This is a genomic window from Streptomyces sp. NPDC046915 (assembly GCF_040644935.1).
Taxonomy (GTDB): Bacteria; Actinomycetota; Actinomycetes; order Streptomycetales; family Streptomycetaceae; genus Streptomyces.
The window spans coordinates 57672-288357 of the sequence record NZ_JBEYXB010000010.1 but is presented as its reverse complement, the minus strand read 5'-3'; the positions used below and the strand labels follow the sequence as shown (position 1 = coordinate 288357).

Genomic DNA, 230686 nt, shown 5'->3' with positions numbered 1-230686 from the left:
AGCCCGCCCAGCTCGTGGACATGTCCTGGGATCCGATCACCCGGATCATCGGCAACCTGGGCATCTACACGAAGATCGACTTCGCCAACCGGGAAGTCGTCGAATGCCACAGCACCTCGTCGCTGTTCCGCGGCTACTCGGTGTTCATGAAGGGCAAGGACCCGCGCGACGCCGGCTTCATCACCTCGCGCATCTGCGGGATCTGCGGCGACAACCACACCACCTGCTCGAACTACGCCCAGCAGATGGCCTACGGCGTCAAGCCCCCGCGGCTGGCCGAGTACATCACCAACCTCGGCGAGGCCGCCGAGTACATGTTCGACCACACGATCTTCCAGGACAACCTGGTGTTCGTGGACTTCTGCGAGGCGATGGTCAAGGCCACCAACCCCGGCCTGCTGGCCCGTGCCGAGCGCACCGACGCGCCCCACGGCGACATCCACGGCTACCGCACCATCGCCGACATCATGAAGGCCTTCAACCCGTTCGAGGGCGAGGTCTACAAGGAGGCGCTGAAGGTCAGCCGGGTCACCCGGGAGATGTTCTGTCTGATGGAGGGGCGGCACGTCCACCCGTCGACGCTGTACCCGGGCGGCGTGGGCACGATGCCGCAGCCGAACACCTTCACCGACTACCTCAGCCGGCTGATGCGGGTCATCGACTTCGTCAAGAAGGCCGTCGCGATGAACGACGACGTCTTCGACTTCTTCTACGAGGCGCTGCCCGGCTACGAGGAGGTCGGCAGGCGCCGTGTCCTGCTCGGCTGCTGGGGCGCCTGGCAGAACCCGGACGTCGTCGACTACCGGTACGAGACGATGAACCAGTGGGGCAAGGCGATGTACGTCACCCCGGGCGTCATCGTCGACGGCAAGCTGGTCACCAACAACCTCGTCGACATCAACCTCGGCATGCGGATCATGCTCGGCAGCTCGTACTACGAGGACTGGGTCAACGAGCAGCCGTTCGTCACGCACGACCCGCTCGGCAACCCGGTCGACATGCGCCACCCGTGGAACCAGACGACCGTCCCGGTACCGCAGAAACGTGACTTCGCCGAGAAGTACAGCTGGGTGATGAGCCCGCGCTGGTACGACCAGCGCAGTGGCGACCACCTGGCCCTGGACACGGGCGGCGGCCCGCTGGCCCGGCTGTGGTCGACCGCGCTGAGCGGCATCGTCGACACCCCGTACGTCAAGGCCACCGGCGACAGCGTGCGCATCTCGCTGCCCAAGGGCGAGAGCCTGCCGGAGACGACGCTGGAGTGGCGCATCCCCAAGTGGAGCAACACCATCGAACGGGACCGCGCCCGGCCGTACTTCATCGCCTACGCCGCCGCCATGGCCCTTCAGTTCGTGGAGGAGGCGATGGGGCTGATCCGGGCGGGCGACACCAAGATCTTCGAGAACTTCGAGGTGCCGGACGAGGCGATCGGCTGCGGCTTCCACGAGGCGGTGCGCGGGGTGCTCTCGCACCACCTGGTGATCAGGGACAAGAAGATCGCCAACTACCACCCGTACCCGCCCACCCCGTGGAACGCCAGCCCCCGGGACATCTACGGGACCCCCGGCCCGTACGAGGACGCCGTCCAGGGACAGCCGATCTTCGAGGAGAACGGCCCCGACGACTTCAAGGGCGTCGACATCATGCGCACCGTGCGCAGCTTTGACCCCTGTCTGCCGTGCGGGGTGCACATGTACGTGGGCAAGGGGAAGACGCTGACCACGCTGCACTCGCCGACGTACGGAGCCGCCGGCCATGGCTGACGGCACCCGGCTCGACGAGACGTCCCTCGCCGCGCGGCTGGCCCGCCTCGAGGACCTGCTGGAGCACCTGGAGGAGACCCCGGGCCCGACCGCCCGGGAGGCCCTCGAGGCGGTACGGGCGCTGACCGAGGTCTACGGCGAGGCGCTGGCCAGGATCCTGGACCGCGCGGACGGCCACCTGGCCGGGGCGCTGGCCGAGGACGAACTCCTCGGCCACCTGATGGTCCTGCACGGCATCCACCCCGAGCCGGTTCGGGCCCGGGTGGCCCGGGAGGTGGAGCGGATCGGCGGGGAGCTGCGCGAGCGGGGCGGCGACCTCGAACTGGTCGGCGTCGACGAGGACGAGGCGGTCGCCCGGGTCCGCCTGGCGGTCAAGGGCTGCGGCTCGTCGTCCGCCGGGATCCTGGACGCGGTCCGGGAGGCGGTCCTCGGGGTGGCGCCCGAGCTTCGGGCGGTGGAGCAGGTGCGGGACGCCCCCGCCCCCGCGTTCGTACCGCTGGAGGCCCTCACCCATCGTGGCCGGCAGCAGGTGGCGCGGTGACCGGCGGCGCGCTCGGGCGGGTCATCCGCTCGGCCGCCGCCCGGCGGACGGCGGCCGAGGAACTGTGCGACCTGTGCGCGGCCCCGGTGCCGGACGACCACCGCCACCTCCACGACGGCGGACGGGAAGAGGTGCTGTGCGCCTGCCGGCCCTGTGCGCTGCTGTTCACCGAGGGCGAGGAGGGCGACGGGCGCTACCGGCTGATCCCGCTGCGCCGCCTCCGGCTGCCCCCGGTGGACACCGAACCGCTGGGCGTGCCCGTCGGACTGGCCTTCTTCGTGCCCCGCCCGGACGGCACGGTCCTCGCGCACTACCCGAGCCCGGCGGGCGCCACCCGCTGGGAGGTGGACGCGGACGCCTGGCGGAAGGTCGTCGCCGGCTGTCCGCCGCTGGCCGGCCTGGCACCCGAGGTGGAGGCGCTGCTGGTGAACACCGCCCGGGGCCTCGCGCACCACTGGATCGTGCCGGTCGACGACTGCTTCCGGATCGTCGGGCTGGTGCGCCAGGAGTGGCAGGGAATGACCGGCGGAGAGACGATTTGGCCGGTACTGGAACGGTTCTTCACCGAGCTGGCCGCCAGCCGGCCGGTGGCACCGGCCGGACGACCGTAAGGGAGGACACACCATGGGCAGCATCCGGGTCGGGAGACCACAGGCGAAGCCCGACACGCCCAGCCACGTCTTCGGCCTCCACCAGGGCAACAAGGGCCCCTACGAGCACCAGACGGGGCACCACGAGGACGGCACCGCCGACGCGCGCCGGTCCACGGGCATCCACTGGAAGAAGCACGAAGCGATCCTGAAGATCATGCCGAGCATTCCGCCGGGCTGAGCGGCTTAGGGAGCAGAGATGGCAATGGCAACGGTTACGGCCAAACGCGTACTGACGGCACAGGCGGTGCTCGTCGGCAGCGCGCTGCTGGGCCTGCTGGTCTGGGAGCTCCCCGGGCTGGTGCGCGAGATCAGGATCTGGCGCATGGCCGGTTCCTCCTCCGGCGTCCGGCACCGCCACTGATCTGCGGGGTCACTGGGCCGCGAGCGCGGCGCCGGCGTCGGCCAGCAGCCGCTCCACCACCGTGTGGAGCAGCGGCACGGCCCGTTCGACGGCGTCGCGCACCGGCGCGCTCAGACCGACGGTGACATCCGGGTCGTCGGCGCTCGGCACCGCCTCGGGCTCGCAGGCGAGGACGACGACGCGGGGCAGCGCGCCCTCCCCGAGGTGCGCGGCCAGCGCCAGCACCTTGACGGGGTCCATGCCGTGCGCCTCGGGGGCGTGCCGGGCGGTGTCCGTGGCGTCGGGGAGGCCGGGGGCGTCGGCCTCGATCAGCGACAGCGTGCCCGGTGCCAGGCCGCGCGGGGCGGCGTCGACGAAGACGGCGGCGGCGTAGCCGTCGAGGAGCTGGTAGGCGAGGTCCAGGCCGCGGATGCCGAAGTCCCGCACGTGGACCTCCGCGGGCAGCGGCCGCCCGGCCAGGGCCTTGATCACCTCGGGTCCGAAGGCGTCGTCGGCGAGGAAGATGTTGCCGATGCCGGCGACCAGCAGGCGCGGCGGCGTCATCGGGCCTCCCCGGGGAGCGCCGGAACGGGTGACAGCGGCCGGGGTGATCCGCTCGGCTGCTTGCGGACGAAGGCGGAGCGCAGGGCGTGGTAGGGCGCCCCGGGATCGTAGAAGACGCGGCGCATGCGGGTGAGCTCGTCCTCCCGGTACGCGGCGAGCGGCCGCCGCTCCTCGTCCCGGGCCCGTGCCGCGGCCTTGCCCGCGATCCGCTCCCGTACGTCCGGCGTCCCGGCGAGGGCGGCGGCGAGACGGCGCACCTCCTCGGGGAACATGCCCGGGGTGGCGGTCAGCAGCCGGTCGGCGAGGCCCAGCCGGACGGCCGTGGCGGCACTCACCGGCAGCGCCTCGCGGGTCAGCCGCTCGGCCGTGGCGTCGCCGGCGCGCCGGGGCAGGCTGTACGTCCAGTACTCCGAGCCGTACAGGCCCATCCGCCGGTAGTGCGGGTTCAGGACGGCGCCGGAGCGGCACCAGACCTCGTCCGCCGCGAGTGCCAGCATCACCCCGCCCGCCGCCGCGTTGCCGCCGAGCGCGGCGACGACCAGGCGGTCCGTGGTCCGCAGCACCGCCTCGACCAGGTCGTTCATGGCGTCGAGGTTGGCCCACGACTCTTCCGCCGGGTCGGCGGCGGACTCGATGACGCCCAGGTGGATGCCGTTGGAGAAGAAGTCGCGCGCCCCGCCGAGGACGAGGACGGACGTGGGCCGGGTCAGGGCGTGCCGGTAGGCGGTGAGGAGGCGGCGGCACTGCGAGGTGCTCATGGCGCCGCCCGGGAAGGAGAAGGCCAGGTGGCCGACGTCGCCGTGCCGGCGGTAGCGGATGTCGCTCCAGGTGCGCCGGCCCGGGAGCGGCTCCAGGGGGGCGGGCACCTCCGGTACGTCGGGCAGCCGGTCGCCGAGCACGTCGGCCGCCGGGCGCCGGAAGGGCGCGGGGTCGCCGGAGCAGCGGCGGGGGCGGAGCTCCGGGATCCACACCGCGCCGTCCCGGGTGGCCCGGCACACGGCGCCGTTCCGGGTGGCGAGCAGGTCGCCGGGGCGGCCCCGCAGCTCGTCCTCGGGGTGGCCGCCGTGCAGGAAGACCTCGCGTCCGAGGAGGTCGTCGAGGACACCCGGCCGGGAGTCGGCGCCGCGCAGCTTGCGCAGCACGGTGGCGGTGTCGTCGTACCGCCAGTCGACGCGCCGCCGCTCCTGCCGGAAGAAGTCGCGCCAGATCACGGAGATCCCGGGGTCGCTCTGCGGGCGCGGCTTGTACGAGCCGCCGGCGTAGCGTTCCACCGCCAGCAGGACGGCGGTCACCGCGGCGTCGGAGACCTCGCCCCGGTACAGGTCGCTCTTGCCGACGGGCTCCACGCCGAAGGGCGCCGACGCCCAGACGGCTCCGGCGTCCATGCCCGCTTCCGCCTGGAGCACGGTCACCGCCCACCGTCCGGCGTCCTCCGCGAGGGCCCAGTCCAGGGACGACGGGCCCCGGTCGCCGGGCGGGCCGGGGTGCACGATCAGGCAGGTGCGCTCCCGCCACACGTCCTCGGGGAGGGCGGTCTTCAGCATCGGCGCGACGATCAGCTCCGGTGCGGTGTCCCGGACGGCCTCGCGCACCGCGTCGTCCCCGTGCGAGGCCAGCACCACCTCCACGCGGTGGCCCCGGTCGGCGAGCTCGACGTGGACGCGCTGGCACAGGCTGTTGAAGGCACTGGCGACGAGGAGGATGTCCATACGGCCTCAGCATCGTCGCCGGACCGTGGCCCGGAAAGGACCCGGGCGGCACCGCGGGGCAAGTTCCTCCGGACGGATGCGCACCCGCACTGCGGGGCCGGTGGCCCGCCGTGCGGGTGCCGGGAGGCGGGGTCGTCTCCGGTCCGGGCATCCCCGGGCGTCGGTCCGGGCGCCCCGGGCGTCAGGAGGTCACCGCGCACTGCCCGCGGTCCGCGCTCTTCGGTCCCTCCGCGGTGGGACGGACGTCGAAGTCGAAGATCCCGGTGGGCAGGTAGAGGGAGCAGCAGGCGTTGGGGATGTCGACGATTCCGCTGATGCGTCCCTCGATGGGTGCCGCGCCGAGCAGCAGGTAGGCCTGCTGTCCGGTGTAGCCGAACCTCTTCAGGTACTCGACGGCGTTCAGGCAGGCGCGGCGATAGGCGACCGTCGCGTCCAGGTAGTAGTTGGTGTTGGTGTCGTGGTCCACGGAGATCCCGATGAAGGACATGAACTCCGAGTACCGCGGCTCGACGTTGCCGGGCATGAAGACGGGGTTGGTGCTGATGCCGTACTTCTCCATGCCACCCTTGATCAGATCGACGTGGAAGTCGATGAAACCGCCCATCTCGATGGCGCCGCAGAAGGTGATCTCACCGTCGCCCTGGCTGAAGTGCAGATCACCGCCCGACAGCTTGGCGTCCTTGACGTGGACGGGGTAGAAGACGCGTGCCCCGCGGGTGAAGTTCTTGATGTCGTGGTTGCCACCGTTCTCCCGTGCGGGAACGGTACGCGCGCCTTCCCGGGCGATGCGTTCGGCGTCCGATCCGGTCGCCTGGCCGGCGAGAGCCTTGTCGGGGTCGGGCGTGAGTCCCAGGGGCGGGACCCGGTCCGGGTCGGTGTCGACCAGTGCCTGTTCACGCCTGTTCCACTGGTCCAGCAACTCCGCCGACGGTGCGGTGCCGAACAGGCCTGGGTGGGTGATGCCGGTGAAGCTGACACCGGGAAGGTGCCTGGAGGTCGCCGTGTGGCCGTGGAAGTCCCATATCGCCTTGTAGGCGTCCGGGAAGTAGTCGGTCAGGAAGCCTCCGCCGTTGGCCTTGGCGAAGACACCGGTGTATCCCCAGGACTGACCCGGCGCATCGCCCACCTGCTGGGGTACCGCCCCCAGGTCGAGGATGTCCACGACGAGCAGGTCGCCCGGCTCCGCGCCTTCTACGCCTATCGGCCCGCTGAGCATGTGGGCTCGCATCAGATCGACGTCACGGACGTCGTTGGCGGAGTCGTTGTTGCCGATCTGCGCGTCGGTCCATTCGCGGCATTCGACACGGAACTCGTCCCCCGGGCGGACCATGGCGACAGCCGGTATGTCCGGATGCCACCTGTTGTGTCCCGGCACAGTCTGCTCAGCCATCGACCGGGACTGGTCGACGCTGAAGATTATTTCTGGCATGTCGGTTCCTAGTGTGGTGCTGCCGTTCCCCCGCTGTGCGCCTCTGTTGTCCCGTCGACCACCTCCCGCACAGTGGCACCGGCCGTCAGCCGGGGCTGCCGGTCGGGGCGCCCGCGGCGCCGTACTCCCGGGTAGGCCTTCCGTGCTCCCTCCGCCGGAGAACGATCCACAGCGCCCCGAAGACCAGCACGCCGAAAGCGCCCAGCGCGATCGCCGTGTTGTTGTAGTTCGCCGGGACCCAGTAACCGGTCAGGAGCAGGAATGCCGGTATGACACCGGTCACCCAGCCCTCGATCGCGGTCACCCATCCGACAAAGGGCGTCAGCGACTCGATTTTCAGTCCCAGGAGCAGGAAGAAGAAGAACCACAGGAACGCCCAGTAGAGCCATATGACTCCGAAGGGTTTGTCGTTGACCAGCCGGAAGCTGACGAACGAATAACCCAGAGCCACGATGGCCACGAACAGTGAGTAATATCCCACGCCTGTCGTGTCCAGCCCCATCAGCAGTCCGATTCCTACATACAGGTATGTGAAACCGAAGAGAAATATACCGGAGGCCAGCATTATCAGTCTGGGATCCCCGTTCGCGACGATGATGAGATAAGTGGGTGTCAGGACCTGAAGCCCGCCCACGAACAGGTTGAATACGGCCGCTGCCCGGCTGTCGACCTTTCCCAGCAGCATCAGCCCGTTCATGAACAGCACGGCACCCACGAAGAGAAGTCCGACGTTGCCCAAGGGGACTCACCTCCCGATTTTCCGCTCCGGCGGCTGCCGCCCTCAGGGCCGGGGAAGCCGGGCGACCGCGGGATGGGGCGGCCTCTGCGCAGTTCTCCTGGGCGGAACTCGCGTGACCACCGCCGGGTTTTCCCGCGACCGCTCTTCCTTCTCACGCAAGGCCGTGACAGCGGGCGACGTGGACACGAGCGCAGGAGAGGAGTACACACGCCGCGCCGGCGCGGAGCACCGCGGGCAGCTTTGCCGCGTCGGCGCGGCACCGATCGGCAGCCTCACGTCGAACGCTCCACAGCGACTGCACGAATATTCGTACGTGGCCATAAAACCTCCAACTCGCCGCGTCTCCGCCCGCACGGAAGCGCACGGATCCAATCAAGCCGAAGGGCGTCGCAATGCTCCGCACTCAATTACAGGCAACGCCTCCAGGGGCCGGGTGTCAAGGCAGCTCAAGGCGGCGCCCGCGGGGCGCCGCCTTGAGCTGTGAGTACTAGTTGAGCCGTGAATAATTACCGGCGATTGTGCACGGGGCGCGACGTCAGGGCGTGCCCGCAATCGCGCACGCGCGGCACGGGGGCCGACCGCAGGTGCACTGCATGATTCCGCCCAGCACTCCGTGATCGTGGTAAAGGCATTCGTCCCGGCACGTGTGACGCGGAACGAAGCCCGCCTGATGCTCGTCCGGCCAGGGCTCCTCACCCTCACGGCAGCGCACGAACCGCTCGGGGTCCGTGGTGTGCAGCCGGTGCATGCGGTCCCGCGCCTCGCCCTCCAGATCGCGCGCCGCGGCGACCACGCCCTTGAGCTGGTCCGCGAGGCCGGAGAATCTGGCGTCGCCCGTTCGCACGTGGGCGGCGCTCAGTGCCATGACAGCGTTACCCAGGAACCGACGAGCGTCCTGGAGATCGGTGACGTGGTGCAGTTGGATTCCGGTCACACCCCGGACCCACACGGCGTCTTCGCTCACTTGTCCACCTTCCAGGGTCGAGTCTCTCCGGATATCACCCATGAGAGTCACATGTATGACGAAGACAGTAGAGCGCGTCTTTAGGAGCAATCCAGTTGAATCCCAGTGAATTGACTCACAAGCATTCTCATTCGGATCTTCGTCCCGACGGACCGCACCGAATTCACGACCCGTACGTCCGCGTGCGCGGTGCCCGTGAGCACAACCTGAAGGGCGTGGACGTCGACGTCCCCCGGGACGTGGTGGCGGTGTTCACGGGCGTGTCGGGCTCGGGGAAGTCGTCGCTGGCGTTCGGCACGATCTACGCGGAGGCCCAGCGGCGCTACTTCGAGTCGGTGGCCCCGTACGCCCGCAGGCTGATCCACCAGGTGGGGGCGCCGAAGGTCGGGGAGATCAGCGGGCTGCCGCCCGCGGTCTCGCTCCAGCAGCGCCGCGCGGCGCCGACCTCGCGCTCCTCCGTCGGCACGGTGACGAACCTCTCCAACTCGCTGCGCATGCTCTTCTCCCGCGCCGGCACCTACCCGCCGGGCGCCGAGCGGCTGGACTCCGACGCCTTCTCCCCCAACACGGCGGCCGGCGCCTGCCCGGAGTGCCACGGGCTGGGCCGGGTGCACCGGACCGATGAGGAACTGCTGGTCCCCGATCCAGGGCTGTCCGTCCGGGAGGGTGCGATCGCCGCCTGGCCGGGTGCTTGGCAGGGCAAGAACCTGCGGGACGTCCTCGACGCGCTCGGGTACGACGTGGACCGGCCCTGGCGCGAGCTGCCGGCCGAGCAGCGGGAGTGGATCCTGTTCACGGACGAGCAGCCGGTGGTCACCGTGCACCCGGTGCGGGACGCCGACCGTATCCAGCGGCCCTACCAGGGCACGTACATGAGCGCCCGCCGCTACGTGATGAAGACGTTCTCGGACTCCAGGAGCCCGGCCCTGCGTGCCAAGGCGGAAAGCTTCCTGACCAGCGCGCCCTGCCCGGCGTGCGGCGGCAGCAGGCTGCGGCCCGAGGCGCTGGCGGTGACCTTCGCGGGCCGCACGATCGCCGAGCTGGCCGCGCTGCCGCTGACGGAGCTGGCCGGACTGCTCGTGGGCGGCTCCGAGACCGCGCGGGTCCTCACCGAGGACCTGCGGTCCCGGATCGCGCCGGTCGTCGAGCTCGGCCTCGGCTATCTGGGCCTCGACCGGGCCACGCCCACCCTGTCGGCGGGCGAGTTGCAGCGGCTGCGGCTCGCCACCCAGCTGCGCTCCGGGCTGTTCGGGGTGGTGTACGTCCTGGACGAGCCGTCCGCCGGACTGCACCCGGCGGACACCGAGGCCCTGCTGACGGTGCTGGCCCGGCTGAAGGCGGCGGGCAACTCGGTGTTCGTGGTGGAGCACCACCTCGACGTGGTGCGCGGCGCCGACTGGCTGGTGGACGTCGGCCCGCGCGCGGGCGAGCACGGCGGGCGGGTGCTGCACAGCGGCCCGGTGGCGGAGCTGGCGGCGGTCGACGAGTCGGCCACGGCCCGTTTCCTGTTCCGCCGGTCCCCCGGGCCCGTGCGCCGGGTCCGCACTCCGCGCGGGTGGCTGAACGTCGGGCCGGTGACCCGGCACAACCTGCGCGGCGTGACCGCCGAGTTCCCGTTCGGCGCGTTCACCGCCGTCACCGGTGTGTCGGGCTCGGGGAAGTCCACGCTCATCGGCGCGATCACGGAGGAGCTTCCCGGGGTCGGACGGCTCGTCTCGGTCGACCAGAAGCCGATCGGCCGTACCCCGCGCTCCAACCTGGCGACCTACACCGGTCTGTTCGACGTCGTGCGGAAGGTGTTCGCGGCCACCGACGCGGCCCGGGAGCGCGGCTACGGCGTGGGCCGGTTCTCCTTCAACGTGCCGGGAGGGCGCTGCGAGACCTGTCAGGGCGAGGGGTTCGTGAGCGTCGAGCTGCTCTTCCTGCCGAGCACGTACGCGCCGTGCCCGGACTGCGGCGGGGCCCGCTACAACCCCGAGACGCTCGACGTGACGTACCGGGAGCGGAACATCGCCGAGGTACTGGATCTGACGGTGGAGGGCGCGGCGGAGTTCTTCGCGGACATCCCGGCGGCGGTCCGCAGCCTGGGCACGCTGCTCGACGTGGGGCTCGGCTATCTGCGCCTCGGGCAGCCCGCTACGGAGCTGTCCGGCGGGGAGGCGCAGCGCATCAAGCTCGCCGGGGAGCTCCAGCGCGGGCGCCGCGGTCACACGCTCTACCTCCTGGACGAGCCGACCACCGGTCTGCATCCGGCCGATGTGGAGGTGCTGATGCGCCAGCTGCACGGGCTCGTCGACGCCGGGCACACCGTGGTGGTCGTCGAGCACGACATGAGCGTGGTCGCGGGCGCCGACTGGGTGGTCGACCTGGGTCCGGGCGGCGGGGACGCGGGCGGACGGATCGTGGCGGCGGGGCCCCCGGCGGAGGTGGCGCGGGCGGCGGGCAGCGCGACGGCGCCCTACCTGGCCCGGGAGCCGGCGCCGTCCCGGTGACCGTTCAGGCCGCACCCGGAGCACGGCCACGGAGCACCAGCGCCGTGTGGGTCCAGGCGGGCTCGCCCACGAGGGGCTGGGCGGCGCGGGCCAGCGAGCGGCGGTCGGCATGGCTGCCCGGTTCGATCACCGGCCGCACCTCGACCTCGGCGACCAGGCCGCGGGCCGAGACCACCCGCCACACCGAGGCCAGCAGCGTGTCCTCGCCGACGAACGCGGGGACCGTACTGGCCGCGCCCCCGGCGGCCCGGTAGTGCAGCCGCACCGGCTGCACGGGCACGCCCGCGTCCAGCGCGGCCTGGAAGACGGCCCGGTGGAAGCGGCCCTGTGCCCGCCCGCACCAGGTGCTGCCCTCGGGGAAGGCCACGACGGCGGCACCGTCCCGCAGTACCCGGGCGATGCGGGCGACCGTGTCCGGCAGGGCACGCAGCCGGTCCCGCTCGATGAACAGGGCACCGCCCCGGGCCACCACCGCGCCCGCCACCGGCCAGCCCCGTATCTCCTTCTTGGCGAGCATCCGCGCCGGGCGCACGGCGGCCAGGAGCGGTATGTCCAGCCAGGAGATGTGGTTGGCGACGAGCAGCAGCCCGCCGGCGGGCGGGGCGCCGCCGGTGACGCGGACGCGGACCCCCGCGGCCCGGACGACCGCCCGGCTCCAGCGTCTGACCCACTCGGCGGGGATCCTCCCGCCGAGCGGGGACAGCGCGATCCCGGCCAGCAGCAGGGCGGTGACCCCCGCCAGCCGCAGCACGGCACGCGGCACGGCCGCCGCGGACCCCGCCCGCTCCACGCACGCCCCCGGGGTGCAGGGCGCGCTGGGCAGCCAGACGCTCATCACGCGGGTACGAGGGAGAGGAAGTGCCGCAGGTAGCGCGCGTTGACCCGGCGCATCGACAGCAGCACGAACAGGTCGGCGACCCCGAAGTCCGGGTCGTGCGCGGGCTCGGCGCACACCCAGGCGCCGAGGCGCAGGTAGCCGCGCAGGAGGGCCGGGAGTTCGCTCCGTGCCGGTCCGGCGGGCTCGTTCGGGCGCCAGGGCAGCAGCGGGCGCACCCGGAACTCCTCCGGGGCCAGGTGCTTGGCACGCACCCGGTCCCAGGTGGCGCTCGCCAGCGCACCGCCGTCGGCCAGCGGGATGGAGCAGCAGCCGGCCAGCCACTCGTGGCCGCGGTCGACCATGTAGCGGGCGATCCCGGCCCAGATCAGGCCGATGACCGCGCCGTCGCGGTGGTCGGGGTGCACGCAGGACCGGCCGACCTCGACCAGGCCCGGCCGGATCGCGTCCAGCGGGGCGAGGTCGAACTCGCCCTCGGAGTACAGGCGCCCGGCGACGGCGGCCCGCTCCGGCGGCAGCAGCCGGTAGGTGCCGACCACCTGTCCGGTCACGGTGTCGTGCACGAGCAGGTGGTCGCAGTACGCGTCGAAGGCGTCGATGTCGTACCCCGGCTGCGGGGTGGACAGCAGGGCGCCCATCTCCCCGGCGAAGACCTCGTGCCGCAGCCGCTGCGCGGCACGTACGTCGGCCTCGTCGCGGGCGAGGGTCACGGTGTAACGGACGGGAGCGGCGGACTGCGGGGCGCGGTCGAGCGTGATGACGCCGGTCATGGCTTACTCCTGGACACGGGCCGGGTCGGCGGGGACGGCGGGACCGCTCGGACGCGGCCCGCTCCCCCAAGTTCTTCCGACGCCGGTTGGCGCCTGCGTGACCGAAGCCAGGAGAAGGGATGTGCGGCTGTTGAACGGCGCACATCCGGGCACGGTGCTACCGCTTGGCCGGCTTCCGCGTGGCCCGCAGCCACTCCTTGTTCATGCCGGTGATGGACATGAGGGGGATGCCCTTGGGGCAGGCGGTCGCGCACTCACCGGTGAGCGTGCATCCGCCGAACCCCTCCTCGTCCATCTGCGCCACCATGTCCAGCACCCGGGTCTCCCGCTCGGGGGCTCCCTGCGGCAGCACGTTCAGGTGGTTGACCTTGGCGGAGGTGAACAGCATCGCCGCCCCGTTGGGGCACGCGGCGACGCACGCACCGCAGCCGATGCACTCCGCGTGCTCGAAGGCGAAGTCGGCGTCCGGCTTGGGCACCGGCGTGGCGTGCGCCTCCGGCGCGGATCCGGTCGGCGCGGTGACGTAGCCGCCGGCCTGGATGATCCGGTCGAACGCCGACCGGTCCACCACCAGGTCCTTGACCACCGGAAACGCCGCCGCCCGCCACGGTTCGATGTCGATCGTGTCGCCGTCCCGGAAGGACCGCATGTGCAGCTGGCAGGTGGTGGTGCGCTCCGGGCCGTGCGCGTCGCCGTTGATGACGAGGGAGCACGCGCCGCAGATGCCCTCGCGGCAGTCGTGGTCGAAGGCGACCGGGTCCTCGCCCTTGAGGATGAGCTCCTCGTTGAGGGTGTCGAGCATCTCCAGGAAGGACATGTCGGAGGAGATGCCGTCCACCTCGTAGGTGGACATGGCGCCTTCGGCGTCGGCGTTGCGCTGCCGCCAGACGCGCAGGATGAGCTTCATGCGTAGCTCCGCTGGGTGGGGTGGACGTACTCGAAGACCAGGTCTTCCTTGTGCAGGGTCGGGGCCTCGCCCGTACCCGTGAACTCCCAGGCGGCCGCGTAGGAGAACTGGTCGTCGTCGCGGGCGGCCTCGCCGTCGGGGGTCTGGGACTCCTCGCGGAAGTGACCGCCGCAGGACTCGGCGCGGTGCAGCGCGTCGAGGCACATCAGCTCGGCGAGTTCGAGGTAGTCGACGATGCGGTTGGCCTTCTCCAGCGACTGGTTGAACTCCTCGCCGGTGCCGGGCACCTTGATCCGGCGCCAGAACTCCTCCCGGATCTGCGGGATCCGCTCCAGAGCCTTGCGCAGTCCGGCGTCGGTGCGGGCCATGCCGCAGAACTCCCACATCAGTTCACCGAGTTCGCGGTGGAAGGAGTCGGGGGTGCGGTCGCCGTCGACGGCCAGGAGCAGGTTCAGCCGGTCCTCGGTGTCGGCCAGGGCCTCCTGCACGACCGGGTGTCCGGCGGTGACCTCGCCCTGGTGCGGGTTGCGGGCCAGATAGTCGTTGATCGTCGCCGGGAGCACGAAGTAGCCGTCCGCCAGGCCCTGCATCAGCGCGGACGCGCCCAGCCGGTTGGCGCCGTGGTCGGAGAAGTTGGCCTCGCCGACCGCGAACAGGCCGGGCACGGTGGTCTGAAGGTCGTAGTCGACCCAGAGGCCGCCCATCGTGTAGTGCACGGCCGGGTAGATGCGCATCGGCACCTCGTACGGATCCTCGTCGGTGATCCGCTGGTACATGTCGAAGAGGTTGCCGTACTTGGCCTCGACGGCCCCGCGGCCCATGCGCGCGACGGCGTCGGCGAAGTCGAGGTACACGCCCTGCCCGCCGGGGCCGACGCCCCTGCCCTCGTCGCAGACGTTCTTCGCGGCGCGGGAGGCGATGTCACGGGGGACCAGGTTGCCGAAGGACGGGTAGACGCGCTCCAGGTAGTAGTCGCGCTCGTCCTCGGGGATCTCGCGGGGCGGACGGGTGTCGCCCTTGGCCCTGGGCACCCAGATCCGGCCGTCGTTGCGCAGCGACTCGCTCATCAGGGTGAGCTTGGACTGGTGGTCGCCGGTGCGCGGGATGCAGGTGGGGTGGATCTGGGTGAAGCAGGGGTTGGCGAAGTACGCGCCGCGCCGGTGCGCCCGCCAGATCGCGGTGGCGTTGGAGTTCATGGCGTTCGTCGACAGGTAGAAGACGTTGCCGTAGCCGCCGCTCGCCAGTACGACGGCGCCGGCGAAGTACGTGTCGATCTTCCCGGTGATCAGGTCCCGGGCCACGATCCCGCGCGCCCGGCCGTCGACGACGATCAGGTCCAGCATCTCGGTGCGCGGATGCATCTCGACGTTGCCCGCGGCGATCTGCCTGCTGAGGGCCTGGTACGCGCCCAGCAGCAACTGCTGGCCGGTCTGGCCGCGGGCGTAGAACGTACGCGAGACCTGGACGCCGCCGAAGGAGCGGGTGTCGAGCAGGCCGCCGTACTCGCGGGCGAAGGGCACGCCCTGCGCGACGCACTGGTCGATGATCTCCACGGAGATCTGGGCGAGCCGGTGGACGTTGGACTCGCGGGCCCGGAAGTCGCCGCCCTTGACGGTGTCGTAGAAGAGGCGGTGGACGGAGTCGCCGTCGTTGCGGTAGTTCTTCGCCGCGTTGATGCCGCCCTGCGCGGCGATCGAGTGGGCCCGGCGCGGGGAGTCCTGGTAGCAGAACTGGACGACGTGGTAGCCCTGTTCGGCGAGGGTGGCGCCGGCCGAGCCGCCCGCGAGGCCGGTGCCGACCACGATGACCGTGTGCTTGCGCCGGTTGGCGGGGTTGACCAGCTTGGCCTCGAAGCGGCGCTTGTCCCAGCGCTCGCCCACGGGACCGGACGGGGCCTTGGTGTCGACGACCGGCTCACCGGTCGTGTACGCGGCGTACTCGGCGTATGCAGCACTCATGTTCAGCTCACCACTCCGGTCATGACGCCCACGGGTACGGCGATGAAGCCGGCCGTGAGCAGCAGGGCGAGGACGTCGCCGATGGTCTTCAGGGCGCGGTCGCGGCTGCGGCTGCCCACGCCGAGGGTCTGGGCCGCGCTCCAGAAGCCGTGCCGGATGTGCAGGCCGAGCGCGAGCATCGCGACGATGTAGATGACGTTGCCGTACCAGGTGGAGAAGGTGTCCACGACGTTCTGGTACGGGTGGCCCTCCTGGAAGCCGCCGGAGTGCACGGTGCCGGTGGTCAGGTCCAGGATGTGCCAGACGATGAACAGTCCGAGGATGATCCCGCCCCAGCGCATGGTGCGGGTCGCGTAACTGGCCCGGGGCCTGCTGTGCACGTACTTCTCCGGCCGGGCCCTGATGTCACGGCGGCTGAGCTGGTAGGCGGAGGTGGCGTGGGCCACCACGGCGACGACCAGGACGACGCGGATGATCCACAGCGTCCACTCGTAGTGCATGAACGGTTCGCCGACGGTGCGCAGCCAGTGCGCGTAGTGGTTGAACTCCCCGGCCCCGAAGAAGATCTTCAGGTTGCCGATCACGTGGGCGACCAGGTACAGCAGCATGATCAGGCCGCTGACGGCCATCACGGTCTTCTTGCCGACGGTCGAGTCCCACACGGTGCGTGCCATGGACGGCCGTCGGTCCGTCCGCGTTGCCAGTGCCATGGGACAAGACGCTAAGGCGGCGCATGCTCATCGGTCCAAGACATGGTCCGGCTCGTTTCGATAGGGAACGGCTATGCTGGGAGGGTGCAGTTCCAGCAGCTCCAGTACTTCGTCGCGGTCGCCGAGACCCGGCACTTCACCCGGGCCGCCGATCTGGTCCATGTGGCGCAGCCGTCGCTGTCGCAGCAGATCAAGGCGTTGGAGCGGGAGCTCGGGGCGGACCTGTTCCTGCGGGCGCGGGGCAACATCACGCTGACCGACGCCGGTGAGGCGCTGCTGCCGCTGGCCCGGCGGATCCTGGCCGACGCGGACACCGCCCGGCACGAGGTGCAGGAGCTGGTGCAGTTGCGCAGCGGCCGGGTCCGGCTGGGCGCCACCCCGAGCCTGTGCACCGGTCTGCTGCCGGACGTGCTGCGCGCCTTCCACGACCGGTATCCCGGCATCCGGCTGCTGATCGAGGAGGGCGGCTCCCACGACCTGGTACGGGAACTCGCGCGCGGCGCCCTGGACCTCGCCCTGGTGGTGCTCCCGCTGCCGACGCCGTCGCCGGCCCTGAACACGGTGGAGCTGCTGCGCGAGGACCTGGTGGTCGTGTCGTCACCGGAGGCACCGGCACCGGGCCGGGACGTCCGGGACGTCCGCGTCGCCGACCTGGAGGGTGAGCGGCTGGTGATGTTCCGGCACGGCTACGACCTGCGGGAGCTGACCGTGGCCGCCTGTCGCTCCGCCGGGTTCGAACCGGACTTCGCGGTGGAGGGCGGCGAGATGGACGCCGTGCTGGGGTTCGTACGGGCGGGGCTCGGGGTGGCCGTCGTACCGCGTATGGTCGCGACGAGGTCCGGGCAGGGACTGCGGGTCACCCCGCTGGCCCGGCCGGGGCTGCACCGCACGATCGCGCTGGCCCACCGCAGCGATGTGGCTCCGCCGCGGGCCGCGAGGGAGTTGCAGCGGATGCTGCTGGAGCGGTGACCGTGGGCTGAATTCCCCTCAGCACCGTTGGTGCCGAGTGTCGTTCGGGGGCGCGGGTCGACTGTGGTTGCTCGCGCCGTTCCCCGCGCCCCTTTCGGGGCGCTGTCCTTCGCGGCACCAGACAGGACGCCCCCTCACCTCACCCCGTCGCGTCCACCAGTGCCAGGTCGTGCAGCCGCTCCGGCGGGCCCGGGCGGGCGTAGTACCAGCCCTGGGCGGTGTCGCAGCCGAGGATCCGCAGCTGTTCGGCCTGCGCGCCGGTCTCCACGCCCTCCACCGTGACGGCGAGGTCGAGGCTGTGGGCGAGGGAGACGATCCCCTCGACGATCTTCAGATCGACCGGGTCGGCCGGGAACCGCTGCATGCTCTGGGTGAAGGAGCGGTCCAGCTTGAGGATGCTCACCGGCAGGCGGCGCAGGTTGGCGAGGTTGGAGTACCCCGTGCCGAAGTCGTCCAGGGCGATGTCGACGCCCATCTCGTGCAGCCGGCGCAGGGGTTTGAGCAGGTCGTCGTCGGCGCCGATGAGCGCGGACTCGGTGACCTCCAGGCACAGCGAGTCCGGGGCGATGCCGACCCGCTCGAGGATGTCCACCGTGTCCTGCACCAGCCCGGGGTGGGTCAGCTGGCACGGCGAGAGGTTGACGTTGATGCGCAGCGGGCCGGAGGCCGCCTGGTCGCCGTACCGTTCCCGCCAGTCGCGGGCCTGCCGTACGGACTCCTCCAGCACCCAGCGGCCGAGCGGCACGATCAGGCCGGTGTGCTCGGCGAGCGGGATGAACCGGTCCGGGCCGAGCACGCCGTGCTGCGGGTGCAGCCAGCGCACCAGCGCCTCCGCCCCGCGCACGCTGCCGTCGCCGAGGTGCACCAGCGGCTGGTACTCGATGAAGAACTCGCCCCGGTCCAGGGCCGTGGGCAGGGCCGTGGTCAGCCCGTGGCGGGTGATGGCGCGGGCGTCGGCCTCCGGGTCGGCGAGCTCGGAGCGGTTGCCGCCCGCCGACTTGGCCCGGTACATGGTGATGTCGGCGCTGCGCAGCACCTCCGCCGGGGTCCGCTCCCCCGCCGGGCCCTCGACGATGCCGATGCTGCCGCGCACCAGCAGGTCACGGCCGTCGATGCTGACCGGGGTGACCAGCGCGTGCATGATGCGCTCGGCGAGCTCGTCGACCTCCTGCTCGGTGCCGGGCCCGGTGGTCAGCGCCACGAACTCGTCGCCGCCGAGCCGGGCGACCATCTCGCCGGGCGCGGTCGCGCAGGACTGGAGCCGGTCGGCGACCTCCACCAGCAGCCGGTCCCCGGCCGCGTGGCCGAGGCTGTCGTTGATGGTCTTGAAGCCGTCCAGGTCGAGGTAGCACAGCCCGAAGCGCTGGCCCTCACCCGCGTTCAGCGCCTTCTCCAGGCGCTCGAAGAACAGCGTGCGGTTGGGCAGGCCGGTGAGCGCGTCGTGGGTGGCCTCGTAACGCAGCCGGAGGTTGAGCAGCCGCCGCTCGGTGGTGTCCTCCATCAGCGCGAGCTGGTACTGCGGGTCGCCGTCGGCGTCGCGCAGCAGGGAGACCGTCAGGTTGGTCCACAGGGCCGTCCCGTCCGGGCGGTAGAACGGCTTCTCCACGTGGTAGTGCTCGCGGTCGCCGCGCACGAGTTCGTCGTAGAGCTTCCAGACGTGGGGCGCGTCCTCGGGATGCGTCCACTCCATGACGTTACGGCCACGCATCGCCTGCTCGGAGCCGCCGAACATGCGCAGCAGCGCGGTGTTGACCTGGAGGATGTTGCCGTCCAGGTCGGCGATGCCGATCCCTATCGCGGCGCCCTCGAAGACCGCGCGGAAGCGGGCCTCGCTGGCGTGCAGCGCCTGCGCCACCACGCCCTGCGCCCTGAGCGCCGCCTGGGCGATGGCCTCCTGCTCGGCCAGGGTGCGCTCCCGGAGCGCCTGCGCGAACCCGGCGGCCATCGCGTGCTGGAGCCGTGAGGAGCGCATCCTGAGCTCGTCCTGGGGGCCGTCCGCGCAGCAGTAGAGCACCAGATAGGCGTCGACGCAGTCCAGGGTGCGGCTGAGCGCCTCGGGGTCGGTGCAGTGCGCCTGGATCAGCGCCGCGCCGACCGTCCTCGCCTCGTCCGCGTCGAAGCTGCGCGCCCGCACCACCTCGCTCAGCCGGCGCGCGAGCGGAAGCAGTTGCTCCTCGAACTCCGGCCGGGTCAGCGATGTCGAGGTCACCGGGAACACCGCCCGGCTCCAGATGGTCGCGAAGCGGCGAAGTCTGTCCTCCGGCCCGTCCGGCTCCGCGCTCACGCCGTGCGCCCCACGCCGGCGAATCCGGAGAAGGCGTAGGGATCCTCCTCCTCCGGCGGCGTCTGAGGCCGCCAGTGCGGCATCGGCACCAGTCCGGGTTCCACCATGTCGTACCCCTCGAAGAACCGCGCGATCTCGTCGCGCGAGCGCATGATCAGCGGATTGCGAATGCCCTTGTACACGTCCACCGCCCCCTCTGCCCGCTCGGCGGCGACGGGGATTCCCTCGTACGAGGCATGGGTGAGGATCAGCAGGCTGCCGGGCGCGAGCGCCTCGCTCAGCCGGGCCACCGCGCCGTAGGGGTCGTCCGCGTCTTCCACGAAGTGCAGTATGGCAACGAGGAGGAGGGCCACTGGCCGATTCAGGTCGATCAGTGCCTCGACCCGGGGGCTGGCCAGGATCTCGTCGGGCTTGCGGAGGTCGGCGGCGACCACGCCGGTGCCGGCGTTGCCCGCCAGGACCGCCTCGGTGTGCGACACGGCCACCGGATCGTGGTCCACGTACACCACGCGTGCGCCCTCGGTGGCCGCCTGAGCGACCTCGTGGACGTTGCCGAAGGTGGGTATGCCGGAGCCGATGTCGAGGAACTGGGTGATGCCCTCGGCGCAGGCGAAGCGCACGGCACGGCGCAGGAACGCCCGGTTCGCCTGCATGATCTTGGGGAGTCCCGGCATGAAGTCCAGGGCCCTGCGGGCCGCCTCCCGGTCGACCTCGAAGTTGTACGAACCGCCCAGGTAATAGTCGTAGATGCGCGCGACGCTCGGCACCGAGATGTCGATGCTCCGTGGAGCCCAGGCGGGACGTTCCATGTATCTCTCCAAGGCTGAGGCGATCCGGTGTTCGAGCTGAGGCTACTGATCGCCCGCCAAAGGAGCGACCCGAAACGGAAATTGACCATCCGTTCCCGGTCACGGCCTGCGGTGTGTGCCGGTGCGTTGCCACGACGTGACGGGCGCCCGGCACAGCGGTCCGCCCCCTCCGTGCGGTGCGGAGGGGGCGGACCAGTGGCCGGGCGCCTGCTGTCGTCGTGCGATCAACCCTGGGGAGGTGATGACTACTTCGACGGGGCGCCGACCAGCTTGCCGGTCGGCGAGACGGCGTACCACGTGCCGCCCACGCCCTGACCGTTGGTGTCCCCGGCGGCCTTGTCGCCGGAGAAGGTGTAGATCGGCCAGCAGTCGACCGTCATCTGCTTCTCGCCGTTGTCGGTACGGGCGAAGCCCATCAGGCCCTTCTTCTCGACACCCTTGGTGTCATTGGCGTTGACCTCCGCCACGGCCGGCCACTTCTCCAGGCAGGCTCCGGTGCAGTTCGAGACGGGCTTGGGCCACGCCTTGTCCTTGATGAAGCGGTAGACCGTCATGCCGTTCTTGTCGACGATGATGTCGCCGAGCTTGGCGTCCTTGCGCACGGACAGGCCGGGCAGGGACGAGAGGGTCGCCTTCTTGCCGTCGGGGGCCAGCGCGAACCACTTGCCGCCCACACCCTGGCCGTTGACGTCACCGGCGTTGACGTCCTTGGCGTAACGGTAGGCGGGCCAGCCGCCGATGGTCAGCTGCTTGGTGCCGTCGGGGCGGGTGACCTCGCCCAGCTGCGACTTGTCGATGCCGGCGCCGGCCGAGGCATCGTCCGCGGGGACCGGCGGCCAGGTGGTGGCGCAGTCGCCTTCGCAGTTCGACTTGGGCGGGTTGGCGGTGTCCTTGTCGAAACGGTAGAGGGTGAGGCCGGCACCGTCGGTCAGGACCTTGCCGAGGTCGGGGTTGCCGGCGACCGTCAGCTTGCCCGCGGGCTCCACCGCGGCGGGGGAAGCGCTGCTCTGCTGCCCGTCGGCGCCGTAACCGTTGCCCGCGCCGGTGCCCGTACCGGTCCCGGTACCCGTACCCGTACCGGCACCGACGCCGCCAGACGTCGCCGGGGCCGTGGCGCCGACGTTCTGGGCCGCCGACGACGGGGTCGTGGAACTGTCCTGACCGCACGCCGTCGTAAGCACCAGCACCGACGCGGCTGTCGCCACCAGTGAGGCGCTCCGCCAGGAGGTCTTCATCGCTAACTCCCCATAATCGCCTGGATATTGCAGCGCCTGCTGCGCCGCCGCACGACATTGGGTACGGACGGGAGCGGCGGAAGTGTTCAACGGGCGCACAAATTTCTTTCGGAACTCTGTGCCTGCCTGGTTCGTGACTCGCGCGTCACCCCCGCGTTCCCCCCGCGCCCCTCCCCGTACACGTGTGCGCCTCGTCCACGTCCGCCGACATCGGCGAACAAACCGTCCCGGGTCGTTTGTCCCTCCTTCGGGCCAATCGACCCGCTCTCCGGCTTATGGGGCCCCGCGACGCCTCATGATCTCCGTCGTGCATGGACCCGAACCGACCCGACTCGCCTGCGCCGCAAGGATGTTGGCTCTTGCGGCGCTGACCTGGGGCCTCGTGGGCTGTCCGGTCGGCACGGCGGCGGCCGACGCCTGCGCGTCCGCCTCGGCGGGCCCGGACGGCACGTGGGCGGTGGCCGTCGCCGGAGCCTCCTGGCCGACGCCCCCGGCCTGCCCTACGCCCACTCCCCCGCCCTGCCCGACGCCGGCCCCGACGCCTGCGCCACCCACCCCCACGCCCAAACCGCCCCCGCCCCCGCCCCCGCCGAAGCCCACTCCGGCCCCGGCCCCCAAGCCGAAGCCGAAGCCGCCACCTCCCGCCCCGGCGCCACCGCCACCCCCACCGAAGCCCACACCCACACCCCCACCACCCCCGCCACCCCCACCACCGAAGCCGAAGCCGTCACCCAAGCCCACCCCGCACCCCTCACCGACCCCGGTGAGCTATCCGCGGTACCAGCCGCAGCCGCCCCACCACCCGTCGCACGGCGGCACGTCCCCCGTCACCTACGTCCTGCTCATCACCGTGCCCGCGGTGGTCGCCGTAGCCGCGCTGCGCCCGCGTTGACGCGCCGAACCCCTGGAGGAGTCCATTGTCGGAATGGCTTGTTCTCGCCCTCGCGATGCTGGCCGCGTGCGTCGTGGTGGTCGTCATCACCCTGGTACGGCACCGCCGGGCACCGGAGGACGAGGACCCCAACGACACCCCCGACGTCATCGAGTACATGACGATGTGGATCGGCGTCGTGTACGCCATCGTGCTGGGCCTGGCCATCGCCGGGGTGTGGGAGGCCCGCAGCACCGCCCAGGACCACGTGCAGGCGGAGGCCCAGGCACTGCACGAGGTCTCCGAGCGGGTCCGGGTCTATCCGCCCGACGTCCGTGACCGCATTCGGGCCGATGTCAACGCCTATGTCGGACACGTCGTCACCACCGAGTGGAAGACCATGTCCGACCACGGCCGCGTCACCGCGCGCGGCACCGAGCTGCTGCGGCGCGTCCGCGAGGACGTCACGGACTACGAACCCAGGACCGACTTCCAGGCGCAGGCCTACCAGCCGCTCGTCGACCAGGTGGCCGCCGCCGACCAGGCGCGCAACGCCCGGGCGGACTCGACCGGGTCGACCATGCCGGGCGTGGTCTGGTTCGGGCTCCTGACCGGCGCCGTGATCACCATCTGCATGGTGTTCGCGTTGCAGATCAGACGTACGACACGCGAACTGATCCTCGCCGGACTGTTCTCCGCGCTGATCGCCTTCCTGCTCTTCCTGATCTGGGACTTCGACGCGCCCTACAGCCGGGGCATCGCGGCATCGGCGGAGCCGTTCCTGAACCTCTTCCCGAACATCAGGGGATGACCTGACGGGCTTTCGCCCCGGACTCCCGAGGGAGCCGGGGCGAAAGCCCGTCAAGCCGGATCCCGGCCCGTGCCGGGGGGCGCCTGGTCAGATCCGCTTCTCGTGGCGTCTGCGCAGCACGTACACGCCTCCGCCGATCACGGCCGCGCCGACCAGCGCGCCGCCGATGGCCATGTCGGCCGCCGTCGCCCCGGAGGAGGAGCTGCCGCCGACTCCGCCCAGCACGCCGCCGATCACGGTGAAAGCCGTCGGGTTGGTGAGGGTACGGCCGTTGCAGTTGACCCTGATCTCGTCCGCGCCGGGGCGGGTGCCGCTGTTGACCGTCGCGATGCCCCTCGAGACGTTGTTGCCGATCGCCGTCAGCGTGGCGCTGCCGAAGGCGGGCGAGGTCATGGTTCCGCCGTTGCACCCGTCGACCGTGACGGTGAGCCGTCCGCCGGGGGCCACCGCGCTGGGCGAGGCGACGATGTTGCGCGTGCCGAAATTGTTCCCGGCGCCCGGGACGGTGCCGATGCCCTGGAGGCTGCCCGTGCCCTGGAGGCTGCCCGTGCCCGGGAAGACGCCGTTGCTCGAAAGGACGCCGTTTCCGGTGAGGTTGCCGGAGAAGTTCCCGTTCCCCGGGAAATTGCCGTTGCCCGGGAAATTCCCATTGCCCGGGATGTTGTTGTGCCGCTGACCGCCGAAGTGGTCGCGGCCGTGGTTGCCGAAGCCGTCACGTCCCTGACCGCCGACGTTGTTACGCCCCTGGCCGGCGAACGGGTCGATGACCACACCGCTCACACCGCCCAGGTCGTTGTTGCTCGTCACGCCTCCGTTGCCCATGCCGTCCGCGACGGCCACGGGGGCGGTGAGCCCTAGGACGGCGACCGCTGTGCACGCGGCCGCCAGGGCACGAGAGTTGCGCATGTGATCCTCCGCGGGAGGCGTTCCGGGGTCCGTCCCCGGACGATCGGCGAGAAAGCACCTCCCGCATAGACCCTGAGGCGCGCGGAACACGCCCGCATGTCGAGAATGGTCCGTCCGGGTGAGACAGCACCCCCCGAGAAAAGCGCACCATCGGATAATTGTGCAGGTCACGGGCCATCAGAAAATTTCTCGGAACGGCAACTCGGATGGCTCACGGCCCATCCGTTCGGGCCACCCGTTCGCCCGCGGCCCCGTCGCCGGGCGTGCCCGGGGGACTTAGCGTTTTCCCATGCGCGAGGGACGTGGTTACGGCCGTGTCGAGAGAGGTTGGCGAATGTCTGCGTCCGACCCGGCCGCACTGGCCGAAGAGGAGGCGCGGCGGAAGAGGCGCGCCCCCTGGGGCGTGATAGCGCTGGTTCTGCTGACCGGTCTGGCGCTGATCCGCAACGGCTCGGGAGAGTTCGACACGGGTCCGCCGCAGCCCGCGTCGGCCGCGGCCGCGGACAGCGGGGCCGGCGCGGGCGCCTTCGCGGACTCCCCCGCCCCGCTGGCGTTCTCCGTGGTCGACCGGGTGCGGATCCCCGCGATCCAGGTCGACGCCCCGGTCGTCCCGGTCGGTCTGGACTCGGATGGCTGGGTCGGCGCACCGCCCCCGGACAACCCCAACCTGGCCGGCTGGTTCACCGGTGCGGTGTCCCCCGGTGAGAAGGGCACGGCCGTCGTCGTCGGCCACGTCGACAACCAGCAGGGCCCCGCCGTGTTCTACGGGCTCGGGGCCCTGAAGAAGGGCAACCGGATCGAGGTGGCCCGCCAGGACGGAAAGATCGCGGTGTTCGAGATCTACGGCGTCGAGGTCTTCGCGAAGAAGGACTTCCCCGGTGACCGGGTCTACGCGTCGAAGGGCACACCGGAACTCAGGGTCATCACGTGCGGCGGAGGTTTCTCGAAGCAGAACGGCTACGACGGCAATGTCGTCGTGTTCGCCCGCCTGACCGAGGTCCGCTGAGCGCCTTCGGCGCGTCCGGTCAGACGCGGCGCCGGCGCGGGACGGTGATGTGGTAGCCGGAGTCCAGGAGGTACGGCAGGTACGTGCGCAGCGCCTGGACGCTCTGCGAGCGGTCGCCCCCGGCGTCGTGGGAGAGGACCACGACGCCGGGACCGGCGCCGCTCTCGACCCGGTCGACGACGGTGCGGGTGCCGGGGGTCGTCCAGTCGAGGCTGTCGACCGTCCAGGCCAGCGGCTCCATGCCCATCTCGGCCCCCAGCTGGAAGGCCGCGCGGTTCCAGGCACCGTAGGGGGCGCGGAACCACTGGGGAGGCTCGCCGTAGGCGTCCTCGATGACGTCGCTGGTGCGCTCCATCTCGTCCCGGATCTCCGCCCGCTTCAGCTGGGTGAGCTGCGGATGGGTCCAGGTGTGGTTGCCCACGATGTGCCCGGCGCCGGCCATCCGCGCCAGCAGTTCCTTGTGGGCGGCGGCCATCTCGCCGCACACGAAGAACATCGCGCGGACGTCGTACTTCGCCAGCGTGTCCAGGATGTGCGGGGTGTAGTGGGGGTCCGGTCCGTCGTCGAAGGTCAGCACCATGGACCGGCCGCGGACGGGGAACTCCATGATGGGTTCGCTGCGCACCGCGAGCCGTCCGGGGCGGGTGCGCGGCGGCGCGTCCCCGGTCAGCGGCTGGAGGCGGTAGGCGGACGGCTTGAGCGCGGCGCGCGCCTGCGGGCCGGCGGCGGGACCGGCACCGGCCCGTACGGGTTCCTCCCCGCCCGTCCCCGCGATGAACAGTCCGGCCGTCCCCGCGGCCCCCACGGCGGCGGCGCCGGCGAGGAGAGCCTGGCGGCGCGTGAGCAACTGGTCCTTCGTCATGACTCATCAGTCGCCCGGCCGCCGTCGGCGCACCACGACGACACCGGTGCGGCGGCACGAAAGCACTCGCCCGGACCAGCCGTGTCCGGCCGAACGCGGGACCCCCTGACCGCGGGCCCGGCACCGGACTCCGGCACCGGCGCGCCACACGGGTTCCGATAACCTCGCAGCCGTGACGGAACAGCACTCCCACCAGTTCGAGCGGGGCACGGACGGGCCGAAGGTCATCGTCGTCGGCGTGGACGGCTCCGAGTCCTCGTTCAGGGCCGCCGCCTACGCGGGCGGTCTCGCGCGGCGGCAGCACGCCCTGCTCGCGGTCGTGTACGTACAGCCGGTGATGGCCGCGGGCGCGGCCCTCGGGGTGCCGGTGTCGGAGACGACCGACGAGATCGCCGAGGACCTGGTCGCCCAGATCCGGGAGGCGGCGGAGCGCGTCAAGGGCATCTACGACGTCCGCTGGGAGTTCCACACCTTCCGCGGCGACCCCTTCAACGGCCTGGTGAAGGCGGCGGACGACCTCAAGGCCGACGCCGTGGTCGTCGGCGCCTCGGAGCAGGCCGGCCACCGCATCATCGGCTCGGTGGCGATCCGGCTGGTGAAGGCGGGGCGGTGGCCGGTGACGGTCGTTCCGTAGCCTCTCGGGGCTTCTGGGGCTCTCGGGGTCCTCGCCACAGCAGCGGCGGGGTCGCGAGCAGCAGGACGCCGGCTAGGGCGATGGCGGTGCGCGGGCCGGTGAGGGCGGCCAGCAGGCCCCACAGCGCGGTCAGGGCGGCGGTGGTGGCCTTGCCGGTGACCGACCAGGCGGACAGGGTGCGGACGACCCGGTCGTCCGGGGTGCACTCCAGGCGGCGGGTGGCGTACACCGGGCTGTAGACGGCCGAGCAGGTGATCACCCCGAGCTCCAGGACCATCACCAGCAGCAGTCCGGGCAGCCCGGGCCGGACGAAGGCCAGTCCGAGGGGCCAGACCGCGCGCAGGGTGGCCGCGGTGCGCAGCACCCGCCGCTGTCCGTGGCGGGCCACGAGTGGGCGGGCCAGCCGGGAGCCGAGGAGGCCGCCGAGGCAGGGCACGGCGAAGGCGAGGCCGTACTGCCAGGGGGTGAAGCCGAGCGGGCCGAGCATGAGGACGGCCAGCGGTGGGGCGGCGACCATGATCAGGGCGTTGGCCGCGAGGTTGTTGAAGAACAGCGGCCGCAGGTCCGGGCTGGAGAGGATGTGCCGCCAGCCGTCGAGCAGGTCGGCGGCCCGCAGGCGTTGCGCGTTCTTGCGCTCGGGGCGTGGCTCGCCGTCGCCGGCGGCCCGGATGCCGAGCGCCGACAGCAGAAAGCTGACCGCATTGGCCACCACCGTCGTGACCGGGCCGAACAGGCCGATCGCGGCGCCGCCGAGGGGCGGTCCGAGGACCAGGGCGGTCCAGTTCGCGGACTCGAACCGGGCGTTCGCGGTGAGCAGCCGGTCGGCCGGTACGAGGCTCTTCACGAACGCGCCGGAGGCCGCGTTGAAGGTGATGTCGGCGGCCGCGACGATCATGGAGACGAACAGCAGCTGACCGAGGCCGAGCCCGCCGAGCGCGTAGGCGGCGGGGATCGTCAGCAGCGCGGCGAACCTGACCAGGTCCATCCCCATCATCACCGGCCGCTTGCGCCGGAACTCCACCCACGGCCCGAGCGGCACCGCCAGTACGGCGCCCACGGCCGGCCCGGTCGCCGCGAGCAGCGCCACCTCGGCGGACCCGGCGTGCAGCGCCAGGACCGCGATCACCGAGAACGCGTCGAAGGCCAGATACGTGCCCAGCGCACTCACCGAGTACGCGGCCCACAGCCACCCGAACCGCCGTCCCATGTACGACCTCCCCGTTGCCCCGGGACATGAAAACGTCCAGGTGGCCGCCGGTGCAAACAACTTCCGGGGCCACCCGTCACAACCATGGGTTGTACGGTGACGACGTGGATCTCAAAGCCGTGCGCACTGTCGTCGCCGTGGCCGACTCGGGGCAGTTCCAGGAGGCGGCGGCGGTGCTCGCGGTCACCCAGCAGGCCGTCTCCAAGCGGATCGCCGCGCTGGAGAGGGAGCTCGGCGTGCGGCTGTTCACCCGGACCGCCCGGGGCGCCGCCCTGACCGTCGACGGCCAGGCCTTCCTGCCGCACGCCCGCGAGCTGCTGCTGGCCGAGGAACGGGCCGCCGCCTCCGTGCGGCCGGGGCGACGCGCCCTGCGGGTCGATGTGATCGGCTCACGGCTCGCCCCCGCCGAGCTGCTGCGCGGCTTCCACGAGGCGCACCCGGACATCGCCCTCGACGTCGTCACGCTCTTCGACGTGGACTCGGCGCTCACGGCCCTGCGCTCCGGCGCGATCGACGCGTCCTTCCGCGCCGTCACCATGCCCGGCCGGCCACTGCCCAGCGGTGTGGCCGCCGCCCGGGTGTACGACGAGCCGATCCAGCTGCTCACCGGCCCGGGGCACGCCCTGGCCGGCCTGCGCTCGGCCACGCCCGGGGAGCTGGCCGGGCACCGGATCTGGATGCCGGGGATCGTGGAGGGCACCGAGTGGGCCGCCTACTACGCGTCCCTCGCCGCCGAGTTCGGCCTCACCATCGACTCCGCGGGCCCCAACTTCACCGGGGCGGTGCTCGACGCGCTCGCCGGCTCCGCCGCGCCGGCCACCCTCGTCGGCGAGCGGACCCGTCTGACCTGGCCCGCCGAGCACGACCTCCGACGCATCCCGCTGCGCGACCCGACTCCCGTCTACCCGCACTCCCTGCTGTGGGCCGCCGCCGGCCCGCACCCCGGGCTGGCCGCGCTGCGCGCCCATCTGGCCGCCCGGCGGCCCGGCCGTCCGCGGGGCAGGGTCTGGACGCCGGCGTGGGCCGGTCCCGACGTATCCGTGCGCGGGGGGTTCACTCCCGCGCGCCACTGAGCCATCATGATCCAGCGTCAGCCGTTACGGTGGGCGAAGAGGTGAGGCGCATGGCCAGGCTCCGCGCGGGTGAAGGCATTCTCCGTCGCAAACCCATCGAACACATCGAGGAGACCGAGCTCGGTGAGGGGCCCCGTCTCGACAGATCGCTCGGCCTGTGGCAGCTCACCGCGATCGGCGTGGGCGGCATCATCGGCGCGGGCATCTTCACCCTGGCCGGCACGGTGGCCAACGGCACGGCGGGACCCGCGGTGGTGGTCTCCTTCCTGATCGCCGGTGTCGCCAGCGCCTGCGCCGCCCTGTCGTACGCCGAGTTCGCGGGGCTGATCCCGAAGGCGGGCTCCGCCTACACCTACGGTTACGCGGTGCTCGGCGAGTTCGCGGGCTGGTTCATCGGCTGGGACCTGCTGCTGGAGTACACCGCGATCGTGGCGGTGGTCGCGATCGGCATCTCCGGGTACTTCGGGTTCCTGGTGGAGGAGTTGGGCGCGCACCTGCCCGCCTGGATGCTGGGAGCGCCGGGCACCGGGTCCGGGCACCGGGTCGACCTGTTCGCCGCGATCCTGTGCCTGCTCATCGCCTGGCTGCTGACCCAGGGCATCCGCAGCGCGGCCCGCTTCGAGACGTTCGTGGTGGCGCTGAAGGTACTGGTGGTGCTGGTGGTGATCGGCGTCGGCGTGTTCCACATCAACTCCGCGAACTACCATCCGTTCTTCCCGTTCGGGATCAGCGGGGCGTTCACCGGCGCGGCGACCGTGTTCTTCGCGGTCTTCGGCTACGACGCGATGTCGACGGCGGCCGAGGAGTCGCGGGACGCCCAGCGGCACATGCCGAAGGCGATCATCTACTCGCTGGCGATCTCGATGGTCCTGTACGTCGCGGCCTGCCTGGTGCTGACCGGCATGCAGAACTACAAGGACATCGACCCGGAGAGCGGCTTCTCCTCGGCGTTCAAGTCGGTGGGGCTGCGCGGGCTCGCGGACGTGATCGCGGTGGGCGCGATCATCGGCATCCTCACGGTGATGTTCACCTTCATGCTGGGTGTCACCCGGGTCTGGTTCTCCATGTCCCGCGACGGGCTGCTGCCCCAGTGGTTCGCCAAGACGCACCCGACGCGGCACGTGCCGACCCGGGTCACGTGGATCGTCGGGGCGGCGTCGGCCCTGATCGCCGGGTTCGTCCCGATCGGGGAGGCGGCGGAGCTGACCAACATCGGCATCCTGCTGGCGTTCGTGGTGGTGTGCACCGCGGTCATCGTGCTGCGCTACCGGCAGCCGGACCTGCCGCGCGGCTTCCGCACCCCGTGGATGCCGTTCGTGCCGGCGCTGGGGGTCGTCTTCTCGATCTGGCTGATCACGTTCCTCGCGTGGCAGACGTGGGTGCGGTTCGCCGTGTGGTTCGTGGTGGGCTGCGTGATCTACTTCGGCTACTCGTACCGGCGGTCGGCGCTGGCGAGGCGTACTCCCGCCGAGGGATAGGGCGGGCCGGCGCTCGCGGTGTCACCGGGCCATCAGCAGGCCGTCCTTCGCCGCGCCGCGGGCGAGCACCGTGTCGCGGATCTCGTCGCGCACGCCGGCCAGGTCGGCGCCGCCGGCGATCGCCTGGCCGAGGTCGACCACCCGGCCGGCGTCGAGGTCGTACATCTGCGGGACGAACTCGGCGCGGGTGACCTCCCAGCGGCCGCCGGGACGGGCCGGCGGGGTGAAGGTGAAGCGGCCGAGGGTGGACTCGTTGCCGCTCCGGTTGCGGGCGCTCCTGTCGTCCGGCGGGACGCCGGTGATCTGGTCGCCCAGGCCGTAGGCCACCCAGGTGCCGTTGACCTTCTCATAGGCCTGCGGGACGTGGGCGCCGGTGCCGAGGACGAGGTCGATGTCCGGGCGGCGTCCCGTGCGCGCGGCGGTGAGCCGGTCGGCGAGGGTGAGCTGCCGCCGGTCGGGGGCGTCCTGTCCTTCGGTGCCCCAGTGCAGGGAGACGACGACCACGTCGGCGCCGGCCCGCCGGGCGGCGCGGGCGTCGGCGAGGACGCGGTCCTCGTCGATCAGGTTGGCGGCCCAGGGCTGTCCCGGGGGCGTCCGGACGCCGTCGGTGGCGTCCGTGTACGCGAGGTGCGCGACCTTCGCCGGGCCCGCGCGCAGGATCGTGAGGGTGCGCGCCTCGGCCTCGGTGCGTGCGGTCCCGGTATGGCGCAGGCCCGCCCTGTCCATGGCGTCCAGGGTGCGCCGGACGGCGGCGGGGCCGCCGTCGGGGGCCCGGCCGGCGGTGGAGCAACTGTCGTAACCGGTGGCGACGAGCGCCTCGGCCAGCTCCGGCGGGTACTCGGCGGCGGGACGTCCGCCGGTGCCGGGCTTCGCGGACTGCACGGTATCCAGGTGACACAGGGCCAGGTCGGCCGTGGAGACGGCGCCTTGGGAACCGGCCAGCATCGGGCGGAAGTCGTGCCCGGTGCCACGGGCGTCGAAGCCGGCCCGGTCGACGGCGGCGGCGTCCGGCAGGACGGCGCCGGAGGCGACCAGGGTGAAGCCGGGCCCGACGGCGGGCGGCGCCGGCCGTCCCGGCCGTGCCGACAGGCCCGGCGGGCCCGGCAGGCTCAGCTCGTGCCGCATCTGGGCCTGGCAGGCGGCGCCCCCGGCGAGGACTGCGGTCAGGGCCAGGGCCACCTGCCGCCTGAGTGCGATCATCAGCTCACCCCACGGTTATCGCATTTACTGATAAATAGGTACGAAACTTGATGGCATCGCAAACAGTCCCGGCGTCCTCATTGACCCGTCCGGTGTCATGAAGGCAGCGGAGCGGACCGTTCGTCGAACCGTTCGTCGACGCGATCGACCGTCCGTCGCAGATCCCCGTGCATCCCCTGTCCCCGGGCCGGGCCCTGCGGTGCCATACGGCCATGACGGCCGGAACCACCCTGCCCACCGGGACGACGACCGCCGAGCACGAGCTCGCCGCGCTCCAGCGCGAGCACGGCCGACCGCTCTTCGCGCTGCTGCTGAGGCTGTGCGACGGGGACCGGCAGCGCGCCGAGGATCTCGTGCAGGAGACGCTGGTACGCGCCTGGCAGCATCCAGAGGCGCTGCGCGCGGACGACTTCGACTCCGTACGGCCCTGGCTGCTGACCGTGGGCCGGCGGCTCGCCATCGACGCCCGCCGGGCCCGGCAGGCACGGCCGCCGGAGGTCGGCGACGCGGTGCTGGAGAACGCCCGGGTGATCGGCGACCACGCCGAGCGGGCGGCCGCGATGCTCGATGTGCGCGAGGCTGTGAAGACACTCACTCCGGAGCACCGTGAAGTCCTGGTGCTCGTGTACTTCCACGGGGCGAGTGTTGCGGAGGCCGCGGCAGCCCTGGGGATTCCACCCGGTACCGTGAAATCCCGCGCGTACTACGCGCTGCGCGCCCTGCGCCGGGTGCTTCCGGGTTACGCGGCCGACCTGCGATGAAACCTCCTCGGGGCAAAGCCTTCGCAAAGCGCCTTGCTGCGGACCCCGGTTGAGCAATCAGCTGTCTTCATCCGTGTTCCGGACTGGGGGTTCGGGCGACGCGCGCACGTTCCGCACGTACCGGAGGAAGGCAGGAAGGGATGCTGCACAGAGGCCAAGAGGGCACGCCCGGCGCCGGCGGCGGTGAACTGACCGTCCCGATGGCTTGGCTGTACGCCGAGTACATCGCCGACGAGCTGCTGCGGACCGGTGACCTGATGCCGCCGACGTCCTTCGAGTTCCGGGCCGGCCGGGACGCGCTGGCGCTGACCATCTTCCTGTCCGACACCGACGGCGAGCTCTCCGGCATCCGGGTCGTCTCCCAGCTGGAGACCTGGCTGTCGCTGACGGCGTACGACCAGCCGTGGCAGGACTGGGTGCGCGAGCGCATGGCGCAGCTCGCCGCCGAGACGGCCGGGGCGGACGCCCCCTCGCCGGACCTGGCGCTGGCCGTGGAGGCCTGGCGGTGGCTGGAGGAGACCGAGCTGCTCGCGCCCGATCTGGACGCGGTGCCGGGCGGCGGGCCGGTGATCGGGGAGGACGACGGACCGAAGGTCTGGACGCCCGCGTGGCAGCTCGGGCTGCCGCTCGGACACCTCGCCATCCACCTCTTCTGACTTTTTTCGAAGACGGACCAATCCGCGTGCCCGGCCGTTACGAATCCGTTGGTTACGATTCTGTACGCGCCTTGAGTGATTCCTCTGTCCGGTGCGTACGGGTGGGAGCAAGGAGTAACCCCACCCGCACCCATCGGCATGAGGATTCGGCATGAGGTCCCTGGAACGGCATCGCGACGTCGGCGCTTATGCGCTCGGCGTGCTCGACGAGGCGGAGGCTTTCCGCTTCGAGGACCACCTCATGGAGTGCCCCCAGTGCGCGGCACACGTGACCGAATTTGGGCCCGCCGCCCGGCAGTTGCTGCTGTACCGGCGGGCGACCCCGCGGTTCGTGCATCCCATGGCGCAGCCCGGACCCCGGATGCTGGACGGCCTGCTGGCCGCGGTGTCCACCCGGCGGCGGGCCGGCCGCCGGCGCTTCCTGTACGGTCTGGCCGCCTCGGTGGTGTTCGCCGTGGCCGGTCCCTCAATCGCCATGTACGCGGGCCACGCGAGCGGCACCGACGGCGCCACGGCGCAGGTCATGGCGGCGACCGACGCGCACTCGCAGGTGTGGGCCCAGGTCACGGTCAAGGACGAGGAGCACGGCAGCGACGTGCAGCTGAAGATCAAGGACGGCGTCGGCTCCCGCTCCTGCCGCCTCGTCGCCGTCGGCCGCGACGGCTCGGAGCAGGTCATCACCAGCTGGGCCCAGGCCGGCCACGGCGCCGCCATGGCCACCGTCGAGGGCGGCTCCTCGATGCACACGGGCGAGGTCGCCACCTACGAGGTGCGCACCGCCGCGGGCGAGAAGCTGCTGACGCTGGACGCCGGGTAGGGCCTGTGCGGGCGGCTACTTCAGCAGCCGTGACATCCTGCGGTCCGCGAGTGGCTTGCCGCCCGTCTGGCAGGTGGGGCAGTACTGGAGCGAGGAGTCGCTGAAGGAGACCTCGCGGATGGTGTCACCGCAGACCGGGCAGGGCTCCCCGGTGCGGCCGTGCACCCTCAGGCCGCTCTTCTTCTCCGCCTTCAGCCGGCCGGCGGCCAGACCCCGGGAGCGTTCGACGGCCTCGGTGAGGGTGGTGCGCAGGGCCGTGTGCAGGGTGCGCACCTCGTCCGGGGTCAGGGAGGCGGCGAGCTTGAACGGGGACATGCGCGCCGCGTGCAGGATCTCGTCGCTGTAGGCGTTGCCGACGCCCGCGATGAGGCTCTGGTCGCGCAGGGCGCCCTTCAGCTGTCGCCGTTCGTCCTTCAGCAGGGCGGCGAGTCGGCCGGCGTCGAAGTCGTCGGCGAGCGGGTCCGGGCCGAGGCGGGCGATGCCCGGGACCTCCCGCGGATCGTGCACGACGTACACCGCGAGGCGCTTCTGCGTGCCGGCCTCGGTGAGGTCGAAGCCCGCGCCGGTCTCCAGGGCCACGCGCAGGGCGAGGGGGCCCTTGCCGGGGCGGGGCGGGCCGTCGGGGAGCCGGTCCTTCCACTGGAGCCAGCCGGCGCGGGCCAGGTGGGTGACCAGGCGGGGGCCGCCGTCCGTCGCGATGTCGAGGAACTTGCCGTGCCGCCGCACGGCGGTGACCTCGTGGCCCTCGAGAGCGGTGAGCGGCGGCTCGTACGTCTTCAGGACACTGATCGCCACGGGCAGCACCCGCACCACCTCGTGGCCGACCAGGTGCTCGGCCAGGAAGTCCTTGAGCGCCTCGACCTCGGGCAGTTCCGGCATACGTCCAGAGTGCCATCCGGAACCCGCAGGGTCAGCTCCGCTCCGGGACCGTGAACTCGCACCACACGCATTTGCCGCCGCCCCGGGCCTCGACGCCCCACGCGTCGGCGAGGCGGTCGACCAGGAGCAGGCCGCGGCCGGATACCCCTGACTCGCCCGCGTCGCGGCGGCGGGGCAGCGCGCTGGAGGAGTCCTCGACCTCGACGCGCAGCCGGCGGTCGATGCCGCTGAGGACCCGCAGGGTGACGATCGCGGAGCCCTCGGTGTGCATCAGGGCGTTGGTGATCAGTTCGTCGGCGACCAGTTCGATCTCGTCGGCGCGTTCGCCGATGCCCCAGGCGCGGACCGCGGCGCGGATCATGTGCCGGGCGAGCCGGAGGGCCTCGGGGTCACCGGGGGCCACGTGCTGCTGGAGCCGGCCGCCGGTGCGCGGGAGGTCCCGGCCGCGGCGGCGCAGCAGGAGCAGGGCCACGTCGTCGTCGCCGCCGCGTTCCTCGGCCACGTCGATGAGCCGGTCGGCGAGGTCGCGCACGTCGTCCGGCCCCGACTCGATGAGCGCGGTCAGGGTCCGCAGGCCGTCGTCGAGGTCGGCGCCGGGCTGTTCGACGAGTCCGTCGGTGCACAGCAGCAGGGTCTGGCCGGGGTCGAGCTCCACGGTGGACACCGGGTACTCCAGGCGGCCGAACTCGGCGGACAGGCCGAGCGGCAGGCCGCCGTCGACGGACACCCGGCGGCAGGAACCGTCGGTGTGCCGGATCAGCGGGTCGATGTGGCCGGCCCGGACCACCTGGACCACGCCGGTGGCGAGGTCGGCCTCCGCGTACAGGCAGGTGGCGAACCGGTCGGTGTCGAGTTCGTGCAGGAAGACGGAGGCGCGGGCCATCACGGTGGCCGGGGTGTGCCCCTCGGCGGCGTACGCGCGCAGCACGATGCGCAGCTGGCCCATGACGGCCGCCGCGTGCGTGTCATGGCCCTGGACGTCACCGATGACCGCGCCGACCCGGCCGCCGGGCAGCGGGATGAGGTCGTACCAGTCGCCGCCGATGTCCCGGCCGAGCGACGCCGAGCGGTAGCGGACCGCCACGTCCGCCCCGGCCACGCTGGGAATCGTGCGGGGCAGCATCGCCTGCTGGAGGCCCTGGGCGAGGTCCTTCTCCTCCTCGTACAGCATGGCCCGCTGGAGGCTCTGGGCGATGCTGCTGCCGAGCGCCACCAGCACGGTGCGCTCCTCGTCGGAGAAGCCGCGCCGGTCGCCGTAGAGCAGGCCCATCGCGCCGATCGGGCGGGCCTGCGCGATCAGGGGCAGATAGGCGGCGGAGGTGATCTTCAGGTCGGTGATGTGCGGCCACAGGATCGGGTAGCCGTCGGCGAACTCCTCCGGGGACTCGATGAAGCGCGGGACGAGGGTCCGTACGACCTCGCTCATGGGGTAGGGCTCGTCGATCCGGGTGATGCCGGTACCGGGCACGATGCCGGCCTCCGGCCCCTCGGCGACCATCCGGATCCGGCCGGCCTCCACCAGGCCCATGACCAGGCTGGTCGCGCCGAGGTGGCGCACGCCGTGGGTGTCCTTGAGGACGTCGATGACGTCCTGGACGCTGCGGGCGTGCGAGAGCGCCGCGGTGATCACCTGCACGACGCCGGTCTGCCGCCGCACCGCCGCGTCCTGGGCGGCGCGCAGACTGCGGGCCTCGCTCTCCGCCAGCTCCTGGGTGGCGTCCCGGACGATGCCGATCACCCGGCGCGGGCGGCCGGTCTCGTCGCGCCGGATGTAGCCCTGGGTGTGTGTCCAGCGCCGGCTGCCGTCGCGGCAGCGCAGGCGGAAGTAGGCGCCGTAGTTCTCGCTGCCGTCCTTGATGGCCTGGGCCACCACGGCGTCCAGTTGGCCGGCCTCCGGCGGGGGCACCCGGCTGGCGAGGGTCTCCGGACGGCCGTCGTACTCCTCGGGGAGGATGTCGAAGACCTCGTGCGCCTGGGCGTCCATGTGGAACAGACCGGTGTCCAGGTCCCAGTCGAAGGTGCCCATGTGGTTGAGCGCCAGGATCGGATCCGGATGGGCGGTCCAGTCGTCCGGGAGTGACAGGGCGCTCGCGCCCCGGTGAGCCATGGAGCCACCTTGCCAGGATTCGGCCGATTCTTCGAGTGGGGCGACGGCTGGGATCGGTCGCCGTGTGCCGCCGGAGACGGCCCGCGGCCCGCCCGGCGGGACTCGTCCGGGTTACGCAACCGCGAGCGCGCGGTACCCGGAGTGACGGGCACCTCCGGCGTCCGCCGTGGAGGGAGGAGGGCACGGCCGTGAACTGGTTCACCGCACCCGAGTACTGGCTGAGCCGGCTGGTCTTCCAGCGGGCGCTGGCCGCCGTGTACCTCGTCGCGTTCCTCGGCGCGGCCCTTCAGTTCCGGGCCCTGCTGGGCGAACGCGGCATGCTGCCGATCCCCCGGTTCGTCGAGCGGGTGCCGTTCCGGCGCGCCCCGAGCCTGTTCCATCTGCGCTACTCGGACCGTCTCTTCGCGGTCTGCGCCTGGACGGGCTGTGCCGTCTCGGCGGCGCTGCTCGCCAGCCTCGACTCCCAACTGCCGCTGTGGGGCGGCATGCTGCTGTGGCTGGTGCCGTGGGCGCTGTACCTGTCCATCGTCAACGTGGGCCAGACCTGGTACGCGTTCGGCTGGGAGTCGCTGCTGCTGGAGGTCGGCTTCCTGGCCGTCCTCCTCGGCAACGACGAGGTCGCCCCGCCGGTCGTGGTGCTGTTCCTGCTGCGCTGGGTGCTGTTCCGGGTGGAGTTCGGCGCCGGTCTGATCAAGATGCGCGGGGACGCCTGCTGGCGGAAGCTGACCTGTCTGGACTACCACCACGAGACCCAGCCGATGCCGGGCCCGCTGAGCTGGTTCTTCCACCATCTGCCCAGGCCCCTGCACCGGGTGGAGACGGCCGCCAACCACTTCACCCAACTGGTGGTGCCGGTGCTGCTGTTCGCCCCGCAGCCGGTGTCCACGGCCGCCGCCGCCCTGATGATCGTCACCCAGCTGTGGCTCGTGCTGTCCGGCAACTTCGCGTGGCTGAACTGGATCACCATCGTGGTGGCCCTGTCGGCGGTCCGGTTCCCCACGCGTCCGCCGTCCGTGCCCGCGGCGCCGCTGTGGTACGAGGTCGTGGTCCTCGCCGTCGCCGCGCTGCTGGTGGTCCTCAGCTACCGCCCGGCGGTGAACATGGTCTCGCGCAGCCAGGTGATGAACCGTTCCTTCGACCCGCTGCACCTGGTGAACACCTACGGCGCGTTCGGCAGCGTCAGCCGGATCCGCTACGAGGTGGTCGTGGAGGGCACGCTCGACGCCGTACCGCGGGAGGACTCGGGCTGGCGGGAGTACGAGTTCAAGGGCAAGCCGGGCGATCCCGGACACTGGCCGCGCCAGTTCGCGCCCTACCACCTGCGCCTCGACTGGCTGATGTGGTTCGCCGCGCTGTCGCCCGGATACGCGGGGGCGTGGTTCGGCGGTCTGGTGGAGCGGCTGCTGGAGAACGACCCCGACACCCTCAGGCTGCTGCGCCGCTCCCCCTTCCCGCCCGACGAGCCCCCGCGCCACGTCCGCGCCCGTCTCTTCCGCTACCGCTACACCACCTGGCGGGAGCTGCGGGAGACGGGCACGTGCTGGGAGCGGACGTTTGTGCGGGAGTACCTGCCGCCGACGCGGCTGGCGGGGGTGGCTCAGAGGTCATAGACCCGGGTGGCGGTGGTGCCGAGGACCGCGGAGCGTTCGGAGGCGCTCAGGCCGGCCGTCACCTCCCCCACCACGGCGAGCGCCTCCTCGTAGGTCGCGGCCAGGGTGCACACGGGCCAGTCGGAGCCGGCCATCAGCCGGTCGGGGCCGAAGGCGGACAGGGCGACGTCCGTGTACGGGCGCAGGCCCGCGGCGGTCCGGGAGGCGGGGCCGGCCTCGGTGAGCAGGCCGGAGAGTTTGGCGACGGTGTTGGGGAGCGCGGCGAGCGACCGGAGGGCCGACGCCCAGGGCTCGCGGGCGCCGGAGGCGATGGGCGGCTTGCCGAGGTGGTCCAGCACGAAGGTGAGGCCGGGGAGCGACGCGGCCGCCTCGACGCAGGCCGGGAGCTGGTGGGGCAGGACGATCAGGTCGTAGGCGAGGCCCGCCTCGGCGACGGCGGCCAGGCCGCGGCGCACGTCCGGGCGCAGCAGCCACCGCGGGTCGGGCTCGGACTGGACCTGGTGGCGGATGCCCTTGAGGTACCGGCCGCCGGGCAGCTCGCGCAGGCGGGCCAGTTCCCCGGCCACGTCGGGGCGGGTGAGGTCGGTCCAGCCGACGACGCCCGCGATCAGGTCGTGCTCCTCGGCCAGGGCCAGGAACTCCGGGGTCTCCTCCGCGACGGTGACCGTCTGCACCAGGACGGTGCGCTCGACGCCCGCCGCGCGGGCCAGGGGTTCGAGGTCCGGCACACGGAAGTCGCGGCGCAGCGCCCCAAGGGCCGGGCCGGTGATCCACTCCTGGTCGCGGACCGACAGGTCCCACACGTGGTGGTGGGCGTCCACCGTCATGGCAGCTCCCACACGACGGGCAGGCCGGCGTCCGCGCCCGCCCCCGAGTAGTCGTGCACGACGTCCAGCAGCTCGGCCATCCGGGCCTGCCAGGCCACGTTGACCGGCAGCTTCTCCAGTTCGGCGAGCAGGCGCGGGTAGTCCTCGCACTCCAGGACGTGGAAGAGGTCGGTGCCGCTGCGCCAGATCGTCCAGGAGGTGGCACCGGCGGCGCGGATCGCGTCGGTCAGCTCGACGGGGACCTCGCGGTGGGCGGCCTCGTACGCGTCTACGCGGTCGGCGCGGACCTTGGTGTGCAGGGCGACCCTCATGACGGCTCCTCGGCGGGCAGCAGACCGGTGTCCCGCAGTTCCCGCCAGAAGGCGGCCGGGACCTGTGCCTCGAACTGCTCCGCGCAGTCCCGCGCCTCGTCCGCCGAGCGGACCCCGACCAGGACGCTCGCCACGGCCGGGTGCGCGGCGCAGAAGGCGAGCGCGGCGGCCCGCAGGGTGGTGCCGTGCCGGGCGGCGGCCTCGTTCATGCGCAGGGCACGGTCCAGCACCTCGGCCGGGGCCCGGGTGTAGTCGTACGTCGCCGTGGGCTTCGGGTCCGCCAGCAGGCCGGAGTTGAAGGCGCCGCCGACGACGACCGAGACGCCCCGCTCGACGGCGGCGGGCAGCAGCTCGGCCGCCGCGCCCTGGTCGAGGAGTGTGTACCGGCCCGCGCACAGCACCACGTCGACGTCCGTCTCGCGGACGAAGCGGGTGAGCATCTCCGCCTGGTTCATGCCGGCGCCGATCGCGCCGACCACGCCCTCGGCACGGAGCTTCTCCAGGGCGGGGTAGCCCTCGCGGAAGGCCTGCTCGGCGTGGTCGTCGGGGTCGTGGAGGTAGACGACGTCCACGCGGTCCAGGCCGAGGCGTTCCAGGCTGGCCTCGAGGCTGCGCCGTACGCCGTCCGCGCTGAAGTCCCAGACGCGGCGGTGGGTGGCGGGGACGGCGAAGCCGTGTCCGAGGTCGTCGCCGCCCGCGTCGGACGGCTCCAGGCGGCGGCCCACCTTCGTGGAGACCGTGCAGTCGGCGCGGGGGAAGTCCCTCAGGGCCGCGCCGAGGCGGCGTTCGGACAGGCCGAGGCCGTAGTGCGGGGCGGTGTCGAAGTAGCGGATGCCGTGCCGCCAGGCCGTGTGCACCGTGTCGTACGCCTGCTCCTCGCCGATCGCGCTGAACAGGTTGCTGATCCCGGCGGCGCCGAAGCCCAGCGGGCTGACCCGCACGTCGCTGCGGCCGAGTGTCCTCACTGGCCCACCGGCCTCAGGCGCAGGCCCTGCATGCCGCCGTCGACGGCGAGGGCGGTGCCGGTGGTGGCGGCGGACAGGGGGCTCGCCAGGTAGGCGATGGCGCCCGCGACCTCATCGGCCGAGACCAGGCGGCCGGTGGGCTGGCGGGCCTCCAGGGCGGCGCGTTCGGCGGCCGGGTCGGGGGCGGAGTCGAGCAGGCGGCCGATCCACGGGGTGTCCGCCGTGCCCGGGTTGACGCAGTTGACGCGGATGCCCTCGCGGACGTGGTCGGCGGCCATCGCGAGGGTGAGCGACTGCACGGCGCCCTTGGTCGCGCTGTACAGGGCGCGCCGCGGCAGGCCGGCGGTGGCCGCGATGGAGCAGGTGTTGACGATCGCCGCGTGCCGGGAGCGGCGCAGGTACGGGAGGGCGGCGCGGGCGGTGCGGACCATGCCGAGGACGTTGACGTCGAAGACGCGGCGCCACTCCTCGTCGTCGTTGTCCTCGACGGTGCCCTGGGCGCCGACACCGGCGTTGTTGACCAGGATGTCCAGTCCCCCGAGGTCCTCGGCCGCCCGGTCCACGGCGGCGCGTACGGAGGCGTCGTCGGTGACGTCGGCGCGGAAGGCGAGCAGCGGCTTGTCGACGGAGGAGGGGTCCAGGTCGAGCACCGCCACCAGGGCGCCGCGCCCGGCGAGGAGTTCGGCCGTGGCCCGGCCGATGCCGGAGGCGCCGCCGGTCACCAGGGCCTTCAGGCCCTCGAAGTCGCTCATGCCGCCTTGCCTTTCCGTGTCTCGGGGTCGGCGGCCCAGAAGGTGCCGCCGGGGAACGTGTACCGCGCGATGGACTCGGGCCGCAGGGCGGCGGAGAAGCCCGGCGCGGTGGGTGCCGTGTAGTGGCCCTGGCGGATCACCACCGGGGCGAGGAAGTGTTCGTGCAGATGGTCGACGTACTCGATGACCCGGTCGTCGGTGGTGCCGGAGACGGCCAGGTAGTCGAACATCGACAGGTGCTGGACGAGTTCGCACAGGCCCACGCCGCCCGCGTGCGGGCAGACGGGGACGCCGAACTTGGCGGCGAGCAGCAGGATCGCCAGGTTCTCGTTGACCCCCGCGACCCGGGCCGCGTCGATCTGCACGATGTCGAGGGCGCCGGCCTGGAGCAGCTGCTTGAAGACGATCCGGTTCTGCACGTGCTCGCCGGTGGCGACCTTGACCGGGGCCACGGCGGCGCGGATCGCCGCGTGGCCGAGCACGTCGTCGGGGCTGGTGGGCTCCTCGATCCAGTACGGGTCGAAGTCGGCGAGTGCCTTGGTCCAGCGGATCGCCTCCTCGACGTCCCAGCGCTGGTTGGCGTCGATCGCCAGGCGGACGCCGGGGCCGACGACGGAGCGGGCGACCCGGCAGCGGCGTACGTCGTCGTCGAGGTCGGCGCCGACCTTCAGCTTGATCTGGGTGAAGCCGTCGGCGACCGCCTGGGCGGCGAGCCGGGTGAGCTTGTCGTCGTCGTAGCCGAGCCAGCCGGCGGAGGTGGTGTAGCCGGGGTAGCCGCGCTCCAGGAGGCGGGCCCGGCGCCCGGCCGCGCCCTCCCGGCCCCGGCGCAGGAGGTCCAGGGCCTCCTCGGGGGTGAGGGCGTCGGTGAGGTACCGGAAGTCGATCTGCCGTACGAGCCACTCGGGTTCGGCGTCGGCGAGCAGCTGCCACAGCGGTTTGGCGGCGCGTTTGGCGGCGAGGTCCCAGACGGCGTTGACCACGGCGCCGATCGCCATGTGCATCACGCCCTTCTCGGGGCCGAGCCAGCGCAGCTGGCTGTCGCCGATCAGGTCCCGGAAGAGCGATCCGGGGTCGGCGCACATCTCCTCGACGGGGCGGCCGAGCACGTGGTCCCGCAGCGCGTCGATCGCGGCGACCTGGACATCGTTGCCCCGCCCGATGGTGAAGGTGAACCCGTGTCCCTCGTGCCCGTCGGCCGCGTCGGTGCGCAGCACCACATAGGCCGCCGAGTAGTCGGGGTCGGGGTTCATCGCGTCGGAGCCGTCCAGCTCGCGCGAGGTGGGGAAGCGGATGTCGTAGGTGTCGACCGCGGTGACACGGGCGGGGGTCGGGGACACTGAAGGCCTTTCCGTCAGGGGTGAGGTGGGCCGGGGGGAGCGTGGGCGCCGGGGTCAGTCCTGCGCCCGGCCCGTGGTCACGCGGGCGATCATGAGGGCGACGAGGATGATCGCGCCGTAAATGGCCTGGATCCAGAAGGACGGCACCTGGGCGAGGGTGAGCAGGTTCTGCACGACGCCGAGGAGGAGTACGCCGGTCAGCGCGCCGAACATGGTGCCCTTGCCGCCGTCCAGGCTGATGCCGCCGATCACCGCCGCGGCGAACACGGTGAAGATCATGTTGTTGCCCTGGTTGGCGCTGATCGCGCCCACGTACCCGGTCTGCATGATCCCGCCGACCGAGGCGAGGACCCCGGCGACGGCGAACACGCCGAGCATCACCCGCTCCACGCGGATGCCGGCCGCCCTGGCCGCCTCCTGGTTGCCGCCGATGGCGTACAGGGCGCGGCCGACGCGGTGGTACTTCAGCAGGAACCCGGCGATCGCGAAGGCCGCGGCGGCCAGCCACACCGACAGCGGGACGGTGAGGAAGGTGCTGGTGGCCAGGGAGTAGAAGCTGTCCGGCATGCCGAAGAGCGTCTTGCCCTTGGTCGCGCCGACCAGCAGACCGCGCAGCACGATCAGCATCGCCAGCGTCACGATGAACGCGTTGAGCTTGAACTTGACGACCAGGACGCCGTTGAAGGCGCCGACGGCCGCGCCCACCACGAGCACCGCCAGCAGGGCGAGCGGGGCGGGGAGTTCGGTGCCCCAGCCGGACTGCGCGGACGGCAGCACCAGAAGGGCCCCCACGGCGGGCGCGATGCCGACCACCGATTCCAGGGACAGGTCGAACTTGCCGGTGATCAGGACGAGGGACTCCGCGAGCACGACCATGGCCAGCGCGGCGGACGCGCCGAGGATGGAGATCAGGTTGCGCTCGGTGAGGAACGAGTCGTTGACCACCGCGCCGAGCACCATGAGCAGCAACAGGGCGGGAACGAGGGCAAGTTCGCGGGCCCGGCGGAGCAGGACGGCCTTGGTGGCACGCGGGTCGGGAGCCCTGAGAGGGGCGAGCGGCGGAGCTGCCTTGGTTTCAGCCATGGTCCACTCCTTCGATGGAGGCGATCAGCTCGTGGTCGTGCCAGCCGGCCGGGTGTTCGGCGACGACGCGGCCGTGGAAGAGGACGAGGACGCGGTCGCAGCGGCGCAGGTCGTCGAGTTCGTCGGAGACGACGAGGACGGCGGTGCCGTCCTCCCGGGCGCCGTCCACCCGGGCCAGCAGGGACTCCTTGGACTTCACGTCGACGCCCGCGGTGGGGTTGATCAGTACGAGCAGCCGGGGGTCCCGGGCGAGGGCGCGGGCCATGACGACCTTCTGCGCGTTGCCGCCGGACAGGTCGGAGACCGGCTGGTCGGGGCCCTCGGCGTGGATGTCGAGGCGTTCGATGAGGTCGGTGGCGACACCGCGTTTGCGGTCGGGGGCGACGAAGCCGAACCGGCCGAGCCGGTCCAGGACGCCGAGGGTGGTGTTGTCGCCGATGGTCATGCCGGCGACCAGGCCCTGGTCGTGCCGGTCGCGGGGCACGCAGCCGACGCCCGCCTTCAGCGTGGCCCGCACGTCGCCGAAGGGGAGGTCCCCCTCCTCCAGCCGCGCGGTCCCGGCCGTCGGCGTGCGCAGTCCGGCGAGGGCTTCGGCCAGCTCGGTCTTGCCGCTGCCGCTGGATCCGGCGAGCCCGACGACCTCGCCGCGGCGGACGGTCAGGTCGACTGCCTGGTACGTCTCGGAGGTGAGCCCGCGCACGTCGAGCACCACGGGGCCCTCGGCGGCCGCGGCGGCGTGCGCGGTCCGGTGACCCTCGGCGGACTCCCCCGTCACCGCCCCCGCCATCGCCTCCACCAGCGCCGCCCTGGGCAGGTCGGCGACGGGCGCGGTGACGATCCAGCGGGCGTCGCGCAGCACCGTGACGGTCTGGCAGACCTCGTACACCTCTTGCAGGTGGTGGGAGATGAACAGGAAGGTGACGCCGGATTCCTGGAGGGCGCGCATCCGGGTGAACAGCCGCTCGATCTCACGGCTGTCGAGCTGGGCGGTGGGTTCGTCGAGGACGATGAACCGGGCGCCGAAGCTCAACGCGCGGGCGATCTCCACCATTTGACGGTCCTCGACCTTGAGGTCGGCGGTGCGGGCCTCCGGGTCGACGCGCACGTCCCAGGTGCCGAGGAGTTCGGCGGCCTCGGCCCTGAGCCTGCGCCAGCTGATGAAACCGCGGGCAAGGGGCTGCCGGTTGATGAACAGGTTCTCGGCGACCGTCAGTTCCGGTACGACCGTGGGTTTCTGGTAGACGCAGGCGACCTTGCGGCGCCAGGCGTCCCGGTCGGCGAGCGGGGGCGCGGGCTCGCCGTCGAAGCGGACCGTGCCCTCGTCCGGTGCCTGGAGGCCGGTGAGGACGTTGACCAGGGTGGACTTGCCGGCGCCGTTGCGGCCGACCAGGGCGTGGGACTCGCCGGGCAGTACGGTGAGCCGGCCGTCGGCGAGGGCGGTGGTGGGGCCGTACCGCTTGACGATGCCCCGCGCCTGTACGAGTGGGGTGCTCATTTGGCCGTGTTGCCCCAGAGCTTGGGGTCGTCGACGTTGTCCTTGGTGACCAGGGGTGCGGGCAGCTGGTCCTCGAGGATGCCGCTGGGCAGCTTGACGATCGTGGAGTCGTGGTCGGTCGGGCCGGGCTTGAACGTCTTCCCCTTCATCGCCGCCTTGATGTAGTACATGCCGTACTTGGCGTAGGCGTCGGCCGGCTGGGAGACGGTGGCGTCTATCTGGCCCTTGCGGATGGCGTCGAACTCCTGCGGGATGCCGTCGTTGGAGACGATGACGATGTGGCCCTTCTGGCCGGCCGCCTTGAGCATGCTCTTGGACTTCAGGGTCTGCAGGGTGGGCGCGAGGTAGACGCCGCCGGCCTGCATGTAGATGCCCTTGATGTCGGGGTTGGCGTTGAGGAGCGTGTCGAGCTTCGAGGCGGCCGTGTCGGACTCCCACTTGGCGGGGATCTCCAGGACCTTCAGCTTCGGGTACTTCTTCTTCACGCAGGCGCGGAACGCCTCGGAGCGGTCCCGGCCGTTGACCGAGGCGAGGTCGCCCATGATCTGCACGACCTTGCCGCTGGTGACGTGCTCGCCGAGGTAGTCGCAGGCCTTCTCGCCGTAGGCGACGTTGTCGGCGCGGACGACCATGGCGACCTTGCCCTTGTCGGGCGCGACGTCGACGGCGACGACCGGTACGCCCTTGCGTTCGGCCTGGTCGAGGCCGGCCTCGATGGCGGCGCTGTCCAGCGGGGCGACGACCAGGCCCTTGACGCCCTGGTTGAGCTCGTTGTTGATGTCGGTGATCTGCTGCGAGGGATCGCTGTTGGAATTGACCGTCTTGAGCGTCTCGACGCCCTCGGACTTGGCCATCTTCGGTACGTAGTCGTTGTACGACTGCCAGAACGGCGAGGTCAGCAGGGGCAGGATCACCCCGACCTTGCCGGTGCCGCCTCCCCCGGCGCTCCCGGCGCCGGTGTCCTTGGTGCTGCCGCAGGCGGCGAGCACGAGCGAGGCGCCGACGGCTGTGGCCACCGCGCCGACGATCCGGGACCTGCTTCGCTTCCACACTTCTCTGCCGGGCATTTCACGGCTCCTCGTTGAGCGACTTCGAGCAGACGACCGCATACTTATCAGACCACTTCCCCGGAAGAACACCCTCCGGCGGCATATTTTCCGGGTTCCGGGTCGTAGTGGTCCGACCAACCTGGTGGTTAGACTGCGGCGCACCCGGTGAGTGGTGAGTGGAGGAACGGCGTGGACGAGACGGCCCCGCAGAAGGGCACGGTGACGCAGCGCGCCATCGAACAGATCAAGGTGATGATCGGCGAGGGCCGCCTCGAGCCGGGCCAGCGGCTGCCCACCGAGCGCGATCTCGCGGCTCGGCTGGGCATCTCCCGCAGCTCGATGCGCGAGGCGATCCGCGCGCTCACGGTGCTGGGCGTCCTGGAGGCCCGGCACGGCTCCGGGATCTACGTCACCCAGCTCCAGGCCGGTGACCTGCTGGAGACCTTCGGGGTGGTCGCCGACCTGTCCCGGGGCCCGCGCCTGGTGGAGCTGCTGGAGGTGCGCCGGGTCCTGGAGTCCACGGCGACCGCCCTGGCGGCGGCCCGCATCACGCCGGACCAGCTGGCCGAGGTCGAGAAGCACCTGACGGCGATGAACGCCACCGACGACCCGGAGGAGATACTCGCCCACGACCTCGCCTTCCACCGCGAGATCGCGGCCGCCGCCGGCAACGAGACCATGGCCGCCATCCTGGAGGGCCTGTCCTCCCGCACCTTCCGCGCCCGCGTCTGGCGCGGCTACCAGGAAGAGGGCGCCTTCGCCCGCACCCGCCGCGAGCACGCCGCCATCCACCGCGCCCTGGCCGCCCGCGACCCGGAGGCCGCGAGGGCCGCGGCGGCCGCGCACGTGGGCGAGGTGGAGGAGTGGCTGCGGGCGCAGCTGGGTTCCTGAGCCGACGTATCCACGGGCGGTGCAAGGGGAGGGCCGTCTCTCCCTTTCGACACCCGCATTCCGTCGTATTCCCGACCCCCCGGTTCTCTGCTTGGCTGACAGTCGACAGCCGCGGGGCATCGGGGGGTGCCACGCTGTCGCTCAGGTACCGGGGGTACTGCTGTGAAAGCCTCTCAGAGAACGTGATCCCACCCGCGTAGCCGACACCGCGTGCGGTCGGCACCGTCTCACCACTCCTCATTCCTCACTCTTCGCTCTACACCGTGCGGCGACGTCTGCCCGCGCGGTCTCACGGACGCGCCCGCGTTCCGCTCCGCCCTGCCCGCCACCGCCGGCCGGCACGGGCCCAACGCATCGAGCACGAAGGAGGGTTCGGCATGCCTGTCAACGACCCACTGGACCTCGACCACCTCAGGTCGGTACTCGACCAGGCCGGCAATCCATGGCACATGACCACGACCAACATGACGGCGCTCACCGAGGAGCAGCGCGTGGTGCGCCTCGGCGTACCCGTCGAGGAGCGCGACCGCTCCGCCATCGAGAACGCGCGGCAGAGCAGCATCGCCGCCGCCCTCGCGGCCACCGCCGACTCCGTGGGCGCGCCCGCCTCGTTCGACCTGCGCAACATCGGCGGCGTGAACTACACGACCCCGGTCAAGAACCAGGGCGCGTGCGGTTCCTGTGTGGCCTTCGGGACCGTGGGCATGATGGAGCACGTCACGCGCTTCGGCTACCGGGCGCCCAACCTCGCGATCGACCTGTCCGAGGCCCAGGCGTTCTACTACTACGGCCGCCAGGCCGGCCGGAACTGCGGCAACGGCTGGTTCCCCGAGCCCCTCGCCGACCAGGCACGCGACCACGGCATCACCATCGAGGAGTACTTCCCCTACACGGCGGGTGACCAGGACGCCTCGAAGCTCAACGCCGACTGGCCCAACCGGCTGGTGCGGATCCGCTCCTGGCAGTCGGTCACCAACAACCCGGCGGCGATGAAGGAGAACATCGCCACCTACGGCTCCATCACCGCCTGCTTCACGGTCTACCAGGACTTCTTCAGCTACGCGGGCGGCGTCTACCGGCACCGGGCCGGTGACCTCGCGGGCGGGCACTGCGTCACGCTGATCGGCTACGACGACGCGCAGCAGTGCTGGATCGGCAAGAACAGCTGGGGTCCGGGCTGGGGCGAACAGGGCTTCTTCCGCATCGGCTACGGCGAGTGCGGCATCGAGATCTGGCACAACGTGGCGGCGCTCGGCACCGTCATCCACAACTGGCTGCCCGACCAGCGCATCCTCGCGCTGTGGAGCAACGACGCCGAAGCCAACGTCTGGGCGTACGGCGAGCTGCGCGGCTGGCTCAGCCTCAACGGCACGGCCGGGGCGACCGATGCGGCGATGCTCGCCGAACTCGCCGCCTCCAAGGCGAGCGGCGCCAAGGTCGGCATCTACGAGGACAACGGCTCGGTCCAGCAGATCTACGCCTGGTGAGACCGGGAGAGGGAGAGGGGAGTACGAGATGAGCCCGCAGAACCGCGGTCCGAAGGACCAGCCGCAGCAGCAGCCGCCCACCACCCAGGAGGTCCGCTCCTCGGTGGAGCAGGACGAGGCCGGCCGGCCCCTTCTGCTCCCGCCGGGCGTGGACGTGGGACTGAACGGCGGCGCGCTCACCGCGCCGGGCAAGCCGGCCAGTGACGTGATGGTGACCCGGTTCGAGCAGACGGCGGCCGGCGAGGCCCGGCCGACGATCACACCCGAACTCCGCGGCGACCTCCAGGCGTTCGCGGCGGCCCAGGCCGCCACCGGGATCACCGGCACCTGGACGCAGAACGCGGTCGTCGACGCCATGTGGTGCGTCAACCAGACCCGTAACGCCTACCTGCACGTCAAGGGCGGCGCCTGGAAGAAGATCTTCAACGGCGGCGACTGGGCGTTCACCGCCCTGACGACACTGGCCTCCCAGGCCCGCCAGACGGGCCGGCCGATCTCCTTCCGCGAGGAGGCGGACGGCCTCGTCCACGAGATCTACCTGTTCTAGCCGCCCCCTTCCAGCGGCTCCCTGCGCGTCACTCGACGGTGACGCGCAGGGCGTACCGGTCGGCCACGTCGTCGCCCCAGGGCTGCTGGAGCACCAGTTCCAGCCGTGCCTCGCCGGCCTCGGCCGGCCGCAGCCGCAGCACGCGCGTGCCGCCGGCGCCGGGGAGGATCTCGCCCGGCGGCGCGTAGTCGTCGGCCACGACCTCCAGCCCGCCGTCGAGGCTCTCGACGTGCCACCGGTATCCGGTGGTGGCGTTCTCGGGCAGCCGGACCACGATGTCGTCGCCCGGCCCCGCCCGTACCTCCTCGTCCTGCGCCGACACGTGCACCTCGCCCACGGGACCGCACCTCCTCGGCTGTAGGTCCTACCGGTGTACCCCGGGCGTCAGGCCCTGGCCAGCCGGAGCGTCACCAGCTCGAAGGGGCGCAGCGTCAGCCTGACGGCCCGGCCTTCGGGCTCGGGGACGTCCGCGTCGGCCAGCGGGCGCTCCAGCAGGTCGGTCACGGTGACGCCGGCCGGCTCGAACCCGGCCGTGAGCGTGGCCCGGGTCCGGCCGCCGTGCGCCTCGTGCAGCCGGACCACCACGTCACCGCTGCCGTCGTCGGCCAGCTTGACCGCCGTGATCACGACCGCGTCCCGGTCCACCGTCACCAGCGGGGCCACCTCCCCGGCGCCGGTCACCCGCCGCTCGGGCAGATTGATCCGCCATCCCTCGCGCACCGCGTCACCGATGGACGCGCCCGGCACCAGCGCATGCCGGAAACGGTGGACGCCCTGGTCCGTCTCGGGGTCCGGGAAACGCGGGGCCCGCAGGAGGGACGCGCGTACGGTGGTGGTCGTACCCCGGTCGCCGTCGGTGCGTACCGTACGGGTCACGTCGTGGCCGTACGTCGAGTCGTTGACAAGTGCGACGCCCCAGCCGGGCTCCTCCAGGTGGACGAAGCGGTGGTTGCAGGCCTCGAACTTGGCGGCCTCCCAGCTGGTGTTGGTGTGCGTGGGGCGGTGGACGTGCCCGAACTGGGTCTCCGAGGCGTACCGTTCGGCGTGCACGTCCAGGGGGAAGGCGAGCTTGAGGAACTTCTCCGTCTCGTGCCAGTCGACCTCGGTGTCGAGGACCAGCCGCCGCTCCCCCGGCGGCAACGACAGCACCTGGGTGACGCGGGAGGCGCCGAAGGACCGCACGACCCGCACCGAGGTGCCGTCCTCGCCGGGGGCCACCTCGTCGGTGTCGGTCAGGTCGGTGACCGTGTGGCGGTAGAACTCGTCCACGTCCCAGGCGTCCCACATGTTCGGGAAGTCGGGGTGGAGCTGGAGGAGGCCGGCCGCGCGGCCCGGGGCGACGGTCTCGCGGTCCGCCTCGGGGTCGTACACCGAGACGACCAGGCCGCGGCCGTCGATCCCGACCCGCAGCAGGCCGTTGTCCAGGACGTGTCCGCCGCCGGCGCGGGGTGCGAGCGTGGTGCGGCCCTCGGTGACCGGTGTGGCCGCGCCGCCCGCCGGGACGCCCAGGTGGGCGTGCGGTGCCGCGTTGAAGAGGAGCGGTGTGGTGCCCTCGCCGGCCAGGGCGCGCTGGGCCGCGTCGATGATCCCGGTCAGCTCCCCGGCGAGCCGCTCGTAGGTGGCCCGGGCCTCGCGGTGGACCCAGGCGATGGACGAGCCGGGCAGGATGTCGTGGAACTGGTGCAGCAGGACCGTCTTCCAGATGCGGTCCAACTCCTGGTACGGATAGGGGAATCCGGTGCGGACGGCGGCCGTGGCCGCCCACAGTTCGGCCTCGCGCAGGAGGTGTTCGCTGCGCCGGTTGCCCTGCTTGGTCTTCGCCTGGCTGGTGAGGGTGGCGCGGTGGAGTTCGAGGTAGAGCTCGCCGACCCAGACCGGCGGGTCGGGGTATTCGGCCTCCGCCCGGGCGAAGAACGCCTCGGGGGTCTCCCAGACGACGGTGGGCGAGCCTTCGAGGTCACGCAGGCGGGCCGCCCTGGCGACCATCTCGCGGGTGGTGCCGCCGCCCCCGTCGCCCCAGCCGGTCGGTGCCAGGGAGTGGCGGGCGCGGCCCTTGTCCTTGAAGTTCCGGGCGGCGTGGGCGAGTTCGCTGCCCTTCATGGAGCAGTTGTAGGTGTCGACGGGCGGGAAGTGGGTGAAGATCCGGGTGCCGTCGATGCCCTCCCACTGGAAGGTGTGGTGCGGGAACGTGTTCGTGCGGGACCAGGAGATCTTCTGGGTCAGCAGCCACTTGGCACCGGCGGCCCGGATGATCTGCGGCAGGCCCGCGGCGAAGCCGAACGTGTCCGGCAGCCAGGCCTCCTGGTTCTCGATGCCGAACTCGTCGAGGAAGAACCGCTTTCCGTGCACGAACTGCCGGGCCATCGCCTCCGAGCCCGGCATGTTGGTGTCCGACTCCACCCACATCCCGCCGGCCGGCACGAACCGCCCGTCCGCCACCGCCTTCTTCACCCGCGCCCAGACCTCGGGCCGGTGCTCCTTCACCCAGGCCCACTGCTGGGCCTGGGACATGGCGAAGACGAAGTCCGGTTCGTCCTCGATCAGGGCGGTCATGTTGGCGGTGGTGCGGGCCACCTTGCGGACCGTCTCGCGCAGCGGCCACAGCCACGCCGAGTCGATGTGCGCGTGCCCTACGGCGCTGACGCGGTGGGCGGAGGGGACGGCGGGGGCGGCCAGCACGTCCGCCAGCCGTGCACGGGCCTGTTGCGCGGTCGCGCCCACGTCCTGGAGGTCGATCGCGTCCAGTGCCCGGTCCACCGCGCGCAGGATCTCCCAGCGCCGCACGGAGTCCACTGGCAGCTCGGCCATCAGCTCGCCGAGCACCTCCAGGTCGGTCACCAGCCGCCACACGGTCTCGTCGAACACGGCGAGGTCCATGCGGGCGAGGGTGTACTGGGGTTCGACGCCCGCGGTCTCCTTGTCGCCCAGCCGGGTCGGCAGGAACGGGTGGTAGTCGAGGATGACGGGATTGGAGGCGGCCTCGATGTGCAGCCGCACCTCCTCGCCGCCCTCGACGGGCGCGCCGACGCGGACCCACTGGTTGCGCGGGTTGAGGCCCTTCACCGGGGTGCCGTCGGGCCGGTAGACCAGGCCCTCGCACTGGAAGCCGGGCATGTTCTCGTCGAAGCCGAGGTCGAGCAGGGCCTCGACGGTCCTGCCCGCCCAGGCCTCGGGCACGGTCCCGGTCACCCGGAACCAGCTGGTGCCCCAGGGAGCACCCCACCGGGCGCCCACCTCGATCGGCTCGGGCTCGGCCGCGAGGCCCTCGGCGACGGGTACGGGTTCGCCGGGCGCGTGCCACACCGCGACCTCCAGCGGCACGGACTCGGGGTACACGGCGGGGCGGACACGCTCGTCGAGGACGCGCCTGAGGCGGGCTTCGACCAGGCTGCGGTCGTCATGCATGCGGGGTGCTCCAAGGCTGGGGGACGGTTACCAGGGGTGGGTCACGGCCACGGGTGCCGACGAGGTGTAGAGCTCCCCTACGGAACGCAGCTCGAACCGTGCCGCTCGCTCGCCCTGTTCGGGCTGGAGCCCGGAAACGTAGTACGCCCGCTGGCAGGTGCCGCCGAGGAAGCGGCGGGTGCCGTCGGGCAGCAGGCGGTGCAGCGTGTAGTGACGTACGTCGCCGGGGGCGGCGGCCCAGGCGAGGCGCAGGTCCCCTCCGGACGCGGCGGTGACGCGCAGGTCGGCCGGCGCGGCGGGCGTGGTGACCGTGTCCCGGACGGCGAGCCCGCCCAGGCGCCACTTCACCGGGCCGTCGGTCGTGGTGAGCCGCACGCCGAGCGCGTGGACGGTCCCGGAGAGGCCTGTGAGCGGGACGGTCACGGTCTGCCAGCTGTTGCCCGAGTTCACCGGCAGATACGTGTACGGAGGCGTCCCACCCGGCGCGCTCGGCTCGGCGGTGGCGACGGCGAGCTCGACGTTCACATCGCCCGCGTCGATGCGATGGGTCAGCTCGACCACCGTGTCACCACCGATCGCCAGCCGTGTCGCATACACGTCCAGGACCGCCGGCCCGTCCAGTTCACCGTCCACCAGCACACTGCTGCCGCCCCGCCACGCGTCCGCGAAATCGAAGGAGACGGCCGGCCGCTGCCCCCGCGTCCGCACCACCCACCGCCGTGAAGGCAACCGGTCCTGGAGTCCGAGGTGGTTCCACGCCGCGTCCGACGTGACCGCCCCCTCCTCGTACCACCGCAGCCCGTGCCCGGTGTTGAACGTGCTCGCGAACGGCGTCCCGGTCACCGTCGACCGGTCCGCCACCGAGACGGCGGGCGCCCGCCAGGTGTCGGTGCCGTCCGGCTGCGACGGATCGAGCGACCGCCCGGTCCAGAAGCGGTCGTCGGAGGCGTGGAAGTCGGCCGGAGTCCGGGAGGCGGGCAGATGGTTGCGGGTCCACTCGGGCCGGTAGAAGCCGACCGAGGTGATGTGCGCCTTGCTGCTCGGCACGATCGCGTCCCAGTTCACGCTCGTGTTGGACCCGTTGGACTCGACGTCCACGCCGGCCCACAACTCGTAACGGCTGCGCCCCACTCGGCCGGCCGTCCGCCCCGACGTGGCGAGGCTGCTCGCCGACCACCGGAAGTCCACGAACATGTCGTCCGCGGCCTGGAAGAACGCCTGGTTCTGGCTGTCGAGGGCGCCCTGCCAGCTCACCGTGCCGTTCACGGTCATCGCGTCGTACCAGGTGACCCGCTGCCCCTTCGCCGCCGCGAGGGACTTCAGTTCCCGTACGAAGCCGAGCATGTCGGTGCCGAGCGCGGTGTTCCCGCCGCCGGTCTCGGCGTTGACGAACCAGCCGTCGAATCCGTAGGCGGCGGCCACGGCGACGAGTCGCGCGGCCAGCGGGTGGTGCCCGGCGGAGTCCTTCTGCACCAGGTCGCGGGTCCACCGCAACTGGCCGCCGTAGGCGGTGGGCGGCAGGAAGATGTTGCCGAGGACGGGCACGCCGTGCCGGTGTGCGGCGTCGACGACCGGCGCGTTGGGCGCGAGGATCAGGCCCTCGCCGGCCGAGCCGCCCCAGAACACCAGCTCGTCGAGGTACGCCCAGTGGGTGAGCGTGTAGTAGTCGGCGGTGGCCGAGCCCTGGGAGGGGTTGGCCGAGGTGGGCCCGAAGGAGACCAGCGCCTGGACGCGGGCCTGGCCGGAGCGGGCCGTGGTGTTGGCCGGGGTCGGGGTGAAGCGGGCCGCGAGCGGCACGGAGGCCGCGTTGAAGGCGAGGTCGGCGTCGTCGGCGGCGCTCCAGGTCTTCAGGCTGCGCCAGGTGATGCCGGTGCCGGGGGTGCCGGAGGGCAGCGAGTCGGGGTACCAGTACGAGGCGTACGGCGGGGTTGCGGCCTCCTTCGTCTTCTCGGCGGCCATGGCCTGGGCGGGGAGGAAGGCCGCCGCGGTGGCGGCGATCAGGACGGTGCGTCTGCTGGGGATCACGAGCGGGTGCCTCCTGGTGGGGTGGGGAGTACCTGTTCGGGAGTGACGACTTCGGTGATGCCGCGTGCCGCCAGATGGTCCTGGTCGTCCGTGCGGGTGTCGAGGACGGTCGTGGGGCGGGCTCCGTCGGCGGCGAGCCGGAAGTAGGCGTCGAAGACGGGTCCGCCGGGTGCGCACCCGGCGCGCCGTGCCGGGTCGGACGGCACGACGAGGGCTGTGCTCCGTGCGGTCGGCGGCGTCGTGGAGGCCGCCTCGGCGAGCACGCGTGCGATGTCCTTGGGCTTGCGGTCGTTGGTCAACAGACCGAGGCCGTATTCGAGTTCGGGGAAGTCGGCGAGGCCGCGGCTCACGTCGTGGGAGCACCACCAGGTGACGCCCCACAGGTCGGGGCAGTCGAGTACGGCGGTGATGGTCGCCTCGGCGAACGCGGCCGCGTGCTCGGCGGGGATCAGCGGGGCGGGCGCGCCCACTTCCTGGAGCCATACGGGCCTGTGCGGGTCCTCGGCCCAGGCCTTGCTCAACTCGACGAGGTAGGCGGCGTGTTGCTCGGTCTGCGGGGATGTCCGGCCGTGGCGCTGGGCGGTGCCGTCGAAGACCCAGGAGTGCACGGCCGTCACCGCGCCGTGCCGGGCGGCCTGGGCCGGGGTGAACGGCATGTCGTCCTGGTACCAGGTGGCGTCGTACTCGGCGTGCAGGTGCAGCCTGCCGGGGGCGCCGTCCTCGCAGGCGGCGAGCATCCGCGCGAGCCATGCGTCGATCTCGTCGGACGTGGCCCGGTCGGGGTCGGGATGCGGGCCCGCGGAGAACTGGTTGACCTCGTTGCCGAGGGTCATGCCGATGAAGTTCGGCCGGTCGGCGAGGGCGGCGGCGAGGGTGCGCAGGTAGGCGGCCTGGCCGTCGAGGACGTCCGGGTCGGTGAAGAGGTTGCGCCGGTGCCAGGTGCGGGTCCAGGCGGGCAGGAAGTCGAAGCTGCTCAAGTGCCCTTGCAGACCGTCCACGTTGACGTCGAGACCGCGTTCGGCGGCCGCGTCCACCAGGTGTACGAGCTGTTCCACGGCCCGGGGCCGGATCAGTGTGCGGTTGGGCTGGAAGTACGGCCACAGCGGGAAGACCCGGATGTGGTCGAGGCCCAGCGCGGCGACGGAGTCCAGGTCGGCGCGTACGGAGTCGAGGTCGAAGTCGAGCCAGTGGTGGAACCACCCTTCACTCGGGGTGTAGTTGACGCCGAAGCGCACGGCAGGGGACATGTGTCGGTCCTTCGGACTCGGGTGGGTTCAGCCCTTCACCGCCCCCTCGCCCACCCCGCGGAAGAAGTACCGCTGGAGACAGGCGAAGAGCGCGATCAGCGGTGCCACGGCGATGACTGTGCCCGCGGCGACGAGCCGTTCGTCATTGGCGAAGGTGCCGTGCAGGTAGTTGAGGCCGATGGTCAGCGTGTACTTGCCGGGGTCGCTCAGCACGATCAGCGGCCACAGGAAGTCGTCCCAGGCGCCCATGAAGGCGAGGATCGCCACGACCGCGACGGTCCCCTTCACCGAGGGCAGGGCGATCCGCAGGAACCGCTGCCAGGCGTTGGCGCCGTCGACGTAGGCGGCCTCCTCGATCTCGTACGGCAGGTTGCGGAAGGCGTTGCGCATCAGCAGCACGTTCATGGCGCCGATACAGCCGGGCAGGACGACACCGATCAGGGTGTTGTTGAGGCCGAGCTCCCGCATCGTCGTGAACTGGGCGATGATGATGCCCTCCACGGGCACGAGCATCGCCAGGACGAAGACGAGGGTGGCGACGCGGCGGCCCCGGTAGCGCAGCCGGGCCAGGGCGTAGCCGGCCAGGGCCGAACCGGCGCAGTTGGTCACGACGCTCGCGGTGGCGACCTTGAGGGAGTTCAGGGCGTAGTCCCACACCGGGATGGTGTTCGCGACCCGCTGATAGTTGTGCAGGGTGGGGTGGCTGGGCAGGAACCTCGGCGGCGAGCTGAAGACGTCCTCCGTCGGGCCCTTGAGCGAGGTGGACAGCTGCCACAGGAACGGGCCGGCGGTCAGGGCGAGTACAGCGAGCAGCAGCACGTAGCGCAGGACGAGTTCCCACGCCCGGATGCGGCGGCCGTTCTCGTCGGTGACGCTCACGTCTCGTCCCTCCGGTCGGCCCGCAGCACGAGGAGCATCAGAGCGACGGTGACGGCGAAGACGACGACCGAGAGGGCGGAGGCGTAGCCCACGCGGCCGGTCAGGCCGGTGCCGGTGCGCTGGACGAGCATCACGAGCGTGGTGTCCTCGCCCGCCGGCCCGCCGGCCGGGCCCGCCATCAGGTACACCTCCGAGAACACCTTGAACGCGGCGACCGAGGACAGTGCCCCGACCAGGACCATCGTGGAGCGGACCGCGGGCACGGTGACCGTCAGGAAGCGGCGTACCGCGCCCGCCCCGTCCACGGCTGCGGCCTCGTGCAGCTCACGCGGCACATCGGCCAGCGCGGCCAGATAGATGATCATGTAGTAGCCGAGGCCCTTCCACACCGTGACGGCCATGGCGCTCAGCAGGAGCAGCCACTGGTCGCTGAGGAAGCCGACCCGGCCGATCCCGACGGTCTCCAGCAGCGAGTTGATCAGGCCGCGTTCGTCGAGCAGCCACACCCAGATGAGCCCGACCACCACGATCGAGGCGACGACCGGGGTGTAGAAGGCGGACCGGAAGAAGGTGATGCCGGGGATGTTCTTCCGCACCAGCAGCGCGAGCAGCAGGGGCAGGATCACCAGTGCGGGGACGACTCCGAGGACGTAGAGGGTGCTGTTGCGCAGGCCGGTCCAGAACATGTCGTCGTGCAGCAGCTCGCGGAAGTTGGCGAGGCCCACGAAACGGCCCGGGACGAGGGTGCGGCGGTCGGTGAAGGCGTCGGCCAGCGTGGAGAGGAACGGGTACAGGGTGAACGCACCGGTGATCAGCATCCCGGGTGCGGCGAACAGCCAGGGACTGGAGGGCAGTTGACGCCGTATCCGGGAGACGGCGGACGTGGCCATCGCGCACTATCCCTGCTGCTTGAGCAGCGTGTCGCAGGCCTTGACAGCGTTGTCGAGAGCCGCTTTCGGGCTCTCCTTGCCCTGGAGCGCCTTGGCGACCTCGTTGCGCAGTGCCGTCTTCATCTGCTCGCTGAACAGCACGGGCGTGTAATTGACTGCGTTCTTCAGCGACTTGGCGGCGGCGATCCGCACCCGCGTCTCGTCGCTGCCGTCCTCCTTGGTGAAGTACGGGTCGTCGAGGGAGCCCGCGGTGCTGGGGAAGATGGCGACCTTCTTGGCGAAGGACATCTGGTTGCGGGCGTCGGTGACGTAGTGCGCGAAGGCGACGGCGGCCGGGGTGTGCTTGGTCCTGGAGTTGACCATCACGCCCATGACGTACATGTTGACGTGGCCGGTGCTGGTGATCTGGTCGGTGATGCCGATGTTCTTGTACAGGCCGGGCGCCTGCTTCTTGAAGTTGCCGAGGTCGAGGGCGCTGCCGGGGTTCATGGCGACGGCCTGGGTGAGGAACTTCTTCCCGGAGGACTCGGGCGTGGCGGTCAGCGCCTGCGGGTCGAGGGCCTTGGCGTCGTACAACTCCTTGTATTCGGTGAGGAGTTGTACGCCCTTGGCGTCGTTGAAGGTGAAGGCGGTGCCCTGCTTGTTCATGAGCTCGACGCCGTAGCGCCCGAAGTCCTCGACGGTGGGGACGTTCGCGAGGGTGGCGACCTTGCCGTCGCTCTTCTTCGCCATCCGGAGGGCGTCGGCGAAGAGGTCGTCGTACGTCCTCGGGGGCTGGTCGGGGTCGAGGCCGGCCTTCTCGAACAGGGACTTGTTGTAGAACAGCGGCCCGGTGTTGAGGTACCAGGGGAAGGCGTAGGTGCCGGTCATGCCCGGTATCCGGTGACCGGCCCAGGCTCCGGCCAGGTACTCCTTCCGGTACTTCGCGGCGGACTTGTCGAGGTCGAGTGCGAGGCCGGCCTTGGCGAGCGGGGCGACGAGGTCCGGGGAGACGTTGACGACGTCGGGCAGGGTGCCGCCGGCCGCGTCGGCGCTGATCTTGTCGGCGTAGCCCTCGGCGGGCTGGTCGATCCACTTCACATGGGTGCCGGGGTGCTGCTTCTCGAAGCCGGCGATCAGTGAGTCGAAGTACGACTTGAAGTTGGCGCGCAGATTCCAGGTCTGGAAGGTGATGTCGCCCTCGATCTTGCCGGAGGCGTCGGCCGATCCGCCGTCGTCGCCTCCCGAGCCGCAGGCGCTCAGCGGCAGGACGAGGGCGACGACGACGGCTGCGGCGAGGGTTCTGCGGGATGTGGGCACGGTGACACGGCTCCCTTGCGGCCTCGGTGGCGGTGACGCGAAGGACCATGCCCGGCCGCTTCGGATAAAGTCAATGCATTCATCCGAACTAAAGAAATCCGGCCCTCATTAGTGCAGGTCAGCGACGAGTTGGCGAGAATTGGCCACGCGGCACTAATGCGCTTTAGACTTACTGCACTCAAGCGCATTAGCTCCTGCGCCGAAGAAGACGAAGAAAGGGGATGGAGGAACATGCCGGACAAAAGGTCGCCCGCGCGCCGGCCGACGATGAAGGACATCGCGCGGCGCGCCGGGGTCTCCGAGAGCGCGGTCTCCTTCGCGCTCAACGGCCGTCCCGGGGTGTCGGAGGTGACCCGGGACCGGGTGCGCCGGGTCGCCGAGCAGCTGGGCTGGCGGCCCAGTACGGCGGCGCGCGCGCTGTCCGGGGAGGGCGCGGCCACGGTCGGCTTCGTCCTCGCCCGCCCCGCCCACACCCTGGGCGTGGACTCCTTCTTCCTGCAACTGGTCTCCGGCATCCAGGAGGTGCTGGCCGAGCGGCACCTCGGGCTGCTCTTCCAGGTGGCCGAGGACGTCGAGGAGGAGTGCGCGGTCTACCGGCGCTGGTGGGCCGAGCACCGGGTGGACGGGGTGCTGGTCGTCGACCCGCGCACCGACGACCCGCGCCCGGACCTGCTCGACGGACTCGGCCTGCCCGCCGTGGTGATCGGCGGGGCGCCGGACGAGCGGTATCCGGGCCTGTCCGCCGTATGGGCCGACGACGCGGGCGCGATGGCGTCCGTGGTCGACGAGCTGACCGCCCTGGGCCACCGCCGGATCGTGCACATCGCCGGCCTGCCCGGCCTCGCGCACACCCAGCGCCGGGTACGCACCCTGCGGGCGGAGGCCGAGCGGCGCGGGCTGACCGAGGTGCGGTCCCTGACCACCGACTACTCGGACGCCCAGGGCGCCGCGGTGACCCGCCGGGTCCTCGGCCACTCCCCCGCACCGACCGCTCTGATCTACGACAACGACGTGATGGCCGTCGCCGGGGTCGCCGCCGCCGCCGGGCTCGGCTTCTCGGTGCCCGGGGACGTGTCGGTCGTCTCCTGGGAGGACTCGGCGCTGTGCCGGATGGTCAAGCCGTGGCTGTCCGCCCTGTCCCGGGACAGCGTGGAGTTCGGCCGCACGGCGGCGACCGAGCTGACCGCGCTGCTGGACGGGGGCCCGGCGCGGGCCGTACGGGTCCCGGTGCCCCGGCTGGTCGGGAGGGACAGTACGGGGGCGGCACGGGCCTAGGACCAGGGAGCCGCAAGCTCCGGGGGTGCCCGGGACGGCGGGTGGGCGGACACTGGGATGGATGGGCCGGACGGCCGGTGCGCGCGAGGGGGTGTGACCATGGCCAGGACCCGAAACGCAAGCCCGTGGGCGTGGCGGTGGCGCCGCAACTCACTGAGGCGCCGCAGCGATGTCGTCGAGGCCTGGATCGTGCTGGCGGCGTGGCTGGCCGCCCTGGTGGGCAGCGTGCTCGCCGGGCTGGTGGCGGCGAACGCCGTGGCCCGGGGGCTCGACCGGCAGTGGGAGCAGCGCCACCCCGTGCAGGCGGTCCTCGTGGGGCGGGCGCCCGATGTCGCCTCGGGGCGGACCGGCGACGACGGCCGGGTATGGGTCACCGTCCGCTGGACGACGCCGGACGGCACGGTGCACACGGACCGGGCGAAGGTGCGTCCCGGCACGGAGTCGGGCGCCGCGGTCACGGTGTGGACGGACCAGCGGGAACGGGTCACCGCCAAGCCCCTGTCGCCCGGCGAGGCCGGGTTCCGGGCGGCGTGGACGGGCACGCTGGTCGCCACCGGCACGGTCGCCGCCGTGTTCGGCGGGGCCCAGCTGGCTCGGGCGGGTCTGGAGCGGCGGCGGCTGCGGCAGTGGGACGACGAGTGGGCGCGCGTCGACACTCGCCGGGGCGGTCTGACCGGCTGACCGGCGCGGTCCTCCGCCCGGTCTTACGGAGTGGTGACACGGCGGCCCGGCTCGTGCGGTGAGCGGCCCTCGCGGACCTAGCCTGGCCGCATGCGTGTACTGGTCACCGGCGGTGCCGGGTTCATCGGGTCCCAGGTCGTCGAGGCGCTGACCGCGCGCGGGCACGAGCCGCTCGTGCTCGACGTGCGGCGGGATCCGGGCGCCGACGTGCGCAATCCGACGGCGGTCGCCCGTGCCCTGTCCGGCGTGGACGCCGTGTGCCACCAGGCGGCGATGGTCGGTCTCGGCACCGGGTTCGCCGACGCGGCGGAGTACGTCTCCCGCAACTGCCTCGGCACGGCCGTCCTGCTCACCGCCATGGCGGAGGCGGGCGTGCGGCGCCTCGTCCTGGCGGGGTCGATGGTCGTGTACGGGGAGGGCCGGTACGAGTGCCCCCGGCACGGGGTGGTGCGGCCCGGCCCGCGTGCCGTCGCCGACCTGGACGCGGGCCGCTTCGAGCCGGCCTGCCCGCTCTGCGGCGCCGGTCTCGCGCCCGGCCTGATCGGCGAGGACGCCCCGGCCGACCCCCGGAACGTGTACGCGACGACCAAACTCACCCAGGAGCACCTGGCGGCCGCGTGGGCACGGGCCGGCGGCGGGTCGGCGGTGTCGCTGCGCTACCACAACGTGTACGGGCCGGGCATGCCCCGGGACACCCCGTACGCGGGCGTCGCCTCCTTCTTCCGCTCGGCGCTGGCGCGCGGCGAGGCCCCGCGGGTCTACGAGGACGGCCGCCAGCGGCGGGACTTCGTGCACGTACGGGACGTGGCCGCCGCCAACGTGGCCGCGCTGGAGGCGAGTCCGCCCGGCGGCACGCTCACGGCGTACAACACCGGCAGCGGCGAGCCGCACACGGTCGGCGAGATGGCCCGCGCCCTGGCGGCGGCCTGCGGCGGCCCGGAGCCCGTGGTCACCGGCGAGTACCGCCTGGGCGACGTCCGCCACATCACGGCGGACTCCACCCGGCTGCGAGCGGAACTCGGCTGGAAACCGGAGACCTCCTTCGAGGAGGGCATGCGCGAGTTCGCCCGGGCCCGGCCGGGCGGCGAGTGACGGACACCGTTCACGCCCCGGCAGCCGGGAGGGTCACCTCGAAGCGGCAGCCGCCCGGGATGTTGTGCACGGTGGCCCGGCCCTGGTGGGCCTCGACGATGCCGCGGACGATGGCGAGGCCGAGGCCCGCGCCGGCCGGGGGTGTGCGGGCGTGGGTGCCGCGCCAGCCGGTGTCGAAGACGCGGGGGAGGTCCTCCTCGGGGATGCCGCCGCAGCCGTCGGTGACCGAGAGCACCACGCCCTGGGGCGATCGTTCGGCGGCGACGGCGACGGTGCCGTCGGCCGGGGTCCGGCGGATCGCGTTCACCAGCAGGTTGCCGAGGACGCGGCTCATCTCCTTGCCGTCCACCTCGACCGGCACCGGTTCGACGCGGTCGCCGACGAGGCGTACGCCGTGCTCGCGCGCGAGCGGGTCGGCGCCGGCGAGGGCGTCGCCGACGAGGTCGTACACGGAGATCCGGCTCGGGCTCAGCGCCAGCGCCCCGGCGTGGATGCGGGAGAGCTCGAAGAGGTCCCCCACCATCTCGTTCAGCCGCTCCACCTCGGTGCGGATCTGTGTGAGGTAGCGGGCCGGATCGGCGGCCACCCCGTCCTCCAGCGCCTCCGACATCGCCCGCAGCCCGGCGAGCGGGGTGCGCAGATCGTGCGAGATCCAGGCGACGAGCTCGCGCCGGGAGGACTCCAGGGCGCGTTCCCGCTCCCGGGACTCGGCGAGCCGGGCACTGGTGGCCGCCAGTTCGCGGCTGAGCTCGTCCAGTTCCGCGGTGGCCGGGTGGGCGGGCGCGGCGAAGTCGCCGCGGTCGCCGAAGGAACGGGCGGCCAGGGCGAGTTCCCGGCTGCGGGCGACCACCCAGCGGCCCAGCAGCAGGGCGGTGGCCAGGGACACGACGGCCGCCATCGCGACGACGGTCGTCACCACGCTCAGGTCGTGCGCGGACAGGAACATCGCCTGCGCCACGGCCATGGTGCCCGCGAGCATCGCGAACACGCCGACCGCCGCCACCACGCCGAGCGACGCCGTGAGCGACCGCCGCCGGATCAGCCGCAGCACGGCCGCGCCGGCCAGCCCGGTGGCCGCGGCGCCGAGGAAGGCGTACAGGGCAATGAGGAAGGTGTCGTGCATGGTCAGTCCGCCTCCCGGCCCCGCGGGTCGAAGCGGTAGCCGACGCCCCACACGGTCTGGATCAGGCGGGGCCGGGCCGGGTCGTCCTCGACCTTGCCGCGCAGCCGGCGGACGTGGACGGTGACCGTCGACAGGTCGCCGAAGTCCCAGCCCCACACCTCGCGCATCAGGTCCTCCCGGGCGAAGGCCCGCCCCGGGTGCCGCAGGAAGAAGGCGAGGAGGTCGAACTCGCGCAGGGTGAGGGCGAGTTCGGAGCCGCTCTTGGTGGCCCGGCGGGCGGCCGGGTCGAGGGTCAGGCCGGCCGAGCTCAGCGTGGACGCCTGGGCGGCGGGCCGGGTGCGGCGCAGCACCGACTCCACGCGCAGCACGAGTTCCCGGGGGCTGAAGGGCTTGGTGACGTAGTCGTCGGCGCCCACCTCCAGGCCGAGGATGCGGTCGTCCTCGTCGCCGCGGGCGGTGAGCATGATGACCGGCACCGGCCCGTGGGCACGCAGCCGGCGGCACACCTCCAGGCCGTCCATGCCGGGCAGCATCAGGTCCAGGACGACCAGGTCGGGCCGGTGCGCGGCGGCCCGGGTGAGCGCCGCCGGTCCGTCGTCGGCCCGGTCCACCGTGTAACCGGCGCGGCCCAGGTACCCGGCGACCACTTCGGCGACCGTGGGATCGTCGTCGACGACCAGGACCCGGGCGGCGGCGGGCGGCCGGGGCTCGGCGGGGGTCCCCGCCTGCGTGAACTCGTACGGCTGCTGCATGCGTCCAGCCTCGCACCCCGTCCCCGCCCGCGCCGCCGCCGGACCCGGCCGGGCCCCGACGTCCGCGTTTCGTAAGAAGCCGAAGCCCGATATGCTCGTTTCGCGTTCGTAGGGTGAGAACCGTGACGACCACTCCCACACCCACAGGGGTCGACGTGGTGCTCCCCTGTCTCGACGAGGCCGAAGCCCTGCCCTGGGTCCTGGCCCGCATTCCGCCCGGCTGGCGCGCGCTGGTCGTGGACAACGGCTCCACCGACGGCTCGGCGGACGTCGCCCGCGCGCTCGGCGCGACCGTGGTGCACGAGCCGCGCCGTGGCTTTGGCGCCGCCTGCCACGCGGGGCTCACCGCCGCCGACGCCGACATCGTCTGCTTCTGCGACTGCGACGCCTCGCTCGACCCGGCGCTGCTGGTGCCCTTCGTGCGGGAGGTGCGCGCCGGCCGGGCCGACCTGGTGCTGGGCCGGCGCCGTCCGCAGGGCCGGGGCGCCTGGCCCGCGCACGCACGGGCCGGCAACCTCGCGCTCACCCGGATGCTGCGCCGCCGCACCGGGCTGCGTCTGAAGGACCTCGGGCCGCTGCGCGCCGCCCGTCGCGAACCGCTGCTCGCCCTGGACCTCACCGACCGGCGCAGCGGCTACCCGCTCCAGATGGTGGTGCGTGCCGCCGACGCCGGCTGGCGCATCACCGAGCACGACGTCCCCTACCGGCCACGCTCCGGCGCCTCGAAGGTGACCGGCACCTGGCGCGGCACCTGGCAGGCGGTACGGGACATGAGCCGCGTCCTCGCCGAGGCGCCCGCCCGCCCGGCCGTCCGAGGAGGCAGCCCCCGGTGATCACGCTGCTCGTCATCGCCAAGGAGCCCCGGCCCGGCCGGGTCAAGACCCGGCTGACCCCGCCGTTCACCGCCGGTGAGGCGGCCGAGCTCGCCGAGGCGGCCCTCGCGGACACCCTGCACAGCGTGGCCGCGGCGCCCGCCGGCCGGCGGGTCCTCGTCCTCGACGGGAACCCCGGGCCGTGGCTGCCGCCCGGCTTCGACGTCGTACCGCAGTGCGCGGGCGGGCTGGACGAACGGCTGGCCGCGGCGTTCGCCGGATGCGACGGGCCCGCCCTGCTCATCGGCATGGACACTCCGCAGGTGACCCCGCGACTGCTGACCGTCGGCTTCGACGACTGCGACGCGTGGTTCGGCCCGGCCGAGGACGGTGGCTTCTGGGCGCTCGGCCTGGCGTCGCCCGACCCCGGCCTGCTGCGGGGCGTGCCCATGTCGACGCCGGTGACGGGTGCCGCGCAGCGGGACCGGCTGGTCGCCGCGGGCCTGCGGGTGCGCGATCTGCCCCGGCTGCGGGACGTCGACACGGCCGCCGACGCGCGCGCGGTCGCCGCCCTAGCCCCGCACGGCCGCTTCGCCGCCCGGTTCGCCCGCCTGACCGCGGCGGCGGGCCGGTGACCGCCGCCCACGGCCTCGGTCTCCCGGGCGCCACGGCTCCGCCCCGGCCACCGGGGACCCGTACTCCCGGCGCCCGTGTGCCCGCGCCCGCCCGGCCGGGCGACGGTCCGTCCACGGCCGCCCCCGACCCCGGCGAGTCGGCGCCCGCCTGGTCCACCGACGACTCCTACTCCGCCGCACTGCGGACCGGACGCGGCCCGTTGTTCCTGCGGCGGGCCGACGGGTGGCTGCTGCCGCTGGAGGTGGAACGCTGGTGCGCCAGGGCCGACGAGACGGACCTGGGGGTGCTGGCACGGTGCGAGGGCGCCGTGCTCGACGTGGGCTGCGGCCCCGGCCGGCTGGTGGCCGCGCTCGCGGCGCAGGGGCGGCGGGTCCTCGGTATCGACGTCAGCGAGACGGCCGTCGCCCGCACGGTCCGGCGGGGCGGTACGGCATTGCGCCGCTCCGTCTTCGAGCCGCTGCCGGACGAGGGCGGCTGGGGCACCGCGCTGCTGCTGGACGGCAACATCGGCATCGGCGGGGACCCGGCGGCGTTGCTGGACCGGCTCGCCCGGCTGCTCGCCCCGGGCGGGCTGCTGGTCGTGGAGACCGCGCCGGTCGACGTCGACGAACGCGCCCGGGTCCAGGTCGTGGACGCGACGGCCGCGGCGGGACCGGCCGCCCGCCCGTTCCCCTGGGCGCGGCTCGGCACGCCGGCCCTGCTCCGGCACGCGGCTCGGGCGGGCTGGCGTGCCGAGGATCAGTGGACGGCCGGTGCCCGCCGCTTCGTCGCCCTGCGCGACCGCCGCAGCCGCAGCACCCGCAGTGCCAGCAGCAGCGCGGAGCCGCCGAACAGCACGGCGGTGATCAGCAGCCAGCGGGACAGGAAGCCGTCCGCCGAGAGCCCCGCGGCCGACCGGTAGCGCGCGCTCACCTGGCCGCTGATCAGCGGGAACCACACCAGGAGCAGCAGCCCGGACAGCGCGGCGGGCACCCGGACGTACAGCACCAGGTTGCGCCGCCCGACCGCGCCCAGCGCGCCTACGAGGGCGCGGTCGGCCGCCGCGTACAGCGGCAGCAGCACCAGGTCGTGCAGCAGCGCAGCCCCCACGAACCACAGCGCCACCTTGAACCAGTCGCCCGCGAGGAGCCGCAGCCCGGCGTATCCGGCGAGCGCGAACGAGCAGACGAGCAGCAGCAGTTGCAAGGGGCTGCCGAGCGGGATCCGGCGGGGCATCACAGGTCTCCGAAGGTCATCCGGGCCACCCACTTGGTGTTGAGCACACCGGGCGCCGCGGGCACGATGACCCGGGCCGGGAAGCCGTGGTCGGGGCTCAGGTCCTCGCCGTTGACGGCCAGGGCGAGCAGGGAGCGCGGGTCGGCGGTCTGGTTGGCGCGCAGGGCCGCCCGGCGGAAGCCGCCGTGCCGCTGGAGCGACTCGACGAAGACGTCGGGCGGGTCGTCGTACCCGACGAGGGCGGCGAGGTCGCGCAGCGGCACGCCCCGCCACCACTGGTCGGAGGTGGACCAGCCCTCGACGCAGGCGATCGGCAGCGCGGAGCTGTGCTGCGGCATGCGCAGCAGGTCGGCGCGGCTGAGCCGGACGGTGCCGGTGCGGCCGGTGACGACCAGCCGCCACGCCTCCTCGCTCGTCTCCGCCGTGTCGATGCCCGCGTACGCGGCCGTCTTGTTGATCTGGAAGCCGTTCGGTCCGCCGCCGGGCTCGGCGCCGCCGTGCGGGGTGAGCAGGGCGGTCCGGCGCAGCGGCCCGTCGAAGCTGCGGCCCGCGCTGGTCAGGAACAGCAGCAGCGAGCCGCCGCCGACCAGCCACAGCGCGCCGCGCCGTGAGACGGTGGGCTGATCCGGCCGCGGCGGGACCAGGTCCCCGGTCTCGCCCGCCTGCTCCGCCTCGCCGTCCTCGTCCCGCATCCGGCGCACGTTGCGCACCGCCGCCGGCAGCTTCAGCGCCGCGTGCGCGACGAACGCGGCGAAGAAGACCCAGGCGCCGTAGAAGTGCAGCGGGTAGAAGGACCCGGGGAAGACGTAGTCGAGCTGGACGTTGAGCACGCCGGTGGTGAACTCGAACAGGCCGCCGCCGACGAGCAGGAGCAGTGAGATCCGCTCCAGGGCGTGGGCGAGGGACCGGGCCGGCGGCAGGGCGAAGAGCCTCGGCACGACGGACCACAGTTTGGCCAGCAGCACCGGGATCAGGGTGAGGCCCAGCGTGACGTGGACGCCCTGGGTGAACCGGTACAGCCAGTACGGGTTCGTCGGCCAGGCGAACAGGTAGAAGCCGAGGATCCCCTTGTCCGGGGTCTGGTCGTTGACCGGCGCGAGGCCCGGGTTGTAGGCGGCGTACGACACCAGTCCCGTCACGAACAGCACGGTGACGCCGACGAGGAGGACGAGGCCGAGCACCGAGGTGAACCAGGGGCCGCGCAGCGGGCTGCGCCAGAAGCCGGGAGAGGTGGGGAGCCGTGGATCGCTCATGTTCCGACCGTAGGCCGATGGGGGCCCGCCGGCAGGCCCGCGACCCATGACGAAACGCTGACGTCCGCCGCGCGCACCGGCCCCGCGACCGCGGTGCGGCCTAGCGTTCCGGTGTGACCCGCCCTCTCCGCCGTGACCTGCGCGACCGCCGTGGCCCCCGCGACCGTCGTGACTCGCGCGACCGTCGCGATCTGTACGCCGTCGTGGCCGCCGTCCTGCTCGTACTCACCGCCGTCGTCGTCGGCCGCCGCATCCAGGGCAGCCGCCACACGCTGTTCGTCCACTGGCCCCCGCTGCACGCCGACTGGGACCCGCACCTCGGCCCCGGCACGCCGGCCGCCGTCCTGGTGGCGGCCGGGGTGGTGGCGTACGGGCCGGGGCTCGCGGCCCGGCTGCGCCCCGGGGCGCTGCTCGCCGCGGCCTGGGTGGCGGCCATGGCCTGGATCTGGTCCCTCGCGCTGGTCGACGGCTGGCAGCGGGGCGTCGCGGGCCGGCTCACCACCCGCACCGAGTACCTCCGGGCCGTCGGCCGTTTCGACGACATCCCGGCCGCCCTGCGGGACTTCACCCACCACATCGTGTGGGGCACGCCCGATCCCTGGCCCACCCATGTCGCCGGGCACCCGCCGGCCGCGACGCTGACGTTCGTCCTCCTCGACCGGATCGGGCTGCGCGGCGGCGGCTGGGCGGCGGTGTGGTGCGTCACGGTCGGTGCCACGGCCTGTGTGGCGGTCCTGGTCGCGGTACGCACGCTCGCCGGGGACGCTCCGGCGCGGCGGGCGGCACCGTTCCTGGTGCTGGCGCCGGCCGCGGTGTGGCTGGGCGTCTCGGCCGACGCGTACTTCGCGGCCGTCGCCTGCTGGGCCGTGGCGCTGCTCGCCCTCGCGGTGACCGGGCGGTCGGTGTGGTGGGCGGCGGGCTCCGGGCTGCTGTTCGGGCTCACCTGCTACCTCTCCTACGGCCTCACGCTCTTCGCGGTGATCCTGGCGGCGGTGCTGTTCCTCGGCCGGCACCGCGTCCGCGAGCGTCCGCTGCTGCTCGGGGCGGTGCTCGCCGGGGCGGCCGTGGTGCCGGCCGCCTTCAGCGCGGCCGGGTTCGACTGGTGGGAGGCCTACCACCTGCTGATCACGCGCTACTACCAGGGAGCGGGCGGCACCCGGCCCTACGGCTACTGGGTCTGGGCGAACCTGGCCTGCACGGTGGTGATCACCGGCCTCGCCACGCCGGCCGGTCTGGGCCGGGCCGGCGGCGCGCTCGCCCGCGAGCGCCGCGCCCCGCTCGACCGCCCGGCACCCGGGGCTCCCCCGGTGGCCGCCGCCGAGGCGCGCCTGGCCCTGCTCGTCCTCGCCGCCCTGCTGGCCCTCCTCGTCGCCGACCTGTCCGGCATGAGCAAGGCGGAGACGGAACGCATCTGGCTGCCGTTCGCGATGTGGCTCCTGCCGGCCTGCGCGTTCCTCACCCGGCCCCGGGTCTGGCTCGCCGCCCAGGCGGTCCTCGCCCTGCTGGTCAACCACCTGCTGCTCACCACCTGGTGAGCGGGGGTCGGGGCCTCTCGACGCGGGGCGGGTGAGCGGGCACAGTTCTCCCTACGTACCGGGCCTACCGACCGGTACATCCATGTCCCCTCCCCTCCAGGAGCGCCCGTGACCAGCTGGGCCGGCCGGACCGCCGCCGAGATCGCCGCCGCCGTACGCGACAAGCGGGTCACGCCCCGCGAGGTGGTGGCGGAGCACCTCGCCCGGATCGAGCGGCTCGGCCCCCGCACCGGCGCGTTCCGGACGGTGCGGGCCGAGGCGGCGTTGGTCGAGGCGGACGAGGTGGCGGGCCGCACCGATCTGGCGGAACTCCCGCTGGCCGGTGTGCCGGTGGCGGTCAAGGACAACCTGGCCGTACGCGGCGAGGCGACCCGCAACGGCTCCGCCGCGACCTCCGAGGCGCCCGCGGCCGGCGACCATGTCACCGTGGCCCGGCTGCGGGCGGCGGGCGCGGTGGTCGTGGGGCTGACGAACGTGCCGGAGCTGTGCGTCTTCGGCACCACCGAGGGCGTGCACGGCACCGCGCGCAACCCGTGGGACCTGTCGCGGACCGCGGGAGGCTCCTCCGGCGGCAGCGCCGCCGCGGTGGCCGCCGGCCTGGTGCCGGTCGCCCTCGGCAACGACGGCATGGGCAGTCTGCGCATCCCGGCCGCCAACTGCGGGCTGGTCACGCTGAAGCCGGGGCACGGGGTGGTGCCGGCGGGCATCGGCCACGGCGACTGGTTCGGCATGTCCGAGAACGGTCCGCTGGCGACCACGGTCGAGGACCTGCGGCTGATGCTGTCGGTCCTCGCGGACGCGGAGTTCGGGCCCCGGGCGGACCCCGCCCCGCTCGGCATCGCCGTGTCGCTGCGCAGTCCGCTGCTCGGGGTGAGCATCGGGAAGCCGTACACGAGCGCGGTGCGGGAGGCGGCGGGACTGCTGGCCGGGGCGGGGCACCGGCTGCGGCGCGCCGAGCCGCCGTATCCGGCGTCGCTGGGCGTCACCGCGCTGACGCACTGGACGGCGGGCACCGCGGTGGACGCCGAAGACCTGGACCCGGCGCGGCTGGCCCGGCGGACCCGGGTGCACGCGGCGGTGGGGCGCCGCTTCGTCCGCACGGTCCGCACCGGCGAGCAGCGGGAGCGGCTGCGCCGCCGCCTGGAGCCGTTCTTCGCCGAGCACGACGTGCTGCTCACCCCGGCCCTCGCCCGGCGCTCGCCCAAGGCCGGGCCCTGGCACGAGCGGGGCTGGCTGCGCAATGTGCTGGTCAACACGAACTACTCGCCGCTGACCCCGCCGTGGAATCTGACCGGCTGGCCGGCGATGTCCGTGCCCTTCGGGGCCCTGCCCTCCGGTGCGCCCGGCGCCGTACAACTGGTCACCCGTCCGGGGTCCGAGGGGCTTCTGCTGGAGGTCGCGGAGCAGCTGGAGGGCCTGCGCCCGTGGCAGCGGACGGCACCGATCGGCTGACGCGCGACCCGGCTTCCCTGATCGGCATGGGCGTCAGTCCCACACGCCCATGCCTTCGGCGATCGCGACGGGTCCGACCCCGTGGAGGGTCAGTCCACGCTCGGCAGGATGTGCGGTTCGGCGAGGTCGTCCTCGTAGCCCGCGAGGCGGATCGGGGCGGACCTGGCCCACACGTCGAGGCTGCCGAGCTCCGCGGGCCCGCGGCCCGCGCGCTCGGTGCGTTCCTTGGGGCGCTGATCGCGATTCGTCTTCTCCGGTGTCACCGCGCACTCCTTATGTGTCGGGTCACCCTCGGGGCGTACCGGACAGTCTGTGATCCGCCGCCTGACGCCCGCTTGGGTCTGGATAGAAGGCCAGTTCGGACGCGGTGGCGCCGGTAACTCGTACAAGAGCAGGCCGGTGTGCACCGGCTCGCCCCGGGACGGACCATGGGTGTGGGTGGGACCCCGTGCTGCTGTCCGCCTGCTCCAGATTAACCAAATGAGCGGGGGTCCGCTCGATAGGGAGTGCAAACAAGGTGTAACTTTCGCGCGTCATCTGGGCGACCGTCGGCCCGACTATGCACCCGTTTGCCCGACAATGCACCTTTTGAAATCCACTCGATCGGCCTACGCAATCGAACATATCTTCGGGATCCTTGGCGCGCAGCGGAGTCAAGCGTCGGCAACGCCGCTGACGGTCGCAGACGTCGCGCAGTTCAAGTGCCGTTGGCCGAGTGGAAAGCCGGCCATGATCTCCTGGCGGGCGGCAACGGCTGTCTCGCGGGAGGACTGACGCATGGAGCTGCGCAGCGTCGAGGAGCTGATGGATCTGCTGTACGCCTGCCGGTACGACACCGGGCTGCGCACCGCCGCGCTGCTGCGGCGCGCCCGGCCGGCCGACAAGGAACTCCAGGTGGCCGGGCTGGTCTCGGGAATCGGACGGCTGCTCGGGCCCGGTGACCGGGCGGGTCAGGCGGACGCCGCGGCCCGCGCGGTGCGCTCACTGCTCGGGGAGCGGGTGTGCCGGCTCGTGCGCGGGCAGCCCGGCGATGCCGGTCCCGGCGACGACGATCTGCTGCGCCTGCGTCATGCCGTCGAGGAGGGCGCGGTCGTCGCTTTCGACGCCGGGGTCCTGGAGGACTGGCGCACGGTGCTGGAGCTGGTGGCGGCGCGCAACTCCCGCCTGGGAGCGGTCGACTGACGGCCGCGGACACGGCAGCGAGCGCCGGGTGCCCGAGGTCGGGTCGGTGACGCGGTTTGCCCCCCGAGGGGCCACAGGCCCGGGATGGTGGACCTGTGTGGAATCGAACCACGAAGAACGCGTTACCTGCGCACCGGGCACTTCGGCGCTTCGTCCCCCAGGGTAGGGCGCCGCTGCCCGAACAGGCCAACGGTTTAACGCCCGTTGGGCCTGTTCGGGCGCCGAATCACCACTTGCCCGGCGCGTAGTCCTTCAGGAAGACGCCGTACAGGTCCTCGCCCGCCTCGCCGCGCACGATCGGGTCGTAGACGCGAGCCGCGCCGTCGACCAGGTCGAGCGGGGCGTGGAAGCCGGCCTCGGCCAGGCGCAGCTTGTCGTAGTGCGGACGCTCGTCGGTGATCCAGCCGGTGTCGACGGAGGTCATGAGGATGCCGTCGGTCTGGAACATCTCCTGGCCGCTGGTCCGCGTGACCATGTTCATGGCCGCCTTGGCGGCGTTGGTGTTCGGGTGCCCGGCGCCCTTGTAGCCGCGGCTGAAGACACCTTCCATCGCCGAGACGTTGACGACGTACGCACGGCCGCTGGCGGCCTTCTTCGCGGCGTCCGCCATCGCCGGGCGCAGGGCGCTGATCAGGATGAACGGCGACGTGTAGTTGCACAGCTGGGTCTCCAGCAGCTCGACCGGAGCGATCTGGTCGATGGTCTGCACCCAGGTGTTGGTCTCGACGACGTCGGGGACGAGACCGCCCGCGTCGATGGCGGTGCCGTCGAGGTGCCGGGCGACGCTGGCGTTGCCCGCGACGAGCGCGAGGTCGGCGACCTTCTGTGCGTCCAGGCCGCTGGTGCCGAGGGGCAGTGCGGCGATGCCGTCGACGGCGCCGGAGCCGAAGGCGCCGATGACGTGGTGGGCGGGGAGTTCCCCGGCGGGCAGCGGGGCGCTCTCGCCCTCGACCAGGGCCGCGTACGCGGAGGGCAGGCGGCGCACGGTCTGCGTCGCGTTGTTGACCAGGATGTCGAGCGGGCCCGCCGCGGCGACCTGCTCGGCGAGGGCCACGGCCTGCGCCGGGTCGCGCAGGTCGATCCCGACGACCTCCAGCCGGTGCATCCAGTCCGCCGAGTCGTCCATGGCCTTGAAGCGGCGGATGGCGTCCTTGGGGAAGCGGGTCGTGATCGTGGTGTGGGCGCCGTCGCGCAGCAGCCGCAGCGCGATGTACATGCCGATCTTGGCGCGGCCGCCGGTGAGCAGCGCGCGCTTGCCGGTGAGGTCGGCCCTGGCGTCGCGCTTGACCCGGTTCGTCCGGGCGCAGTCCGGACAGAGCTGGTGGTAGAAGTAGTCGACCTCGACGTACCGGGTCTTGCAGGTGTAGCAGGAGCGCGGGCGCTGGAGTATCCCCGCGATCCTGCCCTCCTCGGTGATCGACGACGGCAGGATGCCCTCCGTCTCGTCGTCGATGCGCTGGGCGGAGCCGGTCGCGGTGGCCTCGGTGACCGCCTTGTCGTGTGCCGTCTTGGTGGCCCGGCGCTCCTGGCGGCGGCGCTGCTTGACCGTGCGGTAGATGCCGGCCGTGGCCCGGCGCACCGCGATGGCGTCGGGGTGGTCGACCTCCAGCTTGCCGAGCTCCTCGAGCACACCGAGGCAGACGGCCAGGCGCTCGGGGTCGATGCCGGGGCCGTAGACCGCCTCGTCCTCGGCCATCGGGCCGTCCTGTGTCACCGTCATCGCGCTGCCGCTTCCCTGATCACCTGCGCAGCGCTCCGACTCGCGCCCGCCTCCGAACGGGGGATTTTACGGCAGCGCGGGCCCCCACCGCCAAACCGCTCCGCTCGGACCGCGCGACCCGGACCACCACCGCCCCCGCCACGCGGCAACCCACCGGCCGGGACCGGCCGGGACGTGCGAGTACGCGCACGTCACCTCCCGGACCGGCCGGCCCGGGCCCGGCGCCGGTCTGCGCCCCCTTCAGGGAACGCAGACCGCGAGCAGGGTTTCCACCTCGTCCGTCACCGCCCGGGCCAGACGGTCCAGGTCCGGTACGGCCTCGGCGTCGGCGACGAGGCCGTAGTGGACGCGGCCGCGGTAGGTGGAGATCGCGACGGCGAGGGACTGGCCGGGGGCGAGCGGGGCGAAGGGGTAGACCGCGGTCAGGGGGTGTCCGCCGAGCCGGAGGCCGAGGCCGGGCAGCGGCACGCTGGTGACCAGGATGTCGAACCACAGCCGGGCGGCCTGGCCGACGAGCGGTCCGCCGAGCCGGTGGCCGAGGGCGGGCACGTGGTCGGCGAGCAGCGCGACGGCGCCCGCGCCCCGGTTGGGGCCGGCGTCCTTGTTGCGGTCCATCGCCGTACGGACCCGGGCGAGGCGGGCGAGCGGGTCGGGGTCGCCGACCGGGAGCCGTATCAGGTAGCCGGAGAGCCGGTTGCCCTGTGGGTGCGCGGTGCGCGGGCGGCGCCGGGAGACCGGGATCAGGGCGCGTGGCGCCACGCCCTCGCTGCCGTCGCCGCGCTCGTCCAGCCAGCGGCGCAGGGCGCCCGCGACGACGGCGATGAGGACGTCGTTGACGGTGCCGCCGACGGCCTTGCGCACCCGGTGCACATCGTCGATGTCCAGGTCGACCCCGGCGGTGCGCCGGGTGCCGCTGGAGCCGGAGGCCAGCGCCGCGGAGGAGGCCACGCCCAGGGTGGACAGGGCGACGGAGGCGCCGATGTCCAGGGCCCGGCCCACGTCGGACAGCGTGCCGCGCAGCACACCCGGCAGCCGGCCGGGAAGTCCGCGCAGGTCGGCCAGCAGCCCGCGCGGCGGCTCGACGGGGCGTGGGCGGCGCGCCGGCAGGTCCATCGGGTCCAGCACGGCGGCGGCCAGCGTCAGTGCCCTGAGGCCGTCGGCCAGCGCGTGGTGGAACTTGAACAGGACCGCGAAGGACACCCCGTCCTCGCCGGGCAGGACGTGCGCCTCCCAGGGGGCCCGGGCGCGCTCCAGCGGGCGTTCCATGAGCCGGCCGGCCACGGCGTGGAAGTCGCCGGTCGGGGCGTGCAACCGCACGTGGTTGAGCGGGTCGAAGCCGGGGTCCTCCTCACGGGCCGCGCCGCCGAAGGAGCCCAGTCGGCCCGGCCGGCGCAGGTCGAGCGGCTGCCACACGTCGCGGATGCGCATTCTGAGACCGGGCACGGCGGCGGCACGGGCGGCGAGCAGGTCGGCCGCGTGGGCGCCGGCGGTGGGCGAGTGCGCCGCGAAGACGCCGAGCGCGCCGAGGTGCATCGGGTGCCGGTCGGATTCGATGTTCCAGAACGCCAGGTCGAGAGGAGCGAGCGGGTCGGAAGTCAATGGCTTGCCTCGCGTCGACGGGTGGGGGGTGAGTCTGAAGTCAATCCTCGCTAGGCGATTACGGTCAAGTACGGTCAGGCTACGCTCAGTTAACAGCAGATTAAGTCCCGCCCCTGGCGAAACGGGCGGGACACACGGGACGCCTGAGGTCACTTCAGCGCCGGAGGCGCCGCCTGGGGTGACGTACCCCACTCCGACGGGCGCGGGCCGACCGTGAACGCCAGGGAGCGCAGGGACCGCAGCTCACGGGTGGTCAGATAGGTCCGGTGATGGGCCGCCCCGCCCGCGCGCACCGCCTGGACGTAGCGGTCGGTCGCCGAGGTCCCCGGCGCGGTGACCGTGAAGGTGCCGCGGGGCCAGTAGCGGCGGTCCAGCGTGAGGTCGACCCGGTCGAACACGGGCGTGGACAGTCCCCAGGTGCCGTAGCCGGGCTGCACCGGGAAGAGACCGATCGACGACAGCACGTGCCAGGCGGACATCGTGCCGAGGTCGTCGTTGCCGGTCATACCGGTCGGGGTGTCCGTGAACAGGGTCAGCGCGGCGTGCACCACGTCGGTCGTCTTCCACGGCTCGCCGGTCGAGAGATAGGTGTACGGCGCGATGAGGTCGGGCTCGTTCTGCGGGTTGTACTTGTCCGCGTTGTAGTAGTCGTAGGCACCGCCGTGCACCCACACCTCACGCGCGGTCCGGGCCGGGTCCGCGACCAGCCTGTCGTAGGCGAAGAACGCGTCGAGCCGGTCGTTCGCCGCGTGCTCGCCGCCGATCAGGCCGACCATGCCGGGGATGTCCTGCGGCACCAGCCACTGGTACTGCCAGGCGGTGCCCTCGTGGAAGCCCACGCTGCCGGCCGGGTCGGCCGGGCCGGTGAATGCGCCGGCGGCGTCCCGGGCCCGGAAGAAGCCGGTCGAGGGGTCGAAGACGTTGCGGTAGCTGCGCGACCGGGCCGCATAGCGGGCCGCGTCCTCGTGGTGGCCTAGGGCGCGGGCCATCTGCGCGAGCATCGCGTCCGAGAGGGCGTACTCCAGGGTGACGGAGGCTCCCTGGTGGTAGTCGGAGTCGCCCGGCTTCGTGCGCGGGCGATCCTTGATGTACGGCGCGAATCCGCCCGCGAGGTACTCCGCGTTGGCCTCCCGGCCCACACCCGGGTAGCCGGCGGGCGGCACGCCGTCGGCGTTCTTCCGCAGCGCCCGGTAGGCCCGCTCCTCGTACCCCTTGAGCAGGCCCGTCTGGTAGGCGGTGGTCAGGAACGGGGTCACCGGGTCGCCGGTCATGATGTTCGTCTCGACGGGCCCGTAGCCCCACTTGGGCAGCCAGCCGCCGTCCTCGTCGACCCTGACCACCGAGATCGCCATGTCCCGCGCCTCCCGGGGTGCGAGCAGGGCGAGGAGCTGGCACTGGGTGCGGTAGGTGTCCCACAGCGACCAGTTCTGGTAGTACGTGAAGCCCTCGGCCCGGTGGATCCGCCGGTCCCAGCCGGTGTAGCGGCCGTCCGCGTCGCTGCCGGTGCTGGGGGCGAGGAAGGACCGGTACAGCGACGAGTAGAAGGTGCGGCGCAGGGTCGCGTCACCGCCCCGGACCCGGACGGCGCCGAGACGCCTCTCCCAGGCCTGCCGGGCCCGCTCGCGGACGGTGTCGAAGGAACGTCCGCCCTCGGCGCGCAGATTGACCTCGGCGCCGCGCGCGTCGACGTACGACAGGGCGGTGGCCGCCTCGACGGTGCGGTCCCGGGTGGCGTCGAAGCGTACGTAGGCGCCGCCGTGCCCCTTCCGGGAGCCCGCGGTGACCGTGGCGCCGTCCCAGGTGCCGTACGCGGTGAAGGGCCGGGAGAAACGGGTGACCGTGTACACGGTGTACGGGCCGGTCTCCCGGCAGAAGCCGTGGCCGGTGATCGTGGTGCGCACGGTCCGGTCGTCGAGGATCTCCACCGAGCTGGTGACCGGCTTGTGCAGCGCCTGCGCCGCGTTCAGCAGGACGTTGGCGTGGTCGGTGGCGGGGAAGGTGTAGCGCTGCACGCCGGTGCGCTCGGTGGCCGTGAGCTCGGCCTCGATCCCCGAGTCCAGGCCGACCCGGTAGTAGCCGGGGCTCGCCGTCTCGTCCTGGTGCCGGAAGCCGGCCGCGTACCGGGCGTAGTCGGTCTCCGTGACCTCGCCGGTGGTCGGCAGCACGGGCAGGTCGCCGCCGATCCGGCAGCCGACGCCCGAGAGGTGGACCAGGGAGAAGCCGCGGATGTGGTCCTGGGAGTGGTCGTAGCCGGTGCTGTGCCCGGTGTCGGGCGAGAGCTGCACCATGCCGAAGGGCACGGCCGCGCCGGGGAAGGTGTTGCCCTCGTTCTGGGTCCCGATGAAGGGGTTGACCAGGTCGGTGAGGTGGCCGTCGGACGGCTCTGCGGCCCGTGCGGCGGGGGTGGCGAGCAGCGCGGACGCCGCCATCACCCCGGCCAGGAACAGCCGCGGGCGCCGGGTCCCTCTCATATGACCTCCGGAGGTTCGACATCGTTGTCCGCATCCTGCGGGCCGGAGGCCGTGAAGCCGGGGAGGGCGCGCGGATCGCGCGGAACGCGTCGCGCGCCAACAATGGAGGCAGCCCCCTCCGCGGAGGGAGGACGGCACCCTCAGCGGGAAGAAGGCGAGGACGATGCCGAAGGTTTCCAGGGACACGGCCACGCAGGGCGGCGACTACGGCCCGGTGGTCGACCACTCCGAGGACCTCGAGCCCTACACGGTGGACTTCCTGACGTTCCGCGAGGACGTCGACCACACCTCGCTGCTCCAGGGACTGCCCGAGCACCGCTGCCAGTGCGCGCACTGGGGATACGTCTTCAAGGGCGAGCTCACGTTCCGCTACCCGGACCACGACGAGGTGTACCGCGGCGGGGAAGCCTTCTACGCCCCGCCGGGGCACGTGCCCGTGCACACCGAGCCCGGCAGCGAGTACCTCCGGTTCAGCCTCGCCGACGACCTGCGCCGGACGAGCGAGGTGACCATGACCCACTTCCCGCCGCTGTCCGGCTGAGCCGCTACGGCACCTGCTGCCCCTTGCCGAGCGCGATCACCCCGCCCTTGGACACGGTGTACAGCTCCGCGTCCCGCTCCGGGTTGACGCCGATCGTCGCGCCGGGCGGCACCTCGACGTTCTTGTCGAGGACCGCCCCGCGCACGACCGCGCCCCGGCCGATGCGGACGTTGTCGTGCAGCACGGAGCCCTGGACGACCGCGCCCGGATCGACCCGTACGCCCGGGGAGAGCACGGACCGGGTGACCTGGCCGCGGATCAGGCAGCCCGCGCTGATGATGGACTCGCTCGCGATACCACCGGCGTTGAAGCGGGCGGGCGAGAGCTGGCCGGAGTGGGTGTAGACCGGCCACTGGCGGTTGTAGAGGTTGAAGGCGGGGCGCTCGGCTATCAGGTCCATGTGGGCGTCGTAGTAGGCGTCGAGGGTGCCGACGTCCCGCCAGTAGCCCTGGTCGCGGATGGTCTCGCCGGGGACGTGGTTGGCGCTGAAGTCGTACAGCTGCGCCTCGCCGCGGGCGGTGAGCTGGGGCAGGATCGAGCCGCCCATGTCGTGCACCGAACCGTCGTCCTCGGCGTCCCGGTGCAGGGCCTCGATCAGGGCCTTGGTGGTGAAGATGTAGTTGCCCATCGAGGCGAACACGCACTCCGGGTCGTCCGCGAGGCCCGGCGGATCGGCGGGCTTCTCCAGGAAGCGCTCCACGGTCTGCCCGTCGGAGCCCGGGGTGATCACGCCGAAGGAGGAGGATTCCGAGCGCGGGACGCGGATCCCGGCCACCGTCACACCCGCGCCGCCCTCGATGTGCTGCCGGAGCATCTGCCGGGGGTCCATGCGGTACACGTGGTCGGCGCCGAACACCGCGACGTACTCTGGCCCGTCGTCGTGCACCAGGTTCAGCGACTGGAGGATGGCGTCCGCGCTGCCCAGGTACCAGCGCGGGCCGAGCCGCTGCTGGGCCGGGACCGGGGTGACGTAGTTGCCGAGCAGGCTGGACATCCGCCAGGTGGTGGTGATGTGCCGGTCCAGCGAGTGCGACTTGTACTGGGTCAGCACACAGATGCGCAGGATGTCACCGTTGACGAGGTTGGACAGTACGAAGTCGACGAGGCGGTAGGTACCGCCGAAGGTGACCGCTGGTTTGGCGCGGTCCGCGGTCAGCGGCATCAGGCGTTTGCCCTCTCCGCCCGCCAGGACGATTCCGAGCACCGAAGGTCCGCCACGACGCATGGCCGCTCCCCTCACCGTGGTTGACACCATGCCTGCCCCGGGTGGCGCGGGCTAAGCCTGCTTGAGGATCTCCTCGTACAGCCGCACCGTGCGCCGGGCCACCGCGTCCCAGCCGAACACGCCCACCGCGCGCTCCCGTCCGGCCTCGCCCATCCGCGCGGCCGCCCGCGGATCGCCGAGGACGGTGTCCAGCGCGCGGGCGAGGCCCCTCTCGAAGTCGTCGTCGGCCGCCACGAGGAGGCCGGTCACCCCGTCCTCCACCACCTCGGGGATGCCGCCGACCCGGGAGGCCACGACCGGCGTGCCGCAGGCCATCGCCTCCAGGTTGACGATGCCGAGCGGTTCGTACACCGACGGGCAGACGAACACGGCGGCGTGCGTGAGGAGTTGGATCACCTCCGCGCGCGGCAGCATCTGCGGGATCCAGTGCACGCCCGCGCGGACGCGGCTGAGCTCCTGGAACAGGTCGCGGAACTCCCGGTCGATCTCCGGGGTGTCGGGCGCCCCCGCGCACAGCACGACCTGCGCGGCCGGGTCGATGTCGCGGACCGCCCGCAGCAGATGGGGCACACCCTTCTGGCGGGTGATGCGGCCGACGAACAGCACGTAGGGCCGGTCGGGGTCGAGGCCGACGCGGCGCAGCACGTCGGTGCCGGGATCCGGCCGGTAGAGAGTGGTGTCGATGCCGTTGTGCACGACGTGCACGCGCGCCGGGTCCAGCGCCGGGTAGCAGCCGAGGATGTCCTCGCGCATGGCGCCCGACACCGCGATCACCGCGTCGGCGGCCTCGACCGCGGTGCGCTCCGCCCATCCGGACAGGGCGTATCCGCCGCCGAGTTGCTCGGCCTTCCAGGGGCGCAGCGGCTCCAGCGAGTGGGCGGTGACCACGTGCGGGACGCCGTACAGCAGTTTGGCGACATGGCCCGCGAGGTTGGCGTACCAGGTGTGGGAGTGGACGAGTTCGCGGCCCTCCAGCGCGCCGGCCATGGCCAGGTCCACGGAGAGGGTGCGCAGCGCGTCGTTGGTCCCGTCCAGCACGGACCACGGCCGGTGGCGTACGACGCCGACCCCGCGGCCCTCGCCCCAGCAGTGCACCTCGAGGTCCACCAGGGGCCGCAACTCCCGGGCCAGGAACTCGACGTGGACGCCCGCTCCGCCGTACACGTCCGGGGGGTACTCCCGGGAAAGCAGTCCCACTCGCACCGGCAACTCCCTGGTCTCACACGGCCGGACTCCCATGGTCACCCAGATGCGGCGCGCGGGGAAGGGCGCGGCGGTCGTGGGAAACAACAGTCACCGCAGACACCGCCGCCCGGCACCCGGTAGTACAGGCAGCAGCTGCGGCGGCGGAAGCCGGTGCCGGTGAGGGTGCCGGTGGTGCTCAGCAGGGGGTGGGTGAAGAGGGCGGCGGTGAGGGTACGGGCCCGGTCGGCCACGTCCGTACGGCCGTTCGTCCGCGCCCACCGGTCGAGCCCGCGGGCCGCGCCGGCCAGCGCGGAGCCGGCGTTGCCCCGCAGCAGTCCCGTCGCGACCCCGTAGCGGGCCCCTAGGGCGTCCCCTAGGGGCCCGAGGTGGGCGTGCAGTACGGCGTCCGCGAGCGTGTCGGCGTCCGCGGGGTTCGCGTCTCCCGGGATCGGGCGCACCTCGGTCAGCCACAGGTCGTCGGGCGCGGTCGCGGCGAAGTCCCAGAGCAGCAGCGCCGGGTCCAGGCCGGGGAGGCGGCCGTACAGGGCGGCACAGCCGAGGGCCGCCGACCACAGACGGGCCGCGAGTCCCTGGTGGGCGATCGACGCGGCGACCCGCGGTTCGGGGGTGCGCAGCCGGCGGGCGACGGTCTCGACCCGCGCGGTCAGGGCACTTCGCCGCAGGTGGGACGCCGTGCCCGCGTAGGTCTGCGCGAGCGTCGGCAGCGGGCCGGGCGGGGCCGCGCCGGTGCTCGCGGTCGTACGCAGGACGAAGAAGCCGCCGAGCGGGCGGAGCGCGGCGAGTTGGGGGTCGAGGTCCACGGACGAGAGTAGTACCAGGGCCGGCCCGGGCCCCGTCGAGGCGGTGTCCACCCCGCGTCGCCCACCCTGGGGAGGATCGGGCGCCACGCGTACTCCATCGGCAGTAGGACCCATTGCCTGCTCAGGGACGACGACGGGAAGAAGCCGAGCGGGCAGAGTGTTCGTCATGGAAGCCGACCGTTCGCCGCGCCGGGCCCCGGGCCCCCGCCCCACGCAGAGGAGCCGTTGATGAGCGCCCTCGCGTTGTCCGTGCTGCTGTCGTTCGTCTCCGCCGTCGCGTACGCGGGCGGGGCGATCGTGCAGGAGCAGGTGGCGCTGTCCTCCCCCAACGGGCAGTACGCGCCGCTGCGCCGCCCGAGTTGGTGGGCGGCGCTCGCGCTGAACGGCCTCGGCGGAGTGCTGCACGTCGTCGCGCTGGCCTACGGTCCGCTCAGCCTGGTGCAGCCGCTGGGCGCGCTGACCATCGTCTTCGCGCTGCCCATGGCCGCGCTGTTCGTCGGCCGCAAGGCCGGGGCGACCGCCTGGCGCGGTGCCGTCATGGCCACCGTCGGACTGGCCGGCCTGCTCTCCCTCGTCGGCACCAGCGCCGACGGTCACGCACTGGACGCGGCCCAACGGGTCGGCGTCGCGCTGGTCACCGGCGGGGCGGTCGTCGCGCTGATGATCGCCGGCCGCGCCGCGCACCGGCACCCGGCGGTGCGCAGCGTGCTGCTCGCCACCGGCTCCGGCATAGCCTTCGGCATGTCGTCGGTGTTCACCAAGACCGTCGCGGTCGACTGGACCGGCGGCGTCTCGGCGGCGGACCTGCCCTCCCTGGGGATGATCGGCGTCTTCGCCGTCGCGGGCGTGCTGCTGTCGCAGGCGGCCTACCGGGGCGGCGGCCTCGCGGCGCCGCTCGCCACGCTCACGGTGGTCAACCCGGTGCTGGCCGCCGCGGTCGGCATCACGATGTTCGGCGAAACCTTCCGGTACGGCGCCACGGGCACCGCGCTCGCCCTGAGCTGCGGCGTGGTGGCGGCCGGTGGCCTGATCCTGCTGACGACGGAGCGGCTGGAGCACGCTCCGGACGCCCCGCACGCCACGGAGACAGGGGCGGAGGCCGCGGCCGGACCGGAGCTGTCGCCGGAACCCGAGCTGGTGCCGGAGCCGGCGGCTGACACGGCCGGCGACCCGGTGTCACCGCTCGGCGGTCTCGGCCTCGGGGAGGCGCCCATGGCGTTCCCCCAGCAGCGCACCGCGGAGCCCCTGGGCGACACGGCCCAGGGGGACACCGTGATGGCGGACACCGTGATGGCGGACACCGTACTGTCGGACGCCGCCGTGCCGGACACCGTCCCGGACGATGTCGAGAGCCTGGTCGACGACGTCGCGATCCTGATCCCGGCCCCCTACGCGAGCCTGTACGTCCCGTTGCCGGTGCTCGAACGGCACCGCGCGAGGGTCAGATCCTGACGCCGCCGGCCCGGAGATAGGCGACCGGGTCGACGTCCGAACCGAAACCGGGCCCCGTCCGCACCTCGAAGTGCAGATGCGGGCCCGTGACGTTCCCGGTGGCCCCCGAGCGGCCGATGCGCTGGCCCTCGCCCACCGACTGCCCGGCCTTCACGGAGATGGCCGACAGATGGGCGTACTGGGAGTAGCGGCCGTCGGAGTGCCGGATCACGACCTGGTAGCCGTACGAGCCGCCCCAGCCCGCGGCGACCACATGACCGGCCGCGACCGCCTTGACGGAGGTGCCGGTGGGTACGAGGAAGTCGACGCCGGTGTGGTAGCCCTTCGACCAGTGCGAACCGGCGGCGTGGTAGGGCGTGCCCATGGCGGCGTCGACGGGGGCGACGAGCGAGTGGCTGCTCGTGGACGTGGAGTGGGTGTGGTGCGTGGAGTGGCCGTGGTGCGTGGACGCCTTCTTCTGCGAAGGCTCCTTCTTCTTCGCGGACTTGGCCGGGGTGCGGGTGTCGGCGGCCGGGGACGCCTTGGCGTGCAGGCTCAGCCGCTGCCCGGGGATGATCAGGTCGGGATCGGATCCGATGGTCGTGCGGTTGCCCGCGTACAGCCGCTGCCAGCCGCCCCGCACCTGCTCGTCGGCGGCGATCTGGGAGAGCGTGTCGCCGTGCACCACCGTGTACATCTCGGCCTTGCCGGCCCGGGACTGCGGGGTGGTCTGCGGCTGGACGTCCTTCACGGAGCTGTGCGAGCTGTGCGAGCTGTGCGTGGTCTTCGCCGGGTGGGTCGCGCCGCCGTCGGGGTGGACACCGGGTGTGCCGCCGCCCCGGGTGAGGCCGGCGTGTACCGAGCACACCGGCCAGGCGCCGGGTCCCTGTCCGTCGAGGACCTTCTCGGCGACGGCTACCTGCTGGTCACGGGTGGCGAGGTCGGCGCGGGCCGCGTACGCGGTGCCTCCGTAGGCCTCCCAGGTGGACTGGGTGAACTGGAGTCCGCCGTAGTAGCCGTTGCCCGTGTTGATGCTCCAGTTGCCGCTGGACTCGCACGCGGCGACCTTGTTCCAGGTGGCCGCGTCGGCCGCGGCGGCGCTGCCGGCGGCGACGAGGGGGATGGCGAGGCCCGCGCCGCCCGCGGTGACGGTGAGCGAGGCGCGGTTGATCCTGTTCGGCTGATACCGGCGGTGCCGACCGCGTACGGCCATGTCTCAAGCCCCCTAGCCATGCGTCAGGAGCGGCAAAAGTAAGCGCTGCGAACAGGCCATGACAAGACGGCAATCGGCCGCCTCCGGCGTCCAAGTGGCCGGGAATCGGCCCCCCTTGCCGGGACCGCGTCCGGCCGGTCCGGGGTCGCGGTGAGGCGAGGGGCGCCTTCCGTGCGTAATCAAGCCTGGCGGGTCGGATGTGCGCCCGCCGTAGCGGCACGTCAGGATGGGCTGAGGGCACCACTGCGGCAATACTGGCGGGGCCGTACTCACGAGGTAGTTAGGGAGCAGGCGGTATGAGCACTTCAGCCCAGATCGGCGTCACGGGACTCGCGGTGATGGGCCGCAACCTGGCCCGGAACTTCGCGCGCAACGGCTACACGGTCGCGCTGCACAACCGGACGGCGTCGCGCACGCACGCCCTGGTGGAGGAGTTCGGGGACGAGGGCGACTTCATCGCGGCCGAGACCGCCAAGGAGTTCGTGGCGGCACTGGAGCGGCCGCGCCGGCTGGTCATCATGGTCAAGGCCGGTGGTCCGACGGACGCGGTGATCGAGGAGTTCGCGCCGCTCCTGGAGCCCGGCGACATGATCATCGACGGTGGCAACGCGCACTTCGCGGACACCCGCCGCCGGGAGAAGGCGCTGCGCGAGCAGGGCATCCACTTCGTCGGCATGGGCGTCTCCGGCGGCGAGGAGGGCGCGCTGCACGGCCCGAGCATCATGCCGGGCGGCCCGAGGGAGTCGTACGACTCCCTCGGCCCGATGCTGGAGAAGATCTCGGCGAAGGCGGCGGACGGGGCGCCCTGTGTGACGCATGTCGGCCCGGACGGCGCCGGTCACTTCGTGAAGATGGTGCACAACGGCATCGAGTACGCCGACATGCAGCTGATCGGCGAGGCGTACCAGTTGCTGCGCGATGTCGCCGGGTACTCCCCCGCGCAGATCGCGGACATCTTCCGGACCTGGAACCAGGGCCGACTGGACTCCTACCTGATCGAGATCACCGCCGAGGTGCTGTCCCACGTGGACGAGGCCACCGGCAAGCCGTTCGTGGACGTGGTGGTCGACCAGGCCGAGCAGAAGGGCACCGGCCGCTGGACCGTGCAGATCGCGCTCGACCTCGGTGTTCCGGTCTCCGGCATCGCCGAGGCGGTCTTCGCCCGTTCCCTCTCCGGCCACGCGGCGCTGCGCGAGGCCTCGCGGGACCTGGCGGGGCCGAAGCCGGCCGCGCTGAACGAGGCGGAGGCGGGGGCCTTCGCGGACCGGGTGGAGCAGGCGCTGTACGCCTCGAAGATCGTGTCGTACACGCAGGGCTTCCACGAGATCGACGCGGCGCGCGGGGAGTACGACTGGAACATCGATCTGGGCGCCGTCTCCGCGATCTGGCGCGGCGGCTGCATCATCCGCGCGGCCTTCCTGGACCGCATCCGTGCCGCGTACGACGCCCGGCCCGACCTGCCGAGCCTGCTGTCGGACGAGACCTTCGCGCAGGAGATCGCGGCGGCCCAGGACGACTGGCGCGAGGTGCTCGTCGCCGCGACCCGGCAGGGTGTGGCCACTCCCGGCTTCGCGGCGGCCCTCGCGTACTACGACGCCCTGCGCGCCGAGCGTCTGCCCGCCGCGCTCACCCAGGGCCAGCGGGACTTCTTCGGTGCGCACACCTACCGACGCGTCGACCGGGACGGCTCCTTCCACACGCTGTGGGGCGGGGACCGCTCGGAGGTGTCCGCGTAGGTCTCCGTAGGTCTCCGGCAGGAGGGCGTACGTGACGGTGGGCGGCCCGGGTGGCCGCCCACCGGCGTGTTGGTCCCCCGCCGGGTCAGGTCAGCGGCGGTCCCGGCTCGGGGTCGGGAACCGGCTCGGGGCCGGGCGGGACCGGGGACGGCGAGGGCTCCGGCGGGCCGCCCGGCTCGGGCGGCGGCTGCGGAACGGGGTTCGGCCCCGGCACCGGGGGCGGCGCGGGAGCGGGGGACGGCTCGGGCGGCGGGACCGGGTTCGGGGGCGGTTCCGGGCGCTGCGGGTCCGGGCCCGGCGTCGGTCCGGGCCGGACCGGATCGGGGTACGGGTTCGTCATGGTGCCCTCCGGCCAGTCACTCGACGTGGGCTCTGGACTACTCCCCCACGTACCCGACGGGCCGCTCCGCCACTCACCCGCCGGGGGTGTGGCGGAGAGCGGCCGGGCGGCCGCCCGTCCCCTGTCCGCCGCTCCCCCGTTCCTCAGAACCGGCCCGGATGCGCCACCAGCCACGCCTTCGCGGCGCCCAGCAGTTCCGGGTCGGGCGCCGGGGCGACGTCCGGGTGCCGCGCGGCCCACTTGACGACGTACGGGCACAGCGGGGCCACCGGGACGCCCTCGTGCTCGGCGATGGTGTAGAGCTCGCGGGCGAGGGAGCCGGCGATGCCCTTCCCCTCGTGGGCCGGTTCCACGATCGTGTGCACGGGCACGAACGCCCGCTGGGAGGCGTCGAGGACGAAGTACTCGATCCGCCCGACGACCTCACCGCCGGCCACCGCCTCGAGGCGCCCGGCCGTCCGGTCGTCGCGGATGTCGATGTCGCTCATGGGCACGCTCCTGATGGCGTCGGTCAGGCCCGTACGGCCTGCGGGCTGCGCTGCTGGTCCGAGCCCGGCACCGGCTCGGACGCGTCCGCGCCCAGGGCCACGATCCGGTTGTCGCGGTCGACGTGCACGACCCGCGGCTCCAGCGCCCGCGCCTCGGCGTCGGTCACCTGAGCGTAACTGATGATGATCACCAGATCCCCGGGATGCACGAGGTGCGCGGCGGCACCGTTGATCCCGACGACCCCCGACCCGCGCTCCCCCTCGATGGCGTACGTCTCCAGGCGCGAGCCGTTGGTGATGTCGACGATGTGCACGAGCTCACCGGGCAGCAGGTCGGCGGCGTCGAGCAGGTCGGCGTCGATGGTCACCGATCCCACGTAGTGCAGGTCGGCCTGGGTGACGGTGGCGCGGTGGATCTTGGACTTGAACATTGTACGCAACATCGGGGCACTCCCACAAGTAGGCTCCCTGCCTGCATTTTTGCAGGTCAAGGGCTGTTTCGACACCCTACAACGAGTCGCATGTTCGGGCAGCTGTCCCCAGGTTTTTCAGGACTCATGCTGACCACTTGCTGACTTTCCTGACACCCCGTCAGGTGACTGGAGGAGGGCTTCGCCCACTCTCGCGGACCCAGCGTGGCGACGACCCAAGCCTACGTAGCACCCCCCGAAGGACGTCCGTGATCACCGTCACGCGAACGGTCTGGACGGCAGTCAGGGGAGGCGCTCGACCGGAAGTCGGGCCACGCGCCGTCATGGGTCAGCTGGCCCAGGCCCCTCGTATCCCGCCTCAAAGGAGGAGGCGCCCACAGCTCCATCAATTTGAGTGACCGAAGCAGCGCGGCAACATAGCGACGGATCGCCGGTTAGCCAAACCGGCGATTCTCACGACCATGGCTGTGGCTCGTCCGGTGACTCTTGGCGGTGGCACAGGGCGGGCGTCAAGGACGTTTGGAATTCGACCAGAGCAGAGCGCGAACCGCTGCCGCGATCAGGCTCAGGCCAGCCTCAAGGAGTCATCTTGCCCGTGGGACCGCAGTCGCACCCCGACGAGACCCGCACCGATATCGACTCGTCGCGCAGGCGCCGTAGCGTCGAGCCCGTCCTTATGGACACCTATGAGGTCGCTGCGATGCTCAATATGTCCACGAGCTGGGTCTATAGGGAGGCATCGAAACTGGGCTTGAAGGGCTACAAGCTCGGCCGAGGCAGGAACGCCAAGGTCCTGTACAAGAGGGCCGAGGTCTTCAAGTGGCTGGAGCAGCAGAAGATCCATTAGAAGCGGGCAGATTCCTGCCCGCCCCGCACTCGCAGACACCCAGCAGTCGTCGACCCAGCGGCTGCTGGAGATCCCGGTGCCCCGACTTCCTCACGGCCGGTTTCGGCTTGCATCGCGTTGCTCGGCGTCCTGATCAGGACGAAAGCACGTCAGGCTGACCTCTTGGCCGATTAGAGTGTGGCGGGCAAGAGCGCCGATCGGGTGAGGCGCGGTGGAAAGGTGAGTCGGTGCGGATGAGCGGGGTGCCCACGCGGATCGGCCGGTACACGGTGGCGCGGGAGCTCGGCTCGGGCGGGATGGGTGAGGTCTATCTCGCCTACACGCCCGCAGGTGATCCGGTCGCGGTGAAGGTGATTCGCAACGACAAGCTCGACCCGCTGACGCGTGCGCGCTTCGAGAAGGAGGCGCTGATCGCCCGCACGGTGATCGGCACGAACCGGGTGGCCCGCTTCCTGGACGCGGATCCTTATGCAGACCGGCCTTGGCTGGCCATGGAGTACGTGGCCGGTCGCACGCTGCTGGCCTGTGTGGACAGCGACGGTGTACTTCCGCTGCCGCTGGCGGCCAGCCTCGGGGCGTTGCTCGCCGAAGGCTTGTCGGCAGTCCACGCGGCGGGGTTGCTCCATCGAGACCTGAAGCCGCAGAACGTCATCCTGGGCGATGACGGCCCGATGATCATCGACTTCGGTCTGGGCGCGTTCATGGACTCCTCTCAGGAGACGCTGTCACACAGTGGCATGATCATCGGCACCGTCCGGTGCATGCCTCCGGAGCAGGCCGGCGGCCATCCGCAGGTGTCACCCGCGGCAGATGTGTACGCGCTGGGCACGGTCCTGCTGTACGCGGCGGCCCGCCATTATCCGTACGACGGATCGCGCTGGGAAGCAATCGCGGCACAAGTCACCAATCCCGAGATCGCTCCCGATCTTTCTGGTGTGCCTGCGCCGCTGGTGCCCCTGCTGGAGTCGATGCTCGCCCACACGCCGGAGGAGCGGCCGACTCTGCCAGCGGTCTCCGAAGCGTGCGCGAGGGTCCTCTCCGACTCCGGGGCGACACCGGCGGCTGCCCGGCTCGCGCTGATCGCCCACACCAAGGGGGGCGAGGCTCCGTCGTCCCCTGGTGAGCCGCCGACGGTGCCGTTCGAGAAGCTCATCCACGAGCAGGCTGATCTTGTCGAGAACAGTGAACCGGTGAGCCCGCTCGACGACCCGCCGCGGGCTTCACAGGCCGAAGCCGACGAACCGGAGCGGGAGCCAGAAGAGCCTGAGGTTCTCCTGCCCAAGCCGACTTTGGGGTCCGGAAGGCGGAGCGACCCTCCGAAGGCTGGCGCGGCCCGAGGACGCCTCTTGGCGTCGAAGCGGATCGCGGACGAGCTGCGCGCGTTGTATGCCGCCGATCCCGTTCTGTGACTCCTGCATTGACGGTGCTGGGTGAGATTCTTTGTCGGAATGGCGCGCTGGGACGGCGTAGTCCGTCGCTTGCAGGCGTGTGGGGTGTGTGCGGCCGTCGGTGGCCGCTGGTGATGGATCGGAGTGGACGTTGAGCGTCGAGGCGGAAGCCGTGGGCGGCCAGGGCGATGAGGTGTGGGACGCCTGGGCGCCGGAGGATGCTCCAGCCTCACGGCGGACCAGCGGGTCGTCCGGCTACGCCCCGGGGTCCCAGGTATTGATTCGCGACGAGCTGTGGCTCGTCCGGAACTCCAAGGACGTCGGCAAAGACGGGTGGATGGTGGAGGTCACCGGCATCTCGTCCTTCGTGCGAGGCACGGACGCGGTCTTCTACAGCCGACTCGACGCTATCCAGGTGCTGGACCCGAGGGAGACGCGGCTCGTCCCGGACGACTCACCCAACCACCGGCGGGGCCGTCTGTTCCTTGAAGCGGTGATGCGCAAGACGTTTTTGCCGCAGACCGAGCATGGGCTCGCGCTGGCCGACGGGTTCCTCATGGACCAGCAGGTGCACCAGCTGCGGCCCGCCGAATTGGCGCTGTCCTTGGAGAAGAACCCGCAGCCGCGGATCCTGATCGCCGACGTGGTGGGTTTGGGCAAGACCCTGGAAATCGGGGTGTTGCTGGCCGAGCTGATCCGGCGCGGGCGCGGCGAGCGCATCCTGGTCGTGACCCCCCAGCATGTGCTGGAGCAGTTCCAGCGGGAGTTGTGGACCCGCTTCGCCATTCCGCTCGTCCGACTGGACTCCACCGGTATCCAGCGCATCCAGCAGGACATCCCGGCCGGCCGGAACCCGTTCGCGTACTTCAAGCGCGCGATCATCTCCGTGGACACGCTCAAGAGCGACGTCTACGCGCACCACCTCGAGCACACCAACTGGGACGCCGTCGTCATCGACGAGTCCCACAATCTGGTCAATCGGGGCACCAAGAACAACGAGCTCGCCCGTCTGCTGGCTCGGAAGACCGACGCGCTGTTGCTGGCTTCGGCCACGCCCCACAACGGTCGTGCCGAGTCGTTCGCCGAGTTGATCAAGATGCTGGACGAGGCGGCCATCGCCAACCCGTCGAAGTACGAAGTGAAGGACCTTGAGCACCTCTACATCCGGCGTACGAAGACGACGGCGGAGGTCCGCGACTCATTGAAGGGCGCCTGGGCGGACCGTGGACCGTCCCAGCCGATCCACGTAGCGGCCGGTGAGAAGGAACTCGCCGTCTTCCAGGAGCTCGCCACGCGCTGGATCCCGGCCGATCCCGACCAGCCTTCGGTCAGCCGACACCAACTGGTGCCCTACCAGCTGCTGAAGTCCTTCCTGTCCTCACACAAGGCCCTGCTGGAGACCGTCAAGACGCGACTGACGACGCTGGACAAGCAGCCGGCCGCCGAGCCGGCGCGAGGCGGGCAGAGGCCAGCCCGCCCGGTCGACCCGGCGGTCCGGGAGGCGGCAAGGCAGGCGGAGCGCGCAGCCTTGCTGGACCTCCGGGACATCGCCGAGCGGATCCAAGACGGTGACTCGGCGAAACTGGCGGCCCTCCTGGACGAGCTGCGCAGCATGGGTGTCTGCCCCGGTTCGGAGACCCGGGTGGTGGTGTTCTCCGAGCGCATCCCCACACTGAAGTGGCTCGCGGAGGCTGTCCCGGCCGCGCTCGGTTTCCGTCGCGGCGCCGACCCCGACGAGAACAAGCCCTGGCTCGCCTTCGGCGGCGCGGTCCAGGTAATGCACGGCGATGCCACCAGCGACGAGGAGCAGCAAGCCATCGTCGAGAAGTTCGGGCTGCGCGACGACCCGGTACGCATCCTGTTCACCGGCGACGTCGCCTCTGAAGGCGTCAACCTCCACCAGCAGTGCCACCGGCTGATCCACTTCGACCTGCCGTGGTCTCTAATCCGTATCGAGCAGCGCAACGGCCGTATCGACCGCTACGGCCAGCAGCACCGGCCTGAGTTCCGAGCTCTGATCCTCACCAGCGACATCCCCTGGCGGACGGACGAGACGACCGGGGAGCCCCGCACGCTGGACGACCGCCTCGTGGGCGAGAAGCTGCTGAAACGCGAGGAGGAAGCGCACAAGATCGAGGGCTCGGTGGAGGCGGTCACCGGCCTGTATCGGGCCAAGGAGGAGGAGAACCGCCTCACTCAGGACCTGATCGCCGGACGGACTGTCGAGGAGTCGATCAAGCAGTCCCAGCAAGGGGGTGCGGCGTTCCTTTCCGGACTGCTCGGCCAGGTGGGCGCCGTCCCGGAACATCCCGAGGTGCGGCGGGCGTACGTGCCACGTCTGTTCTCGTCCACCGCTGACTACTTCGACGAGGCATTGCGTCAGATCTGCCGTCCGAATCCCGAGGACCAGCTCTCGATGCGCCGCGACGACGACGGCACGATCGCCTTCGAACCTCCGCGTGACCTGCTGTACCGGCTGAAGGCACTGCCGAAGTCGTACCTCGAAGAGCAGCGGATCATGCCCCGGAACACTGAGCCGGGACGGATGCGCATCACCTTCTCCAAGGACCTCGCGGACCGGCGTCTGAAGGCGGCCCGGGAGTCGTCCAAGTCACAGTGGCCGAACGTCTCCTACGTCACCGACGTCCACCCGGTCCTGGACTGGTTGACCGACAAGGTGCTCGTCGAGGTCGGCCGCCACCAGTCCCCCGTGCTCGCCGCCTCCGTGGACTCACCGACATTCCTGGTGCAGGGCATCTGCTCCAACGCACTGGGGCGGCCCACCATCGTCGAGTGGATGGCCGTCCACGGCGAACCGCACAACCTTCAGGTGACGCCTCTGACCCCGGATGTGCTGGAGGACTACGGCGTGGGTCCGACGATGCCCGGCCGCGCCGCACCGCGCGACCTCAGCGGCCTGACGGAGCTCGTGCCTGCAGCCATCGACAGGGCCGAACAGCACCTCCGGGACCTGAAAGAGGCGTATGGCGAGGAGATCGAGGCGATCTTGGCCCCGTCTCGCAAGCGCGTCGTGCACTGGCAACAGGAAGCCATGTTCTCTTCTGATGGGACGGGAAAGCGCGGAGTGAACCTCAGCGCCAGTAGGCGGCTGAGCCTTCTCAACTCCCTACAGACCACGGGCGAGCCGATGCTGCGCCTGCTCGCCGTCCTGGAACCGCTCAACGCCGCTGAGGGAGGCACCGACCGATGAGCACCGATTTCGACTCCTTCAGCAACCGCGGCGAGTACTTCGCCGCGCACTACTTCGCCGAACAGCTCGGATCCGATCTGAAGAAGGGCCTGTTCGCCACCTGGGCCCTGCGCGAAGGCGATGAGCACGACCCGCGGAAGACTCCTCGGGAGCTCCTCCGCTCGCTGCGCGGCGTCTACCTCTCCGAAGACGTACGCGGCTACTTCGCCGAGGCCGCCGAGCGCGACGCAGGAGATGAGGTCCGACCGAATACCCACAACAACCCCGAGTGGCGCAAGCGTCTGGCCGAGTGGCACCACACGGTCCTGCAAGCCCTCGGCTTCGAGGCCACTCCCACCGAGGTCACCGTCCACCGCGCCGGACGCGATCACTCCCTGACCGTGGCCTACCACGGCCACGGGATCATCGCCCTGGACTGCGGCTGGGCCGCCGACAACGACGCCGCCCTGAACGCGACAGGCCCCGGTCGGCTCCTGCACCCGCTGCGTGTCAGTGCAAGCGAGATGTATGAGACCGGCCCGGCCCTGGCGTCCTGGCTTTTCCAGAGCGAGCTCGGCGAGGCCGGCGGGCCTCGCCCGCGCTTCGTCCTGCTGTTGTGCGGAGGCGTGCTCGTCCTCGCTGATCGCCAGTCCTGGAACGAGGGCCGCTCTCTCGCCGTCAACCTCGACGCAGCCCTCGAACGCAACGACCGCAGCCAGCTGGGCGAACTCGCTACCATTGCAGCGCTGTTCAGCCTGGACATGCTCCGGCCCGGCGAGAACGACCAGAGCCGGACCATTGATGTCCTGCTGAAGTCCTCCAACGCCAACGCCGCCGGCGTCTCCGGCAAACTGCGCCATGGGATCCAGCGCTCGGTAGAGATCATCGCCAACGAGGTTCTCGCGCGGATGGCTGCGCCGGACAACAACGTCACCCCAGCCGACATCGAGAGCCCCAAGATCCCCTTCGCCCGGCAACTCACCCGCGAATCCCTCCGATACCTCTACCGCATCCTGTTCCTCCTCTACGCCGAGGCCCGCCCCGAACTCGGCATCCTTCCCGCCGACGACGGCAGCTACGAGGCCGGCTACTCGATGGCCCGCCTGCGCGAGCTCGTCGAACGCGACGAGGAACTCGTCGAGGAGGAGGCCCGCAACGGCTTCCATCTGCATGAATCCCTGGACGTCCTCTTCAACAAGGTCAACTTCGGCCACCGCCCGTACGGCACTGAGGCCGACGACGACCAGCCCGGCGACGACGAGGAAACCCGCAAGGCCAAGGCCGCCCGCCGCAGCGAAGACCGTGGCCTGCGCTTCGAGCCACTGCGGAGCGAGCTCTTCGAGCCCGGTTCGGTACGCCTCGTCGGCAGGGGCGTCCTCGACCCTCGCAGCGACGAGGACAGCGACCCGCGCTGGCTCGACCTGCGCCTGCGCAACGCCGCCCTGCACGAAGTACTGCGCCTGCTCACCATGAAGAAGGGCAAGCGCGGTGAGCGGGGCGGTTTCATCTCCTACCGCAACCTCGGCATCAACCAACTCGGCGCCGTCTACGAGGGCCTGATGTCGTACACCGGCATCATCGCTGAGGAGGAGCTGTGCGAGGTCGCCAAGGGCGGCGAGCCGGAGAAGGGCTCCTGGCTCATCCCCTTGAAGAAGCAGGACCAGTACCGCGACGAGACCCTCGTCCACTACGACGAGGACGACGCCCGCAAGGGCCTGCGCGGCGTAAAGAAGTACGAGAAGGGCTCCTTCGTCTACCGCCTCGCTGGCCGCGACCGCGAGACCTCCGCCTCGTACTACACCCCCGAGTCGCTTACCCAGGTCACGGTCGAGCTCACTCTCAAGCACCGCCTTGACCAGGAGCGCGACGCCGACGGCAACATCATCAAGACCCGGGCGTCGGAACTGCTCAAGTACAAGATCTGCGAGCCGGCCCTCGGGTCCGGCGCCTTCCTCAACGAGGCCATCAACCAGGTTGCCGAGGAATACCTGCGCCGCAGGCAGGACGAGCTGGGCGTCACCATCCCGACCGCGGACGCCCTCACCGAGAAGCAGAAGGCCAAGGCGTACATCGCCCTGCACAACGCGTACGGCGTCGACCTCAACGCCACCGGTGTCGAGCTCGCCGAGGTGTCTCTCTGGCTCAACACCATGCACCCGGGCATGCGAGCCCCCTGGTTCGGCCTCCACCTCCGCCGCGGCAACAGCCTCATCGGTGCCCGCCGCGCCGTCTACGCGGCCGACAACGTCATCGGCAAGGAATGGCTCAAAGCCAAGGGCGCCCTGGCCCCTACCCCTCTGCCCTTCCTCAAGGAAGGCGAGCCCCAGCCACTCCCCCAGGACGCGGTACACCAGTTCCTTCTGCCGAGCCCCGGCTGGGCAGCGGTCGCGGGCTCGAAGGAAGCCAAGGAACTTGCGAAGGAAAGCGTCGAACAGCTCGCCGCGTGGAAAAAGGGCATCCTCCAGCGCCCGAAGCGCAGCAAGGCCGGGAAGGCAGGGAAGGAGCCAGTATCCCAGTTCACCCGCCTCCGGGACGCCGCCCGTCGCGTCGAATTCCTTTGGTCGCTCGTAGTCAAGCGCATCGAGCTTTCTGAACAGGCAATCGCCCGCAGGATCGACGTTTGGGGCGCTGACCCCACCGACCCGGAGTACGCCTTCCTCCGCCGCCCTGACCAGGCCGTTACCAAGGAACAGGTCCTCGAAGACCTCTTCAACGCCGCTGACACTCCGTACTGGCGCCTCAAGAAGATCATGGATGCTTGGTGCGCCCTGTGGTTCTGGCCCGTCGACAAGGCCGGGCTGCTCGACGGCACCACTGGGGAATACACGGCGGCGCCCCAAGTAACGGGGGTAGACAGCCTCAGCCGCCTCCTCGACGGCGCGCCGCTGGCGACAGAATCACTCACTGCCTCGACTGAACCGGAACCGCTGGCTTCTCCTAGGCCCCTGCCCAGGCCGCGATACGTCGAGACAACGGCCCTGTTCGCACTCGGTCCGGAGCAAACCAGCTTCGAGGACCTCGAACTGAGCGCGGAGGACGCAGTCGTAGAGTTCAAGCAGGTGACACCGCGAGGCAAGGTCCAGGCAACAGCACCGAAGCCGAAAGCCCCAGAGCGTCGGCCGATCGTTCCGCTTAGGGACCTCGATGACTGGCTAGAGTTCTTGGAGGCCATGCTCGGCACTGCCGACGTGCCCGAGGGCACCCTCATCGACAGCTTCAACGACCTCGACGCACTCAAGAGCTTCGAGGAGACGCTGCCCGGCTTCATGGGGATGGATGCCGGCAACCCCGAGGACCGCTTCCCATGGCTCCGGGAGGTGCACGACATCACGGAGGATCAGGGCTTCCTCCACTGGGAGCTGGAGTTCGCCCTCGTCTTCGCTCGGAACGGTGGCTTCGACCTCCAAGTGGGCAACCCCCCCTGGGTGCGCCCCAAGTGGGACGAACCCGCCATCCTCGGGGAGCAAGACCCGTGGTTCGCCCTGGAAGAGAAGCCAAATCAGTCGCAATGGGTCGTCCGCAAGTCTGCGTTGTCGAAAGACCCCAAGGCTAGAGATTTCATACTGAGTGAACTTGGCAGAAATGCCGGAGTCCTGGAATTTGTGGGATCACCTACAACGTATACTTTGCTGGCTGGAACACAGCCTGACCTGTACCGCGCTTTCATGATCCGCTCCTGGTCGAACAACTCCAGGGATGGGATCATTGGGCTGATCCACCCCGACACTCACCTAGGCGGAGTTAAAGAGGCCAGTCTGCGTTCTGCCTCGTACCAGAGGCTAAGATTCCACGCTCATTTCTCCAACCGCAGAAGACTCTTCTCCGAAATCGAGTGGACGCGCCAATACGGTGTACACATCTACGGAAGCGTCCAAGAAATCGGATTCACGCACGCAAGCTGGATCTTTGCACCGGATACATTGCTGGCATCCTTGAAGGACTCCGGCCGTGGAGAGCTGCCAGGGATCCGCGTCAACGGAGAGTGGGACACTCGCCCTCACGCAACACGACTCATCTGGGTGAACAAAGAAGTTCTTGAACTCTGGAATCAGATTATGGATGGCCGCATCGAGGATGCATATTGCGCACCCATCCTTTACCCAGTGACAAGCCATGAGCAGGCCGCAATCGCAGCTCTGACGGCTGCCCCACTTCGCGTTGACTCATTCGACTTCCGCGCCAGTTCGGGTTTTCATGAGAAGGGCGCAAAAAATTCCGGACTCATTCGCTGGAACACGGGCACCGCACAGGATTCGACCGACGTCATCATCCAGGGGCCCAACTTCGGAATTTCCACGCCCTTTCACAAAGAGCCACGAATTCCCTGCAATAGCGTTCAAGATTGGTACCTAGTCAACCCAGGCGACATCGCGGATGACCACACCCCGAGGACCAATTATGAACGATTGGCATCAAAGCTTGACTTCACATCCGCGCAGGATCACTGGGACGGGGCACCCTATTCAGAGTTCTTCCGAACTGCATGGCGCAAGATGATCTCCTTTGATGGGGACCGAAGCCTCTTTGTGGCACTAATCGCTCCAGGCGTCACACACGTGGACGCTGTACACACGCTACATCTCGGCAGCAATGAAGCGACGCTCCTACTGACCGGCTTTTGGTCCAGCCTCCCAATGGACTATCTTCTCCGCATCATCGGTCGGCCACATCTGCAGATTGGTGACGTATCCAAGATGCCAGCCCCTAGCGTTGACCACCCACTCGCGAGGGCATTGGCCATCCGTACTCTAAGACTGAACTGCATGACGAACGCCTATGCAGATATCTGGTCTGAGCTAACCCCGCATTACTCCGGCGAGAAATGGGCAGCTTCATGGCCAGGCGCGCAACCCCTAACTCCCGAATCCCCGCATGAATGGCGGAGCAATTCCCCGTTGAGAACGGAGCTCGAGCGGCGCGCAGCGCTGGTAGAGATCGACGCGCTGGTATCTGTCTGGCTGGGCCTCGACGCTGATGAACTGGCAGCCCTCTATAGGTCGCGGTATCCGGTCCTATCCGACTACGAGCGGACCACTTGGTTTGACTCGGCCGGGCGCAAGATTGCAGGAAACCCTCGTACCCACGGGCATGGACAGACTCGCGATCATTACAACCAACTCCTCGCTTACCTAGCAAATCCCGCCAACGTGTCGGAACCGGATGGGTACAGGGCTCCCTTTTATAAGGCCGACCGCGAGAAGGAGATGCGAGCAGCACACGCCGTCTTTAAGAAGCGGCTTGACGAGGCCATCGCCCGCAGCGAGTGGGATCCGGTAAAGCAGGAGGTGCCGAAGCGGTGAGGCCGACACTTCAGGCACGCGGGCTCAAGGAAAGTCTGCTGCAGTATCTATCCACGACCTACGCGCTCACCGACGAGGGTGCGCGTGAAGCGCTGCACCGGTTCCTCGGAGACGAGACGTCGGGGATGTTCCGAGGCCCATATCTGCGGATCCGGACACCATTCACCGTGGCCGGCCAGGAGTGGCGCGCCCACCTTGAGTGGCAGAGGGAGGGCTTCAAGCCGTACGCGCATCAGGCGGTCGCGTTCGCGCGGCTAACCTCGGCGCACGGCCACACCCCGCAACCAACGCTGGTCACCACCGGCACCGGGTCCGGTAAGACAGAGTCATTCCTGTACCCCGTACTGGACCACTGCCGTCGGGAACGGGCCTCCGGCAAGACCGGGGTGAAGGCGGTCTTCCTTTACCCCATGAACGCCCTGGCCACCGACCAGGCGCAGCGCATCAACGATCTACTCACGGAGAACGCCGAGCTCGGGAAGTTGTCGGCCGGCCTCTACATTGGAGAGCGCGCGGCGACGCAGTACGAGAAGGTGCGGACGCGGCGCTCGGACATGCAGCTGTCCCCGCCCGACATCCTCATAACGAACTACAAGATGCTGGACCTTCTCCTCCAGCGTGCGGACGACGCTCCCCTGTGGCGGGAGTCGGACATCCGGTACGTCGTCGTGGACGAGTTCCACACGTACGACGGCGCGCAGGGCACGGACGTCGGGATGCTGCTGCGTCGACTCGCCGCCTCCGTGGGGGCAGCTGAGGAAGGCCGTCCGCTGGGCAAGATCTGCCCGGTCGCGACATCGGCGACTCTCGCTTCCGGCACGGACGAGGACGGCACGGCGCAGCTGCTGGAGGTAGCCACCCACGTCTTCGGCACGGAGTTCACGGCGGACTCCATCGTCGGGGAGAACCGGCTCACGGTCGAGGAGTTCATCCCGCTCGGCGACGTGACCATGCAGCCGATGCCGACACCCGACGAGTTGCTGGCGCTGCCCGATCCGGCAACGGACGATGAGGCGTTGCTGGATCTGATCGAGAAGGTGACGGACGTCCGTGACCTCGATCCATTCCTCCTCGGTGGGAACCTGAAGCGGCATCTGTTCACTCGCGCGGTGATGCAGGCGCTCGGCGGCGGGGTGAAGACCAGTGCCGAAGTGCTGGACGTGATGTGGCGTGCAGGCGCCGCCGGCTGGTCCGAGGCGGTGGCGCGGCAGCCGGAGAAGGCGGCCGAGGCGCTGGCGCGGTTCGTCGCATTGCTGTCGTACGCCCGCGATCCGGAGTCCTCGCGCGCCGAGCCCCGGCCCTTCGTGCACGTCGAGGTGCATCAGTGGGCGCGTTCGGTGTCGCGGCTGCTGCGCGGGGTGCTGCCGTGGCCGAAGGCGGAGTTTCGCTGGGATGTGGCCGGCACGGCCGATGCCGGCGCGGCCGACAGCGGCCGCATGGCGCCGGTGACGACGGCGACGTCAGGGCAGAGCGCGAACCTGTTCCTGCCGGCGATCTACTGCCGTGACTGCGGGCGGTCGGGTTGGGCGGTGTTCTCGCCGGAGAGCGATGACCACGATGTCCAGTTCGACACGTACAAGATTCGGCGGGCGTCGCTAGGCCAGGACAAGGCCCGGGTGCGGAACCTGATCGCCGCGACGGACCGGGAGGCCCGGGAGGGTTCCGGAGCCGCGCTGCTCACTGCGGCCAGCGGCAAGGGGGGCTCGGCTGCGTCGCAGGGTGCCGGCGGGGTGCTGATGGTGCTGGACGGCACCCGTAAGCAGCTGCGACTGCCTGATCCGCTGAACGATTACGACAGGGAGACCAAGGAGCCCCGGCTGACGGCCCGTGACTCGACGTTCGTGCTCGTGAACTTCGGGGAGACGGCGAACACCGCGGCCAAGGAGGACTGGTGTCCGGCGTGCGGTGAGCGCAACGCGATCCGCTACCTCGGTACGGGTGCTGCCGCGATGGCGGCCGCGTCCATCACCCAGCTTTTCACCGGTGGGGAGCTCGACAAGACGCTCCACGAGAAAAAGACGCTGATGTTCAACGACTCGGTGCAGGACGCCGCGCACCGGGCCGGGTTCGTCGCCAACCGCTCGTACACCTTCTCGCTCCGTGCTCTCCTCGCCGACCACCTGCGGCACGACGAGCCGACCGCGCTGAATGATCTGATCGCGAACGTCGTCGACGCCACGACGGACAAGGACACCCTCTCGGCGGTGGTGCCACCGGACCTGCACGGCTTCAAGGGCGTGAACCGGTTGCTGTCCGGCCAGGGTCGCGGTGGGGATCTGAAGACGTGGCGGCTGATCGGTCAGCGGCTGGCGTTCGAGGCGTTGATGGAGTTCGGCTTCCGGTCCCGGAACGGCCGTACGTTGGAGCTGACCCGCACCGCCGCCGCGCAGGTCCGCATCGACGACCCGGCGGCAGTGATCGCGCTAGTCAAGCAGCTGCACGAGGAGTGCGTGCGGGACGGCCTGCCGCTGGTGGCACAGGACGACGCCCGCTATCTGGCGTTCGTACGTATTTTCCTGGAGCGGCTCCGTACCCGGGGTGCGGTGGCCCATCAGTGGCTGAACAAGTTCATCGATGAGGCGGGCACCAGCCGGTACTACATCTGGGGCAAGCGGGCTCCGGGCATGCGGGCCTTTCCGAAGGGGATCGCCGCCCCGGTGTTCCTGCTCGGGCAGCCCAAGAACGGCAGCGAGTTCGACTTCGCGACCGGACGGCTCTCCTGGTACGAGCGGTGGGCCGGGCGATGCCTGGAGCTGCCGCGTGAGCTGGCACCCGAGCTGTGGAGCCGGCTGCTGCCAGAACTCGCCTCAATGGGGCTGCTGTCGGTGCGCACCCCGAACGACACCTCGGTGCGGGTGTACGGGCTCAAGCCCGGCAACATCGAGGCCCGGCTGCTGGACGACGAGCAGGTGCGGGTCTCGTACGTGCGGTGCCCGGTGTGCTTCTGGGAGCAGACGGTCCACCCGTCGCTGCTGGACCAGTGGCACAACCAGCCCTGTCCCTCCTACCGGTGCCGACGGGGCCGCCTTGTGGCCGGCGACCGGCCCGAGGGGCTGGGGGTACACCACCGCGACCGCGACTACAGGGACGACTACTACCGGCGGCTCTACCTCGGGGCGGGCACCTATCAGGTGGTCACCGCCGAGCACACGGGCATGCTGACGCGACACCAGCGTGAGAAGGTCGAGGAGGCGTTCAAGCGCGGCGGCGGATTCAAGGACCCCAATGTGCTCTCCTGCACGCCGACGCTGGAGATGGGCATCGACATCGGCGACCTGTCCGCCGTCGTGCTGGCCGCGCTGCCGCGCCGCCCCGCCTCCTACGCTCAGCAGGTCGGCCGGGCCGGTCGCCGCACCGGCAATGCCTTCCTGCTGACCATCCCCGACCGGCGGCGCCGTGACCTGTACTTCCTCGAGCGTCCGAAGGACCTGATCGCGGGCACGATCGTGCCGCCCGGGTCCTACCTGTCAGCCGTCGAGATCCTTCGTCGTCAGTACCTGGCGCATCTGCTGGACCTCGCCGCAGCCGGCCGTCTCGTCCGGGCGGACGGCATCGTGCTGCGCGCGCTGCCGCACAAGGCACCGCGCCTGTTCGGCCCGTCCGGCTATCTGACCGATCTGGTGGAGCTGGCCCTCGACCAAGGCGAGGAACTGGTCAAGGGGTTCCTGCGGCTGTTCCCGGTCGGCGTCAGCGAGCAGGCCGGGGCCGATCTGGAGGCGTATGCGACGCACGGTCTGCGCAGTACCGTAGAGAGGGCGGAAGGCGAGTGGCGGCGCGCCGAGGACGCGCTGCGAGCGCGGCTGCGGGAGATCGACGAGGCCCACGGCGAGCTGCACGACAGCGACCCCGACCAGGCCCGTCAGAAGGCCGAACTGGACGCCGAACGGCGCGGGGTGGGCAGGCAGCTGCTCCACCTGGGCGACACCACGGCACAAACCGCGTTGTGTGACCTGGGTCTGCTGCCGAACTACGCCCTCATCGACTCGTCCACCACACTGTCGGCGACCCTGTACGGGGAGGACGGCATCGACCCGAAGACGGGCAAGGTGGTGTACACGTCCGAGACCGTCTCCTATGAGCGGCCCCGCCGCTTCGCGATCCAGGAGCTGGCGCCGGGCAACACCTTCTACGTCAACGGCTACCGGCACGAGATCACCGGCTTGGAGCTGTCGACGGGTGGGCGCCAGGAGTGGCGGACCTGGAGAGTGTGCCCAGGGTGCGGGTACGTACGCACCGAGAACGCCACCGACGATCGCTCTCCGTGCCCCCGGTGCAGGACGAGCCAGATCGCCGACGACGGCTCCTGCTTGTTCCGGGTCGTGGAGCCGGCCACCGTGACGTCACGGGACAAGCGTGAGGACGCACGGATCCGGGACGACAAGGACGACCGTGATCGCCGCTCGTACACCGTTGTGGACGCGGTGGACATCCCCGTCGAGAAGATCGAGCGGGGGAAGTCCTGGCGGCACGACCGCGAGACGTTCGGCGTGGACTTCTGCCGCACGGCGATGATCCGACGGATCAACGTCGGCCCGGTCCGCTACGACGCTCCTGCCCGAGATGACTTCGCCGGCCACCTGGTCCGGCTGAACCCCTTCCACGTGTGCACCGCCTGCGGGGCCGCGAGCGCGGACGGCCGTCCGGTCTTCGACCACGACACCGACGCCCTTGAATCGGCAGCAGCCCGCGCCCCGCAGCTCAAGCACCACCGCCCGTGGTGCCCGCTGCGCCGCGGCAAGAAGGACGGCGTCACGCAGGAGCAGGTGCTGCTGGCCCACCAGTTGCAGACCGAAGCCCTGCGGATCCTCATCCCGGCCGCGACAGCCGACGTCGACGCACGGGTGCACTCCTTCCGGGCCGCCCTGCGACTCGGTGTCGACCTGCACTTCGGCGGCGACCCGCAGCACCTGGACACCACGGTGGCCTCCATGCCGGACATGGACAGCGGCGAGCGCCGCTGGTTCCTGGTGCTCTTCGACTCTCTCCCGGGCGGCACCGGCTACCTGGATCGGCTCACCGACCGCCGTGCCTTCCGAGACACCCTCGCTCGGGCGTACGAACAGCTCAAGGCATGTCCGTGCGCCGAGGAGCAACGGCGCGCCTGCCACCGCTGTCTGCACCGCTACACCCCCGAGCAGTTCCAGGACGTCGTCTCGCGCCAGGCGGCGCTCAGCATGCTGGAGTCGCTGCTGTTCAAGGAGGACGGCGAGGACGGCTGGGACATCAGCGATGTGGAGCACACCGGGCTGGTCGGGCTGGACGCTCAGGTCGAATCCGACCTGGAGGCCCGCTTCCTGACCGCGCTGCGGGACTGGGTGAAGGTCACCGACGACGCGGCCTTGGATGAGGAGGGACACGCCAGCGGACATCTGCGATTTACCGACGGCTCGGACGTGATGCACTGGAGGCTGACGGCCCAGCGGCAGCTCAAAGGAACACGAACGGACTTCACCTTCACCCGCGTCGGCGGTCCGGTGCAGAGCGTGCACGTCTACCTGGAAGGTTTCCGGTTCCATGCCAGCCGGGAGCACAACCTCATCGCCAAGAACGCGGCCCAGCGCACCCGGCTCCGTGCCGACGGAAAGATCGTCTTCCAGATCACCTGGGCCGACATCGATCTGTTCGAAGGGCGGCCGGGGCGCACCAAACCGGTCTGGCCGCCGTACCGGGGCACCGCACAGGAGCAGGCCAAGGCCGCCTACGAGCAGTACGGCGGCAACCGCGCCCACTTCGGCGAAGCCGTCTTCGCCAACCCGATCGACACGCTCATCGCCTATCTGCGGGACCCCGACGCCACCCGTTGGGCCCGCCGGGCCCGCGCCCTGGTCACTGGCCTCACCGCTGTTCCCGCCACGACCGCCGTCGCCGCGACCGGCAAGCGCAGCGAGCTCGTCGCCGCGCTGCACGAACAGCTCGCTTCCTTCGGAGCTGGCCGACAGCACGGCAAGCCGGTGGTACCCGACGCCGGCAGCCTCGGTCCCGTTCATGTGTTCCGGACCCAGGACGAGCACGGTCTGCCAATCGTGTTCGCGCTGGACGCGGCCAATCCTGACAACCTGCGGTGGACCGCCCTGACGGTCCTCGACGACAGCGACGCTGTCCTCGACACCGACGAGCACAAGCTGCGGTGGCGGTCCTGGCTGTACTGGACCAACATCACCCAGTTCCTGTCCCTCTTCGGCGGGGACGGTGTCCAGCTCGCCGTCAGCAGCGCCGCGGACTTCGAGGTAGAGGTTCTCGCCGTATGCGGTGGCCTGGGTGAACTCGACTCGCTCGCCGCAGCAGTCGCCCCCGCGCCCACCCTCGTGCCCGAGCCCAAAGTCCGGCCCGCCGCCTCGGAGCCGAGCACGGACTCGCCGGCGGAAGCCGCCCTCCGGAAGATCATCCGGGACGCCGTCTGGGACGACGACATCCTGGAGATCCTGCGCGAGGACCCCGACGAGGCACCTGCCCTTCTCCGCCTCGCCGAGACGCTCGCCGAGCACGGAAAGCAGGCCCCCGTCTTCGGGTTCGAACTCGGAAGCAGCCGCTGGCAAGCGGACTTCGCCTGGCAGACTCCCGACCTCAAGATCGCCGTCGTCGCCGCTCACCAGGGCGACGAGGACATCGAGGCCCAGCGACGCGACGCCGCCTACGCCGAGGACGGCTGGACGGTCCGGACCGCCGCAGCATGGCTCGACCACCTCGACACCCTGCTCCAACAGCTCCCCGACACGGAAGGCACCACCCGATGACCGCCCGGCTCAGCCTGTACCGCAAGGCCGAACAGGAGCTGTACAAGCTCGACCGCTCGGTCAAGGCCCAGTTCTACGATTTCTGCCACGTCTTCCGGAACAACCCGAACCAGCCGGGCCTGAAGCTGAAGAAGCTCAAGGGCGACTCGCGCATCTGGTCCGCGCGGGTCAACGACTCCTACCGCGCGCTGCTGACCCCGACCGGGGTGGACACGGACGGCACCGAGAGCTGGCTGGTCATCGCCGTCCGCCACCGCAAGGACGTCTACGAAGAACTCCAGGTCGCGGTCAACCGTGTCACCGGCGAGATCGAGTTCGTCGACCTCGCGGTCGTCGGCGACAGCGCACTGCGGCGTGCCGGGATCACCCTGACCCCGGCCGAACCTGACCGGGCCGCGCCGCGGGCCGAGCCCGAGCCGCAGCCGCAGCCGCAGCCGCAGCCGCAGCCGACGGTGAAGACCCCTCCCCTGCTAGCCGCGTACAGCGCCGACCAGCTGCGTGAGCTGGGCGTCGCCGACCAGTTGATCGAGCTGGCCCTCGCCGTCACCGACAGCACAGAGCTGGACCAGCTCGTCGAGGGCGCCCCGCTGTTGTCCAAGGACGTCCTCTACGGTCTCGCCGCCGGTATGCCCATCGACGAGGTCCGCAAGGAGATCACGCAGCCCGTCGAGCTCGGCCACGAGCCCGATCTCGGTGACTTCGCCGCGGCCCTGAGCCGTACCAAGGTCACCGCCGTCGACGATGCCGTTCAGGCGGCCATCGACGAAGGGGACTTCCGAGCATGGAAGGTCTTCCTCCACCCCACGCAGGAACGCATCGTCCACCGCCACTACAACGGACCTGCCCGCGTCTCGGGCGGGCCCGGCACCGGAAAGACCATCGTCGCCCTGCACCGGGTCAAGCACTTGGCCGAGCAACTGCCCCCCGGCAGCAACAGGGCGATCCTGCTGACCACGTTCACCAAGAACCTCACTACGGACCTCCGCCTGCGTCTGGCCTCCCTCGTCGAGCCGGAACTCCTCGCCCGTGTCGAGATCGCTCACATCGATCAGCTCGCCGCCCGCGTCCTGGGCGAGAACACTGCACCTGGGCGGGGCCGGCAGCGTGTCTACGACCACGTGGCGCTGAATGAGATGCGTCAGCTCCTCGCCGAACTCGACTACCGCCGCTGGGAGGCCGAGTTCCTCCTGGAAGAGTGGGAGCAGGTTATCCTCGGCCAGTCCGTCGCCACCCGCTCCGCCTACTTCCAGGCCCGCCGTGCAGGACGGGGCCGTTCCCTGACCCGGCCCGAGCGCAACCACATCTGGAAGCTCATCGAGCAGTTCACCGCCCGCCTGGACAAGCTCGGCGTGGAGACCTGGGGCCAGGCATCCGAGCGCGCTGCCCGCTTCGAGATCGAGCGCGCCGCGAAGATCAGGGCCCGGCGCGAGTACAAAGAGGAGGTCGGCGGCAAGGACCTCATCCACCGCGACAACAGCTCCGGCATGCGCTACCTGAACTACCGCTACCGGCACATCGTCGTCGACGAGGCCCAGGACCTCAGCCCCGCGCACTGGAAGATGCTCCGGGCCATGGCCGATCCCGACCTGCCCAACGACATGTTCATCGCCGGCGACACCCATCAGCGCATCTACGACCACCAGGTAGCCCTCGGCACCCTCGGCATCAACATCCGCGGCCGTTCTTCTCGCCTCACCCTCAGCTACCGCACCACCAAGGAGATCCTCACCGAGGCCCTCCGTGTGGTCGACCCCGTGAAGCCCGGGCAGCAGGTGAACTACGACGACCTGGACGACGGCACCGACAACCTCGCCGGATACCGTTCCGTCCTCCACGGCCCCGCCCCGGCCTTCACGCCGTACGACACTTGGGAGAACGAGCTCGCCGGCCTTGCCAGCACCCTGGCCACGTGGCGCGAGGAGCTTTCCACGGACGAGAACGGCTCACCCATAGACCCGAGCGGCCATATCGCCGTATGCGTGGCCGACCGCGACATGGTCAGCCAGACCATGTACTACCTGGTCACCAAGGCCGGCATCACCTGTGCCGAACTCACCAAGGACGGTCCCAAGGGTGACGGCGAGGTCCACGTCGGCACGATGCATCGCTTCAAGGGCCTCGAGTACCAGCGCCTCGCCATCGTGGGCGCCAGTGACGGCATCCTCCCCCGCACACACGTCATCGACCGCTACCGCACCGAGGATCCGCCCCGCTACGAGCGCGAGCAGCGCAAGGCCCGTTCCCTGCTCTTCGTGGCGACTACGCGGGCCCGAGACGCGCTGAACATCAGCTGGCACGGCAAGCCCAGCCCCTACCTGCCGGTCTGACAGACCTCGGCCTCCCCACCCTCGGGGAGGCCGACATTCCTCTCCTCGCTGGGAATCAGAAGTGCGAAAGGGAACTCGCCTCGTAGCGCAGCTGATACGCCCGCACGCCACCGCCGTTCATCCGGTAGATCGTGATCGCAGAAAGGAACTGCTCCTTAACCTCTAGGGTGCGCCGCCGCTCCTTCCCCTCGACGTCACTGATCCAGTCCTCCACCTGCTTCGGCAGCTTGAAGGCAAGCTCGTACGCACCTTCGTCACCCAGCGGCGACAGCGTCCACTCCGCCGAACCGCCATTGCCACGTCGCCGAATGCGCACCGCATGGTCCGGCTGGGCATCCGCGTACGTGGTGAATGCCAGGTGATCGCTGGCGGCCAGCGGCAGGATGAACGGTGCCGACGGGAAGCCCAACAGCAACTCGGCACCGCTGTTCTGCTGGAGCGCGGCTGCGAAACCGGCGATCGCCGCCTCAGCCTCGTCCCGGAATCTGCCGTCCGCCGGCGCCGGGGTCGGCTGCAGCTCCGCAGACGCGGTCCAGGTCCCCAACTTCTTGCGCAGCTCCGTACGCATCCACGTCACCGGAAACGTCCCGGACGCCCCGAGGTGGAACTGCGCCTGCTCCAAAGTCCACGCGGTGGTACCGATCGTCCCAAGCAGCCATGCGAACGAGGCGCCCGACAGATCCACCAGCGAGATCTGGTGCGCCAAGGCGTACTTCTGGGCGTCCGGCGTGAACCCGCTCGTCGAGAACAGAGCGTACGCGTACTGATACCGCTGCCGCGGCCTTCTACCGGCGTGCATCACGAAGTTCTCGTTCACGTCGTGCAGCACTCCGTGGGCGTTGCGCACGATCTCCAGTCCGCAGCGCTCCTGGTAGAACTTCGCCTCCAGGAACAGCCGCACCGGCATCGAGAACGCCGGTGTGAACGCGAACTCCCCCAGTGCGTCCACCTGATGCAGTGCTCCCCGGCCCCGCACCCGAAGCGTGTTCCCTTCGGTCGCCAGCTCCTCGGGGTCCTGGCTCTCGTGCACCAGCAGGCGGTAGCCAGAGGAGCGCAGAAGCCAGGCAAGCGCCTCTTCCAATAAGTACCCCCGCAGCGCGGCGCCCTTGATCATGGTCAACCCCCTACTCACCGAGCAATCTCCCGCGTGATCATCTCACTGGCTCAACTAGGCAAACAGAGGCCCATTGCCATGACCTCCTTTCCCGACACCACCATGCTCGTGCCGCGTGCCTGACTCGTAGGAGATGAGGCGATGACCTCAAAGGCCACTACTGAGCCGGCCCAGGTCGCGCCCCGCCACCTCCCCGGTCTCGGGATCCCTGTACGGGCACTCTCCCCACTCCAACAAGCGGCCGACACTCTGATCCGTCCCACTGGGGTCTGGCCCACTCACCGAACCAACGTTCCTGCTATCGGCGACGCGCGCATCGCACCTCACCTGCCGCTGAACGGCTACGCTCCCAAGATGACGATCGACTCGTCCGCATGGGAGCCCGCCCCACTAGCTGAAGTCGCCGACCTCTTCTCACGAGCGCGCTGCACCTGGTGGATCGCGGGCGGCCACGCCATCGAACTCGCTGTCGGACACGCCATCCGCGAGCACGGCGACATCGACGTCCTGCTGTTGCGCGAAGACCAGCACGCTGCCCAGCACGTGCTCGCCGGGTGGGAGTGGTGGGCGGCTGATCCGCCCGGCAAGCTTCGTCCCTGGCTACCCGACGAGTACCTGCCCATGGGCATCCACGACATCTGGTGCCGCCCTGAGCCCGGCAAGCCGTGGCGCCTTCAAATCATGCTGGACGAAGCGCAAGACGGCTTGTGGGTGTCCCGCCGCGACACCGCCGTGCACCGCTCCGTGGCAGAGCTGGGCGCGATCAGCCCGGACGGCATTCCCTACCTGCGTCCTGAAGTCCAGCTTTACTACAAGGCCAAGAACCCCGGACCCAAGGATGAGACAGACCTCACCGCAGTCCTTCCGATGCTCGGGCTGGCACAGAGGATCTGGCTCGCCGAAGCCATCCTCGCGACGTACGGGAATCACCCGTGGGTCCACCGCCTCGACGTGCCGGCCCGGCACCGCCGGCCACCCAGGCGGACCTTCTAGACGACCTGCCCTACGACTGGGAGCAGCACTGACCAGATCCGGAGTGCCGCTCGGACGGCCTTGGGATCGGGACTCCAGCGGCTAGGTAGGGTCGCGGTACCCGAGCCGGAGAGGTAATTGCATGACCAACGAGATTGTGATCGCGCAGACGACCAGCGACAACGAGGACCAGGCGAAGACGCTGGCCCGTGGCGCGGTCGAGAGCAAGCTGGCAGCGGGCGTTCACATCGATGCGCCGATGACAGCCTTCTACTGGTGGAAGGGGAAGGTCGAGACGGCGCAGGAGTGGCGGATCTCGTATATGACTACGACGGACCGTCTCCCGGCACTGGAGGCGTGGCTGCACGAGAAGCACCCGTACGACGTCCCCCAGTGGATCACGCTGCCCGTGACCGGCGGGTCGGAGGCGTACCTGTCCTGGGTTGTCGAGGAGACGGCATAGGTTCTGCGGAGCGCCGGGCCGGCCGTACGACGGCGTTCGCGTCCTGGGCATCCCCGCCTACCGCGTGTGAGGACTCAGGATGCGAACTGCCATAGATAGCGGCCGAGTTCCTGCTCACTGTCTGGGAGCGACGCTGCGATAGTCGATGCGCGCTCCTTGCCCATCGTGTTGGGCTTGGCCTGTGCCGCTGCGGCGAACTGGCGTGACACGTAAACCCCTTGATCGACGTCACCCCCACGCAGCAGGGCCGAAGCGAGATCACCGAGGACCACGACGCCTCCGTCCGGGAGTTCGTCTCCGAGGCGGTCGACTGCGGTGTCTGCTGTAGCGGTGAGTTCAGGACGCCCCAACTGCCCGTATACGGATAGGGCCAGCGAGTCCATGCGGTACGGGGTCACGAACCGGACCCACGCCTGCTCGCTGGTGTGATCCGCGAAGTCGTAGGCGAAGCGCGCTCGCTCCAACGCCCGGAGCGCCCCCATCTCGTCGCCGGCCGCCGCAGCCTCCTCCGCGTGCCTGCCGAGCACCCAGGCGGCAGCAGTAGCGTTGCCGCGGCCTCGCACATCGCTGGCCGCCTGGGACAGGAACTCCAATTTCGCCTTCGGCGTCGAGGCGCCGTAGCTGCTGTAGGTCAGGGCCAGGGCTCGGAGCGGAGGGTGTCCGGCTGTGGTCGCGCACTGCGACGTGACCTTGTAGTAGGCGTCGGCTTTGTCGTGCTCACCCAGGTCCCAGGCCACCCAACCGGCCAGGGCGGCGGTTTCTCCGGCGGCGATAGTGAGAGCCCGCTCGTGTTCGCCAGCACGGGGCAGAGCCGCTGTGATCGCGTCAAGATGTGACTCGACCGTGCTTTGTAGCCGCCGGGCGCTGAGGTTGAGTTCCTGGACGTGCAGTTCAGCAGCCCGGTCGATGAGCGCGGCGGCAGAGGGCGAATCGATCTTGGACCCCTTGCTGAGAGCGAAGGCGAGGCGCCCCCAGGGCTCGGCAGCCGCGCTCACGCCGACAGCGGCGCCACCCAGCAGCGTGCGACGCTTCACGGCGTCCTGGTCCTCCCCTGCATTGGCATGCCCCTTTCTCTTCCGAGCGCGGGCAGCCTTGGCCTCTCGCTGTAGCTCCTCGAAGGGGACACCGCAGGCCGCCGCGATGTGGCCGATCGTGTGATTGGTAGGGATGTTCTCGAAGTTTTCATAGCGGCTGATCTCTCGGCGGGTCATGGTGTCCCGGCCGGAGACAGCATTGATCGCCTCTGCCTGCTCCTCCTGCGTCCGGCCCGCATCCTGCCGAAGCCGCAGGAGCAGGTCGGCGAACGGATCTGGCATGAGTGTGACCTCTGTTGGTGGGCGGAATCCAATCATGGCCTTAATTCCCCCTCCAGCTTTCCCCCTTGACAGATTTTTCCCCCTCAGGATTCCCCTGGTCGATGACGTCGCCACGCGGTGCGATAGCCCCCATGACCAGGCTCCAAGAGGAGACCCCTCGCGGCGGGGGCATCCGCAGCTTTGCCGACGTAGCAGGCGTGTCATGCGCGAGGTCGGTTGATGAAGACCGGCACAGCACATCGGCGAGGGCAGGCATACCGGCGGCATCCCATGGCTGTCAGGCCGTCTTTCTCCCTGATCTCGCGAAAGTTGGGGAGATGCGGCAGACAGCCGGAGCGTTCCTGCGGCGGTGCCGTGTTTCGGAGCCAGTGGCGGGGGTGGTCGTACTGGCCGTCTCGGAGCTGGTCACCAACGCCGTGGTTCACGGTGAGGGAGAAATCGTGCTCCGGGTCACGGTGGCCGTCGACGTGGTGCGCGTCTCGGTCACCGATCACAATCCGGCCCCAGCTGTACTCAAGGAAACCGGACCCGGCGGTGAATCCGGTCGCGGGATCCAGCTTGTCGATGCGATCTCAAACGCGTGGGAGAGCAGCGGCAAGGAGACGTGGTGTGAGTTCCGGTACGCGAGGGCTGCGAGTTGAGCCAGACTTCCAACCGGTTCCCGGCCATGCGGTTAACGAGTCGGGCAGCTCAGTCACTTCCCCTACAAGGGACGCTCCGAGGGCCGTTCGCTTGCCTTCGCCCAGTAGTTCGGTTCAAGCATCTCGCCAGGCCATGCGGGCTGACGGATCGGGCCCTGAGGCCCCATCTGTTTGAAGTACGGTGCCAGGTCGATCACTGGCGTCCCCTCGACGGCGTCGAGATCGGTGACCAGGAGATCCCTGCCTTCGACCTTGAGCAACCGCGGGTAACTGATCGCCAGTTGGTTGGGGCGACGGTGGTTGCGGTGGACGAACGTACCGGTCGCCGGCCAGTTCTGGTTTCCCCTTGGACTGCGTGCATGGAGCTGGACGTCTTCGGGTCGGGCCAGATGGAAGCGCCAGGTCACGGTGAGGTGGGAGAACTCCTCGATTCCTTGCAGCGTTTCGAGGGGGTACTCCTCGTCGAGACGGATGATCGATTCGACCCCACCTTGGTAGTCGTCCTGTACGCGGGTGTGGCCGCCGACGACCGTTGCGATCGACTTGACCTCGAAGGTCGGCATCAGCGCTCGTTCCTCTCCCTGGGCGTAGCGTGTGCGGCGGCTTGCGGTCAGCGCCGCGAAAGTGTTCTGTGGTCAGCCTATGGCGCGCAACATGCCCCGCGCGCGACGGTCCAGTTCGGCGACGTGGCGACCACCGCGCTGCCGGACGGGCGAGAGGTCGCTCTGCATGCGGACGATGACGTCGCGGGCTCGCCCGGACTGGATACCGGCCATGGCGTCGAGTGCTTCGTTCCAGGTTGCGCATGCCTCGTCGAGGCGTCCCTGCTGGACCTGGACGGCGCCGAGGTAGCCGAGTGTGACGCTGTGAGTGCGGGCGAACTGCTGGCGCCGGCGTGTGGCCACGCTGCGCTTGAAGTGGACCTCCGCATCTCGAGGCTGGCCCATGTCACGCAGAGCGCAGGCCGTCTCGTGGGCGAGGGAGGCTTCCTGGAAAAAGCCGACGCGGGCCGGTGCCTCGGTGGCGTCGGCGCGGGCGAGGTCCCGCTCCGCGCGGCTAATGGCCGCGAGGGTGCCGGCCCGGTCGCCATCGGACGCGAGGGCGCGTGCATGGACGATCGCCAGCAGCGCCTTTTCACGATGGCTGGCCTGGCCGTAGCGGTCGCGGGACATCGAGGCATCGGCCAGGGCCAGCGCCCTGCGTGGATGCCCGAGGTCCACGGCCTGGTGGGCGAGGGCGCGCAGGACGTGACCACCGAGCGGTCCGTCTCCAGCTTCCGCCGCGATGCGGGCGGCAATGGTGAGGTAACGCTGGGCAGTGCGGTGTTCACCGGCGTCGAAGGCCATCCAACCGGCGAGGTAAGTCATCTCCGCCACGGCGGAGTACGTGTCGCGGCGGAGCTGATCTGTACGGAATCGGCCGCCGAGCAGCGGTACCGCACCGTCGAGCAGGTGGCTGGCGAGGGCCTTGCGGCCGGATGCGCCGCCTCGCTGCTGGTCGCGCGCGGAGTAGTAGACCGTGAGATCGCGGACGTCGTCGATGTCCGCCTGGGTCACCGAGCGCGAGGAGGCCGGTCGGCGGTTCACCGCTGCAGCGGGGGCGCCTGCCCACCACGACGCGGTGGGCAGGGCGAGGCCAGCGGCGGAGTAGGCGGCGGTGGCCAGCAGCTTGCGTCGGTGCATGTCGAGATCGTCGCTTCCCAGCTCGGCCAGTGCGGTCAGAGGGTCGACGCTCCAGTCGGAACCGCTGTCGGTCATACCTTTCGGCTCTTCTTCCAGCCCGAGATCGGCCAGGGAGAGGCGGCGGCCGAGTCTGCGGGACAGCGTCTCGCGCAGGATATGCGGTGCTCTGCCGCTGGGCTTTGTGCCCTGGACCCACATGGCGATGTGCGAGCGGGAGATCGCGCCGAGTTCGCGTACTCCGCTCTCCGCGGCCACGCGGGCCACCGCAGCGGCTGCTTGTGGCTGGGACCAGCCCGCTTCGCGCAGAAGTGCGGCGAGGGCGACGTTGCGTTCACGGGCCATGGACTGCCCCTCGGTTCCGAAATGATCTTTGACGCCTTTGACGGCCCTGCGGGCGGTGTGGGCATACCGCTGGGCCGCGATTCACGGTTCGCTCAACGTAGCGACGAGGTCACTCACTTCGCACGCCAGTGGCCAGTGTCACTTGGCGACTTGGGCTCACTTTGGCTTGATCCGAACAGGAGTTGTGTCATGCGCCTTTCGCTGGACCCTCGCCGAGGCGACAGCCAGATCGTGGACGGGCGAGGGCGGCGAGAGTCCGTCAGCGTAGTGCTGGCGCCAGAGCGCGATCACGTGGTTGCCGCGTCCGAGACGGTAACGCTCGTGCTGGGCGAGGATTCGCCGCTGCCCGAGAACGCTGCCGATGTGGAGGACCTCGTTCGACTTCTGCGCGGTCATGTCGGCCAGTTGGGAGCACGGACTGCCGTGGGCAGCCCTGTCCTGGTGCGAGCTCAACGGCTCTGCTCCGAAAGCACTCCCGAGGGCTACATGCCGAGCCGGCTGTACCTGGTCAAGCTCGCCGAAGCCACCGAGGAGCTTATGGCTCACGTGGAAAGGTGCCATCCCGGGCCGACCCGATCGAAGCGCGGGCGGCGTTGGCGGAAGCCGAAGATCAACGTGCTGCGCGGGGCGGTTTTCGCCCTCACCCTGGCCTGTCTGGTCTTCGCCGCTTCGGTACCGCGGACATGACGGTGACCGGGGCCGTCATCATCGGGCTGGTCCTCGGGCCGATGGCCTGGCTGGTTCTTTGCGGCAAGCGCGCGGCCGGTCCTGCAGCAGCCGGCGAGGACTTGCCGCCGCCCCGAACGCCCCTTCCTCGCTCAGGTAACCACCGGCCTCTCTTCTTCCCACCGTTCCCGGCCGCTGCGGCGGTCCCGATACCGCCCCGGACCTGCGGGGCTCACGGAGATCCACACGATGAAACGGCTTCCGCGCATCGAGCAGTACGGGTTGATCGGCGACATGCAGACCAGTGCCCACGTCTGCGATGACGGTTCGATCGACTGGCTGTGCCTGCCCCGGTTCGACTCGCCGGCCGTCTTCACCGGCTTGCTCGGCACGCAGAAACACGGCACCTGGCAGATCGCTCCTGCCGACCGTTCCTGCTCCGAAGCAGTCACCGAGCGCCGGTACCGCGATGACTCGCTCGTCCTCGAATCGGTATGGCGCACCCAGGCCGGTTCAGTCCGTGTCCTGGACTTCATGCCACCGCGCGACGGGGCACCACAGGTGATCCGGATCGTCGAGGGTATGACCGGTGAGGTCTCCATGATCTCGGCCATGCGTCCACGACCGGGGTACGGCAGCGTCAGCCCGTGGATTCATGAGGTCGGCGGGCGCATGGTCGCGGAGGCCGGCGCGGACGCTCTGTGGCTCGACACCTGCGTCCCGCAGGTGGAGAAGGACGGCGTCATGGTCAGTGCCTTCTCTGTCGCCTCCGGCCAGAGCGTGGCGTTCGTCCTCAGCTGGTGCCCATCCCACGCAGCGGCGCCAGACGTTCCCGACCCCAAGGCCGCGCTGACCGAGACACTCACGTTCTGGCAGGACTGGACACGGGAGTGCACCTACGAGGGGCCATATCGAGAGGCCGTAATTCGATCCTTGATCGCGCTCAAGGCGATGACGTACGAGCCGAGCGGTGGGATCGTCGCGGCGCCGACCACGTCACTGCCCGAGGAGATCGGCGGAAACCGGAACTGGGACTATCGCTTCACTTGGTTGCGCGATGCCTCCACGACGCTGGCCGCGCTCCTAGGTACCGGGTACCGGCAGGAAGCGCAGGCATGGCGGCGATGGCTCCTGCGCGCCGTGGCCGGTGATCCGGAGAACCTGCAGATCATGTACGGGATCACCGGAGAGCGTGACCTGCGGGAACGGGAGCTGTCCTGGCTACCCGGCTATGAGGGCTCGACCCCGGTACGGGTCGGCAATGAGGCGGCGGACCAACTTCAGCTCGACGTGTACGGCGAGGTCATCGAGACCCTGTACCTCGCACACGAGAGCGGTGTCGCCCACTGCGCCGACACCGCCGTGCTGCACCAGCGACTCATCGAGCACCTGGCACAGCGCTGGCAGGAGCCCGATGAGGGCATCTGGGAGATGCGCGGGGCTCGTCGGCACTTCGTCCACTCCAAGGTGATGACCTGGGTCGCGGTAGACCGCACCATCCGCCTGGCCGAGGCCGGTGCCCTCCACATCGACGTGGCCCCGCTGATCGAGCTGCGGGCAACAATCCACCGCGAGGTCTGCACCAAGGGCTTCGATCCGGTGCGCAACACCTTCACCCAGTCCTACGGTTCCCAGGAGCTGGATGCCGCCACGCTGCTGATCCCTCGCGTCGGCTTCCTGCCGGCGGACGATCCGCGCGTCGTCGGCACCGTGGACGCAGTGCATCGTGAACTCTCCACACCGGTCGGCCTCGTGCGCCGTTACCCGACCATCGGTGACGGTATCGGGGTGGACGGCCTGAAGGGCGATGAGGGCGCCTTCGTCCTCTGCTCCTTCTGGCTCGTCGATGCCTTGGCCCTGACCGGCCGCCTCGACGAGGCCCGCGCCGTGTTCGAACGCCTTCTCGCGCTACGCAACGACCTCGGGCTCCTTGCCGAGGAGTACGACCCTGTCCAGCACCGCCAGCTCGGTAACTTCCCGCAGGCGTTCAGCCACATGGGCCTGATCCAGAGCGCCCGACTCCTTCAGCTCCTGTCGATGCAGACCTCCCACCACGGCGGCGCGGTCGCGGTTCCTACGCCCCGCTCGGCCCCACTCAGCGCACGCCAGACCTGCGAAGACCTGACGCCGCAACACGCTTAGCCACCCCCATCTGACGAGGATTCCCATGCCTGACAGCGCCTTCCCGGCACGGCCGGCCGCTACCGGCCACCGTAGACGGCGGCCTCCGACCGACGCGTTCACTCTGCACCGTGTCCGCCGCGCCGTGGCACTGCCCCTGGTGCTGCTAGCTGCGCTGCTGGGTGCCGCCCTACCCCTCTGGAAGGTGTCCCCCGTAGGCCCCGGATGGCTCCTGGTCAGTCTGATCTGCGGACTGGCCGGGGTCGCCACGGCGGCGGCTCGCGGAGCACGCTCGGCAGCAGGGGCCGTGCAGGCGACCGCGGAGGAGAACCGGGCAGCGGCACTGGCAGCAGTTGCGGGGGCAGTGGCGGCCGTCGAGAAGTCGGTGCAGTGGTCGGCGGATGAGCTTTGCCGCGGGGGCCGCCCGCCGCTGCCGGACCTGCAGGCCCCGCAGTCAGCCAGTCAGAACGCCGAGATCAACGCGGCGTTGAGTGCCCTCCAGGTGCAGGCCATCGCGTCGCTGATACGGGTGCATGACGCGTCCCAGTCCGTCGTCCTCCTGGAAGTGCTGCGCCGTCTGGCCATGCGCGAGCATGCCCTGGTCGGCAAGGCGCTTCAGGCGCTGAGCGAGCTAGAGATGCTGACCGACGACCCGGAGCTGCTGGCCAAGATCTTCGAGATCGATCACCTCGTGACGCGGATGCGTCGCCAGGTCGAGAGCACGGCGGTGTTGGGCGGCCAGTCTCTGCGCAGCGTGCGCCGGCCCGTTCCTGTCGCGACGGCGCTGCGCGGCGCCGTCTCCGAGGTCGTACAGTATCCGCGTGTGTCCGTCGCCGCCGGGTCCGTGGGCGCCGAGATAGGTCTTCCGGGCCACGTAGGCCCGGACCTGACGCACCTGCTGGCCGAGCTGATCGAGAACGCCTGCGAGTGCTCCAACCCCGCGACGAAGGTGATGGTGCGGGCGCAGCGCGTGGCGAACGGGCTGGCGGTCGAAGTCGAGGACCGGGCTATCCCCATGCATCCGCAGACGCGGGCGCAGATGAACCACCTGCTCAAAGACCCCGACGAAGTCGACGTCAGCGGCCAAGTCCGGGCTGGCCAGCTCGGCTTGCTGGTCGCCGCGAAGATCGCCCAGTCGCACGGGCTGTCCGTTCTCCTGCAGGAGAACGTGACAGGAGGCACCACCGCCCTCGTCGTCATCCCGGCACGGCTCCTCGTAGCGATTCCCTCCGTCGACGATGCGACCGCGCGACTCCAGGAAGCCCACCCATCCGCTCCGCCGCAGCAGGTCGCCGCGACTCCAGCCGTCCCGAGGGCGGGCCAGGTCACACATCCCGGCATTGTGCGGGCACCAGGAGCAGTAGAGGCAGGTCACTCTGCTGATGCTCCCGCTCTTCCCACACGTAGACGTCAGGTCGGCTCGTTCCGTCCACTGCGCGAGCGGGAGCAAGCACCCGTGACCGGGGCGACGCCAGGGCTCGCAGCCGCCTTCCGCAACGGCATCCAGGCCGGCGGGAGAGCTGGTGCTTCCACCGCTTCGGCAGAGCAGCCCGCGCCCTGAACCCCCGTCCCTCGACGTTCCCGGTGGCCCGTTACATCCATTGGCCCTTCCCCCTTCTGGAGAGATCCCTATGAGCACCCACCCCGCGATGGACAACGTGACCGGCGACGCACCCGTAACCGAGGCGACTGCAAGCGGACAGCGGGACAACATGGCCTGGCTGCTGCGTCAGTTCGCCTCCGACATCCCGGGCGTCACGCACGCCGTCCTGCTGTCGCGCGACGGACTACGACTGCTGGACAGCGACGTCGACAAGGACTGGGCGGACGAACTGTCTGCCGCGCTCAGCGGAGTTGCCTCCCTCGCGGCGAACATCACCGGCCCCAGCCACAAGAAGAGGCCGGTCCGGCAGGTCATCATCGAGCGCGACGACTGCCTGTTCTTCGTTCAGAGCGCCGGGCGTAGCACGGCCTTCGACAACCACCCCGGCAACGAACGCGGTGAGGTGGACACGATCCTCGCCGTCATCGCCACCACGGACGCCGATGCGGGCACCGTCGGATTCGAGATGGGGCGCCTCATCCAGAAGTTCGCCCCCTACATGCTGATCCCCATCCGCGTCGGCACGGGCGGAGAGGTCCGGTGAGCACACACGGCCGCGCGACCGAGGAATCGATGTTCGTGCGGACCTACGCCCTGACGCGCGGGCGGACCAGGCCGCGGCACCTGCTAGATCTGGAAACCATGCTGGACCCAGGACCGGGAAGGCCCGGCCCGGCCCAGGCCGAGGAATGCGAGGAGATCCTCGCCCTGTGCCGGGAGCGCCGACGATCGGTGGTCGAACTGGCGGGGCGACTTGGCCGGCCCGTCACCGCCGTGAAGATCCTCGTCTCGGACCTCCTGGAAGCCAACGCCCTGGTCGTCCCCCTCACCCACCCCTACGCCGATACGGGCGCGGAATCCGGTCCGTCTACCCAACTGCTGGCAGCCCTTTCAGCGGGCTTGAAGAGGAAGTGGCCTGATGCCATCGCCTACCCCCAGGCCGGATGACCCGGCCATGGTGCTGCGGACTACGCCGCCACGGCACACGGGTGCACCGACCGTGTTGAAGATCGTGATCGCTGGGGGCTTCGGCGCGGGAAAGACCACCGCTGTGGGTGCCGTCAGCGAGATCACGCCGCTGAGCACTGAGGAGTATCTGACCGAGGCGAGCGCGGACGTGGACAGCCTGGCGGGCATCGAGGCGAAGCAGACCACTACGGTCGCCTTCGACTTCGGCCGCCTCAGCCTGCCCGCCGCGCCCGTGCCCCTGGAACTGTTCCTGTTCGGCACGCCCGGCCAGGCCCGATTCGTCGACCTCTGGTACGACCTGTCCCGGGGAGCCGTCGGCGCAGTCGTCCTGGTCGATACCCGCCGTCTGGAAAGCAGCTTCACCCCCGTCAGCTTCTTCGAAGACATCGCCCTGCCCTTCGTCGTCGCCATCAACCAGTTCGACGGAGCGCACCGTTACCAGCCCGAGCAGGTCCGCACTGCCCTCGAACTGCCCGGCTCAGTACCGGTGGTCACCTGCGACGCCCGCGACCCGAACCATGTCGCCGGCGTCCTGCTGAACCTCGTCGACCACGCCGTGAAGAACGCATCCCCGAGCCACCTTCACCACACACCCCCTACCACCCTCCAGGACGCCTGATGTCACAGCACCCCAGCGCCCCCTACCTCGCACCGCCGACCACCCCAGCCGCCCTGTCCTTACCGCGACGCGACAGCGGGGCCGCCGCCCGCGGGCCGATCACCCCGCCCGCCGCCGCCATCACCGGCCCTCAGTCCCAGCAGGCACCGGAACTGACGCAGCGGTACGAGCTGCTCGACCGCCTGGGCGTCTCCGCCGTGGCCAGCGAGGACTTCGACGAGCTGGCCCGCGACATGGCCACACGGGCCGGATTCCTATACGGGTTCGTCAATCTCTTCCTGGAGGAGCAGACCTTCGTCGGGCTGCACCAGCCGCCGGCGGACAGCGGGTACGTCATCGTCGGCCGCACCATGAGCCGCGACCACGGCTGGTGCCCGGAGGTCATGGCCCGCAAGAAGGCCCTCCCATTGCACGACGTGCACGCCAGTCCCCGCTTCAGCGGCAACCACGTGGTCGATGCGGTCGGGATCCGCTCCTACTTCGGCGCCCCGCTCATCCACGACAGCGGCACCGTGCTGGGCACGGTCTGCGTCATCGACCCCGAAAAGCGGCCCCTCAGCGAGGCCCGACGGCTCAGGGACATCGTCATCAACGCCGGCGCGCAGGTGATGGATCACATCGTTCGCGCCCCAGTCCGCTAGGCCGTTCCACGCCCCCCCACCCGGGAGCCGTAGGCGATCCCCGGCCGCTCCACGTTGCGACCTTCACCCAGGGAGAGGGAGACCATGTCCGCCACGCCCACCACACCGCCGCCGGCGCTGCGTCCCTACCTCACCGCCCGCCACGAACTGCTGTGGGACGAGGCGGACGCCTTCGCGGCCGAGCATGTCGCGCCGCGCATCGCGCGTATGGAGGCCGCTCCGGGCAGGGTTGAACGAAAGGTCGCCGACCTGATGGCCGCACAAGGCTGGTTCGCCGTCACCGTCCCGTCCGCCTTCGGCGGGCTGAGTGCCGGACACGTGGCCAAGACCATCCTGGTCCACCGCATCGCCTGCGTCTCGGCGGCTGCTGCGGCCATCCTGCAGGCCACATTGATCCCCGTCGGCGCTCTGCTGCACTTCGCCACCTACGAGCAGAAAGGCCGCTGGCTTCCCCGAGTCGCGGACGGCTCATTGCTGTTGTCGATCGCTGTGACCGAACCGCGGGCTGGCGGACATATCGGCGGCATCGAAGCCACCGCTGAGCGCGCCGGCAGCGAGTGGGTGGTCAGCGGCAGCAAGATCCATATCGGCAACAGCCACCTCGCGGGCGCCCACCTCGTCGTTGCCCGAACCGCCGAGGCAGGCGTGAGCACCTCCCAGGCACTGACCGCGTTCATGGTCGAAGCCGACCGCCCCGGGCTTTCCGTCTCCGACCACCGCCCTGGCCTCGGCCTGCACGGCTTCTCCGCCGGCCGACTCGACCTCGACCACGTCCGTGTTCCCGAAGACCATGTGGTTGGAGAGATCGGCCAAGGGCTGAGCGTGGCCCAAAGCAGCAGCATCCTGTACGGCCGCCCCAACCTGGCCGCCATCAGCCTCGGCATCCACGAAGCGGTCGTGGGCACCACCGCTGCTCGTCTCAAGACCCGCCCTCGCTACCGAAGCACCCTGTCCGACTTGCCCGTACTGCGGGACCGCATCGGTGGCATGGAGGCCCGCCTGCGCGCCGGTCGGATACTCGCCTACCAGTCCGTGCACCTTCTGGACCAGGGCCTCCCCTGCGACGCCGACCTGATCAATGCCAAGTACCTCGGCCACCAGTGGGCCGTCCAGTCCACCCAGGACGCCATGGAACTGCACGGCGCCCACGCCCTCGACTGCGCCTACGTCCTCCAACGCCTGTGGCGCGACATCCAGCACACCTACCCACCGGCCGGAACCGGAGAAGTCCAGCGCATACGCCTGGCCGACGCCGCCTTCGACGAAGGCCACATCCAGTGGTCCGAACGCCTCGCCGCCGAAGCCGCCTGGGCATGACCCGACCCGATGGCCGCATAAACCCCCGTGCGCGGCGCCCCGTTAATCCAAACCGCCGCGCACGGGCCCGTGCCGTCGGCCCCCGTCCCCCGCGGGGACCGGCGGCACCCCATCCGGTGACCGTCCATCCCAGCCGAGAAAGAGAGACCGTGACCCCGCCCGTGACGACCAGCGCACCGACCACCCCCCTGACACCGAGCCTGCAGCGCGTCGCCCAGCATCTCGCGAACGGCCTCACCCCCCAAGAGATCGCCACGGAGACAGAACTGTCGCCTGTAACCGTGCGCCAGTATGTCCGCGACATCCGGGAGAACCTCCACTGCCCACCCCGCTGCAAGCCCCCGGTGATCGCGCACCGCCTGTTCGCTGTCCAGCAGGTTGCATCTCGGGTAGCGGACAGGCCAAGGCCGGAGCTCAGAGCGGAGCAGCTGCTGCTGCTCCGAGCCGTCGCTGAACACAGCGACGCCCGCGACATCGCCATCGCGGCCAAGATCGCCCCGGCCGACCTGCGCGCCGCGCACGATGAGCTGCCCGCCGACACGGGCGCACAGGACACCACGCAGCTGGTGATTCTGGCCCACGGCTGGAAGCTGCTGACGGCCGAGCAGACCCACGCGACACGGGCCGGAGCGAACCAGTGAGCAGGCCCCCGACCCCACTGGCCCGCGAGGAGCGACCGGCTGCGGCATCGTTCGCCCCGGCGCCCCTGGCCGCCATATACCAGGTGCGGACGCTACACACGGTCGCCGAGCGCGAGGAAGCTGCCGCCCTGGTTCAGGACCGTCAGCGCTGGCTCACCATGCGCAGTCTCCCGGTGCCCGCCCAAGCCGACATCCCGGCCATCTTCCGCGACCCGCAGACGAGGCCGGCCGGCCTGTTCGAGGACGGGAAGCTGCTGGCCTGCATGATCCCCGAGCGCGACCCCGACCTTGGATGGGGGGAGAGCCCGTGCCTCTTCCTCGGCTGCGTCCACACCCTGCCGGACCAGCCCGACGACATCACCCGGCTGATCACCCTGTGGGCATCCGATTTTGCCGCCCGGCTCGACCTCCCGCTCGTACGGACTGAGGCCCTGGGCCGCCACACCCTCGAAGCGGAACCCGCCGCCGCCCTTCTGCGTCGGCTCACCGACATGGGCTGGTATGTACGGGGTTCCAGCACAGGTCGAGAGGGTGACCGAGTCGCCCGCCTCGAACTCGCCGCCGAGCGCCGGTTCGGCCTGAACGCGCTGATCGGCTGCAGCGTCCACGAGCCGCAGGCAGCCCCGGATGATCGGGGCAGCATGTGACGACCACCAAACCCCAGCGGCCCGACCTCGCCCGCGAGCTGATCGCCCGCGCAGCCGAGTCAGCCGAGCACCGGGCCAAACGAGTACGCAACCAGCTCGATGCCGTCCAACTCGGCCAAGGCCGTCACGCCGACCACGCCAACACCAAGGTGCTGCGCCGCATCTTGGCCGAGCACGACTGGCCCGGCCACCGCCTCGTCGGTCCCGACGCGGCCCGTGCCGCTTGGAGCATCGCTCTTCACAGCGACGACGAACCCGACTTTCAGCGCGCTTCCACCATCCTGCTGGAGCGGGCGGTACAAGCCGGCGATGCGCTCATCCAGCACTGGGCGCACCTGTACGACCGAGCCCTGATCAACATAGGGCGCGAGCAGAAGTACGGAACGCAACTCCTCCTGCACGCCAGCGGTATCGAACTTTGTCCGTTGCACGCGCCGGAATCGCTGGACGAGCGAAGGGCCAGCGTCGGGCTGCCTCCCGTCGCCGTCGCCTTGAAAGCGGTGCATCACCGCTACGCCTCGGGCCACAGAGCGGAAGACGCCCTGACCGGCGTGCTCGCGGAGGCCGCATGAAGAAGCGGAACCCAGGCTCTCCATCAGCCAGACGCTCGTCAGCAAACCCGCTCTACAAAGGAACGTTGCCACATGAAGCTCACCACCGCCGTCCTCGCTGCTGGCGCCGCTGTCTCGCTCACCACCGCCGTGGTCGGAGCCGCCCGGCTCAGGCAGGACGCGCGACATCAGGCCGAGCGGAACGAGGCGGTCGTCGCCCGCAACCAGCTCGACTGGCTGGCCCAGATGTCCACCAACGCCGACCTCGCCAAGCTCTGGGCGCCCGAGGACATGAGCGTCGAGGAGTACATGCAGCTGATGAAGGCCAACCAGCTCATCTGCACGCTCGGCCTGCGCGACCGCCTCGGCTTCATCCGCGACGGGCACCTGCCGTTCTTCGCCTCGTTGGTCATGGGCAATGACGTCTGCCGGCGCTACTGGCACCGCTTCGGGGAGCTCCGAGCCCAGGAGGCCGAGGGCGACGAGCGGGCCGAGCACTTCACCCGGGTGCTGGACCAGGCCGCGAAGAACCACCCGAAGGCGCAGCCCGCAGCAGCCTGACTGCACCACACACCGACCCCTAGACGCGCGACTGCTCAGGCGACTTCGCCGGCCATCGCCGTCTGGCAGCAGACCCCGGGGCCCGACCGGGCCTCGGCATTCCGCACCATCCATCACTCCTAGGAGGCATGCATGACCACCATCCAGGCCGAGAGGCCGACCGCTCCCGCGCAGGCGGAGCTCGTGAAGACCGACGACGACCCGTTCGGGCTCGACATCACCTTCATCGAGGGCACGCAGGCGACCGAGACGGTCCTGATGTGCAGCACGGGCGACACCTGCGGCAGCTCCTGCCCCAGCGCCTGCACCACCTCGTAAGCCGGGCCACCCCGGCAGCGCGGGCCGGACGGGGCTTTCCCCGTCTGGCCCGCCCCCGCCCGCCCGCCACGCAGAAGATGAGGAGAGCGCTGATGACACGGCAACGGCCCAGGCTGTACGAGGGCTCGGGGCAGGCCATGCTGCGCGCCGCGGTGCACACGACCGAGCCCGCCATGCCGCCCTGGCCAGAGGCCATGGCGACTGTGGAAGAGTGGCGCGCGTGGCTGAGCACGGTGTGGTCCGACACCGGCTTTCGGCGAACGGCGTCGCAGGCGAGCCCTCATCTGGCGGACCAGGTGCAGGCCATCATCGACGGCCGCACACCGAAGGTGCGCCGGATGCGCAGGGCGGCGCTGTCCACCGCCCGCTACGCGATCCGCTACGCACGCCGCTCCACCCCTTACGGCCTGTTCGCCGGCGTCGCCCCGCTCGGCTTCGACCAGACCGCATCCGTTCGCATCGGCGACGAGCACCAGGCCGTGGCCCGCCCCGAGCCGGTCGGGCTCGAGGAGATGCTCAGCGGGTGGGAGAGCGACGCTGCGCGCATGGCCGACGCCGAGGTCTGCGTCAACACCCTGCTCTGTCAGCGCGACCATCACATCCACGTGCCCTCCGAGGGCGACGCCGAGTTCCGCCTTGTGCTCAGCCCCGCGCTGCGTCTCGTACTCGACATGGCCCGATCGCCGATCCGGTACCGCCAGTTGTCCGACAAGCTGGCCGCGGAGTTCCCCGCCGCGAGCGGCACCGCGCGCGACCAGCTGCTCGGTGAACTGCTGCGGGTGCGGTTGTTGCGCTCCTCGCTGCGCGCGCCCGCCACCGTCGCCGACCCCACCGACGTCTTGCCGCCCGCGGCGCGCGCTCAGGCAGCCGGCCTGCGGACCGCGTGCGACCTGCGGCTGGACGCTGACGTGCGGCTGCCCGAGCAGGTGCTGACCGAAGTGGAGACCGCCGCGACCGTCTTGGCCCGCCTGGTCACGCATCCGACCGGTACACCGACCTGGCGGAGGTGGATCGAGCAGTTCTCCGAGCGCTACGGCGAGAACACCGTGGTGCCAGTGGAAGCGGTGACGGACCCGGACCGGGGCGTGGGCTTCCCGGCCGGGTTCGTCACGGCGAGCGAACCGCCTCGGCCGATGTCCCGGCGGGACCGCCTGCTGTTAGAGCTGGCTGGCACCGCTGCCGCCGAAGGCAGCCGCACCGTTGCGATGACAGGGGCCATGATCGAGGAACTGGAAGCAGCGGCCGGCGACAAGCCCCACGGCCTGGCGCCCCACCTCGAACTGGCCGCACAGGTCCACGCCACCTCCATCCCTGCCCTGGAACGGGGCGCCTTCCGGCTGCGCGTCCTGACCGTCTCCCGCTCGGCCGGGTCGATGACCGGCCGGTTCTGGCACCTGTTCCCCGGCACCGAGGCGGCTTACGCGAACCTGCCCACCGTCGATCCGGAGGCGGAACTCGCGCAGCTCTCCTTCCACGCCGGACGGGTGCCGGCCGACCTGCTCACCCGCGCGCCCCAGGCCCTGCCCCGCGTCGTCAGCGTCGGCGAATTCCGTCGCCCCGAACCACACGTCCTCTTCCCCCGCGACCTGGCGGTCACCGTCGCCGACGGCCGCCCCCAGCTGGTGGAGTCCGCGACGGGTAAGCCGCTGGAGCTGCTGGCCCCCACCGCCATCAACTTCCTGTGGAACAACTACACCCCGCCGATGGCCCGCTTCCTCGGCGAGATCAGCCGGGCCACGTCCCCGCAGGTGACCTGGTTCGACTGGGGTGCCGCCTGGACCCTGCCCTTCACCCCGACCCTCACCTACCGGCGCACCATCCTCACCGCCGCCCGGTGGAAGATCCGCAGCCGCACACTGCCTGCCCCCACCACCCCCCTCCAGCAGTGGGCCGACCAACTCCACGCCTGGCGTGCCCGGTTCCGCGTGCCGGAGCGGGTCCTGCTCGCTGAGGACGACCAGCAGCTGCCCCTCGACCTCAGCCGCGACGTCGACCTGGACCTCCTGCGCGCGCACCTGGACGCCAGCCCCTTGGGCATCGCCACCCTGCACGACGCGCCCCCGCCGGATGCCGACGGGTGGATCGGCGGCCGGGCCCACAGCATCGTCGTCCCCCTGGCCAGGCGCTCATGACCACGACGACCGTGCCCCGTACGCAGGACCTGTCCGAGGGCGCCCTGGGGATGGCCCTGCTCGACATCGAGCGCCAGGACCTGTCAACCGCCCGCCGCCACCTCGCCCAGGCCACCGCCCGGGGGGTGAGCACCGGCGGCAACGCCAGCCTCTTCCACGGCGCACCCGCCCTGGAGTTCGTCCTGGCCCGCACCCGTGGGGCCGGCGACGACGTCCGCGCGGCCGTCGACCGCGTCGTGGACGCCCGGCTCGCCGCCGCCCACCGCCGCAAGGCGGCCGGCGCGCTGCCCCACCTCGCCGAATGGGACCTCATCCGCGGACTGACCGGACTCGCTGCACTGCTGCTGTCCCGCCGCCCGTGCGCGCCCCGGCTGCCCGACGTGCTCGCCTGCCTCGTCACGCTCGCACACCCCGCCCGCGGTGACGGCCGGATGCTGCCCGGGTGGTGGTCGCCGGTCGGCCCGGACGGGAAGGAGATGGTCGGCGGGCACGGCAACAACGGCATGGCCCACGGCATCGCGGGGCCCCTGGCCGTGCTCTCCCTCGCCCTGCGCGCCGGAGTCAGCGTCCCCGGTCAGGAGGAAGCCGTCGGCACGTTCGCGACCTGGCTGGACCGTCACGGCACCCACTACTGGTCCACCGCAGCACACCTGGACGCCGAGCAGCCACCCGAGGCGGAACCGGCCCGCCAATCCTGGTGCTACGGCCAGCCCGGCATCGCCCGCGCACAGCAACTCGCCGCGCTCGCCCTCAGCGACACCGCCCGGCGCCAAGCGGCCGAGGACACCGTCGAGACCATCCTGACCGACCCGGCGCGACTCGCCTGCATCACCGACTCGACCCTCTGCCACGGCTGGGCCGGGCTGCTGATGCTCACCCGCGCGGTCGCCGCCGACAGCCCCACACCCGCACGCTTCACCCCGATCATCCAGGACCTGCACCGACGGCTGGCCGCCGATTGGGAGCACCTGCCTAAACCCGGATTCATGGAAGGTCGCGCCGGAGCCCAACTCGCCCTGCACACCACCGACACCACCGGCTGGACCCGCGCCCTTCTGCTCACCTGATCCTCTCCCCGCCACCTCGCAAGGAGTTTTCTGCCCATGGCCTTCGACGACGAGAACCTGCCGATCCCCCCGGACACGTCCTGGTGGCACGCCTCCGTGGCCTTCCCCGACCCGCACTCGGACGCCGCCCAGGCCCTGGCGACCACGCTGGCCGGGCGCCGCTTCCACTTCTTACGCAAGGACGCCGGCGTGCGCCTGCGCACCGAACAGCCCCTCCCCGACCTGCTGGACCAGCTCGTCGCCGACCGCGTGATCACCGGCTGGACAGGCGGGATCTACGAGCCGGAGACCCATGCCTTCGGCGGCCCTGAAGGTATGGAGGTCGCGCACGACGTGTTCTGCGCCGACAGCCCGGCCGCGCTCGCCGAGACCGGCACCGCCGGCGCCCGCGAGCGCAGCGTGATGTTGCTGTCCGCCATGATCCGCGAGGCCGGGCTGGACCCGTTCGAAGCCGGAGACGTGTACGCGCGGTGGGCCGCCCTGCGGCCCCCTGTCACCCCGCCCCAGGGGCCCGCGCTGGAGCAAGCCGTATCCGCGATGCGGCGGCTGATGAACGCGGACGCCGCCCTGCGCCCGGGGCCGGAGGCGGGCTGGGTCGAGCGCGTCGCCACGTTCGAGGACGCTGGCCGACGCCTGCGCCGACTCGCCGCCGACGGCCGACTGATACGCGGGCTTCGGGGCGTCATCGCCCATCACGCGATCTTCGCGTTCAACCGCGCGGGCGTGCCTGCTGGCGTGCAGGCCGCCACCGCGTGGCTCGGCCGTCACGTCGCCTTCTCCACCGGAGAAGGAGCTGACGTGTCTACCCGCAAGTCCGCCTCCGCGGACCCTAGCCTCCCTCGGATGGAGACCACCGTGACACCCGTAACCGACCCCAAGCAGCTGCGCGAAGCCCTCGCCCAGCGGCTCGTCGACAGCGGCCACCTGAGCAGCCAGGCGGCCATCGACGCCTTCCGCAGCACCGACCGGCACGCCTTCCTGCCCGGCGTCGACCTGGAGAGCGCGTACAAGGAGGACGCGGTCCCGATCAAGCACGACGAACACGGGGAGATGATCTCCTGCATCTCCGCGCCGTCCATCGTCGCCACCCAGCTCGAACAGCTCGGCGCCCAGCCCGGTCACAAGGTCCTGGAAGCCGGAGCCGCCACCGGCTACAACGCCGCCCTCCTCGGCAAGATCGTCTCGCCCGGCGGGCAGGTGTGGACCCTCGACGTCGACCAGGACCTCGTCGCCGGCGCGAGCAAGCACCTCGCCAAAGCCGGTGTCGACAACGCCACCGCGGTGATGGCTGACGGCGCGGCCGGGCTGCCCGAGCACGCCCCCTACGACCGGATCATCTTCACCGTCGGCGCCGGCGACGTCCCCGTGAAGATCCTTGACCAGCTCGCCCCCGGCGGGCGCCTGGTCCTGCCGATGCGCATCCGCGGCAGCATCTCCCGCTCCTTCGCCTTCGAACGCGACGGCGACACGTGGAAGACCGTCTCCTGCGAGATGGCCACCTTCATCCCGCTGCGCAAGGGCGTCTGCGACGACGTGTACACCCTCGTGCCGATGGCCGGGGAGGGCAACGTGCGCCTGGAGACGTTCAGCGAGCAGGACGTCGACCGCGAGGCCCTGCGCTCCGTCCTCGACGAGCAGCAGACCAAGATCTACACCGGAGTGAAGTTCCGGCAGGGCTCGGCGTGGGAGTGGCTGTACCTGTACCTGGCCTGCGTGCTGCCCAACGGCCTGTCCCGGCTGCCGGGGCAGCGCCCCGGGTTCACCCCACACTTCGGATGGGGTTCCATGGCCGCCCTCGACGGCGGGTCGCTGGCGTACCTGACCATCCGGGAGGGCGAGGACAAGCAGGGCCGGTACTGGGAGGTCGGTGTGATCGGCCACGGCGAGGGTCGCGCCGACATCGCCGAGCGCGTCGTGAGCGAGATCCGCGCCTGGGACGCGACCGGCGGCAACAACGCCCCCGAACCGGGCTTCCGGATGGCCGTCGCCGACTCGCGTGACCGGCTGACGGCGGACGACCCGCGCTTCGTCGTCGACAAGCCCTACAGCCGACTGGTCGTCGACTGGGCGCGCAAGGGCTGAGCCGATGATCCCCGCGATGGCCAGCCGCATTCCCCTGGTCCGCCGCACCAAGGCGCCCGCGCTCCCGTTGGAGGAGCGCATCAACCACCTCACCGGGCTGACCGTCGCGCCCGCAGGTGCGAGCCACCACGACCTGGTGGCCCGCGCCTGCGGGGTCCTCAACTACGCCGCGCTCATCGCCTCCGACGTCGGCCTGCCCGATCTAGCCGAGGATCTGTGCTGGCGCCAGCACCAGGTCTTCGCCAACGCCGGACGCCTCAGCGGACGGGTCGCCGTCATGTCGCTGATGCCGCTCGTCAACCTCTCCCGCCTGCAGACTCGCGCCGGCCACGGCGAACTCGCTTACGGCTTGTTGTACTGCCTCAACGACGCTGCCCGACATCGGAACAAGACCGACATCGACGGCCGCACCGTCGACCTCTCTGCTCTGACCGGCACGGACGAGGACCACCGCACGGTGTGCCAGGAGCTGTACGTCACGCTGCTCGTCGACGGCGCCCGCGCACTCGCCCGCATCGGGCGGTGGAGCGAGGCCGCCGACGCCATGGCCCAGCACCGCGGCATCGGCAACCGGCTCCTCGACGGCCGCCAGATCAAGATCATGGCGCTGATGGAGCAGGGCCTGGACCAGCAAGCCCGCGACCTGATCGACACCACCCAGCCCGCAGAGCCTTGGGAGAGAGCCATCGCCCTCCTCCTGCACGCCCACTGCCAGCCCGCACACGCCCCCGTCCCCGAACCCGACCTCGACCGCACCATGGATGAAGCCGTCCAGCTCCTTGCCCACCCCGATCCGCCGACCGCCGCCTTCCAGACCCGGACGGGCCTGTCAGCCCTGGAACTGGACGGCACGGGACGCCATTCCGACCGCGTACTCGACTCCCTCGTCAGCGTCGCCCGACTCGACGCCTACGCCGCACGAGACGCACTGCACCACCCCGTCGCCGCGTCCGCCTTGGACGGCGGGGCGACAGACGCGCTCCACGCGGTGATCGTCGCGGCCGGACTGGGATCCGGCTTCCTGTCCGCCCAACACCATGAGGCTTTGGCGAGCGCGGTCGGCCGCGCCGAGACAGAGCTGGAAAGGCTGCTGCAGGCCGAACCAGATCCCCGCTAGAAGCGGGACGCCCCGGGATGCCCCGCCGTACTGCCCACGCTGTTTGGCGGTGTCGGCGTTTCGGCCATTACCTGCCCACAGCCGTTCCAGGCCAGAGCAGGGATCCCGCGCCCGCGGGGTCCGCTGACGCAGGAAATTGCGGGCTCCTGAGCACGACCGAATGACGTGTGTTCGATATCGCAGCCGCGTCGTTAGACCTCACGACTCTGCCGCAGCGACCGTCCTAGGGGGAACGATGACCTCGGCCATTACGCAGGACCAGCCGCCGCAACCGCCCAAGGGGACCGCGCCGGACCAAGAAGCGCAGGAGGCCAGTGTTCGAGAGGAGGAGTACCTCTACCGCGACGAGTCACGGCTCCAGGCTGGCTCTCTGCTGACTTCCCGCACCATGGCGCGGCGCCTTCCCTCCCTCGTGCGGCGCTCGGTGCAGATGGCCTGGCGCGTAGACCGCGGCGCGACCATCGGCCTGCTGGTGTGCCAGATCGGGACCGGCGTCCTCGCGGCCCTGGGCCTCCTGGCCGTCACGGGCACGATCACCGCGCTGATCTCCTCGGGCGACATCACCGAGCGGCTGTGGGACGCCGCCCCGCAGCTGGCTGTGATCGCCGCCGCCACCGGTCTGCGCGCACTGTTGGGCATCGCCGTCGTCTGGCTGACCGGCCGTCTACGCCCGGTGCTCGGCCGGGCCGCGGAGCTGACGATGATCGAGGCCGCGCTGGGCGCGGAATTGGCCGCCAACAACAAGCCTGGCTACAACGACGCCTACGACATCGCCGACCGCGGCGCCCAGGTCACCCCCGACCTCGTCGAAGAAGCGCAGGACGTCCTCGCGGCGACCGCCACGCTCACGGCCGGCGCCACCGTCCTGACCGTCCTACACCCGCTGCTCCTTCCCCTTCTCTTCCTCGCGTGCCTGCCGCAAGCCGCCGCCTACATCCGCTCCGCACGCGTGCTCTACCTCGCCGCTCTGGAGACCTCTGGGCGGCGCCGGATGCTGGGCAAACTGCGCTGGCACATGGCCTACATGGAATCCAGCGAGGAGATGCGCGCCTGCCTGGCCGGTCCCTTCCTGATCGGCCGCTATCGGAAGCTGGCCGCCTCGGTCAACGCGGCCGAACGCAAGGCCGCAAACACCGGTGCCTGGATGGGACTGGCCGGAGCCGTGGCTGGCGGAATCGCCTCGACCGCGGTGTGGGCGGCGCTGCTGTGGCTCCTGGCCTCCGGGCGCATGAGCCTGGCGGCTGGCGGCGGAGCCGTCTTCGCTCTCCAGACCGCCACCGGCTCGGTGCGCGGCATCATCAACGGCGGGGCCCGCCTGGTGCGCACCGGCTGGTACGTGCAGGACTGGCAGAACTTCCTCGACAACGCCCACGGCCAGGCCATGACCGACTCCCGCGGCACCGCTCCCGTACCCGCGGCCCCGGAGCGCTTCGAGGTCCGCGACGTCACCTACCGCTACGACGGCGCCCCGAAGGACAGCCTGAGCTGCGTCTCCCTCCACGTGCGACGCGGCGAGATCGTGGCGTTGGTCGGGGAGAACGGCTCCGGCAAGACGACCCTCTCCCGCCTGCTGTGCGGGCTGCTGCTGCCCACCGAAGGCGACGTGGCCTGGGACCACGCATCCACCGCGGACCTGGACCCGTGGGGGTCGTGGAAGCACGTCGCGCTGGTCCCGCAGAAATTCACCTACCTGCCGCTGACGATGCGCGACAACATCACCTTCGGCCAGGGCGACACCAGCGACGCGGCCCTGCTAGCCGCCTGCGAGGCGTCCGGCGCCGCGGAGATGCTGCCGGGCCTCCGCTCCGGCCTGAACACCCTCCTGACCAGCGAGTGGTTCGGCGGGCAGCAGCTCTCGGGCGGGCAGTGGCAGCGTCTGGTCCTCACCCGCGCGTTCCACCGGCAGGCGGCGCTACTGGTGATGGACGAGCCCACGGCCGCCCTCGACGCCCGGGCCGAGCACCGGATCTTCGCCGGTCTGCGCGAACTGGCCAAGGACCGCGCCATCCTGCTGATCACGCACCGCCTCACCAACGTCGCCGTCGCCGACCGGATCGTGGTGTTGAACGAAGGGCGGATCGTCCAGGAGGGCACCTACGCCCAGCTCACCCAGCAGCCAGGGCTGTTCCGGACCCTGTGGGAGCTGCAGCGCCGGATGAGCGGGGACACCCCGTGATCAACGGGCCCGCGCCAGAACCACCGGTCTGCCGGAGCAGAGACACCGGCCCGCTCCTGATGCTCCCTTCGCACCACGTTCCAACCGCCCGATCAACCCGGAAGGAATGCCGTGACGACTTCGCCAGCTACTGAAGTCAGCGACGCGAGCGAGCTTCGCCACCAGCTCGTTGAGCAGCTCCGCGCCGGCAGCCATATCCGCTCCGCCGCAGTCGAGCGCGCCTTCCGCACCGTGCCCAGGCACGCCTTTGCCCCCGAGATCCCCCTCCCCGCTGCGTACGCCAACGACATCGTCCCGACTCGACACAGCGACGACGGCCGGGTCACCAGCTCCATTTCCGCGCCCTGGCTGCAGGCCGAGATGCTCGAAGCCGCCCGCATCCAGGCCGGCCACCGCGTTCTGGAGATCGGCTCCGGTGGCTGCAACGCCGCCCTACTCGCCCAACTCGTCGGTCCGACCGGTCACATCACCACTCTCGACATCGACCCCGCCGTCACTGACAGGGCCCTTCGCTTCCTGCCCCAGGCCGGATACGACCACGTGAGCGTGGTCACCGCGGACGCCGAGCACCTGCCCGCCGGTGTGGTTCCGGACGGCGGCTTCGACACCATCCTGGTCACCGTCGACACCTGGGACCTGCCCTGGATCGACGCCCTGGCCGAGGGAGGCCGTCTCGTCGCACCGCTGCGTCTGCACGGCTACCACTGGGCCATCGGATTCACCAGGAAGGAGGGGGCCCTGCACAGCGACGAGCCGCTCATCATCTGCGGCTTTGTCGCCATGCAGGGCGACGGCGCCTGGAACACGAACCGCCGCACCGTCCCCGGCACCGGCGTCCACCTGTCTTGGGAAGACGGCACCCCGCTGCCCGTCGACCAACTCGCCCCCGCCCTCACCCGCGAGCCGACCGTCACCCGCACCAACGTCACTGTCGGCGGACAGGAACCCTTCGACGCCCTCACCCTCTACCTCGCCGGTGCCCTGCCTGGCTTCTGCCGCCTGGAGGCCGACTCCGAGGGCGACAACAAGGTCCTCAACCCGCCGCCGAGGCACTGGCCCGCCGCCGCGATCGTGCGCGGGGGCTCCCTCGCCCGGCTGGCCACCGAGCGCATCGGCGAGGGGGACGACGGCAAGGGCCGGTACGAATTCGTCGTCCACGGCTACGGCGACCAAGGACACGGTTCCGCGCAGGAGATGGCCGAGCAGGTCCAGCACTGGCAGCTCAACCACCGTGGCGCCCGCTGCCCCCTCATCACCGCCCGCCCTGCAGCTGACCCCGCCCCGGCAGGCACGGACCACGAACCGCACGTGTTCGCCAAGAAGCACACCCGCATCACCGTGGACTGGCCGATCGTGCCCGGCAGCGCTGCCGGCCCCACCAGCCCTGGGAGCTGCGACGCCGGATGAACGGCGGTGCCTCCTGGCCACCGCTTGCTCCTCCTTGCTGCGCGCTCGCCCGTCCACCGTCGCGAAAGGCAGAGATACGTGCCCTCTCCCGTCTCCCCTTCGGATCACGTCACACCGCGTGCCGCTGCGCCGGCGGCGCAGTACGCCGCGTCCCGGCATGCGGCGTGGATTGGCGCCGCCGCGATCATCACCGACGAGGTCGGACGGGTCCTGCTGGTGATGCTGCCCGGCGGCACCGTGGAGACGACCGACGCGACTCCCGAGGACACCCTGTACCGCGAAGCTGCCGAGGAGGCCCAGCTCACCCTGGCCGATCCGGTACGACTGGGCTGGGTGCTGGACGAGACGGGCGAGGTCTACGGCGGCGTGGGGCCCAACGCGAGGGTCCGCCTAGCCGCCCGGGTCACCGCCGTCGGCCCGGCGGCCGTCGACCCCGCCACCGGCCACCCCTTCGCCCGCCTGCTCGTCACGCCCGCCCAGGCAGCCGCGCTGCTGGGATGGGGCCCGCCGGGAGCGCGGCAAGCCCAGCTCGCGGCGGAGACGGCACGCAAGTGGTGGGGGCTGCCCATCGCTCGCACCGCCGCCGTCGAGGAGATCCCGTCGGAGGGGATGCGGCTGAGCTGACCCGACCCGCCCACCCCCACCTCGACTCCTCCCGCTCCACGCCCTCTGAGGTAGCCCCATGCCGTTGTCGCACGATCACATCCGCACCACCGTCGATGCTTACCTCGCTCGCCACCCTCACGAGCGCGAGCAGCTCGGCGGACTACTGGATGCCCTCAACCGGACCGGCGACGAGATCGCAAGCCGCTCCACGTTCACCGGACACGTCACCTGCGGCGCAATCGTCATCGACCCACTCGGCCGCGTCCTGCACGTGCTGCACCTGGCGAGCGGGAAGGTCCTCGCCCCTGGCGGACACACCGAGCCCACCGACCAGTCCCTGGCAGCAGCGGCGCTGCGGGAGCTGCACGAGGAGACCGGGATCCCGCCCCAGGCAGTCACGCCGTGGCCCGGCTATGAGACGGTGCCGTTCGACATCGACATCCACCACATCGACGCCAACCCGGGCAAAGACGAATCCGGCCACCAGCACTTCGAACTCCGGTTCCTCTTCCGCCTGCACACCGCGAACGAGGTGGAGGTGATGCTGCAGGAAGAGGAGGTCGGCGGCATCGAGTGGCGGCCCGTGGACAGGGCGGCCTCCCCTTCCCTGCGCGAGAAGCTCCTCAAGCTCCCGCTCCAGGTCGAACCGGAGACGGCCAACGCCTCCGCCCTGATCTACAACGACCGCGGCGAGTACCTGCTCCACCTGCGCGACTACTTTCCCGGCGAGATCTGGGAGCCGGGCATGTGGTCCCTGCTGGGCGGCGGCCGAGAGTCCCAGGACGCCACCCTGGAACACACGGTGCGGCGCGAACTGGCCGAGGAAGCCGGCCTCGATATCGCCGATCTGACCCCGTTCGGCACCGAGTACGCCTCCGACGACGCCGGCGCGGTCGTGCCCATCGCCATCTACGCGGGCCGCTGGAACGGCGATCCCCGCAAACTCCGCCTGACGGAAGGGGTGATGCTGGCCTGGTTCGCCCCGGACGACCTCCACCGCCTCCGTATCGCCGACACCACGAGCGACCTCGTACGGCGCCACGCCGCCGGCCGCCCAGCCAGCACCACGTCGCAGAGCGGGCTCCCCTCGCCCGAGGAGCGTCGCCCGGCTTCGCCGAACGGCACGGTCCTTAACGTCATCGGCGTCCACCTCTACCTGGAGCGCCCCGACGGGACGGTGCTGCTCGGGCTGCGCCACCCCAACTCCAAGTTCGCGCCGTCCACCTGGCACGCCCTAGCTGGCCATTGCGAGCAGGAGAACGCCATCGCCTGCCTGATCCGGGAGGCACGGGAGGAAGCCGGCCTACGCATCGAGCGCCAGGACGTCGAACTCGTCCACGTCGTCCACCACATCGACAAGGCCGGAGACCGGCCCCGCATGGGCCTGTTCTTCCGCGCCCGCGCCTGGAGCGGCGAGCCGGAGCTGCGCGAGCCGGACAAGTGCACCGAGTGGAAATTCTGGGACCCTGCCGCGCTCCCCGACGACCTCGTCTCCTACACCCGGGTGGCCATCAGAAAGATCCAGAACGGGGAGCTGTACAGCGAGACGGGTTGGCCCGCATGACCGGCACAACGAACCGCGCACACCGTCGCGTGTCGACTGCGACCGCGGCCGGACGTGAGGACACCCGCCTCGTGGTGATCCGCGGCAACTCGGCGTCAGGCAAGTCGAGTGTGGCCCAGGGGCTGCGAGATCACCACGGCCGCGGTGTCGCGATCGTGGGCCAGGACCTGATCCGCCGGAACGTGCTCAGGGAACACGACACCGCGCGCGGCGCCAACATCGCCCTGCTGAGCAGGATCGCACGCGACGCACTGAACGCCGGCTTTCACGTGGTGCTCGAAGGGATCCTGTACGCCGACCGCTACAGCCACATGATCACGTCTCTGGTCCGTGACCACCGCGGCGTCTCCCGCTGCTACTACCTGGACGTGCCGCTGGAGGCGACGTTGGTCCGGCACGCGTCGAAGGCGGACGCCGCGTACCTGGCGCAGGTCACCGACAGCCACCTCACCTCCTGGTACCGCGAGATGGATCTCCTGCCCGGCGGTCTGGAGACCGTGATCCCGGCCGACAGCACGCTGCAGGACACCGTCGCGCGAATGGTGCGCGAAACCGATCTGGCTTCTGCCTCCCCCGTCCCACCACCGCAGTGCAAGCTGTCACAGGGAGACTCGATGAACCCTCTGGTGTTGATGTCCGATCCGCGGGTCGCCGCGGTCCCGGTGTGCGAGAGCGGGGAGCCGCTCGTCGACCTCCGTGACCACGACTTCCGTGTCGATCCCCGCAAGCAGGATCCGCTGGGCGCGTTCGCCCACGTCCGCGAGGGCGTCCTGGCCCGGCTGCAGCACGCCCGCTCGCTCCTGCCCGCCGGCACCGACCTGCTGTTCATCGAGGGCTACCGGCCGCTTTCCCTCCAGCAGCTCTACTTCACCGAGTACCGGAACCAGCTGGCCGCTGCTCAGCCCGGCTGGACAGCTGAGCAGCTGCATCAGGCCGCCAGCCGGTACGTGTCGCCGCCGGAGATCGCGCCTCACTCCGCGGGCGCGGCCGTGGACGTGACCCTCGTCGACCAGGACGGCCACGAACTCGATCTCGGCACCCGTGTCAATGCCTCCCCGGAGGAGAGCGGCGGCGCCTGCTTCACGCACGCTCCGGACCTCAGCGATCACGCGCGCCGCCATCGCACGCTGCTGCTCAACGCCATGGAGGGCGCGGGTTTTACGAACTATGGGACCGAGTTCTGGCACTTCTCGGTAGCGGACCGGTACGACGCGCTGATGCGGCAGGAGCCGCACGCGCGCTACGGACCGATCGAGCTGCCTTAGCGCGCCGGCGGACTCGTCCACTTCCTCGCCACCCACTCCGATCCGGAGACACAGGAGCGCGGCCACCGCTCCATGGCCGGTCGCGCTCCCACGACCGCGACGGTCGGAAAACATCGAACGGAGGCATGTATGCCTGACGACACCCACCAGGCGCTCCCAGCCGTCCCGAACCCGTCGGCTGGAGACGAACCACACGAGCACCACATGCACCTGCTCGGGCGGTACTACCGCCAAGTGGAAGCAGGGCGCAAGACGATCGAAGTAAGGGTGGCCACCCCGCACAAGCGCGACATCATCGTCGGCGACACGGTCGTCTTCCACGACCGGGATACCGGGCGGGAACTCGACGTCCTCGTGCAGCGGATCACCCCGTACCCCTCCTTCGAGGATCTGCTCCACTCGGAGGACGCCGCGCGCATCGACCCGGACGGGCCGCCCGGCGAGCTGCTCGCCAACCTCCGCGGCATCTACCCGCCGGCCAAGGAAGCCCTCGGCGTTCTCGCCCTCGCTTTCGGCCACCGCCCTGCCCGGCCCGGCCGCCCCATGCCGATGACGGCCGAGGAGTACGCGCAGACCATCCCCCACCACACGGTGTACGGCTGCCTGTACATCCGCGACGAGCATGACCGGCCGGTCCAGCTCCGCTCGGTCTACGGCTCGAGACTCTGGCAGTTCCCGGGTGGCAACCTGGACGCGCTAGGCGAGGACCCGCTGCAGACCGCCCGGCGGGAGGCGGTCGAGGAGACCGGACTCGAACTCGCCCTCGATGCACCGATCCTGCTCCTGACGCACTTCCTGCACGCCGGGCCCCGGCTGCCGCTGAACAAGATGGGGCTCATCTTCGACGGAGGGCGGCTGACCGCCGAGCAGCTCGGTCGGATCCGCTTCGATCCCGCGGAACACGACATGTGGGCCGTCCACGACCTCGCGACCTGGCAGGAGCTGATGGCGCCGCGCGCCTTCGCCCGCCTCGACGCCATCGAACGAGCCCGGCGCGGCGAGGGCCCCGCCTACCTGATCACGCACACCTGACCCCTGAACACCCGCCCACCAGGAGGCAACTGTGCCCGCCGAGGACACCAACACCCGGGCCTGGCAGATCTACGGCCGGCGCCAACTGACCCGTGCCTACACCCCACCCGTCCCCGAACGGCTCGGCTGGACGCCCTGGGAAGGGATCGGACCGGGAGCAGAAGTCCTCGGCGACGTCACCGGCCGCCGCGTCCTGGACATCGGCTCCGGAGCCGGCCACCACGCCGTCCATCTCGCTCAGGCGCACGGGGCGCGCGTCACCGGCATCGAGCTGTCCCCGACCGAGCACGAACGCGCCGTCGGCGCCCATGCGGACGTGGACGGCGTGGAGTTCATCCAAGCGGACGTGACCGAGTACCTGGCCGGAGCCGAGCCGTTCGACGCCGCGTACGCGATCGGGACGCTCGCCTTCATCGACCCGCACCGCTCGCTGCCGGCACTGCGCGACGGCCTTCGCCCCGGCGCCCCGCTGATCCTCTCGCTCTTGCACACCGACCTGCACGGCAGCGGTCCATCCATGGAAGTGGCACCGCGCGAGCAGACGATCCTGCTGCGGGACGACCCGCCCCTGCCGACTCAGATGTGGGTCTTGGCACCGCAGCTGTGGGAGGACCTGCTCACCGAGTACGGCTTCCGCGTCGAAGCCATCGACCTATACCCACACCCCGACGAGAGCGCCACGGTCATCCAGCAGCTCATCCGCGCCCGGCGCCTTCCCGACCGGCCGGCGCGCGTCCCCAGCCAGCCCCGTAGCACCCGAGCGCCGGCCGCCCACGCGGCCGTCGGGGTCGGCGTCGGCGCGATCCTGCTCAGCGAGCAGGGCATCCTGCTGGGCCGGCACCGCCGCGGCACCCTCGAACTGCCTGGCGGCAGCGTAAAGGCCGGGGAATCCGGGTGACGGCCCGCCCTGGGCGAGGACGACACCGAGGCCCGCACAGACCACACCAACATCCCCCTGCCCGCCCCGCCCCGGCCTGATGTGAAGATTCGGGGGTAAACGGGTCGGAGCACGTTTGGGCACGGGGCGAGGCGGACCGGCATGGAACAGACAGCAGGCGGCGAGAACGGGCGATCGCTGCTGGGGGACGTCATAAGGGTGTCCGGCGCGTTCGAAGGCAGCGAGGACATCGCCGTCGCCCGCGACCTCGCCCGTGGATTCCTCACCGACGTGCAGGCCGTGCACGGGCTGCCGGTGTCCGGACGGGTGATGGGCATGGTGCAGCTCGTGGTCAGCGAACTGGTCACCAACGCCCGCAAGTACGCTCCCGGCCCCTGCCTGCTCACCCTGGAGATCAACGGCGGCGCCATCGAAGTGACCGTCTGGGACAGCAATCCCACCCCGCCCGCGATCCTCGCGCCCGACCCGACCCGCATCGGTCAGCATGGGCTGGAGATCGTGATGGCCGTCGGCCAGAGCTTCGCCGTCCACCGCGAACCGGTGGGCAAGCGGATCACCACGGCGATCGTGCTGGCCGACGACCCCGGCGGGAAGCTGCCGGCCGTCAGCTGTGACCGGGTGAGACCTCGGGCAGGCGGTCACGCACCGGCCGGCGGCCCGTCCGCCAGCACCACGATGCCGTTCCCGTCCGGCGTCTCCACCACCGTGTGCCCGCACTGGACCAGCAGGCCCGCCACCGCCGCCTGCACCACCACCCGCATCCCGTCGCTGCACGCCCCACGCTGATCCGCTGCCAGCGCGGTGAACCCGTGCGACGCCGTCCAGCTCACCAGCACGCCCGCGGACGCCTCGCCCACTCTCAGCCCCGGCGCGGCGTCGTCCGCCTCATCGACGATATGGAAGCCCGCCAGCTTCAGGGCATGACGAACCCGTCCAACGAGTTGGGGGCGAACAGACGGCACCCGCCTCGCCTGCCCCGAAGGAATCGGATCATGCCATCGGCTGCTGCGGACCCAATCGAAGCAGCTCCCGGCCATGATCAATCTCAGCGCTACTCCTCACTCCCGTGGCCGCTGTTCGAGCGGACCCCGCTCTGACCTCCATAGAACAGCAGCTCTTGGGCCTGCCCGTCCGCCACCCGGACGGATCCCTCGCTAAGGGCAGCGGAGCCGCCCCTATGCGCTCGTGGTGGGAGTCCGGCCCGCGTGTTCCTCTCCACAACGCCGACCGCGTCGTCGCGGACCTGGACGTGCTCCGGCAGCCGGCCCCCCGGCACTCTCGCCCCACCAGTCAAACAGCGCCCTGACCAGAACGAGCCTACCGCTGGCCTGGATGGAGATTCCCGCGACTGCCACTCAGCGGTGACCCGATACCTGTGCGGGCGACCCGTGCGGCTGCGATAATGAGGAACGAGCGGCAGATGCGGCCGTGGGAGCAGCAGGCGCACCCGGCCCGCCTGAGACAAACATGCGATCCGGGGGACCGTGCCGAAAAAACGCAACGCCGCCCAGCGCATCGGGGCGATCGGAGAGGACCGGTTCCGGCTCTCCTGCCAGGAGAACTTCATCATCCCCAACAAAGTCGAACACGACTTCGGGTTCGACTTCCTGTGCCAGCCGGACCTGGCCGCAGACTTCGGCGGGACCGGACCGGTATCCGGAGTTTTCGTCGGCTTCAGCGTCCGCGCGACGGATCGGGACGACGGGCGGATCCGGCTGAACCGGGCGGATGCCGAGTGCCTGCTGGCAGCACAGTTCCCGACCGGTCTCGCCCTGGTGAAGCTGAACGGGCCGAAGTCCGCGGCCGTCTATTTCCGGATGATGGACGCCGCCTTCATCGTGGTGCTGTCCCAATTCCTGGCGTCCGCCAAGAAGTCCACGCACTTCACCCCCAAGGACATGCGGCCCGTGGCGGAGATCCGGGAAGCGATCAGGGAGGTAGGCGCCCCCGGCTACCTTGAGCAGGTGCGGGCCGACGCTGCCCGGAAGATTGCTGAACCGATCACCGGACCAGTCCAGATCCAGATCCACCGCGATGCCGACAGCCAGGCAACCCTCATCACATCCCTGGACCTGTACGCGTGGTTCGAGCAAGGAACTCCCGCCGAGCAGGAGGCGCTCTACCTGGCCACCTTTGGTGAACCGGTACGACGTGACCAGAGGATGCGCAAACTCGCGCTGAGCGGCAAGGTCATGGGGGGCCTGGCGCACCTGCCCCAGCCGTATCTGCTGGCCGGTTTCGTCATGGACCATCCCACCAGGGTGCGGGTCCAAACCACTTCCGTGTCCGCCGAACTGCCGGTGCTGCGTACCGCCAACGAGCACCACTTCGGTTACGTCTACCCTGCGGGCTTCGCCCTGACCGTTTCCGCCCGGGTCGAGAAGGACGGTCAGTACGTGCACCTGATGCGGGCGCTCGCCGACCCGGACAGCGACGCTCTCCTGGGCGACCATCCGGACCTGCTTGACTTCCTCACCACTTGCCACCCCGAGTCGGTCTTCTCTTTCGACGACCGCGACGGACCGCCTCTCGATGTGACGTACTTCAAGAGCTTGGGCGATCTGGCCCAGTGCGCGGCGGCCTACCGCGATGCCCAAAGCCTGGCCGGCTGGGACGCCGTGCCTGTCATGGTCAAAGACATGGCCAGCCTAGAATCCCAGTACTCCCTGATGTTCCTGGGCTCGGCAGCCGACCCGCAGACCCAGCCGATCCCCCGGGGACTCCTCCTGGCGGCGCCGGAGGTGGAGGAGGAGGACTGCGACACCGCGTCCGGGACCATTAGCGTCCCCGTTGTCTGCAACCTGGCCCACTCCAGCCTCGTCGCCTGGTTCTCCGGCCACGGATCCGTGCTGTTCCATGATGGTGATCTGTGCGGATTCAAGGTGCCCGCCTTCCGTGTGGACACCATCGAGGTGCTTCCCCGGGTGCCGAGCCGGTCCCTGTTCCCACGAGTCCTGCTCGGGCCGCGGACGCTGATCTATGACGCAGGACGGTGGGAGGAGGGCGACGCCGAGACAGGGCAATGGGCGGACGACGTTCACCTTCGTTTCCAGCTGGACTAGAGCCAGGGCAGGTGCTCGGCCATCGCGAGCAAGATCCGGTCCGAATAGGCCGGCCCTACGAGCTGCACACCGATCGGCAGGCCGTCGGCGCTGCGCGCAAGAGGCATGACCAGGCTGGGCAGACCGACATGGCTGGTGAGGTTGGCCCAGCCGGTTTGGTCGAAGAAGCTCCGTTCGACGCCGTCGACCCTGAGAGAACGGCTCCCGGCCGGGATCGCCGCGGTGGGAGCGGCGGCCGTAATGAGGACGTCGTACTGACCGTCGGCGAAGAACCGGTGCCACGTCTGCTGGAGCCGGACGCGCTCCTCGTTGGCGCGGAGCCATGCGCGGTGTGTCTGGGTTCGGTGGCGGAGGAAGGTGGCGCGTGGGCTCACGTCGTCTTCGTGCAGGTCACTCGCTGCTGCGAGTTCGGCCGCGCCCGCTGCGTCGTCGGTGGCGGCCGTCGCGGTGGCATGGAGGAGCTGCTCGAAGAGGCGGAGGGAGTCGGCGAAGCCGACCGGCCCCACTGTGCGGCGGACGTCCGCTTTGGCGGAGGCCAGTGCCTGTTCAACAGAGGCGAGGGCATCGGCCGTTTCGCGGTCGACGGGGCAGCGTGCATCCTGGGCCCACACCGCCACGCGGAGCTGGCCGACTGCACGACGCGCGGTGGGCAGGTTGACGCGCCAGGGGCTGTTCTCTGCGGGTGATGGCGTCGTCAGCGCGTCGAGGAGCAGGTCGAGGTCGCGGGGGTGGCGTGCCAGGGGGCCGGGGGTGACCATGTCACTGCTGGTGATCCATCCCGGCGGGCGAGGGATGTGGCCGCGAGCCGGGATGAGTCCGAGCGTGGGACGCAGGCCGTAAACGCCGCAATAGTGAGCCGGAAGCCGAAGTGAGCCGGCGAGGTCGCTGCCGAGGTCGGCGGGGGTCAGGTGGGCGGCGACTGCGGCGGCGGGGCCGCCGGAGGAACCGCCGACGGTGCGCTTGGGGTCGTGCGGGTGGAGGGTGGGCCCGAACAGGCTGTTGTCCGTGTGCAGGTCCTGACAGTACGCCGGAGTGTTGGTCTTGCCCATGATCACGGCGCCTTGATAGCGAAGCCTGGCGACCGCGTCAGCGTCACGTGCGGGAACGTGATCCGCCAGGTCCTCGGCGCCGCTGGTGGTGCGCAGGCCGGCCGTCTCGAAGCTGTCCTTGATCGTGAGGGGAAGGCCGTCAATGGTTCCCCACTTCTCGTTGCGAGCGCGGCGTTCATCCGCCGCTTGTGCGGCGGCCCGGGCCGCCTCGTCGTCGCGGGTGATGACGGCGTTGACGTGGCTGGCGTCGATCCGTTCGAGGTGGAGGTCGAGCAGCTCTCGGCTGGAGATCTCGCGACGGTCCAGGGCTTGGAGCTGGATGTGGGCCGGTTGGTGGGTGAGATCGGTCGTCATCCGGAGACTCGCTCAAGGTGGGGGGCTCGGGCGGGCTGGCTGGGCAAGTGGCGAGCGACATCGAGGAGAGCGTCGATGTCGTCCATGGGCCGGCTGGTCTGCCGTTCGGAGTCGGCGAATTCGGTGAGCTTGTCGGGCGCCGGGCGGGCGCCTTCGGCCCTTGCGGCGATTCCGGCGAGGATCTGGTCGGCTGTGACGGCGGCCGACAGCTCCTGGCCGTGAAGCCCTCGGGCCCGGTGGTGGGCTTCGCTGGCCTCCCGTACTGCGGCATCGAGGTACTGGCGGATCACGAACCGGCCGTCCCGGATTTCGACTGCTCGGCGGTAGAGCCGGATCGAGATACGGCGGAAGCGGCGTCTCTGGGCCGGGTCGACTCGGTCGATCGGCAGCTCGATCTCGGGCGCTTCGCTGTAGAACACCAGCCACAGGGGACGCAGGCCGTAGTAACTGCGGCACTGCTTGATCCGGTACTGGACGCTCTGGGCTTGGTCGCTGATAGTGGGCACGAGCCAGCCGATGAGCGTGAGCATGGCGCCGACATCGCCACAGGTCCAGGCGAAGCCCTCCCACTCAGCGAGAGAGGTGTCGAAGGCGCCGGCGATCACGTCGCCGATGCGGACGGCGCTGTATCCGAGGGTGACGGTGGCCCCGAGGGCGACGATGCGCACGCCCAAGCGCACGGATCCACGGGTGCTGCGGCGGGCCAGGCCCCAGCAGGCGCGGGCGAGGAACAGCTCCCCCACGGTGTAGGCCGTGACGTACAGGGTGAGGTACGCGGCGTACCAGTCGTCGTGCGCGTAGTACAGCGTGAAGTTGATCGGATGCGGCCCGCTGGGCGTCAGCAGGGCGAACAGCACCAGCAGCCCTGCGATAACCGCGAGGCCAGCCCCGAGCCACCGGCGACTTTGCTGGCGGGCGGCCTCAGGTGGGGATCCCCAGTAGGTGAGGACCACCTGTTGGCAGGCCAGCAGCGCGACAACGCAGCCTTGTGCGAGAGGCACGGAGACGTTGACGGTGCCGAGCACGCGGTCGAGATAGTTCCACATCGGCGTGATGGAGAACAGGAACGACAGTCCTGACAGTAGGAAGACGGCGGCCAGCGCGGTGGAGGCGGGGTCTCGGCGGCGGGTCAGCACGTCCCGCAGGAGGCAGAGGAAGCCGAGCGCGGCGACGACGAGGCTGATCGGATGGAGCAGGTCCTTCACGACCGAGCCTCCCGTCGACGCAGAAGCGTGCGCGTGACTCGGTCCTGAACTTCGTCCCCGGAGGACTCATCGCTTCGCAGCCACCGGTCGATGATGCGGTGCTGGAGCAGCGAAGCAAGGAGTTCAGTGTCCCGCTCCTCGTCCTCGTCGTACTTGGTGCGCCCCAGCATCATCTGCACGGTGGCCGGGTCCACGCTGGTGATGAAGGCCGGAGCCAGCGCGGACACCGGCCGGTTTTCGTGGTGGCCAAGCAGGAGGTGGCTGAACTCGTGGGCGATGATGTGGTTTTGATGCAGGGAGGTGGTCCGTGGGTCGTAGAACACATGGACGGCACTCTCCGTGACGGCACATGCCCCGCACACCGAGGGCGCCTGCTCCCGGGGCTCCAGGACCACCGGCCGTCCCGTGCGGCGAGAGACCTCGTCGCTGAGGTCGCGGATATTGGTGACGTGCGGGAGCTTCAGCTCCGCCAGGAGGTCAGCCCCCCTCAGCCTACGTGCAGGCCACATTGCTCTTCCTTGATCACTTACTGAACTGAGACCGATTTACACGCCAGTTGAGGGCGGCAACCCCTCGGACTTTCGTACACCCTCGACGATCCCCAGGATGGCGTCCTTTCCATCCGCAGAGACGTCGGAGAGTCGAAGAAGAACGTTCTTGATCTTCGCGTCGCGAAGCAGCGCGAGCAACTCGAGTTCCTGCACAGTCTTTTCAGCGACAACATCGTCGAACCAATAGGCAGGATCCACTCCGAAAAAGCCTGCCAGCGCTTCGAGATGACGCTTCGTCGGATTATCCCGCTGCCCCGTCCGCAGGAGCCACAGATACTGGGCCGACAGCTTGCCCAGCCCCCGCTTCTCCATCAGTTCGGCCACTTCAGCGTTGCTGAAAGGGCCGCGATCGGGCGGGTGCACCGTGTCGAACAGGCGGTTTAGGCGGTCCATGAGCCCCTTGGGGTTCACCTGACCTTCGATCGACACTTTCATGATCCTTTCCCGGTGAGCTTCGCAATCACTTCGACCACTCTACCTCGCGATAAACACGAGTTGACGGGCCGATCCCGCATGTGGAAAGTTCTTCCCCACCAGCACGTTTACGTGTGGCGCACGCCGCCCTTTTGGGTCGACCTGTCCGTTTCGGCCGACGGGAGCCCGCCGGGTGAAGTGGCGCGAGCCACATTCATCCGGCAATACACGTCACGTCTGGCCCAGCAGGCTTTGATTTTCGACCGGAAGCGCGGAGGCGACAGTGGAAACACCTCATCCGCATCGCATTCCCGCCGCGGGAAATATCAGACACCCGCCTCAATTCGGACACGATGGCACGCTCTCGACGTTCAGGGCAGCCGCGGTAACGGTGCCCTTCGACGCCGGAGGGCGGCTCATGCCGGGCAGTACAGGCGGTTCCTGCGACACATCGCGCCGTTACTCTCTGCAACCAGTACAGAGTTTAAGAACCAAGTCTGGATCTTGACACGGGTCCGTGCGTATGTTCGTCGTCCCCGGGCAACCCGCCCGCAACGACGGACGTGAGGAGCACGCGAGCACGGACCGGACCGAGAGGGTCCCCCATACAGCGACGGCGCCCGAGAGCGGTAACTCGCGGACGCCGAACGCTAAGTGGCATACCCGCCCCGGCAAGGGCGGAGATTGCCCACCATCACCACGCTGAGTCCTTCCAAGGGGCGCGTCAGCGTGGCAACACTGCAAAGGGGAGTATCGCATGCCTCCTGCCCTGCGCAAAAGGCCCTTCCGTCTGGCCTGCGCGGCAGCCACCCCAGCCTCGGCGCCTCAGCGCCCCGAGCCGGACCACACCATCCCGGCCCCGGTAGGCCGCCGGCCCCGCCCGTTCTCCGGGAGCGGCCGATGAGCAGCGAAGCCCGCGAGTGGGTTTGGGAACACAGCTCCAGCCGGGGCACCGCGCGCCTGGTCCTGCTGTCGATCGCCGACCGGGTGGTCGACGAGCAGTGCGTCTCCTGGGCCTCGCTGTCCAGCCTGGCCAAGCGCACCCGCGCCTCCGTCTCCACTGTGCGCGAGGCCATCGATCGCCTGGTCGACGCCGGTGAGCTGGAGCAGCTCGAGGACCTCACCGGCCCGCAGCGCAGCACCGTCTACCGCCTCCCCCTCGCCGCCAAGGCCGTGGCAGAGACCGCCGAGGAGGACGACGACCGCGCGTCGAAGGAGGGGCCCGAGGCCACCCCGGTGCTCCGGATCTCGGCCCTGCGGCGGTGCGGAATCCGCCCGCGTGAGGTGCCGGAATCCCCCGCAAGGGCCCGGAAACCGGCAGTGCCGGAATCCGGCAGGTCCCGACGGAAACCGGCACCCCGACGTACCGGAAACCGGCACAGCGATGTACCGGAAACCGGCACACAGAACCGTAGTGAACCGGATTTGAACCGTAGGTACAGCAGTGGTGGTGCTGCCGTCCTCTCGGCTGCCAAGTGGCAGGTCGACCCTGCCACCCACACCTGGGCCCGCGAGCAAGGCCACCTCGACCGCCTCGGCGAGCAGGGCCTGCAGGCAGCCGACGCGAAGTGGCGTGCCCACCGCGCCGCCTTCAAGCCGAGGCCGGCGGATGCCTGGGCTGTCGACTGGCGCTCCTGGGTAGCCCGGGAGCACGCCCCAGGTCGCCCGACCCTCTACGCCGTGCCGGGTAAGGGCCCCTCTGCGCCAGGCGGGATGACCCGGGCCGAGGCCCACACCGCCGCCCTTCTCGCCGCCCTCGACGAGCCGACCGGAACGGAGGGCTGACCGTGGACCGCCGCGAAATCGCCGCCCTGCTGGCCTACGTCGGCCGACTCGACCCCCGCACCATCCGCACCGACCAGGGCGAGGCCCGCGACCAGCTCGCCCAGTGGCACGAGCTGCTCGGCGACGTGCCGATGGCCACCCCGCACGGCTGGGACGCCCGCGTCGCCGCGCGCCAGCACATCCGCACCTCGCCGTACCAGATCCTGCCCGCGGACGTGGCCCGTCCCTGGGAGAGCTACCGGCGCGACCGCCTGGGCCGGCACTCCGACCCCACGCCGTCCGTCGACCCGGACGACCAAGCCGCCTGGACCGCCGAGCTGGTCGGCACACGCCGCGCCGTCGCCGCCGGCACCGCGCAGCCCGCGCAGGCCAGGGCGATCACCAGCGGTCGCGACGGGATCGACCCGAGGCTGGAGGCGCGGCTGCGGGAGGTCGGCTCCTGCATACCGCCCGCCGTCCGCGCCGCCCTCGCGCCCTACCGGCCCGCGCGAGCAGCTCGCGAGGCCGCCGTCGCGCAGGGGCTGCCCGACGCTCTGAGCGTCCGGTGCGAGTGGTGCATGGCCCAACCCGGCGAGCCGTGTCGTCGCCGCCGGCTCGGCCCCGACGACGGAGCGCGCGGAACCGCCCCGCGCACCACCCCCCATCCCGGCCGCCTCGACCTCGCCGCGGCCCAGCAGAACGAGCAGGCCCAGCAGCCCGCCTTGGCCTGACCGGCGCATCCGGCCCGTGCATCCCGTCCGATGCACCGCCGCCCAACACCACCGTCCCGCCCCGGCTGCGGCGCAAGTCCGCGCGCCGCAGCCGGCACCCGACGCCGCATCCGCCCAGCACCGCCCCACTTGGCGGACGTGGCAGCACATCGGAGACCCCCTTGCGCCACATCACCACCCACGACGCGCCGGCCACCGGCCTGCGCGGCATCGGAGACACCAGCTGGCACACCCGCGGAGCGTGCCATGGCATGGACGTCGAGGACGCCGACGCGGTGTTCTTCCCACTCCCCCGGGACCACGAAGCCATCGCCGAGGCGAAGGAGCTGTGCGGCTGGTGCCCGGTACGCCGCGACTGCCTCGACTTCGCCTTGGAGAACGTCCTCAAGGAGGGCATCTGGGGCGGCCTCACCGAAGCCGAGCGGCGTCCCTTGCACGACGGACTGCCCCAGCGCCTCGACTACCGGCGCGTGATCGCCTTCTTCCAGGGACGGGACGTTCACCTGACCGAGGCCGAACGGCAGGTCGTCACCGACCACGCCTACGTGCGCGGCTGGCGGCCCGACCGGCTCGCCGCCGCCCTGCAGATCAGCCACAAGCACGCCCGCGATCTGCTCCGGCAGGCAGCCAACAAGGTGTTCGACCGCGACCGCGCCTACGGCGTGCCACGCCTCAAGAAGAAGCGGAAGAAGACCACCCCGGCAACAGGCAGCCCCTCGCCCGACGCACCCAGCACCCGGCAGCCGACAGCCCGCCCGGCAGCGTCGACCCCGGCGCACGCCCCTCTCGGAAAGGCCGCATGACCCCCCCGTCTTGGACCTCAGCGCCACTCCGGACCTCCCTCTCCTCCTCGCCGCTAGCGTGCCCGCCGCCCTCGTGCTCGTACTGACCGGCTGGACGATCCGGCGCCGAGGCACTCGCCCGCAGAAACGTCTCGGTGGCCCGGCGGTCAAGGTCGCAGCTCTGGCCGCTCTCGGCTGCACCGCATACAGCGCCGACACCTCGTGGCGCTTCGCGGCCGACTACCTCGACATGGCTGGCACCGCCGAGCGGGCCGGGATGTTCGCCGCAGCCGAGCTGGCGCTCTTCGCGACCGCGCTCATGGCGCGGCAGAACCTGGCCACTGAGGGCGCCCCCGGTCTGCCGGGGACCCTGGTCTGGGTGATCACTGGAGTGCAGGTGATCCCTGCCTATGCCGAGAGCGGTCCTATCGGCGGCACGGTCCGGGCCTTCGTCGGGCCGGTCATGGCGGCGATGTTGTGGCACCTCGCCATGGGAATCGAACTGCGCGTGCGCACTCCGGGCGCCGCCTCCCACGGACTGATCGCCGTCCTGGGGCGTGAGGCGCGCGAACGGCTCCTGTCCCGCCTTGGCATCGCAGCGCGAGACCGCGACGCTGCGCAGATCACCCGGGACCGGGCCACCGCCCGCGCGGTCGCCCTCGCTGCCCGCCTCGCCGAGCGCACGCCCGAGCAGCAGCGGAACTGGCGCGGTCGGCGGCTGACCCGGCGACTGTCGAAGGCGGTCAGCAGGGCCTCGGTCGGCACCGACCCCCTCCAGCGCGCGCAGCTGCTCGACCAGCTCGCCGCACGTCGGCACGCACTCGCGCTCGCTACCGTCCCGCTGCCCTCGCCCTGGTCCCCGGTGCAGAGCACCGCAACGCCGGCCACGGTCCCCTCGCAATCGGCCAGGAAGGCGACGGTCCTCGGAGCCGGTCCCGACGAGTCGGTCGGGGGCCCACGACCGAGGGGACCGGTCCCCGAGATGGCGGACTCGAAGACATCGACAGACGCGGGGACCGGGGAGGGGACCGAGGCCCCAGAAGAAGGCACGGTCCCGGGGACCGGCTCCGTTAATCCGGAAGCCTCGGAGGGGGACGCCCGGAGCAAAGGGACCGAGCATCTGACGCAAGAAGTGCCTGCTCAGGGTCATGATTCGCGTCAGGGACCGACCGCCGCCGAGTCGGGGACCGAACCCACCGGGGACCGGGGACCGACCGACACCGACACCGACACGGGGACCGAACCCACCGGGGACCGGGGACCCAAGGTCCCCCTCCGGCGAAAGACGACCGCGAGGACCAGGACGCAGAACAAGGGGAAGCGTGGCCGGTCCCGCACCCCGCAGACACAGCGCCCGCCCCGCGAGCTGGAGCAGTCGGTGGAACAGCTCGTCCAGCAGGTTAGCCCCCACGTCCCCGCCCTGCTCGAACGGGACGGCAACGAATCCGTCACCCGGGTCCAGCTGCGGGAGATCCTCCGCCGCGAGGGCCTGAAGGGCGGCCGGAACGACCGGCTAAGCCTCGTCCTCCAGGAACTGCGGAGCGACGACAGCACGAAGACAAGGAGCTCCGCCCGATGAAGACCTGCCACCAGTTCAACACCGTCCGCGCGGAGTACGAGCGGGAGATCGGCTTCATGCTCGCCCACTCCAAGCGGCACGAGGGCAGGCCGGCGGCGAAGTCCAGCGCAAAGCAGGCTGCCTCGACGAAGCAGCGGATGGCCCGGGCGCTCAACAGCCACGTCGGGCGCTGCCCCGAGTGCGGCTGAACCGACAAATCCCCAGCTCAGTGCCCCTATCCGCATAGGGTGGCCCGGCTCCACGCCGGGCCACCGCCCCGCTTCGGGAGACACCTAGTGAATTCGCGTCCCCCTCGCTCTTCCGAGCCCACATCCGCCGAGGCCAGCGCCTGGGCGGACGTCCTGGTCCGTTGGCGGCTCCTGCACGCCGCCGTCCTCACGCCGACAGGGCAGTGGCTCGTCCAGGACCACCCCTACGGACCCGTCCGCGTCCTCCTGGGACCGGCCGATCTCGTCGCGCTGGCCGCGACCATCCAGCACCACACCCGAACCATGAGGCCCGAAATCCGATGACGAATCCCACACAGAACGGCACCGCCCCGGAACCTGCTCGCGACTCCAACTCGGTCTCGGGGCGAGCAAGATGGAGGTTCGGACACTCCCCCGAGGGGGCAGCGTCCGAACCCGTCCCCGCCCCTGGGGTGGCGGGGCCCGACTGGCACCAGGGGGTGCCAGTCGGGACGGCTGCGACCGAGGGCGGATCGCATCCAAAAGCCGCCCACAAGGGGCAGCCGAAGGGGCGAGCGCGCCCGCGCGACAAGAAGCAGCGTCGCGCGCACAGCGTCCGTCTCAACCCGTCCGAACATGCTCTGATCCAGGCCGGAGCAGACACTGTCGGCATGAGCGTGGCGGGCTTCCTCGCCTACGCCGGGCTAGCCATGGCCCGCGACCAGTCCCGTACCGCCGCCGCCATCGCCACCGAACGCGACGTGCTCGCCGAATTGTTCGCGATGAGGCGTCAGCTCGGCTGGGCCGGCAGCAACCTCAATCAAGCTGCCAAGATCCTCAACTCTGGCGGTGACGTTCCCCACCTGACCCAAGTGATGGCCGACGTCCACCGAGCGGCCGAGGCGGTGAGGTCAGCTGCAGACAAGGTAGCCAACCGACAGGCAGACGAGGCGCGTTGATTCCGCAGATTCACAAGCAGGGCAGTCACACCCTGGGCCTGCTCTATTACCTCTACGGCAAAGGAACCCATGAGGAGCACGTCGATCCACATCTCATCGCCTCCTTCGACGGCATGTCGCCAGACCCCGGACGCGACGCGACAGCCACCAAGAAGGATCTCGGGCAGCTACTCGACCAGCCACTCCATCTCCTCGCCGCGGACCAGCGCCCCGACAAGCACGTGTGGCACTGCTCAGTGCGCGCCGCGCCCGATGATCCGATCCTGACGGACGATCAATGGGCGGACATCGCACGTCGCATCGTCGCCGCCACAGGGATTGACCCGCGCGACGGCGCGGGCTGTCGTTGGGCCGCCGTGCGGCACGCTGACGACCACATCCACATCGTTGCCACCCTCGTGCGCGAAGACGGCCGACGCCCCGACCATCACCGATCCGGTAAGCGAGCTCAGGCCGAAGCCCGGCTCATCGAGAAGGAACTCGGCCTCCACCAGGTCGCACCCGGCGACGGCACCGCCGCGCAGCGCCCCACCAGCGCCGAACGGCACAAGGCCGAGCGACAGGGCCGCGAGCGCATCGCCCGCGAGGACCTGCGTGAAACCGTACGACGTGCGGTGGCCGGCGCGAGGAGCGACAAGGAGTTCTTCGACCGGCTCGCCGCCGCCGGTCTGCTGATCCGCAAGCGCGCCGCGCCCTCCGGCGACCTGCTCGGATACAAGGTCGCCCTGCCCGATGACCTGAACAAGGACGGCGAGCCGGTGTTTTACCCCGGCGCGCGCCTGGCCCCCGACCTGTCTTTGCCCCGCATCCGCGAGCGGTGGTCCGGTGACGCGCATGATGTCCCTGCGGCCGGGCGGGAGGAAACGATCCGTACGGGGCCGGGCAGTCCGGCCGCCGCGCGCCGCGGGACGGCATCGGCCGTGTGGCAGGCCGTGCTTGTCGTCGAGCACGGCGAGGACGCGGTCGCCGCCGCCCACATCGCAGCGGCCGGCGAGGTCCTCGATGCCCTCGCGAAGACATCCGCCGCGCACACTCGCCGTGAATTGCGCGACGCAGCAACGGCCTTCGAGCGGGCATCGCGCTCCCACGTCCGCGCCGTACGCGGACATGACTGGGCGCTGCGGCAGGCCGCGCGCGAACTCGTCCACGGCGGTACCGCCCTCGGCCGCGGTGAGGACGGCGCCACCACTGCGATGGCGATCGACATGCTGTTCTTCTTTATCACCGCAGCCGCGCACTGGCACGCCAGAAAGGGCCACGCCCAGCAGGCGGAAGCCGCCGCCCGGGCCGCCGAGCACCTGCGCTCGGCCTACCGGACCGCCTCTGCCGAGCCTCTCGGCGTGCTCTACCAGCGGGGACGGCGTCTGAGCCGGCCGATGCTCCAGCGGCAGACCGTGCTGCTGCGCGAGGCGCTGCCGGAGCTAGCCGAGCAGATCCTGACCGAGCCCGGCTGGTATGCCCTGGCCACGACCATCGCGGAAGCCGAAGCCGCCGGCCACGACCCAGCCGCCCTTCTGTCCGACGCCGCACGACGCCGCGAACTCGACACCGCGGACTCTGTCAGCGACGTGCTCGTGTGGCGGATGCGGCGGACGGCCGACCTGCCCGTCGACGCTTCCGGCCTGCCCGAGCCCAGCACCGCAGGGGGCCGGTCCGCAACACGCAGGGCGACGTCCAGGCCCTCCGCGCCCAGCAGGCGGCGCAGCGGGGAGGAGACATCGCCTAAGACCCGGTGAGCTCGCTCAGCACGCAGTCTCAGCGCATCGCCGCACCCTGGCGACGTCGCCCCGCCGCGCGGAGATGGGCTACGTGTCCAGCTCGTCATCCCCGCAACCAAGAAACAGCAACAACCCTGATGACCAGGCCGAAGGCGACTGTGGACTTTGTGAATTGAAACGACCGGGGCCCTAAGGCACGATCATGAAGCGAGCAGGACGGGTGACGAGGTCGAGGGGGACGCCTGAGTGTTTCACCGGATACGCCGCCGGGCGAAGGGACCGAGTGAGGCTCAGAGGCAGTTCGCCGAGCTGCATGTGCGGCTGCAGGACCAGGTCCCGCCCGGCTTTGGAGTGCCGGCGGCTGAGCCGGAGCCCGCTGAGCCGTCGGCCGTCGTGGACGACTTCCTTCCTCCGGAACTGCGCGTGCCGAGCCACGACCAGGTCGACGGCAAGATGATGCCGTGGAAGCAGCCCCTCGTCCTCGACGGTGAGATGGCCGCCTGTGCCGAGTGCGGCGCGTACCGGGACTGGCTCATCCTCTCCACGCGCGGTGAGATCTGGCTACGCTGCCGAGCAGGCCATCAGCAGCAGGAGACCCGTCTCGACACCGCCTGGTACAACCGCAACAGCGGTCCGGCGGACGCGACGCACGCCACATTCGAGGACGGCCTGCGCCACCTCGGGCACTGACCACCACTCCTACGATCACACCGGGCCCGCGGGCCTGCGCTGACCACCCGTCGCCTAGCACCAAGGGGTCAGTCCCGTCATGCGCGTTCGCGTCGCTGCCACCGCCTTCGGCATCACTGCCGCCCTCCTCGCCCTGCCCGCCTGCTCCACCGACACCACCGGGGCCAAGCGCCAGACCACCTCCTCCGCCCGGACCGGAAATCCGGCCAACGCGGTTCAGAAGACGGACCCGCTCTCGTCGGCCGCGCTCAAGTCCCGCCTGCTCGACCGGAGTGACCTCGGTAGCGGCTACCTGCACAAGCCGGAGCGTCCTGCCCAGCACGACGACGTCACCGTCCTCGGCTGCCCGGCTCTGAGCGAGCTGGGCGGCGACGCGGCGACCGGCGGCACGCTCACCTTCCCCCACAAGGCGAAGGTGGCCTTCACCTACGGCGGCAGCTCCTCGGAGATCTCCGAGGAGCTATACAGCGACAGCGCGAAGAAGCTGTCCGACGGTATCGCCCGGATCTTCGACGCCATTACCGGCTGCCCGACCTATCAGGTCGTCGCCGGCGGCACCCCGATCGACGTGACCTCACAGAAGCTGCCCGCACCCCACGGCATTGGTGACGAGCAGTGGAGCCAGCTCCTGAGGTTCTCCGTCGGAGGACGGAGCACCGTGGTCAAGCAGACCGCGATTCGCGACGGCAGCCTGTTGCTGATCGTCTCCGGCTCCCCGGCCCTCGTCGACCGCCACCTCGACAAGGCCCTCGCCAAGGCCACAGCAGTCAGCTGACCGGCCTTCGACGCGCTGCTGCCCCCGACCAGGACGGTCGGGGGCAGCAGCGCTGTACGGCTCGCCCGATAGACGGCGCGGCGGGTTCTCAGCGGGACGTGATCCATGCTGCGAGCCCGCTCCCCGTCGTCGTGACGAGGGCTGTGACGACGGCCGCCACCAGCCAGGGCGGGATGCGTTGAACGACGACGTGCACGCCACCGCAACGGACTTCAAGGGCCGGCTGCTGGTTATCTTCGGATCGAGGCAGATAGCCATTCAGCCGCACGAGAATGTGGCACCGCTACGCCATACCTTGGCCATCTTGCCCCGTGTCAACAAGCCGTCGAATAACACACGTTGAGCGGCACCGATACGCCAAAACGTGGCCGCCTTGCCTCATTCGAGGCGCTGGGAGTACGACGTTCGTAATCTGCACCGCTGCAACACCCCGCCCCCGCTTCGCCCCACTTTGCCCCGTGGAGCCGGGCAGGCCCAACAGCTTGTGCCTGTCCCAGGTCACCACCCGCCTCCGGCTCGATGACTCGCCCGAGTCACGGAGGGAATGCCAGAAGCCCGGCCTCCATTCGGGAGGACCGGGCTTCTTCTGTTGGGTTGTGGAGCGCCGTCGATCGCTAGGCCGGCGCCCGCAGCAGTCGCTCCTGGGTGGCCTCGGGCAGCACCCTGCGCAAGACCGGTGCGGTCGAGCTGAGGGAGGCGGCGAAGGATGCCACGAGGTCGTGCGGGACGCTGGCGGCGAAGGAGGCCGCCCACAGGCACGGTGCGCCGAGCACGGGCTCGGCCCACGCCTGCCATCCGGCCGGTCCCTCCGCGTCGGCCTCGACGGTCAGGACCCGGGGGTCGGCGTCCTGGATGAGGGGCGGCACCTCGCCGAGGCTGATGTGCGAGGTGAACGTGGGGTCCGTCGCTGCCGCCTGGGGCTGGTCGATGTCGCGGAACCATCCGTGTGCGGCGACAGCGTCGAGGACCAGCTCGGATCCGGCGAGCGGCTCGGCAGGCTGATCGCGGGCGTCGAGCGCGACGAGGAAGTCGGCCACCGCCTCGCCGGGAACCTCGCGGGTGAAGTAGGCCGACCATTGCGCGAGCGGGCTGCTCGTCTCGGCGCGGGCGGAGATCTGCCAGGCGATCGGCAGCTCTCCCAGGTTGAACGGCTCGTCCGCCAGGCTCCACTGGGCCCAGCGCAGGGCGTCGGGACTGATGTGCAGGACGGTGCTGCGCAGGACCTGGCGGTCCTCCGGCGCCTCGTCCGGCTCGTGCCGTCCGCGGACGATCGTCACGCTCGTCCAGCCCAGGCCGGTGAGCGTGTCGGCGACGGCGTCGTAGAGGCGCCCATCATCACCGGCCAGATGCCGGGGGCCGATTCAGAACGCGGGCTGGCCGCCGCGCGGGGTGGACGGGTCGAGCGGGAAGTCGGGGTACAGGGGCGCCTCCAAGGGCTCGGTGCGGGTCTAGTTGCCGCCGGCACGGCGGCGGGGGCGGCGCGGGGGTGCCTGGACGGGGTCCTGCCACGTCAGGGCGACGGCGACCTCGGGCGGCAGGTGGCCGAGCTGTGCGTCCTCGTCGCGCCCTTCGGCGAGGTAGACGACGGGCCGGCCGGTTTCGTCCACGGACTGCACGACCTGCGCCAAGCGGTGTGCCATCGGAAAGAAGGGGTTCATGGCCTGGCGGACCGGTGCACTCCGGTCGCAGCCAGACAACAGGTCGATGAGATCGCCGACGGTCATCTCCGGGGACGTCACTAAAAGCCTCCTGGGGTACGGGGAAACGAGGAGCAGTGGAAACGGGTCGGCTGCCTGCGGACTGCCGACCGCTCACAGGGCTGGGGCTATCTGTCGGTGTCCGCGTCGTCATAGGAGACGTGAAGTCTCCAGCACGCGCGCCACGGCGGCGGCGACGATGTCGGCCGGCGTCTCGGTGTCGAACGACAGGTGGTAGCCGCGCACCTTGGCCGTGCCGGTGATGGCGATCTTCCATCCCTCGCCGTCCGTGCCGGGGCGGCCGAGCGGGAACCAGCCGAGGTAGAACCGGCCGTCCTTGGAGCTGACGTGCACGTCCGCGCGGTCATCCACGATGAGGTGGAAGTCCTCTGCGGACAACTGGTCCATGACCAGCGTGGGCTGGCCGGGACCGAGCTGCCACTCGCGCAGCCGCAGGGCTTCGACGGTGGTGGAAAAACCGCGGCCAATGGGCGCTACGGTCACGGGCAATCACCTCTCTGACCTGGGGTTTCTTGCAAGGTCGTCTACGTTGACATGTCCTCACGCACGTTGGCCAGTCTTTCCGCGATCTTTCCTGTCTGCCCCCGGCGAACTGTCCTTTGACAGCGAACCCAGGCGCGTGTCACTGAACTGAGTCCTCGTGCAGTCCGCCGCGGAACCCGCCCTGTACGTCGTCAGCGGAGACCCGACTGCTCACACGGAGCGGTAGCCACTCAACGTTCATGTGAACCGAATGGCGGTCATGGAGCCATGCGTCCGGTGTGGCGGAGGACTACAGAGATGACAGAGGTGAGCCGTACAAAGAGATAGTCGATAGCGGCGTCTGTAGGAACATCCTCCTTGTCGTGCTCGTGATGCCGGATGGTGAAGTCGTTCCCGATGCTCGTCAGGGTCTTGAACTCCGCTTCCAGCAGCTCGCGGAACGGCTCCGAGCCGGAGGCGGCACGTGTGAGCAGCTGACTCGCTGATGTTTTCTTGAGAGAGCCGCCGCCAAGTTCGAGAGTCTTGAGCCTTTCGAAAGCGTCCCAGAGCTTCTCAAGAGCATCCCGCCGGTCGGCCGGCTCTCTGGAGAGGAATCGCGCCATGGCGTCCTTGAGCTTGTTGTCGAGCTGAGGGTCTCCGGTCGCGGGGCGGAACTCGGAGATCAGCGGACGCGCCTCGGTCGGTCCGAGACGGCGGACACGCATATCGTCCCCGACTGTGTAGGCGATGCCGTTCCTGGCGAAGAGCAGATCGACGTCGCGCTTCAGCTGGTCCTGGCCTGGCGTCAGCTCTGTGTCATAGAAGGCGTCGTGCTGCCGGAAGGAGTAGTGGGTGTGATCAAAGTTCCAGTTATGGGATGAACGGCGGGTCGGCTGGTCGATATGGAGGGCGACGAAGTCGATGAGGTCGAGTGCAGTAGCGGTGTCTGGCACATCGTTCGGGTCCAGCGGGGATCTCGGGGGTTCCGCCCCTTGAGATCCACTGGAGGGCCAGCCGATGTCGATCTCCGCAGACTTGCCGTCCGGACCTGGATCAGGCGCCGCGGGGCGCTCGATCAAGTCAGGGACATGGGCTGTGAGGGACTGGAGGAACTTCTCCTCGTTCGTGCCGGTGACGGTGTTGCGGCCAGGGTCGTCGGGGCAGGCGTACAGAGGGAAGGCCCGCGCGAGTGAACCGTCGTCGATCCGCTGCTGGATCAGTGTCGTCAGCCCAGCCCACACTTCGGCGGAAATGGTCTCGCTGACGCGTCCTTTACCAAGCCCCGCACGGTCGGAGTAGAAGGTGCTCTCTGTCACGCAACTCAGCCTGGCAGGCGGCTGCGCCAGCCTCAAACTGGGTTTTGAAACGGCGGGCATCTGTTACCCGATGCTCTCCGGCTGGGTCTGTTCCCTGCACTCCGAGCAGAGAGGGTCGGCCCCGCCGTCCTCGTCCGCCTCAATGGGCCACAAGCGGCTACAGCCCGCGCAGGAGATCAACTCGCCCACGCTGTAGCGGGCGGTGCAGGCAAAGCAATACAGGGCGCCGGCTGCATCGGGATCGTCCGCGAACACAACCCCCTCCACGAGGGCGTAGTCGTCGCACTGCGGGCACAGCTGAATCTGTTCCTCCGTCTCGCCGCAGGCTTCCAGGTAGTCGAAGGCGATTGACTCGTCCGAGGACCAGGACGCGCCGCAGAAGTGGCAGAGGCCCCCGCCTGGGACAACGACGAGGGTCATCTGTTCGCAGTCCGGACATTGGAGGGTCAGGCTCTCCTGTCCCTTCAGCTCACCCCCGAGCCGGTTCAGGCGCCGAGTGACGAAGGAGCTGATGTTCCGCACGCCGTCGCTCACCGGGACCATGTCCCGGGCGGCCGTCTCCCGCTCCGGACCGCTGAGCAGTGGCAGGAGTTCCTCTTCCAGGAAGCGCATGAGGAAGTCGAGCACCTTGCCAGCGCGGGCCTCTACCGCGTGGGCGCTGTGGGTCAGACCGTAGTGCTGCAGCGCATTGCGGTCCTTCGCGAGGGCGCTGAGTGCCTCGGTTTCCTTCTTCTCGAAGTCGATCCCGACGATGTCGCGCAGGCGCTCGACCGCTGCTCCGGTACTGCAGCTCTCGAAGTCCGCACTGTCGAAGTCTTTCCGGGTCGCCTTGCCCGGGTCCTTGAAGACCAGGCTCCAGTGCTCACGTAGCAGCCGGGCCTTGAGCAGCACTTCGGCCGCCGCCTGTAGGTGCAGGACTGCGTACTTGAGGTCGCGAGGCTCGACCGCCGACTCCTCCTCGTCGAGGTGCTCGACGACACTGGCAAGGTAGTCGATGCCATTGCGGACGGGCGGGAAGTCCAGCTGCGGAAGCCCTGAACGGCGCCCCGGCGGGACAAATTGGCGCCCGTCTCCGGCACCGTCGGATTGCTCTCCGTCCATGCGCCTCCCCCTCTGGCAACAGTCGGCGAGCCCCTTCCTCAGCGCGCAGGATAGCCGTCACCATCTGTTAGTACTGGGTCAGGCGCAATCGCCGGCACCGTGTCCCCGGCATCCCGGCACGCCAAGGTCGAGAAGATCTTCGACTGGGTTCGATGACGTAGCGACTGAGTTGAACGTCAACGGACACGAACTGCCGTTCCGAGTCATTTCGCGCCGAACTCACCAAGCCGCCCTAAGAGGTCCTAACAAAGGCGTTGGACGTGGCGGTGGGTGATGAGGCAGGTGGCGAGGCCGAGGAAGGCTTCGTGGATGTCGTCGCGTCGTTCCCAGCGGATACGCAGGCGGCGGAAGCCGTGCAGCCAGGAGATGGTGCGCTCCACCACCCAGCGGAAGATGCCCAGGCCGGAGCCGTGCGGCTGTCCTCGTTCCGCGATCACGGGCCGGATGCCGCGCTTCCACAGCAGCCGCCGGTACTTGTCGTGGTCGTAGCCGCGGTCCGCGAACAGCATGTCCGGCCGTCGCCGCGGTCGGCCGACGACCGGCGACCGGTGGGACCCTGTCGAGCAGGGGCAGGAGCTGGGTGACGTCGTTGCGGTTTCCGCCGGTCAGCGACACCGCGAGCGGGACGCCCTGTCCGTCGGTGAGGATGTGGTGCTTGCTGCCCGGCCGTGCGCGGTCGACCGGGCTGGGACCGCTTTTGGGCCGCGGCGGGCCGCCCTGACGTGGGAGGAGTCGATCACCGCCCTCGACCAGTCGAGCTTCTTCGCCGACCGTAGCTTCTTCAGCAGCACCAGGTGCAGCTTCTCCCACACCCCGGCCTCGTTCCAGGTGGCCAGGCGCCGCCAGCAGGTCATCCCCGAGCCGAAGCCCAGTTCCTGGGGCAGGTACTCCCACTGGATACCGGTGTGCAGCACGAACAGGATCCCGCACAACGCCTGGCGGTCCGGCACTCTCGGCCGACCCGAGACCAGCTTCGGCCCCGGCTTCGGCAGCAACGGCTCGATGAGCGACCACAGTTCGTCCGACACGATCCACGGCCGCGACTGACGCTTCCCCACGACCCGACCAACGAGCAGACAAGCCGATGGTTACTTGATCAACGACTTCTGTTAGGACCTCTAAGGAAAGGGGTGGCCGACAGGGGGCCTGTAGGTGCATGCTGGCCCGTTTCCCAGCGTGAGGAGAAGTGCATGGAGATCCGGTCGCTTGAGGAGTTGCGCGCTGCGGATGATCTGTCGCTGGCGTTCAATCCCTACGGGCTCGGCGGCCGTATGAAGCCCGAGGACGCTGCGGAATTCCAGCAGCGTCAGATCGCCGACTGCGACCTGACCGCGGGTGTCGCGGCCGGAACACGCGACTCCTTCGAGCGGCTGCGCACCGTCTTCGCCTACGGCGTGCTGTGCTACGACGTGTACACCATCGTCGGCGACCAGGCGCTCCTCATCTACGAGCAGGCGTTGCGCGACCGCTTCTTGGAATGGTGCGCCGGCACCATCACCTTCCGCGTCCCCCAGGCCCCGGACGTCACCTACACCGTCACGTCGTACGACGACGTCAAGAAGCGTGCAGACAGAATGACGCGACAACGTGCGAAGCTGGTCGTCGACACCCAGGCCATCGAGTTCAACGGGATGCTGCACGGGCTCCGCCTGTGGGCGCGTACGGCGGGTCTGCTCCGCGGGCGGCGCAGCCGCGCGGTCGAGGAGGCGCTGGCCAGGCTGCGTAACTACGTTGCCCATCCCTCGGGCCACCATGTCGACACCCCCGTCGAGGCGGCCCGAACGGTGCGGGATCTGGCGGAACTGATCAACCAGCTGTGGGGGCACGCCACTCCGGGTGGGCGCCTGTACCCGGCACCTCTGCGCCGGGAGGTCACCGTGCTGAGCTGGAACGGTTCCGGGCGGGCTCGGATGGAGCCCGCCCACGCTCTCACCGTCCCCGGTCCCATGGAAGATCAGGAGGACGACGAGTACCAGCACGTCGTGGTGCGCGCCATCCCCTTCGTACCGGGCAGTCGCTGGGACGATGCCCACTGGGCGGAGTTCGACACCCGCTACGAGACCACGCGGTTCCCGACGGATTATCTGTGGGGGCCGGGCACCCGCAAGGAGGCCCAGGCGTGGCTGGAGCAAGAGCGTCCCGAGGGGGACAGCGTCGACTTCACCGACCGGGTGTTTCTTGTCCAGGACCACGGACGCCTGCTGCCGCCGATGCGCCCGGCGGTAGCGGCCGGGCTACCCGACAATGAACGCTTCGGAGTCTGGCATACCGTGCGAGCCGACTTTCCCGACGACGCCTTCGCGCACGTCCGAGGCTCCAGAGATCGCAGCGCCGGTCATGCCCGCCGCCCCGGTAACTGTCCTGCCTGCTCTGCTGAAGTCCTTGGCTCCGGCTCCTACGACCAAGCCCTTCACGCTGCTGCAGCCGCTCTCGGACCAATCCAGGCTGTACAACTGCCCTCCGTCCGTCTCCCCTTGTCGACTTTCTGGCCCGACCGCACGTGAGGTTCAACGCGAGGAAACGGACGGACCAGTTCCCGCCGACCGCGCTTCCCGTCACCGCCGCTCCGGGCCAACCACGCCCCTGGAAGACGACGGCCTCACTCTCGCCATGCGGGCTGACGCCCGCGGAGCAGCGACCAGCGCGGAACAGCACAACCTGGCGCCGGAATCAGCTCCCTGGGCCTCGACGACTTCGAGTTATGTCGGTGGGCACCGCTACTATCCGGGATGCCTCACGGGACGACGAGCGGAGTCAGGGGATGGGCGACGTGAACGAATCAGCGGTCAAGCGGAAGTTGGGTATCCCGAACTGGCGGAACCTGTCCAAGGACAAGGTGCTCAAGTTCGCGGCAGCGATGCCGGAGATGGCCACCGAGGCGCGGCTCAAGCTCATCGAGCAGTTCCCTGCATTCAAGGACCTGGGCAAGGCCAACATCGATGCAGTCGCAGAGGCCCACAGGTCCACTCTCGCAGCCAACGAGAACAGTCAGAACCACTTCTACAAGGCTGCACAGGACCAGCGGGACGCTCTGCAGGCCGACCTCGGTCGGGACGACCTCAGCGAGGCACAGCGGGAGTCCCTCCACGACCGCCTCGAACGAAACGTGGGGCGGGTATTCGAGAAGGACAGCGAGAGCAAGCAGTTCCAGGGGGCGGGGATGAAGCTGGTGGCAGCCACCGGTGTAGCCGCCCTCGCGCTGAGCGTGGCGTTCGTCGGCGGCAGAGTCGCTGGAGCGAGCGAGGACGGTTCCGAGGAACCCCAGTAGGACCGCCTGGCCACTCGCTACGAGAAGACCACCACGGTCTACCGCGCCGGTCTCCTCATCGCGAACATCTGTAGCTCTGCTCTCCCCCAGGACCTGTGCCGCGCAGTGGGCCTGCGCTCGAGCTGTCGGTCCAGGTGTGGTGGCATCCCTACTGGCAGCAGGCCGGGATTGAGCAGCGGGCAGCGCTGCGCTCCTCAGCGCGGGGGCTGGAACCAGGGGCCCGGTAGGTGGGCAGCCCGCACGGTGGCCCACGAGCGGCTGGGTCCCCTCTGGCCGACATAGCGCTGACGCTGCCGGACGGGCAGGAGTTCTCTGGGGCAAGCAGCGTGACGCGAGGCGGAGTTCGACAACTCGGTGCAGCTCAGCGCCGGTGTGGCTGACGCTATCGGGCACGACAGGTGTGGCGCCATCGCTGAATCGAGCGACAGCGCCACCCCTGTGGGCACACCTTCAGTCCTGGCAGCCGCACCCAGCGGTACTCTTGGCCTCGCTCACGGTGGAGGACGGGTCGGTCGCCTGCTCGGACGGGGTGCAGCAGGCGGTGACACCGCAGCAGGAGTCGCCTGTCGCGGAGGCGTCCGGTTCGGGGGCGGTGGTGGGCTTGGTGGCGCGGACGATGGCGGAGTGCATGCTGTCGGCAACCGGGTGGGTCGGGGTGATCTCCACATCCGCGAACCCGGCCGCTTCCAGACCCGCGCGGTATTCGGCGAAGGACAGTGCGCCGGCGATGCAGCCGACGTAGTCGCCGCGCTCGGCCCGCTGTTCGGCGGTGAGGGCGTCGTCCGCGACGACGTCGGAGACGCCGATCCGGCCGCCGGGCTTGAGGACGCGGAAGGTCTCGGCGAAGACGGCAGGCTTGTCGACGGACAGGTTGATCACGCAGTTGGAGATCACAACGTCGATGGTGTTCGCGGGCAGCGGAACCGCCTCGATGGCGCCCTTGAGGAACTCCACGTTCGTCGCGCCCGCCTTCGCGGCGTTGGCCAGGGCAAGGGCGAGCATCTCCTCGGTCATGTCCAGCCCGTACGCCTTGCCGGTCGGCCCGACGCGGCGGGCGGAGAGCAGGACGTCGATGCCGCCGCCGGAACCGAGGTCGAGAACCCGCTCGCCCTCGCGCAGTTCGGCGACGGCGGTGGGGTTGCCGCAGCCGAGCGAGGCGGCGACGGCCTCGGCGGGCAGGGCGTCGCGGTCGTCGGCGGCGTAGAGGGTGGAGCCGAAGTTCTCGTCGACCTCGACCGGCTCGGGCCCGCAACAGGCGGTGCCGCCCTCGGTGACTTTCACGGCCGCCGCCGCGTACCGCTGGCGGACGGTTTCACGCAGGTCGGTGGTCTGCTCGTTCATGTCTCACTCCCAGGTGACGGGGCATGACAAGCCCCGGAACGGCCTGTATTGACATTCATTGATGCAACCTTGCGCCTTGAATCGAAAAACGTCAACATAGAGGCATGTCGAAACAAGAGCTTGAGGTGATCGGCCAGGACACGGCCTGCTGCGCCGGGCTGTCTGCCGCACCGCTGGATGAGGACCAGGCCGCGGACCTGGCGAAGGTCTTCAAGGCCCTGGGCGACCCGGTCCGGCTGCGCCTGATGTCGATGATCGCCTCTCGCGGAGCGGCCGGGGAGGTCTGTGTGTGCGAACTGACTCCGGCGTTTGACCTGTCCCAGCCGACGATCTCCCACCACCTCAAGCTCCTGCGCCAGGCCGGCCTAATCGACTGCGAGCGCCGTGGCACGTGGGTCTACTACTGGGTGCTGCCCGGGGTCCTCGACAAGCTCGCCGCTTTCCTGACCACCACGCAGCCCGCCGGAGTCACCGCGTGAACGCACCGCTCGGCCGCCGGGTCGCAGCCGAGGCGATCGGCACCGGACTGTTGGTGGCGGTGGTGGTCGGATCCGGCATTCAGGCCACCAAGCTGTCCCGCGACGTCGGTGTGCAGCTGATCGCCAACTCCCTCGCCACGGTCTTCGGCCTGGGCGTGCTCATTCTGCTGCTCGGGCCCGTGTCCGGCGCCCACTTCAACCCGGCCGTCACGCTCGCCGCCTGGTTCACCGGCCGCCGCGATCCGGACGCCCTGGCCCTGCGGGACGTCGCCGCGTACGTACCCGCCCAGATCGCCGGCGCGATCGGCGGTGCGGTCCTGGCCGATGCGATGTTCGCCAAGCCGCTGGTCAAGTTCTCCGCCCACGACCGGTCCGCGGGCCACCTGTTGCTGGGCGAGGTCGTCGCCACGGCCGGGCTGATCCTGCTGATCTTCGGCCTCAGCCGGATCGGCCGCGCCGCACTCGCTCCGGCCGCCGTGGCCTCCTACATCGGCGCCGCCTACTGGTGCACCTCCTCCACGTCCTTCGCGAACCCGGCGGTGACCATCGGCCGGGCGTTCACCGATACCTTCGCTGGTATCGCCCCTGCCTCCGTCGCCCCGTTCATCGCGGCGCAGCTACTTGGGGCCGTGCTCGGACTGGGGACCGTCGCCGTGGTCTACGGCCGCCCCGCTGCCGTCCCGGATGAGGTCGTCGTCCCGCACAGCGAGCCCGAGCCCGCCGTCTCCTGACCGATCCGTTCTCCCGAGAAAGCCCCTGCTCATGAGCCCTTCCGCTACGCCGCGTCCGTCGGTGCTGTTCGTCTGCGTCCACAACGCCGGCCGCTCTCAGATGGCCGCCGCCTTCCTCACCCACCTCGCGGGCGACCGCATCGAGGTCCGCTCCGCAGGCTCGGCTCCCGCAGACGCCATCAACCCGGCTGTCGTGGAGGCGATGAAGGAGGTCGGCATCGACATCTCCGCCGAGACCCCGAAGATCCTCACGGTGGAGGCCGTCCAGGCATCCGACGTTGTGATCACCATGGGGTGTGGCGACACCTGCCCCGTCTTCCCCGGCAAGCGGTACCTCGACTGGCAGCTCGACGACCCGGCCGGGCAGGGCGTTGAGGCTGTACGCCCCATCCGCGACGCGATCGAGACCCGCGTCCAGGCATTGGTCTCGGACGTGGTGCCCGGCTGACGTCCCGATCACTCGCGCTGGTTCAGGGCCCTCGTCAGCTGCCGGTTGGCTTCCCGGGCAGCCTCCAGTTCGGCCTCCTTCTCCTCCAGGGACGCCTTCAGCCCGACGGCCTGCTATTCCAGACGGGGGAGGACTCCTTGGGGGGCGGGGAAGGTCAGCGGGTTCGGCCAGCAACCGGGGCGGGAAGTGGCGGGGCGACAGGTGTGTCGCCGTGAGGCTGCTTCGGTGTCGTGGTGGCGATGCGGAGGGCGCTGCGGGTGTGGGCGGGGACGTCCGGGACGGTGCGGGGCAGTGGCTCGGTGGAGATGAGCGAGGCGGTGAAGGCCGCGACGAGCGTGGTGGGCGTGCCGAACGAGAAGTGCGCCGTCCAGTGCGGCTCTCTGGGGTGCCCGCCCCAGGCCCGCCAGGCCGGCCCGCTGGAGCCGCTGATGGCATAGCGGTGGCGTAGGCCGCCGAGTCCTTCCGGGGTGAGGAACGTCTGTGTGCCGTCGGTCTTGACGTCGTGGTTCCACCCGCGGGTGAGCAGCGGCACGTACGCCTCGTGCGGCGCCGTCTCGTCCTGGAACAGCCGATCGTGGTCGCTGTGCCGGTCTTTGAGGTAGAGGTTGAGCAGTTCGGTGTGGACGTCATGCAGCAGCTCGACGGGGGGGGCGGCGTCGAAGGTGATCCGCCAGGCCGGCGGGGTGAACGGGGCCCGGTGCGCGCCGATGGTCCACGTGCCCTGGCCGCGCTGGTCGGGCTGGCGTTCGTAGGTGGTCTGCAGTCGCAGGCACGGGCTGAACGCGGCGGCCGTGCCGTCGTCGGTCTGGGCGAACGGCCAGCCCTCGTCGTAGGGAAAGGCCCATGCGGTGCGCGGGTCGACGGCGCCGGGCCCGGCGAGGTGGCGGGGAAGGACCTGCACGATCTGGGCCGGCTCAAGGTTCTCAAAGGGGTGGGTCATCACGGGCAGGCTCCTGCTGGAAGGGTGCGGGACGCCGGGGCTGGCGGTGGGGGCGCGGCTCAGCGGGCGCGGGTGCCGCTGCGGGTGACCGGCGCGGCGGGAGCCGCGTGCGCGGTCCGGCCTGCGGCGCGGCTCGGCGCAGACGCGGTCCAGGCGCCGGGGAACCAGACGGCGGTGTACTGCTCGATGGCGTCACGCAGCCCGGTGGTGACGGCTCCCTCCCACGGGGGCCGGCCGGGGCGGTGGTACTTGTCGAAGGTGCCGTGCTGCTTGGTGTTCGGCCGGGTGTTGGTCGCTTCGTCGCGGCGGTGGAAGGTGCCGTGGTCGAGGAAGCTGAGGGCGACGGCATCGATCTCGCCGCGGTCCGGGTGGACGACCGCCAGGCGCAGGCCGCCGTAGGTGTCCGCGTGGATGGTGCCGGTGAAGTCGATCCGCAGCCGCAGCGGTACGCCGGGGACGGGGGCGGCGAAGTAGGTGTTGCCCACGACGGTGCTGTCGTGGAAGGGGAGGCACAGCTCGGCGAAGAACTCGGGGGCCTGTAGGGACAAGTGGGGTCTCCGGTAGGGGGCGGGCCGGGTCTATCGGCGTGGACCGGGCAGGGCCGGTCGGCTGGTGGTGCTCCAGCGCGGGACGCTGGCCGCGGGGAGCGCGGCCGGGCGGCGGGATGCGGCGGCCCGCGCCACTTCGAGCGGGGTGGGGGTCTGCGGTTCGGGCGGAAGGATCGGGGTGAGCTGGGCCATGCCCTTGATGTAGCTGAAGGTCGCCTTGCGCCACCGGGGCAGTGGAGCCGGATCGGCAACGCTCTGAGTGACGGCGGTGAGCAGTGCGACGGGAGTGTCAGTGCTGGCCGTCGCGTACCAGACGGGCCGGTCGATGGACTTGCCCGCCCACAGCTGCCAGCGGGCATCACGCGTCGTCAGCTCGGCCTCCGGATCGAGTTGGCCGGTGGTGAACTCCATGCCGGCGAGGCCGTCCGGGGACTGGACCGCGAACACGCCCCAGCGCGGGCGGTCGATCTCCCAGCCCTGTTTCAGGAGCGGGACGACAGCGAGGAAAGGGTCGTGGTCGTCGGTCCCGGAGACCGGCCGGGCGAGGTAGGCGTCCGGCCCCTGCTCGTACGCCGTGGCGAGGACTGTGGTGAACGCCTGGACGAACTCGGTGGGGACGCGGTCATTGAAACAGACGCCCCATGCCGGCGGGCCGAACGAGTCCTTGTAGGCGTTGATGCGCCAGAGCCCGTCGTCCTCGCCCTCGGGCAGGTAGCCCAGACGCACGCGCCGGTCGGGAGCGCTCACGTACACGTTGGAGTCCTCGTCGTACCGGAGGTCCCAGCCGAGGTCGAGCAGCGGGGTGAGGGCGGGGTCGCCGGTCCCGGTGGTGGAGGCGAGGTGGCGTGGGGAGACGTAGACGTCGCCGTCGAACTCGTTGGTGTCGGGCACGAAAGTCCAGGGGGTCGGGGCGGTGGTGGGTGACGCGGCACGAGTGTCAGACACGGTTGACCGGGGCGGGCAGCAACTGTTCTTCCAGGTCTGTGGGTTGGCCGGTGTAGTGCAGGGTGCGCAGGCCCAGCTCGGCGGCGGCCCGGCAGTTGTCTTCGCGGTCGTCGACGAACAGCACACGTGCTGGGTCGTCGACGCTGGTGGCGGCTAGGGCGTGTTCGTACGTGGCCGGATCGGGCTTGCAACGGCCCAGACGGGAGGAGTACAGGGCATCGTCCATCAGCTCGCGCCGCCAGACGGTGGCGTCCAGGACGTCGCTCAGGAAGTGCGGGGCGTTGGAGAGCAGCACCGTGGGCAGCCGCCTCGCGGCCCGGGCGCGGTACAGGATGTCAAGGACGCGCGGGTCCGTGCGGGTCCACATGGCGGTGTCGGCGGCCCGCAGGGTGCGCAGCCACCGCGGGCCGGGGTGGTGTCCGAGGACCTTGGCCCAGTAGGCCAGATCACTCAGCTCCCCGGCGTCGTAGGCGTTCCGGGGAGCCCAGAAAGCGTCCTGGAACGAGGGCAGGTGCCGGTCGGGCCACTCGGCGAGGTCGGCGAGACGGGTCCACATGGCAGGCGTGGGTTGCAGGCCCGGAACCCCGTTGTAGTCGAGGATCAGGGCGTCCACGCCGGTCGGGGAGGCGGAGGTGCGGGTCAAGAGGTCGTTTTCTCCAGGGCTTTGGGTGCGAGCACGGCGACGCTTGCGGCGAGGAGGGCGGGCAGCAGCAGCGCGTGCGGCAGCGCGGTGACGGTGGCGAGAGCGCCGATGAGGGCAGGGCCGACGAGCAGGCCGGCGTAGCCGGTGACCGCGACCGTGGCCACGGCCCGGGGGCCGCCAGTACCGGCGGCGGTGATCAGGCTGGGGATCGTGACGGACAGGCCCAGGCCAAAGGCAGCCCAGCCGAGGAGGGCAAAGACGATGGTGGAGCACGCCAGTCCGGTGGCGAGGCCGAGCGCGGCCAAAGCGGCTCCGACGCGCACGACGGCGTCCGCGCCGAAGCGGGCGGTGAGCCGGTCTCCGGCGAGACGGCCTGCGGCCATGGCGGCGCTGTAGCAGCCGTACGCCGCAGCGCTGGTCGCGGCCGTCGCGCCGAGGTCATGCAGGTGGACGGAGGCCCAGTCGGCAGCGGCTCCTTCACCCAGCAGCGTGGCAGCAGCAAGCGCACCCAGCAGCCACAATGGGCACCGGGACGATCCCCTCTGCTCGTCCAAGCCCGGTGCAGCACCGTGGTGGACGGGCTCGAGGGCAGGGCTGGCGACGGTGCGGGTGAGCCGCGTGGTCACGACTGCCGCCGCAGCGGCGCAAGCTGCCACCGCGGCAAACAGAACGACGTGTGATGTGTGAGCGGTGGCCATGGCAAGCGCGGCACCAAGGAGGGCACCGAGGCTGTAACTGGCATGCAGCCGACCCATGATGGGGCGGCCGTGTGCGTCCTGGCAGCGGACCGCCGCGGCATTGACTGCGACATCAAGAACGCCGTGCGCGACGCCGAAGACGAACGCCGCCGCCAAGAGGCTCTCCAGACTGTGGCAGCCCCCGAGGACGGCAAGACCAGCGGCAAGGGCAATGCCGCCGCCGGTCAGCAACACGGGCAGACGGGCCGGGCGAGCGAGGCGTCCACCCGCCTGAAGTCCGGCAACCATGCCGACGGCGGCGGCCAGCAGGACCAGGGCAAGCCCCGAGGTACTCGCCTCGGCGGCGTTCTGAACTGCGGGCATACACGCGCCCCAGATGGCCATCACCACACCCAGGCCCACGAAGTATCCGGTCAGCAGGCGGCGGCTGCGCACCAGATCGGGCGCCGCGGTCTGCCTCACGCGGCGTACTCCCCGGTGGTCGGGGCCACTGGACCAACCAGTCTGGGGACGCCGGCATCCAGTTCGACGCCTTCGCGGCCCAGACGCCGAACAGCCCTCTCGCCACCTGGACCCTCTGGGCCGGCCCCAGCATCGACTGCCCCACCTGGACCGTCACGGCTTCTCCCTACACCCCCAGCTCACTGCTGGCCGACCTCGCCGAGGACCTCGCCCACGGAACCGCCACCCACCAGCCCAACGCAGCAAGGCACCAGCGCTGCACACGACTTGGCACCACGCCACCGGCATTGCGGCCGGCAACGGCTGCCCACACGAGCAGCCGAACCCTTTGACGCTCGAGCGATGCCTCCAGGGTCCTTCAACGAATGTCCAGCGCGTCACATGAGGCCCGGCTACCACGCCAAGGGGCACGCCCCGGCGGGAAACCGGGGGCGCACGCCAACAGCGCGAGGGATCATGCCGGCGGATTGAGACCCGCTGGATTGACCTCCCTGACGCCGAGCCCACCAACCCGGAAGCGAACGACGAGCGTGGTCTCGGCTATGGCGTGCGGCGGGTCGGCAGAGGGCAGACCAACGTGAACAGGAGCTTGTGGTTGAGACTTCGAGATCTCCGCCAACGACAGGGGAGCTTTGTGCGTTGCAAGTATCGAGCTCGTCACTACATCAGTGGTCTCGGTGAAAGAGCTCAGTTTGCCTTGGGACTCCCGATCGCTGGTGCTGCAGAGGCAGACTTACGGGGATTACCTGGAGCAGGCCCAGCGACCTCAGAATGCGTCCGGTGTCAGCTCCGTCGATGATCATGTAAGAACGGGAGCGCCGGGCGTCGTGAGCGTAGGCGTCCATCATGCCAACCACGCTCGGCTTGATCTGATGACAGTGCTGCAGAACGAGTAGCTCCGCGGGCTCGGTGAACAGCCGGTCGATTTGGTCGCCGTTCTTGCCCAGGGCCCTGACGTCCATGGCGCGAGGGTAGCCGGGTCCCTTGAACAGCCAGGCAGCCGAAACCTGGCGCCCACGGACGAACACTCGTGATGTGTACAGATCGGAGCGCTCGCCACCCCAGTCTTTCGGAACGTACGACTCGCCAATCAGCTGGGCGAAGGCGCGTTTCACCACATCCTCCGGCACGCGCAGGACCGCCTCACCCTCGGCCTCGGTGATGGGGGATGCGAAGTCGATCCCGCTGAACTGGCTGATATCGCTGGGGTACACCCGCGCTCCCGGCACCGACCCCCCGGCGGCGGGGTCGTCATCGACGAACGACCTGATGCCGATGAAGACCGGCCTGACCTCAATTTGCCCTGCGCTGAGATTGGTGACCGTTCCGATCAGGTAGGCCCGCCTGTTCCCGGCGAGGCTGCCGGTCGCGGACGAGCTGGCGGCTCTTGCCGAGTTGAATGTGCCGGTGACGCGCACCGGCTCGCCCGCATCGAGCACCGCCGTAAAGCTGACCGGCTTGAAGCCTGGGGCATCGTGGTCCCGGCTCCGCTGGAACGCAAATTCCAGCTCAGCGCCGACGACCTGCCCTGTGCGCAGGTCCTGCTCCAGGACGCACCTCGCCAGCTCGCCAACTCCCAGCGAGGAGAGCGCTTCGGCAAGTTCCGTGGCAAGCACGTAGGGCAACGCTGCCTCGGGCTCGCTCCTGCGGGCAGCCCGCGCCCGCGCGGACTCCGTCCGCTGCTCACCAAGGAGTGACTGAACCTGGTCCTGGTGCAGGTAGTACGGCTCTAGCGCGATGCGCGTCATCGACAACGTGATCCTTTTAGCTGGGGCGAACCAGGCTCAATGCCTGGCAACGCTGGGACGGCGTGGAAACGCTCAAGGGATGTCCTTGAGCAGGCTAAGGAACTCGTCTACGTCCTGCGGTCGGTCGGTCGGCTTGTGGCGGGTCGCCTCCTCTACTACTGCTCGCCATGGTCCGCGTGCGGGTAGCAGCGGGAGATTCTGCTCTGGACGCTCCCCGGTCAGGATGGCTGCGATGAGCCGTCCGATGCTGTAGATGTCGGCAGCAGCCGCCACGTTATGGGGGTTTCCGGACGACAGCTCCGGCGCGGCGAATCCCTCGGACCCGAAACCGGTGCCGGTCCGAGTTCGGCGCGGAACGCTAGTCTCCCCTCGGGGGTGACGGCCAAGCCCCCAATCTGCCACGACCCACTTGCCGTTGAGGAGCAGAACGTTTGCTGGCTTGATGTCGCGGTGGATCCGGTCGTCGGCATGTGGACGGCGCAGTCCTTCACAGACCGCCGTGACGAGGTCCCGGAGGGCTCCGGCATCCCTCTGCAAACGTTCTGCGTGGCTGGCGGCGCTGCCGTTCGCAAGCGGCATGACGAACCACCGCCCGTCGGGGTCAGAGTCAAGCACAGGCATGACGTTCGGGTGCTCTCCGTAGAGGTGCCCGATGGAGATCTCGCGGCCCATGCGGTGCATAGAGTCCTCATCGCCGTAGCGGAGCTGTTTCATAGCGACGGGGATACGGGTGTGCCTGTGCACGCCGCCGTAGACCGCTCCCTGGCCGCCCTCAGCGAGCGGCTCCTGATCCCTGTCGTAGTCCGCCTTCGTTCCGCGCTTGAGCCACCGCACAGCGGCCCACGGCGCGGCCTCGCCCGTGCCGGTCATGGTCTCGTCGGGGAGAAGGGCACGGGCGGCCTCGATGACGTGGTCACGATAGGCCCCGTCCCGTTGCGCTCTGAGGATGGCCACCAGTGGGCCGGCAGCCGGAAAGGAAGCAAGCTCGACAGCGAGACGACGTGCCTCGTCGCCCTGAGCGGCCCTCCGGGCGGCGCGCTGGCTGGTGTGCTCTTGCCGGGCCGCATGCAGGTCAGGATGAGGCACCCAGCCGCGGGGTGGCAGGACCACGCGGGCGTCGCGGAAGTCGCATTCGAGGACGATGCACCCGTTGCGCGCGAGCTCTGTGGTTATGGCCTCGGCACGGACGCCGAACGTGGTCACGGCGGATTGCCATCGGCGGGGGCCGTTGGTGGCGAAGGCCCACTGGCTGTCGGTCAGGCCATGCGGGCGGTGCGGTGCCGGGAAGCCTTCCGGTTCCAGAGTGACGCGCGTGATCTTCGGATTGCCGTTGCGGTCGGTGCTGTAGTTGCCGTCGGGCAGGGGGACGGCGTACGTGGTGAGGCCGGGATAGACGCTGAGGTGGCGCATCGCAAAGCCGCGCGGGCGGGAGCGGGCGGTCATGCCAGCTCACGGTACTCGTTGCCGGTCAGCCAGGTACGGAGCAATTCGACACGCGGGGCGTGCTCGTCATAGCCGACGACGACGGGCTGCTCGTTGTACGGGCTAGAGTCTGAGCTGCGGCGCAGCTTGACGTACTCGCCACAGGCGTCGATGGCATAGGACTCCATATCGTCTTGCAGTGCCCCAACGACGGTGATGCCGCTCTCCCTGCCAATCTGCCCGAGCAGGGCGACTGCCTCGCGGCGGTGCTGCTTACCGAGGTTGCGGCCGAGCTCGTCCAGAACGAGGACTAGCGGACGGCCCGTGCCGCTTGCGGCTGCGGCAGCGCACACGAGCTTGATCGCCCGATCATCGATCTGTGCAGTGTTGGCCCGCCGGTCGTAGGGGATGTGCCGCCGTCCCTCGGCGCGTCGCCACGTCGGTGCAACATTCCAGCCCCAGTCCTCGGTGGGATCGACCGGCGGCGGAGGTTCGTCGTACTGCAGCGAGGCCCCGTACCCACCGTAGGTCTTGTCGAGCCGGTCGAACTGGGCTGCGACGTCGGCCAGCTTCTTCTTGATAGCGGAGCTGAGCGCCCCTCGGTACGCCCGGCTGGCCTGAACCGCCTCCTCGTGGCCGATCCGCGCGGCGCCAAGGCTCTCGTGGCGTTCCCTGCGCTGAATGGCGATTTGCTGGCGCTCGTACTGGTCGGTGCCTTCCAGGTGGCGCAAGTAGACGTGGAGTGCGTGACGCAGCGGAGCGAAGGCGGCCTGGGCCCGCTGGCTGCTGCCGGCTCCGCGCTGGTTGAACTCTTCCAACAGCCCAGTAATCTCCGTCGGCATGCTGTTAGAAGCGGTGGGAGGGAAGCACTCTGATATCGCGCTGCGGATCAGGTCTCTGGCTTCCTCCCACCAGTCGCCAGCCGTCCAGGACTGCTGGTTGTCCGGCAGAGCGAGCAGGTGCTCGCTGGCAGAGTCGAGGGTGCCATCCCATTGTGCGGTCAGTTCCGGAAGGCCGAGCTGCGATTGTTCCTTCTTGAGGTTCTCCCGCTTCTCTCGCCGTGCCTTATTTGTGTCATCGAGGGTGGACTTCTGATGTTGCAGAGATTCGATCTGCTTCTGACGGACACCTTCCAGTCGGAGCACCTCGTCCCGCTCGAAGACTGCAGCAGCGAGCGCCGGGACGAGTTTCGCTCGCTCGTTCCGGATGGCATGATCCCTCTTCCGCAGGCTGCCAATCTGGACATCCAGTTGGCTTGCCTCAACTGCGGCTCTTGCGCCCTTCTGGCGGCGCTCAGCGGCGGTGACTTGCTGACCGGCAGCTTTCCATCGCTCTTCGGCCTGCTGATGGCTTTCGGATTCTTGGCGAACCCGCTCCCGTGCGGCAGCGATGCGGGCGGCACGGCCGGTCACGGGCCTAGGGAACCCGCCAATGATCACAACACCCGCGTCGTCGTGGACCCGGTCAGGGTCGGCGCGGGTAGTGACTCGCGCGTCAAGGGCTGCGAGGAAGCCGCTCAAGTCGTATTGCGGGTCGGCGTTGCTCGGGAGGCCAACGCGCCCCGCACTTGTAGTGAGATTGGCGGCGATCAAGGTCGAGCCGGGTACACCCGCCAAAAGTACGCTGGCCCTGTCGAGATCGCCGGAGTCCACGACAGCCGCCTCACGATACGGCCAGAGGACTGGCTCCCACTTCGGCCTCTGCTGGGCGTTGAGGACAACTGCGTCGAGCAGGCAGATGCCGCCAATTCCCTCGGCTGCGAGGACGTCGATCTGCTGCCGGGCCAGATCCCTGCCGCTCTCCGCGTCCCGCAGGCTTGTTTCGGCGTCGGAGAGCGCCTTCTCCGCCACTCCAACTGCCTTGACCGCCTCTTCCAGTTTAGTGTCCGCATCGGCGCGTTCCCGGTTGGCGGTTGGCTCGTCACGGCCGTCAGCATCACGGGCTGATTCCCTGGCTGCGCGCAACCGACGGTCCGTCTCCTCGATCTGGTGTTCCAACGTTGCAATCTGGTTGCCCAGCTCACGGTCATCGCCGTCGAGCCTGTCGAACGTGCTCATCGCGGCCTGCTGCCGTCGTGTGAATGCCTTGTCATCGGCCAGCTCCGCCACCTGACCGATCAGCTCTTGTGCCGTGCGGCTGGTCTTCTCAATCTCGGTATCAATCCCAGCAACCTCGGCCTGGATTTCGACGTTGCGCTGGAGGGCATCGCACAGCAGCCGTGCCGTGCGCGACCGCCAGCGGTCGGCAGCTTCCGCGACTCGCCCACGCGCTTGGTCCCGGGCGTCGATACCGCCCTCGATGACCTGGGCACTTTCCTCCCAAGTGGCAAGGTCAGACTCAGCGTCGTTGGCCTTCTGGAGGAGGTCGTGCTCGTGGCGGCGTGCCTGGCGTTCCTTCTCTAGCTCGCGATCGATCCCGGTGAGTGCAGCGATCGCCTCGAAGATCCGCCGCTTGGAGATCTCGTTCAGCGGCTGGGCGAGCAGGTTCGGTGCGGCGCTGGCCCGCACTGACGTCGACAGGAACGACACACACCGCACGTGCTCCCCGTAGAGGGTGCGCGGGAGATCACGGGCCGCCACATCCTGCCGCCTAGCCCGCAGGGGCAGGGTCTGCCAAACCGAGTCAGCGGACTGCTCCCGTTCGGCCTCGCTGTCCCCAACGGGTAGATGCAGGCCGTCTTGCCAGCGTAGCTTCAGTCGGGGCCCTTTCTGGCTGCTGCGGTCGATTCGGATCCACACGGTCAGGGCGCTGGCCTGAAGCTGATCAAGGGTCCCGGCGGCGGGAGCGAACACACCGATGACGTACCCATGGTCGGCATTACCCCAACGGTCTTCACCGCCGGCGTCCTCGGAGTTGAACAACAGGTCGACCGCGGCGGGCGCGCCGGAGCCGAATCGCCACTGCTCATCGGCATGGAGCAAGCTGATCTGGGCCAGCAGCGACGACTTCCCCGCCCCATTGGAGTCCTTCGGCCCCTGCCCGGCCACGGCGATGAGGGTGCCAGCGGCAATCGGAACAGGATGCGTGGACAGCCTGGAGACTCGCACGCTCTGCAGGCCGACCAGGACACGGTCACCGACGATGTCCTCTTCTTGGGGCGTGCTGCCGCTCATGAACCGCTCCTCGGGGAGATTGTCACTTCTGGGGGCGGGCCAAGCTCCGGCGGACCATGATCGCCGTTGCGAGCGCGGTATCCGGGCCTACGGCCAGGATTAGGTTCTCCTGCAGACGCTGGCGCGCGGCGGGAGTGAGCCGACGTAACGCCGGCCCAGGGACGTAGGAGGCGCCAGCTGTCTCGGGATCGGAGCCGCGCACCGCACGGACCAACCCGGCCGCGCGCAGCCACTGCAGGGCATCGGACAGGCGCCGCTGCCCGTGAACCTGCGATAGCTTCCGCAGGCGGGTCGGTGTGGTCGGATGGGGTGATTGCCAGTCATCCCCGACCAGGCGCCCCTCTGCCCGAGGGATGGCGACCGAGTGGATCAGCACCAATATCAGCGCGGCCCGCTCCAGCCGCGGCAATATCCCCCAGCCCTTCGCCACGAGTTCCGCGGCGATGTCGTCCCGGTACCCCGATGTCCACAGGTAGGTGCCCGCGTGGACGAGCGTGCGGCCGGTCCTGTGCAGCATCTGGTCAAGCAGGTGGCGCAGCGCCGCGTCCCGAAGTGCGGGCAGCGCGGCCTCACTGGCGGGCTCGCTGCCGTACTCAAGCGCGGCCCAGGCCGAGACCAGCGCGTCGCGCTGCTTATCGCCGAGCGGCTGGAGCAGATCATCGAACAAGCCGCTCATCGGTCTGGCTCCTGGTCAGACCGCGGGAGCGGCAGCTCCCGGCGCAACTCCCGCAGCGCCGCAAGGTCCTGCTCCGGCCAGGTAGCCACCCGGGGGCCAAGGCAGACCCTCTGCACCTCATCATCGACGTCCAGCCACCGGCTAGCATGCAGCCGTCGGAGCGCTCCCATTCCGAGGCGGTGCAGCACCTCTTCCCCGCGTCCCGGAATGAGCTGGTCTACTACATCCAGCACCTCGCGCGTCGTCGACGGCTGTCCCGGCCACGGGCTTGTCTGGACGTCGGCCCAGCAGCAGCGCAGCGCCGCGGCTAGGACCCGGCTTGTCTCGTTTGGGAACTCCACTGGGAGCACCTGCATCCGCAGCTCGCGCAGCACGGCAGGCGTCACGTCGTCGGGCGGGCGGGGCAGCAGCCAGCAGCGCTCACCACCTCGCTCCACTAGTCGCAGCATGCCTGCGGGGGTTCTGGTCGCTGACGGCATGCGCAGCGGGCCTTCGGCTCGCGCCCTCGCCCACCAGAGCGCCGCCTCCGCACTAGTCACATGGGCCTCCGCTCTCGCTCGAACACGCCAGGAGTAAGCCAGGACGGCACGCTGCCCGCCCGTACCTGGACCGGGCCAGACCATGTCAGCCGGTAGCCGAGCCGGTCGTTGTTGCTCGCGGCAACTAGGTCGGCCAGCATGCGGCGCGCCGTCACCCAGTCCACGCCCGACAGCAACTGCTCGACCGCAACAGAGTCCCGGCCACTGAGTACCTCTTCGGCGACTCCCGCCAGTCGCTCGGCCTCCGCGTCTGACCGTTCCTGGGAGGGCTGCTCATCGCCATCGGGAACCCGGGAACGCGGCGGCGTCGAACGGCTGCCGCTCGGCTGCGACCTACCAGCAACGGCCTCCGCCAGGTCGGCGACATCGTGCCACGGGGAAGGCGCGTCGAAGACTTGATCAGCCAGGACCTCCGCGAGCTCATCCACAGTTGCCCGCCCCGCAAAGCGCTTCCACATCTCGGGCGATAGCAGGTTCAGCGCTCTCGTGGTCCCCGCTGCGGTCATCAGGCGTGCCGACGCGTTCGTCGAAGCATCTTCGTAGGCTGCGATCGCCGATCGCAGCTCCCCGCACATGCGGCTGAGCTCCGGCCAGAACTCCAGCAAGATCTCATGCACCGCAGACGCTTGGTCGATGAGCGACTTCGCGTTCCACAGCAGCGGCGCGCGCTCCCGCAGCGCCTCCACGGTGCCGCCGACGGTCAGCGCCACAAGCTCGGCGACGAGGAGCCGGAGCGCGGTGGTTATTCCGACGACAACCTCAAGGGCTTCCTCGGGTGTACCCTGCCCGCCCTCCAGCCTGATCTTCTCCATCGTCAGAAGCTGGTGCAATTCCGACTGCCCCCCACGGGCCAGCATCCGCTGAACGAACAGCATCGACACGTAGCTAGTGAACGAGGCCCGATACTCACGCTGGTAGGGCTTATCAAACGCGGGCTGAATCGCTCCAAGCTTCCGCAGCACGCCCAGCCGGTTGTCGATCACCTCGTCCGGGAAGGCGGAGCATGCCGCCCTGATCTGCTCAGCTGTCAGCCCGTCCTCACCTGCGCGGGCAAACGCAGCAAACAGCGTGTCCGCCAGTTGGAACAGAGCCGCGTCATCGATCGCCGCGTTCGCCTGGCGTGCAAGGACAGCGACAATCTGCTCGAACACAGAAACGACGGCCTGCTCGGCCGCCACTGTCTCCAGTCCAAACTGCTCGTCCACCACTGAACCGTTCCTGGTTGTGTCCTGACTCTAGGGTTGGGGTTCCAGCTGCGTTTTCGCCTGATTGAGGTAGAACTCAGATTCGTAGTTGACGGTGACGTACTTGTACAGGGGAAGCTGGCTCTCCAGGCTGATCTCGTCGCCCCCAGTCCCACCCATAGCACGTAGGGTAGCCGAGCTGATGGGAGGGGCGCGGGTAGATGGCGATCACGGTCATGCCCAGGGGCGTGGTCAACGTCGAGGCCGTGGTGCTCAATCCAGCCAGGGTCGGCGCACACACGTGATCGTCGTTGCAAGCTCCCACCACACCAGCACACTCTGGTCGGCCTGGCATACCTGCGCTGGCAAAACGTCCTCGGCCAGTTCGCCGCTGGATTTGGCATCTCCGTCAACACGGCCCACGCCGGCCGCGATCCGCGTAATCTCAGGATGAACCAACGTAGGTGGTCGCGCCCGGGCCGGCCTTCGAAGCAAACCGACGTCAGTGCGAGAGCCGGGCATCCACGAGTAAGCGCACGATGAGCACTGCGTCCCGAAGTCACTCGACGAGTTTGGCCGGGGCCTGACTCCGGGCGCTTGGCCCTGCCCCGGCACATCGGCTGGGCCCGCACAGCGAGTACGACCTAGTCGACGCACCGTCGACTGATCCGCATCGGCCGGCGCGGTCGGTACGGCTTCAGTCCTCTCCGGTCCCCCTGTTGCTCCACCGCCACTGCCTGCCCCCTACGTCAGAGGGCACGACCGCCACCACATCCACAGCAGCCTAGTCCCGCACCTCCGCACGTCACAGGCGCGATGGACAGTTACGCCGCCGCGTAGCTCGAGCGGAAGAGGTCCACAGCCCGCTCCACATCCCGCTCGGAGCGCAGCTGCACCTCCAAGTCGCCCATACCGGGGTGGCCGACCTCCGTCACATCCCGGGTGAAGCCGGGAATGTGGTCGACCTCCCTGGGGTCGGCCTTGAGATAGACGAGGAGCTTGGTCTTCTGCGGCGGGCAGACGCAGGCGAAGTTCCGCAGGGGCTGATATGCCCGGTACTGCTTGCGCCGCACCCGGCTGACGCCATCTCCGAGGCCGAGCAGCTCCTCATCGACTGCCTCGGCCAGCTCCGCGAGCGCCCCGCCCTGCCCGCGAACAGGCGGCAGACCCGCCGATCCCCGGCGAACCCGCCCGACTGCTGGCGTCAGGCCGGTGACGGAAGCCACGGTCTCAAGGCCGATCAGGTCCGTGCCCAAGAACCGGTAGCGGACCAGATCTATGCTGCGCCGGTGCTCGCGTACGGCGTGCGCGTCATAGCGGGTGAAGTCGCCGGCGACGCAGATCAGCCGGGGTGCGCTCCACAGGACCTGGGACGCGGCCGAAACCCCGAGCCGGTCCCGGACCAGGTGCTGGAAGGCGTCCTTGTGAGCCATGAGCCACGACATGTAATAGAGGCCCTGGTTGATCACGCCTTCTCTGAACTGGGCGGTACGGTCCAGTGCACCAACCTCATGCCCTTCGGGCCCCGTGCCGCGTGAGGGCCTGCCTCACTCGTTCATAGGCTCTGTGCGGTATAGGACCGGCCGGTCCTGCACCTTGACCAGTAGGCCGCTGCTCGCGAGATCGCGGAGGATCTGTCGCGTGTGCTTTTCCTCTGGCTCATGACCGGCGTCGCGCAGTGCGGTAAGCGCGCGCTGGGTGTCCCATAGGCCGCGAAGCGCGCGGATCGCTTCCTCCAGACTGACGCGCTGGCTCGGTCGGTGATCACTCACGGGTAACCCCTCAATGTCAGGCGCTGTGCGTCTCGTGGTCGCTGCGCAGGCAGGCGGCGTACGCGCCTGCCTGCGCCGTGTGTTACACGGCGACCATGGAAAGCCAGCCGACATGGCGGAAAACGGGCACCACGCGTAGGTAGGTGAAGGCGATCACGGGTGTCTCATCGTCCTCGGCTGGGAAGGACAAGGCGTGCTGGATGCGTATATCGTCCTGCGGATCATCCACGTCGCACCCTGGAACGTCGACACGGCCGCCCGCCGAGTGCAGAGCAACGCCCGGACGCGCGGTCAGGTCACGCAACTGCTGGAGACCGTACTTGGCTGCCAGCTGAGCTGTGGTAAGGGACTTCTTGATCCTAGGGCGTTCTCCGTCCACCCAGGCCGGGAAGGCCATGATGCGCAGGGTGGTTGTATTTCCCGGCGCGCGAGCTATGCCGACGCGGAGCCGGTTGTGCAGGTTAGATAGCGCCGCGGGGATCTCGGGGACGACCGTGGGCTGGTAGAGCACGAGATCTCGTTCGCCGTTGTCCCAGCGGGTGTCGTGCACTGTCAACAACGGGCGGCCGGGAAGGCGTAGTTCCCACTCAACGGCCGGGCCCTTCGCTGGGACCCCAGTGCAAGCCGTACCCGGCTTCTCCTGCAGGGAGGTGCCGCGCTCCAGAGTGAGATCGTCCACGAGTCTCATGATCTGTGATCCACCTCCGCGTATGACAAAATATGCCCGGTGATGTGCGTCGAGCGCATAGAACGTACCGCTTGCGGGGTTGATACGGCAGGAGAACGATCAAAGTCCACGTGCCGCGGATCTCCTGCTGTTGCAGCCGATTTGGCACTGCAAGTGACCTTGGACAGGTTCGTCGTGCGGAACTTCAGCACCCAGCGAAGTCGGGGGCCCATGTGAGTAGGATCCCGCTGGTCTCCGCGAGTGACGTCCACCTGGGGTCGGTCGGCTGTTTCTCCAGTACCAGGACGGGACGCACTCGACCGCATGTCCTCGCCAGTTGAAGTTGATGGGCATAGTCGAGGACCTGTCCGATCCCTAGTCGAATCTGCTGGTCTTCGCTTGCGCCAGTCAAACTCTTGACCTCGGCGATGAAGACATCGTCGCCGCGTGACCAGCCCGCGTCGAAGCGGGGAGCGTTGCGAGCGTGTCCGCGGAGTTCGACGTGCTGGCGTGCCAGGTGCTCGATGAGTGCCGCGATAGTCGACTCGTGTGCTTCCGTGCCCTTGTCAAGGTGGGCAAGGTCGAGCGCCAATGCACCAGGCTCGTGGCGACCGACTCTGTGTTGCTGAAGGGGGCCGCCCAAGATCCCGTCTCCAGTCTGAGGAAGGACAAGGACGTGGTCGTCGACGCCGTGCGCCCGTTGCAGCTCTCGGCAGCGCGCGGGATGTCCGTCGATCAGGTCAGCGAAGCCATCCCCGTCCACGACGCATACGTGGTATCCCCGGTCGCGTTCCCATGCGGCGCGCACGAGCTTCTTGCTGTACTCGCGGTGTGGGTCGGTCACGGCCTGGCTGGCGAGATCGCCATGTACGAAGACTGTGATCTTGCGGGAGAAGTCCGACTTCCAGCTTGCGCCGAGCTGTTGGGCTATCGCCTCACAGTCCTTTCGGACGGTCCATTCGCCATCGATGAGCACTTTGCCCGTGAAACAGAGTGTCTGACCACTGAGCGAGTGAACCCAGCCATCGCAGAGTTTGCCGTCCATGAGACCCCCCTCTATGTCCTCGCCGTATCTTGCCGCATGGCGGCACCAAGGTGTGCGGGCTTCGGACGGCCGTCATGAGGATGGTGTCCTGCTGACGGGAATGCCGAGGTCGACGGCGACGCGGGATGGACGCCGTTCGAGTTGGGTGAGCTTCTCCTCTGGTGTTGCGGATCTTCGCAAGGATGGGATCAAGCCGCCTCCCGAAGGCCGGCATCCAAAATGCGGGCCGCCTTGGTGATGCTTCCAGGCATCAGATGCCGGTAGGTGCGATACGTCTCCTCGATGGACTTGTGGCCCATCCATTCCGCCACATCGGTGATCGGTATCCCGTGGCCGAGCGCGTTCGAGGCAAAGTAGTGCCTGAAGCCGTACATCCCGACACCGTCCTCCGCGGGAAGGTCCTTGAAGAGCTTCTGCACCCGTCGGCGTTCCATCGGCTCCGTGTAGTACCCACTGGGGCCACGCAGCAAATAACCCTCCTTCGTGGTCCCATGCTTCTCCTCATATCGCTCCATCGTTTCCCGTACCGAGCGCGGCAGCGGAACCTCCCTGAACTCACCTGCTTTGCGGTGCTTCAGCTTCGCCGGCTTGTGCGTGTTGGAGTGGATCTGTTCGTGCACCCGGTAGACGTCGTCCGCTACAACATTGTTGACGTTCACCGCCCTGGCCTCGCCGTTTCGCAGCCCACAACCCGCCATCATGACGATCTCGAGCGCAAGATACTCATCGGCGACGGCCAGCGCCTTCTTCACATAGACGAGGGACGGGATGACCACCTTCTCCCGGACGTATTCCGGTTCCTGGATGCCCTTCACAGGGTCATCCGCCATGGCTCCCTTGCCATACGCGTCTCTCAGGACCGCCTTCAGGGTGCGGAATATGTTCACCTGGTTTCCGCGACCAACCCCGTCGCTCTCCAGTTCGTCCAAAAAGCGCTCGACCACGATCGGCGTGACAGAGTTCAGCTTCCGCGATCCGAGCCGGGGAACGATGTGTACATTGATCGAGCTGTCAACGTGCTCGCCGGTGGAATACTCAGTCATCTTGCGTTGCCGGGGACGCCACTGCTTCGCGTATTCCTCGACCGTCTGCTGACCGAGTTCTCGGCGAGCCTCGGCAACGGATGGCGCCGTCCGTTTTTTCTCCGCGTAGAGCTGCGTGAGGCGTTCGATCGCGTCGTCCTGTGTGGTGTAGCCGCCCTCCTCGCGCTGCGTGCCCAGGGCGTCCCTGAACCGAATCGTGTACGGGTGCGAGCAACGGGTCGGCTTGGCACAGTCGCAGTCCTTGAAGAAGGACCCCATGCCGCGGGCCAGCTGTCGGGGCACGAATCAAACCTTCCGGGTTGGAGCTAGGGGCGACCCTGGCCGGGTCACTCCCCGGCCCAGAGGTCAGCAACGCCAGGACGCAGCCGCGTCCGATGCTGACTGTTTGCTGACCCCAGCCCGGCAATCATGCCTCTGACCTGCGGAAATGACCAAGCGTTAGATCTTGTTAATCAAAGTTCGCAGCACTTTAGACTCCTTAAAAGACGGCTCCCCGCCAACTTTCTGCAGGTCAGGGGCGTCCCTCACTGTACATCGGCATGCCTTCAGCTCGATGACCTCCAGGAAAATCGTGCGTTGCTGTGACCAGGCTTGCCGCCTGCGTATTTCTGCGCCAGCAGGCTGCCGCGAAGCCACCGACCGGGCGCACGCGCGAGGAGCCGTACGGGACTGATGCTGAGTGGATGCTGACTTACCTGACGTTTCATCAGACATGTCGAGAGTCCGCGACATCGGGCCTGCTCGGGGGTTAATTCGATCCCGGCTCGCAGGCGAGTGCGAGAGCGGGAAGGGAGAGAGCCGACCAGCACGCTCCCCCACCACACGATCGAGCGCTTCCGCGTCATTTCCCCTCTTCGCCATGCCCAAGGCGCAGGGACAGTCGAGAGCTGGTCGCCACCGCCGTCCTGCACGGCCGCGTGCACGGCCCACCCTGCGGCAAGACCGTCCGGGCGGTGCTGACGACGCCGGTCGAAGCATGACGCACACGGCTTCGCCCTCGCCCCGTCGCGGGCGCCGGAAGGGCTACCCACTCACCGCCGGTAACGCCAGATCTGCCGCAACCGCAGAGCCTCCACGGCCCGATGAGTCTCGAGCTCCGCATCAGGGACGGGCTCCCGGCCGAGGCCGAGGCGCACCTGGCGATAGAGCCGGTGCGGGGCGGCTACGGAATTGTCGACCAGTGTGGACAGGAGCGGCTCGTCAGCCGGTGTGCCCCGATCCACCACGACAAGCAACGCGACCTGGTCGTCGGGGTGCAGGAACGGGAGCTGCCCACCCGCCCGAAGCCGGAGGTCGCCCCAGCTCAGAGGAGTGCCGTCGGCGCGGGCCAGTTCTTCGAGGATGTCGCGGACCGTGGGGGCCAGCTTCTCGATCCTCTCGGCCGGCAGGCGGTCGTCTTGCGGTGGCTCGGCGGTGCGTCCCGTCCGCGCCGATGTGTTCCGCGAGGCGGCGGCCGCCTGGGCGGAGCGCTCGGCGGACCTTCGGTCCTCCAGCCTGCTCTGCCACCGCTCGACGAGCTTGGTTTCCGCGGCGGGCAGTGGTCGGGCGAGCTGATCGCGATGTTTCCCGATCTCGTCGAGCAGCCGCAGCAGGTCCTGGGTGGGCCGGTGCCCATGGGTCCGGTCCAGTTCACCGAGCAGGCGTCGGATCTTCCTGAGGTTCGGATCCTTCTTCTCGACCGGCTTCGGTTCAAGAGCCTTGGCCGGTTTCAGGTCGGGAGCGACGGCCCGACGCTCCGCCCTGGCCGGGGTGACGGTAATGGGGCGGCCGATCAGACCGATGAGGAGGTCCAGGACGCGGTCGCCCTCTCCTAGCCAGTCACGGAGGGCCCTCCTCTGGGAGCGGACTTCTTCGTACCGGCGGAGATGCTCTTCTCCTTGCCGAATCGCCTGTGCCAGGCGCTGGGCTCGCGTCCCCTTCGTCCGGGCCTGGGTCCTCGACGCCTCCTCCAGCTTCTCCCTCATCTCCGCGCGTCTTCGGTGTGCCTGGTCCACGTCGCTTCCGAACGGTGCCCGCTCCCCGGCGGCCGGCCGCTTCGCAGCGGACGGCGGAGCGACCAACGCGCGTGCCCTCCGGTGTCCGTACGCCTCGTGCGTCTTCCTGGTCTCGGCCGCCGCCCACTGTTGCAGGGCGAACTCCGAGGCCGGTTCGGCGGCTCCGAGGCGGCTCAGCACCTGGCCCAGATACCAAAGGGGCCTGCCCATGTGGGTGACGACAAGGACGCTCAGCAGCGGGTGATCGGGCACCCGCGGCCTGTCCACCTCGACCAGCAGTTCCTGGCGCCCGGTGTTCGGCAGGTCGTGGACCCACCTGCCTAGCCTCTTGGCCAGATCGCTCCACGTGATCGTGGCACCCTTCGCCGCGACTTCCTCCAGCACCTTCCTGAGCTCGTCGGCCGCCTTCCCCTGTGCGGTCTCCGGCGCCTTGGGCCCGCCGGGCGCGCATTCGGTGAGGGGGGTCCGCTCACAAGCACTGGAGGCGCGGGCCGCCGGAACGTACTTCTCGTCGAGCGCGACGCTGGGACGCCACAACCCGGTGCGCTCCGCCTCCAGGCCGTTGAGCCGTACCAGGGCATCGGCGCGGACCGCCCACGAGGAGCCGCCTCCCTCGACGACGTCGGTGACCAGCAGCCGGACCGAACCCGCGAGCTGGTAGACGTACTGGTCCGTGGGAGGCGGCACGGTGTCGGGCAGGGACAGGTGGGCCCGGACGATGCGGCTTCCCGCCGGCTTGACGAAGCCAGGAATCAGGCGCCTGCCAGGCACATCCAACGGCGACGAGGCCAGGGGTGCCGCTTCCGTGTCCACCGCGAACACGACCTGTCCGCGGGGAAGGGCCACGCTGCCGGGAAACGGCTCGCGGCCGATGCCGTCGTCGCAGATCGCCCCCTCGGCACGCAGCTCCTCGAGCGCGGGCGTGACGAGGCCACTCTCGGTCATCCGGCAGTGCTCCAGCGGAACCCAGGGCGTCTTCTTCCCGTCGGTCGCGGTGCCGATGAACACGCGACGGTCATTGGCCTCGGTCTCGCACCGCACGAGGAGGGCGTATCCGCGACGCGCCATCATGTCGCGAGCGAGCGCGTCATCCCGGCCGAACACCCACTCGATACGGCCTTCCTTCGCGCCCAGACTGTCCGCCGCCTTGCGCCAGCTCCGGTAGTCCTCCGAGTGGAGCTCGAACCGGAGATGCGTTCTCGTGCGAGGCAGCCGAAAGTCCACGGCATCGCCGTGGCAGTGCCCGAAGCTGCGCAGTTCACCCTGGGCCGCGTACCCCTGTCCGGCCAACCAGCGAGTGACATGGGTTTTGACGAACAGGTGGTCGGCGCCGTCCGCGCTGTGGCTGGTTCGGTGGCACTCCCCGCGGGCGGGGTCGGCTTCGTGGGCGAAGTGACAGACCCTCGTCACATACCGTTTGGGACGCAGCGGTTCCCCGCAGCCGCCGAGCAGCGTGCCGCACCAGAAGTCGTCCCTCCCGAACTGACGGAGGAACTCATCTAAGTTATGCGGTTGTTCAGGAAGAATCACCGGCTGGTCCGAGTCACGGCCTCCGATGACCGCGGTCTGGATGAGGCGGGTGTCGATCTGCCCCAACTCGGGATCCTCCGATGAAGACGTGAGACGACCATCTCGAGAGACAAAGGGGTGAGACAAATTCTGACACGCGTCCAGCGACAGCACCACATGCCCTGCATGCGAAAAAACCTGGTCCGGGCAGAAGCTCAAGCACTCGGAAGTCCCCCGCCCCTGAACACCGCGCGCCCGCTCCGCGCGGAGCCGTTCACAGCTGGAGCGGTGGTGCCGATGATCATCCGATGAGGGTGCGCAGGGCCGGACGGCTGCCGCCGGCGCTGAACACACGCGCGATGGCAGCCGCCGCGACCGGGGTGAGCGGTCCACCGGAGACCTCGCCCACGGCAGCGCCTTCACCCCGATACGCCCTCGCCTACGCGCCGCCGGTGCACACGGGCCCGGTCGTGTCGGCGGCGTTCTCCCGGGCCCGGCCGGCTGCTGGCCACGGCCAGCCGGGACAGGACCGTGCGGCTGTGGGATCCCGCGACCGGGCTGCCGGTCGGCGAACCGCTCGACGGGCACACCGATCAGGTCTGGTCGGTCGCCTTCTCCCCCGACGGGGGCCTGCTCGCCACCGCCGGTCACGACAACACCATGCGCGTCAACGGCCATGGTGGGCCTCGCACACCGGCACCGCCACCGTGGCCAACTCCGCTCTACGGCAGTCGAGCACGCCCTCTCGCAGGGACACCACGTGCCGCTGCCCGCCCTCCGCCGCCAGCAAGCGAGCCTCTTTCTGGCGCCCGTCGTCAGCGACATGAAGGGGCCCCACGCTGACCACTGGAGCCGGGTGGAAAAACGTTGATTTCCGGGGATGGGCCACTCACTCGCTGTGCCAACAGCCCGGCGTGCGCGTCAGTAGTCGTCCTCCAGTGCCGCACGCACCCCGTCGAGCGTCGTGTGCAGATCGGGCATCGACAGTCCTCCCCGGGGCCCGTGGGATTCGGACGACGTGAACAGGTTCTGCCCCTCGATGAACCCGTTGGCCTCGTACCACTGCCGCTTCCGTTCCCAGCCGGCCCGGTAGTCGTCGCGGTCGAGCATCCCGAGGTGCTCCCACACGATGGTGTCCCCGTCATCAGTGGTGAAGGTGAAATCGGGAAGCCGGTAACCGCCGGTGAATTCACCCGGAAGTTTCCGCTCGTACGCGAAGGGGACCCCTTCGTGCTCCAGCAGGTTTGCGATGATCAGCTCGCTCTTGCTCCGCACGTACAGTCCGCCGCTCGTGCGGTGGATGAGGTGGTCGGCGAACGGCACGCCGAGGTCGGCTCGGCGGACCGCGTCGGAGAAGACGTTGGTGTTGCGCCGTGCGGTCTCCGAGCGGTCCGGAGCGGCGAGGGAGAGCAGACCTGCTGTGTCGGTCCCCTCGACGAGAAGCACGAGCCGGGTCTTGGCACGGGTCAGCGCCGTGTAGAGCAATTCCCGGCTCATCAAGCGGCCCGTGGCGGGGACCACGACAATCACTGTGTCGAACTCGCTGCCCTGTGCTTTGTGGACCGTCAGGGCATAGGCGAGTTCGAGAGCGCCGCCACCGGACCTCGGCACGTCCCTCGAGCTGAAGTCGAACCGCACCTGCTCACGGTCGGCGAACGCGACCGACAGGCTTCGCTGCCCTCTTCTCGGGCTGACCAGCCCAACCTCTCCGTTGGCCAGGTAAGTCGGTCGCGTGCGCTGGTTGCGGCCGTGGTCGTAGCCGGTGCGTTCGCCGTTCTGCAGCAGGATGACCTTGTCCCTGTCCACGATCTCTTCGGGGCCGAGCGTGCGACCCCATCGGCGGGCCCGGTCGAGTTCCGATCCTCTGAATGTCCGTTGCAGCAGCCGGTTGAGTTCGTGCACTCCGTGCGGCCCCATACGTACTGGCGACAACACCTGGAACTTGTGGGCGCCACTGTGGTCGTCGAAGGGCACCCAGCCCTCGGAGGTCAGGCCGAGTGCCTTGTTGAATCCTTCGATGTCCTGCGGCCCGCTGAGGTCGAGGGCGTCCACGAGGGTCTTCAAGACCGCCGCATCCAGCTCCTCGGCCGTGTTCCAGTACCGGATGACCAGATCGCTACCCGCCCCTGCGCCGCCGCCGACCGTTGTGTCCGCCGGTGCCGAGACGGTCCCGTACTCTGCTGGGCCGGTGCCCCCCGGCGCAAGCTCGGACAGGATGTCGTCGGCGTCCACCCGCTGCTGCTCGGCCGTGTACCAAGAGGCAAGCCGCAGTGCAGCGCTCGGCGCACCGGCCGCCGTGCGCAGCTCGACCGTCAGTCGGGCCAGCGCACCGGCCCGCGCGGCCACCGTCCGGTCAGGGTCGCTTCCGCGCTCTTCGCACGCGCGCACCGTCTCGTCGGCCGCCTCAAGGTAGGAAACCAAGTCGGCGAACGGGCGACCTGGACCAATGGGTGGCAGCTGGTTCGGGTCCCCCACCAGAATGAGCCGTTTGGTGCCACCCAGATCGAGTGCCTCCAGACACGCACGCAAGTCGTCCTCGCTCAGCATCGAGCACTCGTCGATGACGACTGTCCCGTACCCGGTGGCCACACCTGCCGTCGGCACTGCGGCTGTACCCTTCGGCGGGGAGAACAACGGCCGCTGTCGCAAGCCGTCGTACCGGTTGTGCTGGTGAAGGAACTGCGCCACTGTGTAGGCCCTGGTGCCGGTCTTCTGTGCCAGGCGGACCGTGGCCTTGCCGGTCGGAGCGAGGAAGAGCATGCCGCCGGATTGCAGGTACCGGCTCCGCTGGAGAGCACCGAGCACGGTGGTCTTACCCGTACCGGCGCGTCCGACCAGCACGGCGAGACGCCGCGTCGTGATCCTTTCGAGCGCGGCGGCCTGCTCCGCCAACGCCGTCCGAGCCCGCTCGTCGCCATCGGCGACGGTGACCTCTTGCTCCGCAAGCCGAGCCCGGAGCAGCGCAGTCCAGTCCTCTCCGGTGCTGGGCACAGGTTTGCCCGCCCGTTTTCCGAGGACCCTCGCCAAGTACTTCGCGGTCTCACCGCGGTTGGTCAGTTGCACTGCCGGCAACGATGCCCCGCCGTCTGGATCGGCGAGGAGGTCCAGGACCTGCACCTCCTCGGCGAGGACATCCCTGTTGCCCTCGAGCCAGTGGACGGGGACTACCGGCGGCCGCCCCACCCGCAGACCCGCGAGGCGGGTGACCGCTTCGTCGGCGGACAGAAGCGTGTCGCCGTCCTCCGCGGCCCGGCGCAGAACGTCGACCAGACCCGCGCGAACCCGCCGTGGGTCCAGAGTGTCACCGAAGGGCGGTGTGCACGTCGGCAACGGGTGCTTGACGCTGATGGTGTCGTCCGGGAAGACACCAAGATCGATGGTGCTGAGCGGCACCGGCGGATCGTTCTGATCTCCGAGGTCTGCCTCGCTGATCCGGTAGGGGTTGGCCAGGAGAGTGGGGTCATCGATAGGAGTGAGCGTCGCTCGGTTCCGCTCTTCTGCCCTGAACCAGCGAGCAGCGGCCTCCAGCGTAAGGTCGAATCGGGACAGAAGATGAAGGAGGTCCCGCTTGGCCGGGTTTGATGCCACATGGCGCCATGTGCCTCTGGCGTTGCGGAGTGGCGCGTCGTAGGCCGGGCTGGGGGGCTTTGCGCGGCCCTCGAGGAGCGCCCCGAGCAGTGGCCACGGGTTCTCGTCCGATGCCAGCGTCCCCGAGGCCCGAAGCTCCCGTACCAGGCTGCTTCCCAGCCGCAGACCCAACGCTTCCAGCGCCGCGCCGGCGCCCGGGAAAACGCCTCGATCGGTCCACGCCTCGGCGATGCGCTCGTTCAGCCAGTCCTCGCGTGCCTCCCATGGGCCCGGCGCGATGCCATGGGCGCGGATCGCCCGGACCGCTTCCTGGCAGCGAACAAGCGTGGCGAGCGCGACATCCGGACCTGCCAGCTCGGCGCCGTACGAGAAGGCGTTGACATGCGCGTTGTCGACCCCCACGGCGACTTCGGAGAGCAGAGCACGTCGCCGGGCGTCCTCGGCCGGATCACCCGTCGAAGCCAGGTAGGCATGGTAGGGCAGCAGCAGGCCCTCTTCGCCTTGGGGACGGATGGAGTGACTGACCAGCCTGTCCCAGGCCGGGTAAGGGCTGTCGACAAGCCGACCGTCAACTCCGCGTTGCGGGAACGGCAGCAGGCGACCGACGTCTGTCACCCTACCCACGCCAACTACCAGTCGAGGGATGTGGTCACCGAGGGGATGGCCGGACTTCGTATAGAACAACGCGAGTGACCTGCCACGCGTGACCTGACCGAAGACATGATCGAGCAGCGCCTGCTGACGCGGACCGGAGAAAACCCAGGGTGTGGGAAAGGGCGCGTGGCCCTCCGGCGGCAGCAAGCCTTCCGGCAGACGCTCATCGATGCGGCTCTGCCGCTCCTTCAACATCCACGAGAACGGCGTGGCGAACGTCGAGAACGGCGGCACAAGCACCTTGGCCGTCCGGAGCGCGCCGTGTGTGCCCTTGGCCTGCTCCACGGTGGTGTACGGATGGTCGATGTACCGGGTCCATGGCCGCGGGTTCATGAAGAGGCCGGACTCTGCCTGACACGGGGGCATCGCCTCCGCCGACAGAGTGGACACGTCCCTCCCGGCGTGCGCATCCTCAGCGGCGTCGTCTCGCTCGACCCGGATCCGCTGCAGGTCGGTGCAGTAGCCATTACGACTCGGCGCAGCGCAGACCCTCCCGTCCCACGCGGTGTCGTGCCAAGCCACACGAATGGTCAGATGCCTCAATGGCCCACCCCCTGAATCTGTTTGACGATACCTTCCGCAGCGGCTTGCTTGGCGGCCTTCTCCTGGGTGCGTGCTTTGACGGCGGTCTCCGCGGCGAGGGCCTCGACCGTCTCCCCGAGCTTGGCGCGGCTCCGTTCGACCTGCTCGCGCAGTGCCTCGGGGCTGGTGGCGGTGGGCTCGACGTGTACAAGTTCGACTTGATCCGCGGGGGTTAGTTGTCGGTCAGGCGTCACGCCGGCATTTCAACTACGCTCGACAACCGGCGTGACCCACCGTAGAGGTCGGGGGACAACGCAGATCTGGGGGCGGGAGACCAATGGCGACGATCAGCAGAGATGACTACAACCACTTCCAGGTGCTGTACCGCGATGCCTTGGGGCGTGCCATAGCGGCTCGTCAAGCAGGAGACGGCGAAGCCGAGCAGAAGGCCCTGAAGGAAGCCCGTTCGTGGCGTCGACGGTTCCGCAATCGCAGAGTTGAGGCCCCGGAGCAGCGAGCGAAGCGGCTGGCGCACGAGCAGGCTGAGCGCGATGCGTTGGAGGAACTGCGCGCCAGGCGAGCGATGCAGCATACCGAGCGTGCCGAGGAACTCGCGAACCAGCGGGCCGCGCAGGTCGAACGCTGGAAGAGTGAGCGAGACAAACTTGTCGTCCGCGCAGTGGTTTCGGGTGGCCTTCCAGAGCTAGGCAAACGCCGTTGATCCTATTCGACTGACGGACAGCGTTACCTGAGACGGGATCGGCAATCCCACATGGAACCAGATGGCAATCCACGAAGGTCAGGTGAGGCAGCGGCAACATTAGATCACCTGCCTGCCACTGTCGCTGCAATTTGCGACTCAGGGGTTCGGGCCGCCTGCCGGAGGGACGCGGACCGCACCGCGGCCAACAGCAAGGTCGTCTCGCCCTCCACGCGCACCAGCATCCCCGGTGCCTTCGCCGCCGGCCGATGTCGTCGACCACACCTACCGCCAGAGCATCACGGCCGCTGGCGGTGGCTGCCAGGCCGCACTCGACGCAGAGCGGTACCTCGCCGAGCTTGCCGACAGCAGGACCAAGAAGGCGCTGACCGTCGCACCGTCCTGACGGACTCGGGCCCCCAGGGCGGCCTCGCTCGTACATCTAGCCGCCCCGGTCATCCCGACTTGACGGTTAGGTGAGATACGTAAATCCCGCGCACTAGTACGACTTTCACCCATACCCTCAAGTCGTGACAACCACCACTGAGGAAGATCAATACCTCAGACGGATCCTTGCACTGCTGGACAGCGCCAGGCCGTACGAGAGCCTCACCCAGTCCGACTCCAGGCAGTGGCAGGTGCAGCCCGGCAGCGCCCTGGCCGGGGACGACGCCAAGACTGACCCCTACCAGGTGTCGCACAACGCCTGGAACGCTCTGGGCGTGGCCGTCGACCACCTCCACTGCTTCCGCTCCACGTTTGCGGACGACCCGCGGGACAACTCGGTGTCGATCACGCTCCACACCCACGGGCAGTACTCATTGCTGCGAGGCGCTTTCGAGAACAGCGCCCGCGCCGTATGGATGCTCGGGCCCAACCAGCGCCTCGTCCGCGTGCAGCGGCGACTGTGCATGCAGGCCGGCGAGAACAAGAATTCCGACCGCATGAACGCGCTGCTCCATCAACAGCCCAGGCGGCCCCTGGCCGTACGGATGCAGCAGCTGACCGACCTCGTCATCAAGGCGGGAACGGACCCGGCCGACGCCAAGAGGGTCCTCAAGCCCACGACGTACTCGGAAATCGTGCGGGAAGCGGGAGCTCTGACTCCCATGGGCTCTGCAGAGGCCGAAGTCGTATGGAGCAGCTGCAGTTCCCTGGCACACGGCGACATCTACGGCACCCTCAGCATCCTGGAGCGCAACATCGTGGACACCCAGGGGCGCGTGAACCTCGCACAAATCACCAGCTCCCCCAAGGTACTGTTCTGGGCCACAGACCGCACCGTCGCGATGATGCAACGCGGCTTCGACCTCTTCAAGGAACGCATCACCTGTCACCGCTGACCAGCGGCGCACGCACAGAACCCACTGTCAGCACCGAGGGGAACAATCAGCTCATGCGTGACCACCGCAGATTCAGAATGGCCGATGGTGCGGAACTCGTCGGCCATCAGGGCGACTCGTTCGAGATGCGGGTCAGCGTTCCTTCCGATGACAACGGGTTCTTCGGCCGCCAGTGCCCGGAGTGTTCGCTGGTCTTCCGCATGGACGTTCAGCAGTACGAGGCGCTACCCGACAGCCTCGCCCTCTGGTGCGTCTACTGCGGACACCACGCGGAGCACTCGGAGTTCATGACCGAGCAGCAGCGCGATCGCATCATGCGCGCCGCAGGTGACTTCGCCATGCAGATGGTCAGTCAGGAGTTGGACAAAATGTTCGGTGGCCTGGCACGCACATCGCGCGGCGGCAGCATCTCCTTCTCCTACAGGTCGCAGCCCTTCTACCCCCGCCCGCTGCCGGGCATCGACGAGGAGCAACTCGTCCGTGTCCGCACCTGCGCGGGATGCCAGAACAACTACGCGGTCTTCGGGGAACACCGATACTGCCCCGTGTGCGGTCAGCTGCCGGCCGCATCGGTCGCCTTCGACGCCCTCCAGGCCGATACCGCCCGCCTGGACGCGTTGGAAGCCCTGCCCACGGACGCGAAGGCACTGCTCAGGGAACAGGGAGTGTTCACGCGCAACTGGGTCGACACCGTAGAGAACGTGGTCGGAGTAGTGGAAGCCTTGGCTTCCTCCCTCTTCCGCGCGGCCGTGCCGAACGCGGCCAGCCTCCTCAACGGCAAGGGGGCCATCTTCCAGCGTCTCGACCACATGGCCGACCTGATCGTCACCGCCGGCTTCCCCGACCTGCGGACCACCCTTGGCTCGCAAACGTGGCAACGCCTCCTCGAAACCTGGGCCGCGCGGCACGTCTTCACCCATAACGACGGCATCGTGGACGAGAAGTACCTGATCAAGGTGCCTGGTTCATCCGCGCAGATCGGGCAGCGTCTCGTACTGACTGAAACCATGTGCCGCAGCGCGCTGGACGATGCCAAGGCCCTGTGCGAAACCCTCGTGGACGTGCTGCGCTAGAGGCGCGCGAGGGCACATCTCAGTCACATGAGCCTGGGAAACGGCCCCACGTACCCTCATGCATGCGCGATGCCTGAGCGGACGGTCCGGCACGAGCTATCAGCTCCGCTTGCTTGTGCGTGTTGGAGTGGATCTGCTCGTGTACCCGGTAGACGTCGTCCGCCACGACGTTGTTGACGTTCAACGCGCGGGCTTCCCCGTTTCGCAGGCCGCAGCTCATCATCATGACGATCTCAAGCGCGAGGATGTGATCCGCGACAGTCAGCGCCTTCTTCACATAGTCGAGGGACGGGATCAGACGAGCCTCCGGGCGCACTGAGACGAGAGCCCGCGCGGCAATCATCGACCGCTGCTTGGCCTCGCGTCCCGCGTGGGCCACTCCCGCCAGTGCCGCGGCCGAAGGCACCGCCCAGATCGCCGTGCGCCGCCGTGCCAGTGTCCCGGTCGGGGGCGTGGTAAGGGTCGTCGCTGTCGTGGACCCGAGGCGCCCGACTCTCGATGACCGCAGCCGCTTCGTCCCACAGCGCGAACCTCAAATGGAGTGAGCTGTGCCCTGGCAGGCCGACGGCATGGCGGGCGAATGCGTAGATCAGCCCCTGTGTGACACCTTGGGTGCCGTACCGGCCAGGGCTTACGATTGCTTCTGCCTCGTTTGTGACGACATGGAAGGTAAAAACCGGATCGTTCTGCGCGGCTCTGCTCAGGGCGTCGAGGGAGGTCTCCCCGCTAGGTTCAGCCAAGCGCCCGGGCCGCAACAGCTCAGGCCACGAGCCGGTCGGGTTAGATTCACTCCAGGTCCTCGTCCGTCGCCACGGAGTCAACAGCTTCACATGTTCGTAGAGTTCGATGCCGTCCCGTTCAGCCCCGTGGGTGAGCAACATGTGGTGTGCGGTGCCACCCCCGCCGGGTTCGGCGCGCCGGTATACGTCCATAACCCGGACGCACAGCCGGATGACGTCTTGAGGAAGCTGCTCCAGCGCTACCCGCGGTTGCCGAAAGGGTTGAAGTCCGCCGGCCAACTCAAGGCCGCAGGGCTGCGCGCGTCGAACTTGTTCCGTCCCGACGCCTACGTACTCGGGCCTCCGCAGCTGGTTGCCGTCCCCGGGGCACCCACGAGCACCGGGCGCACGACGCCGGAATGGGAAGAGACCGTATATCCGGCGTCGCCTGTCTACCGCGCGGATCAAGCTGTCCCCTTCTCGGCGCCACCCGATGCCGACGAGGCCCAAGCCGTCCGCCATGCTGTGATCCGTTGGGCACAGGACGTCCTGGACGACCCGGACACGGTCATTCTGACCGTCAGCGCCATCGGGTCCCCTGCTCCGTCCACCCCGCCCCTGGAACGGGCCGTGCCCTTCGAGATTGCACTCACCTCGGCCGATGGCCACAAGAGATGGCATCAATTCATCAACCCCGAATGGGAAACGACATACCTGCAGCAGCTTCGACTCGGGGACGCCGACCCTGCGGAACTCGAAGCCGCCCCCCGTTTCCGCGAGGTAGCTGACGCCCTGCTGCGCAGACTTCAGGGCAAGCGCGTCGTCACCTACGGACGCAATCTCCAGTACGCCGCGATCTACGCGGGGCTGGAGTACGCCTGGCTGCGCGACGGCCTCCCCTACGGTGCCCTGTGGCCGGACACGGCGACCACGCTCAAGAAGTTGAACCGCAGCCGCTGGGAGTGCGCGCGTCTGCGCCAGGGCGAGTTCGACGGCGACTGGGATGCGGCCGCCGGTCACTTCGCACTGCCGGCCGAGGAACCGGCCGCCGATGCACTCGACCGCTGCCGGATGACCGTTGCCCTGCTGCGCCGCATGGCAGATCCGGCTCAGCGCTACGCGGAGCTGAATGCCCGCGCGGAGCGCGCCGTGCAGGACGGCAAGAGCCACCGTCCCCGCCCCCAAGGTGGTCAGCGGCTGAGCCGCATCGCCGCATCCCGCCATGCGGTGCTCGAGCGCAGCCAAGGGGCCTGCGAGAACCCCCGCTGCCCTGATCCCCGCTACACCTCGGCACTCAGCCGCAATGGCTCCTACCTGTTGGAAGTGGATCACATAGACGATCACGCCAAGGGAGGCGCGGACCTTCCCAACGCCATGATCGCTCTGTGCCCGAACTGCCATGCCCTGAAGACCCGTGGGACGGTAACCGACGAGTTCCGTGCTCTCCTTCGCGCTACGGCCCTCGCCAGGCACCAGGAACTGCTCGCCGCAGCCCGATGAAACCGTCCGAACCGGCGCTCAATCTGGCCTGGACGGGCTGACACTGCGTTGACTCTTCGTCCAATCGCGACCGGCATTGACGGCCAGCTTTGTGGTCAGGCTTACCGGCAGTTCTTCATCGACCACGGCACGAACGGCCTCGGACGCGGCTGGGCCACGCCTTTTGCGAGTCGCGTCGGTGATCATCATCGCCACCGCCGCCGCGATCGGCGGCACCGGCCCGCTGGACTCAGCCGCCCAGGCCGCCGAGGCTCTCAAACCGGTTGCCGGTCAGAACGCCGAACTCCTCTTCGCCGTGGGCCTGATCGGTGCCTCGGCGCTCGCCGGTGCCGTCGTCCCGCTCTCCGCCAGCTACGCCGTCGGCGAGGCCGCCGGCGTGGAACGCTCCGCGTCCCGCAGCTTCCGCGACGCACCGCTGTTCCTGGGCCTGTTCACCGCCCAGATCGTGCTCGGCGCGGTGGTCGCCATGACTCCGGTGAACGTCATCCAGCTGCTCATCGGCACCCAGGTCCTCCAGGGCCTGATCAGCCCCATCGTGCTGGTCTACCTCCTGGTCCTCACCAACCGCCGCTCCGTGCTCGGCGCGGCGGCCAACGGCCCCCGCTACCGGATCGGCGCGACCGTCGTGGTCGTCGGCGTCGCGGGCATGTCCACCATCCTGCTCGTCCAGACCATCCTCGGTTGGTTCGGCCTCGGCTGACCCCTGTCCCCGTCTGAGAAGAAGGCCCGGTCGTGTAGAAGTACGGCCCCTGCCTGGTAGGTGCTGCCCTGAACTCCTGGACGGCCACTCTCGTCGCACTGATCCCCCTCGATCCCCAGCCGGTCCCCTGACAACGAGGGCCCGCGATCTGAATGGCTGACGGCATGGCTTCGCTGTCGCCGACTGGCGGGGTCCCCGAGCGCATGAGCGTCGGCCCTGCACGGCGTGAGGAAACCAGCGACGGACAGAGCACAAGGGACAGAGCGCGGCACCCCGTACGGCCAAGTCCTGCGTGCGTCACAAATTCAAAACCAACGCTGACCACGTCATCACACATGCACGGGCAGTCGGAATACCACTGGGCCCGCCGGAGCAGGGCGCAGCGCATCAACCACCACACGACAGAACCCGCCCGGTCTCGCCGCAGGGCCGTGTCGTCTGCCGCGAAGCCACCGACCAGGCGCATGCACGAGGAACCGCAGGGACCGATGCTGAGTGGATGCTGACTTACCTGACGTCTCATCAGGCATCTCGAGAGTCGGCGGCGTTGGTCCTGCTCGGGGGTAGCAGAGGGTCAACCTCTTCCTCACTGCTATGGGGGGAGCAAGTTCCGAACCGCTCGCGGACCGGCGCGGCAATTCCCTCGCGGCACCACATAAAGCCCGTAACACGATCTTGCGGTGCACTTCAGGGCCCAGGAACGCAGCGGCTGTCCACCAAGCGGGAACGAGACGGTCTACGCTCACGCCATGCCAGAAGGACGACCCGCCATACCGGCCGAGCTGCGGCGAGCAGTGCTCATCGAAGCCGGCCACCGCTGCGCCGTACCCACCTGCCGAGCGCACCCTGTCGACATCGAGCACATTGACGACTGGGCCAAAGTGCAGGAGCACAAGTTTGAGAACTTGATCGCGCTCTGCCCGAACTGCCACCGCCGCAAGGGTAACGGTCCCGACCAGATCGACCGCAAGTCACTCCGCCAGTACAAGGTCAACCTGGCCGTACTGAACAGCCGCTACGGCGAACTCGAGCGACGCCTGATCGAGGCTTTCGCGGAACCCCTCCGAGCCAGCGGTATCCGCCAAGGACGGGTCAAGTTCCCCAACATCATGCTGGCCCACGGGTCCGGGCTGTCCATCTGGTACCTGATCCGGGACGGCTACTTGGTAAAGGTCCCCTGGAACGGCACGGGCACGCCTCCCATGGTGGAGGTCTACCAGTTCACTCAAGCCGGCGCGGAGTTCGTGATGCGCTGGGCAGACGCGCAGCCGCTTGACCCGCCGACGAGCGACGAATGATTTCCGCCTTGAACGTTCCCGCCCGCCGACGACGCCTACTTCGACGTCATGGCCGTAGCGGACCTCCCTGAGAAGCTGACCTTGCTCCAGCTCACGCCAGGGTGGACGGTTACTGCTAGGAGCTCGTAACGCGGCCATCTGGTGGCTTTCCTGAGGCGTCGCCAGCAGATGAGTGCGGCCCAGCGAGATGAAGGCGTCGTGGAGGTCGAGGCGTCGTTCCCAGCGGACGGCGAGTCGTTTGACCAAGGCGGGCGTTTTCATGGACCGAGGCGCTCTAACAGGACGGTCTGACAATCGAGGGGCGGCCGGGATCAGTTTTCGCCGCGTTCCCGATGCTGTCGGAGCCACTTGTCATCCGCCCCACTTCCTGTACCCGCAGTGCCGACAGCGGACAGCCAAACCACAGCCCTCGCTGTAACTATGCGCGCATATGGCTGGATTATGCCCACCCAGTCATCGGGAAACCGTTCCCAGCCTCAGCCTTGTCGGTGTCACTAGGCACCAACGGGGAGGGATATCGACGTGGACGCTCTCACGACGGCTGTGCGCACGCTTCTGGAGAATCCGGACGCATCTGTGGAAGTGGAGGTGTCGACGCCGGAGGAAGCGGCGCGTGCCGTCCGGCTCTTCGACCAGGGACTGCGTAGCGGTCGTGGGGTCCACCGCAGGATGGCCGAGGGCGCGTTGCACGGCGCCGAGACACTCTCGACGGACCGCCTGCAGGTCCTCTCCGAGCTCGTCCAGAACTCCGATGACGCGGGAGCCGGACAGTTGCGCATCCTGCTTCGGCCCGACGACATGCTGGTCGCCCACGACGGAGCCGGCCTGTGTCTGGCCGATGTGCTCCCGCTCGGCATGCCCTGGCTCACCGGCAAGACCGCTGACGCCGCGGCCACCGGCCGGTTCGGCATCGGACTGTCCACACTGAGGGCCCTCTCCACTGTGTGGGAGGTGCACTGCCACCCATTCCACGTGCGCTTCTCCGGGACCGAACTCGAGCCCACGCCACCGCCCAAACTCCCCGACGAGATCTCCGGACCTGAGTGGACCGCCTTCCGTATCCCGCTGGCCCCCGGAAAACTGACCGCGTCCCAGCTCCTCGCATGGTTCGACGACTGGAACGACGCTTCCCTGCTCTTCCTGCGCCATCTCCGCGCTCTGGAGGTGACGGCCGGCGGGCACAGCGCCGGACTGTCCTTGGCCTGGGCTGACGTGGCACGGCATCGGCTGGTGGTCCAGGGCATCGAGCATGACGTGAGAGTGCGGCACGCCCGGACGACCGACGGGGCGGTGTGGCGTGTGTACACGGCGCAAGTGGAACCGCACCCGGAATGGAAACGGAGCCACAAGGCACTGGGCCCGGTCGTGCCCGTGGGCATCGCGCTCCCCCTGGAGGGCGAGGTGACCGGCAGCGTCCATGCCAGCCTGCCCGTCGCCCCGTTGGACGTGGCGGCCCGCGTCCACACCCAGTTCGACCCCGTCGCCAGCCGCGAGGGGTTTGCCGACAGCCGCCTCAACGCACAGCTCGTCCCCGTGATCGCCGACCTCTGGGAAGCCGCCGTACGCGACGTCCTGGAGAAGGTGGATCCCACAGCGTGGCACCTCGTTCCGCTTCCCCGCCCGGCGGGCCCCGCACCCGCGCACCAGCTCCAGGACCGGATCCGCACCGAGCTGCTCGCGCACGCCCGGCGGTCACTCGCTGCCGAGCTGGCCCTGCCGGTCGCGAAGGGTGGTCCCGCAGTCCCGCTGTCCGATTTCGCGGTTGAGGAGGCCGCACTGTCGGGCGTCCTCGACGACCCCGACATCGCACGGCTGGGCGAAGCCCGGTACGCCTTGCCCACCGCCGTCCGTGACAGCGGCGGCCGCTGGCGGAGCATCCTCGCGGACTGGCGTGTGGCGGGTGCCGCGTCCCTGCGCGCGGAGGTGCGGGTCATGGACGCCCTCGCGTTGTTCTCCGACAACGCGTGGCAGAACGTCACGCGGTTCGTGCGGCTTGCCGCGGTCGCCCTCGAGGCGGGGCACGAGTACGCGCTGGCCGGCCGGACGTGCCTGGTCACCGCCGACGGGCGCCGCCTTCGGCCACAGCTCGCGGAGAACGCGTTCGCGGACGCGTCCGGCGGGGCCAGCGGCCCCTTGGACGTGCTGGGCGTGGTTCTGGACCTGCATCCCGCCTACGCGGAGGACAACGTCTGGGCGAAGACCGTCACCACCTGGCTGCGTCGGCGGGACTGTCTGGTGCGCCGCGATGACACGGCAGCCGCACTGCGGATCGTCTCCCGGCTCGGACAAGCAGGGAGACGACTTGCCGACGGCGACGAGGCGACGGAGGCCGCCCGGCTCGTCGCCCTGCAGCAGGCGCTCGGCGAGCTGCCCAAGAAGCAGCGCGACCGGCTCGGTCCAGGCATTGGACGGGCCGTTGTGCTGAATGGCTTCGCCTACGACAAGGACGGGACCGAACACGCCCGCCGTGTGCAACCCGGCGCCGCCTATCTCCCCCAGGCGCTGGAAAGCGCCGACGGGGATCGGTTCGAGGTCGCGGCACGCAGGACGCCCGGTCTCATCTGGGTACGCCGCTCCTACGCGCGATCACTGCTCCCCGCCGCCCGGGCAGGCGGTCTGAGCGGAACGGCCTTCCTCCGGCTCCTGGGCGTGGCGAGCGTTCCACAGCTCACTCCGGTGCGCGAGCTGTACAACCCGTGGGACACCAAGACGTACCCGGGAGATTCCCGTCTCGGCCTCGCGCGGAACTGCAGGTGGTCCGTCACGGGCCGGCGGTCGGAGATGGTGGGCAAGGGAGCCGACCACACTCTGGACGACCTGACCAGTGACGACCTCTTCGCCGTGGTCGAGAACATCGTCGTCGAGAAGGACGTGGACGAGCGACGCCGCCGCACAGCCGCACTGCTGCGCACCCTCACCGCACCGCTGACCGGTACGGACCAGGCCGTCGTCCCCATGGCCCGGGGCCACTACAAGTGGAACCTCAGGGGTGAGACGGCGGCCCTCTGGGTGTGGCGGCTCCGGGAGCCGTCGTCCCCATGGCCCGGGGCCACTACAAGTGGAACCTCAGGGGTGAGACGGCGGCCCTCTGGGTGTGGCGGCTCCGGGAGACCGCCTGGCTGGAGGACAGCAACGGCCGGCTCAAGCCGCCGGCCCGCCTCACCTTGCGGACACGGGACACGCAAGCCCTGTACGGGTCGGAGGATCCCGGCTACCTGCACCCGGCGATCCACCAGGCGCTGGCCACCCGCACGGAGGTCCTCACCGCACTCGGTGTCTCTGGCGATCCCGACGTCCCACGCCTGATGGAACGGCTGCGGGAACTCCGCGACCGCTGCGACGACGCCGACACTGAGGCCGAGGCCGATGTGCCAGACAGCTTGAGAGCTGAGGCGCTGCTGGTCTACCAATCCCTGGCCCGGCATTTGACGCACCGCTCGGCGGACGCCTCCCAGACCGCGGTCGAGAAGGAGATCCGCAACGCGTTCTTGTACGAGGATCTCGTCCTGACCGACCGGGGCTGGTCGAGGTCCGGTGAGTGCTTCCGGGGACCTGCGATCCTGCGCGGCTTCCGTCCCTTCACCCTAACCGGGGCGGACATCGACCCTCTGTGGCAGGCGCTGGGTATCCCCGTACCCGGGCTCGACGACCTCATCGACGTGCTGAAGGAGATGCCCGCGACCGGTGCCGCCCCCGACACCGAGCGTGAACAGGTCATGCTCGAGGCTCTGCGCCGCCTGCGAGACATGATCTCCACCGACGACAAGCCCATGCCGCCGGGGCTGCAGAGCAGGTTGCGCAACCTGCCGCTGTGGACCACGGCCGGCTGGGTCAAAGGCACGGGCCGACCGGTGTTCGCCGTGGCCGATGCCCGGGTCGAGCGAGCCCTGACGGGCCGCCTGCCGCTGTGGAGGCCCGCAGGAAACGTGCAACAGTTCACGGCACTGTTCGGACGCCTGCGCGTCATGCCCCTGGACGTCGCGGGTGCCCAGGTCACGTATGAGACCGGAGATGTGAACGCGGCCGAGGGCGCACTCCTGGACCAGCCGGTCGAGGCGAGCCTCACTGAGGACTTCCGGCGGGGAGTCGCCGCGCTCCAGGACCTTCTGGTGCGCGACGAGCCCGAAACGGCAGAGGCTTTCACCAGCTGGGCCTGGCTAGCGGGCTTGGAAGTGCGGCTGCTCCCTGGTCTGCGGATCCGCATCGATCCGGGCCCTGCCCACGAGCCCATCACGCTCCCCGTCGACGCCCAGATCGACCGCGGCCGCAACACGCTGTTCCTGGACTCGCACGCGGCACTGACCACCAAGTCGGGAGGGGGAGCGGCGATCGCCGCGCACTTCGATGAAGCACGGTCGCGCGTGGGCCACACATGGCGGGACGTTTGGGAAGAACACCTGGTGCAGGCGGAGGCCGGGACGGCGCTCACATCAGCAGCGCAGCGAGACCGCGAGGAACGGCAACGGCTCGCCGAAGAGCTACGCCAGCGTGCACAGCTGGCCCCCGTAGCTCCCACCACGCCGACGCCGAACGTAAAGACCACCCCCCAGCGGGGCACCAGCACCAGCCCTGCTGTCCCCGCTGGCCCGATCGGCTTCATCCCGCCGCCACGCACCGGTTCAGCGCCCGCGCCCGGAAACCCCGAGCCTGGCAACCAGTCCGGCCCGCAGCGCACACCGGTCGCGCGCCCCCTAGTGGACGTGGTCATCTTCGACGTGCTGCCCGGCAAGGTCACCCGCACTGGAGTGCCGTCCACACCGGGCAGTAGCCCTGCCCGGACACCGGGGGCGGGGAGACCTGCACACCGCCAACACGGCACCCCACTCCCCCAGCCCAGGCCCGGAGGCGCCCCGCCCAACAGCAAAGCTTCACCCCTCGGCTACGAAGACCACGACAAAGAGGAGCTCGTCATCCAGGCGCTCCGTAGGATCCTGCAAGAGCGGGGTGTCGAGCTGGAGGACCAGCGGGGTGCGCCAGGCGTGGGCGCCGACGCATATGACTCGACCGGACGCTACTACGAGATCAAGGCCCACGGACGTGCCGTCCCGGGTGAGCTGTCCCTTACGCGTTCGGAGTTCGTACGGGCCTGGACCGAGCGTGAAAACTACACGCTCGTGATCGCTTCACATTTGGAGAAGGGCGCCGGCAAGCCGACCCTCCGCCTGGTGAACGACCCCGTGCACCGCTTCGAAGTCGAACCACCAACGGACGTCCGCCTCAAGGGCGTACGGGAACTATCAGTGGAATCAACCATGTACGAGTGGCCCGGCAAGGACTGACACCGCTGACTTGTCAGTAAATATGTCAATGTGCGGCCTAACTGCCAACTGCACTGTGTTTGGGGAGGGGTGCGCGTGAAGCGCACGTTCGTGGAGTTGTTCCGTGCTGCGATGAACGATGTGGATGCGAGGCCGTATCCCTACCAGGAGCGGCTTGCGGCAGAGGGCTTGCCGGAGTTGCTGCGGGTTCCCACGGGGGCGGGTAAGACAGCGGCTGGGGTATTGCCGTGGTTGTGCCGCCGCCTGGAGCATCCCGAGGCCGCAGTGCGCGCCAGCGAGGCTCGGTGGTTGGTGTTGGTTCTGCCGCTGCGGTCGTTGGTCGAGCAGACGGCGGCCGTGGTATGGGAGTGGATTGCCAACCCCGGCCTAAGGGGGGTCCCGTAACTGCTGGTCACAGGTGAGATGATCTTGCCGTGTCTGGTGTGATCGCGGCGCCGGAGCCCTCCTGGATAGCCCCGTTCACCGGGCTGAGCCCGCGCCAGTTCGGCAAGCTAATCACTGCACTCCGGCCTGAGGGAGCGGATCCGGTCCGCAAGGGCCGGCCTTGGAGCCTGCCGCTGGATGAAATTTCCCCGTGCTCTTGGACACTCGTTGGTTATGCCGCGAGAGTGTACTTGTTTCCCACCTGGTGCTACTTCTTCTGGAACCTCGGTCCCAGTCTCCAGGTGTCCACGATCAAGGGGAAGCTTCAGTTTGCCGATGTCCCTATCATGAGGAACCTCTGACCTTCTGTCACCATCCTCCGCGTCTCGGGGGAAGCTCAGTCTCTTCAGGTCGGGCCCCGAGGCCCGACCTGAAGCGATAGATTTGGGGTGATTGTTCGACGCCGTGCCACGGTCGCCGGTGACGCTGACGAGGAGTGAAGGGAACGTGGGCCGAGTGCACCAGGTGGCTGTCGAGGAAGCCCTGGCGGAGCTGGCCGCCGCTTCCGCGAACTTCGGCTTTCTGCTGCCGTTGGAGCCCCTCCTGCTGGTGTACGGCGCGGGTGCTGAGGCCGACGCGCACAACCGCCCGAAACGGTCCCTCGCCCAGGCCCGGCAGTTCGCGGAGGTCCTGACCGCGGAGTCCGTCCGGCTGCTCGGTCCGGATTTCACCGACGGCCCGGTGCACCGCGCGTTGGCCGAACTGCGCCGCTCCGGCGACCCCACACCAGACGGCGAGGCCGGATCGGACGACCGGTCCCGTGCCCGGCGTTTCGTGCGTCACTGCTTCGAGCTGGGCGTCTGGTACTTCCGACTACGGACCGGAGTGCGTGACGCGCTCTCCTTCGTGCCGCCGGCCGAATGGGACGCCCCGGTAGGCTCACCGCACCGGCAGATCCCCGTGCGGGAGCAAGTGACAGGCTTGGCCACCTGGGTTGCCTTGCTCGACGAGTACGCCCCCGTTCTGCGGCGGTCCTTCGACCGGCGTGCGCCCGCTGAGACGGCCACCCACGCGCACCTGAAGGCACGTTCGGCCCTCCTGGAGGCGGAGTGGCGCGTCGCGGATCTGCTGACCGAGGCGGGATGGGCCGTACGAGATGATTCGGAGACGCCGCACGAGCTACCGGTACGGGGGGTCGCCGTGCGGAGCACGGCGCACCCGGACCGGGCGGCGGGACCGCACTACGTCCTCCGCGTCGACGACCAGCCGGTGGGCACCGTCGAGGTGCGTCACCGCAGCGAGGACCTGCGCGCGGCGATGGCTCGGACCCGTGAAGCCGGCACCCCGTCGACGGCGTCCGCGGAGCGGCGGATGCCCTACACATACGCCACCGACGGCGTCCGGGTGCTGTTCCGGAACGGGGACGACCCCGAGCCGCGCCACCGGGAGCTCTTCACCTTCCACCGGCCGGATACCGTGGCCCGCTGGCTGCGCGAAGCCGCGACCGACCCCCAGGCACCGACATTCCAGGGCCGCCTCCTCCGCCGTCTTCCGGACCTCGGTGATGACGGCTACGCCCGGGACTCCCTCGGGTCGGTGCAGTACAACGCGGTGCGGGCGTTCGAGAGCTCGCTGCGCCGGGGCGAGCGCCGGGCCATGGTCCAGATCGCTGTTGGGGGCGGCCAGACGGTCACGGCCGTCATCGCGGCCCACCGTCTGCTGCGGCACGCCCGGGCCCGCCGAATCCTCTTCCTGGTCGACCGGGTAGAGCTCGAAACGCAGGCGCTGGCGACCTTCGCCGCATACGCCGGACCCGGCGACGATGGCCGGAAGTTCACCGAGTCGTACCGGGTGGAGCGGCTGGGCTCGGACGCCATGCCGCCCCACGGGGTCGTCGTGAGCACCGTGCCGCGGCTCCACAATGCGCTGTCCAGGGGCAATCCAGCGTCCGGACTCCGCTACCGGCCCGATCTGCCCCCCGAGTCCTTCGACCTCATTATCGCCGACGACTGTCACCGGTCAGTCTCCTCCCGATGGCGTGCGCTGTTCGACTACTTCGATGCCCCGGTGCTCGGCCTGACAGCCACCCCGACGGACCGGGCGCTGGAGGTCTTCCAGGGCAATCTGGTCAGCTCCTACACCTTCGAGGACGCCGTCGCCGACGGCCGAGCCGTGCAGGTCACCATTTACCGTATTGGCGACCTCCCCACGCGACCGGAGCGGGCGGCCGACACGCTGGAGGAGGAGTTCAACCTCGACGTGGAGGAACCCCTCGGGCACCGTCGTTCCGTGGTGAGCGGCAAGGCGCTTCACGCCGCGCTGACGGCGTTCAAGGAGGGGCTGCCGTCGATGTTCCCCGAGCGGGCGAGGCTCGGTTCCGGGGACGTGTCGCTGCCCAAGACCGTCGTCTATGCGGCCGACGACCAGCATGCGGACGAGGTGGTCGACGCGGTGCGCGCGGTCTTCGGGCAGGGGCCTGGTTTTTGCCAGAAGGTGACATTCAAAGGCGGATCACCGTACCGGCTGCTCTCGCAGTTCCGTAACACCGTCGAACTGCGAATCATCGTCGTGGTGGACCTGCTTACCGGGACGGACATCGCCCCCGTCGAATGCCTGCTGTTCCTGCGGGACGTCAAGTCCTCATCTCGCTTCTTCCAGATGCTCGCGGTTGGGACGCGCCCCATCGCGCCGGCGGAGCTGAGGGCGGTCACCCCCGGCGCGTCGGCCAAGACCCAGTGCGTGGTCGTGGATCCGGTCGACGTCGCACGACACCATGCCGGTCAACCTTCCACGACGCGAAAACGGGGGCGAGGGAAGGACGCGGACGAGGCCCCGGCCCCGACCGCCGCTGCAACAGTCGACGACGCCGAGGTCATGGAGCGTTGGCGGTCCTTCCTCCGGGCGGGCAACGACCCGGCGCAGGAGCTGATTACCGGCACAGGGGGCCTGGCTGAGGGTGACGTCCGGAGGCTTCGCTCGTGGGTCGAGTCTCTGGCGCGGCCGCCCCACGGCCTGACGGCGGAGCGGATCTGGAGCGCGTACGAACGCGCCGGTGTCACTGTGTCGGATCCCCGTCGGCCGCGGGTACCGAAGGGGCCCGTGGACCTCCTTACCCTCGTCCGGTACGAAGCGGGCTTGGAGCCGCGCCCGCGCCCCTACCGCGACCAGGTCTTCGACCGGCTCGACGCGTGGATCGACCACCAGGAGCGCCGGGGGCGGTCCTTCGACTCCGACCAGGTCTGGTGGATGGAGCACATCGCGGACGGCACGGCGGCCGGCGGACACTTCGCCGCCGCGTCTCTCGACGCGGTTCCCTTCACCCTCAGGGGCGGCACGTCGGGCTTCCTGCGCGCCTTCGGGGAGCAGGGTGCGGTCCGCCTGCTGGACGAGCTGCGGAGCGTGCTGGCGTGAGGACGGGACTGCCGCCCCGCTGGACCGAGGTTCCGCTGGGCGAGCTGTTGCGCGAGCCGCTGGCGGCGGGCCGGTCCGGTCAGGCCGTCCCGGGAGGGGTGCCCGTCCTCCGCCTGCCCGCGCTGCGGTCGGCGACGGTCGACCTCGCCGCGTCCCGGGAAGGCCCGTGGGCCTCGGCAGCGGAAGCGGCCGACCATCTGGTCCGGCCGGGCGACATTCTGATGAGCCGCAACGGCAGGCTCGGAACGCGGATCGGGCGGGCCGCCCTGGTCCGCGAGACCACCGGGCCCATGACGTACCCCGGCACCATGGTGCGGGTGAGGGTCGACGAGCGGCTGATCGACCCCGAGTACCTGGTGTTGGCATGGGAGTCCCGCGCCGTACGGCGCCAGATCGAGTCGTCCGTACGTCAGGGCGCTGGCATGCATCACATCGCGGCACGGGACCTGGAACGAGTTCGGCTGCCGCTGCCCCCACGATCCGAGCAGGAGCGGATCAAGACCTCTCTCGCCTTCTGGCTCGCCCGGGTCGACGAGGAGGAAGCCGCCGTCCGCGACACGCTACGGCGGGTGGAAGACCTCCGCACCCTCGTGATCGACCAGGGCGTCCTCGGCCGCACCATGACCGGGCCGCACGCGGACCCGGAGCACTCCACGGCCGCGCACCGCGCCCCCCTGCCCGCCGTCCCCGTGGGATGGCGCTGGGTCGCCCTCGGCGAGCTGGCCGACATCGTACGCGGGCCCATAGCGGACAGCCGGCGAGCCGACGATCCGCACGAGGTCGAGGTGGGGTCCCTGCGCCCGGCCGAGTTCCGGGGCGAGCAATGGGCACACGAGCGGATGCCGACGGTGCGGCTGGACGCCCGTAAGGCGGAGGCGAACCGGCTGAGCCCGGGGGACGTCCTTTTTGTGCTGAGCGGAAAGCCCGACAGCCTCGGCTTCGCCCGGTTATGGGAGCAGGACTCCTCCCATCGCACGTACGTACCGAACCACCACGTGGCACGAGTCCGCATGGCCGGGGACGCCTTGCACCCCCGGCTGCTCGCCCTGTACGCGAATGGGCCCGGCCGACGCCGACTGCAGGGCGCCGCACGGAGCACAGCCGGCCTAGCCTCCCTGGGCCTCGACCAGCTGCGGCAGACCCCCGTCCCCGTGCCTCCACTCGCCGAACAGGGCACGCTTCTCGCCTCCTTGGAGGCATGGAACAGCGGCCTCACCTCCGTCACGGCGTCGGCTGAGGAAGCCTTGACGATGGCGGACCGGCTGCGCAACGGCTGTCGGGAGCAGGCCCTCGCGGGGAGGCTGCCCCACGGCGCTGCGCCGAGCAGCGAGAACGACGCACGACTCAAGGGAGCAGTGACCGTGCCGCCGACGACGCCCGCCCGACGGCCTGTCAACCGACCTTCCGAGGTGGAGCGCCGGGCCGAGCGCCTCTGGTCCTCCTTCCCGCTACTGAGCGACGACGGCCTAACAGCCTTGGAGTACGGCGAGCAGGTGACATACCTGCTCTTCCTCAAGGCGACGCAGGAGTTGCGGCACCGGCCCCTCAACCGCGTCGACGTCCTGGGGCGCGACGCCTGGGACGAGCTCGCGCTGCACGAGGGCACGGAACTGGTCCAGTACTACGGCGCCCTCCTGGCGGAGCTTGGCGAGCGCGGCGGCGTGGTCGGCCGCATCTTCCACAAGGCCCAGAACCGCCTGCGGCGCCCGCTGCACCTCCAGAACCTGATCCAACAGGTCGGGGAGGGGCTCTCGTGGTGGGACGAACGGCCGGAGTGGCGCGCCCCGGTCTTCGACGCATTTCTCGCCCGGTGCGCTCAAGACCACCGGACCGCCGCAGGCCAGTACTTCACCCACCGGGAGCTGATCGACGCCATCGTCGCGTGCTGCCGTCCGACCGTCGAGGACGCGATCGTGGACCCAGTCGCAGGCACCGGGGGGTTTCTGGTGCGGTCCTTCGAGCACATTGCCCGACATCTCCCGCCAGGCGTCCCGCCCGCCCAGCGGGAACAGCTGTCCCACGGCGCGATCCGCGGGACGGAACTGGTGGAGGCGACGGCGCGCCTCGCCACCATGAACCTGTTCTTGCACGGCGTCGAGCGCCTCGACGGCAACCGGGCGGCCATCGAGGTGCGGGACTCCCTCACCGTGAGCCCCCGCCGCCAGGCCACCCTCGTCCTCGCCGATCCGCCACTGGGGCAGCGACGCTGGGTGCCCCCGTCCACCGGCGCGCCCGACCTCCATGGGGCTGAGGAGCTCGCCCTCGCCCGGCCGGACTTCTGGGCGGCCACCAGCCACCAGCAGCTCAACTTCATCCAGCACGTCTACACCCTGCTGGAGATCGGCGGCCGGGCCGCCGTCGTCGTACCGGACGGCGTCCTCTTCATGAAGGGCGCCGGGGAACGGGTACGGAGACAGTTGCTGAAACAGTGCGACGTACACACTCTGCTCCGCCTTCCCATCGGGTTCTCCGGAGGCTCCTTGGGGGTGAAGCTCAACGTCCTGTTCTTCGAGAAGGCCGCGGCCCGCCCCGACGGATCGCCGGCGACCCGCCACCTCTGGGTCTACGACGCGCGGACCGGACACACGGCCGTCGCCGATTCCCCGGAAGGCTCCGTTCTCGACGCGTTCATCGCTGCCTATCGGCCCGGGCACCCGCCCGAGTCCCGGGTCGCGTCGCGGTTCTTCAAGCCCTACTCCGTCGACGCGCTCCTCGCCAGGCCCGACGTCAACCTCGACCTCGGCGCCGACCTGGGCGAGGAGGAGCCGCGAGACGCTCCAGAGCCGCATCTGATCGCCCAGCAGATCTCCACGCGGCTGGAGGACGCGTGGCGACGGTTCGCCAGGCTTGCGGAGGAGTTCACGCCGCCGCGCGATGCCAGTACGTTCCGGTCCGGCTGAGGGGGATCCGATGCAGCTGCTGCAGCTGAGGCTGCCCGACTACCGCGGCCTGCGGGACTTTACCCTCGACCTGGAGAGCGCCGTCGACAAGGGACAGGCCATTGCCGTACTGATCGGTCCCAACGGAGGTGGGAAGTCCCGGATCCTGCATGCGCTCGCGGAGCTCTTCGGGGCTCTCTACCGCTGCGCCCTCGACCATTCGGGCCGTACGGACTTCGGATACGAGGTGCGCTACCGGCTCCGCGACACGACCGTCGAGATCGTGCAGCCGTCCGCCGAGGCAGATCCGGTCATGTGGGTTACGGACGCCGCCGGGTCGCGCGACGAGACACCGCGTCACGACTGGCTCCGCCACCTTCCCGACCACGTCTTCGGGTATCAGGTGCACGACCAAGTCCCACGGGGCTCCGAGTTCGAGCGCCACGTGCACTTCGCCGAGGCGGAGCTGGCGACGTGGCGCAAGCAGTGGACCGAGTCCTGGTTCGCCTGGCAGGACCGGCCGGAGAATGAGGAGGGGATGTGGTCGGAGCAGCTGGAGCTGCCGATCACGTGCCCGCTCTACGCCCCGGGATTCCTGTGCACGCCCGACTGGCTCCCCTTGGTACTGCTCTCCCTGGCCGCCCAGTGGGCGGACGTTTTCGGCGACTACCTCAGAGAACAGGCCAGGATGGACGGGGTGGTGTCCGCCACGCTGCACCTGCGCGCCCCCGCGTCGGTAGAGGGGGACTTGTGGGCCCTACCGTACTGGGGGCTTGGCGGGCCGCCGCGCGCTCTGTTTACCGAGGCAGCGGCATCCGGCCGCTTCGGACCGGTGCCGGAATCAGACCCCTTGTACAGCGCGGGCACTCCCGATGATGGGTTCGCCCTCACCATGAGCAGCCCCGAGGACGTGCTCGCCTTCCGTAACCTCTTCGACAGCGACCTATCGATGTTCGGTCTCCTATCCACCCTCCAGATGGCCGGCTACCTGACCGTCGATGTGAGCGTCCGCAAGGTGGATGGCGCCGTCGTCCGGGCGGACCAACTGAGTTCCGGCGAACAGCAGATACTCACCGTCCTCGGTCTGCTGCGGCTACAGCGAGGCCAGGAGTCACTTTTCCTGCTCGACGAACCCAACGCGCACTTCCACCCGGAGTGGAGTCGACGCTGGTATTCGTCCGTGCAGAGCATGCTCGGCGATGGACAGCGCTCGCAGTTCATCGCTGCCACCCACGAGCCCCTCCTCGTCTCGAACATGCTGCGGCAGCAGATCCGGGTGCTCGAGACCGACGCCCACGGGCGGACCACTGCGCTCGTCCCAGGCACTGACCCACGAGGCCAAGGAGCCGGCGGGCTGCTCACCTCGGATTTATTCCGCCTCCGGAGCCAGCTCGACGAATACACCCAGGACCTAATCGACACCCAGTACCGCCTCATACCGATGGCGGAGGACGACCCTGAGGCCCGCCGGGAACTGCAGGAGGTAACCGATCGGCTCGACGGTCTGGGCTTCGCCACAGTGCGCCGAGATAGGGTTCTCTCTTCCTTCCTGGCGGAACTACACCGGCGGCGCACGGAACTCATCGAACGGGCTCGAAACGGGACTGTGTCAGGCGAGGAACTTAAAGCGACCGCACGGATACTTTTCGACGAGCACTTCTCCCGGGGGGTTTGATCCCGGTGCGCCATGTGGATATCACCGGACTCACCGCTCCGCAGAGGTGGGCAGACCGAGCCGCCAAGGAACTTGAGAAGCTCCAAGAAGATGCGGAGGACGCGGACAAGGAACTTTCCTTCCGTGAGATGTGGCGGGAGGACGCGATCCGCGATCAACTGATCGCCCTTATGGATAAATGCTGGTACTGCGAGACATTGTTTGATCGCTCGCCTTACATCGTCGACCATTACCGGCCGAAGTCCGCCATCGTCGGCGAGGCCAAGCATCGAGGGTACTGGTGGCTCGCCTATGACCCCACCAACTACCGCCTCACCTGCCATTACTGCAACAGTGGCGGTGCCCGCTACGGCAATAGAAGCGCCGGACCGGGCAAGGGAGCCCGCTTCCCTCTGCTCGGACAGCGCGCGTCAGCGGGCGAAAGCTTGGAGCGCGAACTGCCGGTGCTCCTTGATCCCGTGGTGGCCGAGGACGTCGATCTCGTTGGATTCGACGGGCAGGGCTACGTCCGGCGGAGGCCCGAACGGCTCCACTCCGACGAGGAGGTGGCTCACGATCTCTGCCGGGTGGACGAGACCATACGCATACTAGCGCTCAACGCCGACCGGCTCACTGAGAGAAGGTCCGCCTTGATCGATAAGGTAAAGGGCCTCGTCGAGCTATACCTCATCCGCAGAGACGACGTCGTTGTGGCACCGTACGCCCGCAAGGAGATTGATGACCTGACACGGACGACCGCCGAATGGAGTGCAGCGGCAGCGGCAGCCGAACGCTTGGCGCTCCTCGCATACGGCCGCTCGGGAGACGAGGTGCCCCCTCATGGAGAGGCAATGCATGATGTTACCGAACGCGTGAGTGGCGAAACCGAGCCCCCGGCGGCCACGACAGCGGCCCATCGTGTCAACCTGCGAACCCTGGTGGCTGCCTTGCCCTCCGAGGCGTTCTCCGCAGGCGGCATCGAGCTGACAGGCCGAGGGAAGCGGGGCCCGGTCAAGGCAACGCTGCGGGCGGACGGCATCATCATGTGTTTCCAGCAGCCCTTGGCCACACCCACATCCGCAGCGCGGATGGCGACCGGAGACGACCAGGTCGATGGGTGGACCTTCTGGTCATTAACGATGAACGGCACGACACGGACGCTTTCCGACCTGCGCGACTTCCTGATCGCCCAGGACGGCTGACAGGCACCGCCCCACCACGCTCCTCCACACGGCTTGTCCAGCCCGCCACCGTCGGAACGTCACTCAACGAAAACAGATCGGTTCATCGACCACCATGGCGTCCCCCTTCCCTCAAACCTTCCCTCAAACTGACTCAACGGCCCCAAGCCGTTGTCTGGCAGCGTCCGCGTCGATCGCACCGCCTCGCCCCTCGGCCGTTGTCAGAGGTACGGGCCAGGATCAGCTCATTAGCCTCGTCTTCATCGCCGTATCGGCAATTCTGACAACCCCTACGCGCACATGTCCTCTTATCGTTCCGGTTACTGCTCTGTGGCTCATCGCCGTAACTATCCACTTCATCAGTGACCAGCCGAAAACAGATAGTGGCCTCCCGATTGTGGCCATCGGTGTCACTGCTGGCACCATACGTGATGGCAAAAAGCTGATTGTGCAGATCAAGGGTTAGCCTCTGGATGTTAGCGCCCCATGGAATCACTGGAAAAGTTGTTGCTGACATGGGGAATTTACCTTACAATGCCGAAATGGACTTGAAGCAAGAGGATGTCATGCGGCGCTTCACTTCGCTTGAACGTGGCGCGTGGACGGTCGTTTGCGACAGTTGGCACGATGACGACGCCAACGGTGGTATCTATTGTGCCTTTGCGCTACCCTCGAAGCGAGAGCGCATCTTGAGTGATCCTGGATGGGACATCTCGAAAGGTGACTTCGGCCCCGGTTTCTCACAGCACTATGAGAACGGTAATCCGGTAGCAACCTATTTTCAAGACGGGACCCCTGACGGCATCGAGCCGTTGGTTCTTCTCCGCGAATATCACGGGGTAGTGCCATCGACGCTTGAGCTGACCCAGCATTTTCGGCTGTACCACAACCTCTACTGGGACGATTTGACGTCTCAGTTCATACAGCCGCATGACGACGGTACCTCGTCGATTGCCGTCAAAATCACTGGCAACAAGGTTGAGGTACGCACAAAACTTCTGCGGCAGTTCCAGGCTGCACGGCAACTCGACCTCATTCTCTATATCGACTCAGTTAGATACGGGGCAGGGCAGGGCGTTGCTGTGCCCGATGACGTTGAGTGGACAACTGATGACCTGCGTGCCGGCCTGTATTCAAGTGACGGCATCATGGGGCGTGACTTCACTCGCTACCTAGGCACTCGAGTAGTGTCGCCACCGCCTGTCGAGAAAAGTGGCGTCTGGCCATACGAGGAAGAGGACACCTACTTTCCCGAGTTCATCATCGGGACCGATGATGATGGTTACGAGGTCCGCTATACATGCAACCCGGAAGCCCTGGCGAACTACTTCGGGGCTAACGCAGACGCGCCTCACTACCTGACGCCGGTCTTCTTCCGTCGAGAAGTCTTGCAGAAGTACTACGACAAGCCCGAGCTCTACGAAGTTTCTGATGGTCGTCTTTGTTGTGCTTCCCTTTGGGGCATCCAGATCGACAACAGCGCCAAAGACCATGTTGTTGTTTTCCTTGGTGACCTCGGTCGTGACCTGCCTCGCCAGGAGCGTGACTATTGGAGGAGCTTCAACGTTCCGGCAGATGGTCGCCCCAGTGAAACGCTTATCCGTCGAGCCTTCTTCGCTCAGTTTACTGAGCCAACGGCAGAAGACCTGCTCGTGAGATCTAACTACGTGACGTTTGGGCGTGCATGGAACGAGCGTTACGGGTGGGATTTCTTCCGCAAGCCCGAGGAGGCGGACGCTGGACTTCTGCAGCGTCTTCGTCTTCCCCTGAACGACTCTCAAGCCGAGTTCGAGTCAAGCATTCGCATCATGACCCAGCTCTTTGTTGACGCGATCAATGAAAAGCAAGTACAGGCGCAGCTGCCGGACAAGATCGAGAACGAGAAGGGAATCTCAAAGCTCGAACGTTGGCTGAAGCTGGCCGGGTACCCGCACGCTGAGCGAGACATCCAGTTTCTCCGTAACCTGCAAGAGGTTAGGTCCAAGGCGACGGCACACCGAAAGAGTAGGGAATATGAAAAGATGCTCACGAAGGTGTTCGGCGATCTCCGAGGACCAGCAGCCGTTGAGACGCTCTTCGTGTCCGCACTGGCAATGCTGACTGGTCTTAATGAGTGGCTTGCTGCGGAGGAAGCAGAGCAGACGGAATAACCGACGCAGGGCCTCACGCCAAAGAAGAGCCTGGCCACCACGAAGGCGACCAGGCTCCAGCAGAATGATGCCCTCGGCCATGACTCGGGCCGAGGCTTCCCACATCTGCTGCTCTTGGAGGTTCGCTCACCGGCCGCAGTCACGAGTGGCTGTGATCAGCACCTTCACACGTCATCGGAGATCACCCAGCCTTGAGGAGCCGGTCGAGTCGGTGTTGCGAATCTTCGCAAATCTGGGATCAAGCCGCCTCCCAAAGGCCGGCATCCAAAATGCGAGCCGCCTTCGCAATGCTCCCAGGCATCAGGTGCCGGTAGGTCCGATACGTCTCCTCGATGGACTTGTGCCCCATCCATTCGGCCACGTCGGTGATCGGTATCCCGTTCCCGAGCGCGTTCGAGGCGAAATAGTGCCGGAAGCTGTACATGCCCGCACCGTCCTGCGCAGGGAGTGCCTTGAAGAGCTTCTGCACACGTCGGCGTTCCATCGGCTCGGTGTAGTAGCCGCTGGGACCGCGCAGGAGGTAGCCGTCCTTCGTGGTGCCGTGCTTCTCCTCGTAGCGCTCCATCGCTTCTCGCACCGAGCGCGGCAGAGGAACCTCTCGGAACTCCCCCGCCTTGCGGTGCTTCAGCTTCGCCGGCTTGTGCGTGTTCGAGTGGATCTGCTCGTGAACCCGGTAGACGTCGTCCGCCACGACATTGTTGATGTTCACCGCGCGGGCTTCCCCGTTTCGCAGGCCGCAACCCACCATCATCACGATCTCAAGCGCGAGGATGTGATCCGCGACAGTCAGCGCTCTCTTCACATAGTCGAGGGAGGGAATGACCACCTTCTCCCGAACGTACTCCGGCTCCTGGACCCCCTTCAGAGGGTTGTCCGCCATGGCACCCTTGCCATAGGCATCCCGCAGGATGGCCTTGAGGACACGGAATATGTTCACCTGGTTTCCGCGCCCGACCCTGTCGGTCTCCAACTCATCCAGGAAACGCTCGACCACGATCGGCGTGACCGAGTTCAGCTTCCTTGATCCGAGACGGGGGATGATGTGCACGTTGATGGAGCTGTCGACGTGCCAGCCCGTGGAGTACTCGGTCATCCTCCGCTGCCGGGGCCGCCACTGCTTCGCGTATTCCGCGACCGTCTGCTGACCGAGTTCCCGGCGGGCCTCAGCAACGGATGGCGCTGTCTTCTTCTTCTCCGCGTAGATCTGCGTCAGGCGCTCGATCGCGTCGTCCTGCGTGCCGAAACCAGCCTCTTCACGCTGTTTACCGAGAGCGTCCCTGAACCGAATCGTGTACGGGTGCGGGCAACGAGTCGGCCTGGAACAACCGCACTCCTTGAAGAAGGACCCCATCCCACGAGCAAGCTGTCGAGCCACGCATCAAGCCTTCCGAGCAGGGCGATGGGCGGCGCAGAAGGCCCCTGCCGTAGACGCAGGTCAGCAAGCCGGACACCGTCCGGCTTGCTGCTGACCTTTTGCTGACCTGGAGGCCGCGATCAGGGCTCTGACCTGCGGAAACACCCAAACGCTAGATCTTGGACTTGAACAGAGTACGCAGCACTTTGGACTCCTGTTTGACGGCTCCCTGCCTGCTTTGTGCAGGTCAAGGGCGGTGTCGACTGTACACCGGGACACGCCGGTCGAGAATTGTGAGGAACATCGCTCCGCTCGGGCGAGACGGCTTCACGCCTGGGCTTTCGCGCCGCACCGGCGCCTGTTCAGGCAATCCTCCGGGAAAGCCCGGCGACTCATGCTGACCGGATGCTGACTTACCTGATGAGCCATCAAGGATGCGGGAGACCCTGCCCACGGACGACGTGCCTCCACGCACCGACCTGTCGGGCACCGACATCGCTCTGGTTCGTGGAACACGGTCCCTTTGGCCGTCGGCCGGTCGGCGCTCGACCGTCCCGGAAGCCGGCTCGCTGCCTGCCGCCCGCCCGAGGCCCCTCGGCAGCGTGGAACTCGCGGGCGAGGCGCGTCCAAGGCGCCGACACCCGCCCGCCCGGGCCAAAGTCCAAGTCACGCGTCCCTGCGCACTTGCGTGCGCCGCTCCGCCCTTCCGTACGGTCCAGCCGATGGCGAACCGCGCTCGCACACCGTGAAGGAGAGCTGTTGAAGCCGACCGAGGAAGTGCTCCAGGATCTGACCCAGCCCTCGAACGTCTCCGTCCACTCCGACGACGCGCTCGTAGGGAAGGTGGAGGTCGCCATCGCGGCGGACGACGAGAAGCGCAAGGAGAACGAGGACGAGCCGCTCCGCCGGAAGCCCGCCCTCGTCCCGATCCTGCCGACGGAGCTGCCCCGGCACTTCGAAGTGACCCTCTGGGACGTGCTCCACACCCTCGCCCGGGCCACTGCCCTGTCGTGGCGTGGTGCGGGCCGGGGGCTGGCGGAACACTGGGGCGCACCCAAGTACACCGACGGACGGCGGCACGATGACCGTCCACGCCCTCCAGGCACCGGGCAGTGGTGGTCGGCTGTCCCCGGCAGAGGGTCGGGAAGCGAACCGGAACGCCCCGCCGTTCCAGGCGAACGTGATGCCGGACATCCACCCGTCGGCCGAGGGCCTGGTGGCACCGGAGCCCGTACGGGGCTGCCACGTGCAGCCGAAGGACTACGCCTGGTTCCAGGAGTCCCTGGCCCACACCACCGCGGCGGGCCTCATGGCCTTCACCGGCTCCGGCCATACCACCGCCCGCCACCTGACCGACCGGCAGGGCCGCAAACGCTTCACCGGCCTCGAACACGCGGCCAGCATGAGCATCCAGGACGCCGCCCACACCCTCTTCGGTAACGAGTACGTCGGCACCGACCACGTCTTCCGCCTCAACGGCCCCCGCGTCGAGGCGTTCTCCGGCGTGGACAAGGAAGTCTTCCGACTTCTCGCCAGAGGCGACGTCGAGGAGTACCGCGCCCTCGTCCACGCGAGCCGCGGCGTCCGCCCCCGCCTCACCTTCGACAAGAACTGGGGTGGCCCCGTCTCCGTCCACGCCGACGGCTCCGTCTTCGCCCTGCGACTGCTGCCGGGGCAGAACGAGGAACCCTGCGCGTGCTCGTCTCGCTGACGCGCCTCTGAGACGACAGGTCCGTCCGGACGGCCTCTGGGCGGACGACCAAGCCACCTGACGGCCAGGAGTTTCGCCGTGAGTCCACTGCTGGGTATCACTCGGCTGCCCTGCACATCCGCCGTGCAGGGCAGCCACCCACCGTGGACGGCTCCGGGGTGGAATCTGGTTGCTACACCGCATCCTCTCGTTGCAACGGCGGTAGCGGGGATGGACACGATGACCGCCTCTCAGGCGTTCTCGTCAAGGATCCGCGCCCCCAGATCCTCCGCCCACTCCAACGCCCACGCCTTGAGTTCTTCGATCTGCCGGGAGGTGAGCCCATACGCGGTGTAGTCCTCATCCTCGTACCAGTCCGCGCCGATGAGCCGGTCCCGGAGGTCTTCGAGGCTGAACTCGTCGTGGGCGCGACGGCGGCCCAAGGATTCGAGGTCGGACGTCGATGAGGGCGCGGACGGTGCCGCGGTCGGCGAGGGCACGGACCTTGGTGCCGATCACGCATCGAGGGAAAGAACGGGGCCGTAGGGGGCCTGAGCGGGAGGGGCCCAGAACGCCTCCTTGAGGACGTCGACCTCGCACTCCTCGCCGGTGTCCGGATCGGTGACGAGGAAACGGCCGCTGAGCAGATCAGTCTGGACGTGCGTGGTCCGCCATCCGCGCGCGCTGAGACCTGCTGTGAGCGAGGCAACGATCTCCTGCATCGGAGCGGGGTTCTCGGTGGCGGCGTCGAGGTCGCGGCTGAAGCGTTCGACCAGGCGGTGGGCCTGCATATCCGCCGCCCATGACACCGGCACGGTGGACGAGAAGGGCACCCGGCGGGCGAGGTCGAACGCAGCCCACTGGAACTGTCAGACGATCATCACGCTCAGCAACCACCGCGCCTCACGGGCTCAGTCCGCGAGGTCGGCCTTGCCGAACAGGACCGCGTAACTGGAGGGGAGCTGGCTGATGATCTGATTCAGCTCTCCGCCGGTGACAGCGTCGGCGACGGTGGTCAGGACCGCGCTGGCGTCCCACTGCGCCGTACGAGGTCGGGCATGGGTGCGCTCGGCGACCCGGCGGTAGAACTCTTCGATCCCGAAGCTTCGCGCCTGCTGCGGCGTGGCATGGTCCAGGACTTGTCCCAGCGGGCCGGGCATCTGGGATGCGAGGTCCTTGACCTCTCCCGGGCTGATCCGTTGGGCCAGCACTTCCAGCACGGCGTTGGTGACGTCCGCGGCTTCGTCCTGGTCGTTGTATTCGCCTCGCTCGCGCACACGGGCGAGGAATCCGTCGTATTTCATCGCTGACTTCCTTCTGCCTTGGTCACCGCTGGTCAAGGGGGTCGCTCGGTGCGCCGTCGAGCCGGCCGGGTCCGTCCGGCGGCGCGTAGCTGCCGTTCGCAAGGCCCTTGGCCCGAGACCCACGCGGGGCACGGCGCAGGCGCCCGGAGCCCCAGGAACCGCCGCCACCGCCTGTTCGAGTCGGTCGCGGCTCGTCGGGCCGGCTACTTGGAGCGGGGGAATCTGTTCGATCTCGTCGTCGAGGCGTTGTCCGGCCGTGGCGGATGTACGACTTGCCGTGCCCGCGGTACAGGCCATCCTCGGCGAGTACAGGGTGCTGCCGGGTCCGGTGCCCGGGCGGTAACGGCGGGCTCCTGCTCCCGGCGGCGGGCGGTGCGGTCGGCGACATTCAGGACCTCGCTCACCGTCAGATAGGACCTCGCTCACCGTCAGACAGACCAAGTGCTCCCGCGTACGCCACGAAGAACGTCAGCGAGATCGGCAGGAAGAACCGCCAACGGTGGGGAGACGCGTAGCGCGTCTCAGCCGCCGTAAGGGGTGTCGAGTCTCGCCGGCCCGGCCGCGGCCGGATAGGTGCCCGAACCGCGGCGCTCGCGTCTCAGCCGCTGCTCTCGGCGCTTCCACTCGTCTCGCTGATCTCGACGTGTCGCGGCTTTGCGACGTCGGCCTTGGGGACGGTGATGCTGAGCACTCCGTCCTGCATCTCAGCCTTGATCTTGTGGGTGTCCAGTTCTCCGGGCAGCCGCAAACGGTACTCGAAGACTCCGACGCGGCGGGTGCTGCGGCGCAGGACACCCTTGCGCTCCCGCTCCTTGATCTCCCCGGTGACCACGAGTTCGGGACCGTTGGCCTCTACGTCAATATCCTTGCTCTTCACACCGGGGAGTTCGATCTCTACGTGGAACGCGTCCTCGGACTCCGACACGTCCGCGAGAGGCGTCCACGCGACTGCGGGTGCCGCACCTACCGTCGACTCCAGCAGCCCGCTCATCTGGTTGAGCAGTTCGTCGAACTCGACCAGGGGGTTGAGAGGGGTCGGTGCCCAGACGGGCCTTTCCTGCAGACCGCCACCGCGGTGGCGCCGGACGGGCATGGCCATCGCCATCGCCTCCTTCTTCCTTCTCGTGATCTCATCGCCCGCCATGTGTCATGCGAGCCATGCGGACTCCTTGTGACGTATGCGTGGGGAGACGTCCGAGTGGCCCGCGACAGCTGACGTGCCCGTGGTGCCGGGTGCGGCCGAGTGCCCCAGGTGCCGGTGCACGAAGTGGATGGCCATCGCGCCCTCACCGGCCGCGGAGGCCACCCGCTTCACCGAGCCGCTACGGACGTCCCCTACCGCGAAGACCCCGGGCAGGCTGGCCTCCAGGGTCATGCACGAGCGCCCACGGCCGTGCCACACCTCGGGGGAGGCGCAGGCTTCCTGGGCCTCCGGCCCGGTGAGGACGAAGCCGCGGGAGTCGAGGGCGATGGTGCCGGCGAGCCACTCGGTGTGAGGTTCGGCGCCGGTGAAGACGAACAGGCTCCGTACCGCGAGCCGACGGTGCCCGCCCGTGCGGTTGTCGACCACGTCGAGCTCCTCCAGCACCTCCTGGCCGATGACCTCGGTGACCTCGGTGTGCAGCATGACCCCCACCCGCGGATGGCGCTCGACCTGGTCGACCAGGTAGCGGGACATGTTGGCCTCGAGGCTGGCTCCTCGGACCAGCAGTTGCACCTTCGGCGCGTACCCGGCGAGGAACAGCACTGCCTGCCCGGCCGAATTGCCTCCGCCGACGACGGCCACGGGGTCGGTGTGGCACTGCTGGGCCTCGTAGACGGTCGCCGAGTAGTGCACGCTCGTGCCCTCCAGGCGTTCGATGCCGGGCACCTGGAGCCTGCGGTAGCGGGCACCCATGGCCAGGACGACGGCGCGGGCGGCGATCTCGCTGCCGTCGGCGAACGCCACCACGTAGTGGTCCTCGTCCTTGGCATGAAGGCCGGTCGCCTCCAGCGGAAGGCTGATCCTGGCGCCGAACTTGTCGGCCTGGAACACGGCGCGTTCGGTGAGTTCGGCGCCGGAGATGCCGGATGGGAAGCCGAGCAGATTCTCGATGCGGGACGACGTGCCGGCCTGGCCGCCGGTGGCCATCGCCTCCACCACCGTGGTGCTCAGGCCCTCGGAGGCGGCGTACACCGCGGCAGCGAGGCCGGCGGGTCCGGAGCCCACGATGAGGACGTCGCCGTGACGGTTTCCGGCGGGCAGTGACGGCAGGCCGATGAGCCGGGCCAGTTCCGCGTTGCTGGGGTTGCGCAAAAGGGTGGTGTCCCGCCAGATGACAAGTGGTGTATCCGCCGGGCCGACGCCGAAGCGGCGCAGCAACTCCTCGGCCTCCTCGTCGGTCTCCAGGTCGATCCACCGGTGCGGCAGCCGGTTGCGGACGGCGAACTCGCGCAGCCGTCTGGTGTCGGGCGAGTAGCGCGAGCCGACGATGCGGAAGCCGGCGCCCTGTCCGACGAGCAGCGCGCGACGGCCCAGACAGGCGCGCAGCACGACGTCCCCGATGGTGGAGTCCTGGGACACCAGGTGGCGCAACTGGTCCAAGGAGACGACGAGGACCTCGCCCGGCTCCCTGGCGACAGCGCTGTAGAAGGCCAACTGTCCGTACAGCAGGCCGAGTTCGCCGATGAACCGACCGGGGCCGTGCACGCGCAGCACGTGCTCCTCGGGAGTGCCGTAGTCCTCGACGACGGCGACGGAACCGCTGAGGACGACGAAGAACGTCTCGCAGCGCTCCCCCTCCCGGATCAGCACGTCGTCCGGAGCCATGCTCCGGCGTTGCCCGTACTCCGCCAGACGTGCTGTCTGGTCCTCCGTAAGGCGCGGGTACGCGCCGTAGATGTCCGGGGTCTCCCAGAAGGCGGCCTCGCCCGCTTTCTCCGGCACCGGTTCTTCGCCCGGCAGCGACTGGTCGCCGGACATCAGACGAACGCCTCGTGAACGTAGCACCAGCGCCAGTCCTCGCCGGGCTGGAACGACTGCACGATCGGATGGGCGACGGCGGCTGCGTGCCTGCGCGCGTGCTTGTTCGGCGAGGAGTCGCAGCAGCCGACGTGCCCGCAGGTCAGGCAGAGCCTCAGGTGGACCCACGGGGAGCCGAGCATCAGACACTCCTGACACCCTTCTGGGGTCAGCGGCTGGACCGGCCGGACAAGCGCGAGGTGGGGGTCTGCGTGCAGGGTCATCCGGATCACCCTTTCCGGGCGGTGATCGACTGTTCCACCCACTGGCGCAGAGCGGGGGCGGGCGCCGCTCCCGCCTGCCGGGCGACCGTCTCGCCCCGGTCGAGGATCAGCAGTGTCGGTACGGCCTGAACCTCGAAACGCCGCGACAGTCGCGGGTTCTTGTCGATGTCGACCTTGACGAGTTTGATTCGGCCGGCGAGATCGGTGGCGACCTTCTCCAGTGCGGGGCTGACCATGCGGCAGGGGCCGCACCAGGTGGCCCACAGGTCGACCACGACGGGGACGTCGGCCCGCTCGGCGACCTCGGTGAAGTCGTCGTCGCCCGCGTCCACCATCCACGGCAGGGGCTGCTTGCAGTGGCCGCACTTGGGGCGGCCCTCCGCGGCCACGGGCACCCGGTTGGTGCGCCCGCAGTGGGGACATCTGACGGTCGTCGCCTGCATCGTGCTCATGCCGCCCGCGCTCCCTTCACGTCCTCGGGCTGGTCGTAGGTGACCACCAGCTCTCCATGGTCGGCGTCGACGCGGACCGTCGCGCCGTCCTGGACGTCACCGCGCAGCAGGGCGCGCCCGACCATCGTCTCTACCTCGTGGGAGATGTAGCGGCGCAGCGGCCGGGCACCGTACACCGGGTCGTAGCCCTGGTGGGCGATCAACTCCCGGGCAGCTTCGGTGAGTTCGACGGTGATACGGCGTTCGGCGAGGCGGCGGCGCAGTTCGTCGAACTGCAGCTCCACGATCCGCTCGATCTGCCGCTCACCGAGCGGCTTGAACAGCACGATGTCGTCGACGCGGTTGAGGAACTCCGGGCGGAAGTGCCCGCGCAGCTCGCCCATCACCAGGGCGCGGGCGTCCGGCTTGATCTCGCCCTCGGCGGTGGCGCCGTCGAGGAGGTGCTCGGAGCCGATGTTGGACGTCATGATGATCACGGTGTTGCGGAAGTCGACGGTGCGGCCCTGGGAGTCGGTGATGCGGCCGTCGTCGAGGACCTGCAGCAGGGTGTTGAAGACATCGGTGTGCGCCTTCTCGATCTCGTCGAACAGCACGACCGAGTAGGGCTTGCGGCGTACGGCCTCGGTGAGCTGGCCGCCTTCCTCGTAGCCGACGTATCCGGGTGGTGCGCCCATGAGCCGGCTGACGGTGTGCCGCTCCTGGTACTCACTCATGTCGAGGCGGACCATGTTCTCCTCGGAGTCGAACAGGGCCGCCGCGAGGGTCTTGGCCAGCTCGGTCTTTCCGACGCCGGTGGGGCCGAGGAAGATGAACGAGCCGATGGGGCGGCGCGGGTCGCGGATGCCGGAGCGGGCACGGATGATGGCGTCGGCGACGAGTTTGACGGCCTCGTCCTGGCCGATGACGCGCTCGCGCAGGATCTCGTCCAGGCGCAGCAGCTTCTCGCGTTCGCCCTCCTGGAGACGGGCGACGGGGATGCCGGTCCAGGCGGCGACGATCTCGGCGATCTCCTCCTCGGTGACGACCTCGCGCAGCAACCGGTTCTGCCCTTGTTTGGCGGCAAGTTGCTCCTCCTCTGCCTTCAGCCGGCGCTCCAGGTCCTGGAGGCGGCCGTAGCGGAGTTCGGCGGCGCGGTTGAGGTCGTAGGCGCGTTCGGCCTCCTCCGCCTCGTGGCGGACCTGCTCCAGTTCCTGGCGCAGCTCCTGCACGCGGCGGATGGCCTGCCGTTCGGCCTCCCACTGGGCGTGTTTGGCGTCGGCCTCGCCGCGCAGGTCGGCCAGTTCCTTGCGCAGTTCCCCCAAGCGAGTTTTGCTGGCGGCGTCGGTCTCCTTGGACAGGGCCGCCTCCTCGATCTCCAGACGGGTGACGCGGCGGGTGATCTCGTCCAGTTCGGCGGGCATCGAGTCGATCTCGGTGCGCAGCCGGGCGCACGCCTCGTCGACGAGGTCGATGGCCTTGTCGGGCAGGAACCGGTCGGTGATGTAGCGGTGGCTGAGGGTGGCCGCGGAGACCAGTGCGGTGTCCTGGATCTTCACGCCGTGGAAGACCTCGAGGCGTTCGCGCAGTCCGCGCAGGATGGAGATGGTGTCCTCCACGCTCGGCTCGTCGACCAGGACCTGCTGGAAGCGGCGTTCGAGGGCGGCGTCCTTCTCGATGTGCTTGCGGTACTCGTCGAGGGTGGTGGCGCCGATCATGTGGAGTTCACCGCGGGCGAGCATCGGCTTGAGCATGTTGCCCGCGTCCATGGCCCCTTCGGCGGCGCCCGCGCCGACGACGGTGTGGAGTTCGTCGACGAAGAGCAGGATGCGCCCCTGGGCGGCCTTCACCTCGGACAGCACGGCCTTGAGTCGTTCCTCGAACTCGCCGCGGTACTTGGCGCCGGCGACCAGGGAGCCCATGTCGAGAGCGAACACCGTCTTGTCGCGCAGGCCCTCGGGGACGTCGCCGCGAACGATGCGCTGGGCCAGGCCCTCGACGATGGCGGTCTTGCCGACGCCGGGATCGCCGATGAGGACGGGGTTGTTCTTGGTCTTGCGGCTGAGGATCTGGGTGACGCGGCGGATCTCCGCGTCACGGCCGATGACCGGGTCCAGCCGCCCGGACCGAGCCTCGAGGACGAGGTCGCGGCCGTACTTCTCCAGAGCCTCATAGGCCACTTCAGGGTTGGCGGAGGTGACGCGCTGGTTGCCGCGGACCTGGGTGAGCGCGCTCAGGAACGAATCCCGGGTCACGCCGTGCTCCTTGAGCAGGCGTCCGGCGGCGGTCGCCGAGCCCTCCTCGGCCACGGCGAGCAGGAGGTGCTCCACGGACACGTATTCGTCCTTGAGGCGTTTGGCCTCCCGCTCGGCGGCGTCGAGCAGGCGGGACAGGCGCTGGGTGACGAAGACCTGGCCGGGTGCCGCGCCGGGACCGGTGACCTTCGGGCGGCGGGAGAGTTCCTCGCGCACGGCCGCGCGCAGCTCCTTCGGCTCGGTGCCGGCCTGTTGCAGCAACCGTGGGATCAGACCGTCCTCCTGATCGAGAAGCGCGAGCAGCAGGTGTTCCCCGTCGACCTCGGTGTGCCCCATGCCGACGGCCGCGCTCTGGGCCTCCTGGAGGGCTTCCTGGGACTTCTGGGTAAGACGGTTCATGTCCATGGGGGTGTGTCACTCCTCGTGCCGCGGCCGCGCAGGGCGGCTTCGAGCAGGCTGATGCGGTCGAGCAGGTCGAGCACCAGACCGATGGATGCGTAGTTGAGGCAGAGTCCGGTGCGCAGCCGCTGGACGCGGGCGAGGGTGGCCGGTGCCGTGGGTTCGAACACCAGCCCTCCGGAGGCGTCGCGCTCGGCCTCGACCAGGCCCAGAGCGACGAACCGGCGGACGAGGTCGGGATGGACGCCGGAGCGGCGGGCCACGGTCTGCAGAGAGAGCCTGGGCACCGGCACGATCGCGTACCGGACGTGTGCCGGCGCGGGAGCTGTCAGCCGAGACGTCTGGCGCGCCCCGGCGCGTGGGTCACTCATCGTGTACTCCTGGGGTCGAACGAGGAGACGGCGGCGAGCTCCTCGAAGAGTGCGCGCTCCCGGTCGCTGAGCGTGGACGGCACCATGATCCGGAGCTCGGCGTAGAGGTCGCCGTTCGTGCCGCGCGGGTTCGGCATGCCCTCACCGCGCAGCCGCAGCCGCCGGCCGCTGGACGAGCCCGCGGGCACGCTCACCTTCGCCGCAGCCCCGCTCGGCGTGGGCACCGCAACCGTCGCACCGAGCGCGGCCTCCCAGGGTGTGACCGGAAGCTGCACATACACGTCCCGGCCGTCGAGGCGGAACCGGGGGTGCGGCTGGATCCGCACCCGCAGGTACAGGTCCCCCGCGGGGGCGTCACCGTTGCCCCGGCCGCCCTCGCCCGCCAGCCGGATACGCTGCCCGTCGGTGACACCCGGTGGCACGTCGACCTCGTACCGCCGCGGCTGCCCCGTGGGACCGGCGAGCGTGACGGTGCGACGGCCTCCCCGGTAGGCCTCCTCGACGGTGAGCGGCAGTTCGGCCTCCTGGTCGGCTCCGGGGACACGCACCCGTCCGGCGCCCCCGAAGAACGAGCCGAACAGGTCCTCGACGTCGACGTCCTCCGCGCCGAAGCCGCTGGTGGCGTACCGGACCCGGGGGCCGCCCCCGGTGGACCAGCGGAAGCCGCCGCCGGGTCCCGCGCCGGCACCGACCCGCTCCTCCCAGTCCTCGGGAACCTTCCGGAAGTCCTCGCCGAAGCGGTCGTAACGGGCCCGCTGGTCGGGGTCGGACAGGACACTGAAGGCCTCGTTGATCTCCTTGAACCGCTCCTCCGCCTCGGGGTCCTTGTTGACGTCCGGGTGGTACCTGCGGGCCAGCTTGCGAAACGCCCGCTGGATCTCGTCCTTGTCGGCGTCTCGCGGGACCCCGAGAACCTCGTAGAAGTCGCGTGCCATGGCCGCTCACTCCCGCTTGGCGACGGTCACGGCGGCCGGCCTCAGCTGCCGCTCGGCCTCGCCGTAGCCGGGGCGCAGCACCTGCGCCACGGTGTTCGGTTCGGCGTCGGGGTCCTGGACCACGCCGACGACCTCGTGCCGGGAGGGGTCGAACGGGACGCCGGTCTCGGCGTGACGCTCGTAACCAAGGCGTTCAAGTATGGACACGGCCTGTTCGCGCACGGCGCGAACCCCCTCGACGATCGCACCGGGGTCGGAGCCCGCGTGGTTCAGGGCCAGTTCGAGGTTGTCGATGACGGGAAGGAAGGCCGCCGCCGTGCGGGCGCGTTCGACCGCGCGCTCCCGGTCCAGTTCCCTGGCGTGTCGCTTGCGCAGGTTGTCCAGATCGGCGAGAGCACGCCGCCAGCGGTCCTCGACCTCTTTCAGCGCGGCCGCGTACTCGTCCTCGACCCCGGCCGGACCGGTGGCCGCGTCGGGCCCCGGTCCGGCCTCCGTGGTCGGCGGCGCGGGCTCGGGCAGGTGGCCCTGCGGCGGTTGTGCGGCGCCTTCGGGCGGTAGGTCGGACGATCGGTCCTGGGGAGGGATCGGCATGGCGGGTACCTCAGCCCTTGTCGAACTCGGCATCGATCACGTCTTCGTCGGCGCCGGCACCGCCCTGCCCGGCACCACCCTGCCCGGAGGCGTCCGGCCCGGTGGTGTCCGACGGACCACTCGCCGCCGCGGCTTCGGCCTGGTGGGCGGCGAGCCCGGCGTGGACCTGCTGGAGTTCGGAGATCAGCGGCCTGACCTTGTCCACTCCGGCCTCGTTCTTGACCGCGTCGCGGGCCTCTGCCACCAGCATCTCGGCTCGCGCCTTCTCGTGCGCGGGCGCGGCGTCGGCCAGTTCGTTCAGACGCTTTTCGATCTGGTAGGCGATCGCGTCGAGTTCGTTGCGGGCGTCGACGGCCTCGCGGAGTGCCTGGTCCTGGCCCCGGTTGCTTTCGGCCTCCTGGACCATGCGTTCGACCTCGCTCCGGTCCAGGTTGGAGCTCTCGCTGATGGTGATGCCCTGTTCCTTGCCGGTGTCCTTGTCGCGCGCGCTGACGTTGAGGATGCCGTTGGCGTCGATGTCGAAGGTGACCTCGATCTGCGGTTCGCCCCGCGGCGCCGGCCGGATGTCGGTGAGCTGGAACCGGCCGAGGACCCGGTTGTCGGCGGCCCGCTCGCGCTCGCCCTGGAGGACGACGATGTCGACGGCCGGCTGGTTGTCCTCGGCGGTGGAGAAGGTCTCGCTGCGGCGCACCGGGATGGTGGTGTTCCGCTCGATGATCTTCGTCATCACTCCGCCGCGCGTCTCCACGCCCAGCGACAGGGGGGTGACGTCGAGCAGCAGGACGTCCTTGACCTCACCCTTGAGCACCCCGGCCTGGATAGCGGCGCCCAGGGCCACGACCTCATCGGGGTTCACGCTCATGTTGGGTTCCTTGCCGCCGGTCAGCCGGCGCACCAGCGCCTGGACGGCGGGGATGCGGGTGGAACCGCCGACGAGGATGACCTCGTCGATGTCGCTCTCGCCGACCTTGGCGTCGGCCATGGCCTGCTGGACCGGACCGAGGCAGCGCTCCACCAGGTCGCCGGTGATCTGCTCGAACGTGGACCGCATGATCGAGTCGGTGAGATGCTTGGGCCCGGAGGCGTCGGCGGTGATGAACGGCAGGCTGACCTGGGTCTGGGAGACGGAGCTGAGCTCGGTCTTGGCCTTCTCCGCCGCCTCGAACAGGCGTTGCAGCGCCTGCGGGTCCTTGCGCAGGTCGATGCCGTTCTCCTTCTGGAAGTCGTCCGCGAGGTAGTCGACCAGACGCCGGTCGAAGTCGTCGCCGCCCAGATGGCTGTCACCCGCCGTGGAACGCACCTCGACCACGCCGTCGCCGACATCGAGGATGCTCACGTCGAAGGTGCCGCCGCCCAGGTCGAAGACGAGAACGGTCTCGTGCTGCTTCTTGTCCATGCCGTACGCGAGGGCGGCCGCCGTCGGCTCGTTGATGATCCGCAGCACTTCCAGTCCCGCGATCCGTCCGGCATCACGGGTCGCGGTGCGCTGGGCGTCGTTGAAGTAGGCGGGCACCGTGATGACCGCCTCCGTGACCCGTTCCCCCAGCTGCTTGGAGGCGTCGTCGGCGAGTTTGCGCAGCACCAGGGCGCTGATCTCCTCAGGCGCGTACAGCTTGTCACGCACCTTGAAGCGGGCCTCGCCGTTGTCTCCCGGGACGACGTCATAGGCGACGGCCTTGGCCTCGTCGGGGATCTCGTCGAAGTGCCGGCCGATGAACCGCTTGGCCGAGTAGATGGTGCCCTTGGGGTTGAGGATCGCCTGGCGGCGGGCCAGCTGGCCCACCAGGCGCTCGCCGGTGTCGGTGAAGGCCACCACGGACGGTGTCGTGCGGTTGCCCTCGCTGTTGGGCACGACGGTCGGCTCGCCACCCTCCCACACGGCGATCACCGAGTTGGTGGTGCCCAGGTCGATGCCCACTGCCTTGGCCATGAGGAACTCCTTCCG

The 230686-nt window shown here is 69.8% G+C and carries 188 protein-coding genes and 11 pseudogenes (1 of these 199 running past the window's edge); 103 read left to right on the top strand and 96 right to left on the bottom strand.

The genetic code is table 11. The features are described from left to right. The 5 genes in view from ABZ915_RS26650 to ABZ915_RS26630 are tightly spaced (at most 24 nt apart) and all read left to right on the top strand, a layout consistent with a single transcriptional unit that may run on beyond the window. Positions 1–1763: the 3' portion of a nickel-dependent hydrogenase large subunit gene (locus ABZ915_RS26650; protein ID WP_361808092.1), read on the top strand. It extends 34 nt beyond the left edge of the window; only the last 1763 of its 1797 coding nucleotides appear in the window; its start codon lies off the left edge, out of view; its stop codon occupies positions 1761–1763. After that, positions 1756–2304, top strand: coding sequence for a NifU family protein (locus ABZ915_RS26645; RefSeq protein WP_361808089.1), 549 nt, complete (start codon positions 1756–1758; stop codon positions 2302–2304). Before ABZ915_RS26650 ends, ABZ915_RS26645 begins: the two co-directional genes overlap by 8 nt. Continuing rightward, positions 2301–2915 carry a DUF5947 family protein gene (locus ABZ915_RS26640; protein ID WP_361808086.1) on the top strand — a complete coding sequence of 205 codons (615 nt, stop codon included), beginning with the start codon at positions 2301–2303 and terminating at the stop codon, positions 2913–2915. The genes ABZ915_RS26645 and ABZ915_RS26640 overlap by 4 nt, the downstream gene beginning before the upstream one ends. A 13-nt stretch (positions 2916–2928) precedes the next feature. Then, on the top strand, positions 2929–3135 hold the full coding sequence (locus ABZ915_RS26635) for a hypothetical protein (protein WP_361808083.1): 207 nt from the start codon (positions 2929–2931) through the stop codon (positions 3133–3135). Positions 3136–3159: 24 nt separating this feature from the next. Further along, positions 3160–3318 carry a hypothetical protein gene (locus tag ABZ915_RS26630; RefSeq protein WP_361808080.1) on the top strand — a complete coding sequence of 53 codons (159 nt, stop codon included), beginning with the start codon at positions 3160–3162 and terminating at the stop codon, positions 3316–3318. Between the two features lie 9 nt (positions 3319–3327). On the opposite strand, the gene ABZ915_RS26625 is transcribed toward ABZ915_RS26630, so the two are convergent. The 6 genes from ABZ915_RS26625 to ABZ915_RS26600 all read right to left on the bottom strand — a co-directional run bounded on the left by ABZ915_RS26625 (position 3328) and on the right by ABZ915_RS26600 (position 8702). Next, a complete protein-coding gene (locus ABZ915_RS26625) occupies positions 3328–3861 on the bottom strand; it encodes a hydrogenase maturation protease (protein ID WP_361808077.1) in 534 nt (177 codons plus the stop codon). Continuing rightward, entirely contained in the window at positions 3858–5570 is a 1713-nt protein-coding gene (locus tag ABZ915_RS26620) for a hydrogenase maturation protein (RefSeq protein ID WP_361808074.1), read from the bottom strand. The genes ABZ915_RS26625 and ABZ915_RS26620 overlap by 4 nt, the downstream gene beginning before the upstream one ends. Positions 5571–5751: 181 nt before the next feature. After that, positions 5752–6999 carry a formamidase gene (gene fmdA, locus ABZ915_RS26615; RefSeq protein ID WP_361808071.1) on the bottom strand — a complete coding sequence of 416 codons (1248 nt, stop codon included), beginning with the start codon at positions 6997–6999 and terminating at the stop codon, positions 5752–5754. An 85-nt stretch (positions 7000–7084) separates the two neighbouring features. Then, complete coding sequence (locus ABZ915_RS26610; protein ID WP_361808068.1) at positions 7085–7738, bottom strand: AmiS/UreI family transporter; 654 nt, start codon at positions 7736–7738, stop codon at positions 7085–7087. A 42-nt stretch (positions 7739–7780) separates the two neighbouring features. Further along, positions 7781–8059: an FmdB family zinc ribbon protein gene (locus ABZ915_RS26605; RefSeq protein ID WP_361808065.1), complete on the bottom strand. Its 279-nt coding sequence runs from the start codon at positions 8057–8059 to the stop codon at positions 7781–7783. 214 nt (positions 8060–8273) lie between these two features. After that, positions 8274–8702, bottom strand: coding sequence for a hypothetical protein (locus ABZ915_RS26600; RefSeq protein ID WP_361808062.1), 429 nt, complete (start codon positions 8700–8702; stop codon positions 8274–8276). A gap of 215 nt (positions 8703–8917) precedes the next feature. Between ABZ915_RS26600 and ABZ915_RS26595 the strand changes: the two genes are divergently transcribed. After that, positions 8918–11194: an excinuclease ABC subunit UvrA gene (locus tag ABZ915_RS26595; RefSeq protein ID WP_361808059.1), complete on the top strand. Its 2277-nt coding sequence runs from the start codon at positions 8918–8920 to the stop codon at positions 11192–11194. Between the two features lie 4 nt (positions 11195–11198). On the opposite strand, the gene ABZ915_RS26590 is transcribed toward ABZ915_RS26595, so the two are convergent. From ABZ915_RS26590 to ABZ915_RS26570, 5 genes are all read right to left on the bottom strand, one after another. After that, complete coding sequence (locus ABZ915_RS26590; RefSeq protein WP_361808325.1) at positions 11199–12029, bottom strand: lysophospholipid acyltransferase family protein; 831 nt, start codon at positions 12027–12029, stop codon at positions 11199–11201. Beyond that, positions 12029–12799, bottom strand: coding sequence for a GNAT family N-acyltransferase (locus ABZ915_RS26585; RefSeq protein ID WP_361808056.1), 771 nt, complete (start codon positions 12797–12799; stop codon positions 12029–12031). The genes ABZ915_RS26590 and ABZ915_RS26585 overlap by 1 nt, the downstream gene beginning before the upstream one ends. Before the next feature lie 157 nt (positions 12800–12956). Further along, on the bottom strand, positions 12957–13706 hold the full coding sequence (locus ABZ915_RS26580; RefSeq protein WP_361808053.1) for a succinate dehydrogenase/fumarate reductase iron-sulfur subunit: 750 nt from the start codon (positions 13704–13706) through the stop codon (positions 12957–12959). Further along, entirely contained in the window at positions 13703–15664 is a 1962-nt protein-coding gene (locus tag ABZ915_RS26575) for a fumarate reductase/succinate dehydrogenase flavoprotein subunit (RefSeq protein ID WP_361808050.1), read from the bottom strand. Before ABZ915_RS26575 ends, ABZ915_RS26580 begins: the two co-directional genes overlap by 4 nt. A gap of 2 nt (positions 15665–15666) precedes the next feature. After that, a complete protein-coding gene (locus ABZ915_RS26570) occupies positions 15667–16338 on the bottom strand; it encodes a succinate dehydrogenase (RefSeq protein WP_361808322.1) in 672 nt (223 codons plus the stop codon). A gap of 120 nt (positions 16339–16458) precedes the next feature. Between ABZ915_RS26570 and ABZ915_RS26565 the strand changes: the two genes are divergently transcribed. Continuing rightward, positions 16459–17343, top strand: coding sequence for a LysR substrate-binding domain-containing protein (locus tag ABZ915_RS26565; RefSeq protein ID WP_361808047.1), 885 nt, complete (start codon positions 16459–16461; stop codon positions 17341–17343). Positions 17344–17482: 139 nt separating this feature from the next. Here the strand turns inward: ABZ915_RS26565 and ABZ915_RS26560 are convergent, their stop codons facing one another. The 3 genes from ABZ915_RS26560 to ABZ915_RS26550 form a co-directional block, all read right to left on the bottom strand. Continuing rightward, positions 17483–19627 (bottom strand): EAL domain-containing protein, encoded by a 2145-nt coding sequence (locus ABZ915_RS26560; RefSeq protein ID WP_361808045.1) that lies wholly within the window; start codon positions 19625–19627, stop codon positions 17483–17485. Then, positions 19624–20436, bottom strand: coding sequence for an SAM-dependent methyltransferase (locus ABZ915_RS26555; protein WP_361808042.1), 813 nt, complete (start codon positions 20434–20436; stop codon positions 19624–19626). The genes ABZ915_RS26560 and ABZ915_RS26555 overlap by 4 nt, the downstream gene beginning before the upstream one ends. Positions 20437–20681: 245 nt before the next feature. Next, positions 20682–21671, bottom strand: coding sequence for an SCO0930 family lipoprotein (locus tag ABZ915_RS26550; protein ID WP_361808039.1), 990 nt, complete (start codon positions 21669–21671; stop codon positions 20682–20684). 763 nt (positions 21672–22434) lie between these two features. On the opposite strand from ABZ915_RS26550, the gene ABZ915_RS26545 reads away from it, so the two are divergent. Together ABZ915_RS26545 and ABZ915_RS26540 are read left to right on the top strand one after the other, a co-directional pair. Continuing rightward, positions 22435–22563: a hypothetical protein gene (locus ABZ915_RS26545; protein ID WP_361808036.1), complete on the top strand. Its 129-nt coding sequence runs from the start codon at positions 22435–22437 to the stop codon at positions 22561–22563. A 25-nt stretch (positions 22564–22588) separates the two neighbouring features. Then, a complete protein-coding gene (locus ABZ915_RS26540; RefSeq protein WP_361808033.1) occupies positions 22589–23353 on the top strand; it encodes a DUF4239 domain-containing protein in 765 nt (254 codons plus the stop codon). A gap of 87 nt (positions 23354–23440) precedes the next feature. Here the strand turns inward: ABZ915_RS26540 and ABZ915_RS26535 are convergent, their stop codons facing one another. After that, positions 23441–23866: a hypothetical protein gene (locus ABZ915_RS26535; RefSeq protein WP_361808319.1), complete on the bottom strand. Its 426-nt coding sequence runs from the start codon at positions 23864–23866 to the stop codon at positions 23441–23443. Between the two features lie 727 nt (positions 23867–24593). Here ABZ915_RS26535 and ABZ915_RS26530 point away from each other — a divergent pair. Beyond that, positions 24594–25265, top strand: coding sequence for a class F sortase (locus ABZ915_RS26530; RefSeq protein ID WP_361808030.1), 672 nt, complete (start codon positions 24594–24596; stop codon positions 25263–25265). Positions 25266–25284: 19 nt separating this feature from the next. On the opposite strand, the gene ABZ915_RS26525 is transcribed toward ABZ915_RS26530, so the two are convergent. After that, entirely contained in the window at positions 25285–26127 is an 843-nt protein-coding gene (locus tag ABZ915_RS26525; protein ID WP_361808027.1) for a polysaccharide deacetylase family protein, read from the bottom strand. Positions 26128–26299: 172 nt separating this feature from the next. Here ABZ915_RS26525 and ABZ915_RS26520 point away from each other — a divergent pair, with 172 nt between their 5' ends. Then, complete coding sequence (locus ABZ915_RS26520) at positions 26300–26761, top strand: universal stress protein (RefSeq protein ID WP_361808024.1); 462 nt, start codon at positions 26300–26302, stop codon at positions 26759–26761. Here ABZ915_RS26520 and ABZ915_RS26515 read toward each other — a convergent pair. Continuing rightward, complete coding sequence (locus tag ABZ915_RS26515; RefSeq protein WP_361808021.1) at positions 26697–27968, bottom strand: MFS transporter; 1272 nt, start codon at positions 27966–27968, stop codon at positions 26697–26699. The genes ABZ915_RS26520 and ABZ915_RS26515 overlap by 65 nt on opposite strands. Positions 27969–28072: 104 nt before the next feature. Between ABZ915_RS26515 and ABZ915_RS26510 the strand changes: the two genes are divergently transcribed. Then, positions 28073–29041: a LysR family transcriptional regulator gene (locus ABZ915_RS26510; RefSeq protein WP_361808018.1), complete on the top strand. Its 969-nt coding sequence runs from the start codon at positions 28073–28075 to the stop codon at positions 29039–29041. A gap of 50 nt (positions 29042–29091) precedes the next feature. Continuing rightward, positions 29092–30519 carry an amino acid permease gene (locus ABZ915_RS26505; protein WP_361808015.1) on the top strand — a complete coding sequence of 476 codons (1428 nt, stop codon included), beginning with the start codon at positions 29092–29094 and terminating at the stop codon, positions 30517–30519. Positions 30520–30540: 21 nt separating this feature from the next. Here the strand turns inward: ABZ915_RS26505 and ABZ915_RS26500 are convergent, their stop codons facing one another. After that, the gene (locus tag ABZ915_RS26500; RefSeq protein WP_361808012.1) at positions 30541–31719 is read right to left on the bottom strand and encodes a CapA family protein; all 1179 of its coding nucleotides are present in this window, start codon (positions 31717–31719) and stop codon (positions 30541–30543) included. A gap of 212 nt (positions 31720–31931) precedes the next feature. On the opposite strand from ABZ915_RS26500, the gene ABZ915_RS26495 reads away from it, so the two are divergent. The 3 genes from ABZ915_RS26495 (at position 31932) to ABZ915_RS26485 (ending at position 33953) form a co-directional block, all read left to right on the top strand. Continuing rightward, positions 31932–32480 (top strand): sigma-70 family RNA polymerase sigma factor, encoded by a 549-nt coding sequence (locus ABZ915_RS26495; protein ID WP_361808009.1) that lies wholly within the window; start codon positions 31932–31934, stop codon positions 32478–32480. Between the two features lie 140 nt (positions 32481–32620). Then, positions 32621–33136 (top strand): hypothetical protein, encoded by a 516-nt coding sequence (locus tag ABZ915_RS26490; protein ID WP_361808006.1) that lies wholly within the window; start codon positions 32621–32623, stop codon positions 33134–33136. A 151-nt stretch (positions 33137–33287) separates the two neighbouring features. Then, positions 33288–33953, top strand: a complete 666-nt coding sequence (locus tag ABZ915_RS26485) for a zf-HC2 domain-containing protein (protein ID WP_361808004.1) — start codon at positions 33288–33290, stop codon at positions 33951–33953. A 15-nt stretch (positions 33954–33968) separates the two neighbouring features. Here ABZ915_RS26485 and ABZ915_RS26480 read toward each other — a convergent pair whose 3' ends face one another. Both ABZ915_RS26480 and ABZ915_RS26475 read right to left on the bottom strand, forming a co-directional pair. Next, positions 33969–34832 (bottom strand): DNA-formamidopyrimidine glycosylase family protein, encoded by an 864-nt coding sequence (locus ABZ915_RS26480; RefSeq protein ID WP_361808001.1) that lies wholly within the window; start codon positions 34830–34832, stop codon positions 33969–33971. A 31-nt stretch (positions 34833–34863) separates the two neighbouring features. Then, positions 34864–36939 carry a SpoIIE family protein phosphatase gene (locus tag ABZ915_RS26475; protein ID WP_361807998.1) on the bottom strand — a complete coding sequence of 692 codons (2076 nt, stop codon included), beginning with the start codon at positions 36937–36939 and terminating at the stop codon, positions 34864–34866. A 188-nt stretch (positions 36940–37127) separates the two neighbouring features. Between ABZ915_RS26475 and ABZ915_RS26470 the strand changes: the two genes are divergently transcribed. Next, positions 37128–38549 carry a lipase maturation factor family protein gene (locus ABZ915_RS26470; RefSeq protein WP_361807995.1) on the top strand — a complete coding sequence of 474 codons (1422 nt, stop codon included), beginning with the start codon at positions 37128–37130 and terminating at the stop codon, positions 38547–38549. Here ABZ915_RS26470 and ABZ915_RS26465 read toward each other — a convergent pair. Genes ABZ915_RS26465 through ABZ915_RS26430 form a run of 8 tightly spaced genes read right to left on the bottom strand, consistent with a single transcriptional unit; the run spans position 38537 to position 46386 of the window. After that, a complete protein-coding gene (locus tag ABZ915_RS26465) occupies positions 38537–39376 on the bottom strand; it encodes an amidohydrolase family protein (protein WP_361807992.1) in 840 nt (279 codons plus the stop codon). The genes ABZ915_RS26470 and ABZ915_RS26465 overlap by 13 nt on opposite strands. Then, positions 39373–39687 carry an L-rhamnose mutarotase gene (locus tag ABZ915_RS26460; protein ID WP_361807989.1) on the bottom strand — a complete coding sequence of 105 codons (315 nt, stop codon included), beginning with the start codon at positions 39685–39687 and terminating at the stop codon, positions 39373–39375. Before ABZ915_RS26460 ends, ABZ915_RS26465 begins: the two co-directional genes overlap by 4 nt. Next, positions 39684–40652, bottom strand: coding sequence for an aldo/keto reductase (locus ABZ915_RS26455; protein WP_361807986.1), 969 nt, complete (start codon positions 40650–40652; stop codon positions 39684–39686). Before ABZ915_RS26455 ends, ABZ915_RS26460 begins: the two co-directional genes overlap by 4 nt. Continuing rightward, positions 40649–41404 carry an SDR family oxidoreductase gene (locus tag ABZ915_RS26450; RefSeq protein WP_361807983.1) on the bottom strand — a complete coding sequence of 252 codons (756 nt, stop codon included), beginning with the start codon at positions 41402–41404 and terminating at the stop codon, positions 40649–40651. The genes ABZ915_RS26455 and ABZ915_RS26450 overlap by 4 nt, the downstream gene beginning before the upstream one ends. Next, entirely contained in the window at positions 41401–42741 is a 1341-nt protein-coding gene (locus ABZ915_RS26445) for an L-fuconate dehydratase (RefSeq protein WP_361807980.1), read from the bottom strand. The genes ABZ915_RS26450 and ABZ915_RS26445 overlap by 4 nt, the downstream gene beginning before the upstream one ends. A gap of 54 nt (positions 42742–42795) precedes the next feature. After that, positions 42796–43824: an ABC transporter permease gene (locus ABZ915_RS26440; protein ID WP_361807977.1), complete on the bottom strand. Its 1029-nt coding sequence runs from the start codon at positions 43822–43824 to the stop codon at positions 42796–42798. Then, positions 43817–45319, bottom strand: a complete 1503-nt coding sequence (locus ABZ915_RS26435; RefSeq protein WP_361807974.1) for a sugar ABC transporter ATP-binding protein — start codon at positions 45317–45319, stop codon at positions 43817–43819. The genes ABZ915_RS26440 and ABZ915_RS26435 overlap by 8 nt, the downstream gene beginning before the upstream one ends. Continuing rightward, the gene (locus ABZ915_RS26430) at positions 45316–46386 is read right to left on the bottom strand and encodes a sugar ABC transporter substrate-binding protein (protein ID WP_361807971.1); all 1071 of its coding nucleotides are present in this window, start codon (positions 46384–46386) and stop codon (positions 45316–45318) included. The genes ABZ915_RS26435 and ABZ915_RS26430 overlap by 4 nt, the downstream gene beginning before the upstream one ends. Positions 46387–46557: 171 nt before the next feature. Here ABZ915_RS26430 and ABZ915_RS26425 point away from each other — a divergent pair, with 171 nt between their 5' ends. From ABZ915_RS26425 to ABZ915_RS26415, 3 genes are all read left to right on the top strand, one after another. Next, complete coding sequence (locus tag ABZ915_RS26425) at positions 46558–47259, top strand: FCD domain-containing protein (RefSeq protein ID WP_361807968.1); 702 nt, start codon at positions 46558–46560, stop codon at positions 47257–47259. A gap of 377 nt (positions 47260–47636) precedes the next feature. Beyond that, positions 47637–48746 carry a C1 family peptidase gene (locus ABZ915_RS26420; RefSeq protein WP_361807965.1) on the top strand — a complete coding sequence of 370 codons (1110 nt, stop codon included), beginning with the start codon at positions 47637–47639 and terminating at the stop codon, positions 48744–48746. Positions 48747–48774: 28 nt separating this feature from the next. After that, positions 48775–49293 carry a hypothetical protein gene (locus ABZ915_RS26415; protein ID WP_361807962.1) on the top strand — a complete coding sequence of 173 codons (519 nt, stop codon included), beginning with the start codon at positions 48775–48777 and terminating at the stop codon, positions 49291–49293. A gap of 28 nt (positions 49294–49321) precedes the next feature. On the opposite strand, the gene ABZ915_RS26410 is transcribed toward ABZ915_RS26415, so the two are convergent. The 7 genes from ABZ915_RS26410 to ABZ915_RS26380 are packed head-to-tail and all read right to left on the bottom strand — an operon-like array spanning position 49322 to position 59038. Then, a complete protein-coding gene (locus tag ABZ915_RS26410) occupies positions 49322–49630 on the bottom strand; it encodes a protease inhibitor I42 family protein (RefSeq protein WP_361807959.1) in 309 nt (102 codons plus the stop codon). A gap of 47 nt (positions 49631–49677) precedes the next feature. After that, positions 49678–52698: a glycoside hydrolase family 38 C-terminal domain-containing protein gene (locus ABZ915_RS26405; protein WP_361807956.1), complete on the bottom strand. Its 3021-nt coding sequence runs from the start codon at positions 52696–52698 to the stop codon at positions 49678–49680. A gap of 27 nt (positions 52699–52725) precedes the next feature. Beyond that, the gene (locus tag ABZ915_RS26400) at positions 52726–54723 is read right to left on the bottom strand and encodes an endo-beta-N-acetylglucosaminidase (RefSeq protein WP_361807953.1); all 1998 of its coding nucleotides are present in this window, start codon (positions 54721–54723) and stop codon (positions 52726–52728) included. After that, positions 54720–55958 (bottom strand): glycosyl hydrolase, encoded by a 1239-nt coding sequence (locus tag ABZ915_RS26395; RefSeq protein WP_361808317.1) that lies wholly within the window; start codon positions 55956–55958, stop codon positions 54720–54722. Before ABZ915_RS26395 ends, ABZ915_RS26400 begins: the two co-directional genes overlap by 4 nt. A 39-nt stretch (positions 55959–55997) precedes the next feature. Next, positions 55998–56849, bottom strand: coding sequence for a carbohydrate ABC transporter permease (locus ABZ915_RS26390; protein ID WP_361807950.1), 852 nt, complete (start codon positions 56847–56849; stop codon positions 55998–56000). Further along, a complete protein-coding gene (locus ABZ915_RS26385) occupies positions 56846–57739 on the bottom strand; it encodes a sugar ABC transporter permease (RefSeq protein WP_361807947.1) in 894 nt (297 codons plus the stop codon). Before ABZ915_RS26385 ends, ABZ915_RS26390 begins: the two co-directional genes overlap by 4 nt. Positions 57740–57745: 6 nt before the next feature. Further along, a complete protein-coding gene (locus tag ABZ915_RS26380; protein ID WP_361807944.1) occupies positions 57746–59038 on the bottom strand; it encodes a sugar ABC transporter substrate-binding protein in 1293 nt (430 codons plus the stop codon). A 231-nt stretch (positions 59039–59269) separates the two neighbouring features. On the opposite strand from ABZ915_RS26380, the gene ABZ915_RS26375 reads away from it, so the two are divergent. The 3 genes from ABZ915_RS26375 (at position 59270) to ABZ915_RS26365 (ending at position 62086) form a co-directional block, all read left to right on the top strand. Beyond that, on the top strand, positions 59270–60313 hold the full coding sequence (locus ABZ915_RS26375) for a LacI family DNA-binding transcriptional regulator (RefSeq protein WP_361807941.1): 1044 nt from the start codon (positions 59270–59272) through the stop codon (positions 60311–60313). A gap of 99 nt (positions 60314–60412) precedes the next feature. Beyond that, positions 60413–60994: a hypothetical protein gene (locus ABZ915_RS26370; protein ID WP_361807938.1), complete on the top strand. Its 582-nt coding sequence runs from the start codon at positions 60413–60415 to the stop codon at positions 60992–60994. Positions 60995–61084: 90 nt separating this feature from the next. Then, on the top strand, positions 61085–62086 hold the full coding sequence (locus tag ABZ915_RS26365) for an NAD-dependent epimerase/dehydratase family protein (protein ID WP_361807935.1): 1002 nt from the start codon (positions 61085–61087) through the stop codon (positions 62084–62086). A gap of 10 nt (positions 62087–62096) precedes the next feature. Here the strand turns inward: ABZ915_RS26365 and ABZ915_RS26360 are convergent, their stop codons facing one another. Together ABZ915_RS26360 and ABZ915_RS26355 are read right to left on the bottom strand one after the other, a co-directional pair. Then, entirely contained in the window at positions 62097–63209 is a 1113-nt protein-coding gene (locus ABZ915_RS26360; RefSeq protein ID WP_361807932.1) for a HAMP domain-containing sensor histidine kinase, read from the bottom strand. Positions 63210–63211: 2 nt separating this feature from the next. Beyond that, complete coding sequence (locus ABZ915_RS26355; protein ID WP_361807929.1) at positions 63212–63961, bottom strand: response regulator transcription factor; 750 nt, start codon at positions 63959–63961, stop codon at positions 63212–63214. 113 nt (positions 63962–64074) lie between these two features. Here ABZ915_RS26355 and ABZ915_RS26350 point away from each other — a divergent pair, with 113 nt between their 5' ends. From ABZ915_RS26350 to ABZ915_RS26340, 3 genes are read left to right on the top strand one after another with little or no spacing between them, the layout of a single operon-like run. Next, a complete protein-coding gene (locus ABZ915_RS26350) occupies positions 64075–64794 on the top strand; it encodes a glycosyltransferase family 2 protein (protein ID WP_361807926.1) in 720 nt (239 codons plus the stop codon). Beyond that, positions 64791–65408 carry a DUF2064 domain-containing protein gene (locus ABZ915_RS26345; RefSeq protein ID WP_361807923.1) on the top strand — a complete coding sequence of 206 codons (618 nt, stop codon included), beginning with the start codon at positions 64791–64793 and terminating at the stop codon, positions 65406–65408. Before ABZ915_RS26350 ends, ABZ915_RS26345 begins: the two co-directional genes overlap by 4 nt. After that, positions 65405–66310: a class I SAM-dependent methyltransferase gene (locus ABZ915_RS26340; protein WP_361807920.1), complete on the top strand. Its 906-nt coding sequence runs from the start codon at positions 65405–65407 to the stop codon at positions 66308–66310. Before ABZ915_RS26345 ends, ABZ915_RS26340 begins: the two co-directional genes overlap by 4 nt. 313 nt (positions 66311–66623) lie before the next feature. Here the strand turns inward: ABZ915_RS26340 and ABZ915_RS26335 are convergent, their stop codons facing one another. Continuing rightward, a complete protein-coding gene (locus ABZ915_RS26335) occupies positions 66624–67877 on the bottom strand; it encodes a molybdopterin-dependent oxidoreductase (RefSeq protein ID WP_361807917.1) in 1254 nt (417 codons plus the stop codon). 137 nt (positions 67878–68014) lie between these two features. On the opposite strand from ABZ915_RS26335, the gene ABZ915_RS26330 reads away from it, so the two are divergent. Together ABZ915_RS26330 and ABZ915_RS26325 are read left to right on the top strand one after the other, a co-directional pair. Beyond that, complete coding sequence (locus ABZ915_RS26330; protein ID WP_361808314.1) at positions 68015–69412, top strand: hypothetical protein; 1398 nt, start codon at positions 68015–68017, stop codon at positions 69410–69412. Positions 69413–69520: 108 nt separating this feature from the next. Next, a complete protein-coding gene (locus ABZ915_RS26325; protein ID WP_361807914.1) occupies positions 69521–70864 on the top strand; it encodes an amidase family protein in 1344 nt (447 codons plus the stop codon). 89 nt (positions 70865–70953) lie between these two features. Here ABZ915_RS26325 and ABZ915_RS26320 read toward each other — a convergent pair whose 3' ends face one another. Next, positions 70954–71127 (bottom strand): hypothetical protein, encoded by a 174-nt coding sequence (locus tag ABZ915_RS26320; RefSeq protein ID WP_361807911.1) that lies wholly within the window; start codon positions 71125–71127, stop codon positions 70954–70956. 514 nt (positions 71128–71641) lie between these two features. Here ABZ915_RS26320 and ABZ915_RS26315 point away from each other — a divergent pair. Continuing rightward, positions 71642–72046 (top strand): hypothetical protein, encoded by a 405-nt coding sequence (locus ABZ915_RS26315; RefSeq protein WP_361807908.1) that lies wholly within the window; start codon positions 71642–71644, stop codon positions 72044–72046. A 226-nt stretch (positions 72047–72272) separates the two neighbouring features. On the opposite strand, the gene ABZ915_RS26310 is transcribed toward ABZ915_RS26315, so the two are convergent. The 3 genes from ABZ915_RS26310 to ABZ915_RS26300 form a co-directional block, all read right to left on the bottom strand. Next, positions 72273–73766, bottom strand: a complete 1494-nt coding sequence (locus ABZ915_RS26310; RefSeq protein WP_361807905.1) for an SDR family NAD(P)-dependent oxidoreductase — start codon at positions 73764–73766, stop codon at positions 72273–72275. Between the two features lie 240 nt (positions 73767–74006). After that, on the bottom strand, positions 74007–75365 hold the full coding sequence (locus ABZ915_RS26305; RefSeq protein WP_361807902.1) for a wax ester/triacylglycerol synthase family O-acyltransferase: 1359 nt from the start codon (positions 75363–75365) through the stop codon (positions 74007–74009). Positions 75366–75514: 149 nt separating this feature from the next. Then, a complete protein-coding gene (locus ABZ915_RS26300) occupies positions 75515–77836 on the bottom strand; it encodes a GH92 family glycosyl hydrolase (protein WP_361807899.1) in 2322 nt (773 codons plus the stop codon). 163 nt (positions 77837–77999) lie between these two features. Between ABZ915_RS26300 and ABZ915_RS26295 the strand changes: the two genes are divergently transcribed. Continuing rightward, positions 78000–78377, top strand: a complete 378-nt coding sequence (locus tag ABZ915_RS26295; RefSeq protein ID WP_361807896.1) for a hypothetical protein — start codon at positions 78000–78002, stop codon at positions 78375–78377. A gap of 4 nt (positions 78378–78381) precedes the next feature. On the opposite strand, the gene glgC is transcribed toward ABZ915_RS26295, so the two are convergent. From glgC to ABZ915_RS26280, 3 genes are read right to left on the bottom strand one after another with little or no spacing between them, the layout of a single operon-like run. Continuing rightward, positions 78382–79602 carry a glucose-1-phosphate adenylyltransferase gene (glgC, locus tag ABZ915_RS26290; RefSeq protein WP_361807893.1) on the bottom strand — a complete coding sequence of 407 codons (1221 nt, stop codon included), beginning with the start codon at positions 79600–79602 and terminating at the stop codon, positions 78382–78384. A 51-nt stretch (positions 79603–79653) separates the two neighbouring features. Then, entirely contained in the window at positions 79654–80805 is a 1152-nt protein-coding gene (glgA, locus tag ABZ915_RS26285) for a glycogen synthase (protein ID WP_361807890.1), read from the bottom strand. A gap of 38 nt (positions 80806–80843) precedes the next feature. Then, positions 80844–81608 (bottom strand): (2Fe-2S)-binding protein, encoded by a 765-nt coding sequence (locus ABZ915_RS26280; protein WP_361807887.1) that lies wholly within the window; start codon positions 81606–81608, stop codon positions 80844–80846. A 228-nt stretch (positions 81609–81836) separates the two neighbouring features. Here ABZ915_RS26280 and ABZ915_RS26275 point away from each other — a divergent pair, with 228 nt between their 5' ends. Then, positions 81837–83060, top strand: coding sequence for a DMT family transporter (locus ABZ915_RS26275; protein ID WP_361807884.1), 1224 nt, complete (start codon positions 81837–81839; stop codon positions 83058–83060). Here the strand turns inward: ABZ915_RS26275 and ABZ915_RS26270 are convergent. After that, positions 83050–84252 carry a transglycosylase family protein gene (locus tag ABZ915_RS26270; RefSeq protein WP_361807881.1) on the bottom strand — a complete coding sequence of 401 codons (1203 nt, stop codon included), beginning with the start codon at positions 84250–84252 and terminating at the stop codon, positions 83050–83052. The genes ABZ915_RS26275 and ABZ915_RS26270 overlap by 11 nt on opposite strands. Before the next feature lie 296 nt (positions 84253–84548). On the opposite strand from ABZ915_RS26270, the gene gndA reads away from it, so the two are divergent. Continuing rightward, a complete protein-coding gene (gene gndA, locus ABZ915_RS26265) occupies positions 84549–85988 on the top strand; it encodes an NADP-dependent phosphogluconate dehydrogenase (RefSeq protein ID WP_361807878.1) in 1440 nt (479 codons plus the stop codon). 85 nt (positions 85989–86073) lie between these two features. On the opposite strand, the gene ABZ915_RS26260 is transcribed toward gndA, so the two are convergent. From ABZ915_RS26260 to panD, 3 genes are all read right to left on the bottom strand, one after another. Continuing rightward, entirely contained in the window at positions 86074–86328 is a 255-nt protein-coding gene (locus ABZ915_RS26260; RefSeq protein WP_361807875.1) for a hypothetical protein, read from the bottom strand. Positions 86329–86471: 143 nt separating this feature from the next. Next, positions 86472–86816: a GNAT family N-acetyltransferase gene (locus tag ABZ915_RS26255; protein WP_361807872.1), complete on the bottom strand. Its 345-nt coding sequence runs from the start codon at positions 86814–86816 to the stop codon at positions 86472–86474. A gap of 23 nt (positions 86817–86839) precedes the next feature. Then, on the bottom strand, positions 86840–87259 hold the full coding sequence (panD, locus tag ABZ915_RS26250; RefSeq protein WP_361807869.1) for an aspartate 1-decarboxylase: 420 nt from the start codon (positions 87257–87259) through the stop codon (positions 86840–86842). Positions 87260–87842: 583 nt separating this feature from the next. Between panD and ABZ915_RS26245 the strand changes: the two genes are divergently transcribed. The 6 genes from ABZ915_RS26245 (at position 87843) to ABZ915_RS26220 (ending at position 107033) form a co-directional block, all read left to right on the top strand. Beyond that, the gene (locus ABZ915_RS26245; RefSeq protein ID WP_130329698.1) at positions 87843–88094 is read left to right on the top strand and encodes a helix-turn-helix domain-containing protein; all 252 of its coding nucleotides are present in this window, start codon (positions 87843–87845) and stop codon (positions 88092–88094) included. A gap of 233 nt (positions 88095–88327) precedes the next feature. Then, on the top strand, positions 88328–89503 hold the full coding sequence (locus ABZ915_RS26240; protein WP_361807866.1) for a serine/threonine-protein kinase: 1176 nt from the start codon (positions 88328–88330) through the stop codon (positions 89501–89503). 130 nt (positions 89504–89633) lie between these two features. Then, positions 89634–92693 carry an SNF2-related protein gene (locus tag ABZ915_RS26235; protein WP_361807863.1) on the top strand — a complete coding sequence of 1020 codons (3060 nt, stop codon included), beginning with the start codon at positions 89634–89636 and terminating at the stop codon, positions 92691–92693. Beyond that, complete coding sequence (locus ABZ915_RS26230) at positions 92690–97972, top strand: hypothetical protein (RefSeq protein WP_361807860.1); 5283 nt, start codon at positions 92690–92692, stop codon at positions 97970–97972. The genes ABZ915_RS26235 and ABZ915_RS26230 overlap by 4 nt, the downstream gene beginning before the upstream one ends. Then, positions 97969–104706 (top strand): DEAD/DEAH box helicase, encoded by a 6738-nt coding sequence (locus ABZ915_RS26225; RefSeq protein WP_361807856.1) that lies wholly within the window; start codon positions 97969–97971, stop codon positions 104704–104706. The genes ABZ915_RS26230 and ABZ915_RS26225 overlap by 4 nt, the downstream gene beginning before the upstream one ends. Continuing rightward, positions 104703–107033, top strand: coding sequence for a UvrD-helicase domain-containing protein (locus ABZ915_RS26220; protein WP_361807853.1), 2331 nt, complete (start codon positions 104703–104705; stop codon positions 107031–107033). The genes ABZ915_RS26225 and ABZ915_RS26220 overlap by 4 nt, the downstream gene beginning before the upstream one ends. Positions 107034–107088: 55 nt before the next feature. Here ABZ915_RS26220 and ABZ915_RS26215 read toward each other — a convergent pair whose 3' ends face one another. Further along, positions 107089–108147 carry a hypothetical protein gene (locus ABZ915_RS26215; RefSeq protein ID WP_361807850.1) on the bottom strand — a complete coding sequence of 353 codons (1059 nt, stop codon included), beginning with the start codon at positions 108145–108147 and terminating at the stop codon, positions 107089–107091. Between the two features lie 354 nt (positions 108148–108501). On the opposite strand from ABZ915_RS26215, the gene ABZ915_RS26210 reads away from it, so the two are divergent. Then, positions 108502–109140, top strand: coding sequence for an amino acid transporter (locus ABZ915_RS26210; RefSeq protein WP_361807847.1), 639 nt, complete (start codon positions 108502–108504; stop codon positions 109138–109140). 121 nt (positions 109141–109261) lie between these two features. Then, positions 109262–109582, top strand: coding sequence for a divalent-cation tolerance protein CutA (gene cutA, locus ABZ915_RS26205; RefSeq protein ID WP_361807845.1), 321 nt, complete (start codon positions 109262–109264; stop codon positions 109580–109582). 74 nt (positions 109583–109656) lie between these two features. Here cutA and ABZ915_RS26200 read toward each other — a convergent pair whose 3' ends face one another. Continuing rightward, positions 109657–110898 (bottom strand): helix-turn-helix transcriptional regulator, encoded by a 1242-nt coding sequence (locus tag ABZ915_RS26200; RefSeq protein WP_361807842.1) that lies wholly within the window; start codon positions 110896–110898, stop codon positions 109657–109659. A gap of 131 nt (positions 110899–111029) precedes the next feature. On the opposite strand from ABZ915_RS26200, the gene ABZ915_RS26195 reads away from it, so the two are divergent. Then, positions 111030–111539, top strand: a complete 510-nt coding sequence (locus ABZ915_RS26195) for an ATP-binding protein (RefSeq protein WP_361807839.1) — start codon at positions 111030–111032, stop codon at positions 111537–111539. Between the two features lie 62 nt (positions 111540–111601). On the opposite strand, the gene ABZ915_RS26190 is transcribed toward ABZ915_RS26195, so the two are convergent. Then, a complete protein-coding gene (locus ABZ915_RS26190; protein ID WP_361807836.1) occupies positions 111602–112102 on the bottom strand; it encodes an SAM-dependent methyltransferase in 501 nt (166 codons plus the stop codon). Positions 112103–112174: 72 nt separating this feature from the next. Beyond that, positions 112175–113563, bottom strand: coding sequence for a Tat pathway signal protein (locus ABZ915_RS26185; RefSeq protein WP_361807833.1), 1389 nt, complete (start codon positions 113561–113563; stop codon positions 112175–112177). Between the two features lie 189 nt (positions 113564–113752). Between ABZ915_RS26185 and ABZ915_RS26180 the strand changes: the two genes are divergently transcribed. The 25 genes and pseudogenes from ABZ915_RS26180 (at position 113753) to ABZ915_RS26060 (ending at position 140177) form a co-directional block, all read left to right on the top strand. Next, complete coding sequence (locus ABZ915_RS26180; protein ID WP_361807830.1) at positions 113753–114250, top strand: DUF6415 family natural product biosynthesis protein; 498 nt, start codon at positions 113753–113755, stop codon at positions 114248–114250. A 228-nt stretch (positions 114251–114478) separates the two neighbouring features. Continuing rightward, entirely contained in the window at positions 114479–116371 is a 1893-nt protein-coding gene (locus ABZ915_RS26175) for a glycoside hydrolase family 15 protein (protein ID WP_361807827.1), read from the top strand. Positions 116372–116396: 25 nt separating this feature from the next. Then, positions 116397–117911: an ATP-binding protein gene (locus ABZ915_RS26170; protein ID WP_361807824.1), complete on the top strand. Its 1515-nt coding sequence runs from the start codon at positions 116397–116399 to the stop codon at positions 117909–117911. Positions 117912–117981: 70 nt separating this feature from the next. Further along, complete coding sequence (locus ABZ915_RS26165) at positions 117982–118497, top strand: roadblock/LC7 domain-containing protein (protein ID WP_361807821.1); 516 nt, start codon at positions 117982–117984, stop codon at positions 118495–118497. Continuing rightward, the gene (locus ABZ915_RS26160) at positions 118494–118901 is read left to right on the top strand and encodes a DUF742 domain-containing protein (RefSeq protein WP_361807818.1); all 408 of its coding nucleotides are present in this window, start codon (positions 118494–118496) and stop codon (positions 118899–118901) included. The genes ABZ915_RS26165 and ABZ915_RS26160 overlap by 4 nt, the downstream gene beginning before the upstream one ends. A 7-nt stretch (positions 118902–118908) precedes the next feature. Beyond that, positions 118909–119541 carry an ATP/GTP-binding protein gene (locus ABZ915_RS26155; RefSeq protein ID WP_361807815.1) on the top strand — a complete coding sequence of 211 codons (633 nt, stop codon included), beginning with the start codon at positions 118909–118911 and terminating at the stop codon, positions 119539–119541. Beyond that, positions 119541–120182, top strand: a complete 642-nt coding sequence (locus ABZ915_RS26150) for a GAF domain-containing protein (protein WP_361807812.1) — start codon at positions 119541–119543, stop codon at positions 120180–120182. The genes ABZ915_RS26155 and ABZ915_RS26150 overlap by 1 nt, the downstream gene beginning before the upstream one ends. Before the next feature lie 84 nt (positions 120183–120266). Then, positions 120267–121499 carry an acyl-CoA dehydrogenase gene (locus tag ABZ915_RS26145; protein WP_361807809.1) on the top strand — a complete coding sequence of 411 codons (1233 nt, stop codon included), beginning with the start codon at positions 120267–120269 and terminating at the stop codon, positions 121497–121499. A gap of 161 nt (positions 121500–121660) precedes the next feature. Continuing rightward, complete coding sequence (locus ABZ915_RS26140) at positions 121661–122140, top strand: LuxR C-terminal-related transcriptional regulator (protein WP_361807806.1); 480 nt, start codon at positions 121661–121663, stop codon at positions 122138–122140. A 74-nt stretch (positions 122141–122214) separates the two neighbouring features. After that, positions 122215–122787 (top strand): hypothetical protein, encoded by a 573-nt coding sequence (locus ABZ915_RS26135; RefSeq protein WP_361808311.1) that lies wholly within the window; start codon positions 122215–122217, stop codon positions 122785–122787. Continuing rightward, positions 122784–123359, top strand: coding sequence for a DUF6624 domain-containing protein (locus tag ABZ915_RS26130; protein WP_361807803.1), 576 nt, complete (start codon positions 122784–122786; stop codon positions 123357–123359). The genes ABZ915_RS26135 and ABZ915_RS26130 overlap by 4 nt, the downstream gene beginning before the upstream one ends. A gap of 72 nt (positions 123360–123431) precedes the next feature. Next, positions 123432–123899: a DUF6082 family protein gene (locus tag ABZ915_RS26125; RefSeq protein WP_361807800.1), complete on the top strand. Its 468-nt coding sequence runs from the start codon at positions 123432–123434 to the stop codon at positions 123897–123899. A 132-nt stretch (positions 123900–124031) separates the two neighbouring features. After that, complete coding sequence (locus ABZ915_RS26120) at positions 124032–124217, top strand: FxLD family lanthipeptide (RefSeq protein WP_361807797.1); 186 nt, start codon at positions 124032–124034, stop codon at positions 124215–124217. A gap of 92 nt (positions 124218–124309) precedes the next feature. Then, entirely contained in the window at positions 124310–126349 is a 2040-nt protein-coding gene (locus ABZ915_RS26115) for a lantibiotic dehydratase family protein (protein ID WP_361807794.1), read from the top strand. Next, positions 126346–127416: a lanthionine synthetase C family protein gene (locus ABZ915_RS26110; protein WP_361807791.1), complete on the top strand. Its 1071-nt coding sequence runs from the start codon at positions 126346–126348 to the stop codon at positions 127414–127416. The genes ABZ915_RS26115 and ABZ915_RS26110 overlap by 4 nt, the downstream gene beginning before the upstream one ends. Before the next feature lie 36 nt (positions 127417–127452). Next, on the top strand, positions 127453–129498 hold the full coding sequence (fxlM, locus tag ABZ915_RS26105; protein WP_361807788.1) for a methyltransferase, FxLD system: 2046 nt from the start codon (positions 127453–127455) through the stop codon (positions 129496–129498). 16 nt (positions 129499–129514) lie between these two features. After that, positions 129515–130615: a hypothetical protein gene (locus ABZ915_RS26100; RefSeq protein ID WP_361807785.1), complete on the top strand. Its 1101-nt coding sequence runs from the start codon at positions 129515–129517 to the stop codon at positions 130613–130615. Positions 130616–130850: 235 nt separating this feature from the next. Then, the gene (locus ABZ915_RS26095; RefSeq protein ID WP_361807782.1) at positions 130851–132791 is read left to right on the top strand and encodes an ABC transporter ATP-binding protein; all 1941 of its coding nucleotides are present in this window, start codon (positions 130851–130853) and stop codon (positions 132789–132791) included. A 111-nt stretch (positions 132792–132902) separates the two neighbouring features. Continuing rightward, positions 132903–134198 carry a methyltransferase, FxLD system gene (gene fxlM, locus ABZ915_RS26090; RefSeq protein WP_361807779.1) on the top strand — a complete coding sequence of 432 codons (1296 nt, stop codon included), beginning with the start codon at positions 132903–132905 and terminating at the stop codon, positions 134196–134198. A 78-nt stretch (positions 134199–134276) separates the two neighbouring features. After that, the gene (locus ABZ915_RS26085) at positions 134277–134822 is read left to right on the top strand and encodes an NUDIX hydrolase (protein WP_361807776.1); all 546 of its coding nucleotides are present in this window, start codon (positions 134277–134279) and stop codon (positions 134820–134822) included. Between the two features lie 58 nt (positions 134823–134880). Next, positions 134881–136368, top strand: coding sequence for an NUDIX domain-containing protein (locus ABZ915_RS26080; RefSeq protein ID WP_361807773.1), 1488 nt, complete (start codon positions 134881–134883; stop codon positions 136366–136368). Between the two features lie 29 nt (positions 136369–136397). Next, positions 136398–137633 (top strand): M15 family metallopeptidase, encoded by a 1236-nt coding sequence (locus ABZ915_RS26075; RefSeq protein WP_361807770.1) that lies wholly within the window; start codon positions 136398–136400, stop codon positions 137631–137633. 129 nt (positions 137634–137762) lie between these two features. Next, entirely contained in the window at positions 137763–138665 is a 903-nt protein-coding gene (locus tag ABZ915_RS26070) for an NUDIX domain-containing protein (RefSeq protein WP_361807767.1), read from the top strand. 31 nt (positions 138666–138696) lie between these two features. After that, a complete protein-coding gene (locus tag ABZ915_RS26065) occupies positions 138697–139563 on the top strand; it encodes a methyltransferase domain-containing protein (RefSeq protein WP_361807764.1) in 867 nt (288 codons plus the stop codon). Between the two features lie 141 nt (positions 139564–139704). Then, positions 139705–140177, top strand: a pseudogene (locus tag ABZ915_RS26060) (ATP-binding protein). A gap of 24 nt (positions 140178–140201) precedes the next feature. On the opposite strand, the gene ABZ915_RS26055 reads toward ABZ915_RS26060, so the two are convergent. Continuing rightward, on the bottom strand, positions 140202–140606 hold the full coding sequence (locus ABZ915_RS26055) for a hypothetical protein (protein WP_361807761.1): 405 nt from the start codon (positions 140604–140606) through the stop codon (positions 140202–140204). Between the two features lie 441 nt (positions 140607–141047). Here ABZ915_RS26055 and ABZ915_RS26050 point away from each other — a divergent pair, with 441 nt between their 5' ends. After that, the gene (locus ABZ915_RS26050; RefSeq protein ID WP_361807758.1) at positions 141048–142625 is read left to right on the top strand and encodes a hypothetical protein; all 1578 of its coding nucleotides are present in this window, start codon (positions 141048–141050) and stop codon (positions 142623–142625) included. On the opposite strand, the gene ABZ915_RS26045 is transcribed toward ABZ915_RS26050, so the two are convergent. The 4 genes from ABZ915_RS26045 to ABZ915_RS26030 are packed head-to-tail and all read right to left on the bottom strand — an operon-like array spanning position 142622 to position 146219. Then, complete coding sequence (locus ABZ915_RS26045) at positions 142622–144028, bottom strand: amidase family protein (RefSeq protein ID WP_361807755.1); 1407 nt, start codon at positions 144026–144028, stop codon at positions 142622–142624. The genes ABZ915_RS26050 and ABZ915_RS26045 overlap by 4 nt on opposite strands. Beyond that, a complete protein-coding gene (locus ABZ915_RS26040) occupies positions 144025–145233 on the bottom strand; it encodes an MAB_1171c family putative transporter (RefSeq protein ID WP_361807752.1) in 1209 nt (402 codons plus the stop codon). Before ABZ915_RS26040 ends, ABZ915_RS26045 begins: the two co-directional genes overlap by 4 nt. After that, positions 145230–145742: a hypothetical protein gene (locus ABZ915_RS26035; protein ID WP_361807749.1), complete on the bottom strand. Its 513-nt coding sequence runs from the start codon at positions 145740–145742 to the stop codon at positions 145230–145232. The genes ABZ915_RS26040 and ABZ915_RS26035 overlap by 4 nt, the downstream gene beginning before the upstream one ends. Positions 145743–145778: 36 nt before the next feature. Further along, the gene (locus ABZ915_RS26030; RefSeq protein ID WP_062643774.1) at positions 145779–146219 is read right to left on the bottom strand and encodes a helix-turn-helix domain-containing protein; all 441 of its coding nucleotides are present in this window, start codon (positions 146217–146219) and stop codon (positions 145779–145781) included. A gap of 879 nt (positions 146220–147098) precedes the next feature. Here ABZ915_RS26030 and ABZ915_RS26025 point away from each other — a divergent pair. From ABZ915_RS26025 to ABZ915_RS25980, 10 genes are all read left to right on the top strand, one after another. Further along, positions 147099–147983: a helix-turn-helix domain-containing protein gene (locus ABZ915_RS26025; RefSeq protein WP_361807746.1), complete on the top strand. Its 885-nt coding sequence runs from the start codon at positions 147099–147101 to the stop codon at positions 147981–147983. Positions 147984–147985: 2 nt separating this feature from the next. Further along, complete coding sequence (locus ABZ915_RS26020; RefSeq protein WP_361807743.1) at positions 147986–148693, top strand: hypothetical protein; 708 nt, start codon at positions 147986–147988, stop codon at positions 148691–148693. Positions 148694–148854: 161 nt separating this feature from the next. Continuing rightward, positions 148855–149496, top strand: a complete 642-nt coding sequence (locus ABZ915_RS26015) for a WhiB family transcriptional regulator (RefSeq protein WP_361807740.1) — start codon at positions 148855–148857, stop codon at positions 149494–149496. 10 nt (positions 149497–149506) lie between these two features. Continuing rightward, on the top strand, positions 149507–151054 hold the full coding sequence (locus tag ABZ915_RS26010; protein WP_361807737.1) for a hypothetical protein: 1548 nt from the start codon (positions 149507–149509) through the stop codon (positions 151052–151054). Continuing rightward, a complete protein-coding gene (locus tag ABZ915_RS26005) occupies positions 151051–151242 on the top strand; it encodes a hypothetical protein (RefSeq protein ID WP_200745276.1) in 192 nt (63 codons plus the stop codon). Before ABZ915_RS26010 ends, ABZ915_RS26005 begins: the two co-directional genes overlap by 4 nt. Positions 151243–151329: 87 nt before the next feature. Beyond that, a complete protein-coding gene (locus ABZ915_RS26000; protein WP_361807733.1) occupies positions 151330–151566 on the top strand; it encodes a hypothetical protein in 237 nt (78 codons plus the stop codon). 326 nt (positions 151567–151892) lie between these two features. Beyond that, positions 151893–152180 (top strand): mobilization protein, encoded by a 288-nt coding sequence (locus ABZ915_RS25995; RefSeq protein ID WP_361807730.1) that lies wholly within the window; start codon positions 151893–151895, stop codon positions 152178–152180. Continuing rightward, positions 152177–153916 (top strand): relaxase/mobilization nuclease domain-containing protein, encoded by a 1740-nt coding sequence (locus ABZ915_RS25990; RefSeq protein ID WP_361807727.1) that lies wholly within the window; start codon positions 152177–152179, stop codon positions 153914–153916. The genes ABZ915_RS25995 and ABZ915_RS25990 overlap by 4 nt, the downstream gene beginning before the upstream one ends. Before the next feature lie 228 nt (positions 153917–154144). Next, entirely contained in the window at positions 154145–154588 is a 444-nt protein-coding gene (locus ABZ915_RS25985) for a hypothetical protein (RefSeq protein WP_361807724.1), read from the top strand. 79 nt (positions 154589–154667) lie between these two features. After that, positions 154668–155363, top strand: coding sequence for a hypothetical protein (locus tag ABZ915_RS25980; RefSeq protein ID WP_361807721.1), 696 nt, complete (start codon positions 154668–154670; stop codon positions 155361–155363). Between the two features lie 614 nt (positions 155364–155977). Here the strand turns inward: ABZ915_RS25980 and ABZ915_RS25975 are convergent. From ABZ915_RS25975 to ABZ915_RS25950, 6 genes and pseudogenes are all read right to left on the bottom strand, one after another. Further along, positions 155978–156796 (bottom strand): annotated as a pseudogene (locus ABZ915_RS25975) (DUF317 domain-containing protein). Positions 156797–156811: 15 nt separating this feature from the next. After that, positions 156812–157102 carry a hypothetical protein gene (locus ABZ915_RS25970; protein WP_361807719.1) on the bottom strand — a complete coding sequence of 97 codons (291 nt, stop codon included), beginning with the start codon at positions 157100–157102 and terminating at the stop codon, positions 156812–156814. Between the two features lie 108 nt (positions 157103–157210). Next, entirely contained in the window at positions 157211–157564 is a 354-nt protein-coding gene (locus ABZ915_RS25965; protein WP_361807716.1) for a DUF317 domain-containing protein, read from the bottom strand. Between the two features lie 257 nt (positions 157565–157821). Beyond that, the gene (locus ABZ915_RS25960; RefSeq protein WP_361807713.1) at positions 157822–158859 is read right to left on the bottom strand and encodes a hypothetical protein; all 1038 of its coding nucleotides are present in this window, start codon (positions 158857–158859) and stop codon (positions 157822–157824) included. Between the two features lie 63 nt (positions 158860–158922). Beyond that, positions 158923–159960, bottom strand: a complete 1038-nt coding sequence (locus ABZ915_RS25955; RefSeq protein ID WP_361807710.1) for a hypothetical protein — start codon at positions 159958–159960, stop codon at positions 158923–158925. 242 nt (positions 159961–160202) lie between these two features. Then, a pseudogene (locus tag ABZ915_RS25950) lies at positions 160203–161018 on the bottom strand (IS5 family transposase). A gap of 132 nt (positions 161019–161150) precedes the next feature. Here ABZ915_RS25950 and ABZ915_RS25945 point away from each other — a divergent pair. Both ABZ915_RS25945 and ABZ915_RS25940 read left to right on the top strand, forming a co-directional pair. Continuing rightward, positions 161151–162464 (top strand): hypothetical protein, encoded by a 1314-nt coding sequence (locus ABZ915_RS25945; protein WP_361807707.1) that lies wholly within the window; start codon positions 161151–161153, stop codon positions 162462–162464. Positions 162465–162721: 257 nt separating this feature from the next. Next, entirely contained in the window at positions 162722–163228 is a 507-nt protein-coding gene (locus tag ABZ915_RS25940) for a hypothetical protein (protein WP_361807704.1), read from the top strand. Positions 163229–163678: 450 nt separating this feature from the next. Here ABZ915_RS25940 and arsM read toward each other — a convergent pair whose 3' ends face one another. Then, complete coding sequence (gene arsM / locus ABZ915_RS25935) at positions 163679–164569, bottom strand: arsenite methyltransferase (RefSeq protein ID WP_361807701.1); 891 nt, start codon at positions 164567–164569, stop codon at positions 163679–163681. A 104-nt stretch (positions 164570–164673) separates the two neighbouring features. Here arsM and ABZ915_RS25930 point away from each other — a divergent pair, with 104 nt between their 5' ends. The 3 genes from ABZ915_RS25930 to ABZ915_RS25920 are packed head-to-tail and all read left to right on the top strand — an operon-like array spanning position 164674 to position 166227. After that, positions 164674–165048 (top strand): metalloregulator ArsR/SmtB family transcription factor, encoded by a 375-nt coding sequence (locus tag ABZ915_RS25930; RefSeq protein WP_361807698.1) that lies wholly within the window; start codon positions 164674–164676, stop codon positions 165046–165048. After that, positions 165045–165779 carry an MIP/aquaporin family protein gene (locus ABZ915_RS25925; RefSeq protein WP_361807695.1) on the top strand — a complete coding sequence of 245 codons (735 nt, stop codon included), beginning with the start codon at positions 165045–165047 and terminating at the stop codon, positions 165777–165779. Before ABZ915_RS25930 ends, ABZ915_RS25925 begins: the two co-directional genes overlap by 4 nt. 31 nt (positions 165780–165810) lie before the next feature. Continuing rightward, positions 165811–166227, top strand: coding sequence for an arsenate reductase ArsC (locus ABZ915_RS25920; RefSeq protein WP_361807692.1), 417 nt, complete (start codon positions 165811–165813; stop codon positions 166225–166227). A gap of 154 nt (positions 166228–166381) precedes the next feature. Here ABZ915_RS25920 and ABZ915_RS25915 read toward each other — a convergent pair whose 3' ends face one another. Genes ABZ915_RS25915 through ABZ915_RS25895 form a run of 5 tightly spaced genes read right to left on the bottom strand, consistent with a single transcriptional unit; the run spans position 166382 to position 170463 of the window. Next, a complete protein-coding gene (locus tag ABZ915_RS25915; RefSeq protein ID WP_361807689.1) occupies positions 166382–167167 on the bottom strand; it encodes a DUF317 domain-containing protein in 786 nt (261 codons plus the stop codon). A gap of 59 nt (positions 167168–167226) precedes the next feature. Next, positions 167227–167715, bottom strand: a complete 489-nt coding sequence (locus ABZ915_RS25910) for a hypothetical protein (protein WP_361807686.1) — start codon at positions 167713–167715, stop codon at positions 167227–167229. Positions 167716–167745: 30 nt separating this feature from the next. Next, entirely contained in the window at positions 167746–168606 is an 861-nt protein-coding gene (locus ABZ915_RS25905) for a DUF317 domain-containing protein (protein ID WP_361807683.1), read from the bottom strand. Between the two features lie 46 nt (positions 168607–168652). Next, the gene (locus ABZ915_RS25900; protein ID WP_361807680.1) at positions 168653–169303 is read right to left on the bottom strand and encodes an HAD family phosphatase; all 651 of its coding nucleotides are present in this window, start codon (positions 169301–169303) and stop codon (positions 168653–168655) included. Continuing rightward, entirely contained in the window at positions 169300–170463 is a 1164-nt protein-coding gene (locus tag ABZ915_RS25895) for an MFS transporter (RefSeq protein WP_361807677.1), read from the bottom strand. Before ABZ915_RS25895 ends, ABZ915_RS25900 begins: the two co-directional genes overlap by 4 nt. Here ABZ915_RS25895 and ABZ915_RS25890 point away from each other — a divergent pair. Next, on the top strand, positions 170355–170795 hold the full coding sequence (locus ABZ915_RS25890; protein WP_361808308.1) for a DUF317 domain-containing protein: 441 nt from the start codon (positions 170355–170357) through the stop codon (positions 170793–170795). The genes ABZ915_RS25895 and ABZ915_RS25890 overlap by 109 nt on opposite strands. A 333-nt stretch (positions 170796–171128) precedes the next feature. Here ABZ915_RS25890 and ABZ915_RS25885 read toward each other — a convergent pair whose 3' ends face one another. From ABZ915_RS25885 to ABZ915_RS25860, 6 genes are all read right to left on the bottom strand, one after another. Then, positions 171129–172211: a hypothetical protein gene (locus tag ABZ915_RS25885; RefSeq protein WP_361807674.1), complete on the bottom strand. Its 1083-nt coding sequence runs from the start codon at positions 172209–172211 to the stop codon at positions 171129–171131. 72 nt (positions 172212–172283) lie between these two features. Beyond that, complete coding sequence (locus ABZ915_RS25880; RefSeq protein ID WP_361807671.1) at positions 172284–173654, bottom strand: protein kinase; 1371 nt, start codon at positions 173652–173654, stop codon at positions 172284–172286. Continuing rightward, positions 173651–176746, bottom strand: coding sequence for a hypothetical protein (locus tag ABZ915_RS25875; protein ID WP_361807668.1), 3096 nt, complete (start codon positions 176744–176746; stop codon positions 173651–173653). Before ABZ915_RS25875 ends, ABZ915_RS25880 begins: the two co-directional genes overlap by 4 nt. 22 nt (positions 176747–176768) lie before the next feature. Next, positions 176769–177422: a hypothetical protein gene (locus ABZ915_RS25870; protein WP_361807665.1), complete on the bottom strand. Its 654-nt coding sequence runs from the start codon at positions 177420–177422 to the stop codon at positions 176769–176771. Between the two features lie 535 nt (positions 177423–177957). Next, the gene (locus tag ABZ915_RS25865; protein ID WP_361807662.1) at positions 177958–179169 is read right to left on the bottom strand and encodes a hypothetical protein; all 1212 of its coding nucleotides are present in this window, start codon (positions 179167–179169) and stop codon (positions 177958–177960) included. Between the two features lie 27 nt (positions 179170–179196). Beyond that, a complete protein-coding gene (locus tag ABZ915_RS25860; RefSeq protein ID WP_361807659.1) occupies positions 179197–179325 on the bottom strand; it encodes a hypothetical protein in 129 nt (42 codons plus the stop codon). Positions 179326–179448: 123 nt separating this feature from the next. Between ABZ915_RS25860 and ABZ915_RS25855 the strand changes: the two are divergent. Further along, positions 179449–179571, top strand: a pseudogene (locus ABZ915_RS25855) (transposase family protein); the annotation flags it as partial. A 398-nt stretch (positions 179572–179969) separates the two neighbouring features. Here the strand turns inward: ABZ915_RS25855 and ABZ915_RS25850 are convergent. The 5 genes and pseudogenes from ABZ915_RS25850 to ABZ915_RS25830 all read right to left on the bottom strand — a co-directional run. Continuing rightward, positions 179970–180617 (bottom strand): annotated as a pseudogene (locus ABZ915_RS25850) (DUF5655 domain-containing protein); the annotation flags it as partial. 382 nt (positions 180618–180999) lie between these two features. After that, complete coding sequence (locus ABZ915_RS25845; protein WP_361807657.1) at positions 181000–181596, bottom strand: hypothetical protein; 597 nt, start codon at positions 181594–181596, stop codon at positions 181000–181002. Between the two features lie 193 nt (positions 181597–181789). Then, the gene (locus tag ABZ915_RS25840; RefSeq protein ID WP_361807654.1) at positions 181790–182629 is read right to left on the bottom strand and encodes a hypothetical protein; all 840 of its coding nucleotides are present in this window, start codon (positions 182627–182629) and stop codon (positions 181790–181792) included. Positions 182630–182817: 188 nt separating this feature from the next. Beyond that, positions 182818–183954, bottom strand: a complete 1137-nt coding sequence (locus tag ABZ915_RS25835; RefSeq protein ID WP_361807651.1) for a tyrosine-type recombinase/integrase — start codon at positions 183952–183954, stop codon at positions 182818–182820. A gap of 749 nt (positions 183955–184703) precedes the next feature. Further along, positions 184704–187352: a hypothetical protein gene (locus tag ABZ915_RS25830; protein WP_361807648.1), complete on the bottom strand. Its 2649-nt coding sequence runs from the start codon at positions 187350–187352 to the stop codon at positions 184704–184706. Positions 187353–187667: 315 nt separating this feature from the next. Here ABZ915_RS25830 and ABZ915_RS25825 point away from each other — a divergent pair. Next, a pseudogene (locus tag ABZ915_RS25825) lies at positions 187668–187721 on the top strand (WD40 repeat domain-containing protein); the annotation flags it as partial. After that, positions 187707–188018: a hypothetical protein gene (locus ABZ915_RS25820; RefSeq protein ID WP_361807645.1), complete on the top strand. Its 312-nt coding sequence runs from the start codon at positions 187707–187709 to the stop codon at positions 188016–188018. The pseudogene ABZ915_RS25825 and the gene ABZ915_RS25820, both read left to right, overlap by 15 nt. Before the next feature lie 78 nt (positions 188019–188096). Here the strand turns inward: ABZ915_RS25820 and ABZ915_RS25815 are convergent, their stop codons facing one another. Both ABZ915_RS25815 and ABZ915_RS25810 read right to left on the bottom strand, forming a co-directional pair. Next, positions 188097–191807, bottom strand: coding sequence for an AAA family ATPase (locus ABZ915_RS25815; protein WP_361807642.1), 3711 nt, complete (start codon positions 191805–191807; stop codon positions 188097–188099). A gap of 185 nt (positions 191808–191992) precedes the next feature. Next, positions 191993–192193, bottom strand: a pseudogene (locus tag ABZ915_RS25810) (DUF3618 domain-containing protein); the annotation flags it as partial. An 83-nt stretch (positions 192194–192276) separates the two neighbouring features. On the opposite strand from ABZ915_RS25810, the gene ABZ915_RS25805 reads away from it, so the two are divergent. The 4 genes and pseudogenes from ABZ915_RS25805 to ABZ915_RS25790 all read left to right on the top strand — a co-directional run bounded on the left by ABZ915_RS25805 (position 192277) and on the right by ABZ915_RS25790 (position 195055). Beyond that, positions 192277–192660 carry a hypothetical protein gene (locus tag ABZ915_RS25805; RefSeq protein ID WP_361807639.1) on the top strand — a complete coding sequence of 128 codons (384 nt, stop codon included), beginning with the start codon at positions 192277–192279 and terminating at the stop codon, positions 192658–192660. Between the two features lie 192 nt (positions 192661–192852). Further along, positions 192853–193045: pseudogene (locus ABZ915_RS25800) on the top strand (thioredoxin-disulfide reductase); the annotation flags it as partial. A 124-nt stretch (positions 193046–193169) separates the two neighbouring features. Beyond that, complete coding sequence (locus ABZ915_RS25795; protein WP_361807636.1) at positions 193170–193982, top strand: hypothetical protein; 813 nt, start codon at positions 193170–193172, stop codon at positions 193980–193982. A gap of 53 nt (positions 193983–194035) precedes the next feature. Next, on the top strand, positions 194036–195055 hold the full coding sequence (locus tag ABZ915_RS25790) for a hypothetical protein (RefSeq protein WP_361807633.1): 1020 nt from the start codon (positions 194036–194038) through the stop codon (positions 195053–195055). A gap of 100 nt (positions 195056–195155) precedes the next feature. Here the strand turns inward: ABZ915_RS25790 and ABZ915_RS25785 are convergent. After that, positions 195156–195353 (bottom strand): annotated as a pseudogene (locus ABZ915_RS25785) (integrase); the annotation flags it as partial. A 532-nt stretch (positions 195354–195885) separates the two neighbouring features. Between ABZ915_RS25785 and ABZ915_RS25780 the strand changes: the two are divergent. From ABZ915_RS25780 to ABZ915_RS25725, 12 genes and pseudogenes are all read left to right on the top strand, one after another. Then, positions 195886–197274 carry an HNH endonuclease signature motif containing protein gene (locus ABZ915_RS25780; RefSeq protein WP_361807631.1) on the top strand — a complete coding sequence of 463 codons (1389 nt, stop codon included), beginning with the start codon at positions 195886–195888 and terminating at the stop codon, positions 197272–197274. A gap of 178 nt (positions 197275–197452) precedes the next feature. Then, on the top strand, positions 197453–197974 hold the full coding sequence (locus ABZ915_RS25775; protein WP_361807628.1) for a divalent metal cation transporter: 522 nt from the start codon (positions 197453–197455) through the stop codon (positions 197972–197974). A gap of 749 nt (positions 197975–198723) precedes the next feature. Next, positions 198724–199272: an HNH endonuclease signature motif containing protein gene (locus ABZ915_RS25770; protein ID WP_361807625.1), complete on the top strand. Its 549-nt coding sequence runs from the start codon at positions 198724–198726 to the stop codon at positions 199270–199272. 522 nt (positions 199273–199794) lie between these two features. Beyond that, positions 199795–202578 (top strand): ATP-binding protein, encoded by a 2784-nt coding sequence (locus ABZ915_RS25765; protein WP_361807622.1) that lies wholly within the window; start codon positions 199795–199797, stop codon positions 202576–202578. Continuing rightward, a complete protein-coding gene (locus ABZ915_RS25760) occupies positions 202578–204551 on the top strand; it encodes a hypothetical protein (protein ID WP_361807620.1) in 1974 nt (657 codons plus the stop codon). The genes ABZ915_RS25765 and ABZ915_RS25760 overlap by 1 nt, the downstream gene beginning before the upstream one ends. 75 nt (positions 204552–204626) lie before the next feature. Continuing rightward, complete coding sequence (locus ABZ915_RS25755) at positions 204627–204935, top strand: DEAD/DEAH box helicase (RefSeq protein WP_361807617.1); 309 nt, start codon at positions 204627–204629, stop codon at positions 204933–204935. Positions 204936–204964: 29 nt separating this feature from the next. Then, positions 204965–205117: pseudogene (locus ABZ915_RS25750) on the top strand (IS5/IS1182 family transposase); the annotation flags it as partial. 304 nt (positions 205118–205421) lie between these two features. Continuing rightward, complete coding sequence (locus ABZ915_RS25745) at positions 205422–208325, top strand: DEAD/DEAH box helicase family protein (protein ID WP_361807614.1); 2904 nt, start codon at positions 205422–205424, stop codon at positions 208323–208325. After that, the gene (locus ABZ915_RS25740) at positions 208322–211225 is read left to right on the top strand and encodes an N-6 DNA methylase (RefSeq protein WP_361807611.1); all 2904 of its coding nucleotides are present in this window, start codon (positions 208322–208324) and stop codon (positions 211223–211225) included. The genes ABZ915_RS25745 and ABZ915_RS25740 overlap by 4 nt, the downstream gene beginning before the upstream one ends. A gap of 10 nt (positions 211226–211235) precedes the next feature. Continuing rightward, the gene (locus ABZ915_RS25735; RefSeq protein WP_361807608.1) at positions 211236–212879 is read left to right on the top strand and encodes an AAA family ATPase; all 1644 of its coding nucleotides are present in this window, start codon (positions 211236–211238) and stop codon (positions 212877–212879) included. A gap of 14 nt (positions 212880–212893) precedes the next feature. Further along, positions 212894–214060: an HNH endonuclease gene (locus tag ABZ915_RS25730; protein ID WP_361807606.1), complete on the top strand. Its 1167-nt coding sequence runs from the start codon at positions 212894–212896 to the stop codon at positions 214058–214060. Between the two features lie 521 nt (positions 214061–214581). Further along, positions 214582–216189, top strand: a complete 1608-nt coding sequence (locus ABZ915_RS25725) for a hypothetical protein (RefSeq protein ID WP_361807603.1) — start codon at positions 214582–214584, stop codon at positions 216187–216189. 238 nt (positions 216190–216427) lie between these two features. Here the strand turns inward: ABZ915_RS25725 and ABZ915_RS25720 are convergent, their stop codons facing one another. Then, positions 216428–217540, bottom strand: a complete 1113-nt coding sequence (locus ABZ915_RS25720; protein ID WP_361808305.1) for a site-specific integrase — start codon at positions 217538–217540, stop codon at positions 216428–216430. Between the two features lie 1084 nt (positions 217541–218624). On the opposite strand from ABZ915_RS25720, the gene ABZ915_RS25715 reads away from it, so the two are divergent. After that, positions 218625–219254 (top strand): hypothetical protein, encoded by a 630-nt coding sequence (locus tag ABZ915_RS25715; RefSeq protein ID WP_361807600.1) that lies wholly within the window; start codon positions 218625–218627, stop codon positions 219252–219254. Positions 219255–219484: 230 nt separating this feature from the next. Here ABZ915_RS25715 and ABZ915_RS25710 read toward each other — a convergent pair. The 11 genes and pseudogenes from ABZ915_RS25710 to dnaK all read right to left on the bottom strand — a co-directional run. Continuing rightward, positions 219485–220036 (bottom strand): annotated as a pseudogene (locus ABZ915_RS25710) (nucleotidyl transferase AbiEii/AbiGii toxin family protein); the annotation flags it as partial. Positions 220037–220144: 108 nt separating this feature from the next. Next, on the bottom strand, positions 220145–220537 hold the full coding sequence (locus ABZ915_RS25705) for a DUF2267 domain-containing protein (RefSeq protein ID WP_361807598.1): 393 nt from the start codon (positions 220535–220537) through the stop codon (positions 220145–220147). 598 nt (positions 220538–221135) lie between these two features. Next, positions 221136–221636 (bottom strand): Hsp20/alpha crystallin family protein, encoded by a 501-nt coding sequence (locus ABZ915_RS25700; RefSeq protein WP_361808302.1) that lies wholly within the window; start codon positions 221634–221636, stop codon positions 221136–221138. Between the two features lie 48 nt (positions 221637–221684). Continuing rightward, a complete protein-coding gene (locus tag ABZ915_RS25695) occupies positions 221685–223499 on the bottom strand; it encodes an FAD-dependent oxidoreductase (RefSeq protein ID WP_361807595.1) in 1815 nt (604 codons plus the stop codon). Continuing rightward, positions 223499–223762 (bottom strand): UBP-type zinc finger domain-containing protein, encoded by a 264-nt coding sequence (locus ABZ915_RS25690; RefSeq protein ID WP_361807592.1) that lies wholly within the window; start codon positions 223760–223762, stop codon positions 223499–223501. Before ABZ915_RS25690 ends, ABZ915_RS25695 begins: the two co-directional genes overlap by 1 nt. Before the next feature lie 5 nt (positions 223763–223767). Next, the gene (gene trxA / locus ABZ915_RS25685) at positions 223768–224214 is read right to left on the bottom strand and encodes a thioredoxin (RefSeq protein ID WP_361807589.1); all 447 of its coding nucleotides are present in this window, start codon (positions 224212–224214) and stop codon (positions 223768–223770) included. Then, on the bottom strand, positions 224211–226850 hold the full coding sequence (clpB, locus tag ABZ915_RS25680; protein WP_361807586.1) for an ATP-dependent chaperone ClpB: 2640 nt from the start codon (positions 226848–226850) through the stop codon (positions 224211–224213). Before clpB ends, trxA begins: the two co-directional genes overlap by 4 nt. After that, positions 226841–227215: a chaperone modulator CbpM gene (locus tag ABZ915_RS25675; RefSeq protein WP_361807584.1), complete on the bottom strand. Its 375-nt coding sequence runs from the start codon at positions 227213–227215 to the stop codon at positions 226841–226843. The genes clpB and ABZ915_RS25675 overlap by 10 nt, the downstream gene beginning before the upstream one ends. Continuing rightward, positions 227212–228150: a J domain-containing protein gene (locus ABZ915_RS25670; protein WP_361807581.1), complete on the bottom strand. Its 939-nt coding sequence runs from the start codon at positions 228148–228150 to the stop codon at positions 227212–227214. The genes ABZ915_RS25675 and ABZ915_RS25670 overlap by 4 nt, the downstream gene beginning before the upstream one ends. 6 nt (positions 228151–228156) lie before the next feature. Then, entirely contained in the window at positions 228157–228741 is a 585-nt protein-coding gene (locus tag ABZ915_RS25665; RefSeq protein ID WP_361807578.1) for a nucleotide exchange factor GrpE, read from the bottom strand. A gap of 10 nt (positions 228742–228751) precedes the next feature. Further along, a complete protein-coding gene (dnaK, locus tag ABZ915_RS25660; RefSeq protein WP_361807575.1) occupies positions 228752–230671 on the bottom strand; it encodes a molecular chaperone DnaK in 1920 nt (639 codons plus the stop codon). Positions 230672–230686: the final 15 nt, after the last annotated feature.

Excerpts from the sequence above, each read along its gene's own strand:
- ABZ915_RS26645 (WP_361808089.1), top strand. The coding sequence starts at position 1,756 with ATGGCTGACGGCACCCGGCTCGACGAGACGTCCCTCGCCGCGCGGCTG.
- ABZ915_RS26635 (WP_361808083.1), top strand. The coding sequence starts at position 2,929 with ATGGGCAGCATCCGGGTCGGGAGACCACAGGCGAAGCCCGACACGCCC.
- ABZ915_RS26630 (WP_361808080.1), top strand. The coding sequence starts at position 3,160 with ATGGCAACGGTTACGGCCAAACGCGTACTGACGGCACAGGCGGTGCTC.
- ABZ915_RS26625 (WP_361808077.1), bottom strand. The coding sequence starts at position 3,861 with ATGACGCCGCCGCGCCTGCTGGTCGCCGGCATCGGCAACATCTTCCTC.
- ABZ915_RS26620 (WP_361808074.1), bottom strand. The coding sequence starts at position 5,570 with ATGGACATCCTCCTCGTCGCCAGTGCCTTCAACAGCCTGTGCCAGCGC.
- fmdA (WP_361808071.1), bottom strand. The coding sequence starts at position 6,999 with ATGCCAGAAATAATCTTCAGCGTCGACCAGTCCCGGTCGATGGCTGAG.
- ABZ915_RS26605 (WP_361808065.1), bottom strand. The coding sequence starts at position 8,059 with ATGGCCACGTACGAATATTCGTGCAGTCGCTGTGGAGCGTTCGACGTG.
- ABZ915_RS26590 (WP_361808325.1), bottom strand. The coding sequence starts at position 12,029 with ATGAGCGTCTGGCTGCCCAGCGCGCCCTGCACCCCGGGGGCGTGCGTG.
- ABZ915_RS26585 (WP_361808056.1), bottom strand. The coding sequence starts at position 12,799 with ATGACCGGCGTCATCACGCTCGACCGCGCCCCGCAGTCCGCCGCTCCC.
- ABZ915_RS26580 (WP_361808053.1), bottom strand. The coding sequence starts at position 13,706 with ATGAAGCTCATCCTGCGCGTCTGGCGGCAGCGCAACGCCGACGCCGAA.
- ABZ915_RS26575 (WP_361808050.1), bottom strand. The coding sequence starts at position 15,664 with ATGAGTGCTGCATACGCCGAGTACGCCGCGTACACGACCGGTGAGCCG.
- ABZ915_RS26570 (WP_361808322.1), bottom strand. The coding sequence starts at position 16,338 with ATGGCACGCACCGTGTGGGACTCGACCGTCGGCAAGAAGACCGTGATG.
- ABZ915_RS26555 (WP_361808042.1), bottom strand. The coding sequence starts at position 20,436 with ATGGAACGTCCCGCCTGGGCTCCACGGAGCATCGACATCTCGGTGCCG.
- ABZ915_RS26550 (WP_361808039.1), bottom strand. The coding sequence starts at position 21,671 with ATGAAGACCTCCTGGCGGAGCGCCTCACTGGTGGCGACAGCCGCGTCG.
- ABZ915_RS26530 (WP_361808030.1), top strand. The coding sequence starts at position 24,594 with ATGTCTGCGTCCGACCCGGCCGCACTGGCCGAAGAGGAGGCGCGGCGG.
- ABZ915_RS26525 (WP_361808027.1), bottom strand. The coding sequence starts at position 26,127 with ATGACGAAGGACCAGTTGCTCACGCGCCGCCAGGCTCTCCTCGCCGGC.
- ABZ915_RS26515 (WP_361808021.1), bottom strand. The coding sequence starts at position 27,968 with ATGGGACGGCGGTTCGGGTGGCTGTGGGCCGCGTACTCGGTGAGTGCG.
- ABZ915_RS26505 (WP_361808015.1), top strand. The coding sequence starts at position 29,092 with ATGGCCAGGCTCCGCGCGGGTGAAGGCATTCTCCGTCGCAAACCCATC.
- ABZ915_RS26500 (WP_361808012.1), bottom strand. The coding sequence starts at position 31,719 with ATGATCGCACTCAGGCGGCAGGTGGCCCTGGCCCTGACCGCAGTCCTC.
- ABZ915_RS26495 (WP_361808009.1), top strand. The coding sequence starts at position 31,932 with ATGACGGCCGGAACCACCCTGCCCACCGGGACGACGACCGCCGAGCAC.
- ABZ915_RS26490 (WP_361808006.1), top strand. The coding sequence starts at position 32,621 with ATGCTGCACAGAGGCCAAGAGGGCACGCCCGGCGCCGGCGGCGGTGAA.
- ABZ915_RS26485 (WP_361808004.1), top strand. The coding sequence starts at position 33,288 with ATGAGGTCCCTGGAACGGCATCGCGACGTCGGCGCTTATGCGCTCGGC.
- ABZ915_RS26480 (WP_361808001.1), bottom strand. The coding sequence starts at position 34,832 with ATGCCGGAACTGCCCGAGGTCGAGGCGCTCAAGGACTTCCTGGCCGAG.
- ABZ915_RS26475 (WP_361807998.1), bottom strand. The coding sequence starts at position 36,939 with ATGGCTCACCGGGGCGCGAGCGCCCTGTCACTCCCGGACGACTGGACC.
- ABZ915_RS26465 (WP_361807992.1), bottom strand. The coding sequence starts at position 39,376 with ATGACGGTGGACGCCCACCACCACGTGTGGGACCTGTCGGTCCGCGAC.
- ABZ915_RS26460 (WP_361807989.1), bottom strand. The coding sequence starts at position 39,687 with ATGAGGGTCGCCCTGCACACCAAGGTCCGCGCCGACCGCGTAGACGCG.
- ABZ915_RS26450 (WP_361807983.1), bottom strand. The coding sequence starts at position 41,404 with ATGAGCGACTTCGAGGGCCTGAAGGCCCTGGTGACCGGCGGCGCCTCC.
- ABZ915_RS26440 (WP_361807977.1), bottom strand. The coding sequence starts at position 43,824 with ATGGCTGAAACCAAGGCAGCTCCGCCGCTCGCCCCTCTCAGGGCTCCC.
- ABZ915_RS26435 (WP_361807974.1), bottom strand. The coding sequence starts at position 45,319 with ATGAGCACCCCACTCGTACAGGCGCGGGGCATCGTCAAGCGGTACGGC.
- ABZ915_RS26430 (WP_361807971.1), bottom strand. The coding sequence starts at position 46,386 with ATGCCCGGCAGAGAAGTGTGGAAGCGAAGCAGGTCCCGGATCGTCGGC.
- ABZ915_RS26420 (WP_361807965.1), top strand. The coding sequence starts at position 47,637 with ATGCCTGTCAACGACCCACTGGACCTCGACCACCTCAGGTCGGTACTC.
- ABZ915_RS26415 (WP_361807962.1), top strand. The coding sequence starts at position 48,775 with ATGAGCCCGCAGAACCGCGGTCCGAAGGACCAGCCGCAGCAGCAGCCG.
- ABZ915_RS26405 (WP_361807956.1), bottom strand. The coding sequence starts at position 52,698 with ATGCATGACGACCGCAGCCTGGTCGAAGCCCGCCTCAGGCGCGTCCTC.
- ABZ915_RS26385 (WP_361807947.1), bottom strand. The coding sequence starts at position 57,739 with ATGGCCACGTCCGCCGTCTCCCGGATACGGCGTCAACTGCCCTCCAGT.
- ABZ915_RS26375 (WP_361807941.1), top strand. The coding sequence starts at position 59,270 with ATGCCGGACAAAAGGTCGCCCGCGCGCCGGCCGACGATGAAGGACATC.
- ABZ915_RS26370 (WP_361807938.1), top strand. The coding sequence starts at position 60,413 with ATGGCCAGGACCCGAAACGCAAGCCCGTGGGCGTGGCGGTGGCGCCGC.
- ABZ915_RS26365 (WP_361807935.1), top strand. The coding sequence starts at position 61,085 with ATGCGTGTACTGGTCACCGGCGGTGCCGGGTTCATCGGGTCCCAGGTC.
- ABZ915_RS26360 (WP_361807932.1), bottom strand. The coding sequence starts at position 63,209 with ATGCACGACACCTTCCTCATTGCCCTGTACGCCTTCCTCGGCGCCGCG.
- ABZ915_RS26355 (WP_361807929.1), bottom strand. The coding sequence starts at position 63,961 with ATGCAGCAGCCGTACGAGTTCACGCAGGCGGGGACCCCCGCCGAGCCC.
- ABZ915_RS26335 (WP_361807917.1), bottom strand. The coding sequence starts at position 67,877 with ATGAGCGATCCACGGCTCCCCACCTCTCCCGGCTTCTGGCGCAGCCCG.
- ABZ915_RS26315 (WP_361807908.1), top strand. The coding sequence starts at position 71,642 with ATGGAGCTGCGCAGCGTCGAGGAGCTGATGGATCTGCTGTACGCCTGC.
- ABZ915_RS26310 (WP_361807905.1), bottom strand. The coding sequence starts at position 73,766 with ATGACGGTGACACAGGACGGCCCGATGGCCGAGGACGAGGCGGTCTAC.
- ABZ915_RS26300 (WP_361807899.1), bottom strand. The coding sequence starts at position 77,836 with ATGAGAGGGACCCGGCGCCCGCGGCTGTTCCTGGCCGGGGTGATGGCG.
- ABZ915_RS26295 (WP_361807896.1), top strand. The coding sequence starts at position 78,000 with ATGCCGAAGGTTTCCAGGGACACGGCCACGCAGGGCGGCGACTACGGC.
- glgC (WP_361807893.1), bottom strand. The coding sequence starts at position 79,602 with ATGCGTCGTGGCGGACCTTCGGTGCTCGGAATCGTCCTGGCGGGCGGA.
- ABZ915_RS26275 (WP_361807884.1), top strand. The coding sequence starts at position 81,837 with ATGAGCGCCCTCGCGTTGTCCGTGCTGCTGTCGTTCGTCTCCGCCGTC.
- ABZ915_RS26270 (WP_361807881.1), bottom strand. The coding sequence starts at position 84,252 with ATGGCCGTACGCGGTCGGCACCGCCGGTATCAGCCGAACAGGATCAAC.
- gndA (WP_361807878.1), top strand. The coding sequence starts at position 84,549 with ATGAGCACTTCAGCCCAGATCGGCGTCACGGGACTCGCGGTGATGGGC.
- ABZ915_RS26260 (WP_361807875.1), bottom strand. The coding sequence starts at position 86,328 with ATGACGAACCCGTACCCCGATCCGGTCCGGCCCGGACCGACGCCGGGC.
- ABZ915_RS26255 (WP_361807872.1), bottom strand. The coding sequence starts at position 86,816 with ATGAGCGACATCGACATCCGCGACGACCGGACGGCCGGGCGCCTCGAG.
- panD (WP_361807869.1), bottom strand. The coding sequence starts at position 87,259 with ATGTTGCGTACAATGTTCAAGTCCAAGATCCACCGCGCCACCGTCACC.
- ABZ915_RS26240 (WP_361807866.1), top strand. The coding sequence starts at position 88,328 with ATGAGCGGGGTGCCCACGCGGATCGGCCGGTACACGGTGGCGCGGGAG.
- ABZ915_RS26230 (WP_361807860.1), top strand. The coding sequence starts at position 92,690 with ATGAGCACCGATTTCGACTCCTTCAGCAACCGCGGCGAGTACTTCGCC.
- ABZ915_RS26220 (WP_361807853.1), top strand. The coding sequence starts at position 104,703 with ATGACCGCCCGGCTCAGCCTGTACCGCAAGGCCGAACAGGAGCTGTAC.
- ABZ915_RS26215 (WP_361807850.1), bottom strand. The coding sequence starts at position 108,147 with ATGATCAAGGGCGCCGCGCTGCGGGGGTACTTATTGGAAGAGGCGCTT.
- ABZ915_RS26210 (WP_361807847.1), top strand. The coding sequence starts at position 108,502 with ATGACGATCGACTCGTCCGCATGGGAGCCCGCCCCACTAGCTGAAGTC.
- cutA (WP_361807845.1), top strand. The coding sequence starts at position 109,262 with ATGACCAACGAGATTGTGATCGCGCAGACGACCAGCGACAACGAGGAC.
- ABZ915_RS26200 (WP_361807842.1), bottom strand. The coding sequence starts at position 110,898 with ATGCCAGATCCGTTCGCCGACCTGCTCCTGCGGCTTCGGCAGGATGCG.
- ABZ915_RS26195 (WP_361807839.1), top strand. The coding sequence starts at position 111,030 with ATGACCAGGCTCCAAGAGGAGACCCCTCGCGGCGGGGGCATCCGCAGC.
- ABZ915_RS26190 (WP_361807836.1), bottom strand. The coding sequence starts at position 112,102 with ATGCCGACCTTCGAGGTCAAGTCGATCGCAACGGTCGTCGGCGGCCAC.
- ABZ915_RS26185 (WP_361807833.1), bottom strand. The coding sequence starts at position 113,563 with ATGGCCCGTGAACGCAACGTCGCCCTCGCCGCACTTCTGCGCGAAGCG.
- ABZ915_RS26180 (WP_361807830.1), top strand. The coding sequence starts at position 113,753 with ATGCGCCTTTCGCTGGACCCTCGCCGAGGCGACAGCCAGATCGTGGAC.
- ABZ915_RS26175 (WP_361807827.1), top strand. The coding sequence starts at position 114,479 with ATGAAACGGCTTCCGCGCATCGAGCAGTACGGGTTGATCGGCGACATG.
- ABZ915_RS26170 (WP_361807824.1), top strand. The coding sequence starts at position 116,397 with ATGCCTGACAGCGCCTTCCCGGCACGGCCGGCCGCTACCGGCCACCGT.
- ABZ915_RS26165 (WP_361807821.1), top strand. The coding sequence starts at position 117,982 with ATGAGCACCCACCCCGCGATGGACAACGTGACCGGCGACGCACCCGTA.
- ABZ915_RS26155 (WP_361807815.1), top strand. The coding sequence starts at position 118,909 with ATGGTGCTGCGGACTACGCCGCCACGGCACACGGGTGCACCGACCGTG.
- ABZ915_RS26150 (WP_361807812.1), top strand. The coding sequence starts at position 119,541 with ATGTCACAGCACCCCAGCGCCCCCTACCTCGCACCGCCGACCACCCCA.
- ABZ915_RS26145 (WP_361807809.1), top strand. The coding sequence starts at position 120,267 with ATGTCCGCCACGCCCACCACACCGCCGCCGGCGCTGCGTCCCTACCTC.
- ABZ915_RS26125 (WP_361807800.1), top strand. The coding sequence starts at position 123,432 with ATGAAGCTCACCACCGCCGTCCTCGCTGCTGGCGCCGCTGTCTCGCTC.
- ABZ915_RS26120 (WP_361807797.1), top strand. The coding sequence starts at position 124,032 with ATGACCACCATCCAGGCCGAGAGGCCGACCGCTCCCGCGCAGGCGGAG.
- ABZ915_RS26115 (WP_361807794.1), top strand. The coding sequence starts at position 124,310 with ATGACACGGCAACGGCCCAGGCTGTACGAGGGCTCGGGGCAGGCCATG.
- ABZ915_RS26110 (WP_361807791.1), top strand. The coding sequence starts at position 126,346 with ATGACCACGACGACCGTGCCCCGTACGCAGGACCTGTCCGAGGGCGCC.
- fxlM (WP_361807788.1), top strand. The coding sequence starts at position 127,453 with ATGGCCTTCGACGACGAGAACCTGCCGATCCCCCCGGACACGTCCTGG.
- ABZ915_RS26100 (WP_361807785.1), top strand. The coding sequence starts at position 129,515 with ATGGCCAGCCGCATTCCCCTGGTCCGCCGCACCAAGGCGCCCGCGCTC.
- ABZ915_RS26095 (WP_361807782.1), top strand. The coding sequence starts at position 130,851 with ATGACCTCGGCCATTACGCAGGACCAGCCGCCGCAACCGCCCAAGGGG.
- ABZ915_RS26080 (WP_361807773.1), top strand. The coding sequence starts at position 134,881 with ATGCCGTTGTCGCACGATCACATCCGCACCACCGTCGATGCTTACCTC.
- ABZ915_RS26070 (WP_361807767.1), top strand. The coding sequence starts at position 137,763 with ATGCCTGACGACACCCACCAGGCGCTCCCAGCCGTCCCGAACCCGTCG.
- ABZ915_RS26045 (WP_361807755.1), bottom strand. The coding sequence starts at position 144,028 with ATGACGACCGATCTCACCCACCAACCGGCCCACATCCAGCTCCAAGCC.
- ABZ915_RS26035 (WP_361807749.1), bottom strand. The coding sequence starts at position 145,742 with ATGTGGCCTGCACGTAGGCTGAGGGGGGCTGACCTCCTGGCGGAGCTG.
- ABZ915_RS26030 (WP_062643774.1), bottom strand. The coding sequence starts at position 146,219 with ATGAAAGTGTCGATCGAAGGTCAGGTGAACCCCAAGGGGCTCATGGAC.
- ABZ915_RS26025 (WP_361807746.1), top strand. The coding sequence starts at position 147,099 with ATGAGCAGCGAAGCCCGCGAGTGGGTTTGGGAACACAGCTCCAGCCGG.
- ABZ915_RS26005 (WP_200745276.1), top strand. The coding sequence starts at position 151,051 with ATGAAGACCTGCCACCAGTTCAACACCGTCCGCGCGGAGTACGAGCGG.
- ABZ915_RS25995 (WP_361807730.1), top strand. The coding sequence starts at position 151,893 with ATGAGCGTGGCGGGCTTCCTCGCCTACGCCGGGCTAGCCATGGCCCGC.
- ABZ915_RS25980 (WP_361807721.1), top strand. The coding sequence starts at position 154,668 with ATGCGCGTTCGCGTCGCTGCCACCGCCTTCGGCATCACTGCCGCCCTC.
- ABZ915_RS25955 (WP_361807710.1), bottom strand. The coding sequence starts at position 159,960 with ATGGACGGAGAGCAATCCGACGGTGCCGGAGACGGGCGCCAATTTGTC.
- ABZ915_RS25945 (WP_361807707.1), top strand. The coding sequence starts at position 161,151 with ATGGAGATCCGGTCGCTTGAGGAGTTGCGCGCTGCGGATGATCTGTCG.
- ABZ915_RS25940 (WP_361807704.1), top strand. The coding sequence starts at position 162,722 with ATGGGCGACGTGAACGAATCAGCGGTCAAGCGGAAGTTGGGTATCCCG.
- arsM (WP_361807701.1), bottom strand. The coding sequence starts at position 164,569 with ATGAACGAGCAGACCACCGACCTGCGTGAAACCGTCCGCCAGCGGTAC.
- ABZ915_RS25930 (WP_361807698.1), top strand. The coding sequence starts at position 164,674 with ATGTCGAAACAAGAGCTTGAGGTGATCGGCCAGGACACGGCCTGCTGC.
- ABZ915_RS25920 (WP_361807692.1), top strand. The coding sequence starts at position 165,811 with ATGAGCCCTTCCGCTACGCCGCGTCCGTCGGTGCTGTTCGTCTGCGTC.
- ABZ915_RS25915 (WP_361807689.1), bottom strand. The coding sequence starts at position 167,167 with ATGACCCACCCCTTTGAGAACCTTGAGCCGGCCCAGATCGTGCAGGTC.
- ABZ915_RS25885 (WP_361807674.1), bottom strand. The coding sequence starts at position 172,211 with ATGACGCGCATCGCGCTAGAGCCGTACTACCTGCACCAGGACCAGGTT.
- ABZ915_RS25880 (WP_361807671.1), bottom strand. The coding sequence starts at position 173,654 with ATGACCGCCCGCTCCCGCCCGCGCGGCTTTGCGATGCGCCACCTCAGC.
- ABZ915_RS25875 (WP_361807668.1), bottom strand. The coding sequence starts at position 176,746 with ATGAGCGGCAGCACGCCCCAAGAAGAGGACATCGTCGGTGACCGTGTC.
- ABZ915_RS25870 (WP_361807665.1), bottom strand. The coding sequence starts at position 177,422 with ATGAGCGGCTTGTTCGATGATCTGCTCCAGCCGCTCGGCGATAAGCAG.
- ABZ915_RS25860 (WP_361807659.1), bottom strand. The coding sequence starts at position 179,325 with ATGGGTGGGACTGGGGGCGACGAGATCAGCCTGGAGAGCCAGCTTCCC.
- ABZ915_RS25840 (WP_361807654.1), bottom strand. The coding sequence starts at position 182,629 with ATGGACGGCAAACTCTGCGATGGCTGGGTTCACTCGCTCAGTGGTCAG.
- ABZ915_RS25805 (WP_361807639.1), top strand. The coding sequence starts at position 192,277 with ATGGCGACGATCAGCAGAGATGACTACAACCACTTCCAGGTGCTGTAC.
- ABZ915_RS25790 (WP_361807633.1), top strand. The coding sequence starts at position 194,036 with ATGCGTGACCACCGCAGATTCAGAATGGCCGATGGTGCGGAACTCGTC.
- ABZ915_RS25780 (WP_361807631.1), top strand. The coding sequence starts at position 195,886 with ATGTTCGTAGAGTTCGATGCCGTCCCGTTCAGCCCCGTGGGTGAGCAA.
- ABZ915_RS25770 (WP_361807625.1), top strand. The coding sequence starts at position 198,724 with ATGCCAGAAGGACGACCCGCCATACCGGCCGAGCTGCGGCGAGCAGTG.
- ABZ915_RS25760 (WP_361807620.1), top strand. The coding sequence starts at position 202,578 with ATGGAACGGCTGCGGGAACTCCGCGACCGCTGCGACGACGCCGACACT.
- ABZ915_RS25735 (WP_361807608.1), top strand. The coding sequence starts at position 211,236 with ATGCAGCTGCTGCAGCTGAGGCTGCCCGACTACCGCGGCCTGCGGGAC.
- ABZ915_RS25725 (WP_361807603.1), top strand. The coding sequence starts at position 214,582 with ATGGACTTGAAGCAAGAGGATGTCATGCGGCGCTTCACTTCGCTTGAA.
- ABZ915_RS25720 (WP_361808305.1), bottom strand. The coding sequence starts at position 217,540 with ATGGGGTCCTTCTTCAAGGAGTGCGGTTGTTCCAGGCCGACTCGTTGC.
- ABZ915_RS25715 (WP_361807600.1), top strand. The coding sequence starts at position 218,625 with ATGACCGTCCACGCCCTCCAGGCACCGGGCAGTGGTGGTCGGCTGTCC.
- ABZ915_RS25705 (WP_361807598.1), bottom strand. The coding sequence starts at position 220,537 with ATGAAATACGACGGATTCCTCGCCCGTGTGCGCGAGCGAGGCGAATAC.
- ABZ915_RS25700 (WP_361808302.1), bottom strand. The coding sequence starts at position 221,636 with ATGGCCATGCCCGTCCGGCGCCACCGCGGTGGCGGTCTGCAGGAAAGG.
- ABZ915_RS25695 (WP_361807595.1), bottom strand. The coding sequence starts at position 223,499 with ATGTCCGGCGACCAGTCGCTGCCGGGCGAAGAACCGGTGCCGGAGAAA.
- ABZ915_RS25690 (WP_361807592.1), bottom strand. The coding sequence starts at position 223,762 with ATGACCCTGCACGCAGACCCCCACCTCGCGCTTGTCCGGCCGGTCCAG.
- trxA (WP_361807589.1), bottom strand. The coding sequence starts at position 224,214 with ATGAGCACGATGCAGGCGACGACCGTCAGATGTCCCCACTGCGGGCGC.
- clpB (WP_361807586.1), bottom strand. The coding sequence starts at position 226,850 with ATGGACATGAACCGTCTTACCCAGAAGTCCCAGGAAGCCCTCCAGGAG.
- ABZ915_RS25675 (WP_361807584.1), bottom strand. The coding sequence starts at position 227,215 with ATGAGTGACCCACGCGCCGGGGCGCGCCAGACGTCTCGGCTGACAGCT.
- ABZ915_RS25670 (WP_361807581.1), bottom strand. The coding sequence starts at position 228,150 with ATGGCACGCGACTTCTACGAGGTTCTCGGGGTCCCGCGAGACGCCGAC.
- ABZ915_RS25665 (WP_361807578.1), bottom strand. The coding sequence starts at position 228,741 with ATGCCGATCCCTCCCCAGGACCGATCGTCCGACCTACCGCCCGAAGGC.
- dnaK (WP_361807575.1), bottom strand. The coding sequence starts at position 230,671 with ATGGCCAAGGCAGTGGGCATCGACCTGGGCACCACCAACTCGGTGATC.